The organism is Gottfriedia solisilvae (assembly GCF_002128405.1).
GTDB classification, from domain to species: Bacteria; Bacillota; Bacilli; order Bacillales; family Bacillaceae_G; genus Gottfriedia; species Gottfriedia solisilvae.
Map to the genome: position 1 here is coordinate 57,672 of NZ_NETJ01000006.1, position 167,419 is coordinate 225,090.

The window sequence follows — 167,419 nt, forward strand, 5'->3', positions numbered from 1 at the left end:
ACCGTAGCTACGTCTTAATAGTTAATAGAATAATTGAGCAATGAAGGGAATATAAGTAGTGCTTATCTCACTGTTTTAGAGAGCTGATGGAAGGTGCAAATCAGTACATAGATAAGGGTGAATTTCAATCCTGGAGCATTTTTTTCGAAATAAAGGCTAATCTTTATAGAGGAAAAAACGGTCAAATATGATCGTTAACAAAGTCGAGAGGCAGGCCGATACATAGTCTGCAACTAGGGTGGTACCGCGAATTTTTCGTCCCTACTGATCTATTCAGTAGGGGCTTTTTTATTATTCAGGAATACAAAACAATTAGATATAGAACGTGCTATGAAAGGAATTTAGTAATACTTATTTCAATGTTTCAGAGAGCTGATGGTTGGTGAGAATCAGTATATAAATAAGTGTGAATTTCAATCCTGGAGCATCTTTTTCGAAATAAAGGGTAACTTTTATAAGGGAAGGACGGTCAATCGATCGTTAATCAAATGAAGAGGCAGATGATTAGTCTGCAATTAGGGTGGTACCACGGTGTAAATCGTCCCTGTCGTTAATGACAGGGGCGATTTTTTTATTTGAAATAAGTAAAAATCGACTAAATTAAATTTAAGAAATGAAAGAATTGATAAATTAATAAGATATGAAGGAGATATTATCATGGAATTACAGAAAAGTTTATTGCCACGTCATATACGATTAATGGCGCTCGGAGGAGCAATCGGTACAGGGATTTTTAAAGGGACTTCTGAAACAGTATCAATAGCAGGTCCAGCTGTTATTTTTTCTTACTTGTTTGCAGGTTTATTGCTGCTTGTTGTTATGAGTGCAATTGCGGAGATGGCTATTGCATACCCGGGGCTAAATATGAAAGGGTTTATTCGTAAAGCATTTGGTAAAAAAGTGTCATTTGTTATCGGTTGGTTATACTGTTTCATGTGGTTAGTAGTATGTGTTATAGAAGTAATTGCTGCTGGGAGCTTTCTACAGTATTGGTTCCCATCAATGTCTTTATGGTCATTAAGCTTTATAAGTGCTATTTTCATAGTTGCGATTAATTTAATGAATGTTAAGCGATACGGAGAATTTGAATTTTGGTTTGCAGGAATTAAAATAACGATGATTGTTTTATTTATTGTTTTAGGTGCAGGGATATTATTTGGAATCATTCCAAGTAATGATACGAATTATATGCAAAATTATATTCAATACGACGGATTCTTCCCACACGGTTGGTCAGGGGTATTTTCAGCTCTATTAATCGTCATCTTTTCATACGGTGGTTCGGAACTAATTGGATTAACATTAACTGAAACAAAAGATGCTGACAAAGTTTTACCAAAAGTCATTAAAGGTGTAATTTGGAGAATAGTAATTTTCTATACACTTCCAATACTAATCATTTGTGGCTTAATCCCTTGGAATGAAATTGGTAATCAAGCAAGTCCATTTGTTCAAGTGTTATCAACAGTTGGTTTTAATGGTTCAGCACATATTATGAACTTTGTTTTAATTACAGCTGTTTTATCTGCAGCAAACTCTGGTATTTATGGATGTACAAGAATGCTGTTTTCTTTAGCATCAGAAGGGGAAGCACCAAAATTATTTTCACATGTTTCTAAGAACGGTGTCCCATTATATGGCGTTATATTGAGTGCAATTATTCTTGTTGGCGGTACCTTTGTTGCTTACTTCTCACCTGATCGTGTTTTTGGATATTTAATGGCAATCCCTGGATTTACAGTATCGTTAGTATGGATTAGCATTTGTTTAGCACAACTAAAATTACGCAAAACATATGCTGCAATGCCACATTTTAAAGTATGGGGATTTCCATATATAACTTCATTTACAGCAATTGCATTAATCATCAGCTGTGTTGCATTTGCATTTAGTGAACAAAATCGCATAAGTATTATGGTTTGTTTAGGTATATTAATCTTCTTAATACTTGGCGCAATGATTGTAGATAAGAAGGATAAAAATCAGCAACTTACAATAACGAAATAAGTAGAATAAAAGAAAAATAGTTGTTACGGCAACTATTTTTTCTTTTTAATGCAAACTGTATGATACTAAGATTTTACATTACGAATTAATCTTACCTCTAATGCAGCCATAGCAAGCATTAGGGGTTTTATTTTGTATCAAGTGACTTTCAAAACCTTCTCATTATTTTGGTAAAGTAAGTTTTTCTTTCAAAATTAATCTTTATTTTATAGAGTTTTCAATTGTATTAATAAACTATTAAACTTTAATTAAATCAACAGAAATGAGTTAAAAAGGGTTGATAATGTTTTTGGTCTACATATTTAATTTTAGATCAGAGGAGTGAAAGACGTGGCTAAAAATAAATACATAAATGAAAATAGTCGTGCGGATAAAAGAAAATTACAAAGAAATGTTGAAGGAAATTGGAATCAAAGATATTTATCAATATTCATAACAATTGCTGGGGTTATCATATTAGGAGCTACGGCCATTTTTTATGTATACCCAAAAATCATGACGGATGGGAATACAACGAAAAAAAGTATTTCTACAGAGAAAGATAAAGTGGCTAAGGAAAATGAAAAGAAAGAAGAAACATCTGAAAAAAACTCTAAACAAAAAGCTAAGAAACCTGCTAATAGTCAAACGAAGGTTATTGACAAGGAGCCAATTTCTAAAGATTATATTTTGCCTGAAAGTAACACGTTGAAATTAACTGATGAGGTACTTGGTAAGCTGTCAACAAATGAGTTAAGTTTAGCAAGAAATGAAATATATGCGAGACATGGATATATTTTTAAGTCCAGTGATTTAAATAAATATTTCTCAACAAAGTCATGGTATAATCCAGATCCAACTTATAATGGTGCTTTAAATGAAATTGAAAAATATAATATTAACTTTATTAAATCTAAAGAGAATTAAAATAAGGCCAAGTTAACTGAAAGATCCAACCAAACGAAAACAAGACCACTAAGTGGTCTTGTTTTTTATATCTAATATGTACTAGCTTGTGTACTCGCTGGTATGACGAGATCATCTCCGTTAAATGTATAGCCATTTGAAGAAACGAAATTTGTTTGTTTCATTTTTTTACTTTTTAGATAAACTTCTACTCGTCCCAAATTTTGCAATGGTAAGATTCCAGTAGAAAAAAGATTCTCGTAATTTAATGGATCTTGAATGATTTTTGTTTTAAAGCTTGATGATGAAAAAGCTGTAGGTATGACAATGTCAGTTTGTACTTTTCCTTCAATTCGTTGGTTTAATACTGTTACATTCGTCTTCCATGTTGAATGATCTACAAGTTTAATATTCTTAACTTTGCTATAAGCATATTGGTCTAATAGCTTTATATCATTTGAATATTTATCTTTATCCGAGCGGAGAACAACATGAATTAAAGTGATATTATTTTTCTTATTTGCTTGGATTAATGTATTTTTGGCTGCTTTTGTATAGCCAGTTTTTGCAGCTAAAAAGTTTGGATTACTGTAAATAGGGCTAGATTTTGTCAAAACTACTTTTTGACGAGATGTTTTTACGTAAGTTTTTGTTAGGCTCATCGCTTTAACCATTAGAGGCTGTTTAATAGCTTCTCTTGTAATCATAGCTAAATCATATGCCGTAGTTTTGTGAGTTGAATTTGGTAAACCACTTGCATTTGCAAAATGAGAGTTAGTTGCACCAAGCTCCTTTGCTCTTTTGTTCATTAAATCAGCAAACTTTGAGACACTACCGCTAATTCTCTGACCAATTGCATAAGCTATATTATTATTACTATTGAGCATTAATATTTTTAGCGATTCGTCTCTAGTTATTTTTTCACCAGATTTAAAAATGATTTGGTCATTGCTTCTTTCCTCTTGTAAACTTCTGCTTGTCATTGTAATTGTATCAGTTGGTTTTAATTTTTCTAATAATAGTAATCCAGTTAAAACCTTCGTTGTACTCGCAGGGAAATCTCTATAATTTCCTTTTTTGGAATAAACAACCTCGCCAGTTTCAGCAACAATGGTAATTGCTTTATTACTATATACTGTAGGTGACTTAATGGAGGCTTGAGTGGAGGGTATTGGCAGAATTGCTACCAGGATAAAAATTGTTGCAAAAAACAATAGTAACTTCTTACTCATTTTTCTCTCCTTGAAATTAACAGATTTATTCAAAATTTATTAAAGTATAACATATAATGTTTATCGTTAAAAACAGACATATTTTGTTAAATAATCATTCTTTTTTGCATAGATAATAAGAACTTGTTAAGATTGTGTCATATAATAAGGAGGAATGAGTAATGAATTCTATTTCTGCAAATGAAGTAAAAGATCGCTTAGAAGCAGGTGAGACTCTTTTTTTAGTAGATGTCCGTGAAGATTATGAAGTACAACATGGGAAAATCCCTGAAGCAATTCATATTCCAATGGGAGAAATACCAAGTAAATTAGATGTATTTAATAGGGAAATGGAATATATTTTCATTTGTAAAGCTGGAGTAAGAAGCGAAAATGTGTGTGAATATTTAACAGAGCTTGGATATAAAGCAATCAACATGGAAGGTGGAATGATGGCTTGGGAAGGTGAATTAGATTAACAACTAATTCAACTTTACTTTTCATTTTTCACATAGTATGATTATTTCAATTAGTTAGATTTCAATGAAAAACACTATAAATAAATAATAGAGGTGCTTTTGTGAGTGCGGTAGGTTCTAAATAGGAAAAATTTAATGAAATAAGCATGATGTAATAAAGGGGATTTTTGTACATAATCATCCCTTAATTTTGTCATGGATTATTTCTCAATACCTATGAAGATACCTACTATACTTTATAAAGCGTGTAACCATGTTAGGATAACTCTATACTTTTTTGTATTAGTTTATTTTAATGGTAGTTACACATACCTTGTAATGTAAAGAAAGCTGCGGTATCTCCGCAGCTTTTTTAGTTATTTTAAAAGGCTCTTTTCTAAAAGATTGTTGCTTTTTGGATTTAAAACTACAAAGACAAAAGTTGATTACAACGGAAAGTGCGAGACTCCTGTGAGAGATGCGGGAAAGGCTGAGACCCTTCATAGCACCGAGGAGGCGTAGCTCTCACCCACTAAAAAGGGAGCATCCTGTAGTTGTAATCAACTAACGCATTCTTATAGCAACAGTGCATACGAAAACGTCCTTTTAAAAAGGTGAAAACTAATTACAATTCTCATTGGAATCTAATGAGTAGGTATCTTCATTTATGATCAAAAAAGACATGGTGAGGAGAATAGAAATTGAACAAGATGACTTACGAAAAGTTACAATATAATGATTTAAAGGAAATGATTAAATCCTATTGTGTTAGTGGATTAGGAAAACAATTGATTGATCAATTGGAACCAAGCTCAAACATGAAGGTAGTTAAAAACCGTTTAAATGAGACAACGGAAGCAAGGGCAATATTAGATGCAGAAGGTCATGTACCATTTTTAGGAGTTTCAAATATAGAAAATCTAATCAAAAATCTTGAAAAAGGCTTGATTCTTGATCCAAGTGATTTAGTTAGCATTTCGGATTTTTTAAGAGGATGCAGGAAAATTAAAAAGTTCATGCTTGAAAAAGTCTTTTTTGCACCAGTTTTAGCATCTTATGCGAACTCAATGACTGAATTTAAAAAAGTAGAAGAGGAAATTAATTTTTCAATTAAAGGAAGCATGGTTGATTCCGCTGCTAGTAAAGAATTAAGACGTATAAGAAGTAATATTGAAACTGTTGAGGAGAAAATTAAAGAACGTTTAAATAAATTTTTAAATAGTAGTACAAATAAGAAATATATACAAGATTTCTTTATTAGTAAGAAGGATGATCGTTTTACCATTCCAATTAAAGCCTCATTTAAAAACCAGGTAGCAGGAACTGTCGTTGAAGCTTCATCCAAAGGATCAACCGTTTTTATGGAATTAAATACAGTTACTAAATTAAATGGAGAACTTTCAATTTTAAAAGCTGAAGAGGCAATGGAAGAATACCAAATTCTAGCTACTCTATCAGGAATGATTTTAGAGGATATTTATCACATTAATATTAATATGGAATTGATTAGCCAGTATGATATGGTGTTTGCAAAAGCGAAATTTAGCAAGAATATTGGAGGCATTGAGCCAAAGTTAAATGATTATGGATATATTAAATTATTGAACTGTAAACATCCACTTTTATCCGGAGATGTTGTACCTCTTAACTTTGAAATCGGAACAAATTATAGGAGTTTAATTATTACAGGACCGAATGCTGGTGGGAAAACGATTGTACTAAAAACTATTGGATTAATCACATTGGCAGCTATGTCAGGTTTTCACGTGTGTGCAGCCAAGGAAACTGAAATCTCGGTATTTGAAAATATCTTTGTTGATATTGGTGATAATCAAAGTATTGAAAATGCGCTAAGCACATTTTCATCTCATATGAAAAACCTGTCTGAAATCATGAAAGCCTCAAATAATAGTACACTTTTACTATTTGATGAGATTGGAAGTGGGACTGAACCGAATGAAGGTGCTGCCCTTGCTATTTCAATTTTAGAAGAGTTTTATCAAATGGGCTGTATTACAATTGCGACCACTCATTATGGTGAAATCAAACGTTTTTCAGAAATGCATAGTGATTTTATGAATGCGGCAATGAGATTTAACAATGAAACATTGGAGCCACTATATAAATTAATGATTGGAAAATCCGGGGAAAGTAATGCTTTATGGATTTCGAGGAAAATGGACATACGAGAAAAAGTGCTGCTAAGAGCAAAGGAATATATGGAAAATAAGGCGTACCATTTAGATAGAGTGAATGAAAGTAAGCTTCGAAAAACTAAAGTCATCAAAGAGAAGGTAGAAGTGAAGAACGTCTTCCATAAAGGAGATCGTGTAAAATTACTAGACTACGATCAATTCGGAATAATATATAAAGAAATAGATAATTTCCATAATGTTATCGTTTATTTTAATGGAGAATTATTAGAAGTAAATGATAAGCGGATTTCATTAGAGGTAAAAGCGACAGAATTATATCCAGAAGGATATGATTTGGACACATTGTTTATTGACTATAAAACAAGAAAAATGGAGCATGATATCGAACGTGGTTCGAAAAAAGCACTCCGAAAAATTCAAAAAGAAATAAGAAAGAATAAAGAGTGAGGTTATATGGATTTTATCTTAAGACAAGAACATGAAAACGATTATCTCGAAACAGAAGAAGTTGTTAGAAAAGCATTTTTGAATGAAACATTTAGTGATAAAACTGAACATAAACTTGTCAGTAGGATTAGAAAATCAGATGCATTTATTCCAGCACTTTCGATCGTAGCTGAAAAGAATCAGGAAATAGTTGGGCATGTTCTGTTATCAAAAATTACGATAGTGAATGATGAAAATATAGTAAATTCCTTAGCATTAGCGCCAGTTTCTGTTGAGCCGATGTATCAGAAAAAAGGGATAGGTCATATGTTAATCTCTTGTGCGTTAAAAAAGGCAGTTGATATAGGGTATCAATCAGTCATTGTTTTAGGGCATAAAGATTATTATCCGAAATTTGGTTTTAAGCCAGCACATTTATGGAATATAAGGGCGCCCTTTGAGGTTCCAAACGATGTATTCATGGCTTTAGAATTAACAGAAAGAGCACTTAAAAACGTTCAAGGTGTCGTGGTATATTCGAAAGCATTTTTTGAAGAGGATCTTTCGTAAAGTTAGTAAATCGATTTAAAAATAGACAGTCCCTTAAAAAAAGGGCTGTCTTTTTTTCATTAAAAAGATTAACAATTGGAGTTTCAGCATATATTGTAATAATACCTCATATATTCTTCATTGAGGTCTGCATAGTTAGAAAGGAGGGGGTTGATTTGCCAAAATCATTGAAAGTTGATATTACGGATAAAGTGATTGGGAAGTTTAAGGATGGATATATAGAATTGTATTCCTCTAAATATTTAATTGGGAAATTCTTTTTTAAAGAAATGGAACAGACTTTCCAATTGGCAGAAGGTTATGTCGAAGAGGACGGTAGATTTTATTTATTAATCAATTTGCATCACGAACCATCTAATGTACGCTGAAAGACCTTAATTTAGGGACGGTGAATTTGTGTTAAAGACAAATAAATATGACGAAGAGCATGAGATATATTTCGCAAAATCGCTGGTAAAGTTATTAAAAATAAACAAAAAAATAGAGAAGTATTACGCTAAAAATAATTTAGTCATATTAATTGAGAGAAGATATGATCAAATCTTATGCTTTTCAAAAAATGATAGGACCAAACGAAAAAATGGTATTCGTTCGGTCCTTTGTTTATAAATATATTAAAAAGTTGCATATTCAGCGGCAGATGCACCAGCTAGTCTACCAGTTACAAATGCAGCGGTGATATTATACCCACCAGTATAGCCGTGAATATCTAATAATTCTCCACAAAAATATAAACCATTCATTAATTTCGAAGACATTTCTTTTGGGTGAACCTCTTTCGTTGATACTCCGCCTCCAGTAACGAATGCTTTTTCAATAGATAGCGTACCATTAACGACAAATGAAAAACCTTTAAACGATTGGACAAGCTCTCTAATTTTGAGCGTACTAATTTCATTACATGGCGATGATTCTTCTATTCCGTTTTTTGCTAATAAAAATAGTAAGTAACGTTCAGGTGCTAAACCTTTTAAAACGTTTTTAATTGCTTTTTTAGGTTCATTTTTTACAATCTTCATTGTCTCTTGGAATAAATTTTCTTCATTTTGTTCTGGGAATAAATCGATCGCCATTGTTACATTTTTTGTATTGAATTTTTGTTGCACTTTATACACAAATTGGCTACAACGTAGAGCTGCCGGACCAGAAATACCAAAATGAGTGAAAAGCATGTCCATCTTATGTGAGATTACTTTTTTACCTTTCGGATTTAAAACGCTTAATTCAATATCTCTTAACGCCAAACCTTGCAAAGTTTTACGTTGAATGAAATCCTCAGAGGAAGTAATTGGAACCTCAGTCGGGAATAATTCAGTGATTGTGTGCCCAGCTTTCTTTGCCCAAGCATAACCATCTCCAGTAGAACCGGTGTGTGGAACTGATTTCCCTCCTACTGCAAGAACTACACTTTTCGCGTTAATAACTGTACGATCATTTAACAAAATCCCTACAACTTTACCATTTTCATATAGTACGTCTTTAACAGTTCTATTGATTTGAATATCAACATGATGTTTTTTTAACTTTTGAAGTAATGCTTCAAGAACAGATTTGGAGTCGTTAGAAACAGGGAACATTCTTCCGTGATCTTCTTCTTTTAACGCAACTCCCATGTTTTCAAAAAACTGAATGATATCTTCATTATTATAAATTGAAAACGCACTAAATAAGAAACGTCCGTTTCCAGGTATATGTTTAATAACTTCTTCAACAGGTAAGCGATTTGTTACGTTACAACGCCCACCACCTGAAATAAGTAGCTTTTGCCCAAGTTTACTTCCTTTTTCAAGCAAAAGTACTTTTGCCTTTTTTTCAGCGGCACTAATGGCAGCCATTAATCCAGACGTGCCGCCACCTATTACAATCACATCATAGTTCATTTTTTCACTACTTTCATTACAAATTGTTTCATAAAGCATAACATTATTTCAAATAAGCTCCAACTTCTTACCTATTTTTAATTTTTTCTTTTTATATGAATATGGTAAGATAGATTAGTTAGTTTGATCGAATTAGTAGGAGGCAGTTTATGTCAGATTCAAAATTGCTACGTGGTACCTTTATTTTAACTGCTGGAACTTTTTTTATAAAATTTTTAGGGATGATTTATACATTCCCGTTTTTTGCTTTAGTTGGTACGCAAGGTTCTGCATTATATAATTATGGTTATGTTCCATATACATTATTCATTAGTATCGCAACTGCAGGTGTTCCTTTAGCAGTAGCGAAGTTCGTTTCAAAGTATAATGCAATAGAAGAATATGAAACAAGTAGACGATTATTTCACGCTAGTCAACTACTATTAATATGTACAGGCTTTTTAGCTTTCCTAGTTTTATATTGTATCGCTCCAATTATTGCACCATTGATGCTTCCAAAGGATACGCATGGAAATAGTGTTGAAGATGTAGTAGGAGTAATAAGGATTGTTAGTACAGCTTTAATATTTGTGCCTTCTCAAAGTTTATATAGAGGATTTTTCCAAGGGCACCAGTCTATGGGACCAACAACTGTATCACAATTATTTGAACAAGTAGTTAGAATTGTATTTACTTTAGTTGGAAGTTACTTAATCCTGAAGGTTTTTGGTGGAACAATTACTCAAGCAATTGGGTTATCTACTTTTGCAGCTACATTAGGTGCAATTGGAGGATTATTAATTTTATTTTGGTATTGGAAAAAAAGAAAAACTCATTTAGATGAATTACTTCCGAAATCAAAAGGGAATATCCATCCTACCAATAAGGAAATGTTTAAAGAATTATTTTCATATTCGATTCCGTATGTATTTGTTGGGCTAGCAATTCCTTTATATCAGCTTATTGATCAATTTACATATAATCGAACAATGGAATCGATTGGTTTAAAAGAAATCGCCGAATCGACATACGTAATGTTTTCATTTACAAGTCACAAATTAGTCATGATTCCTGTTTCTCTTGCGACTGCTTTTGGATTGACATTAGTACCCGCAATAACAGAAGCATTTGTAAATAAAAATGAAAAAAAATTACATAGTCAAATTACACAAACATACCAGGTTGTGTTCTTTTTAACACTACCAGCAGTCGTTGGTATTTCAGTTTTAGCGGAACCGATGTATAGCGCATTCTATGAAAAAAGTCAGCTTGGTGGTATAATCCTAGGTTTCTACGCACCGGTTGCATTATTATATTCTTTATTTACAGTTAATGTTGCAATTCTACAAGGATTAGACAGACAAAGATATGCAATTAAAGGTCTAATCTATGGAGTTATCATAAAAATCGCACTTAACGTACCTTTAATTTATCTACTTCAAACAAAAGGAGCGATTTTAGCAACAGCATTGGGCTATATGTTTTCTATCGGCTATAATTTCTATTATATTAAAAAATACGCAAATTTTTCTTTTAATAGGGTATTAAGACGAATCCTATTTATGATTATTCTGTCAGCTATAATGGCAGGTGCAGTATTTATAGTCGAACAATTTTTAGGTATATGGTTCACATATAATGATGGCAGACTCGTTTCAATGATTTTAGTTTTAATTGGCGCTGCTGTTGGTGCAGTAGTTTATTTAGGCGTTGCATATAAATTAAACTTATTTGAAATTATATTAGGAACTAGACTTACAAATCGTTTATTTAAAAGAGTAAAACGAGGATAATTAACATATTGTGAACCATTTGAAAGAAAATGGTTCACTTTTTTTAAATTAGTTTTGTTAAAAAAGAGTGTTGAGGTATCATATAATCAACTCGTATTACATAAACGATGCTCTCCTATCGGAGTAGCGGGAAAGACCACAGGCAGAAATCGCTGGGTGCAGCGTAGCCTGTAACAAAATTAGAAAGACTAGGTGTATGATCATGAGAATCGATAAAATATTAGCAAACATGGGTTATGGTAGTAGAAAAGAAGTAAAAGGTTTGTTAAAACAAGGTGTTGTGAAAATAGGAGATAATATTGTAAAAAGTCCAAAGGAGCATGTCGATTTAGACAATCAAGTGGTTTCTGTTAATGGCGAGGTTGTAGTGTATAAAGAGTATGTTTATTTAATGATGAATAAACCACCAGGCGTTATTTCTTCAACTGAGGACTCAGAGCATGAAACGGTGATTGGATTATTAGAATATGAAGATATTATTTTTGATCCATTTCCTGTAGGTCGTCTTGATAAGGATACTGAAGGGTTATTATTAATTACAAATGATGGACAATTAGCGCATCAATTACTTTCACCTAAAAAGCATGTACCAAAGAAATATTATGCTACAATCGATGGAATCGTTACTGAAGAGGACATAAAAGCATTTGAACAAGGTGTAACACTTGATGATGGTTATGAAACGAAACCTGGTTACTTAACAATTCTTACTTCAGGCCAAGAATCAGAGATCGAGCTAGTCATCATGGAAGGCAAATTCCATCAAGTAAAAAGAATGTTTGAAGCAGTGGGCAAGACAGTAACTTATTTAAAGAGATTAGAAATGGGACCATTAAAGTTAGATGAAACATTGGAGTTAGGTGAATATAGAGAATTAACTGATGAGGAACTTGAATTACTAAGATCAGTAAATGAAGAAAAATAACGTAGAAAAAACACGTATCTTGATTAGACGTCAGACCAATCAAGATACGTGTTTTCTTTACGTTTAATTATGAAGTTGCTTTTACTTTTTTCCCTGTTACGGCCCACTTTCCCCTACTAGGACTATAAACTAGATTATTAAACTCTAAAATGTTTAAATCACGTTGGATTGTTCTAGGTGTTATACCAAACTCCTCCACTAGGTCTTTTGTAGAAACGGTACCATTTTCACTAATATACATGTAGATGGCTTTAATACGAGTTAGCATTCGAGAAGTTCCAGAATTCAAAAAACCACTCCTTTTACCGCTAGATTGATCTCATAACAGGTTGAAAAATATATTACTAGATTAAGCTATATTTTCATTGTACTCTTTTTCAGAAGATTCATAACAAAATTTATGAAAATTATACAAAAATTTAATGAAAATTTGTGCAAACGTAATCACTAAATGAGTTTCAGGTAATATATTCTACAAAGATTGTCATAATCCTTCTTTTTTCGTTCCAATTATAAAGAAATTATGATTAAATTTTAGAAGATGATAGAATATCTACATATAAGGAGGTTTTTTTATGACACAAATTAATTGGATGGAAGAAGTCTTAAAACGAAAAGACGACTTTCTAAATCAAACGATTGAGTTATTGAATATCGAAAGCGTTTACGATGAATCAACTATTACAAAAGAAGCACCAATGGGTAAAGGCATCAACGAAGCTCTTACATACATGTTAAATCTAGGTGAAAAAGATGGATTTACACCAAAAAATGTAGATGGATATGCTGGGCATTTAGAAATGGGAAGCGGTGAAGAGTTAGTAGGTATTCTTTGTCACTTAGATGTAGTACCTGCTGGAGACGGTTGGTCACACGATCCTTTTGATGCAATTATTAGAGATGGAAATATTTATGCTCGTGGTGCAATCGATGATAAGGGACCAACAATGGCTGCTTATTATGCAATGAAAATTGTGAAGGAATTAGGCCTACCGATTAATAAACGTGTTCGTATGATCCTAGGAACTGATGAAGAAAGCCAATGGCGCTGTGTCGATCACTACTTTGAAAAAGAAGAAATGCCAACAATGGGCTTTGCACCTGACGCAGATTTTCCAATCATCTATGCTGAAAAAGGTATTTTAGATATTCAATTTAACCAAGATCTATCTAAAGAAAACAATGAAAGCGAATATAAATTAATTTCATTTGCTTCAGGTAGACGTGTAAATATGGTACCTGACCATGCGAAAGCTATCATTTCAGGACCAAAATTTGATGTAGACGCTTTTAATCGTCATATTAGTGAATTAGGTTGTAAACCTAGTATTAGCGAAGAAAATGGTTATCAAGTACTTACAGTAGAAGGCGTATCTGTACACGGTATGGAACCTGATAAAGGGAAAAACGCTGGTATTGCTTTAGCAAGCTTCTTAAATCAATTTGGTATGAATAAACACGCTGAAAGCTTTATCAAATTTATTGTTGAAAACTTTAAAGGTGACTCACGTGGTAAAAACCTTGGGGTTGCATATAGTGATGATATAACAGGTGATTTAACGATCAATATCGGAATTATGCAATATGAAGATCAAAAAGGTGGAACATTTGGTTGTACTTTACGTTATCCAGTTACAACTGAAATTGATTCAGTTATCTCAACACTAACTACAAGTGGTAACAAGTATGGATTTGAATTTGTAGAATTAAAAAATTCAAAACCACATCATGTACCACAGGATCATCCATTAATTCAAACTTTACAAAAAGTTTATGAAGAGCAAACTGGTGAAGAAGCTACTTTATTAACAATTGGTGGAGGTACATATGCACGTTCTCTAAGTGCAGGTGTTGCATTTGGACCACTATTTTTAGGTAAGCCAGAAGTAGCTCATCAAAAAGATGAATATGCTGAAATTGAGGATTTATTAAAAGCAACTGCAATTTACGCACAGGCTATTGCTGAATTAGTCAAATAATAAAAGAAGGGGGAAGTGAGATAATTACTTTCCCTTTTTCATCATGTTTAAATAGTTAAAGTCTGTAGAGAGACTTTTTCGTTTACACAGTTAATTGAGAGGAAAATGATTTTGAACAATTTACGTGAAAAAAGTATTATTTACATATTTATGGCTTATTATTTTTGTTTGTTTTTTGCAATTGGATCTCTAGGACCTTTACTTTCTTCTTATTTTAAAACTGTATTGGATCTATCTACCTCACAAATAGGATTATTAATGTCACTAACGCCAATCGTCGCCATATTTTCACAACCATTATGGGGAATGATAAGTGACTATACTCAAAATCCTAAAAAAATGCTACTTATTGCTCAAATATCCACGATTGCAATAGCTCTTTTCTATTCAACAATCACATCATTTGGCATGCTTTTATTTATCGTTATCGCACTTTCATTAACGCAAAGTGCATTAATTCCATTATCAGATAGCATTGCACTCAATTATGTCCAAAAAATAGGTGGAAACTATGGTTCCATTCGTTTATTTGGATCTATTGGTTTTGCAATTGCTGTATTATTTTCAGGGCGTCTTGCAGAAATTTACAGTTTATCAATCATATTTTATATATTTTCATTTTTAATTTTAGTTGGTCTATGTATCACATTTTTCTTACCTAAATCAGTTCCATCGAATCAGAGAGAATCGATATTAAAAGGTTTACCAGTTTTACTTTCTAAAAAGAACTTTTTATTATTCTTAGTTTTTGTATTTGTTGTATTTGGTCCAATCAGTGCAAATAATACTTACTTTGGTTTATATATTCAATCAATAGGTGGCACATTAACAGGAGTAGGTATTGCTTTTTTAATTTCAGCTGGAAGTGAAGCACCTTTTATGCCAATCGCTAAAAAGTTAATTTCTAAATATGGTATCTATAATATTTTAACTTTGACAGCAATTGTCTCTGCATTTAGATGGTTTATTTACTTTACGAATCCGCCGTTAATCATTGTATTTTTATCGTGTTTATCACAAGGTTTAACAGTCGGACTTTTTATCCCAGCGGCATTGCAATATACAAGAGAGCAAGCACCCGAATCATTAAAGGCAACAGCAGTTACGATTTATGCAGGATTAGGATTAGGGTTAGGTGAATGGTTTTGCACGTTTATCAGTGGATTTTTATCTGAAGCATTTTCACTAAAAGCGATATATGTTTTATTTGGCGTATTAAGTTTAATAGGTGTTGGAATAATGCAATATATCAAAAAAGATTCAACTATTAGTGCGAAGAAGGAGATTGCATAGTGAGCGAACATTTATTTCTTGCGGTACCATTACCGATGCAAATAAAAGAGAAGTTGAGTAGTTTTTCTAAAAGCTGGTACGGTCAATTACCTTTTAAAAAATGGACATATCAAGATGACTTTCACATTACCTTGTCATTTTTAGGTCCAGTTACATATACAAAAAGTAATGAACTTGTGAAACAATTACAGGAAGAACTGAAGAACTTTAATAGCTTTTCACTAAAATTACAAAATCTTGGTACATTTGGAGACACTAAACAACCACGCGTGTGGTGGTGTGGCGTAAATAAAAGTAATGAACTAGTAGAATGTCAAAAAAGAGTAAGTAAAGCATGTGAAACTGTCGGTTTTGCAATTGAAAAAAGACCGTATAGTCCTCATATCACCCTTGCTAAGAAGTTCAACGATCATTTTAAGAAGGAATTTGAGATTCCTTTAATATGGGATGAAAATAATATAAAATTTGATGTTAGCGAAATTGTGTTATATAAAATTCATCCATCAAAACAACCAAGTTATGAACCGATTGAAATGATAAAGTTATTGAAAGATTAATGACCAAAGGGGAAACAAAGTATGGCTCAGTTAATAAAATTACTAGATTATCCATCACGATATGAAGCAGATATCTACCACTATCCAAGTCAATACGTTCTATTAAAAAGAGAGCATTGGGAGAAAATTAAAGGGGCATGGCAATCGAACAATTGGGAGTTTACAGACGAAGAAAATAATTCTCAAATTCAAATTGAAGATTTAGATCCGATAAAAGTAAATGATTTTAACGAGGAAGAAAAATCTTTTCTATCAAAAATTTTGAGTAAAGTAAGAAAACGAAAAAATATTGAGCCAGAAACACTTGAACAAGAGGAATCACAAATCCAAGAAGATAACATGAGTTCTATTTTAGATATTTTTAAAGTAGCTAATGAATATTTTTCAGAGGATGAGCTAAAACAAAAATTTTTAGACGAGCTTTTTGATTTTCAATTAAAATGGGCATCCTCTATTGATTTAGATCAAAATGAAGCGGGTCGTAAATTACGTTATGATGAAACACTAAAATATTTTTTACAATCGTTTCCAGATAATCTACTTGTGATGTATCGTCCTGTTTTATATATTGGCAAGGCTCCTATCGAATTAGAAATACTCATTATTGGACCTATTGATACGTATTGCATTTCAGTCGTAAAAGGTGATGAACACCATGTGACAATTGCTGATAAAGGAAACTTTTGGCTGCAAAAAGTTTTAAAGCATGAAAAGAAAATTGTGAATCCAATGTTCGGATTAAATCGAATGGGAAAATTAATAAGACAAATCTATCTAAAAAACAATATTGAGAGTACAGTGCATAAAATATTGTTAACGACAAATGGTTTTATTGATTATCAACAGCCGCCTAAAGATGTCCAAATTATAGACAGAAGAAATTATCAACAATGGCATGAAGGCATTCTAAAAAAATCCTCACCAATCAAGTTAAGACAAATAAAAGCTGCTAAGTCCGTTTTAGCTCTTTGTGAATATACTAATCATATCGACTTAATGAATGAAGAGTCCGAGAAAGAGTAAAGTAAAGCGTTTCAATTAATATTGGATGGTGAATAGCGTTGTTTCATATTAAAAGAGCTTTTGAAGCTTATATAGATGGATTTCAAGAAATAACAATGATTATTCCCAAATCAAACAAACAGACAGAGCATACTTATTTTAATTTGGTTCATGAACATAATCAAACTCGACTACCAGTAATTTCAAGAGTCGAGTTTGAATCATTTATTAAATATACAGTACATTCACCAAATACCCTTTTATTAGATCAATCATATGAAATTGAAGATGAATTTGGTTTCCGAACAGATTTACAAGTGGGAGGAGTGATCCATTCTACTGAATTTGATGAAAAGTACGCTTACGAAGGAAATGATCTAGGTGCGACTTATACAACAGATTCAACGGTTTATAAAGTTTGGGCTCCAACTGCTTCTAAAGTTAAATTAAGGGTATATCTGCTGACAGATGAAAAAGAGAAATATACAGAATTTCAAATGGACCGAAAAAGTAATGGAGTTTGGGAATTCATTTTGAATGAAGATTGTGAAGGATACGTTTATACATTTTTAGTATGTGTAAATTTAATCTGGCGAGAAGCTGTCGACCCATACGCAAAAGCAGTAACTGTTAATGGTAAACACGGTGTAGTAGTTGACTTATCAAAGACAATAAAAGTTAAGAAAGCAACTAGTCCTTCTTTAGAAAGATACACAGATTGTATTATTTATGAAGCGAGTATTAGAGATTTTACGTCTCATCCTTTAAGTGGGGTACAAAAGAAGGGATGTTATGAAGGTTTTTTTGAGACAGGAACCACTTTTAATAATATGCCTACTGGATTTGATTATGTTCGTAGTCTAGGTGTAACACATATTGAATTGCTACCGATTTTTGACTTTGAAGGAGTAGATGAACTGAACCCATTCCAATCTTATAATTGGGGATATAATCCTTTAAATTTTAATGCACCAGAGGGTAGTTATAGCCAGGAACCTAAAGATCCTTATGTAAGAATCAATGAATTGAAAACGCTTATATCTACCTATCATAATGCTGGGCTTAGAATCATAATGGATGTTGTTTACAATCATGTTTATGATCTTCAAACTAGTCACTTTGAAAGAATCGTTCCGGGGTATTACTTCAGACAAAATGAAAACGGTTTACCATCAAATGGAACAGGAGTTGGAAATGATTTCGCATCTGAGCGATTGATGGCCAGACGATATATTTTACATTCACTTATTTATTGGACGAAGGAATATGACCTCGATGGATTTAGATTTGATCTCATGGGTATTTTGGACACGACTACAATGAATCAAATAGAAGAAGAGCTATTTAGTTTAAAGTCAGATCTTATATTATTTGGTGAAGGTTGGGACTTGAATACCTCTTTGGATCCAACTCAAAAAGCGTCTATTCATCAAAGTCACAAACTAAAGAAAATAGGTTTTTTCAATGATAAGTTTCGAGATGGAATGAAGGGTAGTACATTTTCCATAATTGAATTTGGATTTGTACAAGGGAAAAGAAATAATGATTCTTTTGATGATTTACTAACTGGAAGCTTTGGGGAATTTAATCATTTATCTTTATTTAATCATCCATACCAGTCAATCAATTATGTTGAATCACATGATAATCATACGATGTGGGACAGATTACAACTTTCAAATCCAAATGAAAGTGAAGACATCTTAAAAAAGAGACATTTACTTGGAACTAGTCTAGTACTTCTATCTTATGGTGTACCGTTTATTCATTGTGGGCAAGAATTTTTTCGTACAAAAATGGGAATTGAAAATAGCTATAATGCTGGAGATACTATTAATAGTATTGATTGGGCAAGAGCAGAGCGTGAAAAAAATGCTATTTCGGTGATTAAAGATCTAATCAGTATTAGAAAACGATTCAAAAGTTTGCGATTTTCTTTAAAAGAAGAAATTCAAGCACATGTAAAACCCATTAACCTACATCAAGATATAATTGGGTATCAAGTATCCGATATTAATGAAATTGATGGAGTACAAGGGATTATGGTGCTATTCCACAATGGTACGAATGACATGAAAATTGCAATGAATCGAGAAGAATCGGGATGGGTATATTTGTGGGATGGTAAGAAAAAATATGATACTGAACAGAAAGTTGTAGATCATAATCAATTGAACATCCCTGCGCTTTCTACGGTCATAATAGTAAAATATTAGCAACTACTTGCAGATTCTAAACAAACAATGTAAACTTGTTTAAGATGGCTTATTACGGCTAGATGTAATAGGCTATCTTTCTTTTTTGCTGTAAATAATAAATACCAATTCAAACATATTTTTCAACAAGGAACGGAAGAAAAATGGATCATATACAAGAAATATTAGGAAAAGAATGGACAATCTCGCCCGCTGGTGGATTTACTGGTGAAGCGTATATAGCTGAAAATAAAGATAAGAGACTATTTCTAAAGCGAAATTCTTCTCCTTTTTTAGCAGTATTATCTGCAGCAGGTTTTGTACCGAAGTTAGTTTGGACAAGAAGACTTGAAAATGGTGATGTATTAACTGCCCAGGAATGGGTTATTGCGCGTAGTTTAGAACCCTTTGAGTTATCTGCGAAAGGGGTTGCTCAGTTTTTGCATCGTATTCATTCTTCAAAAGAATTGGTATATATGTTAACTAAACTTGGAATCCATCCTTTAGAACCTCAAGAATTATTACAAACAATTGTGGGGAATTTAACTGAAGAATTTACTCAAAGTAAAATCATTGTAAAAGGGATTGAATACTTAGAGGAAAATATGCCTTCATTCAATCCAGACGACTTAGTCGTATGTCACAGTGATTTAAATCACCATAATTGGTTATTAACTGAAACGAATAATTTATATTTGATAGATTGGGACGAAGCAATTATTGCTGATAAAGCTTTTGATCTAGGGATGTTTTTGTTTACGTATGTTGAACAAAAGGATTGGGACAAATGGCTTCGAAACTACGGCATTCGATATACAGACGATCTAATGAATCGAATGAAGTGGTATGTTGCAGCGCAAACAATCATTTGGATCAAATGGTACACTCTACGAGAAAATGAAAAGCAGACCCTTAAAATGGAAAGTCTGCTTGAAAAAATCTTAAGTTGATTTTACAAAAATTTCCTCGGAAATTGTCAAAAATTAAGAAAACGAATCTATATCCGTTACCCATTGCGAAAGCTGATTTTGATGATTTGTAATATGTTGGTCTAAATCTGATGAATATTTTCCAGATTGACTGTAGTAATAAACATCATTTAACTTACTTTTTACATCATCAGTAATTTGGTCATTTGCTAATAATGACTGTACTAATCTTTCAAGTTGCTCACACTCTGAAACGGTACCGCAGCAATCTGATTGATGATTCGTTAAAATATCTTTTAAAATCGTTAATTGATGTTCATGATTTAAAGGCATATATCCACATCCTTTTTTAAATAAGTACACTTAAAATAGTTTGTGTAAGACAATATGATTTTATACAGTACCCGTAATAACCGAGTGCCATTAGTGCTTGGTTTTTTCTATGAAAAAAAGAAAAGTGGAGACGACTCGCCCTGTTCCGACAAGCATAAGACATGGATAGTAAAAGGTAGTTTTTTAACCTTTAAATATCATTCAATACTTTATAAAAAGAATAAAATGGCGTATTTGAAGCCATTTATTTTATGCCAAGAGCTAGATAACTGAAAGGAAGTGTACATTATGCGTTTAAGACATAAGCCAGGTGCGGCTGATCAAATAAAGCAATATGCTCACTATGTTATTCCAAATCCAACTGAGCAAAAAGGGAAATGGAAGCAAGTATTTGAAAAGGAACAACCACTTCACATTGAAGTAGGTACAGGTAGAGGACGCTTTATGGTTGAGATGGCAAAAGCGAACCCTCATATTAACTATATTGGAATTGAAAAGTATACAAGTGTCATTTCAGATGCATTAGATAAACTAATTGAAGCGGAAGTTCCGAACTTAAAGCTTTTAAATGTTGATGCACAAAAACTAACTGACTTTTTTGAAGATGGAGAAGTTGATCGTGTTTACTTAAACTTCTCAGATCCATGGCCAAAGGTACGTCATGAAAAACGTCGCTTAACTTATAAAACATTCTTATCAATGTATCAACAGATTTTACATGCTGATGGTGAAATACACTTTAAAACAGATAACCAAGGATTATTCGAATTTTCAATCATGAGTATGGCGAATTTCGGAATGACAATTCATTTCTTAAGCTTAGATCTTCATAATAGTGAATTTGAAGGAAACATTATGACTGAGTATGAGGAAAAATTCTCTTCTAAAGGAAATCGAATTTACAGAGTAGAAGCTGCATATCGAAAATAAAAAAAGGACTAGCAAAGACAATTTTTTGTCAATGCTAGTCCTTTTTTAAATTAGGATTTGTAAAAACTCAAATAAAGTAAAGGCGATGGAACCAATAACTGCTGTCATTCCAGTACTACTGAAATAATCATGTGGGGAAGGAACAACTTGTTCAACGAACCATCCTCCAGCATCAGGAGAAACTTCACCTGTTTCACTTGGAGCGAATTTAAATAATAACAATGCAATTAAAATAAATAATCCAACGAATGGCGCTGTTGAAGTAAAATCTAAATCAAAATAGTAGCAAATAAGTGCTGAAACAATGTACTCAACAACAATGACAATAATAATCTTGAAGATGTTTTTTAGAAAAAAGCTTTTTTGATTACCTTTATCATTACTTAATGCCGCTCTCATTTTTTTAGCGTCTTTAAATTGAAAATAAAGACTGATAAAATACGCAATGAAAAATAATCCAACCGTAAATATCAAACAGATAACGGCTTTTAATATGAAATAGTTGAATAGAAAACTCATGATGTACCTCCTAAAATAAGCAAAGCTCTTCCAACAGTATACAATAGATTCGTAAAACAAGTAATATTCAGGTAATTTCGAAAAATGTTATACTAAAGATGAGAAATACTGGAGGGGATAATCATGGAACAATTGAAGATTGGAACTTGTGTCATTCGGTGGTTGAATGGCGGAAATACTCAATTAGATGGAGGAGCAATGTTTGGTGTTGTTCCGAAAGCACTTTGGTCAAAAAAATATGTTGTAAATGATCAAAATCAAATACCTTTGCGTACAGACCCTTTATTTATTCAAACAAATGGATTAAATATTTTGATTGATAGCGGAATTGGTGTAAATAAATTAAATGAAAAACAAAAAAGAAACTTTGGTGTAACAGAGGATTCAAGCATAGAAGAACATTTATCAAATTATGGTGTAACAGTAGAAGATATCGATTATGTCATTATGACTCATTTGCATTTTGATCATGCTAGTGGTTTAACGAAATTTGTAAATGGTGAATACCAATCTGTCTTTTTAAATGCCAAAATCATTACATCTAAAATAGAGTGGGATGAAATGAGAAACCCTAATATTCGTTCAGCTAATACATATTGGAAAGAGAATTGGGAAGCTATTCAAAATCAAGTCATACCATTTGAAAATGAATATTCTGTTACAGACGAAATGACGGTCATTCATACAGGTGGCCATAGTGATGGACATAGTATCATTAAAATCGAAACTGAAAATGAATTATTATTACATATGGGTGATTTAATGCCAACCCATGCACATAAGTCACCATTATGGGTTATGGCATATGATGATTATCCAATGACTTCTGTATATGCAAAAGAAAAGTGGGTGAACGAAGGATTAAATAGAAACTCCTGGTTTACTTTTTATCACGACGATGTGTATAGAGCAGTTAAGTGGAATTCAGATGGGCAAATTCTAGAGTCTATTCAAAAAAACTAATCTGCAATTATAGCCCTTCATTTTCGATCCAATTTCTACGAATAGATGAATGGATCGAAAATGAAGGGCTTTTGCCTAAATTTTGCTTTAGTTTAAATTTTCATTATACAATTTGAGCAGAAATTAATTCACCGTTAACGGCATTAAGGATGAAAGAATAATTAGTTGTATGGTTATCAGCTTCAACAACCGTGAAGCCACCTTCGTACACGTCACCCTCATAGTCAGGTAACTCAGCCCACTTAGGTTCTGAATGAATCCAAGTACCAGTTACATTTCCATATGATAAGAAGACTGGTTTAATTGTTTTTAAAGCTTTCTCAGCTGGTACATACTGTGAAGAGAGTTTTTTCTGTAAGTAAAGACCGCCTGCAATCCCTAGACCTAAACCGATTAATACACGTTTTAATTTCATTTATGCCACCTCTAATATGTAATAGTTTACGTGAAAAATTATCTATACCTAATCTTAGTCAAATAGAGTCAACATTTCAATGATTAGCATTGGTATTATATGCTATTTTTCGATAAAATAAAGAAGAAAATAAAATGTTTTCTATAGAGAGGAACGAAAATATGAATCAAGATACTCTTCAACTTTTTAAATTTCTTACAGAATTACAAGGCGCATCTGGCTTTGAGCATGAAGTTCGTCATTTTATGAGAAAAGAATTAGAGAAATACACAAATGAAATAGTACAAGATCGACTTGGTAGTATTTTTGGCGTAAAACGTGGTGTTGAAGATGGTCCAACTGTAATGGTTGCGGGTCATATGGATGAAGTTGGCTTTATGGTCACTCAAATTACTGAAAATGGGATGTTACGTTTTCAACCACTTGGTGGATGGTGGAGCCAAGTATTGCTTGCTCAAAGAGTTCAAGTTATGACTGATCAAGGTCCTGTAATTGGGGTGATTGGTTCAATTCCACCACATTTACTAAGTGATGAATTAAGAGCTAGACCAATGGATATTAAAAATATGTTAATTGATATTGGTGCGGATAATAAGGAAGATGCTTTGAAAATAGGTGTTCGTCCTGGTCAACAAATCGTTCCAGTTTGTCCGTTTACACCAATGGCAAACGAAAAGAAAATAATGGCAAAAGCATGGGATAACCGATACGGTTGTGGTCTTGCACTTGAATTATTAAAAGAAGTTCAAAATGAAGAATTACCAAATATTTTATATTCAGGTGCGACAGTTCAAGAAGAAGTTGGATTAAGAGGTGCCCAAACAGCTGCAAATATGATTAAGCCAGATATATTCTATGCGTTAGATGCTAGTCCAGCGAATGATATGTCAGGTGCAAAATCAGAATTTGGTCAACTAGGTAAAGGTGTTCTTTTACGTATTCTAGATCGTACGATGGTAACTCATAAAGGCTTACGTGAGTTTGTTTTAGATACTGCAGAAACAAATAATATTCCTTATCAATACTTTGTATCACAAGGTGGAACTGATGCAGGAAGAGTACATACTTCAAATGACGGCGTTCCATCAGCAGTAATCGGAATTTGCTCAAGATACATCCACACAGCGGCTTCCATTATTCATGTTGATGACTACATGGCAGCGAAAGAATTACTTGTTAAGCTTGTAAAATCAACTGACAAAACAACAGTTGAAACATTACGTAACTACTAAAAAATCTAGATATTTTGTCTACACATTAAGAAGCCTATTAAAGGCTTCTTTTCTATTAGATAGTAAGTATTTCTAATTAATTAAGGGAGAAATAATTAGAAATACTGTAATTGAGCCGTTTGAATGATAAAAAGGATAATTAGAAGAAATTATTTGGAAAATAAGGTGCTCGACTCAATTGGAGATGAGGGGCAGAGAGAAATCTCAGGCATAAAAAATCATTTTAGAAGTTGAGTGGAGCGTAAGGTGCTCGACTCCTATGGGAAATGCTGGACAGCTGAGACCCCGCAGGCGCGAATGCGACGAGGAGGCTCAGCGCCAGCCTCATGGAAAGCGAGCATCCTGAAGCGGAATTCAACACTCTTCTTTTAGCTGAGTAAGAGCATAAACAGAAACAACGAATGGGAGACACAACTATGAAAATAACGATTGGTTCACTAAATCCGACTAAAGTAGAAGCAGTAAAAAGTGTTTTTCGTCATTTTGAAGTAATAGGAAAAAACGTCCCATCTAACGTATCAAATCAACCGATGACTGACCATGAAACAATGGAAGGTGCAATTAACCGCGCAAATAATGCGAAAAGAGAAGGTAATTCAGAGATTGGAATCGGTTTAGAAGGTGGAGTAATTATTGAAAATGATAGATTATTCCTTTGTAACTGGGGTGCCCTTGTTTATGAAAATGAAACAATTTTAGCAAGTGGTGCTAAAATATTATTACCAAGGGAATTTATTAAAGAATTGCAAAATGGAATTGAGCTTTCAGAAATAATGGAAACATACACAAACGAAAAAGATATTCGAAGTAAAGAAGGCGCAGTGGGAATCTTTACGAATGGTCAAATAACAAGAACCCAAATTTTTGAACATATCTCTAAACTATTATTAGGCCAATATGAGTTTCAGATTGGTCATGGTAAGACAAAGAAATAAGTCGTCATTTTTGCATATCGATAAAAATACGTTAAAATATAAGAAAACCAGACATGAAGGGAAGTAAATAAAATGGAAAAAATAACATCAGTTGAACAATTTGAACAAGCAAGACAAGGAGAAAATGTCGTTTTTCAATTTTCTGCAGACTGGTGCCCAGATTGTAGATTTTTAGATATGTTCTTCCAAGAAATTATTGATGAAAATAGTGATTTTACTTTTTATTATGTAGATCGCGACCAATTCATTGAGGTCTGCCAAGAATTAGATATATTTGGAATACCTAGCTTTGTAGCATTTAATAAAGGTGTAGAAATTGGACGTTATGTAAATAAAGACAGAAAAACGAAGGAACAAGTTGAAGAGTTCCTTGCTGGATTAAGAGGGTAATAAGGAAGGTAGTTCAATTGGCTAAGAAAACAACGTTAGATATCAAAAGAATGATTGAAAATCGACTTAAAGACGAAAAATGGCGTTTTATTTATGATCGAGAAAAAGAAGATCTACGCATTGAAGGTAAAGAAAGTCAAAAAGGGATGAGTGTTTCATTAAATAGTGCGGTTGCGAAATATGAATCAGAAGGTGAAGCAGCTTTTGAAGAATTAATTTATTATGTTGAAGAAGCTCTCGCTGCTATGCATTCTGAAACTGTGTTTTTAGAAGAACAAGTTTTACCAGTCATTCGTGCAACTTCTTTTCCTACTGAAAAAGAAGAAGGGAATCTATTTGTCACGTCTGAACATACAGCCGAAACAAGAATTTACTATGCGATTGATTCAGAAAAAACGTACCAACTAATCGATGAAAACCTATTAACGAAATCTGGATATACGAAAGAACAGATTCACACAATGGCCCTCTTTAATTTACGGAAAATGCCTGCTAATATAAAAGAAGATACGGTTGCTGAGAACATATTTTACTTCGTACGCACGAATGATGGCTATGATGCAAGTAGAGTATTAAATGGAACATTTCTGAAAGAAATACAATCGAAAGTAAAAGGTGAATTCTTATTAGGAATCCCGCATGGAGATGTATTAATTATTGCAGACATTCGAAATAACGTAGGTTATGATATAATGGCGCAAATGAATATGAGCTTCTTTGCAAGTGGCAAAATTCCGATAACATCACTTTCATTTGCCTATGAAAATGAAAAGCTAACACCAGTATTTATTTTAGGAAAACAGAAGAAACAGTAGAGAGGAAGAAATCAGTGAATATTTTTTATAATCTTGAAGGAATTGGTGATACGCTTTTAATCACTTTAAAACAAATTCCATCAGAAGATCGCAAAGTAGAACGTAAAGGGAATATTGCCCGTGTTTATAGTGTACATACAAATGAAACTGTAGCTATTAATGTTTTTCAAGCATCTTCATATGTTGATGTACAAGAACAAGGAGTCGTTACAATTACTGAACCATTAGTAAACACTTTAAATGAATTATTAGAAAAAGAAGGCTTTACTGATACATTAGTGTTAGATTTATCACCTAAATTCGTAGTTGGTTATGTTCTTGAAAAAGAAAAACATCCAAATGCTGATAAATTAAATGTATGTAAAGTTGATGTTGGAACGGAAACTTTGCAAATTGTGTGTGGTGCTCCGAATGTTGAACAAGGCCAAAAAGTAGTTGTTGCGAAAGTTGGCGCTGTTATGCCATCAGGATTAGTTATTAAAGATGCAAACCTACGTGGAGTAGATTCATTTGGAATGATTTGTTCTGCACGTGAACTTGATTTACCGAATGCTCCACAAGAAAAAGGTATTCTGGTTTTAGAGTCAGACGCTGAAGTAGGACAACCTTTCAATCAATAATTAAATCATATTAAAAATGCTAGTGCCTATAGTGGGCAACTAGCATTTTTTTTATTAAAATTATCTTATTTTAAGGAAGCTATTTTCTAATTTAATATGAAATATGTCATTATTTAATTGATTTCTAAAAGTTTATATCGAAATATATGAGTTTAAGCAGAATTTGTAATAATATTGTGTTTTTTGTCATTATATCACATGGTAAAATAGAAGATACGAAATGAAATAGAGAGAGTGAGAATAATGAAAAAGTGGTTAAAGAGTCTATTTAAGGGAGATAGCCTTAATGAGATGAAAAATGAGATTGACGAAAAGCCATCTGATGCTAGAGTAATACAATCGCACTCTATCGATATAAAAAAACAAGATGAATTTGAACGTCCTAATTTCAGATTTCCCTTGCAATTAGATGACGATGTAATAGTGAAAGAAGAACAACATCACGAAGTCGACACAGTATTCCAAAAGCAAAAAAATTATGATTTCTGGCAAAATAGTGCCTCTCAACCAAGCAATCAAATGAATAAAGAAAACAATCAGACTTCATTCAAACAGAGAGAGGATCTCTGGCAAAGTTCAACGCATTTAATGAATCAATCAAATAGAGAAAAAATCCAGCCTTCATACAATCAAAGAGAAGATTTTTGGCAGGAAACAACGAATTCAAAGAATCAATTACATAGAGAAGAAGTTCAATCTGTGTATAAACAACAGAAAAATAATTTCACGAGGAGTGAAGTGACCCAACAAACAGAAAAAGCAATACCTGAAAAAGAAGAGAAAGTTGATATTGTTTTTCGACCTAAACGAAAAACGCCTTTTCGACCAAGTGAATATATTTCACCGATTTATGGTTATCAAAAGCCTGATAGCTCAACAAATGAAGTACTATCAGATCCATTATTAAAAAGAGATGAGGCCTCTTTAGAGGAAAAAGTACAGTCTCAAAATGAAGTTAACCAAATCCAACAAAATCAAACATTTAATGAGAAGCAACAAAACCAAAATGATTCGATTGAAAGCGAAGGAAATAGCATAATTCTTTCGAAGAATCAAAATGTAGAGCTTGTCGAAGATGTAATTCAAGCTAAGACACATGATTATGAGATGAATGAGACTGAGGTATTAGAAAGTATTGAGGAAAAAGAGGCTCAAACAGACCTTAATTCCGAAGCAATGCAAAATGGAATTCAAAATAACATAGAAGATATAGTCGTGGCTGAAATAGAACTCACTCAGGACGAAAAACTAGAAGAACCAAAAGTAACGGAGTTCATCGACACTTGTGATTCTACAAATCTAGTCACAGATTATTACGAATTAAGAGATGAAGAAAGTAGTCAAGATGAAGAACGCAACGAATCTTACAAAAAAGAGTACGTTTCGGATGAACAAAATCGCACTGAAGATGAAGCAGTTGAGCTTCTAGAAGAAATAAAAAAGAACGGTTATGTGACTCAAAATGAAGATTGCACTCAGATAGAGCAAGTTTCAGATTGTGAAGAAGAAGTTCAAAATGAAACGACTGAAGAAAGTATGAGTGAAATTGAAGACTCAGAAGATTTGGAAAATCTTGTAGTCAATGAACAATTAGATTCTATTGAAGAAGAAATTGTAACTACTTCTGATCAACTCCAAAATGAACATAAAACAATCGTTGAACATAGTGAGACTTCGATAAAAGAAGCATCTCAAGAAAGCAAAACTACGCCTGAGAAACCTAATGAAGAAAAGCGGGAGAAAAAACGAAATTTCCCATTCAATGTAATGATGCTTAGAAGTGATGTTGAAGCTTCACGCAAGGCAAATATCATGAGACAGCTACGTGAACTGCAAAGTGAAGCAGCGGCAACTTTAGAAAAAGTGGATAAAGAAACAGAAGCGCATGTTCTAACTGACGAAAATTCAGCAAATTCAATTGAGAGTGAAATCGTAATTGAACAAAACAGTATTGATCATCGTGTAAATGAAAGTTCTTCAAAGCAACAGACAGAATCTATGCATGAAGTGCCGTCAACTACAGATGACAATATAAAAACAATGCATGAAGTGACTCCAACAAAAGATGACAGTACCGAAATGAAGTATGAAGTGACTCCAATTAATGATGACAATACAGAATCGTTACAAAATGAAAATGTACGTGAAGAAATAGTTGAGAATACTTTCGTAAAGCAAACGGATGAAGTGATCATTGAAGAAATAAACTCGAATGAAACTACACCAAACCAATATCAAGAAGTGCCAGTTATGCCACCAGTCCTATATGAGTTACCTGAGCTGGGATTATTAGCTGAGCCACCGGTTGAACAATTTAATGACGGTGATTGGGTCGAAGCACAAAAAGAATTACTTCAAGAAACGCTTCAAAATTTCAATGTGGGTGCAAAAGTCATTGCGGCAACACAAGGCCCGACAGTTACAAGATTTGAAGTACAACCAGACCCAGGTGTAAAAGTTAATAAAATTACCAATTTACAAGATGATATCAAATTAAGTTTAGCAGCTCGTGATATTAGAATCGAAGCGCCGATACCTGGAAGAAGTGCAATAGGAATCGAAGTACCAAATCGAGAAAGTAAGCCAGTATTCTTAAGTGAGCTTGTAAGCAAGGACAAATTTTTACAAAGTGAATCACCATTAACTGTAGCACTTGGGCTTGATATAGGAGGAGAACCTGTTTTTGCAGACATTTCTAAGATGCCTCATGGATTAATTGCAGGTGCAACAGGATCAGGTAAAAGTGTTTGTATCAATTCAATCTTAGTCAGTATTTTATATAAAGCAAAACCACATGAAGTTAAATTAATTTTGATTGATCCTAAGATGGTTGAGCTTGCGCCTTATAATCACATACCACATTTAATTTCTCCGGTCATTACGGATGCACGAGCAGCAACAGCGGCATTAAAATGGGCATGTGATGAGATGGATAGACGATATGATTTATTTGCTCATGCAGGTGCACGAGATATAAAACGATTTAATGATTTGGCAAAGAAAAAAAGCGCATTTAATGATGAGCTTCCATATTTGGTGATCGTAATAGATGAGTTAGCTGACCTAATGATGGTTTCACCAGGGGATGTAGAAACTTATATTTGTCGAATTGCACAAAAAGCTAGAGCTTGCGGTATACATTTACTAGTTGCTACACAAAGACCGTCAGTTGATGTAATCACAGGTATCATCAAATCTAACATTCCGACACGAATTGCTTTTACTGTATCATCACAAGTTGATTCAAGAACGATTATTGATATTGGTGGAGCTGAAAAGTTACTTGGACGAGGAGATATGTTATTCTTAGATAATGGAAAATCTCAAGCAATTCGTTTACAGGGCGTTTATGTTTCAGATGATGAAATTGAACATGTAGTTGAAATTGTGAAAGATCAACAAAAACCTAATTATTTATTTAATCAGGAAGAACTTGTAGCAAAAGCAGATGCACATGATGTAGATGATGAACTGTTTGAAGAAGCAGTTGAATTTGTTATTGATCAAAAAGGAGCTTCTGTATCAATGCTACAAAGACGTTTTCGAATTGGATATAATCGTGCAGCAAGATTAGTTGATCTGATGTTTGACCACGGCATTGTATCGAATCAAAATGGAAGTAAGCCTCGTGATGTTCTGATGACGTTGGAGCAATTTCATTCTGAGGAATAAATTTGATGGCAGTAAGACCCTAAGAAACGAATGTTAAAGTGTTTTTGACTCATACTAGAAAAATAGAACGATACAATCAGCAGGTGAAGATTCATGGAAAAAGAATTAGATTTAAAATTAAAAGGTAAAATAAATCGTTTAACGAATCAAACATTTAAATTCGACGAGCGTATTGGTGAAGGATGGTTTTCTGCAGTTTATTTCTTAAAAACGAGAGAGATTATTAGAAAACAAAAGCCAGAAACTGAAGTTACAATGCAATTTTTTCAAAGAGAAAATGCTGTATTATGTGGAACAGATGAGGCTATTGCTCTATTACAAACATTTGCAGATCATCCTGAGGAACTAATTGTGCATTCGTTAAAAGATGGCGATAAAATAGAACCGTTTGAGACTGTATTAACGGTACAAGGTAAATATGCTGATTTTGGCTTCCTAGAAGGAATAATTGATGGAATCTTAGCAAGACGTACATCTGTAGCAACAAATGTATATAATGTAAAACATTCAGCAAAATCAGCCGGAATAAAGAAACCGATTATCTTTATGGGTGATCGTGATGATCACTTTACAACACAAGCTGGTGATGGTTACGCTGCCTTTATAGGTGGCGCTACTGCACAAGCGACCCATGCAATGAACGAATGGTGGGGCAATGAAGGTATGGGTACTATGCCACACGCATTAATTCAAATGTATAACGGAGATGTAGTGGAAGCTGCACGTGCATATACTGAGGTCTATCCGCAAGATGATTTAATTGTCTTAGTAGACTATAATAATGATGTCATAACCGATGCGCTAAAAGTGGCTCGAGAATTTGGTAATAAATTAAAGGCTGTTCGTGTTGATACGTCTAAAACAATGATTGATCAATATTTTATTGCGAACCCAGAACTGTTAGGCACATTTGATCCAAGAGGTGTAAATCCACCGTTAATTTTTGCTTTACGTAAGGCGCTAGATAAAGAAGGCTATCATCATGTTCAAATCGTCGTAAGTGGTGGTTTTACTGTGGATAGAATTTTAGCATTTGAAAAGCAAGGTGTACCAGTAGATTTGTATGGTGTTGGTGGAAGTTTGCTAAAAGTAAATATTGGTTTTACTGGTGATAATGTCGAGCTTAATGGAGTACCACAAGCGAAAGCTGGGCGTAAAATACGTGAAAACACTAGACTTGAAAAAGTAGAAATGAAACGTAGAGATTGAGGAATTAGTACCTGAATATCAGTTTCATAGTGTAAGTATTTCTAGACGGTTATGTGATTATTTCCATCTATTTCCTTTTAGTGTAACTGAAAAGGAATAGTCGTATAGCTTGTAAAGTGATATAATACTATTTGCGTAAAATATAAGTTAGTTATCAATAAAACAATAACTAGACTCGGCGATTTATTACTGCATCAAATTGAAAAAATAATGATGCCATTTCTTTTATTCACACATATACTGTCTAAGAGATAGGCCGTTGTATTAGTGATCGATTTTGGAGGTTCTTTTAATATGACAGTTTACCATTTTGTAGGAATTAAAGGTACTGGAATGAGTGCATTAGCACAAATCTTACATGACTCTGGTTTTAATGTTCAAGGATCAGATCAAGAGAAGCACTTTTTCACTGAAAATGAGTTACGAAAAAAAAATATTACGATTTTACCATTTGATAAAGAAAACATTAAAGAAGGCCAATTTGTGATAGCAGGTAATGCGTTTCCTGACACTCATGAAGAAATTGCTACTGCTATTGAAAAAGGAATTCCAATGGCTCGTTACCATAAATTCTTAGGTGAATTTATGGAGAAATTTACTAGTGTTGCTATAACTGGAGCACATGGCAAAACCTCAACAACAGGTTTACTTGCGCATGTTGTTTCTGGTGCGCGTCCAACATCTTTCTTAATTGGAGATGGAACTGGTAAAGGTGAGAAAGATAGTGAATATTTTGTATTCGAAGCTTGTGAATACCGCCGTCATTTTCTTTCATATCATCCAGATTATTGCATCATGACAAATATTGACTTTGACCACCCAGATTATTATAAAAGTGTAGACGATGTATTTGATGCATTTCAACAAATGGCTGATCAAGTTAAAAAAGGTATCATTGCATGTGGTGATGACGAGCATCTTCAAAGAATTTATACAAAAGTGCCAGTAATGTATTATGGATTTAATGAAGATAATGATTTCCAAGCACGTAATATTGAAAAACATACGAATGGTACAACATTTGATGTGTTTGTTCGTAATACGTACTATGCGACATTTGATATCACAGGATATGGTGACCATAGTATACTGAATGCATTAGCTGTAATTGCATTATGTCATTATGAAGAGATAGAAGTGGAAATTATTAAAGCAAGATTATTAACATACGGTGGAGTAAAACGTCGCTTTAGTGAAAAAAGATTTGGGGATCAAGTGCTTATTGATGATTATGCACATCACCCAACTGAAATCCAAGCAACGATCCAAGCAGCACGTCAAAAATACCCTGATAGGGAAATTGTTGCAGTATTCCAACCTCATACATTTACACGTACAAGCAAATTTTTAACTGAGTTTGCTGGAACTTTAGAAAAAGCAGATAAAGTATATTTATGTGATATTTTTGGATCTGCTAGAGAAGAAAAAGGAACGTTAACAATTGAAGACCTTTCAAGCAAAATTAAAGGTGCTCAACTATTAACTGATGATAATATTGCTGATCTTCAAAACCATAAAAACAGTGTATTAATTTTTATGGGCGCAGGAGATATTCAGAAATATCAAGCGGCTTACGAAAAACTGTAAGACTTTAAAACCCATTTATGACATTCATAAGTGGGTTTTTTTATTGTGTTTTGAAAGTAACTAATTTATCGTAAATAGTAAATGGTGAATATTTTTATATAAAATAATGGCTCTGTTTATTAATTGTTGATTTTAGCTAAATACATTAAGAGTATGAAAAGAGAATAGTTGGTTCGAGAGTAATTGGAATAGAAATCAACATTCCTTTTTAACAGAGCCAAAATAATAAAAAAATGGGAGAGTATGTATGAGTACATTAGAACCTGTTGTTTTAACTAAAGGAGAAATTGGAGTTCAATGTCCAATTGCTAAAACACTTGATGTAATCGGGACAAAGTGGACTTTTTTAATTATTAGAGACTTACTAATTGATGGAAAACTAAGATTCAGTGACTTAATGAGGTCGGTAGAAGGGATTAGTCCAAAGACGCTTTCGCTTCGTCTGAGAGAATTAGAGGAAAAAGGAATTGTAACAAGAAAGGTTTACCCAGAAGTACCTCCTCGCGTTGAATATACCTTAACTGAAAAAGGTAAAAGCTTAAAAGGAATATTTGTTGAATTAAAGCGCTTTGGCCTTACGATTTAAGATTGAATCTCCTAGTTTTGGTACTTTGCCTACAAACTGAAATGGAACAGAAATGTTCCATTTTTTTTTATGCTTTTGACCTTTAATAATACAAAACTATCAAAAAAGTAACTATATGAATAAAATATCACTTCTTGTTGGGTAGTTTTTTTAGAATTACAATATGTTTTAAGTTAAAAAGACTATTTATATAGGGGGAATGATGAATGTTAACGAATAAACGAATTGTTATTATTGGAGGTAGCTCAGGTATTGGGTTGGAAACAGCCAGACTTACTTTAGAAAAAGGAGCAGAGGTGATTATTGCTAGTCGTTCAGAAAAAAAGCTAAAAGAAGCGAAGGACTCTTTGCAAGGAGAAGTTACTATTTTTACTCTAGATGTGACAGACGAGATTCAAGTAAAAAACTTCTTTGAGAAAATAGGGCAGATTGACCATCTAGTCATTACTGCTGCAGAAACATCTAGTGGATTATTTCTTGAAACAGAAGTCGATGTTGCCAGACAATTGTTTAATAATAAATTTTGGGGACAGTATTTATGTGTTAAATACGGTGCGCCACATCTTACAAAAGGCGGATCGATTACATTATTCTCAGGTATTGTTGCCTATAAAGCAATGGTTGGTTCAGCGGTATTGGGCTCAGTCAATGCAGCGGTTGCCAGCCTTGGTCAAACATTAGCGCTAGAGCTTGCACCAATTAGAGTGAATGTCATCTCACCCGGCATCATTGATACTCCATCACGTAGCAAAATGTCGGACGAAGCACGTAATCAATTTTACGAAGGAATGGCTAGTAAACTTCCAGTAGAGAAAGTAGGCAAAGCAAAAGACGTTGCCTCGGGTGTTTATTATTTAATCAAGAATCATTTTGTTACAGGGACGGTTCTTCATATAGATGGAGGCCACATATTAATTTAGGTAAGTCATTTTAGTACACTTCTAAAATACATGTCTAAGCAGGTATTTTCTTAAATAGAAAGAATAAATCTGTATAGTGATCTTTTAAGAAGTGAGGGGATTAAGATCGGAATTGATTTTTATTGTGAGGAAGTATTAAGTGGTAAAACCAAAGTAAATATTGTTCATGAGACTGAGAGAGTATTAGCTTATCATCATACGAAGCCTTTTTATCCAATACATATTGTTGTCATACCAAAAAAACATATTTCTTCATTGTTGACGATCGAAGAAGAGGATCAAGATTTGTTACTAGAAATGTTGAGTGTTATAAAAATTGTAGCAGATAAAGTGAATTCAGATGCTGGAGCATGTAGAGTTTCAACAAATCTTGGAAATTACCAAGATTCGAAACATCTACATTGGCATGTCGCTTCGGGTAACCCACTTTAGATGAATGGAGATTTCAAATGTATACATTTTTTGAATATAATTGGCAAGTAAGAAATGAGTGGCTGGAGTTGTGTAAAACTTTACCGAATGAAGAATTGTTAAAAGAACGTGTTGGTGGGATTGGCAATATACTTCATACACTTCTTCATATTATAGATGTAGAGTACAGCTGGATCAGATGCATTCAAGGAAAACCAGATGTCGAATTCGATTTTGATAAATATAAAACAGTAGAAAGTGTAAGAGAATTATCAAATGAGCTACAAATAGAATGTAAGAATTTTATACAATCATGGTCGAGTGAAATGGAGCATACTCCAGTAAAAGCTTCATGGGCAAAAAGGGAATACACAAAAGGTGAAATTGTGAGGCATATTATTGCCCATGAAATTCACCATATTGGTCAATTATCTATTTGGGTTAGAGAGTTAGGGGTACAACCGGTTTCTGCAAATTTAGTTGGAAGAAATCTCATTATAAAAAATTGATAAGGAATTGAAATATGTAATAAAAGCTCAGAGTACGAACTCTGAGCTTTTATCATTAGTCTCTCATTCTCACAACGTGAGGATAGATAGGATCCTTTAATTCGAATTCGTATGATACACCATCTACGATTCCAACGACTTTTTCGCTATCATATAAATCAAGCATAAATCCTGCCATTTCTTTTGCTGTATGGTATTTAGGAATTAGCCCTTCGTAGTTAACATCATGGTCTAAACCATAGGAAACTTTTGCGAATTCAGTTTCAGTCGCTGCAGGAGCTAATACTTTTGCTTGCATTTTTGCTCCGTTTCTCTTTAATTCGTGTGAAAGTCCTTCAGTAAATGCACTTACATAAAACTTTGTGGCACAATAAGTAACGGCATCTCCTACAATTGTGTAACCTCCTCCCGAGGAAACATTAATAATCTGAGTACCTTCAATAGAACTATAATCGCGAACGAAAAGTGACGAAAGGATTGTCAATGCTTCAATATTCAAATGGAGCATTGTTTCAATTTTATTTAAATTTTGATCACCAATTGATGCAAAGTTTCCAAATCCTGCATTATTAATCCATGTTTCGATTTCTAAATTCTTTAGACTTTCATATAGTTTATGCGCATTATTAGAGATAGATAAGTCAGTTGGATGAATGATTACATCTAAGTCAGCATTTATTTTTTTAACTTCTGATTTTAACTTCTCCAATTCTTCAGTTCTACGAGCAACAATCACTAAGTTTTTTCCACGTTCAGCAAATGCAAGAGCAGTTTCATATCCAATTCCTGAACTAGCTCCTGTAATAACTGTATACTTGTTCATTTTATTTTCCTCCTAGAATATTAAATTGATTAAATTAATTGTGTAGTGGATACCGGTTTATTATACTGGTTAGAGTAAACTCTAAGTCAAATAAATCTTTTTGTAATTTTATTTAAAAGAAAGGAGGTTTTTTGTGTATTCAATAGGTGAAGTATCTCAAATGTTAGGAATTAGTGCTCATACGCTTCGTTATTATGAAAAGGAAAAAATCATTCTTCCAGATCGAAATGAAAATGGAGAAAGAATATATCATACTAATCACGTCCAATGGTTACAGTTTGTTCTAAAATTAAAGGAAACACAAATGCCAATATCGAAAATTAAAGAATATGCTAATTTGTTTACTCAAGGAGAACAAACTTCTTTAGCAAGATTAAAATTGCTAGAAGAACATAAAGTTTCAATTGAAAATCAGCTAAAAACATTAGAAGAAACAAACAACATATTAGAGAAGAAAATTAGTTCTTACAAAGATTTCATTCAAAAAAATTAACTTTACTTTGAATTTCGATGAAAGGAGAAATGACATGATTTTAGAAGCCTGTATATTGACAGTTAAACCTGGGATGGAAGAAGAATATGAGGATGCATTTAAAAAAGCATCTAATCTCATTTCTTCAATGAATGGGTATGTAGGACATGAATTGCAAAAATGTATTGAAGTTAAAGGAAAATATATTCTATTAGTTAAATGGAATACGATTGAAGATCATACAATTGGATTTAGACAATCCCCGGAATATCAGGAATGGAGGAAATTATTACATCATTTTTATGATCCATTTCCGACAGTTGAGCATTATGAAAATGTACAACTTTCTTAATTTATTACAACATCAAAAAAACCTTATTGGGCTAATCCAATAAGGTTTTAACATTAATCGACTCTTTCTTTTCTTCGGAACATAAAATATGCTATTAATCCAAGTAGAGCTGCTAATGCTAGAAATCCTAACCAACCATAATTCATATGAACATCATCGTCTGCAGGATTTAATGTATTTCCAACAGGTTTTGGCGTAACAGTTCTTTCGTAATAACGGTTTGTATCTGATGTACCATTGTTATTCATCGTTCCATTATTCAACTCATTTACATTACGATTTACATCATTTTTCATATCGTTAAATTCATTTTTCGTGTTATTTAATATGTTATCGTTGTCATCCATAACATGATTTGGATCATAGAAATCATGATCAAAGTCTCTATTAATACGTTTGTTGTTTTTTTCGTAGCTTTGATCTAAATTTGTTGAATCTGAAGCTGCAAATGCATTTATCGATAACAGTAATGTGAGCATTAATGTCGTTAATGTTAGTAAAATTCTGTTCATACGAGTCCTCCTTTAGGAATGTAGTATTACTTTTTGTCACTAGAGGAGGAATTATTTATACCAAATCCGACCATTAATTTGATTGGCCTTTTATTAGTAAAACTCTTTGATTGGCCGTTTTATACCATTGAAGGCAAAGGATAAAAATAATGATCAAATCAACTAAATCACCACCGTAATACATTACTTTCCCACCAACTTGCGATTGTTCAGTTGGGACAAAGTTCGGAGGATGAATGAAAATATATTTAGATAAAATATCGTGACCGGCTAAAAATAGAATCATACATATTGAACGATAAGGGAAATGATGGCGGTGTGGTGTTGGATCAAAATAAATTATTGAAATTGTAAATAAATACCCAGCTAGAAAAATGTGAATATGTACAAATAGATGAAGTAGCGTATGTTGATGCATCGAACTATATAAATTGGTAGTATAAAGAATCCACAACCCTCCAATGTTGAGCAGTAATGCGATGATTGGGTTACTTAAAAAACCAACGATTTCACTTTTTAACAATCTAGATATAAAACGTGCGTGCTGTACCTTAATCGTGCGTAATAAAAGTGTGAGAGGAAAAGAAAGTGCAATAAATAGTGGAGCAAGCATTCCTAACAATAAATGAGCATACATATGTGAAACAAAATTAATATGCGAGGAATGTGCAATTGGCCCTACTAAAGCAATTGCGATACACGTTAATCCTAAAAACCAAGTGACATAACGATATTTTGGCCATTTTTTATGACTATTTCCACCGAAATTTGCAGCATAACAGTAAATTAATAACATTAAAAATAATCCAGTAAGAAGGATCCACGGAGAATAACCAACTTGAGAATGGACTATATGGCTATGATTCATTTTTAATCATACCTTCAGATTTTCTTGTTCTAAGTACAATTACCAAACCAAAAATAACCATAATCAAGGCAGTAATATTCCAAGTCAAATCATATGGAAGTATATCAACATGATAACGTATTTGATGTAGCTTCATGAATTTATGTTGAACTGTCCCGTCATAAAGTTGAAAAAGACCTGCTCCAAGAAATAGTCCGCCAATCCACCGTTTAAGCCAAAATGCTTTCTTTCTACGTAAATCTGCAAGTAGAAATAATGACCAAATTGTAGAAAACCAACTAAACGCATGAAATAAGCCATCTGAAATAAGACCAATGGAGGTTGTTGATTTGTCATAAAAATGATGCCAATGAAGTAGTTGGTGAAACGCTGTTTCATCAATGAATGCAACCATACCTAGTCCAAATAGTACTCCTGACCAAAAATTTTGCTTTCTAAATTTTGAAGTATTTTCGATTTTCACTATCAATCTTCCTTTAAACAGTATTTTCCTCAATTATTCTACCCTTAGCTACAAATTCACAAACGCATTAACAATCTCTTCTTATAAATTTTTTCCCATATATTGCTCGGATAAATAGACCTATACTACATATCATAATTTTGTTATCAAAATAATTAGGAACAGGGGTTAACATATAAATGTACTATTACAAAGAAGAATTGATCAATATCATCAAACCAGATAAACCAGATCCTGCTGCTGCAAAAGTACTTCAGGAAGCATTAGGTGGACAATTCGGGGAAATGAGAACTATGATGCAATACTTTTTTCAGAGTTCAAATTTTAGAGGAAAAGCAAAACAGTATCGTGATTTAATAAGAGGTGTATTTTTAGAGGAAATAAGTCATGTAGAACTTGTTCAAAGTACCATCAATCAACTTTTAAATGATTCAGGCTTATCTACTCCTGGAAATGCGGGAGTAGATGGTGCACCAATTGATGAAGCAGTTAAACATGCTAATCCTCATCATTTTATAGTAGGTGCAAAATCTTCTTTACCTGTGGATGCTGGTGGGAATCCTTGGAACGGCTCTTGGGTATATAATCATGGGAACTTAATAGCTGATTTATTAAATAATCTAATGTTAGAATCAACAGGTGTCTTACAAAAAACAAGAATTTATGAAATGAGTTCGAACCAAACTTTAAGGGAAACTTTAGGTTTTTTAATTGTACGTGATAATGCCCATCAAAACGCTTTTGCAAAAGCTTTGGAAACACTTGGAGTAAACTGGGGTAAATTATTCCCTGTACCGAATTATGATATAAATAAGTATCCTGAGTGTAGAAAGTATGTAGAAATGGGATATCATAATGCTCAGTTCAATTTCAGACTTGATCAAACTCGTATTGGAGAAATATTTAATGGACAAACACCAAGTAGAAATGGTGGTGAATTAATGGTCACGGATCCACCTGAAGGATTCCCGGTTCCTGAATTACCAGATATGCCAAATGAACATGCTTCTGGCTTATATGATTTGAATAGCTAAAATAAAAAAACAATAATGAAAAAACTCCCTTAAGTTTAGGGAGTTTTTTCATTAAACGTAACGACCATAATCTGGCTTTGCGATACTTTCAAAATTTATCACTAAATTATGTAAATTGGTTTCAAGCTCTTTACCAAACATAGGTGACCCATGTCCAGTTACTGCAATTGAAGGATTTAATGCCTCGAGTTTTTTTATTGAATTCCAAGCATCCATCCAATTTGTTGTAAAGTATCTCGGTGGACCGTTCAGCTCTTGTTTTTGCATGAGTACATTATATAATTCGTCTTGGCTTACAGTGACAAAAGCATCACCAACGATTAGTAGTTTATCTTTATCTCTAAAAAATGAGACATGTCCAGGTGTATGACCAGGAGTATGAATCCATTTCCAACCTGGCATATGTGGAATTTCACCATTTTCAGGTAAAGCATGTACATAATTTTTTAAATTTATTGCTTCATTTGGAAATAAAGGTGACAATTTTGCAATCATGCCACCTTCGACTGATCCATCCGGTTCAGGATAATTTGTTTCACCAGTTAAAAAGGGTAGTTCTAACGAATGGGCATAAACTGGAACATTCCAATCATTTACAAGTTCAGTGACTGCTCCCACATGATCAAAGTGTCCGTGCGTTAAAATAATCGCTTTTGGTTTATGTTGTTTACCAAATCTTTCTTCAGCTAATTCCTTTATTTTTGCGGCTGATTGTGGCATTCCAGCATCAATTAATACCCATTCATCATTTGAAACATCAGGATTGCCAAATAGACAAATATTAACAATTTGGATTGTTTCATAAAACAAATCAGCTGCAAGTGAAGAGCCTTTTCCACTTGATACAGATGTGATTGGCATATAATGAAAATTACTCGTTGCTAACTCTGTGAAATCCTTTTCCATTGAATAAAATACACTTCCTATTCTTTTAACATTCTTTTGTATTCTACTTTTAAAACATTAATTTATACTAATCGACTTGTTGAATTAAACCATTTCATTTAACAAAAGATAATAAAAAAATGAAAAGGGTTGTGAGGATATGCATACCGTATGGAAAGGCACGATCAGTATGGGATTAGTTACGATTCCAGTTAAGCTATTTTCAGCTGTTGAAGATAAGGATTTGAAATTTCGTCAATATCATAAAGATTGTAAAACACCTATTTCATATAAGAAGGTAGCAAGTTGTGATGACGATGTAACTTCTGATGAAATTATTAAAGTATTTGAAACACCTAATGGTAGAGTTGTTGAAATAAAAGAAGAGGAAATAAATAAGCTAAAAGAAGAATTTGAATTAAAAACAGTTTCGATTATAGACTTTGTTAAGTTAGCTGAAATTGATCCAGTCTATTTTGATAAAACATATTATATTGGCCCCGACTCGGGAGGGGCAAAAGCCTATGCTCTTCTTTCGGAAATATTGAAAAAAAGTAAGAAGATTGGACTTGCAAAAATAACCATACGAAGTAAACAGCATCTATCTGCTATTCGCCCATATAAAAATTCAATCATTTTGGAAACTTTACATTTTCCGGACGAAATTAGAGCAATTGAAGGAATTCCTGGAGGTGTACCTGAAAAAGCTGGTTTATCTGAGCGGGAACTTCAAGCAGGCATGATGTTAGTTGAGCAATTAACAACAACATTTAATCCAGAGAATTATACTGACACTTATCGAACAGCTTTAGAACAGTTAATTAATCAAAAAGTGCAAAGTAATGACTTTATCGCTACTGAACAAGAGCAGCCTGCGGCGGAACAAAAAAATGTAGTTGATCTGATGTCTGCATTACAAGCTAGCATTGATCGAACGAAAGGACAAGCTACTCCGACGAAAACACCTGCACCGAAAAAAACGCGAGCACCAAAGAAGGCTACAAGTTAAATGGAGCTCATTCCAATTCATCCATTCGAGCCAGTTTCTTCAAATACTGTTCCTGAAGGTCAAGACTGGATATCACAAATCAAGTGGGATGGAGTTAGAATCTTATCTTACTGGAATGGTGAGGAAACCAAACTTTATAATCGAAAACTTAATGAACGGACATATACTTTTCCAGAGTTAACAAATATTCGTTCTTATACAAATGCCGATTCAATTATTTTAGATGGGGAAGTCATTGCTTTAGATCAAAATGGAAACCCTTCTTTTCATGAAGTTATGCGCAGGGATGGAATTAGACGATTAGATCGAGTGAAGTTTGTCATGGAAGCTGTACCAATTTATTATATGATTTTTGATATTTTGTACTATAACGGTGAATGGGTTAATGATAAGACCTTGAAGGAAAGACTTGAGTTACTTTCTTCAGTGATTACACCAAATAAACAGATTCAAGTCGTACCGATTAACAACGATAATCAAGCTTTATTTGAGGTGTCAAAACAGCATGGTTTAGAAGGTATTGTTTGCAAAAACCTCAATAGTCGATATATCATCGATGGGAAAAATAGCGATTGGCAAAAAATAAAAAATTATAAAGATATTATAGCTGTCATTGGTGGTGTTACATATCGATCAGGCATCGTGAATTCTATTCTAGTCGGTTTGTATGATGACGAGGATCGATTTTGGTATATCGGACATGTCGGAACAGGTAAACTGACTCATGCTGAATGGAAACAGCTAACGGAAGTCATTGAAGCAATAAAAATTGAAAAAAATCCGTTTTCTAATCAGCCTAAGCGGGTGAAAGAAATTCAATGGATAGATCCTTTATTAACGGTAAAGGTACAGTTCATAGAATGGACAGAAGGTCACTCATTACGGCAACCGAGTATTCAAGCTTTTGTTAACCAAGAGCCAAAAACATGCAAGTTCACAAATTAAAGGAAGTAACATTATGAACCATACACTTTTATTAGAGCCATTCACTAAAAATAATGACACTATTTATAGTGGCTATTTCTTTATTTTAGGTTTTCAATCAGACAAAGACTATTTTATTGTTGGAATAAAAACACAAAATGACATCATCGAAATTGGAGCATTTACAAACGGATTAAATCAAAATGAAAAAGAAATTTTGAAAAAAGCGATTATTGATAATCAGAAAAGTATAGAAAATAAAACGATATTTGTTAATCCAGGGATCTGCATTGAACTGGACTTTAAAGGGCTTGAAAATCATCGATTAATTGATCCTTCATTTAAATCTTTTCAACTTCAGCACTCATGGGAGGATTGTACTTGGGATCAATTAATTTTAAAGAATATGCCACTAGACAATGAGTTATCTATGACAAGCCTTGATAAGACAATTTGGAGTGAACCGTTTCTGTCAAAGGAAGGCTATCTTTCATACTTAGCCCAAATTTCTCCATATATGATTCCATTTTTAGAAAATAAATTGCTAACTACAATAAGGTATCCACATGGAGTACCAGGAGAGTCTTTTTTTCAAAAGAATAGTCCAGACTATGCTCCAAGCTTTATCGTAACAAAAGAGCAAGAAGGTAATAATTATATTATTTGTAATGATGTATCAACGCTTCTTTGGCTAGGGAATCAACTAGCGATTGAATTCCACATTCCCTTTCAAACATTTGATAGTAATGATCCAACTGAAATTGTTTTTGATTTAGACCCACCAAATAAAGAGGCATTTCCATTAGCAATAAAGGCAGCAATGGAAATGAGACTAATTTTTGATTCATTTCAGATTAAAAGCTATCCAAAGGTATCTGGGAGTAAAGGAATTCAAATTCATATCCCAATCAAACAGCATTCATTAACTTATGATGAAACGAGGATCTTTACTAGTTTTATTGCGAATTATTTAATCGAGAAATTTCCAGATGATTTTACAATTGAACGCTTTAAGAAAAATCGGGGAACAAGACTTTATATTGATTATGTACAGCATGCCAAAGGGAAAACAATTATTTGTCCATACTCTGCAAGAGGGAGAGAGGGAGCAACAGTTGCGACTCCACTGTATTGGGATGAAATAACAGAGGATTTAAAAATTGAAACATTTACAATACCTTTTGTTTTAAATCGTTTAGCAAGCACAATTTGCCCGATGAATGATTATTTTAAACAAGAGAATCTTACCTTATTAGAAGTAATATCTAAGTTAAAAGAACATAAAAAGTAAAAACTCCCTTAAGGAATACATCCAAGGGAGTTCTTTTTTATATTTCAATGATGATTGGGAGAATCATTGGCTTTCTCTTAGTTTTTGTAAATAAATATTGTCCAATTGATCTTTTTATATTTTGTTTCATCACATTCCACTGAAGAGTATTCGCATCAAGTAAATCATTCACAGTATCGCTGGCAAGCTTATTGACCTCTCTAATAAGGCTTTCAGAATCGCGCGCATAAACAAAGCCACGAGAAATTGTATCTGGACCAGAGATAATTTTTTTCTCAACTTTACTGATGGTAATCACGATGACGAGCATTCCGTCTTCTGACAATTGCTTTCGGTCTCTGAGGACAATATTACCTACATCTCCAATGCCCATTCCATCCACATAAATATTACCAGAAGGAATTTTTCTAGTTTGGGATGCGACAGAATTTTGGATATCTACTACATCACCATTTTTGATGATAAAAATATTCGACTTCTCTACCCCAACTGATTCTGCTAATGCACTATGATGATGAAGCATTCTAAATTCACCATGTATTGGGATAAAGTACTTTGGTTTCATTAATGTAAGCATTAGTTTTAATTCTTCTTGATATGCATGGCCTGAAACATGCATACCTGTTGAACTACCTGATCCATAAATTACATTTGCCCCAAGGGTGTATAAATTATCAATAATTCGAGATACATTTCGTTCATTTCCCGGAATAGGTGATGCGGCAAATATGACAGTATCTTCAGGAAGAACTTCTACATCTCGATAACTGGAGCTTGCTAAGCGAGCAAGTGCTGCAAGTGGCTCACCTTGGCTTCCTGTACAAAGAATCGTAACGTTTTCTGGTGCAAGACGATTAATTTCTTGTGCATCAATTAGCATACCTTCAGGAATTCGTAAATAGTCTTTTTCCATTGCAACTGTTACAACATTTACCATGCTTCTTCCTAGTAACGCAAGTTTTCTATTCGTCTTTATAGAGGCATCTACAATTTGCTGAACACGATGGACATTTGAAGCAAAGGTTGAGATGATGACTTTTCGTTTTGCTCTATGAAATGCTTCTTCAATATGTTCACCAACCATTCGTTCTGAAGGGGTAGAGCCTGGTCTTTCGGCATTTGTACTTTCAGATAACAAAAGTAATACGCCTTTACTTCCAATGTCAGCCATTTTGTGAATATCAGGGTATTGATTATTAACCGGCGTTAAATCGAATTTGAAGTCACCAGTATGAACAACAACTCCTTCAGGGGTATGAAATACAATACCGAGGCAATCAGGGATACTATGATTCGTTTTGAAAAAAGTTACACCAAATTCATTAAATTGAAGAACAGTATCAGATTGAATGGTATTTAATTCAGTATCACTTAACAGGCCATGTTCTTTTAATTTAATCTCAATTAATCCAAGTGTTAAGGGTGAAGCATAAATAGGCAAATTCAATTGTTTTAATATGTATGGAATGGCACCAATATGATCCTCATGTCCATGTGTGACAATTAAACCTTTTATTTTCTCTTTATTTTGGTGTAGGTAAGTTATATCTGGAATGATCAGATCAATCCCTAATAAACTCTCATCGGGAAATTTCCCGCCACAATCAATAATGAGTATTTCATCTGCATATTGAATGGCATACATATTTTTTCCAATTTCATTGACACCACCTAATGCGAAAATAGAAAGTCTTTCTTCAGTCCTCAATTTCTATCCCTCCTAATTCTTGAACCATAAAATTCCCATATTTTTCTTAGTATGTGCTTTCTACTCCGATTAATTCAATTAGTTTTGGTCAAAAAAAATAAGCTGATAGCCAGCTTATTTTTAACTTTACTGTTCAAAATAGTCTTCAAATTGCTTCTTACTTGATTTTGAATCATGTTGAAAATATGGATTCTCAGTAGTTGAATCCTTCGGATCTAAATTGGTTTTTATGACTAATGTTGGTCCTGTATTAGAAGGTTCCGCAATCAAACGATCATTCAATTCATTAAAATCAGGTAGTTTCTTGTTTCCAGGTTGTATTGGTTCAGACATCATCACACCTCCATTAAATAGGATGGTTTTCTTGTTGAAAATTATGTGTTTTCAATTCAATCATCTGTTTTTTAAGCCTTGTAAAAAAAAAAATTCATTACATCGAATGGTGCAGTTTTAAGTACATATAATTTAGAAGTTGGGTATAAGTTTTCATAAAGCCGTTACGTCATAAAATAGATATATCAACATATTAAAATTTGATAGATTCATATATTCAATAAATCAATCGATAAGATAAGTTTTTTGCTCAATGGAATCCATAATACAACTTGCTAAGGCTTAAAGGAAGTGATTGTATTGATCAAAAAAACTGGAGCGATAAATGTGTGGTCAAGAAAGATTTTTAAATGGTTGATCGGACACTATGCGCAAACCATTCTTTTTTTGCTGGTGATTGTAGCTTTTTTTAATTACTGGTCGGTATTTTATATCATTGCTTTTTTACGTGAAGCTCTAACAAGGAATAGTGAAAAATTCGGTATGAATGTTTATTTACTACAAGCTTTTTTATATGGGTGGGTAATATCAATTTTAATACTTTTTGGACATTGTTTAGTTTTGAAGTACATGCTACTGCATAGAAAAATTAAGAGTGTATTAATTTTTCTATTTCTACATGTCGGTTATTTTTTCTGTCTAATTCTGTTTTTGGTTTTCGCGTAAGGAAATAGAAGAAGCATTTAGTGCTTTTTAATTGAATCTTAATCGTTGTAAAATTTACAAGCATTCATTGCCATCATTATAATAAAGGAAGCAAGCTTTTTGAAAGAAGGAGACTTAAATGGAGCAATACTCTGTAACACAAGCAAGTTTACTTATTTTTATTACATTATCTGGAATCATTACTTCCGTTTTATTACATTTTTCACTTGTCTTTGGTATTTTACCCGGGCTACTTTTCTTAATCTATTTAAGTGTAAAAAAAGGTTATGATGTTACGCGTATGTTGAAGGTAGGATATAAAGGAATCGGAAAAGTAAAAATTGTATTAATGATTTTATTTTTAATTAGCTTTTTGCTACCGTCTTGGTTTTTGTCTGGAACGATTAACTCGATGGTTTCGGTTACATTACAAGCGATTAATCCACATCATTTTTTTGTTTTTTGTTTTCTTACAACAATGATTTTTTCAATGATACTCGGCTCATCAATCGGAACATTAAGTGCTTTAGGTGTACCTTTAATGAGTACTGCAATTTTATTACATATACCTTTAGAAATTACGGCCGGTGCTGTTATTTCAGGGGCATTTGTTGGAGACCGAACTTCACCATTTTCAAGTGCTCATCAACTGTTAGCCAATATATTAGAAACAACTGTTAAAAAACAAGGGAAAGCAATGCTTTTAACTTCAATCTTAGCAATCTTAGTGACAGGATTGTTTTTTAGCATGATGGATGTTAGGTATGGAAGTAATCTTTCAGTCATACATAATGAACTAGAGATTGTACAGAAGATCTCATTCCTTCATTTTATACCGCCAATTCTGTTAGTCTTGCTTGTTTTATTCAGATTAAACATTATCATATCTTATGTTATAAGTATTTTATCTAGTAGTTTTATAGCTATGTTTCATGGTATTTCTATTTCTGAGATTGTACATGCACTTTGGTATGGAATTGAGGGATTAGGCGGAGGTCTAATTCATATGTATAGCTTACTACTGTTCATTGCAATTGCTGGCGTTTATAATGCATTATTGGAAGAGTTAAATGTAATTCAACCCATCTTGGATAAATGGCTCTCATCATCAACATCTATGATGTCAGATTCTTTTAAAACTGTAATTGCATCTCTGCTTATTTGTATAATAGCCGGAAATCAAACGATGCCAATTATTCTTACTGGTCGTTCTTTCCTTTCACATTGGTCAAATAAATATAGTAAAGAAGAACTGGCACGAATTATGAGCGATACAACTTTGCTTTTTCCAGCAATGATCCCTTGGAATGTACTTGCCATTATGAGTAGCACTGTTGTTAATATGGATTTGTTTGACTATATACCATATGCGATATTTTTATGGATTCTGCCATGCTTAACTTTATTTGTTTCATTTGCAAAAAGACGTAAAAATTATCAAACAAGATATGAGATTAGTTCATAAAGATTTTAGCAAAACACTTTTTCAATAAGAAGAAGTGTTTTTTTTTTGAGACCATTATTTAATAGGTTGAAAGTACCTTTAGAATATTATTTATTCTGCTAAAATTAGAAATTGATTAGACTATATATTTTTAATTGGCTCTGTTAATGAGATCAAATCATCTTTTTTAACAGAATCTTACCATTAAAATATTGCAGCAAGTAATGTCAAGGGGGTTCTGTATGAAAAAATTATTTATGTTATTAACAGTGATGTTTGTTTTTATGTTATCAAGTTGTTCATCTAATGAAGAATCAAAGAAGAAAGAGTCAATTTTGGATGAATATAAAGTAATGAATTCTCACTCTGAGGTAAGAGTAAAGGATTTTATTTATCGCATTGTTTCTGAAAAACAAGAATATGCAAATAATGAAAAGGTTAAAATTTATGCTGAACTTGAATACGTAGGAAATGAAGAACAAGTCACAATTTATCATGCTGCATCACCGTTTTATTTTAATCTTAAAGAAAAAACGAGAAATTATGATATTGTGTATGGGATGAATCAACCTTTAGTGAAAACAACAATTGTAAAAGGAAAACCTTTACGAGAAGAATACTTTATAGGAAACGGGAGCTATAGTGGTGATGACCCGAAAGAATATGTAGATTTTATGAAAAAAATAATGGATACAAAACGCTTGCCTTATGGTTACTACATATTAAACGGTAACGCAGACTTTTATGTAGAAACAGTTAAGAGTGGTAAAAATGTTCAAATAGAGTATAACATTAACTCGCCAATTGATTTTAAAGTGAACGAGTAAACTAAATAATATGAAACCTAATGATAAACAGAGATATTATAAAGCTTTTGTCTCTGTTTTCGTATTTAATTAGATTCAAACCTCTTACTCAGTAAAAAAACGGCAATCAATATGATTGCCGTTTTATGCTTCAGAATATAATTTTTCTTTCTGAGATACAATGTCTTTTAATTGTCTTACAGTAATACTATATTTTAAACGAATTGCTTCAAGCTCCATAATAGCAACATCAATATATTCAGGTTCAGCATGGATAAAATTGATTTCTTTATATTCTAATTGCTTTTGTAAGTTTCGAAGTTCGTTATGTAATATTTCCGTTTGGGAACTTTCTTGAAGAGTTGATTTTATGAAACGGTTAAAAAATAAACTCAATTTTGTTTGTTTTTTAGAGACTGTTTGTTCTTGAATCATTACTGAATTTGGCATTAACATATCCTCCTAAAATATAGATTGAATCAATATTTATAGATTTCATAACTTGTCCAAATGAATAAACTCATAGATTCATAACAATCTTTGTTTTTATAAAGATATTAATGTGAATTAAAGAAAATGCTAAAAATTTTGGATTTTTAAAAAATTTTTATTAGGAGGTTTTCAATTGAAAAAAATAAATAAAGTCATCATATCTTTTATCATTTTTTTTCAATTGGTTTTATTAACTTCATGTAGCAATATACCTTACGAACCGAAAATTAAAATGGACATAATTGTTAGAGAATTAACGAAAAATGAATATAGTGCAGTAGGTACGATGGGATTAAGTAATCCTTCAATTCATGATTTTAAGAAGATCGTATTTGATTTTGAAATGAAAAATTCTAATCAAATTACTTATCGAAACGTTAATATTCCAGAACATACTATTTGGAAATATAGAATCAATTCGATAAATGGAGAACGTTATTGGTTTGGGAATTATTATAAAATGGGAGATAGTTCAACTTATCATAGAGAAATTGTGTATTATTCAAAAGGAGTTAGTGAAGAACAAATTAGAAAGGCTTTTGAAGATACGTTCATAAGAATTTCTTATCAAACAGAACATGGGGAAAGTCGTACGTTAGAATACAGTATTGGGAACTCTATTGAATTCAAATAGTAGGATCACTAAATAAAATTTAAGCTTTTCGTATGAATCTGATACACTTAGGGAACATAAAGATTAGATTTACTTTATGTAAAATGAATCTAGAAATAGAGAGGACAATAATCCATGGAAAAAATTGAAGTAGGCGAAATCCTAACATTAAGCTATGAAGATGATCAAGAACAAGACTATGAAGTACTAGGCGCACTTGACATTGAAGGTGTAGAATACATAGCAGTTGGCTTAGTTGAAGATGTAGAACAAGAGAGTGATGAAGATATTGATGTTTTCTTCTTAAGAGTAGAAGAAAGTGGCGAGTTCTTTGATATTGAGACAGAAGAAGAATTTGAAAAAGTATCTGCAGCATTTGATCAATCACTAAAAGAAGAAGAATAAAACATAAAAAAGTAGAAATTGAGATGATATCAATTTCTACTTTTTTTAATAAATTAACTTGAAGCAGGGACGGTTTCGCTTACCGATTCACTCTGTACGAATGAGGCTGATTCCCATTTTTTTGAACGCCATCTCCAAAGCATGAGTAATCCACGTATCCATTCATCTGCAATAAATGCAATCCATACGCCTATTAGTCCAAGGTTAAAGTGAACTCCTAGTATGTATGCGATCGGAATACTAATGCCCCACATTGATATAATGCCCATCATGACGGGGAATTTCACGTCTCCAGCTGCACGTAAAGAACTGATTACGATTAAATTAAAAGCTCGACCAGGTTCGAGAATAATTGTACAAATTAAAAGTACTGTTCCTGTGTGGATAATTTGTTCATTATCAGTAAAGATTGAAAATAATGGTTTAGAGAATAAGGATGCGATAATAGCCATTAAAGTCGAAATACAGATTCCTAATTTTAGGCTGCGGATACAGTGTTCATATGCGGTTTTTAAATCTCTCGCACCAACTAGTCTTCCTATGATAATTTGTTCACCTTGCCCAATTGCTACTGAAAATAAGAAGATAAACATCATAATATTTTGAGCATATACCTTAGTTGTCAAAGCCTCAGTTCCAATCATTGTAATAAAGATCGTAATAACGATTTGAGAGGCATTATATGAAATATTTTCTCCAGCCGCAGGAACGCCGATTTTAAATAAATTTTTCGAGTGCTGAATTGGTTTAGATTGTAGGACTTTTTTAAATGAAATAAAGCCAATCCTTTTCATGAAAATATAAATAATTAAAATAGTACAGATAATCCTTGCAATTGAAGTAGACCATGCTACGCCTGCTTCACCAAGAACTGGTAAACCAAAAGGACCAAAAATGACAAAATAATTTCCAATTGCATTTAGTATATTCATTAAAATAGTGACTTTCATCATATCTTTCGTGAAACCATAACTACGTAAAGTTGCCGAAATCGTCATCATAATTGCTTGAACGAACATAAATGCACCAACGATTTCTAAAAATGAATTTCCTCTTAAGATTAAGTCTGGATCTAATCCCATCCATTTTAAAATGTAGGAAGAAAAAAAGAATAATAAAATACTAATGATGATACCGATCCCAAAGTTTGCGATCATAGATACTGTAAAAACTTCTTTTGCTTTATACTCATTTTTTGCACCTAAATATTGAGCAACTAATATTGATGTACCAGCAGTTACAAAACCAAATAATAATGTAACTAAGCCCATGACTTGAGACGCAACACCTACAGCGGCTACTGCATGGTCAGAATACCTACTTAGCATTAGGGTATCGACACTACCCATTAACATGAATAATAATATTTCAATAAATATTGGCCAGGTAATATGCAAAAGGGAGAGTGGCTTATCGTTACTTTGAATCTTGTTTGAAGATTCCATGTTTCATCCCTACCTTTTCAAAAAAGAAAAGGATGTCTCAATACAATAATGTATTGTGTTAGGACACCCTTTACAATTTATAATTTGGTTCTAGTTAAAATAAATTTAACAAATCCTATAATCTAATAATTTTGATACCATAACCTTCAATTGTAAACTCTGTATTATATGTTTCATTTTTTTCTGTTATGACATTAAATACAGTTTTATTTTTGAATAAATCAGGCGTTTTAACTGATAATTCGTTTGGACTATTACTTAAAATGTATACAAAAGTATCGCTCTCAAATGTTTTAGCGTAAACAATTGTATTATTTTCATTGTTGGCTTCAATAAAACTAAATGTACCTTCACTACCAATGGCTTTATGGTCTTTACGAAGCTTTAAAAGTGTCTGAACATATTCAAACAGATCACGATCTTGACGTTCTTCATCCCAAACCATACATTTGCGGCAACCTGGATCTTGTTTTCCAGTCATACCAATTTCATCACCATAATAAATGCAAGGAGCACCTGGGAATGACAATTGGAATGTATACAATAGTTTTAGTTTTTCAATTTTCTCATCACAAATTGTTAAGACTCGAGGTGTGTCATGGCTACCTAATAAGTTAAAGGCAACTTCATTTACATTTTGTGGATATGAATGAAGTACTTCACTAATCACATTCGTGAAATCTTCAGCAGAGATTTTATCCTTTGCGAAGAAATCTAAAGCACCATTTGTAAATGGATAGTTCATAACAGCATCAAACTGATCACCCTGTAACCAAGGCATTGAATCATGCCATATTTCACCTAAAATATAAAGATCAGGATTTACAGATTTAACTGCTGTTCTAAATTCTCTCCAAAATGCATGGTCGACTTCATTTGCAACGTCTAAACGCCAGCCATCAATATTGAATTCTTTTGCCCAATACTTACCAACTTCTAAAAGGTATGCTTTAACATCTGGATGTTCAGTATTTAATTTTGGCATTGACGGAACAAAAGCAAAAGCATCATAATTTGGTGTCGGCTCAGTCACAATCGGGAATTCCTTTAAGTGGAACCAGTCTTTATATATTGATTTTTCTTGTTTTTGCAATACATCTTGAAAAGGCTCAAAGAAATATCCACTGTGATTAAACACAGCATCTAACATGACTTTAATATTTCGCTCATGGCACTCATCTACTAATCTCTTAAATGTTTCTTTCGTGCCAAATTGTGGATCAATTTCCATATAATCAATCGTGTCATATTTATGATTTGAATGCGCTTTGAAAATTGGGGTAAAATAAATTCCGCCAATTCCTAATTCTACAAGATGGTCAAGATGTTGTATTACACCTTCAAAATCTCCTCCGAAGAAATTATTTGTAGCAGGTTCTTCGCTTTCCCACTCTAATGTGCCTTTAGGATTAATTGAAGGGTCACCATTTGCAAATCTTTCTGGGAAGATTTGATACCATACTGTATCTTTAGCCCAACTAGGAGCTTTAAAGATATCTGCTTCATTTAAGAATGGGAAACAGAAATAATATGCTGTATCATCTGTTGGGATTTCATCATAAAATCCTCTCTCTGCATAAACAATCGTTTCCTCATGATTGCTAAGTTCAAAACCATATCGAAGACGACGGAACGGCGGCTTGATTTCTACAAACCAGTAATCGAATAATTCCGTACTACCGCTTATTTTCATTTCTGTTTTATTAATTTGCCAAGCTCCATCTTCCCAATGGTAAGGGTCTCCATGAATTAAATGAACAGACGAAACATCATCTTTTTTCGTACGTAATCGAATATGAAGAGTTTCGTTATTGTAAGCGTATGCATAGTTATTTTTCGGGCGGTGATATATAGCTTCTTTTAACATTATGCTACCTCCAGCGTCTTATTTAGACAATCGTTTGCTTAAAAAAAGATTATAATTAAACGCTTTCATTGTCAATTGTTTTGAAAGCTCATATTTGTACAATGAATGATTTTTATTTCATACTTTATAAATGTATAATATGTGATAGAGTAGACAAGAGCAGAATGTACTAGGAGGAGCAGAATTGATCAGAAACTTTTTTACAAAGCGATTTAAGTTGAAAAGTATATATGAAGCAAAAGATAGCAAACTAATTTATGTATTAATACAAAATATACTAGTGGGTTCATTAATTGCTTTTCCGTTAGTGTTTCAAATCATACAAACTGATTCACAAAGATTAGCGGAGAGAGTATTTGCACCATATTATGAAAACACTAGTTGGCAGAATGAATTACCAAATTGTCGTTATGACGACCAACTTTCTTGTCAGAACAATAAACAAAAAGTAATTAAAGTAAAAAACCAGCGAATTGTTTTTGATCCAACAGATCAATATGATGTGGATGACAAAGAGAGTATCACGATTATCTTTGGGAAAAAACATATCCATGCAAATTTACTAGGCTTTGATCTTTATGGGGGATATAATGACCAATTAGTTAAAGCATTAGATCAAAAAGATGCTGATCAATTATTACTTGGAATTGTATCTAGTGTTAAAATGCAAGCAGTTGCAATGATGATGCAATTATTTTACCCAATAACGATTGTTACGAATATTATTTATATCGCAATTGTATCGTTAATGGCTTTATTATTTAATATTGGAAATTCTAAAAAGTTGACATATAGGCAATTCTTCTCATTTCTATCATATGCAGCTACTTTACCAGCTATTTTTGCGTTTATGATTGGAACGATTTTTTCGATCGCATTTCTATATATTGCTTTTAATTTTGGCGTAATTTTATTTGCATACTATGTCTATCGTAAATATAATCGAGTCGTATAAATACAGTAGTGTCAAGGGGAGGAAGAGCATTCCTCCTTTTATTTTTAAATTTACTAAAAATTTAGAAATAAATATGTTATTTATTACCAAATTGTCCAATATATTTAAATGGAAAAGCTATATATATTTTTGTCTTTATCGTTTATGATGTAAGAAGAATTTCTTAAAAAAGTGAAATGTAAGCGCTTATATCAACAATTGATATAAAAATAAAAATATACTAATTTGTTTGACTTTCATATTTTAGTAGATTATTATAAAAGTGTGAAAGCGCTTGCTATACTTTATGAAAATTATAACCTTGTTAGGGGGAAACAAAAGTGAAACTAAAATCAATGTTTGCTGTATTTGCAACGGTAAGCTTAAGTTTAGGTGCATTAGCTGGATGTGGATCTTCAAAAGATACTGCAAACTCTGCTAAAGACAAAAAGAAAGACGACCTTCCTTGGGATGAACAAGCTAAAGGTTACAAAATGGAAGAAGAAGTATTAAACGGTGAAGCTCCATTAAAAGTATGGTTAGATAATGACGATTATGCAAACGCTATCATTGAAGCTTTCAATGCTAAATATCCAAAAGTAAAAATTGAGTATGAAAAAGTTGGTGCGGTTGATACTCGTGCTAAAATGGAACTTGATGGTGAAGCTGGATTAGGTGCAGACGTTTTCGTTCAACCACATGATGGTATTGGTGCTTCATTAGAATCAGCAATTATTGGACCAATGGGACAATATACTGATCAAATTAAAGATCGTTTCTTAGATTCTTCAGTTGGTACTGTAATGAGCGATGGTCAAGCTTATGGTGTTCCAATCTCTACAGAATCGGTTGCATTATTCTATAACAAAACATTATTAAAAGAATTAACTGGTTCAGATGCTGCACCTACTGATTGGTCTCAAATTTCTGAATTAGCTAAAACATACAATAATAAAAAGAAAAACCAATGGACAGTTCGTTGGGAAGTTGGAAACTCTTACATGAGTTACTTCTTCTTATCAGCTAATGGTTATGACTTATTCGGTAAAGATGGAACAGATGCTTCTAAAATCGGATTTGATACTGAAGAAGCAAAAGCTGGTCTAGAAGCATTAAAAGCAGTTCGTCCTGAGTGGGATGTAAACTCTGCAGATGCTACAAACGATACAACTACTTTAGAATTTGCTAAAGGTAAAACACCATTCTTAATTACTGGTCCTTGGGCGATCGGTGATGTGAAAAAAGGTGCTGAGAAAAATAAATTTGAATTTGGAATTGCTCAACTTCCAAAAATTAATGGTAACCAACCTGTAACTTTCTCTGGTAACCAAATTGCAAACGTATCTTCTTACTCTAAACACCCAGCGGCTGCACGTGTATTCGCAATGTTCTTAGGTTCAAAAGAAGGTGCTGAAGCTTTATACAAAACTACTGGTAAATTACCAGCTCTTAAAGAGCAATATGCAAGTGAAGTTCCTGGTTTAAGTGATGATGTATTACTTCAAGGTGTTGCAGCTCAAGCAGCATTCTCAAAACCAATGCCATCTATTCCAGAAATGGCTAACTGGTGGGATCCTGCTAAAAACATGATCGTAAATGTTTGGGATGGCTTAATGTCACCTGAAGAAGCACAAAAGAAAGCTGTTGAAGATTTCGAAGCATTACAAAGTGGTGCAGGTAAATAATCAATCTAGTATCATTACAGCCTCTCAATCAATGAGAGGCTGTATTATCAACTAATTATGCAAACGGTTTCTGCTATTTGCATAATTTAAGATAATAAGATATTGTTTTGCATATACAGGTACCAATTTTTGGTACGGAAGGGGGAGAAAAGATATGGCAACGGCGAATGTTAAAGAACAAAAGCCTAATATACCTGATAACGGATCAAAACAAATGAACCCATCACTGCCAGCCATTCTGTCAGTCTTTATTTGGGGACTTGGACAAGTCGTAAACAAGCAATTTTTAAAAGGTTTATTCTTCTTTGCAATACAATTATTTGTTGTATTAGTTGAGGTTGTATCAGGTCACTACTCAAAAGCTGATCTTTCTGAAGGTTTCTATTTAAGAGAAAATGGTGGATTTTTTATAAAAGGATTTTGGGGTTTAGTAACTCTAGGTACACAGCCTCGTACGATGGGAATCACTGGACTAACTGAAGGTGATCACTCAATTGTACTTTTAATAAATGGAATTATAGCACTAATATTTATTTCAGTACTTATTGGAATATACTATTGGAACATAAAAGACGCATACAAAGTAAGAAGAACTTTAAATGAAACAAACTTTGTACAAACTTCAAGAGAATACTTAAGAGACTTATGGGATGGAATGTTTGAATTTATCGTTCTAATTCCATCAATGGTTATGTTGACATTAATTTCATTAATGCCAATCATTTTTGGCGTATTAATCGCATTTACAGATTATAATAAATTCCACTTACCGCCTACTAAACTAGTAAGCTGGGTTGGATTCGAAAACTTCGTTAATTTATTCTCATTACCGATATGGACACATACATTTACTGGAGTATTTACTTGGACATTCGTTTGGGCAATCTTATCAACAGTAACATGTTTCTTCGGTGGATTGTTTATGGCGGTAGTCGTAAATAGTAATCGAGTAAAAGGAAAGAAATTCTGGCGTACAATTTTTATCTTACCTTGGGCAATTCCAAGTATGATTTCACTTTTAGTATTTAAAACATTATTTAATGGTCAATTTGGTCCAATCTCTCAGTTCTTAGTAGATATTGGCTTGACTGCAGAACGAATCGGATGGTTTACAGATTCTAATCATCCAAACGTTGCTCGTGCAACAATCATTGTTATTAACTTATGGTTAGGATTCCCTTATTTTATGGCTTTAATGACTGGGGTTATGACTAGTTTAGATAAAGAAATTTATGAAGCTGCTAAGATTGATGGTGCAACAAGAACGCAAGAATTTTGGAAAATTACTTTCCCATTAGTACTTGCTGCAACAGCACCACTACTAATTATGTCTTTTGCTACAAACTTTAATAATTTCAACGTTATCTATTTCTTAACAGAAGGTGGACCAGCTAATCCGAATTACCAGTTTGCTGGATCAACAGATATCCTTATTACGTGGATTTACAAATTGACTTTAGATAATCGTATGTATAATATGGCGTCTGTGATGTCGATTCTAATCTTCTTAATTATCGGATCGATTTCTGCTTGGAACTTTACTCGTACAAAGCAATTTAAAGAGGAGGAGTTCTAAAATGTCTACAAATATAAAAATGAACAAGAAGAGTTTTAATTTTGGAAGCGCATTACTAACATCATTAACTTACATTTTATTAATATTAGTTGCGATTGTGGTTTTATTTCCGATTATTTGGATTGTAGGTTCGTCATTTGGTGAGTCAACTGGACTTGCAAGTGCAACGCCGATTCCAAAAAATCCTACAATTGAACACTATAAAGAATTATTTGAGAAGACAAAGTTTTCTCTTTGGTACTGGAATACTTTAAAGATTGCACTATTGAACATGGTCATTTCAGTATTTTTATCAACATCGGCAGCATATGTATTTTCTCGCTTTAAATTTAAAGGGAAAAAATTTGGTATGGTTGCGATTCTAGTATTACAAATGTTCCCTTCATTTATGGGAATGATTGCGATTTACATCTTATTCTTAAACTTTGGATTATTAAATAATCACTTAGGATTAGTATTGGTATATGCAGCGGGACAAATTCCTTTTAATACTTGGTTAATTAAAGGTTACCTAGGTGCAGTTCCAAAAGCGCTAGATGAATCAGCAATGATAGATGGAGCAACAAAGACACAAATTTTCTTTAAGATTATTTTACCTTTATCAAAACCAATTTTAACATTCGTTGCCTTAACACAATTTATGGCACCTTGGATGGACTTCATCCTTCCACGTTTGTTAATTAGCTCAAATGAAAAGAAAACATTAGCAATCGGTTTATTTGAATTAATTAAAGGTCAAACAAACCAAAACTTTACAATGTTTGCTGCTGGTGCAGTATTAGTTGCAGTTCCAATTACGATTTTATACGTATGGTTACAAAAATACATTATTCAAGGTGTAACTGCTGGTGCAAACAAAGGCTAATCAGTAATCTTAGTAAAATATAAAAATGAACAGAGTGAGGTCTTGTATCTCACTCTTTTTTTCAAAATGAGGGCAGAAGATGAAATCAATAAAAACGCTAGTCGCTTTATTATGTATTGCCTCACTAATTGGATGTTCGAATCAAACTACAACAAAAAAGATTACACCGATTGAAGATAAAAAAATCAAAAATTTTAATATAAGTAAGACTTTCAGTGAAGATGTTCGAACATGTTATTCATTATTTCCGATATCATTTGCGGATTCAAATAATGACGGATATGGTGATTTAAAAGGGATAGAAAATAAATTGGATTACTTAAGAGACCTTGGCATTCAATGTATTTATCTGAATCCGATTCATCCATCCCCTTCATACCATAAATATGATGTGATAGATTACTATGCTATTGATCCAAAGTTTGGTACGATGAATGATTTTGAAAATCTATTAAAAACTGCAAAAGAAAAAAATATTAAAATTATGATGGACATGGTGTTTAATCATACATCAATTCAGCATCCGTGGTTTAAAAAGGCTGTTAAAGGTGAAGAGAAATATAAGGATTATTATATTTTCAATGATGGAAAAAACAAAGATTTTCCGTTAAAAGGACCATGGTATCGTGCAGGAAAACAATTCTACCATGCATTTTTTTGGGAAGGAATGCCTGATTTAAATTTAGATAATGAAGAAGTAAGAAATGAAATATATAAAATCTCCAATTTTTGGTTAGATAAAGGGATTGATGGATTCCGTCTAGATGCCGCAGCAATGGGGTTTGAACCAAGTGAATATAAACGTGGCACAAATGTACTTGGAAAAAATATTAATTTTTGGAAAGAGTACACATCTAACGTTAAGAAAACAAATCCAGATGCATTTGTAATAGCAGAAGTTTGGAAACCGATTAATGACCAAAAGAGATATTATGAATCATTTGATTCAATGTTCAATTTTGATGGTTCAGATCAAATTATGCGTGTTGTGAAAACTGGCACTGCATTTGACTTTCAATCTTTCTTTTCAAATGAAATTGAAGGGAAAAAGTTGAAGGATGGTCAACGATTTATTGATTCAGTATTTATTAGTAATCATGATCAAAATCGTGTAGCAAGCCAATTAAATGGAAATCTTGATCAAGCAAAATTAGCTGCAAGTATTTATTTAACATTACCTGGAATTGCCTATGTTTACTATGGTGAGGAGTTAGGAATGTTGGGGCAAAAGCCAGATGAACAAATTCGAGAACCATTTAAGTGGAATAAAACATTAACTGACGGTACAACTAGGTGGGAACCGATTAGTTTAAATAAAGAGCTGGCTTCATTAGATGAACAAAGAAAAAATCCTCATTCAATGTTCTCTCATTATAAAAATTTAATATCAGTAAGAAATAGTAATGAGGCATTTGATATTTTTAGTGATTTTATTGAAGGTCCTTATAATGAAGGATCAAGTTTATCTTATTTTAGAGAAAGTCAGAACCAAAAGGTTTTAGTCATTCATAATATTGAAGCAGAACCGATTAAATTGAATCTAAAAGAGAAAATCATCAAGAATCTATATATGAATCAAGCTACTTTCAATCAATCAAATCTTACGTTAAATGGCTATGGAACAATTATTCTTGAAGTCCAAAAATAATGTACTATATCAAGAACCCCTATGATAGTGATATCATATATTTAATCGCAGAATAGATAGCTCGTATATAAATGATCTTAAAGCTAGAGAAAAATGAGGTGTTATGATGGGAGTTACAATAAATGATGTAGCAAAAGCAGCTGGAGTTGCCCCTTCTACAGTTTCTCGTGTTATCTCAGATAGTTCACTGATTAGTGATCGTACAAAACGAAAAGTAAAAAGAATAATGGAGGATCTAGGATATCATCCTAATATAAATGCACGTAACTTAGCGAATCAAACATCTCAAACATTAGGGATTGTTATGCCGAGTTCGGCAAGTAAATCATTCCAAAATCCTTTTTTCCCTGAGGTCATTAGGGGAATCAGTTCAACTGCTCATATGAAGGATTATTCTTTACTAATCTCAACTGGTGAAACAGAAGAGCAAATACTTGAGGCAGTAGAAAAAATGGTAATGGGAAAACGTGTAGATGGAATTATTCTTCTATACTCACGAGAAAATGACCCAATTATCCAATATTTATTAAAACAAGAGTTTCCGTTTGTTCTTGTTGGTAAACCATATCAACATGTTGAACGAATTACCTATATTGATAATGATAATTATGGTGCTGCAAGAGAGGTTACGAACACCTTTATCCGTAAAGGACATCAAAAAATTGCATTTGTTGGTGGTAGTAGGGATTTTCTTGTAACACAGGAGAGACTAAGTGGTTATTGTGATGCAATGAAATTATCTGGATTACCATTAAATGAAGGATATATTTTTCATGATGACTTCCTATTAGAAAGTGGGAAAGCTTCGATCGATCATTTGATGAGATTAGAAGAACCACCAACAGCTATTGTAGCAGCTGATGATATTATCGCATTAGGTATTTTAAGTTCATTAGCTGATTTAGGGAAGCAAGTACCTGAGCAGGTATCGGTGATTAGTTTCAATAATTTAGTCCTAGCAGAACTAGCGACTCCTAGACTTTCATCTGTTGATGTAAATATATTTCAACTTGGAAATGAAGCTACTAAACTAGTAATTGACCGAATTCAGTCAAATGATACACACTCAAAAAGTGTGATTGTACCTTATCGTATTGTTGAGAGACAATCAAGCTTAGAAGAGCAAGCGAAATAACAGTCTAATGTTTCGTAAAAAAGAGAACACGTAATATAATGTGTTCTCTTTTTACTTTTATTAAATCAAATGGAATTTTAATAAAAAGGTACCAAAAATGAATATTTCGTTATACTATCAAATATAGAAACTAGATTAGGAGGAACTTTATGAAGGTTTCATGGAAAAATTATGCATTCCCGTTGATACTACTTATTAGTATTGTAATTGGTTCATTCATCGGTTATATGTCAGAAAGTGTTGGTATCGCTCTTAAGCCAATAGGTGACTTGTTTTTAAATTTATTATTTGTTGTTGTTGTACCGCTTGTATTTTTCTCAATCGCATCAAGCTTTGCGAATGGCGGAGGAGAAAATTTTGGAAAAATGATCAGAAATATGTCTGGCGTTTTCTTATTTACTGGTATCATTTCAGCGGTCATCATGCTCCTTGTAATGAAAATTTATCCACCTGCACATGGAGTAAATATTCCAATCGTTAAACCTGATGCTACTGAAGATTTATCAGTGGCTGAGCAGATTGTTAATACATTTACAGTTAGTGATTTTTCAGGACTATTTTCTCGAAGCAATATGATGGCAATTATCGTTTTTGCTGTTTTGGTCGGCTTAGCTACTAATAAAGCTGGAGAAAAAGCTGACATTGTTAAGAAATTATTATCAAGTGGTAATATCGTTATTATGAATATGGTTAACTATATAATGTATCTTGCACCGCTTGGACTTGGTGCATATTTTGCTTATCTTGTTCCAACGTACGGGAAAGAACTAGTTGGATCATATGCAAGAGTATTCATACTATATTATGTAACTGCAATTTTATTATATTTTATTGTGTATAGTATATTTGCTTATATGGCTGGTGGCCGTGAAGGTTTTATCATTTATTGGAAAAATGTTATCCCTTCAACGCTAACTTCACTAGGAACTTGTAGTAGTGCTGCTACAATTCCTACAAACTTTGAATCAGCTGAAAAAATGGGCGTGTCTAAAAACGTAAGAGAAACAGTAATTCCACTTGCAAGTGCGCTTCATAAAGATGGCTCTGTAATGGGAGGTGTTGTGAAGGTTGCCTTCGCATTTGGCGTATTCCATATGAATTTCTCAGGGGTAAATATATACCTTGTGACAATCGGAATTGCACTATTAGTTGGAATGGTAATGGGAGCAATACCTAATGGTGGGATGATTGGTGAGATGTTAATCCTTTCATTATTTGGATTACCAGTTGAAGCTTTACCAATTCTAGCGGCAATCAGTACAATTATCGATCCACCTGCAACGATGTTAAATGCAACGGGTGACTTATCTGCAACTATGCTAGTAGAACGAATGACAAATGGTAAGAAATCTGCTTAAGAGAAGTTCACTCTGCAGAGAACAGTTAAATAGGACAAGAAAGGGGAACTAATTAGTTGTTAATTAGTTCCCATTTTTTTATGATTCGAAGATTTCACTACAGGTTGTTTCATTTCTATAGGGTGTAAGCTGAGCCTCTTATCTCTGATTCAATATTATGTTTCTGTCATAATACCACCATTTACGTGAAGTACTTGACCGGTCACAAATGAAGAATCATCTGAAGCCAAATAAATATAAGTAGGTGCCAGTTCAAAAGGCTGTCCAGCCCGTTTCTAGCTGTTTCAAGTCCAAATGTTTTAACATATTCAGCTGAGTAGCTAGATACAATGAGAGGAGTCCATATCGGTCCAGGAGCGACTGCATTCACTCTGATTCCTTTTTTTGCTAGTTGTAAGGAAAGTGATCGCGTAAATGAAACAATTGCACCTTTTGTTGAGGAATAGTCGACAAGTAGAGGAGCCACAGCATATGCTGTTACAGATGCTGTAGAAATAATCGTACTGCCTTCTTTTAAATAAGGTAGAGCGGCATTCGTCATATAAAACATCGGAAAAATGTTTGTTCTATATGTCATTTCAAGTTGATCATTAGAAATATTCTCAATACTTTCTTGGGGAAATTGAACGCCTTGATTGATGACGAGAATATCTAGTTTATTGTAGGATTCAAGGTTGTCTCAAGTCTCCTTCAATTAATAAGCATTGTTGTCCATATTGTTCTACCATTTTCTTTGTTGCTTCTGCATCTTCGCGTTCGTATAAATAAGCAATGACCAGATTTGCCCCTTCTTTTGCGAAACCTATTGCAACTGCTCGACCAATTCCACTGTCACCACCAGTGATGATCGCGACTTTTCCAGCTAGTTTTCCACTACCATTATAATCAGGATTATCTGATATCGGAACTGGATTCATAATTGACTCAATTCCTGGTTGCATATCCTGATGTTGGGGTGGAAATGTAATTGGAACTTGTTTACACTTTTCTTCATAACTGTAATATGGGTATTTTGGAATCAAGCGATTTCCCCCTTTAATATTTCATTTTCAAAGCAAGGTATTCGCCTAAATCAAACTATGTGCAAGTCAAATGAATAGATTTTCAAAAAAAAATACCACATATTCAAAAATATGTGGTATTTCAATTACTTTATTATTTTAGGTTTTCAGGGTTTAAGCCTAGTAATTCTTCAACTACGAAGCGGCCATCTTTACGGATTAATACGTCATCGAAATAGATTTCTCCGCCGCCGTATTCTGGACGTTGGATACAAACCATATCCCAGTGAATGTTTGAGTTGTTTCCATTGTATGCTTCGTCATAAGCTTGACCAGGAGTGAAGTGGAAGCTTCCATCGATTTTTTCGTCAAATAAAATGTCTCCCATTGGGTGTAAGATATATGGGTTTACACCAATTGCAAATTCACCAATGAAACGTGCGCCTTCATCTGTGTCAAAAATCTTGTTAATACGTTCTGAGTCGTTAGCAGTAGCTTCGACAATTTTACCATCTTTAAACTTAAGCTGAACATTTTCAAACGTAAAGCCATTGTTAGGAGATGGAGTGTTGTAAGAAAGCGTACCATTTACTGAATCACGTACAGGTGCAGTAAATACTTCTCCATCAGGAATATTCATTTCACCAGCACATTTAATTGCAGGGATATCTTTAATTGAGAATGTTAAATCAGTACCAGGACCTTTGATTGATACTTTGTCAGTACGGTTCATTAATGCTACAAGAGCATCCATTGCTTTGTCCATTTTACCATAATCTAGATTACATACATCGAAGTAGAAATCTTCGAATGCTTCAGTGCTCATTTTTGCAGATTGAGCCATTGAGTCTGTAGGGAAACGTAATACAACCCATCTTGTTTTTGGAACACGGATTTCTCTATGTACTTTATGACCTACTGTTTTACCATGGATTTTTGTTTTTTCGTCTGGTACATCAGACAGTTCGCTAATATTAACACCAGAACGTAAACCAATGTATGCATCCATGTCTTTCATTACAGTTGCTTCATAATCAGCGATTTTATTGAAATGTTCTTCTGTAGCACCCATTAGTAATGCGCGGTCTACTTTATGATCTTTAATTGAAACGAAAGGAAAACCACCAGCAGCATATGCTTCTTTTACTAGTGCAGTTACTAATTCAGTTTCAAGTTTAAAGTTCTCAATCAGGATTTTTTCACCTGGTTGTAATTTTACTGAGTAATTGATTAAGTTTTTAGCTAACTTAGCAATTCGTGGATCTTTCATGAAAATTCCCTCCAATATTTAAGACTATAATACTATTGTAAACTATTTGGTCAGTTTTGTTTACTGATAGTATTCTTTTTTTACTAAAGAATTTGAAAACTTATAAAATGACATATTTAGTGTTTGGTAAAATTTGTAGTATAATACGAAATAAGTGATTAATTTTGTGGAAAGCTACTGTATGAAAGGGGTTAATTTAAAATGAATCTAGTTTCAGTTAGTGCATTAATTGCAGCAATCGCATTTGTTGTTTTAGTCGTATTTATTAGTCGAACGTTATTTAGATTAGAAAGAGTTTTTAGAGAGGTAGAAACGACACTGTCTGAGACACAAAAAGATTTACATGATGTTAGTGTGGAAACAGTTCAATTCATACATACTTCGAATCATTTAGCTGAAGAAGCTAAAATTTTAGTTAGAAATTCAAATGAATTAGCAAAAGATATGCGTGAGCGTGCAAAATCCCTTGATGTATTAGCTAAATCAGTAGAAGAAGTTGGCGTTACGATCGCTGAAATGAACGAAAAAGTAAGAGATACTGCAACAAACGTCACAAACACAGTAAAAACAAGTACTGAAAAAGTTTCACAAGCCCTACAATGGGGAAATACTGCAATTGATATTTGGGAAAAGTTTAAAACGAAGCGTGAGGGAAAAAAGAAAAATGGTCAATCGAATTTCAACGATTCAACAGTTTGATGAATTACTTAGCTCAAATGAGAAGTTTATCTTTTTAAAACATAGTACTACATGTCCAATCAGTCATGCAGCATATACAGAATTTCTAGCATTTGATTCAGCCTATGAAAATATTCCTTTATATTATTTACAAGTACAGGATGATCGAGAGTTATCAAATTATATAGCAGATAAAACATCAATTAAACATGAGTCTCCTCAATTATTTATTTTTGAAAATGGAAAAGCGGTATTTAACACTTCACACTTTTCTATTAAAAAAGACTCTATTGAGAATGCTTTTTTAAATAAGTAGAAAGTATTTAGACGTTTTGTAAAGAAATACCTTAGTATAGTAAATCTTACTGTACTTAGGTATTTTTTTATTTAATTAATTGTTAAAGCATACAAATTGGATGAATAAAAGGCGTTAAAATAGAAAGCTCAAAATATAATGAAAGAAGAAGCACGTGTTAACAAACGCTCGAGAATCTTTTAAAGTTCGTAAATATTGAATTGTACAGGGGGAAAAGAATGAGTATTTTAGTTCTTGGTGGAGCAGGCTATATTGGCTCACATGCAGTGTACCAGCTAATTGATCAAGATTATGAAGTTGTCGTGGTAGACAATTTACAGACTGGGCACCGACAGGCTATTCATTCAAATGCAATCTTTTACAAAGGTGATATAAGAGATAAAGAATTTCTTAGAACCATTTTTGAAAATGAACAAATCGAGGGAGTTCTTCATTTTGCTGCTAACTCACTAGTAGGCGAATCAATGGCGCAACCAATTAAGTACTTTGATAATAATGTTTACGGTACCCAAGTATTGTTAGATGTCATGATAGAGTATGGTGTAAAAAATATTGTATTCTCATCTTCTGCGGCTACATATGGTGAACAAGCGATTATGCCAATTACCGAGGAAATGCCTACAATGCCTACTAGTACATATGGTGAGACAAAATTGATGATGGAAAAACTAATGAAGTGGTGTGATATTGCCCATGAATTGAAATTTGTTTCATTAAGATACTTTAATGTTGCTGGCGCAAGAGCTACTGGTGAAATAGGTGAGGATCATCAACCTGAAACACATTTAATACCTCTTGTTCTTCAAGTAGCATTAAATCAACGGGATTTTATATCAATCTTTGGAAACGATTATGATACTCATGATGGAACTTGTATCCGTGATTATATTCATGTTGAAGATCTAATTGAAGCGCACCTCCTCGCATTAGACTATCTAAAAAAAGGAGGAGAAAGTAATATTTTTAATCTTGGTAGCAGTCAAGGTTACTCCGTTAAAGAAATCATAGAAACAGCAAGAGAAGTTACTGGACATTGGATTCCGTCAGAAGTAACAGAGCGTAGGCAAGGGGATCCTAGTAGTTTAATTGCTTCTTCAGAAAAAGCTATGAATGTCCTAGGATGGAGGCCAAAACGTGCTTCAATCCATGAAATCATAAATGATGCTTGGAACTGGCATCAATCGAATCAAACCGGATATCAAAAATAGAAGGGTTCAAAAAAGGAAATAGATTTACCCTTAGATGTACATCAAATCAAAGAGTTCTATTCAAAAAAAGAAAAAACGTGCTTTCATGCACGTTTTTTTATAAGACTAAAATGAAGAACTGTTACTCTACGTCAAATCCAGCTGCTTTCCATGCTGCTGTTCCACCATCAATATAAGCTACATCAGTAAAGCCCATTTTTTTAAGTAAATAAGCACCTAATGAAGCCTGTCCACCTGCACCACATGTAACTAGTACGGGACGATTTCTATCAGCTAATCTTGGTTCACGTAGATGTTCAGGTAATTCAAGGTCAGCACGAATTGCTAGCATACCAAGTGATATGTTTACACTGCTTGGAATTAATCCACATGCGCCAGCGTCTTTCGCATCTTGAACGTCAATAACAAAAGTATCAGGATTTGCATTAATCTTTTCACGAGCTTCAGCAGAACTAATACCAGGAACATTTTCACGAGCTTCTGCAACCATTTGTTTAAATGTAATAGCCATTTTATTACCTCCAGTAAAGTGTTGTTGGAAATTCCTTAAATTTGGAAACTTCATATATACATTACACCTAAAATGGGAGAACTTTCAAATAATCGATTGATTCAAAATTGATTCAAACAACATTTTTCTCATCTCATGCAGTTATTTTGATTAGCTTTCTAGAAAGTGTCATAATAACAAATGAGATATATTAGGTTATTTGCAAGGAGGACTTAAGTTGAACAACAATGATTTAGACCAACTAAGAAGCGAAATAGATGAGATTAACCATCAAATGCTTGAATTACTGAATAAAAGAGGAGAAATCGTTAAGAAAATAGGAATTGCAAAAATTGATAAAGGCGTAAAACGATTTGATCCTGTTAGAGAACGAAAAATGCTTGATTATATTGCTGATCAAAATGAAGGACCATATAGCACATCAACACTGCAACATATTTTCAAAGAAATCTTTAAATGTAGTTTAGAGCTTCAAGAAGAAGATGATAAAAAAGTTTTATTAGTATCTAGAAAGAGAAAATCTGAAAATACGATTGTTGAGGTAAATGGCGTAAAAATAGGCGATGGAAGTCCAATCATTATTGCTGGACCATGTGCAGTAGAAAGCTATGAACAAGTAGATTCAGTTGCGAAGGTTCTAAAAGAACAAGGTGTCAAGATTATGCGTGGCGGAGCATTTAAACCACGAACTTCACCTTATGATTTTCAAGGGCTTGGAGAAGAGGGCTTAAAGATTCTAAAAGAAGTCGGTCAAAATCATGGACTAGCTATTATTAGTGAAATCGTAAGCCCAGAACATATTGAAATGTCTCTAGACTACGTCGATATCATTCAAATCGGTGCAAGAAATATGCAAAACTTTGAATTACTGAAGGCTGCAGGCTCAGTGAATAAACCAATCTTATTAAAACGAGGTTTAGCGGCTACTATTGAAGAATTTATATATGCAGCAGAGTACATCATGTCAAAAGGAAATCACGAAATCATTTTATGTGAACGTGGTATTCGAACATATGAAAAAGCTACGCGAAATACATTAGATATCACAGCCGTTCCTATATTAAAACAAGAGACTCATTTGCCAGTATTAGTTGATGTAACCCATTCGACAGGGAGAAGAGATTTATTAATTCCGGCAGCAAAAGCAGGTTTAGCGATTGGTGCAGATGGAATTATGGCAGAAGTTCATCCAGATCCTGCGACAGCATTAAGTGATTCAACACAGCAAATGAATTTCGAGCAATATGAGCAATTTATGTCAGAATTAAATTCATTCATGAAGAGATAATTTTTATAAAAGCACTGTTAGGAGTCATTCCTGAAGTGCTTTTTTTGAATAATTTGTGACAATTTGATTTAAATTAGCACTATATAGTAAAATTCTGCAAATATTTTACATTTTTTCTAATCGTTCTATTGAATGAATATACAATTCACTATAAGATATACTGAAGGTACTATTTTTGTGGAATATGACAATTTATGACTATTTTACTGAAATACAAACAAACTACATAATAGATAGAAATGAATAGAGGAGTGATAAAAATGACGGTTACAATTTACGATGTCGCACGAGAGGCAAACGTTTCCATGGCTACTGTTTCTCGCGTAGTAAATGGCAATCCAAATGTTAAGCCTACTACTAGAAAAAAAGTAAATGAAGCAATTAGTCGTTTAGGATATAGACCGAATGCGGTAGCAAGAGGATTAGCTAGTAAGAAAACTACAACTGTAGGGGTTATTATACCTGATATTTCGAATAGTTTTTATGCAGAACTTGCACGTGGTATTGAAGATATCGCTACAATGTATAAATACAATATCATTTTAAGTAACTCTGATGAAAATATTGAAAAAGAGATTACGTTAATCAATAATATGTTAGCTAAACAAGTTGACGGAATTTTATTTATTGGTGGCACGGTTAGTGATGTACATAAAGAAGAATACGAAAAAGCCGGTGTGCCAATTGTTTTAGCAACAACTTATGATGAGGCAAAAACAATTCCTTTAGTTAATATTAACTATGAGCAAGCAGCTTTTGATGCAGTTGACTATTTAATTAAGAAAGGTCACAAATCAGTTGCTTTTGTAAATGGACCAATCGAAAATAACATCATTAGTTTAAGTAAATTGAACGGATATTTAAGAGCATTACAGGAGAATGGTATTGAATTTGACGAAAATTTACTAACATATGGTGATCATAGTTATGAATCCGGTAGCGAGGCATTTGAAACGTTTCATGAGCGAAACATAATACCAAGCGCGATTTTCGTAGCTTCTGATGAAATGGCAATTGGCGTGATCCATAGTGCTCAGGATCATGGCCTGTTAATACCGAATAATTTAGAGGTTATTGGATTCGATAATACAAGACTTGCATTAATGGTACGTCCAAAGTTAACGACGGTAGTACAACCGATGTATGATATTGGTGCTGTTGCAATGCGTCTATTAACAAAATATATGAATAAAGAAACAGTGGAAGATTCAAATGTTATTCTTCCGCATCATCTTCAAATTCGCCAATCGACAAAATAAAAAAAGGAAGCTAAGAACAATATTGTTCTATAGCTTCTTTTTTTATATTTTTTATATAAATGGCTTCTTTTGTTGTATGTAAAGTGGATCGAGTGCACGGTTAAGTATTTGAGAATTGTATTCTTCTATTTCTTTTTTTCTTGGAATGTTTCTTACAATAGAAGGGTCATCTGTCCAAGTTTTAGGTAATGTAACATTAGATTCTTTTTGCCATTTTTCAAGCCAAGATTTTGGTATTTGTTCTGAAGAAGGTTGTTGATTGGTCATAGCTAACCAAACATTGGCCCAAGCTCTCGGCACAACTCTCCAGTAATCATACCCTCCACCAGCAACTGCGATCCATCTTCCCTCACAATATTTATGAGCGATTTCATGTGCGATTTTAGGGATTTCTTGGAAGGTTTTCATTGTTGTACATAGATGAGTTAATGGGTCATAACAATGTGAATCTGAACCATTTTGTGTAAAAATAATATCGGGTTTGAAATATTCTGCAATTTCAGAAAGTGCTTTTTTATAGTTTACTAGAAAAGAATCATCTTCAGTAAACGCATCAATCGGAACATTAAAAGAAAAACCAAATCCTTTACCTTGTCCTCTTTCATTCACCCCACCAGTGCCGGGAAATAAGTACCGCCCTGTTTCATGAATTGATAATGTACAAACCGTCGGATCATCGTAAAATGCCCATTGAACGCCATCACCATGATGTGCATCCGTATCTACATATAATACTTTTAATCCATATTTTTTCTGGATATATTTAATAGCAATTGCACAATCATTATATACACAAAATCCTGATGCTTTCCGTTTAAACCCATGATGCAAACCGCCTCCTAAATTAAAGGCGTGATTTGCTTTCCCTTCTAATACAGCATCAACAGCGGTTAAAGTCCCGCCAACTATTAGGGAGCTTGCTTCATGCATATTTTTAAAAATGGGTGTGTCTTCAGTCCCTAAACCGAATTGCTCAGCAATTTGTTCGTTAATTGTCTCTTGACTAGCTTTTTTTACTTGTTCTATATAGTGGCTATCATGGAATAATAAAAGCTCTTCATCCGTTGCGACTCTCGGAAAAAGTACATCAGTGTCATTTATTAACTGACTCTCTTTTAACAATTCATAAACAAGCTGTGAGCGAATCGGGTTAAATGGATGATTTTCGTTAAATTGATATGAATGATAGTCTTCACTGTAAATTAAATAAGCATCCTTTTTCATATCGATTCACTCGCTTCATTTGGCCAAAGAATCGTATATCCTTCAGTTTTTAGTTTTGTAATCATCGATAAGGGATTCATTGTCTGAATCCTAAAAACGAGCACTTTATGCAAAGGATCTTTTGCAGGATAAACTAAAACGCTAACGATATTTATATTTTCTTTAGCAAATACAGTTACGACTTCACTTAAAATTCCTGGTTGATCACGAACTAAAAGTTCAATTTGTGAACTTGGTTGATATGCTCCAGTTAATGTGACCAGTGTATGAAGAACGTCAATTTCAGTTACAAGACCAACTAATTTGCCACTAGAAACGACTGGTAAACAACCAATTTTATATTGATAAAAATTGGTTGCAACTTCCTCAACGAAGTCCATTTGACTACAAGTAATGACGTTTGTTGTCATTATTTTATCTACTGAAACTTGAAAAACATTTGAAATTTCTTGGGGAAACAATGTAGATGGTAGTGCATCGCGAACGTCTCGATCAGAAATGATTCCGATTACTTCTGAATCATCGTTAATTATAGGAATATGACGGACTTCACCTTTTCGGAAAATTGTAATAGCTTCACCAATTGTATTTTCTTTCTTTAAAGTAACGTTTGAACTGCGCATAATATCTTGAATAAGCATGTTATAGAATCCTACCTTTCGAGATTAGAAGTCAGTTAGTACATATATCTTTGTAAGAAACGTAGAGCGTCAAAAGCTTGGATGTCTTCAGTTGTAACTCGTTTTCCAATTCTAACCATTAAACAGTTTGCAGGGTGTGAGCAAATCTCGGGGTCATCCGTTGCAAATTGAATAAGTCCTCCTGCATTCATCATCTTTTCCATCATTTTACGATAATCCCAAACACTAAGGCCGGTTCCTTTTAAGTCCCAATGCCAGTAATATTCTGTTGTAATAATGATATAATCTTCCATTGCATCATCCATCATTGAAATCATTAACATATTTTTGGCTACAGAAAACCCTCTAAATTCGGGGATTACCTCAATTGCGCCAAGTTCTATTAAATTTTCTAATGTTGTTTGTGACCATCTTTCAAGTGGATCAGGATATAAATATGTTACATAACCTACGATTGTATTTTCACACCTTGCGATAATAATTCTTGCTTCTGATAAACTGGCAATTTCTACAACCGCTTTATGTTGCTGCTTTGGTGGCCTAAATGATGTTAAATTCTCATGAAACACATATGTTTCAAGTAACGCAGATTCAACCGGGCCTTCTATGATTAACTCACCTTTATTTGTAAGAATTTTCTTTGAAAAATACTTTTTTGGGTGATCCAACTAAACTCACTCCCTAGGAAAACACCTTTTTTCTTATCATACTAAAAATTATGCATTAATAGATACAGGAAAAACATCATAATGTGTCTAATTATTTAAAAGTAGATAATATAGTAAAAATACTGAAAATTAAGTTTACTAAAGGTATAATACTTATATACATAATCGAGGAGGGATTTTAATGAAAGTGGAAGCGCTTCCTGTGAAAAATGGTCATTTTAATTTAACGAATTATGAAGAGAGTTATCAAAACTTTGATTGGAAAGAAGTAGAAAAAGAGTTCTCTTTTAATACTACACAAAAGTTTAATGTAGCATATGAGGCGATTGATCGTCATGCAAATTCCCACCGCAAAGATAAGATTGCTTTGTATTATAAAGACGACGAGCGTAATGAAAAATATACATTTGGAGAAATGAAAACCAATTCTGATAAAGCTGCAAATGTGTTGAAACAATATGGTGATATTGAGAAGGGCGACCGCGTATTTATTTTCATGCCACGTCAGCCAGAATTATATTTTGCATTACTTGGTGCTTTGAAATTAGGTGCAATAGTAGGGCCTTTATTTGAAGCTTTTATGGAAGGTGCAGTAAAGGATCGTTTAGAAGACAGTGAAGCAAAAGTTATTATTACAACGCCAGCTTTATTATCTCGTATACCAATCAATGATTTGCCTTCATTGAAAACGATATTTCTTGTAGGAAATGATGTTAACGAAGGCGGTAAATTTGTTGATTTCACTACTCGTTTTAAGGAAGCAAATGCTGACTTTGATATTACATGGTTAAACCGTGATGACGGTTTAATTTTACACTATACTTCTGGCTCAACTGGAAAGCCAAAAGGCGTACTTCATGTTCAACAAGCGATGATTCAGCATTATCAAACTGGTAAATGGGTATTAGATATTAAAGAAGATGATATTTATTGGTGTACAGCTGATCCAGGTTGGGTAACAGGAACATCTTATGGTATTTTCGGCCCATGGTTAAATGGTGCATCAAATGTAGTATTGGGTGGTAGATTTAGCCCTGATACTTGGTATGAAACGATTCAAAACTTTGGTGTCACAATTTGGTATAGTGCTCCAACTGCGTTCCGTATGTTAATGGGTGCAGGTGAAGATGTTCTTAAAAAATATAATTTAAGTTCACTACGTCATATATTAAGTGTAGGAGAACCATTAAACCCTGAGGTAGTTCGTTGGGGGGCAAAGGTGTTCGACTTACGTATTCATGATACATGGTGGATGACAGAAACGGGTGCGCAGTTAATTTGTAATTACCCATGTATGCCGATTCGACCAGGCTCAATGGGAAAACCATTACCAGGAGTTGTGGCAGCAATCGTGGATAATAACGGTAAAGAGGTTGCACCATATACGATGGGGAATCTAGCGATTAAAAAAGGTTGGCCATCAATGATGCATACGATTTGGAATAATGAGGCAAAATTCCAATCTTATTTTTTAAACGATGAATGGTATGTATCTGGTGACTCTGCTTACATGGATGAGGATGGATATTTCTGGTTCCAAGGACGAGTTGATGATGTAATCATGACGTCAGGTGAGCGTGTAGGACCATTTGAAGTTGAAAGTAAACTTGTTGAACATCCAGCTATTGCTGAAGCTGGAGTTATTGGTATCCCAGATCCAGTTCGTGGAGAAATTATAAAAGCCTTTGTTGCACTTCGTGATGGTTACGTGGCAACTGATGAGTTGAAAGAAGAAATTCGTAACTTTGTCAAAGTTGGCTTAGCGGCACATGCTGCACCAAGACAAATTGAATTCCGAGATAAACTACCAAAAACACGTAGCGGTAAAATCATGCGTAGGGTGTTAAAAGCATGGGAATTAAACCTACCTACAGGTGACTTATCAACGATGGAAGACTAATAAAAATTATTTTGATGGAAACTCTTTTTTAGGATGTTTCCTTCTTTTTTTAAAAATAAAAAATCAGTTTAAAGAACAATTTTCTACAATTTCGAATAATTTAATATAGAAAAATTGTAAAAACATATTTGACTTACTAGAATTATCTGTGTTATAAATGTTTCATAACATTTTAATAGTGAGCGTTGAAAGGTTTAGTAGTGTGAATGGAATTGTCTCAGAGAGCTAATGGTTGGTGAGAATTAGCACAAACATTGACATGAATTACACCCTGGAGCATTCTTTTTCGACATTTGTTATACATAACAAACTAGGATAAGAACGGTTAACAGCCGTTAATTGTATGAGAGGTAGTCTAAATTTAATTGGCTACAACTAGGGTGGTACCGCGATTTTAATTATTCGTCCCTACTGTTTAACAGTAGGGACTTTTTATTTTGGTTTGAAAAATGACGATTTAAGGATAGAGAGGATTGATTAAAGGTGACAACGATTTTACAAGATTTAGAATTTCGTGGATTAATTAATCAAATGACTGACGAAGAAGGATTACAAAAATTACTTAATGAAGAATCGGTTTCTTTATACTGTGGTTTTGACCCGACAGGCGATAGCTTACACATCGGTCATTTATTACCTGTTTTAATGCTTAAGAGATTCCAAGTTGCTGGTCATAAACCGATTGGTGTTGTTGGTGGAGCAACTGGTATGATTGGAGACCCAAGTGGTAAAAAAGCAGAACGTACATTAAATACAACAGAAACAGTTCAAATGTACAGTGAACGAATTCGTACACAACTTTTACCTTTCTTAAGCTTTGATGGTGAAAATGCTGCTAAAGTTGTAAACAACTTTGATTGGACTGGCGATTTAGACGTTATTACATTCTTACGAGATATCGGGAAAAACTTTGGATTAAATTACATGCTTGCTAAAGATTCAGTAGCATCACGTTTAGATGCAGGTATTTCATTTACTGAATTTAGCTACATGATTTTACAATCATATGACTTCCTAAAATTATACCAAGACCATAATTGTAAACTTCAAATTGGTGGAAGTGATCAATGGGGTAATATTACTGCAGGTATGGAATTAATTCGAAAAACTGAAGAAGATTCAAAAGCATTTGGTTTAACTGTACCTTTAGTAACGAAAGCTGATGGTTCAAAATTCGGTAAAACAGAAGGTGGAGCTGTCTGGTTAGATCCAGAAAAAACGACTCCATATGAATTTTACCAATTCTGGATTAACACTGACGATCGAGATGTTGTTAAATACCTAAAATACTTTACTTTCTTATCGAAAGAAGAAATTTTAGAGTTAGAAAAACAATTTAATGAAGCACCGGAGCAACGTGTAGCTCAAAAAGCATTAGCTGCTGAAGTGACTAAATTAGTTCATGGTGAAAAAGCACTTGATCAAGCAATTAAAATTACGGAAGCATTATTTAGTGGATCTGTAAAAGAATTAACAGCTGATGAAATCAAACAAGGATTTAAAGATGTTCCATCATTTGCTTTAAATGAAGCAGAAATGGGATTAGTTGATTTATTAGTAGCTGCTAAGATTTCACCATCTAAACGACAAGCACGCGAAGATGTTCAAAACGGTGCAGTGTACGTAAATGGCGATCGTATACAAGATGTTGCAAAAGTTTTATCTAAGCTTGATGCTATTGAAGAGCAATTTATTATAATCCGTCGTGGTAAAAAGAAATACCACTTAATTACATTATCATAATGAATAAACAGTGAACGAAAAAGCAGTAGTATGATTGTCACTAGATACAGAGAGCGAGTGGTTGGTGTGAACTCGTCTAAACAATCAGCGAATTACATTTCGGGAGTTTTCTTTTCGTAGTTAGAGATTCTAATGAAGGGAAGAACGTAAGTCTACGTTACAGATTTCGAGTGATAAAGAAAAAACTTTTAATTTGATTTAAAGTGAATTTTCTTTATAACTAGGGTGGTAACGCGATCGAGGTCGTCCCTATTTTTATAGGGATAACCTCGATTTTTTTATTTTAAAAAAAGGGGGTTAATTTATGGAAATGATTCTAACTAAAGATTACGGAATATTGGCAAAATTGAATGAGAGTGTACAGAATTTACATGCTGAACTCTTTCCAGAGCAATTTAAAATACACAATATAGATGAAGTAACTGAGTTTTTTAAAGAAGTAGTAAATAAGCCAAACCATCTATTTTTATTAATAAAAGATGAAGATGATTTTGTCGGGTACGCATGGATTGAATTAAAAAATTCTCAAGAAACTCAATTTAAGAAAGCTTTCCGTACTTTGTATGTTCACCAAATAAATATAGTCGAAGGTCAACGAAATAGAGGATACGGATCTTTTATCATTCATAAAATAGCAGGTTTTGCTCGTGAGCATCAAATGAATAGAATTGAATTGGATTACTGGACGGATAACAGAATTGCAAAGAATTTTTATGAAAAATTAGGATTTAAAAAATTTAGAGAACATGTATTTATGGAAATTTAAACATTACAATTAAAGAGGAGATACGCGTCATGAAAAACATTGAATTAATATCAATAATAGGATTATTCACATTAATTATGTCTAGTTGTCTAGTTATATTAAAAACAGAACCACACATTCCATTATTACTATGTGTAGTAAGTTTAGCTATTTTTGGAGTTACGAAAGGGTTTAAATGGGAACAAATTGAAAATGGTATGAAAAAAGGAATACAAAATGGTCTTTCACCTACATTAATTTTAATGATGATCGGACTATTAATTGGTTCTTGGATGTTAAGTGGAACAGTTCCAACCTTACTTTTTTACGGGATTTCAGTTCTTTCGGCTAAATGGTTTGCCATTAGTGCAATTTTTATAACGATTATCGTAGCTAGTTTTACTGGAAGTACATTCACTACGATAGGAACAGTAGGCGTAGCATTAATGGGGATCGCACATATTATGGGTGTCTCTCCAGCAATTGCAGCAGGTGCAATTATTTGTGGTGCATGCTTTGGAGATAAAATGTCACCAATTTCAGATACAACAAATTTCGTACCAAGTATATTAGGAATTAAAGTAAATGAACACATCCGTCATATGGCATTTACAACAATCCCAGCTTTAATTGTAACGATTATATTGTTTTTAATTATTGGTATGGGACATGGACATTCTGATATGGATCAAGTAAACGAAATGAAAAAAGCAATAGCTACAAGCTTTGAAATTAATCCCTTTTTATTAATCCCTTGTATCATTGTATTTATCATGTCATTTAAAGGATTTTCAACTTTACCAACAATGTCTGCAGGAATCATCAGTTCAATTATTTTAGCATTTATTATCCAAAAGGGAGTGTCATTAGAACAAGTATTTACGACACTTCAAAGCGGTTTCCAATTAGATACAGGGAATGAAATGCTAAACTCAATTGTAAATCGTGGTGGCTTACAATCTATGATGTGGTCTGTTTCATTAATTTTTATTGCACTTGCTTTAGGTGGATTATTACAAGAACTTAGAGTGTTTGATACAGTTATTAAATCATTAATTAATTTAAGACGAAAAGGTAATATCGTTATTGCTAGTACTTTGTCAGCAGTCGGTGTGAACTTGTTAACAGGAGAACAATATCTTTCAATTTTACTGCCAGGCCAATTATTAAAGGATGTATTTATTAAAAGAAATATACCGCTTAAAAACTTATCAAGAGCACTTGAAGATGGCGGAACATTATTCAACCCAATTGTTCCTTGGAGTGTAAGTGGTGCATTTTTTGCAGCGACATTAGGTGTTCCAGTATTAGAATATTTACCATTTGCTTTTATCCTATTTATTACACCATTATTTAGTATCATTGCAGCGATTATAGGGAAAAGTTTAGATGGTGAAAATGAAATGAAAGATTCAAGAAAAATTGCATAAACAAGTTCTTTCTACGTAAACTAGTTTTTGTACTAACTGGTTAGATGGAGGGAAAGAAATGAGTCATGCAGCAGGTGGTTCAAAGAAAAATCGTCCGAGTGATGCAAATCATGTAGATGCAAAAACGAAAGCTCATCAAAAAAGACTTTCGAAAGATCAACATGATCCAATGGATGAAAAATATCCAAGATAAATAAATATTGTAGGCAAACAATTTTATGGTAAAACATTTAATTGTTTGCTTTTTTTAATGAAAAGGTACTCAATTTTCGATACAATTAAAAATAAAATATGAAAGATTGAGGAAACCTTCAAATGGGCTTTATTAAAATGATGACTTACTTCGTTCTATTTGGAATTTTTGTGTATGTATTTTGTTTTTTATTTATTGGTGTTAATAGTTATTTACAATATAAACATAAAGTGCCTAAAAATGCAGATTATATAATCGTCTTAGGGGCGGGGTTAAAGAAAAATAAACCAACATTAGCTCTGAAGTACAGAATTGAAACCGCAGCTGAATATGCAAAAGTAAATCCGAAAACAAAAATTATCGTTTCAGGTGGACAAGGTAAGGACGAACTGATTTCAGAAGCAGAGTGTATGAAAATTGAATTAATCAAACTAGGGATTGAAGAAGATAGAATAATAAAAGAGGATTTATCTACAAATACATATGAGAATATGAAGTTCTCTAAGAATTATATTAAAGATAATGAAAAAGGAATTATTGTAACAAATGACTATCATTTATTTAGATCAATCAAATTAGCTGAAAAACAGGGCTTACATATCGTTGGATTACCAGCAAAAACACCAACCGTTATTCTACCTACTGCATATATTAGAGAATGTTTATCTATTTTAAAAGCGCTATTTTATGATCATATTTAATTGATTTAATAGATTTCATTAACTATATTTTTTGTATATGAAAAAATATTGAAATAATAGGTTTATATGTGTTATTGTCCGTTACTTTTTTTCAAATTTTACATTTTATATTATATGGACAAAGCTTGTCCAAATACTATAATAGGAGAGATAGAATTGGGTACTAAAATTTTATCTACTGGTGTATTAAGAAGACATTCTGACACATCATTTCTAACAGTTGAAGCAATGAATGCTGATCCAGATAGCTTTCGTTCTGTAACGGTTCAAATGTATGATTGGTCTACAGGCTCACCGGTAATTTTACCAATGGTAGATCCTTCAACAATTTTAATTCCCCCAAGTCAATATCGCACTTTTAGATCATTAGCTCTGCCAGCAACTGTTTATGCGTATGAAGTAAGAATTTTTCATCCGAAAGACAAAGACGTTGTAGTGAGTACTTTTGGATTAAGTGCTCTAGAGTTTGATCCACAAATGGGTAATAACGCGGTACAACATGATTTGGCAAGATTAAGCTTAAAGTAACAGTAGTTTGACTTCATTAAAAACACCTCTCTTTTTGGCTCTCGAATAATTCGAGGCCTTTTTTGTTACATAAATCAAAGACATTGACTAGATCTATTTATGAAAGTTTTAGGTAAAGAAATGTGGGTTAGTGAGACTGATTATGTTAATGGAGAAAATTACCTAGATGGGAGTAAACTTAGTAAAAAAATAAAATAATGAAATTACCCCTATTTTTGTAGCAGGATTTTAATTGCCTATCCTTGGATTACTATGTATGTAGAGTTCATAAATAAAACGATCTTCAAGTCGAAGATCGTTTTAACAAAAAAATCTTTAATATTATTCCAAAGTTTAGTACCCCTAAAAGCGCACCTTTTTATAATATTAAAAAGGAGTTCGATGACAAAATGGAAATTCTCTCCGTTTATCTAATTATCGGGGTATTGTTTAGTGTATCAATATATGCGATGGCAGATTTTCGACCTTGGTATGTTTTTTCTGCATTGTGTTTTGCTTGGTTACCTTTAATATTCATTGGCATGATTTTAATTTTATTTATGGATTTAGAAGAAATCTCCAATAAGCTAAACAGATAAAAACACAAAACCAAGAAATTAATCCAAAAACCGTGACAATCGTATTTTCGGACCACCCATATTTTAAGCTAAAGTGATAGTGAATCGGTGTCATTCTGAAAATACGCTTACGAGTAAGTTTAAATGTCCAAACTTGTAAAATAACCGAAAGTACTTCAGCAAAATATATAAAGAACAAAATGGGAATTAATAATTCAACTTTCTCAAGAACAGCAAGAAATGATAGTGATCCCCCTATAGCTAAAGATCCCGTATCCCCCATAAAAGCTTTGGCAGGATATATATTATAAATGAGAAAGCCGAGTAAACATCCAATCATAATTAAACAAAAAATTTGCACCTCGAATCTTTCTGAAACCATAAAAAAGAAAAAGTATGTAGGGATTGCAACGACTCCTAAAAGACCGTCTAAACCATCAGTGAAGTTAATGGCATTTGCAGAACCTACGACAAATAATATGATGACAAAAACATATAACACCATTGGAAGCTCCAAGGAAATATTTTTATAAATATTAATGTTGGTGTCTATATCTAGTACGTTGATCATGTAAAAAAGCAAAGTACCTGTAAAAATAAATTGAAAAATAAGTTTGGTCTTACCCGAGACTCCACCTGGATCTTGACGAGAAGCTTTCCAAAAATCGTCCAAAAACCCAATAAAACTAAAAAGAATGTATGTAATGGACAAGAAATACATTAATGGCGTAGGTGAAAAAAGAATTGATACTATAATTCCTACAAAAAGAATAATTCCAAACATTAACGGTGTACCTTTTTTTAACTGGTGATCTGAAGGAAGTTCTTTTCTTATCGGTTGAATGAGCCTAAGTTGTCTCAAGATAGCAATTAATAGTGGAGATAAAATTGAAACAGCTACAAAAGAAATTAAAGCTGGGATTATTTGATTAATCACTTTTCATTTACTCCTTTTCTCAATATTATCTATAATAAGTTCTAAAAAAAACAATCAATTCCTCTATTTCATACAATCCAATATAATGGGTTCCTATGAAACAAACAATTTTCTTTGATGTGAAACAAGAAGATATCCGCATTCAATCGATTTCTTTCTTATTAAAAATACACCTGAAAAAATTTCTATGAATATTTAATACAATTATTAAATATTAATCTTGAAATAAGTTCTTCATAAAACAGTGCTACTTTCGAAATCAAATCAGAGATTACATAATTCCTTATGCAACTAGCGGATTCGTTAGTTCAACAACAAACAGAGGATGATCATTATTCGATCATCCTCTGTTTTGCTTCCCTGAAAAAACGTATTAATATTTCGTCCACTATGGTGCAGCAATTCTGTATGGAAAGCTATATAGTGATTCTACCGTCAGTAGAATTTGCAAAATTATAAAAATACAACTATCAGTTGATAGGCTCTTATATAGGGGTGTGCTAAGATAAATTTAACAGTGCGCGCTGAACATTTTATTATTGGAGGAGTTTATAATGCTCGATACACGAAAGATTGGAGCTTTTATTTCAAAGCTTAGAAAAGAGAAGGACATGACGCAAATGGGGCTTGCTGAGCTGTTGAATGTGAGCCACCAGGCAGTGTCAAAATGGGAACGTGGTGAATCGCTACCTGATATTTCAATCATGCCTGCAATAGCAAGATTCTTTTCTATTTCGATTGATGATTTAATGAACGCTGGTGAAAATAAAAAGATGAACTCGCAGGTTGGTAAAATAGTAGAGGAAATTGCAATGGAAAGGACAGAGCAAGTTGCTGACCTGATCAATGAAGGGGAAGTAAACATTGATGAGCTTGCCGATGTTGCTCTTCTTATGAAAGCAAGTACTCTTGATAAGGTTTCGCAAAATTTGAAGCCGAATAGTTTTAGCTTGGACCAAATCAGCAGGCTGGCTCCATTCCTTGGGTCAGAAGCGTTAGCTGAACTTGTCAGCCATGCAACTGATGAAACTATCAATTGGGACGTTATTTCGAGCATTGCTCCATACCTCACTTCAGATCTTTTATCCGAAATAATAGAAAATTCCATAATAAATGTTTCGCTTGAGGCGGAGCATCTAACCAGTATCGCTCCGTTTTTAAGTGAGGAAAGCCTTGATAAATTAGTGCAGCAGCTGGAAGCAGGTACGGTCAGCTTGCAAATAATTCAGGTCATTGCACCATTTTTAAGCAGTGAATCGATGAATAATATAGTTGATTTAGTGAAGGATGAAAAACTGGACGCTGAACAGATTATTTCACTTGCCCCATTTATGGAAAGTGAGCAGCTCGAAAAACTTGTCCAAAAAGCAGAAGAAGGTACATTGAATTGGCAAATTGTCGTGCGGATTGCCCCTTTTTTAAACGATGAAATATTATCTCGTATTGTAAATCAATTAGCAAGTGACAAGTTGGATGTAAAAAGAGTTCTGGAACTTGCGCCATTTTTAAGCCAAAATAATTTAAACCATTTATTGGAAAGTGTAGAGTTAGTAAATCTTGATCCTGATATTCTTGCAAGCCTTGCTCCCTTTGTAGGAAAAGAAGCGCTGAGCAAATTAGTTACAGCCCTTATTGCCCAGGTGAAATAGTTTGGGTTTGAACCCTTTGAAAATAATGAATTCGTTATCGAACTAAAGCATGGGTTAGTTCGATAACGTTTGACTGCTGCGGCAGTCTTTTTTTTTTTGCAAACTAGCAGAATAGTTTATTGAATTTAAAATATAGAAATTCTTTAATTTTCAAACACTGTGGGTATTTGAGGTTTATGGATGGCTTTTTATTTTATCTACGACGCATAGCCAATGTCTAGAAGGAACAGTTCATTATATAAAAAAGTACAATCTCGCGAATGGTGAGGAAGTTATCTGATATACTGTTCATAGAAACTTTTTTCTGAAAATTAAATTATTTAGGAGTTGATGATCGTGACCGTGAATGGATTAACCGAACAAACGATTTTTCAACAGAATGGGAATACGTTTCAAGCAGAAGGTCGGGACATCCGGATTCTTGCGAGGTACGAAGAACCGCTCGTTGTATTGCTAGGGAATGTACTTAGTGATGAAGAATGTGATGAATTGATTCGATTAGCTAAAGACCGCATGAAACGTTCTAAAATTGGGTCAACTCGAGAAGTAGACGCGATCCGAACAAGCAGTGGGATGTTTTTTGCAAACAATGAAAATGACCTCATTGTGAACATCGAAAAGAGGATAACAAAAATTATGAACGTGCCTGTTGAACATGGGGATGGCCTTCAAATTCTACAATACTTACCTGGTCAAGAATACAAAGCGCACACGGATTACTTTTTACCAACTAGTCAAGCTGCGAAGAATAACCGAATTAGTACAATTGTAATCTATTTAAATAATGTGGAACAAGGTGGGGAGACAGTTTTTCCTCAGCTGAAGCTTTCGGTGACACCGCAAAAAGGAACAGCAGTCTATTTCGAATATTTCTATGAAGATGACAACATAAACAAGTTAACCTTGCATGCTGGTGCACCAGTTATTACAGGGGAAAAATGGGTCGCTACACAGTGGATGAGAAGGCAAAAAACAAAGTAATAGGTCAAACGATTTAAAATAGGAAAAATAGAAAACTTATTAAACGTCTGTCTACTTTTTTTATTAAAAGTTCCCCCAACACATCCTTGAATTAAGTGGGAGCGAATAGACTATTCTACAAAGCAGAGGTAAAAAAAATCCCTAGAAGTGTTGAATAATCAACATTTCTAGGGATTTTGTATCGCTTCTTAAGAAGCGATATTATTAACGGTTGTAGAATTCAACGATAAGAGCTTCGTTGATTTCAGCTGGTAATTCAGAACGCTCTGGTAAGCGGTTGAAAGTACCTTCTAATTTGTCAGCGTTGAAAGTGATGTACTCAGGTACAAAGTTGTTAACTTCAACAGCTTCTTTAACTACAGCTAAGTTTTGTGATTTTTCACGTAAGCTGATAGTTTGGCCAATTTTCACGCGGAAAGAAGGGATGTCTACACGTTTACCATCAACTAAGATGTGACCGTGGTTAACTAATTGACGAGCAGCACGACGAGTACGAGCAAGACCCATACGGTAAACTACGTTGTCTAAACGAGTTTCTAATAAGATCATGAAGTTTTCACCGTGTTTACCAGTTAATTTACCAGCGATGTCGAATGTGCGACGGAATTGACGCTCATTAACTCCGAACATGTGACGAAGTTTTTGTTTCTCTTGTAATTGTAAACCGTATTCTGATAATTTTTTACGTTGGTTTGGTCCGTGTTGACCTGGTGCGTAAGGACGTTTTTCTAATTCCTTACCTGTTCCGCTTAATGAAATGCCTAAACGGCGAGATAATTTCCAAGTAGATCCTGTATAACGAGACATTGATGTCTCCTCCTTCAAGTTTTTATTTTGGAGTAAAATAAAAACGTTCGTGTAGCCCCAGTTTGTTTATTTTGCTTTCATGTATCCTCGCCCCAGCAGCCGGAGTTACGCGATGACACCTCTGTAAAGAGGAACAAAATAAATTTCAAGCCCGTGCTTACAACGCTGCGTTATTTTACACAAAGAATATTATATCTAGATTATGTTAATTAGTCAAGAATGCATTTATTTTTAAAGTAGAAATTATAATAGGAAAAAATTGAAAAATTTCTATGGAAACTTTACTTAAATAATGAGAATTTTTTGTCGGAATTATGAGAAAATGTCCAATTTTGTATAAAAATAGTTGTAGGAAAAACTTACTAATTGTTTTATAATGGGAATTGTAAAAATAGTTATATTAGTTCATTTCTTAAATTGTAAGTAGGTGATTTTGTATGAATCTCGATGAAAAAAGTAAAATATTGTATTTGAAATCGGAATTTTTTGATTTGATGGTAAGTCATGATAATTTTCAGCATCATTCAAAAGTATATAAGAAATATTCTAAATTAGTTTGTGATGTTTTAGGGTCAAGAGCTGTTACATTATACGGTAAAAATGGTAATGGAGAATCGCTTGAATCTTTAACTTATAATAGATTTTCTGAGGAAGAAGAACAATATGAAGTAACCTCGAATGTATCGATTGAAAAATTAAATATTGAATTCGACAGAGAGAGCAAATACAGAATAGTACACAATTTACATAATACTTTTTTGTATTTATGGTATTACGAAGAAAGTGATATCCACATTGTAGAATTTGATTTTACTGGCGCAGTGGACAAGCTGGAGCAATACAGTGAAAGCTTTTTAATAAACATCCACAAAGAAACTTTTGAGTTACGTGATCTATTGGTTAAAGTAGCGAGAACGGTTGAACAAGGTAAACAGTATTTACAGTTATCAAAAATTACTTCGAAACTACATTCATCATTTAATATCGAAAATGTTTTTTACGAAATTATCTCTTCATTAAAAACAGTCTACCCAAATTATGAATATCTACTTTTACTTACAAATCAAAGCGTAGAACCGTCACATATTGAAGTAAAACAGTTTTCACCAATGGATAAAGATGCAAATCCATATGCTATTCAGGCATATAGTGAAAATATTAATACATATGAAACGAATAGTGACTCTATTTATATGTATGCTCCAGTACATGGACAACAAGGTGTTTATGGAGTGCTTCAAATATGTAATAAGAATATCAATCGATTTACAGTCTCTGAACAAGAGTTCTTTACATTATTAGCTTCTAAAGCAGGAATTGCTTTAGAAAATGCGAAGCTTTATCAACAGGTTGAAGATAGTGCAAAACGAATTCAGTTTGTAAATGAAGTTGGCCAAAATTTAAATCAGAACCTTCATAGTTTAGAGCTTGTAAACTATTTAGTATTTAAGTTTCAAAATCGATTTGAATGTGAAGAATTTGCGATTGTGATTCTTCAAGAACATAATCAATTCAAAGTGTTAGATGGTAGTACAAGCTATTTTAACTCGGAAATCGCTAATTCGCTGATTGGACAAATTGTTGAGGATATAAAATTACATGATGGAACTTTATTAAAGGTAAATGCCACACAGGAAGAATGTTATGAACAATACCCTTTTAATTCCATTGTAGCTGTTAAAATTGAAACGACAGGATTAAAAGGTGTAGCAATCATGCTTCACCGAAATCCATTTAAATTTAAATACGATGATCGCACGTTGGTCCAAAATGTTATGGAGCCAACAAAATTAGCGCTTCGAAATACAATGCTACAAGAGAAATTGGAACAATTGGTTGCTACAGACCACTTAACTGATCTATTTTCTAGAGCGTATTTAGAAGAGCAAATTTGCAAGAGTATGCAAGAAGATTCTCAAGGTACATTAATACTATTGGATATAGATGATTTTAAGAAGATTAATGATACTTATGGCCATCAAATAGGCGATAATGTCTTAGTTCAAGTAGCTAATATCATTAAAGACGTAGTACGTTCTACTGATATCGCTGCAAGATGGGGTGGAGAAGAATTAGCTGCATACTTACCAAAAATCGGTATTGATACTGGAAAGAAAGTGGCTTCTAGAATTATTGAAGAAGTTGAAAAGATTTCTAGTCCGAGAGTAACGACTTCATGTGGTGTATCTGCATGGGGGAATGGTACTTATAATACTTCATCAATCGATAAATTATTTAAGAGTGCAGACGATGCTTTATACATCGCAAAAAATACAGGTAAAAATAAAGTTACAATTGCAAATTAAAAAGGAATCCAAAGATAGAACTTGTCTATTTTTGGGATTCCTTTTTTATTACTTAATGTTTCCTTCGATAATTTGAACAATTTCTTGTAAATATAGTTGATCAGTCTCATCGAAACGATTAAATTCGGGGCTATCGATATCTAATACTCCAATTACTTCACCATTATGGTAAAGAGGAATAACAATCTCTGAGTTAGATGCTGCATCACATGCGATATGTCCTGGAAAATCATGAACATTATCAATGCGCTGTACAGTTTTTGTTTGAGCTGATGTTCCACAAACGCCTTTTCCGAATGGAATGCGAACGCAAGCAGGAAGTCCCACAAATGGTCCTAATACTAATTCATCACGATCTCCATCTTTTAAATAAAAACCAACCCAATTTATATCATGTAAGAATTGATTTAAAAGTGCAGCTGTATTAGCTAAATTTGCAATTAAATTAAATTCATCATGCGTTAAAGCCTTCACTTGAGATGTAAGTGTCTTATATTGTTGCTCTTTCGTACCTGAATATTCGACTTTTTGAAACATATGTTGACCCCTTTCCCTATATCATTTGGAATATCATAGCATATTTCAAGAGATTACTGGTAATTTTGTCGACTATTTCATAAAGGATTTTAGTAGGTTTTCGCCAATGTTTTAAAAAAGGAAATTGTGTAGAAGTAGAGGTGACATGTATGGAGCAAGAAAAACTTGCAACTAAGAATAAAGTCATCGAGACGGCCCTTTCATTATTTAAAACCAATGGGTATCAAGGTACATCAGTGAGAGATATATCTAAAAAAGCCAATGTTAATATCGCAACAATTTCATACTATTTTAAAGGGAAACAAGGATTATTAGAGCACATAATTGTAGATTTTTTAGAAGGATACGTAGCGATCTTAAATAAATATAGTCTAGTTTTCGAATCTAAAAAAGCAGACTCTGTATTAATTGACCTAGTAGAAGAAGTTTTGAATTATAATTTTCATAAAAAAGAATATGCATCAATTTTTTATAGGGAATTAACACTGGATTCCGTATTTATCAGAGAAATTATGATGACTTATTTGGCAAGAGAGCGATATACATTTATTCAGATATATGATGCACTAAGATTAAATAATACAAACATTACTGTGCCTTTTTCAGTGTTCTTTGTTCAATTAAAATCTTTTCTATCAACACCATACTTATTTCCTAGTTATATGAATGAAGTACTATATATTCAACAGAATGATACTTATTTTTTTGACAGATATAAGGAATATGTGGAAAAGTGGATATTCTCCCTCTTAGGAATAGATACACATAATTTGACTGAATTAAAAATGTACTCTTAAATGATTCGCCTTTTTAATGTGAGTAATCACAAGGAAAGGCGATTTTCCTTGTTTAAAAATCATGTTTTTAGACAAGTTATTACAATATTTATTATAGTTTGATAAATATTTAAAAAAATTGAAAAAATAAGGTCAAAAATCAACTGTATCATGTTATGATAAACTATAAAGTCTAAGATGAAACGACTTAAAACATCAAAAAATGTCACGTAACGATAAATAGATTAGAAGGCAAGCAGAGGAGGTACACCTAGGAAATGACAATCCCAGTAATTTTAATTGTAATTTCTATTGTTATTGCTTTAATGATAATAGCCCTAACAATGCGCAACCGTTTATACAAAAGACTTGATGAGCTTGAGGCTTGGAGAATGCAGCTGATGAGTAAGCCGGTTACTGACGAGTTGTCAAAACTTAAGGGCTTAAATATGACCGGCCAAACAGAGGAGCTCTTTGAAAAGTGGAGAACTGATTGGGATGAATTAGTCACAACTGTGTTACCGAAAGTAACAGATTCGGTTTATGATATTGACGAAGCAATCAATAAGTATCATTTCATGAATGCAAAAAATACAATTGCTGAATTGGAAAATGTACTAAAAGAAGCAGAAACAAATATTGATACGATTTTAAGTGAAGTAAGTGAGTTAATAGGTAGTGAAGAACAAAATAATTCGGATATTGAACAATTAAACCAAGAATATCTAGAACAAAGAAAACTATTACTTACTCATCGTCACTTATATTCTATTGCAGAGACTCAGTTAGAGAAAAAGCTTGATGAAATAAAAAAAGAAATTCAATTGTTTAATGAAACAACAGAACAAGGCAATTATTTAGAAGCTAGAGAGTTAGTAAAAACGATTGTCGACAAAGTAAATACAATAAAAGCCCAAATGCAAATTATACCTGATTTGTATATTGAATCTTCAACGACAATGCCATCACAAATACATAATTTACTTGAAGGCTTAAAACAAATGAAAACTGATGGTTATTCACTTGAATATGAAGCGATTGAAAGTGAAGCAGCTGACTGCACAAAAATATGTAATGATTGTATTGAATTAATTAAGCAATTAAATATCACTGAAGCAAATGAAAAGCTTGAATCTGTTAAAGATAAAATTGATTCAATATATGATTTGTTAGAGCAAGAAGTTGAAAGTAAATATATTGTTGAGAAAGAAATTTGGTCAGCTCAAGAAGAAATCCATCGAATTCGTGAAGCGAATTTAAATACAAAAGAAGAGACTCAATTAGTTCAACAAATTTATGAGTTAAACGAAGAGGATACGCAAGCTCAAAAGCTTGTAGAAAAACAAGTAAGTATCATTACAAAGCGTTTTGAATTATTACAAATACGAGTGGCAGAGCAAGATCTTGCATTTTCAGTCATTCGTGGGGAACTTGATTTATTGAAACAACAAATGTCGGATGTGAAAGAATCACATGCAATGTATGTTGAAATGTTAAAGGCCCTTCGTAAAGATGAACTTCAAGCAAGAGATCAATTGATTGATATGAAGAGACTAATGTTAGAGGTCAAACGTCTTGTTCAAATTTCTAACTTACCAGGAATGCCTGTCTCATCATTAGAACAAATTCAAAAAGCTCAAGAAAGCATGCAAATTGTTTATCTAGAATTAGAGAAAAAGCCATTAAAAATGGGCAAGGTTTCTATTTTATTAGAAAAAGCATCTACTGCTGTTAATGATTGTTATAATGATACAAAGTTTATGATTGAACAAGGATATTTTGTAGAAAAAGTGATACAATATGGTAATCGCTATAGAAGTAAAAATGTACAAATTGCATCTGCAATGGACAAATCTGAACAACTTTTCAGGGAATTCCAATACAACGAAGCTCTTGAAGAAGCAGCTGCTTCTATTGAAAGTGTTGAACCAGGTGCAATTAATAAATTACAAGAAATACTAAATGAACAAAAGTACACACTACCCCTATAGATTAATTCTTAGGGGTTTCAGTCTGTTTTCGGCTATAATAAGGACTTAAGTGAGCAGCATGGAGGAACTGTGATGATTTATTTTGATAATAGTGCGACAACAAAACCATATAAAGAGGTATTAGAAACATACATGACTGTCTCAGAACAGTTTTTTGGAAATCCATCCTCTATTCATAAATTAGGTGGTAAGTCAGAACAATTACTATCTAAGGCAAGATTACAAGTTGCTGATCTTCTTTCTGTTCAACCGTCTGAGATTATCTTTACATCGGGTGGAACAGAAGGAAATAATTTAGCTATAAAAGGAACTGCGATGATGCATCGTTCTAGAGGGAAACATTTAATTACAACAGAAATAGAGCACCCTTCGATTTATGAAGCGTATAAGCAACTTGAAGGAATCGGTTTTGAAGTAACGTATTTGTCTCCTGATGAAGATGGATTTATTTCAGTTGAAAAAGTAGCAGCTGCTTTGAGAGAGAATACTATTTTAGTTTCAATTATTCATGTAAATAATGAAACTGGAGCTATTCAACCGATTCGTGAAATTGGACAATTCTTAAAGAAGTACCCAAAAATTTTCTTTCATGTAGATGCAGTGCAAGGAATTGGAAAGGTACCTTTATATATAAAGCAATCTGCAATTGACTTACTTTCTGTTTCAGGTCATAAATTTCATAGTGTAAAAGGAACAGGATTTTTATATGTTCGTGAAGGGGTCACATTATCTTCTATGATGACTGGTGGTTCACAAGAAAGAGAAATTCGATCTGGTACTGAGAATCTAGCAGGTATCGTTGCAATGGCAAGAGCATTAAGAATTACACTTGAGAAGCAAAAATCGAAAAGTGATGATTTATTAAAATTAAGAAATGAATTATTATATCATTTGGAGAAAATTGATGGTGCTGTCATTAACTCTCCATCTTCAAATTTTGCACCTCATATATTAAATATTTCTTTTGTAGGGTTAAAGCCTGAAGTAATTGTACATGCTCTATCTGAAGAAAATATTTATATTTCGACTAAATCTGCCTGCTCATCTAAGAATTATGAAATTAGTCGTGTGCTACAAAGCATGGGGAAAAGCGAACAGGTTGCTGGAAGTGCAATTAGAATAAGTCTTTCCTATGAGAACACAATCGAAGAAGTTAAGATGTTTAATGAAGTCATGAGTGAAGTAATTAAAAATTTATATAAAGTAACGAGGTAACAAAATGAATGTAGAATATATATTAATCCGTTATGGTGAAATGACAACAAAAGGAAAAAATAGAGGTCGTTTTACAAGCATTTTAAGAGAAAATGTCCGAAATCGATTGAAAAGTTTTGAAAACATTAAAATTACGGCTACTCGAGATCGTATGTATATTAAATTAAATGGTGAAGACCATGAAAAAGTTGCTGCTAGCTTGAAACAAGTTTTTGGTATTCACACGTTTAGTTATGCTCGAAAAGTCGAAACAGAATTGGAAGCAATTAAAAAAGGTGCATTACAAGCAATTGAGGAACTAGGCGATACTGTAAAAACATTTAAAGTGAATGCTCAACGAAGCTATAAACAGTTCCCATTAAACACACCTCAATTAAATCGTGAACTAGGTGGCTATATTTTGCAAAATACAGAGCACCTGACAGTAGACGTTCATAATCCAGATGTTGCCGTAAGAGTGGAAGTACGTGATGATGCAACTTATATCACTTGTGGTGAAGAATATGGAGCAGGTGGCTATCCAGTAGGTGTTGGCGGAAAAGTAATGCTTCTTTTATCTGGTGGAATTGATAGTCCAGTTGCAGCTTATATGCTTTTAAAGAGAGGCGTTTCAATTGAGGCAATTCATTTTGAAAGTCCACCATTTACTAGTGATCGTGCTAAACAAAAAGTTACGGATCTTGCTAGTACGTTAACAAGATATTGTAAGAGAGTAACGCTTCATGTCATACCATTTACAGAAGTTCAAAAAGCAATTCACAAAGAAATGCCTGCTAGCTATACAATGACAATTATGAGACGTATCATGTTACAAATTGCAGAAAAAGTTTCAGTAGAACGAAAAGCACTTGCTTTAGCGACTGGAGAGAGCTTAGGACAAGTTGCGAGCCAAACGCTAGATAGTATGCATACAATTAATGAGGTAACAAACTATCCAGTTTTACGCCCATTACTTGCAATGGATAAATTAGAAATCATGGATATTGCTAAAAAAATTGATACGTATGATATTAGTATTAGACCGTATGAGGATTGCTGTACGATCTTTACACCTGCTAATCCAACTACAAAACCAAAGCGTGAAAAAGTGGCGCGTTTTGAAAGCCGCTTTGACTTTACTGATTTAATAAATGAAGCAGTAGCTTCTAAAGAAACACTTATTTTTGAAAATGAAATGATTCGAAAACAGTTTAATTCCGTAGAAGAACAGGTTGATATAGACGCCTTATTATAAATTACTAAAAATTTCCAGAAAATATATGTATGAAGATATGTGTTTTATCACACTCTATACTCACAAGGAGGTGACAACACATGTCAAATAGAAATTCAAGTAGTAATCAATTAGTTGTAGATGGTGCGCAAGCTGCTTTAGATCAAATGAAGTATGAAATTGCTTCTGAGTTTGGCGTACAACTTGGCCCTGATGCAACTTCTCGTGCGAATGGTTCTGTTGGTGGTGAAATCACAAAGCGTTTAGTACAAATGGCTGAACAAAGCCTTGGTGGATATTCTCGATAATACTTTTTAAATATCTATGGATTAAGGGGTAGGGTCAAACCTACCTCTTTTCTATTTGTTCAATGTCAGAGGACGAGGCTCAAGTCGTCACGCCCCATGGAAAGCGAAGTACCTGGAATGGAAATCAACACTTATTTTTAATAGAGCCAAAATTTAAGTAGAATGAAACGTATGGGAGAAACGGGTTTTTGATTGTGAAGTTTGCTATAATAATGGTTAATGAAAATTAAAGGAGCAAATTGATCATGTCAGTATTAGAAAATGAATTAATTAAAATTACCTCTAAACCTGAAGGTGCAGAATTGACGAGTATCGAATCGAAAAAAGATGGAATTCAATTTCTGTGGAATGCGAATCCTTCATTCTGGGGGAGACATGCTCCAGTCCTATTTCCAAATGTGGGTAAATTGATTAACAACCAATATAAGATTAATGAAAAAACATATGAATTAACTCAACATGGCTTTGCACGTGATATGGTATTTAACGTGATAAAAGAAGAGCAAGATGAGATTACTTATGAGTTAATTAGTAATAGTGAGAGCTTATTAAAATATCCTTTTAAATTTTCTTTAAAAATAAGATATCGAATTGAAGGTTCATCGATATATGTTACATATGAAGTGACAAATAACGATGTAGTTTCAATGCCATTTTCAATCGGTGCCCATCCTGCATTTAATGTACCTTTATTGGAAAATGAATCTTTTGAAGACTATTACATTCAATTTGAAGAAAATGAAAAGATTGAGACAATCAAATTAGAAGGGGCATACCGAAATGGAAAGAGAGAATTGATCGCAGACAAGACGAATGTTCTTCCATTAACTCGTGAGCTTTTTAAAGATGATGCATTAATTCTTGAAAAATTAAACAAGAATTCAATTTCAATTCATTCAAAAAATCATTCAAGTTATGTAAAGGTAGATTTTGAGGGCTTTCCGTACGTAGGAATATGGACAACGAAAACTGCTCCTTTTGTATGTATTGAACCTTGGTATGGTATTGCAGATGAGGCTGGCCCGGTGAAAGAAATGAAAAATCGTTTAGGTGTAAATAGTATTGAACCAAATGAAAGCTTCACATGTACATATAGTATTACGATAGGTATGAAGTGAAATGAGTAAATTAAAAACCATCTTTATAGGTGGTTTTTTTATTTGTTTAAATTTTCTGAATAAAAGAAGGTTTTATGCATATTATTAACGAAATGTTTAATTATTCTAATTTGGACAGCTACTAAATATAAATTAGTAATCGTGTAAAAGGGGGAGTTTCCATATGAATGGAATCAATTTAGTTGCTCCGAAAGTATATAATCTTGTATGGGAGATTGAAAAATTTGCGACAACAAGTAAGGTAGCTTTAAAATGGGTAAATTCGAATGGTGAAACTCATTCGATTACTTATAAAGATTTATATAATAAGGTTCATCAATATGCATTTTCATTTAAGAACAATGGGATTGAAAAAGGGGACAAACTCTTTGTAATGATGCCTAGATGCGTAGAGACATACGCTGTTTATTTAGCAATTTTAAAAATTGGTTGTGTAATCGTTCCAGGCTCAGAAATGCTAACGATTAAAGATATTCAGTATCGAATTGACCATAGTGATGTAAAAGGGATTGTAGCCCATAATCAGTATTTAGATACTTTTAGTAGCTTTGCTAAGAGTGGAAATTATAAATTATTTACGATTAACGAACAAACTGGTGTATGGAACTCCTTAAACGATCAAGCCATTATTGGGGCTCATGTTTTAACGGTCGAAACTAAAAGTGATGACTTAGCTTTTATATCCTATACGTCAGGAACAACTGGAAACCCAAAGGGTGTAGTACATACTCATAGTTGGGGATATGCACATATTCGTACAATTGCTTCAAGTTGGTTAGATGTAACAGAAGATGATGTTGTGTGGGCAACAGCGGGTCCAGGGTGGCAAAAGTGGATTTGGAGTCCATTTCTAGCTACGTTAGGAAGCGGGGCGACAGGTTTCTTTTACGAGGGTAAATTTGATCCTGAAACATTTTTAACTTTATTAAATAAACATAACATCACTGTATTTTGTAGTACACCGACGGAGTATCGTTTCATGGCAAAAGCTGAGAATTTAGACCAATTCAAATTACCTTCTTTACGAAGCGCTGTTTCCGCAGGGGAGCCTTTAAACCAAGAAGTTATTCATACATTTAAAAAATACTTTCAGGTTGATGTAAGAGATGGTTATGGCCAAACAGAAAATACATTATTAATTGGAACATTAAAGGACATAAAAGCCAAAGTGGGTTCAATGGGGGTTCCAACTCCAGGGAATTTAGTTGAAATTGTTGATGACGATGGTAATCTGGTAGGGACGAATACGGTTGGCAATATTGCCGTTCATATCAATTCTCCTGCCTTATTTAAACATTATTATAATGATGCGAGTAGAACAAACGCTCAAATAAGAGGAAACTATTATATTACAGGTGATCGGGCTAAAAAGGATGAAGACGGATACTATTGGTTTGATGGTCGGAGTGACGATATTATTATCAGTGCAGGCTATACAATTGGTCCATTTGAAATAGAAGATGCTCTCGTTCAACATAAAATGGTTAAGGAATGCGCTGTTGTAGCAAGTCCTGATCCACTGCGGGGTAATGTTGTAAAAGCGTTTGTTGTATTAACTGAGAACTCTTCTAACGGTGATGAGCTAATCATCGAATTACAAGAGCATGTGAAAAAAGTAACTGCACCGTATAAGTATCCTAGAAAAATTGAATTTGTTCATGAATTACCAAAAACAACTTCTGGGAAAATAAGAAGAGTTGAGTTGCGTGCTAGGGAACAAATGCCAGAATCGAAATAAATTGATACCTATGTTAAAATGAGGGAAAATTCCCTCTTTTTTATTTGGCTCTTTTTAAGTTAAAGGCTCTGTTAAATTTAATTGTTGATATTTTACTAAAGACATTTTCGAAAAAGAACTTATAGAATTTCTAGTATAGAATATTTTAAGAAATTGATTGGAGTGAAAGGTGCGAGACTCCTATGGGAGTAGCGGGAAGGGTGAGACCCCGGACAAGTAAGGTAGGCATGCTAAAAACACGACGTCCTGTCGTAATGCATGCATGATCCACATCGTGTGGACCCATGAGGCTCATCTAACGCCCCATGGAAAGAGAGCATCCTGAAACGGAAATCAACATTCTTTTTTACAGAGCTAAGTTAAAATAGACTCTAAACACTGAAAAAGCGGAATGAAAAAATATAAAGAAGTAAAGAAAATAGCATAATTTTTAGAATGGACGGTGTTCTAATTGAAAAAGCTTTGGTTTAATGGACTATTTTATACGATGGCAAGTGAAGGAGAGACGCTTGAAGCAATTTGTACTGAAGACGGAAAAATAGTGAAAACAGGTTCATACAATGATTTATTAACTTGGTTAGCTGATGAGGCTGCCGAGATAATTGATTGTAAAGGAAAAGTAGGACTGCCAGGTTTTATCGATAGTCACCTACATTTAATTGGCCATGGTGAAGCGATGAATCGTGTTGACCTATCAAATTGTTCATCATATCATGAGATGCTTCTAAAAATGAATTCCGCAGTAAAAGATGCCAAGCCTAATGAATGGATCATTGGGGAAGGATGGAATGAAAATGATTGGGCAAATCAAGTAGATTTTTCGATTATTGATTTGGATGAGCTATCAAGCGAAAACCCACTCGTTTTAAAAAGAACTTGTAGACATGTTTATTTTGTTAATTCAATTGCACTTGATGAAGCTGGAATCAATCAGCAAACTGAGATTGAAGGCGGACAGGTTGGAGTTGCAATAGATGGGAGATTAAATGGGCTACTATATGATGAAGCAGTTAATTTAATTATAAAAGCAATGCCAGCACCGGATGATCTTTATTTATCAAAAGCAATTACAACAGCTGTGAAGGATTGCCATCGCCATGGTATCGTCGCTTGTGTAACAGAGGATTTATCATATTATGGCAATGCAAACCTAGTTGTTGATTTATATGAACAATTATTAGAAGAACTTTCCTTCCATACGCATGTCCTAATACATCATACAACTCTTGATGATGTGAAGTTGCGATTACATAGTGGCAATGAAAATGTTTCCTTTGGTGGAGTGAAAGCATTTATAGATGGCTCTTTTGGTGGGAGAACAGCTCTTTTAGCAGAGCCATATGATGATGATCACAATACAAATGGGTTACAAGTCACTGCACCAATTAAGCTGGAATCAATTACGAAAAAAGCAAGAGAAGCAGGTCTACCAGTGGCTTTTCATATGATTGGTGATTTAGCAGTAAAACAAGCAATTGATGTGGTTACAAAATATCCGAATAATTTAGAACTACCAGATCGTTTTATCCATTGTGAATTATTGTCAAAGCAATTGATTGAAGAACTGAAGAAACTACATATTGTGATTGATGTTCAAACATCATTTTTATATGGAGACTATCCATGGCTAATCGAGAGAATAGGAGAAGAGCGGAATAAAAATGCTTTCCTTATTAAGGCTCTCTTAGATGAAAAAATACCAATTGCAAATGGATCTGATACTCCAATCGATACAATTAACCCATGGCAAGGTGTATATTCGGCAGTAACTCGAAAAGCGAAAGACGGTTTGACATACAATGAATCAGAAGCAATTAGTCTATTTGAGGCAATAAAATTATATACAGTTAGCAGTGCTAAATCATTTGGACAAGACCATCAAAGAGGATTAATAAAAGAAGGATATAACGCTGATTTTATATTATTTGAAGAAGACCCATTTCAAGTGAATCCAGATGATTTATTAACATTAGCATGTAGTGAAACAATCAGTCGTGGAAAAGTAGTATTTTCCAGAAACTAGTGATTTATATTTTCTTATCAAAGAATGGTGAGTTTTTTACCATTCTTTTTGTTTATGGAAAAGTCTGATTGCCCATACTGATACAAAAAAGGGTGGTTTCTTGCTGTACTTTTATTCCTTCTTAATATTAATTGCAATCGTAATTGTAATGTTAATCCTATTGATTCTTTTCATTGATCTACGAGTAATGAGTCATACCATTTATACAAATCAAGAACGAATTATGATTGTAAAAATTTCTATATTAAAAAATTTATTGAGATATAAATTTATTGTTCCGTTAAAACCAAATGAAGTGAAAGAAGAGTTTGAGCATTTGGAGAAAAAAAGAGATATTTCTATCCTACAACAAATTGATTTTTTCATAAATTTATATTCAAATGCGCATACTATCATTATTCGTTTTTTACAATCAGTGCAAATATATAATGTTAATTACCATGTCCACTTTGGTGTTGGAAATTCAGCTTTAACAGGGGTATCTATTGGTACAGCTTACAGTATGATCGGCATAGTAGAGAATATTTTAGAACGATTTACGATTTTACATAAGCCACCAAATATAGATATTACACCTAATTATTATGCAACAACACTTGAGGCGAATGGGAAAATTCGTTTTTCATTTTCAATTAGAAAAGCAGTTTATACTGGCTTTTTAGTATTTTTGGCTTATAGGAAGACAAGAAAAGAATTTCAAGTTACACATCCATTTGAATCTATTTCGAGGTGATTAATAATGAGTCAACATCCAATCGGTGATTTAATGCATGCAGCGATGGAAAATTTATCTGCAATGATTAACGTGAATACAATAATCGGTGATCCAATCTCCACACCTGATGGAAGTATTATTTTAACAGTTTCAAAAGTAGGTGTAGGTTTTGCTGCTGGAGGAAGTGAGTTTAGAAACTATCATCTAGTTGATGGTGTTAAACAAACCGAAACTAGAAGTCCACATCCATTTGGAGGAGGAACTGGTGGTGGAGCATCAATCACGCCAATTGCTTTCTTGATTGTAAACAAGCATGGAGTAAAACTTTTACACTTAGATCAGAACACACATTTAATTGAAAAATTAATGGATTTAACACCACAAGCATTAGAAAAAGTGAAGAGTTATATGAAGAAAAAAGAAGATTCAATTGATGAAGAAGATGGCTACGATTCAGAATTAGATTAAATATAAATTTTGAGTAAAGTTAATTGCATTCATGCATTCCTTCCAGTAAGATAAATGTTGTGAACATTTTGTAATTTTTGGGAGGAATAATCATGGCATCTGTAACATTCAAAAACAATCCAGTAACATTAATTGGTTCTGAAGTAAAAGTAGGAGAAAAAGCTCCAAACTTTACTGTATTAGCTAATGACCTAAGCCCAGTAACTTTAGAAACTTCGGCTGGAAAAGTTCGTTTAATTAGTGTAGTACCATCAGTAGACACTGGTGTATGTGATGCACAAACTCGTCGTTTTAACGAAGAAGCAACTAACATTGGAAATGTTGAAGTATTAACTATTTCTATGGACTTACCATTCGCACAAAAAAGATGGTGTGCAGCTAGCGGATTAGAAAATGTACATACTTTCTCAGATCACCGTGATGCTTCTTTTGGTGAAGCTTATGGTGTATTAATGCAAGAATTACGTCTACTTGCTCGTGCAGTATTCGTAGTAGATTCAAATGACGTAGTAACTTATGTAGAATACGTAAGTGAAGGTACAAGCCATCCAAACTACGAAGCAGCAATCGAAGCTGTTAAAGCAGCTAAATAATTAAAACTCTATATTGAGTAATCAAAAGCTGTCGAGTCATACTCGGCAGTTTTTTTGTTATATTGAAGAATTGATAGTTGGTTGGAAATAAACGTTTGTGAAATTAAAAGAAAAAATGCCTACTAATAGAAAGCGTTAGTTGGCATTTTTATGGGTTTCTCTTTTTAATTAGAGAAGGTTATTCTATTCTTTTTACACGAATTTATTTACCAAGTGCACTAGATTTTGTTGTACATCTTTCCATAGCGGCGATAATTGATGAGCGGAATCCTTGTTTTTCTAACTCAGCAATTGCTTCAATTGTTGCTCCACCAGGCGTACATACTTGGTCTTTTAATTCGCCTGGATGTAATTCAGTTTCAAGTACCATCTTAGCAGCGCCAAGTACTGCTTGGGCAGCCAGATTATAAGCTTGTTTACGTGGGATTCCTTGTAAAACGGCGCCATCTGCTAGTGCTTCAATCATTAAATACACATAAGCAGGTGAGGATCCACTAACTGCCGGGATTGCATCCATTAAATTTTCGTTTACAATTTCGCATTTTCCGAAGCTATTAAAAATAGCCATAACTTCATTAAGTTCTGAATCTGTAACGATTTTATTATGGCAAAGCGCACTCATGCCTTCTCTTACTAATGATGGGGTATTTGGCATTGTACGAATAATTTTTACTTCCTTACCAAAAGATTTTTCTACCCCTTCTAAAGTAATACCTGCTGCAATTGTGATAATAACCGTGTGATTTGAAATGCTATCCTTAATTTCATCAATGATTGTTGGATACAAATCTGGTTTGACAGCTAAGAATAAATAATCGACTTTTGTAGCTAATTCCACATTGTTTTGTAATGTTTGAATCTCATATAAAGCTTTTACTTTTAAAAGTGTTTCATTCGATTTAGCACTTACAATTATGTTATTTCTTTCAATTAGATTGGAGTCAATTAACCCGCCGATCATCGCTTGGGCCATCTTCCCGCATCCTATAAAACCTATTTTCTTATCCATTTCGTCACATCCATTATTAAGTAATAAATTGAATTATACAATAGGGCCTAATTTTTACCAAATAATAGTTTATTAAAAAATTTTAATATTATCTTCCCGTTTACATCATTTTTTTTGTAAAATAGAATTTGCAGGTGATATTGAAGCTTCATAAGGGGGGAATTATGAAACATACATGTATACAGCATAAAGACAAAAATACGATCCAATTAATCCAAGAATTTATTCAAACTTATGGTGGTTCCTCGCAAACACATTTAGGATTTCTTGGGGATAAGGATATTTTTGTTACAAAAAATAAAAAGGCTGCATTTCTCTATCGAAAAAATAAAGACAAATTTGTTGTTTTAGGAGACGCACTTGGCGAAAATTCTATAGAAGCATTACTTGAATTTGAACAATATGCCAGGAGCATGAAATGTGTGCCGTGTTTTTATCAAATAAATGAAAATATGAAAGAAGTATATATAAAAGCGGGATATAGCTTATTTAAATTAGGCGAAGAAGCCGTTGTGGAGTTAGAACAATATGAAATAACAGGGAAAAAAGGTGCGAAGCTTCGTACGAAAAGAAATAGATTAATTCGTCAAGGCTTTGAATTTGAAGTTTCAACGCCAGAACATGATGAATATTTCCTTGAGAATTTAAAAAAAGTATCAGATGAATGGTTAAATGGAAGAGAAGAACTATCGTTTTCTGTCAGTTCTTTTCACTATGATTATGTTTCAAACTTTCCTGTTGCAAGTTTAAAAAATAGTGATGGAGAAATCATTGCATTTGCAACCTTAGCAATTGAAGGTGACATCATTTCTATTGATTTAATGAGACATAAAAGAGATATGCCGTACGGAGCAATGGATATGCTATTTATTTCAATCCTATTTTGGGCTAAAGAAAAAGGATTTGTTAAGTGTAGTTTAGGAATGGCACCTTTAGCGAATGTAGGAATTGATTCCAATGCTACTTTATATGAAAAATCAGCCAAATTAGTATTTAAATACGGTAATTCGATTTATAATTTTAAAGGGTTACTAACATATAAAAGTAAGTTTGCAAATTGTTGGGAACCAAAGTATTTAGCATATAAACCTTACACATTTATTATGGTAGTAAATACTTTGTATAAAATTGTGCACGGAAAAAAATCATTCGATTCAATCATTAAATTTAAAAAACCTGTCTTAAAAAAAGCAAAAATAAGTTAATTGAGTAAAGACCTTGATCTAGTTCAAGGTCTTCTTTATTTTTTAAACTCATCTCTCATACATTGTTGTTTTAGTATGCGTTAGTTGATTACAACTCCAGGTTGCTCCCTTTCCGTGGGGCGTAGATCTGAGCCTCCTGGGTCCACACGACGTGGATCATGCATGCGTTACGACAGGACGTCGTAGTTTTAGCATGCCTACCTTACTTGGCCTATGGGGTCTCAGCCTTCCCGCATCTCCCACAGGAGTCTCGCACCTTCCGTTGAAATCAACTTCTGCCTTTATCTTATAAATCAAACAAACAACAATCTTTTAGAAAAGCGTCTTATTTAGGTCTTTAGAAATTGTAGCGACTAGTCTTGCACGTTTCACAAAAAAGAACCTTATAAAAAGTAAATTTTATTTCAAATTCATCCAAATATAGAAAGAAATACAAACAAGCTAAAAAGAAATAACTTTTATACAATTAATAAAGTGGACACGCTTAAAAGGCATACGTATAATGAGAAACAATGATTAAACAAATTAGAAAGTGAGGAATACATATATGAGTAAAGAAAATACGGTTGAAATTTTATTTAATAACATAGATGAATCTACAGAATTGTTAAAAGACAGTTTAGAGCTCTCTTATTTAGAAGCATTAATAGAAACTGGTGAGAATTTCTTCGAAGGGGAAATTTTACAAGAAGAAATAAATGACTTACAACAAGAGAAACTAATGAAAACAATCCAACAATATAATGAAACAACAAAAGATAATGAAAGCATAAGACGAGCGTTTCAATTAGCAATCTTAAAAGGAATGAAACAAGGTGTCCAAACAAATCATGAGATGACACCTGATGGTATTGCCTTTATTGTTTCCTATTTAGTTGGAAAATTTACAGATGGAAAAAAAGATTTGAAAATTTTAGACCCAGCTATCGGTACAGGTAATCTTTTATTAACGATTCTAAATGCGTCTAAAGATAAATTTACTGATTCAGTTGGAATAGACGTAGATGATGTTTTAGTAAGAATCGCATTTGTTGTCGGAAATTTATTAGGTCACGAAATAGAATTATTTAATCAAGATAGCTTGGCACCTCTTTTTGTTGATCCAGTTGACTTAGTTGTATGCGATCTTCCTATCGGTTTTTATCCGAATGATGAACGTGCAAAAGCTTATACACTAAAAGCAAAGGAAGGCATGTCTTTTGCGCATCATTTATTCATTGAACAGAGTATGAACTATTTAAAATCTGGTGGATTTTTCATCGGATTAGTACCAAATCATCTTTTTACTTCTGAACAATCTCAAGCATTACAGAACTATATTAATGAAACAGGTGTGATTCAAGGATTAATACAGTTGCCATTATCTGCCTTTAAGGATGAAAGACATCAAAAAAGCATATTAATTATCCGAAAAAATGCAGAAAATATGAAGAAGCCGAAACATGCTTTATTAGTTGATTTCCCTAAGTTAACTAATATGAAGGCTGTTGAAGACATCATGCTTCAAATGAATTCATGGTTTAAAGAAAATTTACAATAATTGAACTTTTAAACACGTAAACTTATTTGTGTTATAATGATTTCAATAAAAAAAATATAACAGTTTCATGTTTAAAGGAGATGTTGAAACATGGCAAATATTCTTGCAATTAACGCTGGTTCTTCTTCGTTAAAGTTCCAATTAATCGAGATGCCTAGTGAAAGAGTACTTACAATAGGGTTAGTAGAACGTATTGGTCTGAAAGATAGTGTTTTTATTATCACAGTAAATGGTGAAAAAATTAAAGAAGTAACAGACATAGTTGATCACGCTGTAGCAGTAAAAATGCTATTAGATAAGCTAACAGGTTTAGGCGTTATCTCTTCGTTCGATGAGATTCACGGTGTAGGACATCGTGTAGTTCACGGTGGAGAATTATTTACTGACTCAGCTTTAATTACTGAAGAAGTAGAGAAGCAAATTGAACTACTTTCAGATTTAGCGCCACTTCATAATCCAGCTAACTTAGTTGGAATTCGTGCGTTTAAACAAATTCTACCAAGTATTCCTGCTGTAGCAGTATTTGATACGGCTTTCCACCAAACAATGCCTGAAGAGTCATTCTTATACAGCTTACCTTATGAATACTATAAACAATTTGGTATTCGAAAATATGGATTCCATGGTACATCTCATAAGTTCGTAACTGCTAGAGCCGCAGAATTAATCGGTAAACCAATTGAAGAATTACGACTTATTTCATGTCACTTAGGAAATGGTGCAAGTATCGCAGCTGTTAAAGGTGGAAAATCTATTGATACTTCAATGGGATTCACACCACTTGCAGGTGTAACAATGGGTACTCGTTCAGGTAACTTAGACCCTGCTCTTATTCCTTATATCATGGAAAAAACAGGGAAAACAGCAGAGGAAGTACTTGAAGTATTAAATAAAGAAAGCGGAATGCTTGGAATTTCAGGTTTCTCAAGTGATTTACGTGATATTGAAACAGCTGCAGAAGAAGGTAACAAACGTGCTATTATTGCGCAAGATGTATTTGTAAGTCGTATCCATAAATATTTAGGTTCTTACGCTGCACGTATGAAAGGTGTCGATGCGATTATTTTCACAGCAGGTATCGGTGAAAATGGTCCGGAAATTCGTGAAGCAGTGTTAGAAGGACTAGAGTTTATGGGAGTTTACTTCGATCCAAGTAAAAATAATATAAGAGGAAAAGAGGCTTTCATTAGCTTTGATCACTCACCAGTTAAAGTAATTGTTATTCCAACGAATGAAGAAGTTGTAATCGCAAGAGACGTTGTTCGTATTGGAATGTAATGATTTAATATAACGTAGAGCATACAAAAAAAGAAGATCTCATATTCTTATTATGAGTTCACTTTTTTATCGCTCTACGTTTTTTTTATACTACGAGGTGATGGTATGGACAGCATAAAAGAATTTAATCTTTGGTTAGAGATTAATGAAAGGATGAGTGAAAAAAGAAAGAATAGTTCAAATCGATTCGAGCAGATGTTTAAAAAAACCTCTTCTTATATTTCTCAAAAAATTCCTCATGCATATTCTGATGCTTTCAAAGATTTTTTATCAACTGCATTCTTTCACTCGCAATCCTTTTTACAAACTTCTAAGCATTTCCATGAAAAGAAAAATGATATTTTACGAAGAGCACAAATATTAAGAAGTGATATAACAAAAATTAATGACCTAAGGAATTTACCAATACGCCAACTGAATTTTTTAGCCGAACAAGAAATTTCTAAAGCACTCATTATTTCAAGTGTACAAGGTGGCATGAGCGGCACGAGTTCTAAACTTGCGATGTTTTGTGATTTACCGGCTTTATTACTAGTAAATCTGAAAACCGTCCAAGAAATTGCTATGTGTTATGGATATGACGTCAGTATTCCATTAGAAATGGAATGTTGTTTAAAGGTGTTGCAAGGTGCATTACTCCCTTCGCCAGTAAAATATGAGAGATGGCATACACTAATGACTGACACTTTGAAGCATGAAGATGAGGATGTATTTGCAATTTGGGATAGTGAGTTCAACGGAGAAGATGTATATCAAACATTATTTTTACAATTTAGTAAGCTGTTCATTATACATTCTTTAAAAAATCGTCTAATCGGTGGGGTACCTGTAGTTGGAATAGCTGTTGGGGCCAAATGGAACGAAAATCTTACAAAAAATGTTTTAGAGTATACGAAAGCTTTTTATCAATATAGATTGTTATCAAAACGAATAAAAAAAGAGCCAACAGTTTAACAGTTGGCTCTTTTTTTATCCATGTATCTTCACATCATCAGATACTTTTTGGTTACTTCTAAACCAAATCCATAAATCATTAATAATGGAAGCCAATTCCGCAATTTCAGAATTTAGTTTACAACTAACGACAAAATCAGCTTCGTTATTTAATTGCTCTTGTTTATAGTTAATTGAGAACTCAAGACGTTTAATCCGATCAGGTATATCTCCTCTAATGCATTCCCATTCTGTTAGAATCGCCTGCTGCTGTTCGTGAGAGTAATCTTCCCAGTCTAATAATAAGTCTGGTAGTAAAATACCTAATCGTTCATCAAATGAAAAATAATCTTGTAACATCCGTACTCCCCCTCTACACTATATTATACATTGAAAAAAATAAGTGAAACAATTTGTTTTTTGATATTTTTAAAATAGAGTCTAACTACTTTATTTTTAAGACATTCTATTTAACATAAATCAAAAACTAAGTTATATTTACCTTACATATCTAATTTTTTCAAGTTTAGCTATAGCTAACTAATTTATTTAAAATTGTATAAGATAGGATAGATAGAAACATACATAAAACTCATGAAATTTAAATAAGAAAAATCTCATTTTAGTCATCAAACATATACTAAGTTGTTATTAAGATTTGAAAGGAAGAAGGATATGAAACATGCTGTCATAACAGCAGGGACGAAAGGGTTAGGAAAAAAAGTAACAGAATCGTTCTTAAAAGAGGGCTACTCTGTTACGGTTACATATTTCTCTGATGATCAGGCAATGAACCAGAGAAAAGAAGAGTGGAAAGAATATTCGGACCGAATTCTCTTTTTAAAAGGAAATATAACCGATAAAGAATTTTTAAAAGAGATTACGACAAAAACAATGAAGAAATTTGGAAGAATTGATTGTTTAATTAACAATGCCGGACCATATCTATTTAACCGTAAAAAACTGGCTGACTACTCTGAAGAGGAGTGGGAATACTTGTTATATGGTAATTTGCACAGTGTGTTTTATTTGTTAAAGCAAATTATACCAATAATGAGAGAACAAAAATTTGGTCGTATTATAAATTATGGCTTCCAAGGGGCAAATTCAGCATCGGGTTGGATTTACAGATCAGCGTTTAGTACTGCAAAGGTCGGATTAGTTTCACTAACAAAAACAATTGCATATGAAGAAGCTGAACATGGAATCACTTCTAATATGATTTGTCCTGGCGATATATATGGCGAAATGAAGGAAGCTTCTAGACTTGATGCACTACAAAAAGGTAGTGGAAATGCACCTGTTGGTAGATTTGGTACTGGTGAGGATATTGCTAGAATGGTTCAGTTTTTGTGTAAAGATGAATCAGATTTTATTACGGGTGATGTAATCGAAATAACAGGTGGCTTAGATGTCATTCATAAATATAGGCATCAATCTTTATAATGAATAAATGGGACAATTCCAATATTGAAGCATAAATTATAGTACAAAAGATTTTGAATTAACAATTTAATTAGAAAAAAAGCGTTTTCATTGGGTCATTTTACCTTTTTGTGATAAAATAAAGGTGTTATATTTTTAAATATAGAATTCATCCTAAGAGGCACGAATTAATTATATTTCAGGGGGAAATAAAATGCGTATTGGGGTACCAAAAGAAATAAAAAATAATGAAAATCGAGTAGCAATTACACCTGCTGGCGTAATGAATTTAGTAGGACATGGTCATACAGTTTTCATCGAAACAGCAGCTGGTCTAGGTTCAGGTTTTACTGATGAAGAATACGTAAAAGCTGGTGCTTCAATTGTTGAAACAGCTGAAGAAGCTTGGAACAATGAAATGGTTATGAAAGTTAAAGAGCCAATTCCAAGTGAGTATGGCTATTTCCGTGAAGGTTTAATTCTTTTCACATATTTACATTTAGCTCCAGAGCCAGAGTTAACGAAGGCTTTAATTGATAATAAAGTAGTTGGAATCGCTTACGAAACTGTACAAGTTGGTAACACTTTACCATTATTAACACCAATGAGTGAAGTTGCTGGTCGTATGTCAGCTCAAATCGGGGCGCAATTCCTTGAGAAAAACAAAGGCGGTAAAGGTATTCTTTTAGGTGGCGTTCCAGGTGTTCGTCGTGGAAAAGTAACAATCATTGGTGGAGGAGTTGCTGGAACAAATGCTGCTAAAGTAGCTGTAGGTCTTGGCGCTCACGTAACAATGATCGACTTAAACCCTGATCGTTTACGTCAATTAGATGATATTTTTGGACATCAAATTACAACATTAATGTCTAATCCATATAATATTTCTGAAGCAGTTAAAGAATCAGATTTAGTAATTGGTGCAGTATTAATTCCAGGTGCTAAAGCGCCTAAACTTGTTTCAAAAGAAATGATTGAAGCAATGGAACCAGGTTCTGTAGTTGTAGATATCGCAATTGACCAAGGTGGAATTTTTGAAACGACTGATCGTATTACTACACACGATTTCCCAACATATGAGAAACACGGAGTAGTACATTACGCAGTAGCTAATATGCCTGGCGCAGTACCTCGAACTTCAACAATGGCATTAACGAATGTAACTGTACCTTATGCTGTTCAAATTGCTAACAAAGGCTACCACAAAGCTTGCTTAGAAAATGTAGCATTATTAAAAGGTATTAACACTCTTGATGGATATGTAACTTATGAAGCAGTTGCTGAAGCTCACGGTTTAGAGTTTAAAGAAGCAGCTACATTATTACAAGGTACATCAGTATCTACGAACTAATTAGATTAAATCCCTTTTCTTATACAGGAAAGGGATTTTTTATTTGGGCTTCTTAAAATTGATAAGAAATAAAAAAGTAGTACAAGTAAACTTGACTACCTTTTAGTATCATTTCAAATATTCTTCTCTTAAAAAACTATATTGGAACATATCACGATGTTCGCCTCTAAAAAATTCATGCTTTCTCAGGATTCCATCTAAATGAAAACCATTTTTTGTAAGGAATGTTTGTGATGATAAATTAAAATCGTAAACTTCCCCATACAATTTTATTAAATTTAAATTGTTGAAAGCAAAATTTAATAAATAGTTTATTGCGAATGAACCAATTCCTTTATTTTGTAAATCTTTTTCACCAATAAGAATACCAAATGCGGCATGGCCATTTTCTTGATCAAGATTTCCAAGCTCAACTCTACCTACACATTGACCATTATACTCAATTGTAAACAAATGAAGCGTTGGTTTTAAACCTTCAAAGTACTGATTATAGCCATTTTGCATTTCTTCAAGACTTCTAGGTTTTTCTACTCCAACAAGCCTACCAATCTGATCATCACATTCCCATTTGTGCATAATCGGAACATCTGGAGGAGTAACCTGTCGAACAATGATGGTACCTATTTGACTCATCTTATAAAATAATTAAATCTTTAGGGAATTTAGTAAGCGTTAAAGCACCAGTCTCAGTAATGACGATATCATCCTCAATACGAACTCCACCAACATTTGGTACATAAATACCAGGCTCAATTGTATATGACATACCTGTTTTAATAATGCCAGTATTTGAGTCATTTACTGATGGGTAATCATGAATACCGATACCTAAACCATGTCCAATTCTATGAACAAAGTATTCACCATAACCTGCATCTGCAATGATGTTACGTGCAGCACGATCAACATTACCCAACGTTTCACCAGGTTTACTTACATCGATAGCAGCAAGTTGACCTTTTAATACAGTTTCATAAATTTCACGTTGTTGTTCATTAGGCTCACCAAACATTACTGTACGAGTAATATCAGAGCAATATCCATCAACAATAAATCCTAGATCCATTAAAACAAACTCGCCTTTTTTAATTGCGTTTGTTCCTGGGTTACCATGAGGTAATGCTGAATTTGCACCAGTTAAGATTAATGTACTAAATGAAGTTTTAGCAAAACCTTTTTTCTTCATTTCGTATTCCATCTCAGCAATTAAATCCATTTCAGTTTTACCTTCAGCAATACGGTCGACAATGATTTGACAAGCCATATCAGCTGCATCAGCTGCCGCTTGCATACGACGAATTTCTTCTTGGTCTTTAATTAAGCGTAAATCATGTAATTTTTCTTCAGCAGCTAAGAATTGTACACCTGGGAACAGTTGTAATAATTTCTCATATCGCTGAACAAGTAAATGTTCTTTTTCAATTGCCATACGGCTAACAGTTATATTACGTTTAGCCAATGATTCTTGAATCATAGCCCAAGGGTCTTGACTGTCATTAAAGCCGATTACATCATATTTCCAACCTGCGTGTTTTACATGACCAACTTCCATTTGCGGACAAACAAGAATTGGTTCTTCATTTGGAAATACAAGAACTGCCAGTAGGCGTTCATGGGGATTACAATGGAAATTAGTTAAATAAAATACATTCTCAGTAGATGTAATGAATCCTAGTTGAATATCTTGTTCTTTTAACCAAGTTGATAGATTTTGTATACGGTGTTCCATATGTAACATCCTTTCTCAAAAAACAATTTACTGCATTCAACAAATAGTGTTTACAGTGTTTTATATCATTATTTTATCATTTGTTGAAGAAGTCGTAAAATAACAACAGCATTGGTAGGTTTATTGTTTTTGAAAATAGTTATTATCTGTTAAAATATGGTAGATACTAATTTATTTAAAGGAGTGAGTTCTTTTGAATATCACATATTTTGGACAAAGTGTTTTATTAATTGAACATGGGCAAGACGCGATTATCATTGACCCGTTTATTAATGGCAATCCTCATACTAATATTAAGGTAGAGGATCTAAAGGTAAATTATATTTATGTTACACACGGACACGGAGACCATTTAGGTGATACTGTAGAACTTGCTAAACAAAATAATGCAACAGTCATCGCACCTGTAGAACTAGCAACATGGATTTCATGGCAAGGGGTAAATGTTGTACCAATGCATATTGGTGGAGAAAAGGAGTTTTCATTTGGGAAACTGAAATTAATTGAGGCAATTCATGGATCAAGTATCGTTGATGAAGAAAATAAGCAAATTATTAATGTAGGTCCTGCTTCAGGCGTTTTACTAAAAATTGCAGGGAAGACGATTTATCATGCAGGTGATACAGCATTATTTAGAGGAATGAAAACACTTGGTGAATACGAACAAATCGATTTAGCGTACTTACCGATCGGCAATCATTTTACAATGGGGATTGATGATGCAGTAATTGCTGCAAAATGGATCGATGCTAAACAAGTAGTGCCAATACATTACAATACATTCCCAGCTATTCAAGCCGACCCTAATGAATTTTTAGATAAGTTAACAAAGAAAAACGGTTTTGTTCAAGAGCCAAATACAACTATTTCATTATTGTAATATAAATTAAGCGTTAAAATTATAGTACAGATTAATAAGCACGTTTAAACGTGCTTTTTTTAATGGTATGAATTGTTATATAATAGTTAATAAAAATATTAATACAACCATTGAAAGCTTGGTGAGGCAATTGACAACAAAGCATGATCAAATATTAGAACATATTGAACAGCTACCAGTTGGGCATAAAATATCTGTTAGACAAATAGCAAAAGATTTAAGCGTTAGTGAAGGTACTGCTTATCGTGCTATTAAAGATGCAGAAAATAAAGGGTATGTAAGTACGATTGAACGAGTTGGTACTATTCGAATTGAAACAAAGAGAAAAGAAAATATCGAAAAGTTAACATTTGCAGAAGTCGTTAATATTGTTGATGGACAAGTTTTAGGTGGAAAAGAAGGATTACATAAAACGTTAAATAAGTTTGTTATTGGAGCAATGCAGCTTGATGCAATGATGCGTTATATCACCGCGAATAATTTATTAATTGTTGGTAATCGTGTGAAAGCACATGAGCTTGCTCTAAAAGAAGGTTCTGCTGTTTTAGTAACAGGTGGATTCGATACAGATGAAAGTGTGAAACGACTAGCAGATGAGATGAAGATGCCGATTATTTCATCTAGCTATGATACTTTTACAGTCGCGACATTAATTAACAGAGCAATCTATGATCAACTGATTAAGAAGGACATTGTACTTGTAGAAGACATATTAATTCCATTCGAAAAAACATCCACTTTATCACCTACTGATGAAGTGGAAAAATGGTTTGAGTATAATCGAGTTACTGGGCATGGTCGTTATCCTGTTGTAGATGATCGAGGTAAATTAATCGGGATTGTAACCTCAAAAGATGTCATTCATGAACAGCGAACTCAACGAATTGATAAAGTGATGACGAAGCATCCTATAAGTGTGAATGAAAAAATGTCGGTCGCAGCTGCAGCTAGAATGATGGTTTGGGAAGGTATTGAATTACTTCCAGTTGTTAATTCGTCAAATATATTACTAGGAATTATTAGCCGTCAAGACGTACTTGAAGCTTTACAACAATTGCAGCGTCAACCACAAGTTGGAGAGACGATTGATGATATTATTACAAGCCAATTTCATAATGAAAAGGATCAAAAAAGTGAAGAATTGGTCATTCGTTGTAACGTTACACCACAAATGACGAATGTAATTGGTACACTATCACATGGTGTATTTACTACAATTGTAACGGAATCAGGAAAACGTGCGGTTCGAGAAATGAAGAAAAATGGTGATGTAATCGTCGAAAACATTACGATTTATTTTGTACAACCTGTTCAAATAGATGATGTGATTGAAATTAAACCAAAAGTATTAGAGCTAGGGCGTAAATTTGGAAAAGTTGATGTTGAGGTTTACCAACAAGGAATACTAGTTGGTAAAGCATTAATGATGATGCAATTATTAGATCGATAAAGGAAAAAGGAAGGGCAAGACGTTCCCCTTCCTTTTCCTAATGTTATCCATTTATTTTTTAGACAGTTTGTTTATTTTGAATTGCTTTGTAATGTTTATTTTGCAAATATCCTCTGTATAGATTAGCAAAACCAAAAATGATAAATATAATCCCAATAACGATTGTTAATAACTCAATTTTTGATATGATTTGAAACACTCCATAAAGTAACAAGAACAACCCAAAAGTTAATCTAGCTCGAGAGCCAGCAATTTTTTTTGTTAAAAGTTCGCTTGTAAAGAAAAATTTGGTAACATAAAATAAGAATAAAACAAATGAAATAATTACGATTGTTGCGATGCTATCCACTTAGCTTCCACCTTTCAATTACAAATACATAATTCTATTTTAACTTGATAGAAACTATATTTCAAAAGTTTTAAAAATAATGGAAAGTAGGGGTTGAACGATGAAAGAACAAATTTTAAAAGATATACATATGTTCGATACAATTATTATTCATCGACATGTTCGTCCGGATCCTGATGCGATTGGTTCGCAATGTGGTTTAGCTGAAATGATTAAAACTAGCTATCCTGCAAAAAATGTATATGTAGTTGGGGAATTACCGCAGTCTTTACATTATTTATATCAAATGGATGATATTGAAGATGCTACATATAACGATGCACTAGTTATTGTATGTGATACAGCAAATACAGAACGAGTAGATGATGCTAGGTATATCCTTGGCAAAAAACTAATTAAAATTGATCATCATCCAAATGTAGATCCTTACGGTGATATTATGCATGTGGACACAACGGCTAGCTCAACAAGTGAATTAATATTTGAACTGGCAGAGAGCAGTAATGAGCAGCTTGTCTTAACTGACAAAGCAGCACGTTTAATTTATGCTGGGATTATTGGTGATACTGGACGTTTTTTATTTCCTAGTACGACAGAAAGAACGTTCCATGCTGCTAGTCAGTTAATCAAAAAAGATTTTTCAATCAATGATATTTATGACAATATGTATGAGACATCAATTGAAATGGCTCATTTAAACGGATATGTTCTTCAAAATTTCAACCTAACGGAAGAAGGGGTGGGACATATTAGAATGACGAAAGAATTAATGGCTAAATACAATGTAAATTCTGAACAAGCTTCTTTAGCTGTTAGCTCTCTTGGTCATATAAAGGGCGTAAAAGCATGGGTGATTTTCTTAGAAGAAGATGATTTAATTCGTGTTCGCCTTCGTTCAAAAGGACCTGTTATTAATGGAGTAGCGGCGAATTTTAATGGTGGTGGACATCCACTTGCTTCTGGAGCAAAAGTCTTTTCGTGGGAAGAAGCAGATCAAGTAGTTGAAGAGTTAAAAAAAGTATGTAAAGAAGAGAAATAATATGTTTAAAGAGAGGCAATCGTTTGAGAACATGCCTCTCTTTATTTTGTACTTCTGATTTTTAATGTGATTTCTAACGTCGTATCAAAGTAAATCGTATCGACTAGGAGCTTAAACCTTCGATCATCTTTCTTATAAACTTTGTTTTCAATGGCTCTTCTTAATAACTCACGATTTCTTGATACACTTCGAATATCTTGTGTAAGTAAATGACTTAAATCATTTTGTACATCTTCTATTAATTGGTACCTTGTAAATTTATTTAGGCTATATTGCTTTTCATTAATAATTGTTACTTTAATTTCTTGTACTGTTAAGTTTCTTTTATTTTCCTCATTTAATCTTTCTTGGCTTTCCATTAAAATATTCTTATCTCGAATAAGGTCATTTTTTTCATCTTTTAATTCATTTATGATTTTAACCTGCTGTTCTTGTGTAACTCCATACATATATATAAAGACCATCCAACTAATGATTGAACCAAAGAAAATGCCGGCAAAAAACTTAGCCCATCCAAAAGAAAGTTTTTCTGGAGGTGCTTTCACTATACATGCTCTCCAGTAAACCATTGAATAATGATTGTACCAGTATGTGTTCCACCCATTGCAGCTATAATCATAAATATTTGCTTAATAAACTCAATCGTTTCTCCTGCGAATAGCCCTTTTTCAAAGCTATAAAACGTATCAAATGTTCCACCGACTGCCCCAACAATTGCCCAAATACGTAAACTCATCGATAAATCATACATTTTACTAAGTGGTGGTTCACCAATTACATAGTATCCAATTGACCCTATTAATGCACCACCAATGATAATCCCAAGTGCAATAAAGTACATTGAGATTAATGTTGGGATAAACGGTAATTTAAGCTCCATTATGAATCACTCCTTCCTTAAATGTATATGGACAAAGTGTTTTGTGTATGATGATTGTTTCATGTATGTTTTAATAAAGAATAGAAATATAGTTGAATTTTTTTACGAACAAAAATAGAATGTAAGTTCGCATTTTGTGATAGAATAGATTATATAAAGAAGATAAGGAGGAGTGTAGATGAGTTTCGTTCATTTGCAGGTTCAAAGTTCGTTTAGCCTACTGCAAAGCGCTTGTAAAATTGAAGAATTAATAGACGCAGCTGTTACACAGGGCCATCCTGCGCTTGCTATTGCAGATGAAAATGTCATGTACGGAGTTATTCCTTTTTATCATGCGTGTAGAAAAGCCGGTATTAAACCTATTATTGGAGTAAAGCTTTCTATATTAACAGAAGATCAAAAAGTATTTCCATTAATTTTGCTATCGAAATCACTAAAAGGTTATGAAAACCTTCTAAAGTTAACTAGTATCATCGGAACAAAGTCTCCTTTGGGCGTTCCTAAAAAATGGTTATCTGCATATAGTCAACAAGTCCTTGCGATTACGCCAGGTATTGAAGGGGAAATAGAAACATATTTGCTAAATGGCGAACATGAGCGAGCGGTTCAACAGGTTAAAGAGTACCAAAAAATATTTGAAGAGTTTTTTGTTAGTATTCAAGATCATGGTTTACCTGAAAATCGAACTTTATATCCATTCATTAAACAGCTTCAAAGTGAAACGAACGTTAATTTAGTTGTTACAAATGATGTGCGCTATGTAGTTAAAGAGGATGCATTGATTCAGGATGCTTTATTTTCGGTAAAGAATGCTACTAAATTATCAGATGAATCAAGACCGAGATTAAGAACGCATGAATATTATTATAAAACGAAAAATGAACTGGAAAATTTATTTATAGACGAAGAAGATGCATTTTTAAATACAGTTAAAATTTCACAATTATGTAATGTTGATATACCATTTCACCAACCATTATTGCCTAAGTATCCAGTACCTGAGTCTTATTCCACTGTAGATTACTTAAAGATGATCTGTGAAAAAGGTTTAGTTGAACGTTATGGAGTAATAAAAGAAAAACATATAGAGCGTTTGGAAATGGAACTCAGAATCATACATAAAATGGGCTTCGATGATTACTTTCTAATTGTATGGGATTTCATTAAATATGCACTTGAACAAGGGATTACTGTTGGGCCAGGTCGTGGTTCAGCTGCAGGTTCTCTAGTTGCTTATGTTTTAAATATTACCAATGTAGACCCACTGCATTATAACTTGCTTTTTGAACGATTTTTAAATGAAGAACGAATTTCAATGCCAGATATAGACATAGATTTTCCAGACCATCGTCGTGATGAAATGATTGATTATGTTGCATCAAAATATGGAGATGTACACGTTGCTCAAATCATTACATTTGGAACATTAGGAGCAAAAGCAGCTATAAGAGATATAGCAAGGGTAATGGGTCTAGCACCCGTTGAGATTGATCGATATTCTAAGCTTATTCCATCAACAATTGGAATCTCGTTAAAGGATGTCTACGAACAATCAAAAGCGTTTCGAAACCATGTGGATCACTCAGGTATTCATAAACGAATATTTGATGTAGCTTGTAGAGTAGAAGGATTGCCAAGGCATACAAGTATACATGCTGCAGGTGTCATTATTTCAGAAATACCTTTAACGAATGTGGTGCCTTTACAGGAAGGGAATCATGGCGTTTATTTAACTCAATATCCAGCAGAAATTCTAGAAGAGCTCGGATTAGTAAAAATGGATTTTCTTGGGCTTAGAAACCTAAGCTTGTTAGAAGAAGTATGTAAGTTAATTACAGAAACTACTGGTAAAAGTATTCAGTTAGATCAAATACCTTTAGAAGACGAAAAGACTTTTGAATTACTAAGTAAAGGTGATACCTCTGGTGTTTTTCAATTAGAATCATCAGGTATGAGAAGAGTTCTACAACAATTACAACCAAATCAATTTGAAGATATTGTTGCGGTAAATGCTCTATATAGACCAGGTCCAATGGAGCAAATCCCTAAATTTATTCAATTTAAACATGGATTAGAAAAGGTTACTTACCCTCATCCGGATCTTGAAAAAATATTGGAACCTACATATGGTGTTATCATCTATCAAGAACAAATTATACAAATTGCATCTTCCTTAGCTGGATTTACTTTAAGTGAAGCGGATTTACTTCGTCGAGCGGTAAGTAAAAAGAAGAAAGAAGTGCTGGATGAGGAAAGAATTCATTTTGTGGAAGGTTCTATTAAAAAAGGCTACGATGAAAAAATTGCCAATGAAGTATATGACTTGATTGTGCAATTTGCAAACTACGGATTTAACCGAAGTCATGCAGTTGCTTATAGTATGATTGCTTATCAACTGGCTTATTTGAAGGCTAATTATCCGTTACAATTTTATGCAGCATTATTATCAAGTTTTATTGGTAGTGAAGAGAAAGTATCGACATATATCGGTGAGGCAAAATTAAAAGGAATCCCAATTTTTCCACCTTCGATTAATAAAAGTCAGTACGCTTTTGTTGTTGAGGGGAAGGGGATACGCTTTAGTCTGCTAGCTATTAAAAATATTGGGATGGCTTCTGTAAGAGAAATTTTACAAAAGCGTCCATATAATGATTTTTTTGAAGTTTGTATCAAAATATCTCCGAAAGCTTTAAATCGTAAAAGTGTTGAAAACTTAATTTTTGCCGGTTGTTTTGATGAGTTCAGAATAGACCGGGCAACTCTTCTTGCAAATATTGATATTATTTTTGATTATGTTGATATTGTAAGGCCAGAAAATGAAGATCAATTTGATCTATTTTTGGATGAAGATTTTGTGCCAAAACCACAGTTAATCCAAGTAGAACCGATGAAAATTTCAATAAAGCTGGAACTTGAGAAACAAGCATTAGGAACGTATTTAACTGGCCACCCAATTAGTCAGTATGAGAAATTGCAAAATGAAACTGGAACGGCAACGATTTCATCTATGATTCAAAATAGCAAAGAGGAACAGCTTGTTTTTGTGTACATTCGAGATCTAAGAGTTACGAAAACAAAGAAACAGCAACATATGGCATTTTTACAAGTAGAAGATATGAGTACATTAATTGATGCCGTCGTTTTTCCTAAAACTTTAGAAAAGTATCGCCATAAATTAAAGGAAAAAGAAGTCGTCGTTGTAAGGGCTAAAATAGATGAACGTGATGAGAGAAAGCAATTAATCATAAATGAAGTTTTAACAGTTGAGGAAATTGAAGAGAGAAATAGCCAAAAAGAGTTAACTTTATTTATTAAAGTTAGTGGACATACTAATAAAAACATTTCATTTACAATTCAACAAGCAATCGCACAATTTAAGGGTCATACGAAAGTGGTTTTATATTATGAAGAAGAAAAGAAAGCAGTTCAATTATCTGAACAATACTTCGTAAATCCTACTGTAACATGTCTGTCTATGTTGAAAAATATTGTCGGAGATGAAAATGTTGTATTAAAGAAATAGACATTTTTCTTTAAAATCATTTATTATTAAGATGGATGTTAGTCTAATAAATAAAGACATCTTTTATAAAAATAAAATTTCCAAGAAATAAACAGTTGAATTAAATTTCAACTCGTCGTTATTAGGGAGAGTGAACAGTTTGTCATTATTAAGTGAAGAAGCATTACATATGCATAGGGTTCATCAAGGAAAGTTAGAAACAATTTCAAAAGTACCTGTTACAAATGCAAAAGAATTAAGTTTAGCATATTCTCCAGGTGTTGCTGAGCCATGTAAAGAAATTTATGAAGAAAAAAGCAGAGTGTATGAGTACACGATGAAAGGTAACATGGTTGGTGTTGTTTCTGATGGATCTGCTGTTCTTGGTCTTGGAAATATTGGACCAGAAGCTGCATTACCTGTAATGGAAGGAAAAGCTGCACTATTTAAAAGTTTTGCTGGTGTAGATGCGTTTCCAATTTGTTTAGCAACTCAAGATGTTGAACAAATCATCCAAACTGTAAAGCTGTTAGAGCCTACGTTTGGAGGAATTAATTTAGAAGATATTGCAGCTCCAAACTGCTTTATTATAGAAGAGCGCTTAAAACGTGAAACAAATATTCCAATTTTCCATGATGATCAGCATGGAACTGCTATTGTTACATTAGCTGGATTAGTAAATGCATTAAAATTAGTAAATAAAAATATGGCAGACATAAAAGTAGTACTAAACGGTGCCGGAGCAGCAGGAATTGCAATTTTAAAATTATTATATCGTTTCGGTGTACGTTCTATCATCATGTGTGATACAAAAGGTGCTATTTATGAAGGTCGACCAACTGGTATGAATAGTGTTAAAAACGAAGTAGCTAAATATACAAATAAGGACCGAATTCAAGGAACCCTTGCAGATGTAATTAAAGATGCAGATGTATTCGTAGGTGTTTCTGTAAAAGGAGCAGTTACGAAAGAAATGGTTCGTTCAATGAATGAAAATCCGATTATTTTTGCGATGGCAAACCCAGATCCAGAAATTATGCCAGAAGATGCAAAAGAAGCTGGTGCATTAGTAATTGGTACAGGACGTAGTGATTATCCGAACCAAGTTAACAATGTTCTCGCATTCCCAGGGATTTTCCGTGGTGCATTAGATGTTCGAGCTACACATATTAACGAAGAAATGAAAATTGCAGCTGTAAAAGCAATTGCAAGTTTAGTTAGTGAAAATGAATTAGCTCCAGATTTCATTATCCCAGCTCCATTTGATCCACGCGTTGCACCAAAAGTAGCAGCAAGTGTTGCGAAAGCTGCTATGGAAACAGGTGTTGCACGAATTAAAGTGGACCCTAAAGAAATCGAAGAAAAAACAAAAAAACTAGCTTTAATTAAATAGTTTTTATCACCAGATATTAATATTTGGAGGGGATAGTATTACAATGCTCAAAATAAGTAGTGTAGTACTATCCTTTTTTATCTGTTATAATACTTAAATGGATAAAAAACATTGGAAAACGTTGAATTTCAAGGGATTTTGAATGTGAGTAAGAAAGCTGTTTATTGATAAGTTTTTACAAATTTCTATCGTTTTGGAATTTTGTAATGACGAAATTTAGCTGAATTTTATCGACAAATGTTAACAAAAAGTGTATAACATTTATTGTATCCTATTAGTATTTAGTACTAAAAAAGTTAGGAGGAATTAGGTTGCAAATAAAAGACTTATTTTCCAAAAAGAAAAAATATGCATCCATACCTTCAGAAGTAATGAAACAAGATTTACCTGACGGTGTTATGACAAAATGTCCTAAATGTAAAAAAATAAGCATAACGAAAGAATTAATAAAAAATGTAAAAGTTTGTAGTAATTGTGGTTTTCATCATCAAATGACTGCTTTTGAAAGAATTGAATTTTTACTTGATGAAGCTTCATTCGAAGAGTTTGATAAGGAAATGATTTCTTCAAATCCTTTACATTTCCCAGATTATATAGAAAAACTTGAAAGTGACCGTAAAAAGACTGATTTAAACGAAGCCGTTGTAACAGGAAAAGGTACGATTGATGGAATTCCAGTTGTAATTGCTGTTATGGATTCAAGATTTAGAATGGGAAGTATGGGATCTGTAGTTGGTGAAAAAATTACGAGAGCAATTGAACGTGCAACTTCAGAATTTTTACCTTTCATCATTTTTACTGCTTCTGGTGGAGCAAGAATGCAAGAAGGTATCTTAAGTTTAATGCAAATGGCTAAAACGAGTGCTGCACTTAATAGACACAGCGAACTTGGATGTTTAGCAATTTCGATTCTTACAAATCCTACAACAGGTGGAGTATCTGCAAGTTTCGCATCACTAGGAGATTTCAATTTTGCAGAGCCTGGTGCATTAATTGGATTTGCGGGTCGTCGAATCATTGAACAAACCATTCGTGAAGAATTGCCTGAGGATTTCCAAACAGCAGAGTTTCTTTTAAATCATGGACAACTTGATGCAGTTCTTCCTCGTACAGAAATGCGTTCAAAATTATATACGATCCTTCATTTACATCAAGGAGGTGTCCTTCAATAGTGGTTATGTTAGAATTCGAAAAACCGATTCATGAGCTAAAAACAAAAATAGATGAACTGAAGGTTTATACAAACCAACATGATGTAGACTTTTCTGAAGAAATTAGACGATTAGAAGAACGTTTAAAAACATTAGAAAATGAGATTTATGGCAATATGGGAGTTTGGGATCGTGTTCAAGTAGCAAGACACCCAGAACGTCCGACAACTATGGATTATATAAACCGTTTATTTACAGATTTCTTTGAATGTCATGGAGATAGATTATTTGGTGATGACGCTGCTATTATAGGTGGTATTGCATCTTATCGTGGATTGCCAGTCACAGTAATCGGTCACCAACGAGGCAAAGATACAAAAGAAAATATACGACGTAATTTCGGTATGCCTCATCCGGAAGGTTACAGAAAAGCATTAAGATTAATGAAGCAAGCTGAGAAATTTAACAGACCAATTATTACTTTTATCGATACAAAAGGTGCATATCCTGGTAAAGCTGCTGAAGAACGTGGTCAAAGTGAAGCAATTGCCCGCAATTTATTTGAAATGGCAGGTTTAAAAGTACCAACAATTTGTATAGTAATTGGTGAAGGTGGTAGTGGTGGAGCTCTTGGTTTAGGTGTTGGTAACAAGTTACTGATGTTAGAGAACTCTACATATTCTGTAATTTCACCAGAAGGTGCTGCTGCATTATTATGGAAAGATGCTTCTCAAGCTCGTAGGGCTGCTGAAACAATGAAAATAACTGCTCCAGATTTACTTGAATTAGGTGTTGTAGATCAGATGATACCTGAAGTAAAAGGTGGAGCGCAAAATGATGTTGAACAACAGGCGAAAAACATTGATAAGTATTTATATGAGGCATTAAAATCAATTTTATCAATGGATAAAGAAGAACTGGTTCAACAAAGATATGATAAACACGCAAAGTTAGGACAAATTTCTTTTTACAAATAAAACTAAGATTTAACTTCGAGAGTGTGTGAAACAATTATGTGAGCATACTCTTTTTTTGTATTATTTTAAGAAATTTGTAAAAAATATCTATAAATCTGTCTTTTCGTGCTTGATTTATTTTAGAAAATCATTTTTCTATACAAGTTTATGAAAAAGTTCACATTATATCTATTGTCTAAAAATGTAGAACATGTTACTTTATTTAAATGAATTAATAATGTAATAATGGAAAATCATTCGAGGTGGATACATATGAAAAGAATTGGAGTACTAACAAGTGGGGGAGATTCTCCAGGTATGAATGCTGCAGTACGTGCAGTTGTTCGTAAAGCAATTTTTCATGGCTTAGAAGTATATGGTGTTTACCAAGGATACTCTGGCTTAATCAACGGGAATATCGAAAAACTTGAACTTGGTTCAGTAGGTGACATTATTCATCGTGGTGGTACAAAATTACTTAGTGCCCGTTGTCCTGAATTTAAAACATTAGAAGGTCAAATGAAAGGTATCGAACAACTTAAAAAGTTTGGAATTGAAGGATTAGTCGTGATCGGTGGAGACGGTTCTTACCAAGGTGCTAAAAAATTAACTGAGCATGGATATCCATGTGTTGGTGTACCAGGAACGATTGATAATGACATCCCAGGAACAGACTTTACAATTGGGTTCGATACAGCTTTAAATACTGTAATTGACGCAATTGATAAGATTCGTGATACAGCCACTTCACATGAACGTACATATGTAATCGAAGTAATGGGACGCAATGCAGGAGATATCGCATTGTGGGCTGGATTAGCAGATGGTGCTGAAACAATTTTAATCCCAGAATGTGACTATGACATGGATGATATTATTAGTAGATTAACACGTGGTAGCGAACGTGGTAAAAAACATAGTATTATTGTTGTTGCAGAAGGCGTTGGAAGTGCGATTGAAATCGGCAAAGTAATTGAAGAAAAAACAAATTTTGATACACGTGTTACTGTCCTTGGCCATGTACAACGTGGTGGATCACCGAGTGCAGCCGATAGAGTACTTGCTAGTCGTTTAGGAGCTAGAGCTGTTGAACTTCTTATGGAAGGCAAAGGTGGCCGTTGTGTAGGGATCCAAAATAATAAATTGGTTGACCATGACATCATTGAAGCGTTAGCACAAAAACATGAACTTGATAAAGGGATGTATCAATTATCTCAAGAGCTATCAATTTAAGTTAGCTACTTTTTTTGAGCAATCGTTTCCGCATGTGAAAATCAGTATTGTAATACTTTAAGTAAGCTATACTGAGTAATATGATTTAGTTAAGTTTTCTTTATATATATTTGGAGGGTAAAAAATGCGTAAAACAAAAATAGTTTGTACGATTGGTCCTGCTAGTGAATCGGTAGAAAAATTAGTGCAATTAATTAATGCAGGTATGAACGTAGCTCGATTAAACTTCTCTCATGGTTCTCATGAAGAGCATGCAGGAAGAATTAAAAGTATCCGTGAAGCATCAGAAATTACTGGTAAAACAGTAGCAATTCTATTAGATACAAAAGGGCCTGAAATTCGTACGTTAGATTTTGAAGGCGGGCAAGCAGAATTAAAAACTGGTAATGAAGTAATCATTACAACAGAACCTGTAATGGGAACAGCTGAAAAATTTGCGGTTTCATATGAAGGTTTAATTGATGATGTTCATGTTGGTTCAAGAATCCTAATCGATGACGGTCTAATTGGATTAGAAGTAATCGGTATTGAAGGAAAAGATATTCGCACGAAAATATTAAACAGTGGTTTAGTAAAGAATAAAAAAGGTGTTAATGTACCTAATGTACGTGTAAACCTACCTGGTATTACAGAAAAAGACGTAAGTGATATTGAATTTGGTATTGAACAAGGTATTGATTTCATCGCTGCGTCATTTGTACGAAAAGCATCTGATGTATTAGAAATCCGTGAGCTTTTAGGAAAGCATAGTGCAGAATACATTCAAATCATCACAAAAATCGAGAACCAAGAAGGGATCGATAACATTGATGAAATCCTTGAAGTTTCTGACGGTTTAATGGTAGCACGTGGAGACATGGGTGTAGAAATTCCACCAGAAGATGTACCATTAGTACAAAAATCATTAATTAAAAAATGTAATATTCTTGGTAAGCCAGTTATTACTGCTACTCAAATGTTAGATTCAATGCAACGCAATCCACGTCCAACACGTGCTGAAGCAAGTGATGTTGCAAATGCAATTTTAGATGGAACTGATGCAATTATGTTATCAGGTGAAACGGCTGCAGGAACATATCCTGTTGAATCTGTTTCTATGATGAATTCAATTGCTTTACGTATTGAAAAGAGTCTTCAATATGACGAGTTATTCAAAAAACGTCAAAGAGAAAATAAAGGTACGATTACAGATGCAATTGGTCAGTCTGTTGCTGCTACTGCATTAAACCTACAAGTAGCTGCAATTATCGCTCCTACTGAAAGCGGACATACAGCGAAAATGATTTCTAAATATCGTCCAAAAGCACCGATTTTAGCAATTACTTCAGATATCCGTATCTGTCGTCGTTTAACATTAGTTTGGGGTGTTCAAACTCAATTTAGAGAAAGAGCAAACACAACAGATGAAATGCTACAACATGCAATGGATGCAGCTCAAGAAGCGAAATTCGTTTCAAATGGCGATACAGTAATCATTACAGCTGGATTACCTGTTGGTGAAACAGGAATGACAAACATGATGAAAATTCATGTTGTTGGAGATGTAATCGCTCAAGGTCAAGGTATTGGTCGTAAATCTGCAGCAGGTAAAGTAGTTGTTGCAAAAACTGGCGAAGAAGCTGTTTCTAAAGTTACTTCAGGTAGTATTTTAGTAACAAATTGTACTGATAAAGACATGATGCCTGCTATTGAAAGAGCAGCAGCAATTATCACTGAAGAAGGCGGATTAACTAGCCACGCAGCGGTTGTTGGCGTAAGTTTAGGTATTCCGGTAATCGTTGGAGTTGAAAATGCAACGAATATCTTAGTAAATGGTCAAGCAGTTACTGTAGATGCTTCTCGTGGAATAGTTAGTACAGGACATAAAAGTATCTTATAATATAAAATAAAGAGAAGGAGCGATGTTCCTTCTCTTTTTTACATTCTAAATAATTTTGAGGTGAGTTCTCTGAAAAAACTTTTCGGTTGGCTAATGTTGATTCCTGTAATTGACTTTATTTTTCTAATCATACTTGGTAGATTTATAGGTTCAATTTCCGTATTCTTATGGTTAATTGGTACGTTATTAATTGGTTCGTACATCATGAAAAATGTTTGGATCACAGTAAAACAACAGGCTGTAGAACAGTTCAGAGCTGGGAAAATGCCCGATTTATTAATGGTAGAAGGACTGTCATTCTTCTTAATCGGATTATTATTAGCGATTCCTGGACCAATGACAGATTTGATAGCTGTTATCTTATTAATTAAACCTATAAGACTTAAATTCGTTCAACTTTTACTAATGTTTGTGATGAAAAAATTCAAAGGAAACATTGTTTGGACAGGTTATATAAAAAAATAAAAACGTGAAAACGAATGTTTTCACGTTTCAGTATACAGACAAAGTACAAAAAACAGAGAATCATACTGTCTGAAAACGTTTGTCTTTCGAGGCGTGAAGCCTGAAGAGGAGCGGAGTTACCTTAGACGGTAATGAGCACCGCATGCAGGCGAAACAACGAAGAAAGCGAGCGTTTGGCAGGCAGTATGAAACGTGAAAACGAATGTTTTCACGTTTTTTTATGTGTTCCTTTAATATAATACCAAAGCTCATGAAATACCTTTGCTCTGTACAATGTGGATAAAACCACTAAGGTTACTGGTCCTACGATTAATCCTAATAATCCAAGGAATTTAAATCCAACAAATAAAGAAATTAATGTTGGAAGTGGGTGTAAGCCGATATTTGAAGATAAAATCTTTGGTTCTGCGAGCTGGCGTTGAACAATAACGACAGCATATAAAATTGCAAGTCCAATCGTTAAAGAATAATCGCTAGTTAGGAATGTATATAGAATCCATGGAACAAAAATTAAGCCTGTACCTAAGTATGGAAGTAAATCAATTAGGCCGATTAATATTGCAATTGTTATTGCAAATGGAACTCTTAAAATTAATAATCCGATTAATACAAGCACTGTTGTCATAGAAATTAAAGTAATATGTGCTCTGATAAAACCGAATAATGCTTTTCGTAAATCGGTAAAAATTGTTTTACTGTAATGTTTAATACGTTTTGGCGTATAAATTGCAAATAAATTTTTAATTTTATACCAATCTTTACTTATAAAGAATGTAGCTAGTAATGATACAAAAATTAAAGTAGCTGTATTTGGGAGTACGGCAATGATCAATTTAATCCCATCAATAATCCCATTTAATGCACCTTTTCCTAGATTAATAACAGAATCCCCGATTGACTGGATATTTGTACGAATGGTTGCTTGTTGACCAGCTCCGAGCTGACTATATTCGTTCATAACCACATCATATAACGGTATGATTTTATCAGTCACTATGTTTTCTACAAAAAACACAAGACGTTGAAAGCTCTCAGGTACTACTTGCACTAAATAAGTGGATCCCGAAATGATTTCAGTAATTAAGAGAGTAAATAATCCAGCAACAACTGACAACAATAAAATAATCGAGATGAATGCAGCTATACCTCTTGGAATTTTCGCTTTTACATTTAATAAATTTACTAGTGGATTTAATAGAAATGCGATAATAAAAGCAATAATAAATGGATATGTAAGTTTAGATACAAACAAAGCTACGTAAAGTCCGAGAATTATACATGTAGTAACAAATAAGAAACGAATGATTTGGTAAACTAAAACTCGGCTCATTTTTCGTCCCCCTTTCATTTGAGAAATTATGTTAACTCAGTTTTATTTTACCAAGAAATATTTTTTTATAATAGTAAAGTTTAAATGTATTTATTAATAAATTATACATAGAAAGGAAATTATAATGAGTGAATCTACAATATTCCTAATGATCCTATTATTAATAGGTGTAATCGCAAAAAATAACTCTTTAATTATTTCAATTATAGTATTGTTGCTATTAAAATATACTCCAATTGGTGATAGAGTTTTTCCATATTTACAGTCAAAAGGAATAAATTTAGGTGTAACTGTTATAACAATTGCAGTATTAGTACCGATTGCAACGGGTGAAATTGGTTTTAAACATTTAGGAGAAGCCCTTAAAACACCAGTTGCGTGGATTGCATTATTATCTGGAATTGCAGTTGCGCTTTTAGCAAAAGGTGGGGTAAATCTATTAGCAACTAGTCCACAAATTACAGCTGCATTAGTACTTGGAACAGTCTTATCAGTTGCTTTATTTAAAGGTGTTGCAGTTGGGCCTTTAATTGGTGCTGGAATCGCATATCTATTCATATGGATTGTTGATTTTATAAAGTAATTTAATAATAATTATATTTTAGTAAATTGTTTTCATTCACAAAAGTCAGATTATTGTTTATAATAAGTTATAGTAGGGTTCCTTTCTACATATACAAATGTGTATTTTAGTTGTTATACCAGTATATGTATGTAAAACACTAGGGGAAATTTTTTACGTAAAGGAGAGAGGGGAATATGACAGTTAAAAGTGGTTTAGAGGGTGTTGTAGCTGCTACAACTTCTATAAGTTCTATTATTGATGATACATTAACGTATGTAGGTATCGGCATCGATGAATTAGCGGAGTTCGCAAGTTTCGAAGAAGTAGTTTACTTATTATGGCACCGCAAATTACCAAATAAAGAGCAACTTAAAGAGTTAAAAGCTCAACTTGCGGATCATGCAGAATTACCAGAAGGTATTATTACTTTCTTAAAATCTACTAACTTTAAAGATGTACATCCTATGACAGTGCTACGTACTGTAATTTCAATGCTTGCATTATATGACGAGAATGCTGAAGCAATGGATGCAAACTCTAACTATGTAAAAGCAATTGAATTACAAGCAAAAATTTCGACATTTGTGGCAGCGTTTTCTCGAGTTCGTCAAGGACTTGAACCAGTCGCTCCTCGTAAAGATCTTTCATTCTCAGCAAACTTCTTATACATGCTTACAGGTGAAGAACCTAATGAAATCGCTGAAGAAGCAATTAATAAAGCATTAGTATTACATGCTGACCATGAATTAAATGCTTCAACTTTTACTGCACGCGTTTGCGTAGCAACATTATCTGATATTTATTCAGGTATTACGGCTGCTATCGGTGCGCTAAAAGGGCCTTTACACGGCGGTGCAAATGAAAGCGTTATGAAAATGTTAGCTGAAATTGGCGAAGTTGAAAATGTAGAGGCTTACATTCAAGAAAAAATGGATGCAAAAGCTAAAATCATGGGATTTGGTCATCGCGTATATCGTGGTGGAGACCCTCGTGCTAAGCATCTTAAAGAAATGTCACGCCAACTTGGTGGAATTACTGGAGAACTAAAATGGTATACAATGTCTGAAAAAATTGAAGAGATTGTTACAACTCAAAAGAATATCCCACCAAATGTTGATTTTTACTCTGCGTCTGTATATCACAGCTTAGGAATTGAACATGATCTATTTACTCCGATCTTTGCAATTAGCCGTATGTCTGGATGGACTGCACATATCTTAGAACAATATGATAACAATCGTATTATCCGTCCACGTGCAGATTACACAGGTCCAGAGAAAAACTCTTACATTCCAATTGAAGAGCGTGCATAATAAAAATATTGAATACTTAAAATAGTATTTAATGTTTGAATAATGGTATAGTAAAGAGAGGAAGAGGAATCTTCCTCTCATAAGTATGTAATTAAGTATTTATTCAAGGGGGAGCAAATCATGCAAGCTGAAAAAATTACATTAGTAAATGGCGAGTTAAACGTTCCAAACAATCCAATTATTCCTTTTATTGAAGGAGATGGGACAGGTCCGGACATTTGGGCAGCATCTTCACGTGTATTAGATGCAGCTGTTGAAAAAGCATATAATGGCACTCGTCAAATTGAGTGGAAAGAAGTATTAGCTGGTGAAAAAGCATTTAATGTAACTGGCGAATGGTTACCACAAGAAACTTTAAACACTATTGAAGAATATATGATCGCTATTAAAGGACCTTTAACGACTCCAGTTGGAGGCGGAATTCGTTCATTAAACGTTGCTCTTCGTCAAGAATTAGATCTTTTCGTATGTTTACGTCCAGTACGTTACTTTGAAGGTGTACCTTCTCCAGTTAAACGTCCTGAAGATACTGACATGGTAATTTTCCGTGAAAATACAGAAGATATTTATGCTGGTATTGAATACGAAAAAGGTTCTGAAGCAGTTCAAAAAGTTTTAGAATTCTTACAAAAAGAAATGGGTGTTAATAAAATTCGTTTCCCTGAAACATCAGGTATCGGAATTAAACCTATTTCTGAAGAAGGAACAAAACGTTTAGTACGTGCTGCGATTAACTATGCAATTCAAGAAAACCGTAAATCATTAACACTAGTTCATAAAGGTAACATCATGAAATTTACTGAAGGTGCTTTTAAGAACTGGGGTTATGAAGTTGCAGAGCAAGAGTTCGGTGATAAAGTATTCACATGGGCTGAGTATGATCGCATTGTAGAAACTAGTGGTAAAGATGCTGCTAACAAAGCAATGGAAGATGCTGAAAAAGCTGGCAAAATTCTTGTAAAAGATAGTATCGCTGACATTTTCTTACAACAAATTTTAACAAGACCACGTGAGTTTGATGTAGTTGCTACAATGAACTTAAATGGTGACTATATTTCTGATGCACTTGCTGCTCAAGTTGGTGGAATTGGTATCGCTCCAGGAGCTAATATCAACTATGAAACTGGACATGCAATCTTTGAAGCTACTCATGGTACTGCACCTAAGTATGCTGGATTAGACAAAGTTAACCCATCTTCAGTTATTTTATCAGGCGTATTAATGCTTGAGCACATGGGTTGGAACGAAGCTGCTTCAATGATCTTAAAATCAATGGAGAAAACAATTGCTTCTAAAGTTGTAACTTATGACTTCGCTCGCTTAATGGATGGCGCAACTGAAGTGAAATGCTCAGAATTTGCAAATGAATTAATTTCTAATATGGAATCAGTTCTTGTATAATTAAAGAGTAAACATAAGGGAGGTATTTAACATGTCAATTCGTAGACGTAAAATTTCTGTAGTAGGTGCTGGATTTACTGGTGCTACAACAGCTTTCTTGCTTGCTCAAAAAGAATTAGGGGATGTAGTGATCGTAGACATTCCTCAATTAGAAAATCCTACAAAAGGTAAAGCGCTTGATATGCTTGAAGCAAGTCCAGTACAAGGATTTGATGCAAACATCATCGGTACAAGCGATTATGCTGACACGGCAAACTCAGATGTGGTCGTAATCACAGCTGGAATTGCTCGTAAACCAGGTATGAGCCGTGATGATTTAGTTTCAACAAACTCTAACATTATGAAGGCAGTTACTCGCGAAATCGTTAAGCACTCTCCTAACTGTACAATTGTTGTATTAACGAATCCTGTTGATGCAATGACATATACAGTATTCAAAGAATCTGGTTTCCCAAAACATCGCGTTATTGGACAATCAGGTGTACTTGATACAGCTCGATTCAGAACTTTCGTTGCACAAGAATTAAACTTATCTGTTAAAGATATAACTGGTTTCGTTCTTGGGGGACACGGTGATGAAATGGTACCACTAGTGCGTTTCTCTTATGCAGGTGGGATTCCATTAGAAAACTTAATACCAAAAGAACGTTTAGATGCTATTGTTGAACGTACTCGTAAGGGTGGCGGAGAAATCGTTAACCTATTAGGAAATGGTAGTGCATACTATGCACCAGCTGCTTCATTAGTAGAAATGGTTGAAGCAATCCTTAAAGATCAACGCCGTGTATTACCAACTATCGCTTACTTAGAAGGTGAGTATGGATATAAAGGTATCTACTTAGGTGTTCCAACAATCATCGGTGGAAACGGTATTGAACAAATTATTGAATTAGATTTAACGGCTGATGAAAAAGCAGCATTAGATCGTTCAGTTGAAGCAGTAAAAAACGTTATGAACGTTTTAGCTTAATAGTTACGAAAAGGCTTGGTGTAAAACCAAGCCTTTTTATTATTTATAAATATAAAAATAAAGTAGATTTATTGGGTAAAATGTAAATAAAAGAAGGATTATCGATAACGTTTATAGAATTTTTAAAATATTAAGATAAACAGGGGGTTCAATATGTTAACAAAAAGAGCAAAAATCGGACGAAAACTTGAAGAATTATCAATTGGTGAAAAGTTAATTGTTACAGAACACATAGAAGAAAAACATATTTATTTATACCTCGCATTAACTGGAGATACAAACCCTTTATATACAGAATATAATTATGCATCACAAACAAAATTCCAGAAACCGATTGTACCTGGCGTTTTAATTAGTGGGATGGTATCAGCTGCAGTGACAAAGCACTTACCTGGTCCTGGTAGCCATGAAATAAAAAAAGAAATGGAATATCATCATCATTTACACCATAATGAAACAATTTCAATTCATTTCGAAGTAGTGGATATTGATTTGAAAAATAAAGAAGTATCATTAAATGTAAGCGTTTTAAATAAATCGCAACTTAAAATTGCATCAGGTAATATTACAGTTATTCCACCAACAGTAGAGCAATCAAATAGTCTTTTATACGATAATTTTTAAGAAGAATGTCATACGACATTCTTTTTTTATTTCTTTTTTAGGCTCTGTTAAAAAGAATGTTGATTTCCGTTTCAGGATGCTCGCTTTCCATGGGGCGAGAGCTAAGCCTCCTGGGTCCACATGATGTGGATCATGCATGCGTTAGTTACGACAGGACGTCGTGTTTTTAGCATGCCTACCTTACTTGTGAGGGGTCTCACCCTAACCGCTATTCCTATAGTAGTCTCACACCTTCCACTCCAATCAATGTCTTTTAATATTCTATACTTTAAATTCTAAAAATCTTTTTCGAAAATGTCTTTTATAAATTCAAAAATTATCATCAACAGAGCCTTTTATCATATAGAGTGTTGTCTAAAACAATCAATAAATTTTTCATTACTAGGGAAAATAAAGAATAAGTATTTAAATTTACGTAATACAGAAATTTTAGTATGATTAAAAAAGATATAGAGATAATGTGGATGAAGGTTTTCTAAAAAAGCCTGGAGGAATATGTAATGAACAATAAAATTCTTGTAGTAGACGATGAAGAACATATCTTAACTTTAATTAAATTCAACTTAGAACAAGCTGGATTTCAAGTTGTTACAGCAATCGATGGCGATGAAGCATTACAAAAAGCAACAGATGAAAAACCAGAATTAATAGTGTTAGATTTAATGTTACCTAAAAAAGATGGTATGGAAGTATGTAAAGAATTACGTCTACAAAGAAATACAACACCGATCTTAATGGTTACAGCAAAAGACGATGAATTTGATAAAGTTTTGGGCCTAGAACTAGGTGCTGATGACTATATGACTAAACCATTTAGCCCTAGGGAAGTTGTAGCAAGAGTTAAAGCGATTTTAAGAAGAAGTAAGATTACTGAAACTCCGGTTGAAACGAATAATGAAACTGATACATTAATTATTGCAGATTTGAAAATATTACCAGAATACTATGAAGCTTATTTCCAAGGACAAATTTTAGAATTAACTCCAAAGGAATTTGAGCTGTTATTATATTTGACGAAAAATAAAGGTAGGGTTTTAACAAGAGACCAGTTATTAAGTGCGGTTTGGAACTATGATTTTGCAGGAGATACACGAATTGTAGACGTTCATATTAGTCATTTAAGAGAAAAAATTGAGCAAGATTCGAAAAAACCACAATACATTAAAACAATTAGAGGATTAGGTTATAAACTAGAGGAACCGAGATTCAATGAGTAAACTGAATCAGAAATTGCTTTATGGTTTATCGAGTATCATCATCGTTATTTTAATGATCCTAGGAGTAATCCTTGGTCAGACTTTTAAGTCATTCTATCTGACAAGCTATGACCAAAGAATCGAGAAAGAGACTAATTTAATCGCTTCTTTTATTGAATCTACTCCAAATGAAATTACCGTAAAAACGATAAACAGTATTTCAGAAGACTTGAATATTGAAGTTTTTATATATGATGATCAAAGTCACTTAGTTGCAAAATCTAATAATGAACTAAAATTATCAAACAGTACGCTAACATCCTTCTTTAAAAATTTGGATAAAAATAATGAGGCCATCAAACTAAAACATGAGGATGATAGTGAAAAATTCTACGGTAAAAAAGTAGTAAACAAGGATGGGGATACGCGGTACCTCCTAATTGATTACTCGATTAAATCAATAAATGAAGTTTATCGTAGTATATGGATCTTATTAATTTCTTTATTAGGTTTTGTACTAATGACGATTATTGTACTAGTCATTCGATATTCTCATCAATTTTCTAAACCAATTGATGACATTACACAAGTCGCAATTGAGTTATCTAAAGGGAATTATAAAGCTAGAACATTTACCGAAAGTAATGAAACAACAACAATGTTGAGTCAATCAATGAATGTATTGGCTAAGAATCTCCAAGAAATGACGACTCAACAAGAAATGCAGCAAGATCGGTTAAATACACTTATTCATAATATTGGTAGTAGTGTTGTACTGATAAATAGTAGAGGACATGTAAATCTAATTAATAAAACATATAAAGAAATATTTAAAGTTGATTCTAGAAGTATCATTGGTGAATTGTATTACGATGCATTTAAGCATAAAGAAATCGTTGAAATTGTTGAAGAAATTTTTCTAAAGGAAGTAAAAGTAAGGAAGCAAATCATTTTACCACTTTCAATTGAAAGAAAACACTTTGAAGTTTACGGGGCTCCAATCATTGGTATTAACCATGAGTGGAAAGGTATCGTGCTAGTTTTCCATGATATTAGCGAATTGAAAAAACTTGAACAGGTACGTAAGGATTTCTTTGCAAATGTATCTCATGAGCTTAAAACACCAATTACATCAATTAAAGGGTTTACTGAGACTTTACTTGATGGTGCAATGGAGAATGAAGAGCTGTGTAAAAATTTCTTATCAATCATTTTAACTGAAAGTGATCGAATGCAATCATTAATTCAAGATTTATTAGATCTTTCAAAAATTGAACAACAAAATTTTAAATTAGATAGAAATGATGTATCTGTAAAACTCATTATTGAAGAAGTTCAGCAGATGCTAATTCAAAAAGCCGCAGAAAAGGATATTGATTTTGCACTTTATTTAAAAACTCCGTTAGTTGTAAATGCAGATGCACTGCGATTAAAACAAGTTTTTATCAATTTAATTGATAATGCAATCCATTATACTCCAAATGGCGGTAAAGTTTTTATTACAGCTTCAGAAACAAATGAGCAAATTGTTGTGCGTGTAAATGATACTGGAGTTGGAATTGGTAAAGAAGAAATATCTCGTATTTTTGAACGTTTTTATCGAGTTGATAAAGCAAGAAGTAGAAACTCTGGAGGAACGGGGTTAGGCCTTGCGATCGTAAAGCATCTTGTTGAAGCTCACAAAGGAAAAATTGAAGTAGAAAGCAAGTTAGGCCATGGTACATCATTTATTGTAACGCTGAATAAACATATTAATTTGTAACAATTTACAAGGATTTTACAGTAGATTTAATTATCGTTAATATAAAATTGTTATAGTAATGATGAAAACCCCTTCATCCAAGGAGTTAGAATGAAACCGAGAGCAGTTACTGCTCTCGGGATTTTTTGTTTACTTTATTTTTCATTTTTTGTTAATATTACTTTCCTTATATTTGGGGAAATTATGATTATAAGAACTGAGTGTGGAGGGTTACCAATGTACGAATATGAATTTGTAAAAGTTAACACTAAATCCTCAAACCGTCATTATTATGATGTAGTTGGTAATTACGCAAAAAGTGGTTGGCGATTGCATCAAGTATTAAATAATCAAAAAGCACAAGAAGGCGCATGTGTTGAATTGATTTTTGAAAGAGAACTACACGATTAATTAAGAGGAAGTTCTAAGATTTTATTTCTTAAAAGAAGTACACTCCTTTGGTGATATGATTCTTTAAGAAAATAAGATTCCTTAGACTACCTCTTTTTCATTTGTGAATAGTTCATGGTAAAATATAGATAAAATGAAAAGAGCAGGAAAAGAAGGAATTCGCGCAGTAAGAGTAGATAAATGCGAGTTAATAAGCGTAACCCTAAATCATTATTTATGATGTAGAAAACGCCTTACTCATTTCTTAGTGATATGGAGGATTTATTTTGAAAAAGAAACTGATACTGATTGATGGAAATAGTATTGCATATAGGGCCTTTTTTGCTTTACCACTTTTGAGCAACGATAAAGGTGTACATACGAATGCAATTTATGGTTTTACAATGATGTTAATGAAAATTCTTGAAGATGAAAAACCAAGTCATATGCTTGTAGCTTTTGACGCTGGAAAAACAACTTTTAGACATAGCACGTTTAAAGAATATAAGGGTGGAAGACAGAAAACGCCACCTGAATTAAGTGAGCAATTTCCACTGGTGCGACAGTTATTAGATACGTATGGAATTGCACGCTACGAATTAGAAAATTATGAGGCTGATGATATTATAGGTACCTTGGCTCAGCAAGCTTCAAAAGAAGACTATGAAGTAAAAGTCATTTCTGGAGATCGAGATTTATTACAGCTTGTCGATGAGCAAGTTACAGTAAGTATGACGAAAAAAGGGATTACAGAGGTTGAAGAATTTACGCCTGCAGCCATTTTAGAAAAATATGAACTCACACCAGAACAAATTGTTGATATGAAAGGATTAATGGGCGATAAGTCTGATAATATTCCTGGCGTTCCTGGAATTGGTGAAAAAACGGCGATTAAACTTCTAAAACAATTTAAAACTGTTGAAGGTGTTTATGAAAACATTGATGAAGTAAGTGGTGCAAAATTACTTCAAAATTTAAGTGAAAACAAAGAACAAGCATTAATGAGTAAAGAATTAGCTACAATTAATACAGATTCACCAATTGAATTAACAGTTAATGATACACTACGACCAGACGCTGAAATGGACAAGGTGGCAGAATTTTTTAAATCACTTGGATTTACATCATTACTTACAAAATTAGGTGTATCGCTCGAAAATGAACCAACAGAAGAATTAGAAGAAATTAATTTTGAGGTTCTTGAAATAATTAGTGAAGATCACTTAAGCAATGATTCTAGCTTAATTGTTGAGATGGTTGGTGAGAACTATCATACTGAGGTAATTCAAGGATTTGGTTTATCAAATGAAAAAGGTCATTTCTTTATCCCGACAACTGTTGGGTTAGAATCTAATGTTTTTAAAACATGGCTAGAGGATGAACGAGCAAAGAAAAATGTTTATGATGCTAAAGGAGCATATGTGGCTTTAAAATGGAAAGATATCCATTTAAAAGGTGTAGATTTTGATCCACTACTTGCTTCCTATATTAACGATCCAGCTCAGTCAAATAAAGAATTCTCTGATTTGATTAATGGAAAAATAAATTTTTCAATTCAAACAGCTGAGTCAATTTACGGTAAAGGGGCTAAACAAGCACAGCCTGCTAAAGAATTATTAGCAGATTATGTTGTTCGAAAAACAATCGCTATTAGTAAGTTGAAGGAATCGCTTGAAGAATCGCTTCGTAAAAATAGCCAATATGAGCTTCTAACAGAATTAGAGCTACCTTTAACGTTTATCCTTGGAGATATGGAATTTGAAGGAGTGACTGTTCAAGAAGAAACACTTAAGAAGATGGGCACTGAATTGGCTAGTAAATTAAAAGAACTTGAAGAGAAAATTTATGAACTTGCTGGTGAAAAGTTCAATATTAATTCTCCGAAACAATTAGGTGTTATTTTATTTGAAAAACTTCAACTACCTTCAGGTAAAAAAACGAAAACAGGTTATTCAACTTCAGCTGATGTACTTGAAAAATTAGAATCTGAACATGAAATTATTAGGATGATTTTACACTTTAGACAAGTTGGTAAATTGAATTCTACTTATGTTGAAGGCTTATTAAAGGTGATTAATGCAGCTGATTCCAAGGTTCATACACGATTCAATCAAGTATTAGCACAAACTGGTCGATTAAGTTCAATTGATCCAAACCTTCAAAATATACCGATTCGTTTGGAAGAAGGAAGAAAGATTAGAAAAGCATTTGTTGCTTCAAAGAAAGACTGGGTCATTTTTGCAGCGGATTATTCTCAAATCGAATTAAGGGTTCTTGCACATATTGCACAAGATGAAAACCTAATGGAAGCATTTAAAAATGATTTTGATGTTCACACAAAAACGGCAATGGATGTATTTCATGTGAACGAGGACGAAGTAACTAGTAATATGAGAAGACAAGCGAAAGCAGTAAACTTCGGAATTGTGTATGGAATAAGTGATTATGGTTTATCTCAAGGGCTTGGTATTACTCGTAAAGAAGCTTCAATCTTTATTGAAAAATATTTTGCTAGTTACCCTAAAGTCAAAGATTATATGTCAGATATCATTCAAAAAGCTAAATTAGATGGGTTTGTTAGTACGATTTTAAATAGACGTCGTTACATTCCTGAAATCACAAGCTCAAACTTTAATGTTCGAGGTTTCGCGGAACGAACTGCAATGAACACACCTATTCAAGGAAGTGCAGCGGATATTATTAAAAAAGCGATGATTTTATTAGATGAGCGCCTAAAATCTGAAAAGCTTCAAGCTAAATTAATTCTACAAGTACACGATGAATTAATTTTAGAAGCGCCAAAAGAAGAATTAGCTATTTTAGAAAAACTAGTACCAGAAGTTATGGAACATGCTGTTGAGTTAGTTGTTCCCCTAAAAGTGGATTACAACTCTGGAGAATCATGGTTTGAAGCAAAATAAATAGAATGGAAGTAATGTAAATGCCAGAACTACCCGAAGTTGAAACGGTAAGAAGAACATTAATTGATTTAGTCGTTGGAAAGACGATTTCTTCAGTAATTGTTTCATGGGAAAATATCATTAAACAACCTAAGGATATTGAAGAATTTCAGTTATTATTGCAAGGACAACCTGTTGAGAATATTCATCGCCGAGGAAAATTTCTTTTATTTCAGCTAAAGGATTTTACTCTTGTTTCACATCTTAGAATGGAAGGGAAGTATCGCGTCTTTCCAGCTGATGAGCCTGTAGCAGCACATACTCATGTGAGGTTTTTATTTGATGATGATACAGAGCTTCGCTATCAAGATGTGCGTAAATTCGGTACTATGCATTTATTTGTAAAAGGTGAGGAACAATTCCAGCCACCTTTAGCTAAGCTTGGCCCAGAGCCTTTTTCAGATGAATTTAACGCTGACTATTTGAAGATGAAGATTGGACAGTCAAATAGAAAAATAAAAGTTGTCTTACTGGATCAAGAATTAGTGGTTGGTCTAGGGAATATTTATGTTGATGAAGTTTTATTTAGAGCCGGTATTCATCCAGAAACGATTGCATCAGCATTGAAGCCAAAACAGATTAAAGAACTTGCAAGGATCATCACTGAAACATTACAGGAAGCTGTTGATCTAGGTGGGAGTACGATTCGATCTTATGTTAATTCTCAAGGAAAAATTGGTACTTTCCAGGAGATTATTAAAGTTTATGGCCGTAAAGGTTTAGAATGTGTAAAATGTGGTCAGCCAATTGAAAAAATAACAGTAGGTGGAAGAGGGACTTCGTATTGTCCAATCTGTCAGCCTAAAAAAAATTAACATACGGTTCCGCTCTTTCATACTATAACGTGAGTACGAAAGAGAGGAGCCTATTTTTATGGTAAATATGCTATCATTAATTCTACTAGCATGTGCATTAAGCCTAGATAGCTGTAGTGTTGGTTTCACTTATGGGCTTAGAAAAGTTAAGATCCCTATGAAATCAATTATCACAATTGCAATTTGCTCAGGGATTATTTTAATGACCTCAATGGGGATTGGCCATGCGGTTACAAATTTTTTCTCCCCAATCATAGCGAAAAGAATTGGTGGATTTGTACTAGTTTGTATAGGCTTATGGGTTTTGTATCAATTTTACCGATCAAATAAAGGATCAAATTCAGTTATTGAGGAAAAAATTGATTCTGAAGATACAATTATCAATTTCGAAATTGAAGTGCTCGGAATAGTTGTGAAAATACTCAAAAAGCCTACTGCGGCAGACTTAGATCGTTCTGGTAGTATTAGTGGATTAGAAGCGATGTTATTAGGCTTTGCACTATCACTAGATGCCTTTGGAGCTGGTATTGGAGCATCAATGCTTGGATTTTCACCATTATTAACAGCAGCCGTAACATCAACTGCTAGTGCGCTATTTTTATTGTTTGGCATGAAATTAGGTAATGTTCTATCACAAAATAGTTGGCTACAGAAATTAACGTTTTTACCAGGTGTATTCTTGATTCTACTAGGACTAATGAAAATGTAGTGAGTTCAATCTGTTAGAGTGTACCCGAATGGAGTTTCTTCCATTTGGTACCTCTATAACTTTGTGAGGAGAAGATATAAATGGGAAAAGTTTTTGGATTAACTGGCAGTATTGCTAGTGGGAAAAGTACTGTTTCAAATTTTTTAAAGGAATGTAACATACCAATTGTCGATGCAGACATCATTGCTAAAGAAGTGGTTGAAATTGGACAACCTGCCTATAAGAAAATTATTGAGGCATTCGGTCCGGAGATCGTCCTACAAAATGGAGAGATTAATCGCCCTCTACTTGGTAGCATTATTTTTAATGACAAAGAAAAGCGCTTACAATTAAATTCCATTGTACACCCGGAAGTAAGACGAGTTATGTTAGAGCAAACCAATACATATTTAGCAAACGGCGAGTCTCTTGTCATAATGGATATACCACTATTATATGAAAGTAATTTAGTACATTTCGTTGAAAAAGTTATTGTCGTTACAGTAAATGAAGAAACACAGTTAAGTAGATTAATGAATCGAAATCATTTAACAAGAGAAGAAGCAATCAGTAGAATTTCATCACAAATACCTGTTAAAGAAAAAGAAGCAAGAGCAGATTTTGTGATCGATAATAATGGAAATCTAGATGAAACAAAAAAACAGGTAATGGACTTATTAAAAAAAATAAAATAATTTATAGAAATAATGTAAATAGTTTAACCAAAATCCATGTTATGTGTTATACTAATTAAGGGGATATAATAAATCAGTATAACTTAATTGGGGGTTTACTTATGGTAAATGTAGCAATAAATGGATTTGGTCGAATTGGACGCATGGTTTTCCGTCAAGCAATTAAAAATGCAGATTATAACATCGTTGCGATAAATGCTAGCTATCCAGCTGAAACTTTAGCGCATTTAATTAAATATGACACTGTTCATGGGAAATTTGACGGTGAGGTTATAGCGAACACAGATCACTTACTTGTTGATGGAAAACGTGTTGACCTAATTAGTGAGAGAAATCCAGAGTTACTTCCATGGAACGAACTAAATGTAGATATCGTGATCGAAGCAACTGGGAAATTTAATGACGCAGAAAAAGCAAAAATGCACTTAACTGCAGGAGCTCAAAAAGTTATCCTAACTGCACCAGGTAAAAATGAAGATATAACTGTTGTAATTGGTGTAAACGATGAAAAATTAGACATAGAACAACACAATGTGATTTCAAATGCTTCATGTACTACGAACTGTTTAGCGCCAGTTGTCAAAGTATTAGATGAGCAATTTGGAGTTGTAAATGGATTAATGACGACAGTTCACTCATTTACAAATGATCAAAAAAATATAGATAATCCACATAAGGATTTACGTAGAGCTCGTGCTTGTAGCCAGTCAATCATTCCAACAACAACTGGAGCAGCTAAAGCACTTTCAAAAGTATTACCTCATTTAGATGGAAAATTACATGGTATGGCATTACGTGTACCTACACCAAACGTATCACTTGTAGATTTAGTTGTTGATTTAAAAAGAGAAGTAACAGTAGAAGAAATAAATGAAGTATTTGAAACTGCTTCTAAAGGTTCAATGCATGGAATCATTGAATTCTGTAATGAACCATTAGTATCAATTGATTTTAACAGTAATACACATTCTGCAATCATTGATTCACTTTCAACAATGGTAATTGGTGGTACAAAAGTGAAAGTACTAGCTTGGTATGATAATGAGTGGGGTTATTCTAGACGTGTAGTTGACTTAGTGTCAATTGTTGCTTCTAAAATTTCTAAACTTGAACCAGTTCAAAATTAAGAAGCGTAATTTTACAAACTAATGTAAGCGAATACAAAGACTAGCTGATTTAATGACGGCTAGTCTTTTCGAAGTTTGCAAGAATGCTTGGCACTCGAGCAAATAGCTTGTTTTATACATATTTTTTTAACATTTAAACTAGTAAATTACAAAAAAATGAAATTTATCTTGCAATTCAAATTTAAAAAAAGTATACTAACTTTCGTGAACTTCTAAAAGTATAACTAACTACTTAAAGGGTTAGGACCTCTTTGGACTAACTTTCCCCCGTGGTAGTTGATCATACTTTTGCAATAGGAGTCATGTAAAATTATTTAAGGGGGAAATGAATATGGATACTATGGGTCGTCACGTCATTTCGGAATTATGGGGTTGTAACACAGAAAAATTAAATGATATGAAATTTATTGAGGAGACTTTTGTTGATGCTGCATTACGTTCTGGTGCAGAAATTCGTGAAGTTGCTTTTCACAAGTTCGCTCCTCATGGCGTTAGTGGTGTCGTAATCATTTCAGAATCACATTTAACTATTCACAGTTTTCCTGAGCATGGTTATGCAAGTATTGATGTTTACACTTGCGGTGATAGAATTGATCCAAATGTAGCTGCAAACTATATCGCTGAGGCTCTTGAAGCTGATACGCGTGAAAATGTTGAGCTACCTAGAGGAATGGGTCCCATTCAAGTTAATAAAGTAAAAGTTGTTAGTGGTAACTAAAAAAATGGAGAGAGGTGATTATTCACCTCTCTTTTTTCGTCTATAAAAATGGATTGCGAATTATGTTCCTAAAGTTGTAGGGAAAATAGGGTTTTGTCTTATGACCAGTCGCCTCCACATTTCTTGCTTTAGTTTATTTGAATTTTGTTATAGTATAGAGTTATAATAGTCTGTTTAACAAAACTGTGTTTGGAGTTGAAATGAAACGATGAGATGTCCAACATGTAATTATAATGGGACAAGAGTACTTGATAGCAGACCGGTAGATGAAGGTCGATCAATTAGAAGAAGACGTGAATGTGAAGAATGTCAGCATCGTTTTACTACCTTTGAACGAGTAGAAGATAATCCTATTTTAGTTGTGAAAAAAGAGGGAGCTCGTGAGGAGTTTAGTAAAGATAAGATGTTAAGAGGTCTTATTAAGGTATGTGAAAAACGCCCTGTATCATTATCTCAACTTGAAGGCATTATTAATAATATAGAAAAAGAATTAAAAAATAGTGGTACATCTGAAGTTCCGAGTGAAGTTTTAGGTGAAATGGTTATGGATCATTTATCTAAAGTTGATGAAGTTGCATATGTTCGATTTGCATCAGTTTATCGTCAATTCAAGGATATAAATGTATTCATTGATGAATTAAAAGATTTAATTAACAAAGAGCGAGGTAAGGACGATTAGTACTTCGCTCTTTTGATACAAGAAAGGATTGTTTGAATGTCTATTGAAAAGCAACATTGGATGGATGTTCTGCCTGCAGATCCATACACGGTATTGGCTGCAGGATATTTACATAATTTCCACAGACAGGTATTAACGATGTTGTATCAACCAATCATTGGTAGCCAGGCATTAAGCTTGTACATGACTTTATGGAGTGAATGTGAACAAACAGACCTCAATCCAAATAATTTAACACATCATTCTTTAATGCTTGGGATGAGAACAAATTTAAAGACAATTTATGAGCAAAGGTTAATGTTAGAGGGAATCGGTTTACTTAAAGTGTATGAAGGGTCTGAAGAAGGTAATAAGAAGTTACTTTATGAACTTCAATCTCCGCTTGATCCCCATTCTTTTTTTGAAGATCCTATATTAAATATCTTCCTTTTCAAAACAATCGGTAAAACTCAATATCAACGAGCGAAAAACTTTTTTAGTAGACAAGCGTTTTCCAAAGAGGGCTATCGTGATATTTCTAGTTCATTTGATTCCGTTTTTCAAACTGTTACAATGGAACAACTACATGAAATACAAAAAAATAATGAGATAACTCAAAGTGAAACGCAGAATACAAGGTTGTTAAAAGAGCAACAACCTTTAAAAATTTCTGTCAAAATGGAAGAGTTTGATTATGATTTATTTTTAGATGGTTTATCTGATTCATTTGTTCCAAAACGTTCTTTTACTGCAGAAGTTAAAGAAACAATTTTAAAGCTAGCTTTTTTATATGGTATTAACCCAATTCAAATGAAAACGATTGTCATGCGTGCATTAAACGATGAGAATAAAATTAATACTGAATCACTTCGTTTAGAAGCGAGAGAATGGTATCAATTTCAACATCATGAAGCATTGCCTACGATTGTTGAGAAGGTTCAACCAATTCAGCATAGAGAGCTGAAAGCTGAACCAACTACACAGGAAGAAAAACTAATTCAATGCTTTGAAACAATCTCACCTCGCCAATATTTAAAAGAAATATCTGGTGGTGCAGAGCCAAGTGAGGCAGATTTAAAAATCATTGAAGAAATTATGATTGATCAAAAGTTACTTCCTGGGGTAGCAAATGTATTAATTGATTATGTAATGATACGTTTAGATAAGAAATTATCTAGAAACTATGTTATTAAAATCGCAAGCCACTGGGCAAGAAAAGGTGTAACAACAGTTAAGCAAGCAATGGATCTTGCTCGAAAAGAATTTGAAGAGACAAGACAAGGAACAACTGTTGCTAAGGCCAGAACGGGTAATCGACGAAATAAAGCAATTCGTACAGAAATCGTCCCAGATTGGTTACAGCCAAATGCAGAAAGTGTAGCTCCGATTACTGTAGAGACAAATAATTCTTCCGTTGACGAAGAAAGAAAAAGATTAGAAAAAGAACTTGAGATGTTCAAAAATAAGAAAAAACGTTAATGGGAGGACGAAATGGAACCAATTCAAAACGCATTCACTGCATTAATGAAAAATAAACAATTCCAAGATACATTTGAAAAAATGCGACATGAAGTCCGCAGTCACCCAAAAGTTGCACCATTTTTAATTCAAAATAAAAATGAAATTACAGATGATATGATTGATAAAAGCTTAAATAAGCTTTATGAGTATATAGGTCAAAGTGTTGAGTGTCATGATTGCCCTACCTTTGAAGGTTGTAAAAATTTGGTTCAAGGTTATCATCCGCATCTAATCATACAAGGAAAAAGAATTGATGTTCAGTATGATCGATGTCCAAATGGCATAAAGAATGATCAACGTAAAAAGCATGAAGCTTTAATCAAGTGTCTGTATTTACCTAAAGATGTGCTACAAGCATCTATGTCTAATCTATCTTTAGATGATTCTGGACGTTTTGAGGCTATTTCAGCTGCAAGACAATTTATTATGAGTTATGAAAAAGGAAAAATGATGCAAGGGCTATATTTACACGGCCCATTCGGTGTAGGGAAAACATATATCCTTGGTGCAATCGCAAATGAATTAGCAGAAGAAGGAATTTCATCAATGCTTGTTTATTTACCTGAGTTTTTACGTGAATTAAAAAGCTCAATTAGTGAAGGTACTTTAGAAGAAAAAATTGAAGCTGTTAAAAAAGTTGAAGTATTGATGCTCGATGACATTGGGGCAGAACAAATGTCAAGTTGGGCAAGGGATGAGATATTAGGTACGATTCTTCAATATCGCATGCTAGAAAAATTACCGACATTTTTTACTTCAAATGCAGATATAACTCAGTTAGAACACCATCTGACATATTCACAGCGCGGAGAAGAAGAACGAGTAAAAGCAGCTCGCATTGTAGATCGAGTTAAATATTTAGCGAAGCCAATCAGTATTTCTGGTTCAAATCGTAGACATTTCACATCATAAAAACAAAAATGCCGTAAAATCACGATTCAAAGTGATTTTACGGCATTTTTTAATTCACTTCTTAATATATATAGGACTAGGTGGTGCTTGAAAGGGGGGAACAGGGTGATTGAAATTTTTTTCAATGAACCCATTGATGCAGCTTATGTCTACGACCGATTACAAAAACGCTTAAAAAATCAATCGAGACCATACTTTCTAAGAAAACACAAAATGAATACAATATTAATTACTTTTCCTCAAAATACTGAAGAGTTAATAAAAAGTATCTTAGTGCCAACGCTAGTACAATTTATTTTACTTCAAAAAGAAGATAAGTGGATTCAATCCATTTTACATACATCTTTTTTCTATGAGGAAGTTGAACAACAGCAAATCATTCCAATTGCACAGTCCTTATTACGAGGGACAAGAAGAAGTGTACCAAACCAAAAGAAAATACGTAAGAGCAAGCAATTGATTACTAACGCAATTGTCCAATATGTAAAGGATGGAATAAGCTTTAGCTTTGATTCGTTCATTACATTCCGTTTAAAAGAGTATAATAAGCAGCTTGCTTATGTATGTGAAATCGCAATCGATGAATACAAATTAGAAAATGAATATCAAAACCTAATTGAAAATTTAAGACAACAAGTATTAAAATCAGATTCACTGATTCCAAATGTCCATATTGTATATGATGGAAAGTTTAGTGTGTATGATCATTTACTATTACCAATCTCAAAAGAATTATTAAGAGAGTATGGTAAAGGTGTTAAAAACCGTGAATATATTGATAATGAATTGATTGTACCATTAGCTGCAATTGCACCAAAAAGAATTCATTTATACACTGCAACAGTAGATTTAGCACTAATTGTTACATTACAAAATATCTTTCAAGAACGGGTACACATACATACTTTACAAGACTTTACACAAGAAAAATCGAAATGAATTTTATGAAAATAAAAAAATGATTGTCATAAATAAGTTTCTTTGCTATAATAAATTTCGTTGCGAATAAAACATACGAATCTTGACAACATCATGTCGCTATGTTATAGTAACGTAAGAAAAGAATACTTATTTGTTTGAAGTAGAAGCACCCGCTTCTCACCTGGATGACGCTGTAGGCTGTTGTCAGGTAACAGAATCATTATTACTTTGATACTGTCAGTGTGGGTGTATTTATATACCCACACTTTTTTATTGAGTTTGAGGTTTGCTTCAATGAAACAAATTAAGGTAATTCTTACAATACCCTGGAGGTGTTTTACTATTAGCAAAGACATGATGGTAAACGATGGAATTCGTGCTCGTGAAGTTCGATTAATTGGTCCTAACGGAGATCAACTTGGAATCAAGACAAAACAAGAGGCTCTTGAGTTAGCTTCAAACGTTAACCTTGATTTAGTAATGGTTGCACCAACGGCTAAACCGCCTGTATGTCGTATTATGGACTACGGTAAGTTCCGTTTCGAGCAACAAAAGAAAGACAAAGAGAGCCGTAAAAACCAAAAAATTATTAGCATGAAAGAAGTTCGTTTAAGTCCAACAATTGATGAACATGACTTTAACACAAAGCTTCGTAATGCAATTAAGTTCTTAGAAAAAGGCGATAAAGTAAAAGCGTCTATTCGATTTAAAGGACGCGCTATTACGCATAAGGAAATTGGACAACGAGTACTTGACCGTTTCTCAACTGCTTGTGCAGAAGTTGCAACTGTTGAGTCACACCCAAAAATGGATGGTCGTAGTATGTTCTTAGTCTTAGCACCTAAAAACGAAAAGTAATTTATTTGAGGAGGAAACACGATATGCCTAAAATGAAAACTCACCGTGGTTCAGCAAAACGTTTTAAAAAGACTGGATCTGGTAAATTAAAACGTGGTCGTGCATACACTAGCCACTTATTCGCTAATAAATCTACTAAAGCAAAACGTAAATTACGTAAAGCTTCATTAGTAAGCAAAGGCGATTTCAAACGTATTCGCTTCATGCTTACAAACATGAAATAAGAACGATAACGGATTAGATAGATATCTAGGAGGGAAATAATATGCCAAGAGTTAAAGGCGGTACAGTTACACGCGCTCGTCGTAAAAAGGTTATTAAATTAGCAAAAGGTTATTACGGTTCAAAACATACATTATTCAAAGTTGCAAACCAACAAGTGATGAAATCACTTATGTATGCATACCGTGACCGTCGTCAGAAAAAACGTGATTTCCGTAAATTATGGATCACTCGTATCAACGCGGCTGCTCGTATGAACGGTCTTTCTTACAGCCGTTTAATGCACGGTTTAAAATTAGCTGGTATCGAAGTTAACCGTAAAATGTTAGCTGATATTGCAGTAACAGACGAAAAAGCATTTGCTGAATTAGCGAACGCTGCAAAAGCTAACTTAAAATAATAATATTAAAAATCCTTAACATGTAGATGTTAAGGATTTTTTGTTTTTTATTAAACTTTCAAGCGATCCGATCGACTGAGCCTTTTAAGAATGACAATACTCTCTTCTCATATTCTTCACATTGCATTCATGACAAAACTTCGTAAATGCAGACGGAAATAAAAATTCCTTCTCTAGAAGACTAATCGCTTGTTCATCTTCCATTTGTACAGTTTGTTGAAGGCGAGTTAAATAATCATTTGCAAAGGAAATACGTTTTATTGCGTCCTCCTTTGAATCAGTTACTTTACCGTGACCTGGTATCAATAATGAAAATTCCTTGTTTGTAATTAATTCAGAAGCCTTTTCTAATGTTTCATAATAACTTTTCACACTATCAAATACGATTGGAAGCTCGAAATCAGATAAATAATCCCCTGTAATCCAAACGTCTAACTCATCGATATAAAGAAATAATCCATCCTTCGTATGACCTGGTGACAGATAAAAAACTAAAGTTGTATTACCAACTTTAATTGTTTGACCATCCTCGGTGATAATCAAATCAATTTCAGGAAAACGGATTGGTTCAGTATGTTGAATATAATGATCTAAATAGAACTGTTTAATTTTTCCTACTTTAATGTCCTTCTCAGGGTGATTATGTAGATTGATACTTCCTATTGTAGTTGCATCTGGGAAGGCGTGGTAACCTATCACATGGTCAAAATCCCCATGCGTAAAATATAAATAAATAGGTCGTTCTTTTTTAATTACATCTACATACTTCCTAATTTCATTAATTTCACTCGGAAGCCATGTTGGATCAACTACTATGATACAATCCTCAGTTTCAACAACAGTCGAGTTTGTTTGAAATAAAGCGCTTTGAAAAACGGTTACATGTTCATTTTTAAATAGTATCATTGAATTCTCCCTTTTATCTGAACTTTGAAAACATCGATATTTTCATTTTAACAAAATTAACAAGTAAGAAGGTAAGAAAAGAGATTTGTCTTAAAACGGAATAAAGCGTACTCAGAAAATTTTCTAAGCACGCTTATTTTAGTTTTATCAATTAACGTTTATTTTTTAATTGGTTTTATTATTAGGAAAAAAATTAGGTTTGATGATCTTGTTCTCATATCTATTATGGAAAATATGCGTTGTAGCTGGAGACATTGGTGGTATAAGCCAACCCCAGTTTCCTGTAAGTTCTCTTTTGCATGCTGATTCTTGTTTTTCAAATTGTTGAAATTGCTGAGCTGCTGAATGGTGATCTACAATACTAACACCATTTTTTTTGAAGGAATATAAAACTGCTATGTTTAATTCTACTAATGCTCTGTCTTTCCATAAAGTACTATTTCTTTTCGTATCTAATCCGATCAAGTCAGCCACTTGTGGAAGCATATTATAACGGAATTCGTCAGCAAAGTTTCTTGCACCTATTTCAGTTCCCATATACCAGCCGTTGAATGGAGCAGCACTATATGTTATACCACCGATTTCCAGTCGCATATCTGAAATCATTGGAACTGCATACCACTTTGCCTGTAATGGAGAAAAGTCAAATTCAGGATGCTCAATTGGAACTTCTAAAATGACTTCCCTTGGTACTGAAAACCATTTTTTCTCTTGTCCATCGATAGAATAAACAATTGGAAGCATATCATAATTTGTTTTCTTACCTTCCCAACCTAGACTTTCACACTCTTTTGTAAAAGGAATAGATATAGGATCACCGATGATTCCTTGATCCGTTTCATAACCGGCATAACGAAGAAGCTGATGGTTATGAATTTGAATATTGTTATTTTCACCTAAATTAGGTTTGAAAATTGTAATTGTCGGAAGAATCTTTCCTGCATTCGTTGCGTAATGAATGTGATGAATGATTTCTTGTTGAACACCTTCATCATCATTTATATGGCGAGCGTCTAAAACTCGAAGTTTATCCCAAAATAATCTACCAATACATCGGTTACTATTTCTCCAAGCCAACTTTGCACCATGTTCAATTTCTTCATAGGTATGTGTATAATAACCAGTTGATTTTATTTCTATTTCAATTTCTTTTAAACGTACTTCTATTCGATCAGCGATATTTAGCTCTTCATAGCACTGAGTAATGAAACTTTTTGCTTCTTTATATAAAACAGTTGTTGTAATCATTATTGTCTCCAGAGATTGTATTTAAAAATGTTCTCATCCATTGTAAGCTTATTTATTATTTCCTTCAAATCGTAATTATGAAATTAGTGTGAATTATGATTGGAATATGTAATAAAATGATGAGTGAATCATTTATATTCTTGCAATTGTTCTGTTACGATGATTAATGGAGTAATATTTTATAGAATTGGAGGGATATGATGTTTAAGCCAAAAAACCTACACGGCAATCAATTAACTGAAGGACCTATTGCGAAAACATTATTCTTCTTTTCTTTGCCAATGTTATTAGGCAATGTACTTCAGTCTTTAAATGGTTCAATTAATTCAATTTGGGTAGGAAAGTTTTTAGGCGAACAAGCATTAGCGGCTACTTCTAATGCGAATATATTAATGTTCTTTTTGTCAGGAGCTATTTTTGGGATTTCTATGGCAGCTGTTATTTTAATAGCACAAAATATAGGTGCCAAGAATATTAGTGAAGCGAAAAGAGTGGTAGGTACAAGCTTAGCGTTATTTATTGGTCTTTCCTTAATAGTCGCCATTATAGGATTTGTATTTTCTCCAACTATTTTAAAGCTAATGAATACACCAGGGGATACAATTGATTTTGCGATTTCTTATACACGTATGATGTTTTTAGGCACACCTTTTATGTTTGCCTACACACTTGTGATGGCAATCATGAGAGGGTCTGGTGATTCGAAAACACCATTTTATTTTTTACTATTATCTGTTGGATTAGATATAATATTAAACCCACTTTTCATAAAAGGTATTGGACCTTTTCCTGAAATGGGTATATCCGGGTCTGGTTTTGCTTCTTTAATAGCTCAAACATTTAGTTTTATTTTGTTAGTGATAACGATTTACTCCAAAAAGTATTTTTTAAGACTACAAAAAGAAGAGTTGAACTTAGTCAGGTTTGATTGGGGCTTAATAAAGGTACTAATAATAAAAGGTATACCCATGGGTTTACAAATGATCGTTGTTTCTTCAGCAAATTTAGCACTCTTTCACTTAGTTAATTCATTTGGATCTGAATCTACAGCCGCTTTTGGTGTGGCATTTCAGCTTACAAGTTATATTCAAATGCCCGCAATGGCAATTGGTGGAGCTGTGACATCAATGGTAGCACAGTGTATTGGTGCAGGGAAGTTAGAACGGATTGGCCGTATTGCTTTGATTGGTGTATTGTTCAATGTGATTTGGACAGGTGGTCTTGTTCTTTTATTAAATATATTTAGTAAGCAGGCTTTTTCATTATTTTTACCAACGACTGGTCATGCAATTGATTTAGGGGTGACAATTAGTTATATTATGTTTTGGCCATATATCTTATTTGGTGTAACGCTAGTTCTTTCAGGTGTTGTCAGATCAAGGGGAGCAGTTATGCCTCCATTACTATTTACTTTTTGTGCGATGTGGCTAGTGAGGAATCCAGTCGCATATTATTTAGGACATCAATATGGCTTTTTAAGTATTTGGTGGAGCTTTGGAATTGCATTTACAGTAGCAGTATTATGTCATATCCTTTATTACTTTTTTGGAAATTGGAAGAAGGCTACCTTTCAACATGGTCCAAAGGGAAGAGTAAAGGAAGTAGGTTAAAAATTTAATATTCTTATGATTTTGTCAAAAAGATATGCTAATTGTATAATAGATTATGTACATAAATTTTAATTAGAAAAAAGGATGGATGACCTTGTCTACTTTAGATGCTAAGTTACAAATGTTAAAAGAGTTAACAGATGCAAATGGTGTAGCTGGTTTTGAACATGAACCACGCGAAGTAATGAAGAAATATATAACGCCATTTGCTGATGAAGTTACTACAGATAATTTAGGTAGCTTAATTGCTGTGAAAACAGGAGATGCTAATGGGCCAAGAATTGAAGTTGCCGGGCATCTTGATGAAGTTGGATTTATGGTTACACAGATTGATGATAAAGGCTTTTTACGTTTTCAAACAATCGGTGGATGGTGGTCACAGGTAATGCTAGCTCAACGCGTTACGATTTCAACTAAAGAAGGTAATGTAACAGGTATTATTGGATCAAAACCGCCGCATATTATGAGCCCTGAGGCTAGAAGAAAAGTAGTCGATATTAAAGATATGTTTATTGATATCGGTGCTTCAAGTAAAGAAGAAGCATTAGAATTTGGAGTACGTCCTGGGGATCAAGTCGTTCCTTATTTTGAATTCCAAACAATGAAAAATGAAAAATTATTATTAGCAAAAGCATGGGATAATCGAATTGGTTGTGCAATTGCGATTGATGTATTAGAACAATTACAAAACCAACAGCATCCAAATATTGTGTTTGGTGTTGGCACTGTACAAGAAGAAGTTGGTCTACGTGGCGCTAGAACATCAACTTATAAAATTGAACCAGATATTGGTTTCGCATTAGATGTTGGTGTTGCAGGAGATATGCCTGGTGTATCAGAAAGAGAAGCTCAAGGTAAATTAGGAAAAGGTCCACAAATTGTTCTTTATGATGCTTCAATGGTTTCTCATAAAGACTTACGTGAGTTTGTTGTAAATGTTGCAGAAGAAATTGGCATTCCTTATCAATATGATGCAATGCCTGGTGGAGGAACAGATGCAGGCGCGATGCATATAACAATGAAAGGTGTTCCATCGCTTGCCATTACAATTCCAACTAGATATATTCACTCTCATTCTGGAATCCTACACCGTGATGACTATGAAAACACAGTAAAGCTGATTGTAGAAGTTATTAAACGTTTAGATCGCGAAACAGTTGATCGTTTAACTTATAGCTAAGTAATCAAATCCCTCAAGAATCTTGAGGGATTTTTATTTTATCTATATTTTTAAGGTGACTAGAACTTATTGCTCTCATTAACACGTTTTCAATTTAAAAATAAGTGTTTTTTGGGAATAGCTTTTAGTGGGGAAAGCTAGATTTTTATTAAGTTTAGTTAACGAATATTACTATTTAGCAATATTTATTGACAGGAGCAAAACACTAGGGTCAAAGAGGTTTAGAACAATATGACTAAAAAATGGAATAATTTGGTTGGAAGTCTGTAATCAAATGTATCCTTGTTAACATTGTTCTGAAATAGTTTTGTCATAGTTTACTGTTAACATTAATAGCAGATAAACTTTCAACTACTTTTAATTTGATCTTGGAGCGTCATTTCTTCTTCCAAAAGAGATAAAAAAAGTAGCAAGCCAAGACTTTTTAAGTACTTGGCTACTTTTATTTTACGTGCGTTATTGTATGAATATTTTTTGGAATATTCTTTCTTTAAAAATGCTGCCTTCAACATAAATGCAAGTTGTATTGAAAAAGGATTTGTATTAAAAATTTTAAATCGAGGTGAGTTGATGAAATCAAAAGTTGTAGTAAAAAATGTGACGAAGGTTTTCGGTAAATCTCCAAAGAATGCCATAAAACTACTTGAGAAAGGTTACTCAAAAAAAGAAATTTTAAAAGAAACTGGCGCAACAATTGGTGTAAATGATGCGAATTTTGAAATTTACCCAGGTGAAATTTTTGTTGTAATGGGTTTATCAGGCAGCGGGAAGTCGACATTAATTAGAATGTTAAATCGTTTAATTGATCCAACAACTGGTCAAATTTTAATTGACGATGAAGATATAGTGAAAATGAATGCACAGCAGTTAAGGGATGTACGTCGCAAAAAGATTAGTATGGTTTTTCAAAACTTTGCATTATTCCCACATAAAACGGTTTTAGAAAATACGGAATATGGACTTGAAATACAAAATATTTCTGTGCAAGAAAGAACTGAAAAAGCAAAGAAATCTTTAGAAATTGTTGGATTAAAAGGTTATGAAGATCAATATCCTTCACAACTAAGTGGAGGTATGCAGCAAAGGGTTGGTCTTGCGAGAGCTTTGACGAGTGATACGGATATTTTGCTTATGGATGAGGCCTTCAGTGCGCTCGATCCATTGATCAGAAAAGATATGCAGGATGAACTGTTAGAATTACAAGAGACGATGAAAAAAACAATCATTTTTATCACCCATGATCTTGATGAAGCATTAAGAATTGGTGACAGGATTGCACTAATGAAGGATGGTAATATCATTCAAATTGGTTCGCCAGAAGAAATTATGGTTAATCCAGCAAATGAATATGTAGAGCGATTTGTCGAAGATGTTGATTTGTCGAAAGTATTAACAGCGGCTAATGTTCTTAAGCGTGCTGAAAGAATTACGCCAGACCGTGGTCCAAGGGTAGCACTTCAAATTATGAGAGATCAAGGATACTCAAGTATATTTGTAGTAGATCGTAGATTAAAATTACTTGGTGCTATAACTGCCGATGATGCATCGCTTGCACTGAAAGAAAATAAAAGTGTTGAAGAAGTCATGCAAAAAGATATTGTGGTAGTTTCTGAAGAAACACTGCTTACAGATGTAATCGAATCGCTTGCGACTTCGGTTCTCCCACTTGCTGTTGTTGACAAAGAAAATAGATTAAAAGGTGTCATAATCAGAGGTGCGGTAATTGGAGCACTTGCGGGTAAAAAAGAAGATTTAAATATAAAAGGGGGTTAATGTAATGGGGATGCATAAATTACCGTTAGCAGATTGGATTGATGCCATTGTTGATTTTATCATCAAACATTTCAATCCGCTATTCAGTACGATCACAAACATCACAGAAACCCTATTAGATATCTTTGTGAAGGTTTTAGGAATGGGTCCGTCGATTGTGTTAATTTTGTTAATCTCATTATTAGCATTTTATACAAGTCGATGGACAGTAGGGTTATTTACTTTAATAGGTTTACTTTTGATCGATAATTTAGGACTTTGGGATGCAACAATTGAATCATTAGCTTTAATATTATCCTCGGTTATCATAACGATGTTAATAGGTATCCCACTTGGTATATGGGCTTCGCAAAACGATCGAGTAAAACAAGTCATTACGCCGATTCTCGATTTTATGCAAACAATGCCGGCATTCGTTTATTTGATACCAGCTATTCTCTTTTTCGGGATTGGTGTTGTGCCAGGTATTTTGGCATCTGTTATTTTCGCAGTACCGCCTACAATAAGACTTACGAATCTTGGTATCCGAGAAGTCCCTAATGACTTAATTGAAGCGACAAATGCATTTGGTTCAACAACTTGGCAAAAACTCTTGAAGGTACAGCTACCATTGGCTGCTCCTACGATTTTAGCAGGTGTGAATCAAAGTATTATGTTATCACTATCAATGGTTGTTATTGCATCTTTAGTTGGTGCGCCAGGTTTAGGGGCAGAAGTTTATCGTGCTGTCACACAAATTAAAGTTGGTGAAGGATTTGAAGCTGGTCTATCAATTGTAATCATTGCAATTATACTTGATAGAATCTCACAAAACTTAAGGAAACCTGTTTATGGCAATAAGTTCGCTAAAAAATATGTATATGGCTTTGTTACACTGATCTTTTTAATTTCTTTTCTTACTACTGCTTTCACAGTAGGTACAGCTGATAAAACATCTTCTAATAAAGTAGGAGATCAAGTACATTATGAAATTACGGGGATTGATCCAGGAGCAGGTCTGATGAAGGCAACCGAAAAAGCAATGCGTGATTATGGCTTAAAAGATTGGACTTTAAAAGAAGGTTCTTCTGCGGCAATGACTGCAGAACTCAAAAAAGCTTATGATCAAAAAGAACCAATCATTGTTACTGGCTGGACGCCACACTGGATGTTTACAAAATATAAATTGAAGTATTTAGAAGATCCAAAAGGTTCATTTGGAAAAGATGAATCAATCCACACGATGGTCAGAAAAGGATTAAAAGAAGAAAATCCTGGTGCTTTCAAAATTCTTGATCAATTTTACTGGAAACCATCTGATATGGAAAAAGTAATGAGTGATGTTCAAGAAGGAACAAAGCCAGAAGAAGCAGCTAAAAAATGGGTAGAAAATAATGATGATATCGTAGCCAAGTGGACGAAAGATGTCCCAAAAGGTAATGGCGAAAAAATAAGCCTTGTGTATGTTGCTTGGGAATCAGAAATTGCCAGCACGAATGTAGTTGGTACAGTTCTAAAACAACAAGGTTATGATGTAACGTTAAAACAAGTTGAAGCAGGTCCTATGTTTGCAGGTGTAGCTGACGGAAGCGCTGATGCATTAGTTGCAGCTTGGCTACCAACTACACATAGTGATTATATAAATGAATATAAAAATAAGCTGGTCGATCTTGGACCTAATTTAGATGGTACAAAATTAGGATTAACTGTTCCAGAATATATGGATATTGATTCGATAGAAGACCTTAAAACTAAATAACAACTTCAAAAGAAGCCTCGAGCAATCTGTTCGAGGCTTCTACTTTTTTTAGATAAAAAGGCAAAACAAAGTGCAGTTGCACCTTATTAACCTTGTATTCCACCTTCAATAACAGCTAGTAACTCATGTTTTTGTTCTTCTGAAGCATTTTTCCAAAATAATTCTAGTAATACACCTAATCCAGGTAATACTTTTTCCTCACCACTTTGAATTGCATCTACGATTGTTGCCTCTAATTGATCACTTTTGTTACCAGTAATATTGTGAAGAACTGCTCCACGAATGTTGAAATTCATTTGAATTCTCCTTTCATATTGTGCTTTAAGTAGTATTTGTAAACAGTATTAAATTTATGTATTATTAACTTTATGATATACGAAGAAAGGTATAAGGTTATAATATGAAACGAATTGATTCGATACAAAATAACTCTGTTAAAGCTTGGAAAAAATTGCATACAAAAAAGGGTCGAGAAAAAGCCAAACAATATATTGTAGAAGGTTTTCATCTAGTGGAAGAAGCAATAAAGAATGATGCACCGATCCTTCATTTATTACTTTCAGAAGAAATCGATTTACCATCAAACTTTTCACCTGGCTCTTTCGAGTTAACATATATTTCTAAAGAAGTTAGTAAAGAATTAAGCGAAACTGAAACAACACAAGGTATTTATGCAATCATCGAATTTTCATATATGAGAGTAGACTTTGCAAAAGTATCTAAATTATTATTAATTGATGAAGTACAAGATCCTGGAAACGTGGGTACTATGATCAGAACAGCGGACGCTGCTGGATATGATGCAGTTATACTTGGGACTGGTACGAGCGATTTATATAATTCTAAAACGATTCGTTCAACACAAGGCTCTTTATTCCATATGCCTATTTTACGTGGAGACTTAATCGAAGTGGTTTCAGAATTAAAAGAACAGGGGATATCGGTATACGGAACTTCTTTACAAAATGCTAAACCGTTTAATGAAGTTAAAGCGTCTAATCGTTTTGCCATTATTGTTGGTAATGAAGGAAAAGGAGTCAATTCTAACCTACTATCTTTATCGGACGAAAACCTTTATATCCCAATTTACGGAAGAGCAGAATCATTAAACGTAGGAATTGCAGCAGGAATATTAATGTATAGCTTATAAATGAAGAGGTGCAAATTCGCACCTCTTTTTCTTATTTTTTGGCAATTAAATGTGCATAGCCTATATTTTAAAACGTTGAGTTTCATTTTCTAACTCTTCAGCAATTGCTGATAAAGACTGAGAGGTAGCTGAGATTTGTTGTAAGCTTGCTAATTGTTCTTCGCTTGAAGCGGAGTTTTCTTGGCTTAGTGCAGTTAAATGTTGTGCAATTTCTTCTAATGTTGCTTTTTCTATATAATTTTTATCTCCTGATAATAAGTATCCGCGTTGGTCGTTAGAGTGACCTGATAATAAAAATTCTATTTCCCTTGCATGACTTACATCATTCGTTTGATCTCCTATTAAAGCAATTGAGTTAATATTTTTTTTACCAATATAAAAGTTATAAGTAAACATTGATATGGTTAATAATATAATAATTGAAAATCCAATGATTAACTGATTTCTTATTTTCAATCAAAAATTCCTCCAATTTGACTATATTCAATTATTAATATGATTTTCGTCTCGTATTGAATGAGTGTTCTGTGGAGTAATTATGATAAAGTGATAGAAAAATCACACGTTGAGCAGTTGCAATAATTCAAAAATATCACTATAATAAGTTAAGAAAATTTAATATTTAAAAGCGATGATAGAGACTAGTAAATTTGAGTACCCTATATAGGGAGAAAGTGTCTAAGACTGAAAGCACTTTTATAGGAAATTAAATTGAATTCACCTCTTGAGCTGGCGCCGGGACCATTATATATGTAAAGGCGACTCGGTCAAATAGACCGTTACATGAATGAAGTGAGCAGTTAGAAGTGCAGCGATGCATTAACTGTTAATTAGGGTGGTACCGCGATCAATCCTCGTCCCTTTTTGGGAGCGAGGTTTTTTTATGTTTAAAAATGTATGGAAAAAATGGTAGAAGTATAGGAGGAATAAAGATGCAAGAGCGTTTAGTTTCTTTACAAGCAGAAGCGATTAAACAAATTGAAGAGGCTCAAGACTTAAAAGCCTTAAATGAAGTACGTATCGCTTATCTTGGGAAAAAAGGTCCAATTACAGAGGCAATGAAAGCAATGAAGGATTTATCTCCTGAAGAGCGTCCAAAAATGGGAGCAGTTGCAAATGAGGTACGTGCAGCAATTCAAGAAAAACTTGAGGCAAAACAAGTTTTATTAGAACAAAATGCTATTAATGAAAAATTAGAAAGCGAAAGTATCGATGTAACATTGCCTGGACGTCCTGTTCAAGCTGGTGGTGCGCATCCTTTAAAAGCTGTCATCCAAGAAATTGAAGACTTATTTATCGGAATGGGTTATGAGGTTGTTGAAGGACCAGAAGTTGAAAAAGATTATTATAACTTTGAAGCGTTAAATCTTCCAAAAGGTCACCCTGCTCGTGATATGCAAGATTCATTCTATATTACAGAAGAAACTTTAATGAGAACTCATACATCTCCTGTTCAAGCAAGAACAATGGAAGCAAATGTTGAAAAAGGACCAATCAAAATTATTTGTCCGGGTAAAGTTTATCGTCGTGATGATGATGACGCTACTCACTCACATCAATTTATGCAAATTGAAGGTTTAGTTATTGGTGAAAACATTTCAATGAGTGATTTAAAAGGTACATTACAACTATTTGCGAAAAAAATGTTTGGTGAAGATCGAGAAATTCGTTTACGTCCAAGTTTCTTCCCATTTACTGAACCATCAGTAGAGATGGACATTTCTTGTATGAAGTGTGGTGGAAAAGGCTGTAATATGTGTAAGCATACAGGTTGGATCGAAATTTTAGGTGCAGGTATGGTTCATCCAAATGTACTTGATATGGCTGGTTATAACTCGAAGGAAGTTCAAGGATTTGCATTTGGAATGGGTCCTGAGCGTATTGCATTGTTAAAATACGGCATTGATGATATCCGTCATTTCTATACAAACGATATTAGATTCTTAAAGCAATTCCAACAAATGTAAGGTAGGAGGGGACAAAACATGTTTGTTTCAACAAAATGGTTACAAGAATACGTTGATTTAAGTGGTGTTACACCAGAAGAACTTGCAAAATTAATTACAAAAGCTGGTATTGAAGTTGAAGGTGTAAACAATCTTTCTGATGGAATAAAAAATGTTGTAGTTGGCTATGTAATGGAACGTGAACAACATCCAGAAGCTGATAAGTTATCAAAATGTACAGTTGATGTTGGGGAAGAACAGCCTGTACAAATTATTTGTGGCGCACCGAATGTCGCTAAAGGTCAAAAGGTTATCGTTGCAAAAATTGGTGCGGTATTACCTGGAAACTTTAAAATTAAAAAAGCAAAATTACGTGGCGAAGTTTCTGAAGGAATGATTTGTTCTCTTCAAGAACTAGGAGTAGAAGGGAAAGTAGTTGGGAAGGAATTTTCGAACGGAATTTTCGTTCTACCTAACGATGCAGAAGTTGGAGCAGATGCATTAGAAGTTCTACATCGTGATGACGCTGTATTAGAATTAGGTTTAACACCGAATCGTGCGGATTGTTTAAATATGATTGGAGTAGCTTATGAAGTTGCTGCAATTTTAGATAAAGATGTGAAATTACCAGCTGTTGCAACAGAAGAGTCTGGATCAGCAGACTTTATCAATGTTTCAGTAGAATCGAAGGAAGATGCACCATACTATAGTGCTAAATTAGTTAAAGGTGTAAAAGTTGGTCCTTCTCCATTGTGGATGCAAGCTCGTTTAATGAGTGCAGGTATTCGTCCAATTAATAATATAGTTGATATTACAAACTATATCTTAATTGAATACGGTCAACCATTACATGCATTTGATAATAACAAGTTAAATAGCAAACAAATCATCGTAAGACATGCAAAATCTAATGAAAAAATTACGACATTAGATGGAGAAGAACGTACATTACAACCACATCATTTAGTGATTGCGACAGAAAAAGAAGCAGTTGCGATCGCTGGTGTAATGGGTGGTCAATCAACTGAGGTTGACGAGAATACAGTAGATGTTTTAATTGAATCAGCTGTTTTCAAAGGTCAAACTGTTCGTCAAACTTCAAAAGACCTAGGTTTACGTAGTGAATCAAGTGCACGTTTTGAAAAAGGAATTGATCCATCTCGTACTTACTCAGCATCTGAACGTGCTGCTCAGTTAATGGCAGAGCTTGCAGGAGGTACGGTTGTAGAAGGTACTGTAGTTGCAAATCATATTGTAAATGAAGCACCAGAAGTTTCTGTTTCGGTTAATAAAATAAATAATGTGCTTGGTACTTCAATTGATGCTGATACAGTTAAAGATATTTTCCGTCGATTACGTCTAGAAGCGAAACAAGATGGGGAACTTTTCACTGTCACTGTTCCTAGTCGCCGTGGAGATATTACGATTGAAGAAGACTTAGTTGAAGAAGTAGGTAGAATGTATGGATATGATCATATCCCTGCAACATTACCAACAGGAGTAGCTAGCCGTGGCCAATTAACTGTATACCAAGCAAAACGTCGTAGAGCTCGTCAGTTTTTACAACATGCAGGTTTATTTGAAGCAGTTACTTATTCCTTAACTAGTAATAGTAAAGTTAAACGTTTTGCATTAGAAACTGGTGATGCAAAGCCAGTTCGTTTATCTTTACCAATGAGTGAAGAAAGAAGTGAATTACGCTTTAGTTTAGTACCTCATTTATTAGATGCAGTAGCTTATAATGTTGCTCGTAAAGAGGAAAATGTACAATTATTTGAAACAGGCTCAGTTTTCTTAACATTAGAGAACAATGAACTTCCTCGTGAAGAAGAGTATTTAGCAGGTGCTTTAACAGGAGCATGGTTACAACATGCATGGCAAGGTGAGAAAAAAGCTGTTGATTTTTATGTTGTAAAAGGAGTAATAGATGGTTTATTTAATGAATTAGGACTATCAGATAAAATTTCCTATGTTGCATCTAAAAAAGAAGATCTACATCCTGGTCGTACAGCAAGTATATTAGTAAATAACGAAGAAATTGGGTTCATTGGTCAAGTACATCCAGTAACTCAAAAAGAATGGGATATTAAAGAAACGTATGTATTCCAGTTATCACTTGCAAAACTATTTAATACAGAAATAGATGATATTTTATATAACGCAATTCCACGTTTCCCAGCTATGAATCGTGATATGGCACTTGTAGTAGATTCAACTGTTTTTGCTGGAGATATTTTATCTACGATTCGTCAAGCAGGTGGAAAATTATTAAAAGAAGCAATCATTTTTGACTTATATGAAGGTGATAAAATGGAAGCAGGTAAAAAATCTGTTGCCTTCTCACTAACATATTTTGATCCAGAGCGTACTTTAACAGACGAAGAAGTTACAAAAGCTCATCAAAAAGTATTAAAAGCTGTAGAAGAAACTCATAGTGCTCAGCTAAGAGGCTGATGACATTTAACATATAATTTAGAGTAAGAATGAAGAACCAGGAATCATATCGATTCCTGGTTTTTTCATATTAGGCGATTTCAGTCAAACAAATAAAGAATTTAAATAGAAAAATCACCTATTTTTTTCCATTTTTTACTCATTTTTGTAATGATAATGAACCAATTTGTCCTTTTTTTATAATATAAACTGTACAACTAATTTATTAAACGAGAGGTGTTTTTAATTGCCATTACCACCACCAAGATCGCCATTCCCTCCATTCCCTCCATTTCCACCAGAACCACCATTTCCACCATTTGGTTCAACAGGTCCAACGGGTCCAACGGGTCCAACAGGTCCAACAGGTCCAGCAGGACAAAATGGCCTAATTGGCCCAACGGGTGTAACAGGTCCACAAGGTGAAAGAGGAAAAAGAGGTAAAGACGGAGACGACGGAGAAAGAGGAAAAAGAGGCCATATGGGTCCAATGGGTCCAATGGGACCAATGGGACCAATGGGTCCGATGGGGCCAACAGCACCGGCAGTACCAGGAGCAACGGGTGCAACAGGAGCAACAGGAGCAACTGGACCTTCAGGAGGACCTCCAGGAGCAACGGGAGCAACAGGCGCACCAGGAGCGACAGGAGCAACAGGCGCACCAGGAACAGCGGGAGCGACAGGAGCAACAGGAGCAACAGGAGCAACGGGAGATCCAGGAACACCAGGAGCGACAGGAGCAACAGGCGCACCAGGAACAGCGGGAGCAACAGGAGCAACAGGCGCAACGGGAGATCCAGGAACACCAGGAGCGACAGGAGCAACAGGTGCACCAGGAACAACGGGAGCAACAGGCGCACCAGGAATACCAGGAGCGACAGGAGCAACAGGTGCACCAGGAACAGCGGGAGCGACAGGAGCAACAGGAGCAACGGGAGATCCAGGAACACCAGGAGCGACAGGAGCAACAGGTGCACCAGGAACAGCGGGAGCGACAGGAGCAACAGGAGCAACAGGAGATCCAGGTACACCAGGAGCGACAGGAGCAACAGGAGCAACAGGAGATCCAGGAACAGCGGGAGCAACAGGAGCAACGGGAGCAACAGGCTTACCTGGAGCATCTGCTATCATCCCATTTGCATCAGGTCTTCCTGTAGCATTAACATCAGCTTTATTTAACACAGTTGGAACTCAAGGATTAATAGGATTCGGCGACAATGGAACTGTTGCAACACTTCTAGGAGGACCAATAAATATAGCTGGTGGCCCAGGATTATTACAAAACTTAGCGTTTTCTATGCCTCGTGCAGGAATTTTGACTTCAATTTCTGCATACTTCAGCACAACTGCAGCATTAAATTTACTAGGCTTTATTACAATCACAGCTAGAGTTTATACTTCACCGGCACCAAATAATATCTTTAATCAGGTGGCAGCTGTACCATTGACTCCTAGTTTATCTGGTATTCTAGCATTGGGTGCAATTAGTTCGGTAACTGCAGCATTACCAAATATTCCTGTTACAGCAGGAACTAGAGTGTTGGTAGTATTTACTGCTGACTCAGATGGATTAGATCTTGCAACTGTTGTTGCGGGTTATGCTAGCGCAGGATTATCAATTAATTAATCTAGTTTAAAATAATAGAATTTTAGTGTCTTGCTTTGCCCTACTTTACTGATCATCTTTCGCCTTGTTACGAATGAAAGATTTTAAGTAAGTAGGGTTTTTTATTCTTCAAGTAATGTAATCCTACTAGTCAATATGTCTTTTTATTTTGAGTCGTAAAATACATATCGCTATTTGTTCACTTATTGTTTCAGTAAAATATTCCTATAATAGTCATTTATTTTATTAGTGGCTCTAAAGTACATTTATTTATTTATTTATTTATTTATTTATTTATTTATTTATTTATTTATTTATTTATTTATTTATTTATTTATTTAGTTTTTACCTTTGAATGATATATAGTGAGTAGAGCTTTTTTGAGAAATTTATAGTTTAATTAGAAACCAAATTGTGCTTAGTTATATAAAATATGAAGAAAGAAAACTAAAAGAGGTGTATTTTTGTGCCACCACCAAGACCACCAAGACCACCTTTCCCACCAGTTCCACCTTTTAGCCACAATGGCCCCACAGGTCCAACGGGTCCTACAGGTGTAACTGGTGCAATGGGGGCTCAAGGGGAAAGAGGAAGAAGAGGTAAAGAAGGGAAAAAGGGAGAAAAAGGAAAAAAAGGCTCAAAGGGTGAAACTGGAGCGACTGGAGCTTCTGGAGTAACAGGACCAACTGGTTTCACAGGCGAAAGAGGAGCCACAGGTCCAATAGGAGAAACGGGAGCGACAGGAACAACAGGATCGACTGGAGCAACAGGAGTAACAGGATCAATAGGAGTAACCGGTTCAACGGGAGCAACTGGAGTAACAGGATCAATAGGAGTAACCGGAGCAACCGGAGTCTCGGGTTCAACTGGTGTAACAGGGGCCACGGGTTCAACTGGTGTAACAGGGGCCACGGGTTCAACTGGTGAAACAGGAGCCACGGGAGCAACAGGAGTCACAGGAGCAACAGGAGTCACAGGAGTCACTGGGGCAACCGGGCCAACCGGAACAACCGGAATATCGGGAGTAACCGGAGCAACAGGAGTAACCGGCCCAACGGGATCAGCCGGAGCCACGGGTTCAACCGGAGTAACTGGAGAAACGGGAACAACAGGGGAAATAGGAACAACAGGAGATACAGGAGCAACGGGAGTGACAGGAGTAACAGGAGCAACCGGAGCAACCGGAGCCACGGGTTCAACCGGAGTAACAGGATCAATAGGAGTAACCGGAGCAACAGGAGCAACAGGAACAACGGGACCAACAGGAGATACAGGAGTAACTGGTTCAACAGGAGTCACCGGCCCAATAGGAGCAACAGGAGCGAGAGGAGTAACGGGAGCAACAGGGGTAACCGGAGTAACTGGAGCCGCAGGAGTCACAGGGGTAACCGGAGCAACGGGAGCAACAGGAGTGACAGGAGCAACAGGTGAAACAGGAGCAACCGGAGAAACGGGAGCAACAGGGGAAACAGGAGCAACAGGAGCAACGGGTTCAACCGGGGTTACAGGGGTAACCGGAGTAACAGGAGCAACGGGAGCAACAGGAGTCACAGGTTCAACTGGTGTAACGGGAGCAACGGGAGCAACAGGATCAACAGGAGTCACAGGGGTAACCGGGGTAACCGGAGCAACAGGAGTAACCGGACCGACAGGAGTCACGGGAGCAACAGGTTCAACCGGAGTTACCGGAGCCACTGGAACAACAGGGGAAACAGGGGCAACGGGGGTAACTGGAGCAACAGGAGCAACTGGCCCAACAGGCTCAGAAGTTCTAAGCCAAGGTTTTTCTGCTTTCAAGCCATCTTTATCAGTAAACAGTAGTTCTCAAATTACAAACTGGACTGTAACAAGTCCTTATTACGTCGCTACTACATTTAATGCTACGACTGGTAATTTCACTGTACCTGTAACAGGTAGATATGTTTTCGAAGCTACTATTAATTACTCTACAACTGCTGCATTAAACGTTTCACTTGGTGGTGGTATTACGCCATCATTTGTAATTCGTAGGACTTCACCTGGAACAACCAACTTAATAACTGGTTTATTTCCAATCTTAAATGTAAATATTGCTTTAGTACTAACATTAAGAGCAATTCTAGGAGATGGAACGGTCACATTAACTGGGGATTTAGAGCTGAATTCAGGAGATGTAATTGGTCTATTTTATGAAGCGAATGGTTTAACGATCTCATTAAATTTAGGCGGAACAGAATCTGCTGGAATTGTTTGGTCAGTTCATCGTATTCATTAAAAAATAAACTAAGTATAAAAAAGTTACCATATGAAAAGTCCTAATAGATTTATAGTTTTTAGGAAAACTTATAAATCATGGGGCTTTTTTATTTTGCTAATAGTCTAGTAAATTATTATGTAAAAATATTAACAAATTAATGATAAAATCCAATCCTATTAATTATTTCGAAATAATATAAAGTGTACGTTAAATAATTTTAGGAGGTATTTCATATGCCATTTCCACCAGGACCACCAGTCCAACCGATTCCGCCTGGTCCAACAGGAATTACCGGACCAACCGGACCAACTGGGCCGACAGGAGCGCCAGGAACTCCAGGAGCGCCAGGGGCAACGGGAGCAACAGGAGCAACAGGAGCGCCAGGAACTCCAGGAGCAACAGGAGCAACAGGAGCAACAGGAGCAACAGGAGCAACAGGAGCAACAGGAGCAACAGGAGCAACAGGAGCAACAGGAGCAACAGGAGCAACAGGAGCAACAGGAGCAACAGGGGCAACAGGGGCAACAGGAGCAACAGGAGCAACAGGAGCAACAGGGGCAACAGGAGCAATAGGGGCAACAGGAGCAACAGGAGCAACAGGAGCAACAGGAGCAACAGGTGACACAGGAGCAACAGGGGCAACAGGAGCAACAGGAGCAACAGGGGCAACAGGAGCAACAGGAGCGACAGGAGCAACAGGAGCAACAGGAGCAACAGGAGCAACAGGGGCAACAGGAGCAACAGGTGACACAGGAGCAACAGGAGCAACAGGAGCAACAGGGGCAACAGGAGCAACAGGTGACAC

At 33.7% G+C, this 167,419-nt stretch carries 154 protein-coding genes, 2 pseudogenes and 6 other annotated features; of the genes and pseudogenes, 119 read left to right on the plus strand and 37 right to left on the minus strand.

What is annotated here, in order from left to right:
- Nucleotides 1-31 precede the first annotated feature (31 nt).
- Nucleotides 32-266, plus strand: a binding site (T-box leader).
- Between the two features lie 55 nt (nt 267-321).
- Nucleotides 322-549 (plus strand) — a binding site (T-box leader).
- Between the two features lie 108 nt (nt 550-657).
- Nucleotides 658-2,007: an amino acid permease gene (locus CAB05_RS18295; protein ID WP_088002556.1), complete on the plus strand. Its 1,350-nt coding sequence runs from the start codon at nt 658-660 to the stop codon at nt 2,005-2,007.
- A gap of 330 nt (nt 2,008-2,337) precedes the next feature.
- Nucleotides 2,338-2,913, plus strand: coding sequence for a YARHG domain-containing protein (locus CAB05_RS18300; RefSeq protein ID WP_088002559.1), 576 nt, complete (start codon nt 2,338-2,340; stop codon nt 2,911-2,913).
- Between the two features lie 71 nt (nt 2,914-2,984).
- Here CAB05_RS18300 and CAB05_RS18305 read toward each other — a convergent pair whose 3' ends face one another.
- Entirely contained in the window at nt 2,985-4,124 is a 1,140-nt protein-coding gene (locus tag CAB05_RS18305) for a D-alanyl-D-alanine carboxypeptidase family protein (protein ID WP_088002562.1), read from the minus strand.
- Nucleotides 4,125-4,285: 161 nt separating this feature from the next.
- On the opposite strand from CAB05_RS18305, the gene CAB05_RS18310 reads away from it, so the two are divergent.
- From CAB05_RS18310 to CAB05_RS18325, 4 genes are all read left to right on the plus strand, one after another.
- Nucleotides 4,286-4,582, plus strand: coding sequence for a rhodanese-like domain-containing protein (locus tag CAB05_RS18310; protein ID WP_088002565.1), 297 nt, complete (start codon nt 4,286-4,288; stop codon nt 4,580-4,582).
- A gap of 680 nt (nt 4,583-5,262) precedes the next feature.
- Nucleotides 5,263-7,164: an endonuclease MutS2 gene (locus tag CAB05_RS18315; RefSeq protein WP_088002568.1), complete on the plus strand. Its 1,902-nt coding sequence runs from the start codon at nt 5,263-5,265 to the stop codon at nt 7,162-7,164.
- 6 nt (nt 7,165-7,170) lie between these two features.
- Nucleotides 7,171-7,713 carry a GNAT family N-acetyltransferase gene (locus CAB05_RS18320; RefSeq protein ID WP_088002571.1) on the plus strand — a complete coding sequence of 181 codons (543 nt, stop codon included), beginning with the start codon at nt 7,171-7,173 and terminating at the stop codon, nt 7,711-7,713.
- Between the two features lie 155 nt (nt 7,714-7,868).
- Nucleotides 7,869-8,081 carry a DUF2553 family protein gene (locus CAB05_RS18325; protein ID WP_158093307.1) on the plus strand — a complete coding sequence of 71 codons (213 nt, stop codon included), beginning with the start codon at nt 7,869-7,871 and terminating at the stop codon, nt 8,079-8,081.
- A gap of 246 nt (nt 8,082-8,327) precedes the next feature.
- Here CAB05_RS18325 and CAB05_RS18330 read toward each other — a convergent pair whose 3' ends face one another.
- On the minus strand, nt 8,328-9,593 hold the full coding sequence (locus CAB05_RS18330) for a BaiN/RdsA family NAD(P)/FAD-dependent oxidoreductase (RefSeq protein ID WP_088003001.1): 1,266 nt from the start codon (nt 9,591-9,593) through the stop codon (nt 8,328-8,330).
- Nucleotides 9,594-9,742: 149 nt separating this feature from the next.
- On the opposite strand from CAB05_RS18330, the gene CAB05_RS18335 reads away from it, so the two are divergent.
- A complete protein-coding gene (locus CAB05_RS18335) occupies nt 9,743-11,365 on the plus strand; it encodes a putative polysaccharide biosynthesis protein (RefSeq protein ID WP_088002577.1) in 1,623 nt (540 codons plus the stop codon).
- 202 nt (nt 11,366-11,567) lie between these two features.
- On the plus strand, nt 11,568-12,290 hold the full coding sequence (locus tag CAB05_RS18340) for a pseudouridine synthase (protein WP_088002580.1): 723 nt from the start codon (nt 11,568-11,570) through the stop codon (nt 12,288-12,290).
- Nucleotides 12,291-12,357: 67 nt separating this feature from the next.
- Here CAB05_RS18340 and CAB05_RS18345 read toward each other — a convergent pair whose 3' ends face one another.
- Nucleotides 12,358-12,558 carry a DeoR family transcriptional regulator gene (locus CAB05_RS18345; protein WP_371870385.1) on the minus strand — a complete coding sequence of 67 codons (201 nt, stop codon included), beginning with the start codon at nt 12,556-12,558 and terminating at the stop codon, nt 12,358-12,360.
- Between the two features lie 307 nt (nt 12,559-12,865).
- Between CAB05_RS18345 and pepV the strand changes: the two genes are divergently transcribed.
- The 6 genes from pepV to CAB05_RS18375 all read left to right on the plus strand — a co-directional run bounded on the left by pepV (nt 12,866) and on the right by CAB05_RS18375 (nt 20,266).
- Nucleotides 12,866-14,269 (plus strand): dipeptidase PepV, encoded by a 1,404-nt coding sequence (gene pepV, locus CAB05_RS18350; RefSeq protein ID WP_088002586.1) that lies wholly within the window; start codon nt 12,866-12,868, stop codon nt 14,267-14,269.
- 111 nt (nt 14,270-14,380) lie between these two features.
- Nucleotides 14,381-15,562 (plus strand): MFS transporter, encoded by a 1,182-nt coding sequence (locus CAB05_RS18355; RefSeq protein ID WP_371870365.1) that lies wholly within the window; start codon nt 14,381-14,383, stop codon nt 15,560-15,562.
- Entirely contained in the window at nt 15,562-16,119 is a 558-nt protein-coding gene (gene thpR / locus CAB05_RS18360) for an RNA 2',3'-cyclic phosphodiesterase (protein ID WP_088002592.1), read from the plus strand. Before CAB05_RS18355 ends, thpR begins: the two co-directional genes overlap by 1 nt.
- A gap of 21 nt (nt 16,120-16,140) precedes the next feature.
- Nucleotides 16,141-17,142, plus strand: a complete 1,002-nt coding sequence (locus tag CAB05_RS18365) for a hypothetical protein (RefSeq protein ID WP_088002595.1) — start codon at nt 16,141-16,143, stop codon at nt 17,140-17,142.
- A 38-nt stretch (nt 17,143-17,180) separates the two neighbouring features.
- Complete coding sequence (pulA, locus tag CAB05_RS18370; protein ID WP_088002599.1) at nt 17,181-19,337, plus strand: type I pullulanase; 2,157 nt, start codon at nt 17,181-17,183, stop codon at nt 19,335-19,337.
- Nucleotides 19,338-19,480: 143 nt separating this feature from the next.
- A complete protein-coding gene (locus tag CAB05_RS18375) occupies nt 19,481-20,266 on the plus strand; it encodes a phosphotransferase family protein (protein WP_174567300.1) in 786 nt (261 codons plus the stop codon).
- A 33-nt stretch (nt 20,267-20,299) separates the two neighbouring features.
- On the opposite strand, the gene CAB05_RS18380 is transcribed toward CAB05_RS18375, so the two are convergent.
- Nucleotides 20,300-20,578 carry a YtzH-like family protein gene (locus CAB05_RS18380; protein ID WP_088002602.1) on the minus strand — a complete coding sequence of 93 codons (279 nt, stop codon included), beginning with the start codon at nt 20,576-20,578 and terminating at the stop codon, nt 20,300-20,302.
- 288 nt (nt 20,579-20,866) lie between these two features.
- Here CAB05_RS18380 and trmB point away from each other — a divergent pair, with 288 nt between their 5' ends.
- The gene (gene trmB, locus CAB05_RS18385; protein ID WP_088002605.1) at nt 20,867-21,508 is read left to right on the plus strand and encodes a tRNA (guanosine(46)-N7)-methyltransferase TrmB; all 642 of its coding nucleotides are present in this window, start codon (nt 20,867-20,869) and stop codon (nt 21,506-21,508) included.
- 45 nt (nt 21,509-21,553) lie between these two features.
- Here the strand turns inward: trmB and CAB05_RS18390 are convergent, their stop codons facing one another.
- Nucleotides 21,554-22,027 (minus strand): hypothetical protein, encoded by a 474-nt coding sequence (locus CAB05_RS18390; protein ID WP_088002608.1) that lies wholly within the window; start codon nt 22,025-22,027, stop codon nt 21,554-21,556.
- Nucleotides 22,028-22,150: 123 nt separating this feature from the next.
- Here CAB05_RS18390 and CAB05_RS18395 point away from each other — a divergent pair, with 123 nt between their 5' ends.
- Nucleotides 22,151-22,990, plus strand: a complete 840-nt coding sequence (locus CAB05_RS18395; RefSeq protein WP_088002611.1) for a YtnP family quorum-quenching lactonase — start codon at nt 22,151-22,153, stop codon at nt 22,988-22,990.
- 103 nt (nt 22,991-23,093) lie between these two features.
- On the opposite strand, the gene CAB05_RS18400 is transcribed toward CAB05_RS18395, so the two are convergent.
- Complete coding sequence (locus tag CAB05_RS18400) at nt 23,094-23,405, minus strand: hypothetical protein (protein WP_088002614.1); 312 nt, start codon at nt 23,403-23,405, stop codon at nt 23,094-23,096.
- Between the two features lie 161 nt (nt 23,406-23,566).
- Between CAB05_RS18400 and CAB05_RS18405 the strand changes: the two genes are divergently transcribed.
- The 12 genes from CAB05_RS18405 to CAB05_RS18460 all read left to right on the plus strand — a co-directional run bounded on the left by CAB05_RS18405 (nt 23,567) and on the right by CAB05_RS18460 (nt 36,291).
- Entirely contained in the window at nt 23,567-24,637 is a 1,071-nt protein-coding gene (locus CAB05_RS18405; RefSeq protein WP_088002617.1) for a M42 family metallopeptidase, read from the plus strand.
- Between the two features lie 416 nt (nt 24,638-25,053).
- Complete coding sequence (locus CAB05_RS18410; RefSeq protein ID WP_088002620.1) at nt 25,054-25,572, plus strand: DUF84 family protein; 519 nt, start codon at nt 25,054-25,056, stop codon at nt 25,570-25,572.
- 72 nt (nt 25,573-25,644) lie between these two features.
- Nucleotides 25,645-25,962, plus strand: coding sequence for a thioredoxin family protein (locus CAB05_RS18415; RefSeq protein ID WP_088002623.1), 318 nt, complete (start codon nt 25,645-25,647; stop codon nt 25,960-25,962).
- Between the two features lie 17 nt (nt 25,963-25,979).
- Entirely contained in the window at nt 25,980-26,777 is a 798-nt protein-coding gene (locus tag CAB05_RS18420) for a DUF1444 family protein (protein WP_268876414.1), read from the plus strand.
- 14 nt (nt 26,778-26,791) lie between these two features.
- Entirely contained in the window at nt 26,792-27,397 is a 606-nt protein-coding gene (gene ytpR / locus CAB05_RS18425; protein ID WP_088002626.1) for a YtpR family tRNA-binding protein, read from the plus strand.
- 243 nt (nt 27,398-27,640) lie between these two features.
- The gene (locus tag CAB05_RS18430) at nt 27,641-31,069 is read left to right on the plus strand and encodes a DNA translocase FtsK (protein WP_088002629.1); all 3,429 of its coding nucleotides are present in this window, start codon (nt 27,641-27,643) and stop codon (nt 31,067-31,069) included.
- Nucleotides 31,070-31,162: 93 nt separating this feature from the next.
- The gene (locus CAB05_RS18435) at nt 31,163-32,278 is read left to right on the plus strand and encodes a nicotinate phosphoribosyltransferase (protein WP_088002632.1); all 1,116 of its coding nucleotides are present in this window, start codon (nt 31,163-31,165) and stop codon (nt 32,276-32,278) included.
- 294 nt (nt 32,279-32,572) lie between these two features.
- Entirely contained in the window at nt 32,573-33,865 is a 1,293-nt protein-coding gene (murC, locus tag CAB05_RS18440) for a UDP-N-acetylmuramate--L-alanine ligase (protein WP_088002635.1), read from the plus strand.
- A 247-nt stretch (nt 33,866-34,112) separates the two neighbouring features.
- Nucleotides 34,113-34,451 (plus strand): winged helix-turn-helix transcriptional regulator, encoded by a 339-nt coding sequence (locus CAB05_RS18445; protein ID WP_088002637.1) that lies wholly within the window; start codon nt 34,113-34,115, stop codon nt 34,449-34,451.
- 206 nt (nt 34,452-34,657) lie between these two features.
- Entirely contained in the window at nt 34,658-35,371 is a 714-nt protein-coding gene (locus CAB05_RS18450; protein ID WP_088002640.1) for an SDR family oxidoreductase, read from the plus strand.
- A gap of 105 nt (nt 35,372-35,476) precedes the next feature.
- Complete coding sequence (locus tag CAB05_RS18455) at nt 35,477-35,803, plus strand: HIT domain-containing protein (RefSeq protein WP_088002643.1); 327 nt, start codon at nt 35,477-35,479, stop codon at nt 35,801-35,803.
- Nucleotides 35,804-35,820: 17 nt separating this feature from the next.
- Nucleotides 35,821-36,291: a DinB family protein gene (locus tag CAB05_RS18460; protein ID WP_088002646.1), complete on the plus strand. Its 471-nt coding sequence runs from the start codon at nt 35,821-35,823 to the stop codon at nt 36,289-36,291.
- A gap of 55 nt (nt 36,292-36,346) precedes the next feature.
- Here CAB05_RS18460 and CAB05_RS18465 read toward each other — a convergent pair whose 3' ends face one another.
- On the minus strand, nt 36,347-37,114 hold the full coding sequence (locus CAB05_RS18465; protein ID WP_088002648.1) for an SDR family NAD(P)-dependent oxidoreductase: 768 nt from the start codon (nt 37,112-37,114) through the stop codon (nt 36,347-36,349).
- A gap of 133 nt (nt 37,115-37,247) precedes the next feature.
- Between CAB05_RS18465 and CAB05_RS18470 the strand changes: the two genes are divergently transcribed.
- Nucleotides 37,248-37,607, plus strand: coding sequence for a MerR family transcriptional regulator (locus tag CAB05_RS18470; RefSeq protein ID WP_088002651.1), 360 nt, complete (start codon nt 37,248-37,250; stop codon nt 37,605-37,607).
- Between the two features lie 34 nt (nt 37,608-37,641).
- Entirely contained in the window at nt 37,642-37,938 is a 297-nt protein-coding gene (locus CAB05_RS18475) for an antibiotic biosynthesis monooxygenase family protein (RefSeq protein ID WP_088002654.1), read from the plus strand.
- 53 nt (nt 37,939-37,991) lie between these two features.
- Here the strand turns inward: CAB05_RS18475 and CAB05_RS18480 are convergent, their stop codons facing one another.
- The 3 genes from CAB05_RS18480 to CAB05_RS18490 form a co-directional block, all read right to left on the minus strand.
- A complete protein-coding gene (locus tag CAB05_RS18480; protein ID WP_088002657.1) occupies nt 37,992-38,450 on the minus strand; it encodes a hypothetical protein in 459 nt (152 codons plus the stop codon).
- Between the two features lie 73 nt (nt 38,451-38,523).
- Complete coding sequence (locus CAB05_RS18485; RefSeq protein ID WP_088002660.1) at nt 38,524-39,318, minus strand: cytochrome c oxidase assembly protein; 795 nt, start codon at nt 39,316-39,318, stop codon at nt 38,524-38,526.
- The gene (locus CAB05_RS18490; RefSeq protein ID WP_088003010.1) at nt 39,308-39,787 is read right to left on the minus strand and encodes a DUF2243 domain-containing protein; all 480 of its coding nucleotides are present in this window, start codon (nt 39,785-39,787) and stop codon (nt 39,308-39,310) included. Before CAB05_RS18490 ends, CAB05_RS18485 begins: the two co-directional genes overlap by 11 nt.
- 173 nt (nt 39,788-39,960) lie before the next feature.
- On the opposite strand from CAB05_RS18490, the gene CAB05_RS18495 reads away from it, so the two are divergent.
- Entirely contained in the window at nt 39,961-40,815 is an 855-nt protein-coding gene (locus CAB05_RS18495; protein WP_088002663.1) for a manganese catalase family protein, read from the plus strand.
- 51 nt (nt 40,816-40,866) lie between these two features.
- Here the strand turns inward: CAB05_RS18495 and CAB05_RS18500 are convergent, their stop codons facing one another.
- Nucleotides 40,867-41,721 (minus strand): MBL fold metallo-hydrolase, encoded by an 855-nt coding sequence (locus tag CAB05_RS18500; protein ID WP_088002666.1) that lies wholly within the window; start codon nt 41,719-41,721, stop codon nt 40,867-40,869.
- A gap of 139 nt (nt 41,722-41,860) precedes the next feature.
- On the opposite strand from CAB05_RS18500, the gene ku reads away from it, so the two are divergent.
- From ku to ligD (CAB05_RS18515), 3 genes are read left to right on the plus strand one after another with little or no spacing between them, the layout of a single operon-like run.
- Nucleotides 41,861-42,709 (plus strand): non-homologous end joining protein Ku, encoded by an 849-nt coding sequence (ku, locus tag CAB05_RS18505; protein WP_088002669.1) that lies wholly within the window; start codon nt 41,861-41,863, stop codon nt 42,707-42,709.
- Nucleotides 42,710-43,654, plus strand: a complete 945-nt coding sequence (ligD, locus tag CAB05_RS18510; RefSeq protein WP_088002672.1) for a non-homologous end-joining DNA ligase — start codon at nt 42,710-42,712, stop codon at nt 43,652-43,654. It begins immediately after the preceding gene.
- Between the two features lie 13 nt (nt 43,655-43,667).
- On the plus strand, nt 43,668-44,924 hold the full coding sequence (ligD, locus tag CAB05_RS18515; RefSeq protein ID WP_088002675.1) for a DNA ligase D: 1,257 nt from the start codon (nt 43,668-43,670) through the stop codon (nt 44,922-44,924).
- 37 nt (nt 44,925-44,961) lie between these two features.
- Here the strand turns inward: ligD (CAB05_RS18515) and CAB05_RS18520 are convergent, their stop codons facing one another.
- Together CAB05_RS18520 and CAB05_RS18525 are read right to left on the minus strand one after the other, a co-directional pair.
- Entirely contained in the window at nt 44,962-46,632 is a 1,671-nt protein-coding gene (locus tag CAB05_RS18520; protein ID WP_088002678.1) for a ribonuclease J, read from the minus strand.
- A 126-nt stretch (nt 46,633-46,758) separates the two neighbouring features.
- Nucleotides 46,759-46,965 carry a hypothetical protein gene (locus CAB05_RS18525; RefSeq protein WP_088002682.1) on the minus strand — a complete coding sequence of 69 codons (207 nt, stop codon included), beginning with the start codon at nt 46,963-46,965 and terminating at the stop codon, nt 46,759-46,761.
- Nucleotides 46,966-47,749: 784 nt separating this feature from the next.
- Here CAB05_RS18525 and CAB05_RS18535 point away from each other — a divergent pair.
- Both CAB05_RS18535 and CAB05_RS18540 read left to right on the plus strand, forming a co-directional pair.
- Complete coding sequence (locus CAB05_RS18535; protein ID WP_088002689.1) at nt 47,750-49,075, plus strand: Na+/H+ antiporter NhaC family protein; 1,326 nt, start codon at nt 47,750-47,752, stop codon at nt 49,073-49,075.
- Between the two features lie 221 nt (nt 49,076-49,296).
- Nucleotides 49,297-49,881, plus strand: a complete 585-nt coding sequence (locus CAB05_RS18540) for a hypothetical protein (RefSeq protein ID WP_088002692.1) — start codon at nt 49,297-49,299, stop codon at nt 49,879-49,881.
- Between the two features lie 123 nt (nt 49,882-50,004).
- Here CAB05_RS18540 and CAB05_RS18545 read toward each other — a convergent pair whose 3' ends face one another.
- On the minus strand, nt 50,005-50,310 hold the full coding sequence (locus CAB05_RS18545) for a hypothetical protein (RefSeq protein WP_088002694.1): 306 nt from the start codon (nt 50,308-50,310) through the stop codon (nt 50,005-50,007).
- Nucleotides 50,311-50,485: 175 nt separating this feature from the next.
- On the opposite strand from CAB05_RS18545, the gene CAB05_RS18550 reads away from it, so the two are divergent.
- Together CAB05_RS18550 and CAB05_RS18555 are read left to right on the plus strand one after the other, a co-directional pair.
- Nucleotides 50,486-50,986 carry a hypothetical protein gene (locus CAB05_RS18550; protein ID WP_088002697.1) on the plus strand — a complete coding sequence of 167 codons (501 nt, stop codon included), beginning with the start codon at nt 50,486-50,488 and terminating at the stop codon, nt 50,984-50,986.
- Nucleotides 50,987-51,100: 114 nt separating this feature from the next.
- Nucleotides 51,101-51,370, plus strand: coding sequence for a DUF1292 domain-containing protein (locus CAB05_RS18555; RefSeq protein WP_088002700.1), 270 nt, complete (start codon nt 51,101-51,103; stop codon nt 51,368-51,370).
- Between the two features lie 53 nt (nt 51,371-51,423).
- Here the strand turns inward: CAB05_RS18555 and CAB05_RS18560 are convergent, their stop codons facing one another.
- Nucleotides 51,424-52,815 (minus strand): MATE family efflux transporter, encoded by a 1,392-nt coding sequence (locus tag CAB05_RS18560; RefSeq protein WP_174567301.1) that lies wholly within the window; start codon nt 52,813-52,815, stop codon nt 51,424-51,426.
- A 115-nt stretch (nt 52,816-52,930) separates the two neighbouring features.
- Nucleotides 52,931-54,682, minus strand: a complete 1,752-nt coding sequence (locus CAB05_RS18565; protein WP_088002703.1) for a glycoside hydrolase family 13 protein — start codon at nt 54,680-54,682, stop codon at nt 52,931-52,933.
- Nucleotides 54,683-54,866: 184 nt separating this feature from the next.
- Between CAB05_RS18565 and CAB05_RS18570 the strand changes: the two genes are divergently transcribed.
- From CAB05_RS18570 to CAB05_RS18600, 7 genes are all read left to right on the plus strand, one after another.
- Nucleotides 54,867-55,637 (plus strand): DUF1189 family protein, encoded by a 771-nt coding sequence (locus tag CAB05_RS18570; protein ID WP_088002707.1) that lies wholly within the window; start codon nt 54,867-54,869, stop codon nt 55,635-55,637.
- A gap of 320 nt (nt 55,638-55,957) precedes the next feature.
- A complete protein-coding gene (locus CAB05_RS18575) occupies nt 55,958-57,301 on the plus strand; it encodes a sugar ABC transporter substrate-binding protein (protein ID WP_088002710.1) in 1,344 nt (447 codons plus the stop codon).
- Nucleotides 57,302-57,455: 154 nt separating this feature from the next.
- Nucleotides 57,456-58,877 carry a carbohydrate ABC transporter permease gene (locus CAB05_RS18580; RefSeq protein ID WP_235821559.1) on the plus strand — a complete coding sequence of 474 codons (1,422 nt, stop codon included), beginning with the start codon at nt 57,456-57,458 and terminating at the stop codon, nt 58,875-58,877.
- A gap of 1 nt (nt 58,878) precedes the next feature.
- Complete coding sequence (locus CAB05_RS18585; protein ID WP_088002713.1) at nt 58,879-59,742, plus strand: sugar ABC transporter permease; 864 nt, start codon at nt 58,879-58,881, stop codon at nt 59,740-59,742.
- A 79-nt stretch (nt 59,743-59,821) separates the two neighbouring features.
- Nucleotides 59,822-61,390, plus strand: a complete 1,569-nt coding sequence (locus tag CAB05_RS18590) for an alpha-amylase family glycosyl hydrolase (protein ID WP_088002716.1) — start codon at nt 59,822-59,824, stop codon at nt 61,388-61,390.
- A 106-nt stretch (nt 61,391-61,496) separates the two neighbouring features.
- On the plus strand, nt 61,497-62,525 hold the full coding sequence (locus tag CAB05_RS18595) for a LacI family DNA-binding transcriptional regulator (protein ID WP_088002719.1): 1,029 nt from the start codon (nt 61,497-61,499) through the stop codon (nt 62,523-62,525).
- A 149-nt stretch (nt 62,526-62,674) separates the two neighbouring features.
- Nucleotides 62,675-63,883, plus strand: a complete 1,209-nt coding sequence (locus CAB05_RS18600; RefSeq protein ID WP_088002722.1) for a dicarboxylate/amino acid:cation symporter — start codon at nt 62,675-62,677, stop codon at nt 63,881-63,883.
- Between the two features lie 155 nt (nt 63,884-64,038).
- Here the strand turns inward: CAB05_RS18600 and CAB05_RS18605 are convergent.
- Together CAB05_RS18605 and CAB05_RS18610 are read right to left on the minus strand one after the other, a co-directional pair.
- Nucleotides 64,039-64,905 (minus strand): annotated as a pseudogene (locus CAB05_RS18605) (SDR family oxidoreductase).
- 133 nt (nt 64,906-65,038) lie between these two features.
- Entirely contained in the window at nt 65,039-66,154 is a 1,116-nt protein-coding gene (locus tag CAB05_RS18610) for an aminopeptidase (RefSeq protein ID WP_088002725.1), read from the minus strand.
- Between the two features lie 201 nt (nt 66,155-66,355).
- On the opposite strand from CAB05_RS18610, the gene CAB05_RS18615 reads away from it, so the two are divergent.
- From CAB05_RS18615 to galE, 3 genes are all read left to right on the plus strand, one after another.
- The gene (locus CAB05_RS18615) at nt 66,356-66,853 is read left to right on the plus strand and encodes a DUF948 domain-containing protein (RefSeq protein ID WP_088002730.1); all 498 of its coding nucleotides are present in this window, start codon (nt 66,356-66,358) and stop codon (nt 66,851-66,853) included.
- Nucleotides 66,819-67,148 carry a bacillithiol system redox-active protein YtxJ gene (gene ytxJ / locus CAB05_RS18620; protein WP_088002733.1) on the plus strand — a complete coding sequence of 110 codons (330 nt, stop codon included), beginning with the start codon at nt 66,819-66,821 and terminating at the stop codon, nt 67,146-67,148. The genes CAB05_RS18615 and ytxJ overlap by 35 nt, the downstream gene beginning before the upstream one ends.
- Nucleotides 67,149-67,366: 218 nt before the next feature.
- Nucleotides 67,367-68,356, plus strand: a complete 990-nt coding sequence (gene galE / locus CAB05_RS18625) for a UDP-glucose 4-epimerase GalE (protein WP_088002736.1) — start codon at nt 67,367-67,369, stop codon at nt 68,354-68,356.
- Between the two features lie 121 nt (nt 68,357-68,477).
- Here galE and CAB05_RS18630 read toward each other — a convergent pair whose 3' ends face one another.
- Nucleotides 68,478-68,867, minus strand: a complete 390-nt coding sequence (locus tag CAB05_RS18630; protein ID WP_088002739.1) for a rhodanese-like domain-containing protein — start codon at nt 68,865-68,867, stop codon at nt 68,478-68,480.
- 217 nt (nt 68,868-69,084) lie between these two features.
- On the opposite strand from CAB05_RS18630, the gene CAB05_RS18635 reads away from it, so the two are divergent.
- Nucleotides 69,085-70,155 carry a bifunctional 3-deoxy-7-phosphoheptulonate synthase/chorismate mutase gene (locus tag CAB05_RS18635; RefSeq protein ID WP_088002742.1) on the plus strand — a complete coding sequence of 357 codons (1,071 nt, stop codon included), beginning with the start codon at nt 69,085-69,087 and terminating at the stop codon, nt 70,153-70,155.
- 260 nt (nt 70,156-70,415) lie between these two features.
- Nucleotides 70,416-71,414, plus strand: coding sequence for a catabolite control protein A (gene ccpA, locus CAB05_RS18640; RefSeq protein WP_088002745.1), 999 nt, complete (start codon nt 70,416-70,418; stop codon nt 71,412-71,414).
- A 51-nt stretch (nt 71,415-71,465) separates the two neighbouring features.
- Here ccpA and CAB05_RS18645 read toward each other — a convergent pair whose 3' ends face one another.
- The 3 genes from CAB05_RS18645 to CAB05_RS18655 are packed head-to-tail and all read right to left on the minus strand — an operon-like array spanning nt 71,466 to nt 73,947.
- Entirely contained in the window at nt 71,466-72,638 is a 1,173-nt protein-coding gene (locus tag CAB05_RS18645; RefSeq protein ID WP_088002748.1) for an acetoin utilization protein AcuC, read from the minus strand.
- Nucleotides 72,635-73,279, minus strand: a complete 645-nt coding sequence (locus CAB05_RS18650; protein WP_088002750.1) for an acetoin utilization AcuB family protein — start codon at nt 73,277-73,279, stop codon at nt 72,635-72,637. The genes CAB05_RS18645 and CAB05_RS18650 overlap by 4 nt, the downstream gene beginning before the upstream one ends.
- A 35-nt stretch (nt 73,280-73,314) precedes the next feature.
- Nucleotides 73,315-73,947, minus strand: coding sequence for an N-acetyltransferase (locus CAB05_RS18655; protein ID WP_088002753.1), 633 nt, complete (start codon nt 73,945-73,947; stop codon nt 73,315-73,317).
- Between the two features lie 181 nt (nt 73,948-74,128).
- Between CAB05_RS18655 and acsA the strand changes: the two genes are divergently transcribed.
- From acsA to CAB05_RS18690, 7 genes are all read left to right on the plus strand, one after another.
- Nucleotides 74,129-75,847 carry an acetate--CoA ligase gene (gene acsA, locus CAB05_RS18660; protein WP_088002756.1) on the plus strand — a complete coding sequence of 573 codons (1,719 nt, stop codon included), beginning with the start codon at nt 74,129-74,131 and terminating at the stop codon, nt 75,845-75,847.
- Nucleotides 75,848-76,023: 176 nt separating this feature from the next.
- Nucleotides 76,024-76,260, plus strand: a binding site (T-box leader).
- 79 nt (nt 76,261-76,339) lie between these two features.
- A complete protein-coding gene (tyrS, locus tag CAB05_RS18665) occupies nt 76,340-77,590 on the plus strand; it encodes a tyrosine--tRNA ligase (RefSeq protein ID WP_088003019.1) in 1,251 nt (416 codons plus the stop codon).
- Between the two features lies 1 nt (nt 77,591).
- Nucleotides 77,592-77,844, plus strand: a binding site (T-box leader).
- Nucleotides 77,845-77,894: 50 nt separating this feature from the next.
- Complete coding sequence (locus CAB05_RS18670; RefSeq protein ID WP_088002759.1) at nt 77,895-78,356, plus strand: GNAT family N-acetyltransferase; 462 nt, start codon at nt 77,895-77,897, stop codon at nt 78,354-78,356.
- Between the two features lie 29 nt (nt 78,357-78,385).
- Nucleotides 78,386-79,765 (plus strand): Na+/H+ antiporter NhaC, encoded by a 1,380-nt coding sequence (gene nhaC / locus CAB05_RS18675; RefSeq protein ID WP_088002762.1) that lies wholly within the window; start codon nt 78,386-78,388, stop codon nt 79,763-79,765.
- A gap of 58 nt (nt 79,766-79,823) precedes the next feature.
- The gene (locus CAB05_RS22625) at nt 79,824-79,958 is read left to right on the plus strand and encodes a hypothetical protein (RefSeq protein WP_088002766.1); all 135 of its coding nucleotides are present in this window, start codon (nt 79,824-79,826) and stop codon (nt 79,956-79,958) included.
- A gap of 122 nt (nt 79,959-80,080) precedes the next feature.
- A complete protein-coding gene (locus CAB05_RS18685; RefSeq protein WP_088002769.1) occupies nt 80,081-80,659 on the plus strand; it encodes a YdcF family protein in 579 nt (192 codons plus the stop codon).
- Between the two features lie 156 nt (nt 80,660-80,815).
- Nucleotides 80,816-81,187 (plus strand): hypothetical protein, encoded by a 372-nt coding sequence (locus CAB05_RS18690; RefSeq protein ID WP_235821560.1) that lies wholly within the window; start codon nt 80,816-80,818, stop codon nt 81,185-81,187.
- A gap of 537 nt (nt 81,188-81,724) precedes the next feature.
- On the opposite strand, the gene mraY is transcribed toward CAB05_RS18690, so the two are convergent.
- Entirely contained in the window at nt 81,725-82,681 is a 957-nt protein-coding gene (gene mraY, locus CAB05_RS18700) for a phospho-N-acetylmuramoyl-pentapeptide-transferase (RefSeq protein WP_088002776.1), read from the minus strand.
- A 285-nt stretch (nt 82,682-82,966) separates the two neighbouring features.
- Between mraY and CAB05_RS22220 the strand changes: the two genes are divergently transcribed.
- The 3 genes from CAB05_RS22220 (at nt 82,967) to CAB05_RS18710 (ending at nt 85,311) form a co-directional block, all read left to right on the plus strand.
- On the plus strand, nt 82,967-83,140 hold the full coding sequence (locus tag CAB05_RS22220; RefSeq protein WP_158093308.1) for a hypothetical protein: 174 nt from the start codon (nt 82,967-82,969) through the stop codon (nt 83,138-83,140).
- A 95-nt stretch (nt 83,141-83,235) separates the two neighbouring features.
- Nucleotides 83,236-84,330, plus strand: coding sequence for a helix-turn-helix domain-containing protein (locus tag CAB05_RS18705; protein ID WP_088002779.1), 1,095 nt, complete (start codon nt 83,236-83,238; stop codon nt 84,328-84,330).
- A gap of 330 nt (nt 84,331-84,660) precedes the next feature.
- Nucleotides 84,661-85,311: a 2OG-Fe(II) oxygenase gene (locus CAB05_RS18710; RefSeq protein WP_088002782.1), complete on the plus strand. Its 651-nt coding sequence runs from the start codon at nt 84,661-84,663 to the stop codon at nt 85,309-85,311.
- A 204-nt stretch (nt 85,312-85,515) separates the two neighbouring features.
- Here the strand turns inward: CAB05_RS18710 and rpsD are convergent, their stop codons facing one another.
- Nucleotides 85,516-86,118, minus strand: coding sequence for a 30S ribosomal protein S4 (rpsD, locus tag CAB05_RS18715; protein ID WP_056472146.1), 603 nt, complete (start codon nt 86,116-86,118; stop codon nt 85,516-85,518).
- Nucleotides 86,119-86,555: 437 nt separating this feature from the next.
- Between rpsD and CAB05_RS18720 the strand changes: the two genes are divergently transcribed.
- Nucleotides 86,556-88,424, plus strand: coding sequence for a sensor domain-containing diguanylate cyclase (locus CAB05_RS18720; RefSeq protein ID WP_088002785.1), 1,869 nt, complete (start codon nt 86,556-86,558; stop codon nt 88,422-88,424).
- A 48-nt stretch (nt 88,425-88,472) separates the two neighbouring features.
- On the opposite strand, the gene msrC is transcribed toward CAB05_RS18720, so the two are convergent.
- On the minus strand, nt 88,473-88,961 hold the full coding sequence (gene msrC / locus CAB05_RS18725; RefSeq protein WP_088002788.1) for a free L-methionine (R)-S-oxide reductase MsrC: 489 nt from the start codon (nt 88,959-88,961) through the stop codon (nt 88,473-88,475).
- A 149-nt stretch (nt 88,962-89,110) separates the two neighbouring features.
- Here msrC and refZ point away from each other — a divergent pair, with 149 nt between their 5' ends.
- The 11 genes from refZ (at nt 89,111) to tpx (ending at nt 101,119) form a co-directional block, all read left to right on the plus strand.
- Nucleotides 89,111-89,758 carry a forespore capture DNA-binding protein RefZ gene (gene refZ, locus CAB05_RS18730; protein ID WP_088002791.1) on the plus strand — a complete coding sequence of 216 codons (648 nt, stop codon included), beginning with the start codon at nt 89,111-89,113 and terminating at the stop codon, nt 89,756-89,758.
- A 257-nt stretch (nt 89,759-90,015) separates the two neighbouring features.
- A complete protein-coding gene (gene ezrA, locus CAB05_RS18735) occupies nt 90,016-91,728 on the plus strand; it encodes a septation ring formation regulator EzrA (RefSeq protein ID WP_088002794.1) in 1,713 nt (570 codons plus the stop codon).
- Between the two features lie 72 nt (nt 91,729-91,800).
- Nucleotides 91,801-92,943: a cysteine desulfurase family protein gene (locus CAB05_RS18740; RefSeq protein ID WP_088002797.1), complete on the plus strand. Its 1,143-nt coding sequence runs from the start codon at nt 91,801-91,803 to the stop codon at nt 92,941-92,943.
- A gap of 4 nt (nt 92,944-92,947) precedes the next feature.
- Entirely contained in the window at nt 92,948-94,177 is a 1,230-nt protein-coding gene (thiI, locus tag CAB05_RS18745) for a tRNA uracil 4-sulfurtransferase ThiI (RefSeq protein WP_088002800.1), read from the plus strand.
- A gap of 80 nt (nt 94,178-94,257) precedes the next feature.
- Nucleotides 94,258-94,464, plus strand: a complete 207-nt coding sequence (locus CAB05_RS18750; RefSeq protein ID WP_088002803.1) for an alpha/beta-type small acid-soluble spore protein — start codon at nt 94,258-94,260, stop codon at nt 94,462-94,464.
- A gap of 242 nt (nt 94,465-94,706) precedes the next feature.
- Nucleotides 94,707-95,582 (plus strand): aldose 1-epimerase family protein, encoded by an 876-nt coding sequence (locus tag CAB05_RS18755; protein ID WP_088003025.1) that lies wholly within the window; start codon nt 94,707-94,709, stop codon nt 95,580-95,582.
- A 163-nt stretch (nt 95,583-95,745) separates the two neighbouring features.
- Nucleotides 95,746-97,320, plus strand: a complete 1,575-nt coding sequence (gene mbcS, locus CAB05_RS18760) for an acyl-CoA synthetase MbcS (protein WP_174567302.1) — start codon at nt 95,746-95,748, stop codon at nt 97,318-97,320.
- 451 nt (nt 97,321-97,771) lie between these two features.
- Nucleotides 97,772-99,343 (plus strand): amidohydrolase, encoded by a 1,572-nt coding sequence (locus CAB05_RS18765; RefSeq protein WP_088002805.1) that lies wholly within the window; start codon nt 97,772-97,774, stop codon nt 99,341-99,343.
- A 187-nt stretch (nt 99,344-99,530) separates the two neighbouring features.
- Entirely contained in the window at nt 99,531-100,076 is a 546-nt protein-coding gene (locus CAB05_RS18770; protein ID WP_217348570.1) for a DUF2953 domain-containing protein, read from the plus strand.
- Nucleotides 100,077-100,082: 6 nt separating this feature from the next.
- Nucleotides 100,083-100,526, plus strand: coding sequence for a GerW family sporulation protein (gene ytfJ, locus CAB05_RS18775; protein ID WP_088002812.1), 444 nt, complete (start codon nt 100,083-100,085; stop codon nt 100,524-100,526).
- A 92-nt stretch (nt 100,527-100,618) separates the two neighbouring features.
- Nucleotides 100,619-101,119: a thiol peroxidase gene (gene tpx / locus CAB05_RS18780; protein WP_088002816.1), complete on the plus strand. Its 501-nt coding sequence runs from the start codon at nt 100,619-100,621 to the stop codon at nt 101,117-101,119.
- A gap of 202 nt (nt 101,120-101,321) precedes the next feature.
- Here the strand turns inward: tpx and proC are convergent, their stop codons facing one another.
- Nucleotides 101,322-102,128, minus strand: coding sequence for a pyrroline-5-carboxylate reductase (gene proC / locus CAB05_RS18785; protein ID WP_088002819.1), 807 nt, complete (start codon nt 102,126-102,128; stop codon nt 101,322-101,324).
- 164 nt (nt 102,129-102,292) lie between these two features.
- On the opposite strand from proC, the gene CAB05_RS18790 reads away from it, so the two are divergent.
- From CAB05_RS18790 to CAB05_RS18805, 4 genes are all read left to right on the plus strand, one after another.
- Nucleotides 102,293-103,333: a phosphatidylglycerol lysyltransferase domain-containing protein gene (locus CAB05_RS18790; RefSeq protein ID WP_088002822.1), complete on the plus strand. Its 1,041-nt coding sequence runs from the start codon at nt 102,293-102,295 to the stop codon at nt 103,331-103,333.
- Between the two features lie 547 nt (nt 103,334-103,880).
- Nucleotides 103,881-104,873: a class I SAM-dependent methyltransferase gene (locus CAB05_RS18795; RefSeq protein ID WP_088002825.1), complete on the plus strand. Its 993-nt coding sequence runs from the start codon at nt 103,881-103,883 to the stop codon at nt 104,871-104,873.
- Between the two features lie 90 nt (nt 104,874-104,963).
- Nucleotides 104,964-106,151 (plus strand): acetate kinase, encoded by a 1,188-nt coding sequence (locus tag CAB05_RS18800; RefSeq protein WP_088002828.1) that lies wholly within the window; start codon nt 104,964-104,966, stop codon nt 106,149-106,151.
- Between the two features lie 105 nt (nt 106,152-106,256).
- Complete coding sequence (locus CAB05_RS18805; RefSeq protein ID WP_088002831.1) at nt 106,257-107,105, plus strand: EcsC family protein; 849 nt, start codon at nt 106,257-106,259, stop codon at nt 107,103-107,105.
- A 15-nt stretch (nt 107,106-107,120) separates the two neighbouring features.
- On the opposite strand, the gene CAB05_RS18810 is transcribed toward CAB05_RS18805, so the two are convergent.
- Nucleotides 107,121-107,444, minus strand: coding sequence for a hypothetical protein (locus tag CAB05_RS18810; protein WP_088002834.1), 324 nt, complete (start codon nt 107,442-107,444; stop codon nt 107,121-107,123).
- Between the two features lie 315 nt (nt 107,445-107,759).
- Here CAB05_RS18810 and CAB05_RS18815 point away from each other — a divergent pair, with 315 nt between their 5' ends.
- Nucleotides 107,760-108,530 carry an SDR family oxidoreductase gene (locus CAB05_RS18815; protein ID WP_088002837.1) on the plus strand — a complete coding sequence of 257 codons (771 nt, stop codon included), beginning with the start codon at nt 107,760-107,762 and terminating at the stop codon, nt 108,528-108,530.
- A 193-nt stretch (nt 108,531-108,723) separates the two neighbouring features.
- The gene (gene ald, locus CAB05_RS18820) at nt 108,724-109,857 is read left to right on the plus strand and encodes an alanine dehydrogenase (RefSeq protein ID WP_088002840.1); all 1,134 of its coding nucleotides are present in this window, start codon (nt 108,724-108,726) and stop codon (nt 109,855-109,857) included.
- A gap of 108 nt (nt 109,858-109,965) precedes the next feature.
- Here the strand turns inward: ald and CAB05_RS18825 are convergent, their stop codons facing one another.
- Entirely contained in the window at nt 109,966-110,490 is a 525-nt protein-coding gene (locus tag CAB05_RS18825) for a GNAT family N-acetyltransferase (protein WP_088002843.1), read from the minus strand.
- Between the two features lies 1 nt (nt 110,491).
- Complete coding sequence (locus CAB05_RS18830) at nt 110,492-111,586, minus strand: M24 family metallopeptidase (RefSeq protein ID WP_088002846.1); 1,095 nt, start codon at nt 111,584-111,586, stop codon at nt 110,492-110,494.
- 193 nt (nt 111,587-111,779) lie between these two features.
- Between CAB05_RS18830 and CAB05_RS18835 the strand changes: the two genes are divergently transcribed.
- Both CAB05_RS18835 and CAB05_RS18840 read left to right on the plus strand, forming a co-directional pair.
- A complete protein-coding gene (locus tag CAB05_RS18835) occupies nt 111,780-112,466 on the plus strand; it encodes a metal-dependent hydrolase (RefSeq protein WP_088002849.1) in 687 nt (228 codons plus the stop codon).
- Between the two features lie 130 nt (nt 112,467-112,596).
- Nucleotides 112,597-113,916 (plus strand): DRTGG domain-containing protein, encoded by a 1,320-nt coding sequence (locus CAB05_RS18840; protein ID WP_088002852.1) that lies wholly within the window; start codon nt 112,597-112,599, stop codon nt 113,914-113,916.
- Nucleotides 113,917-113,974: 58 nt separating this feature from the next.
- Here CAB05_RS18840 and CAB05_RS18845 read toward each other — a convergent pair whose 3' ends face one another.
- On the minus strand, nt 113,975-114,265 hold the full coding sequence (locus tag CAB05_RS18845) for a YtpI family protein (protein WP_088002855.1): 291 nt from the start codon (nt 114,263-114,265) through the stop codon (nt 113,975-113,977).
- 100 nt (nt 114,266-114,365) lie between these two features.
- Between CAB05_RS18845 and CAB05_RS18850 the strand changes: the two genes are divergently transcribed.
- Nucleotides 114,366-115,304 (plus strand): DHH family phosphoesterase, encoded by a 939-nt coding sequence (locus tag CAB05_RS18850; RefSeq protein WP_088002858.1) that lies wholly within the window; start codon nt 114,366-114,368, stop codon nt 115,302-115,304.
- 41 nt (nt 115,305-115,345) lie between these two features.
- On the opposite strand, the gene ytrI is transcribed toward CAB05_RS18850, so the two are convergent.
- Both ytrI and ytrH read right to left on the minus strand, forming a co-directional pair.
- On the minus strand, nt 115,346-115,849 hold the full coding sequence (gene ytrI, locus CAB05_RS18855; RefSeq protein WP_088002861.1) for a sporulation membrane protein YtrI: 504 nt from the start codon (nt 115,847-115,849) through the stop codon (nt 115,346-115,348).
- Nucleotides 115,849-116,184 (minus strand): sporulation membrane protein YtrH, encoded by a 336-nt coding sequence (gene ytrH, locus CAB05_RS18860; RefSeq protein WP_088002864.1) that lies wholly within the window; start codon nt 116,182-116,184, stop codon nt 115,849-115,851. The genes ytrI and ytrH overlap by 1 nt, the downstream gene beginning before the upstream one ends.
- Nucleotides 116,185-116,362: 178 nt before the next feature.
- Here ytrH and dnaE point away from each other — a divergent pair, with 178 nt between their 5' ends.
- From dnaE to CAB05_RS18895, 7 genes are all read left to right on the plus strand, one after another.
- Nucleotides 116,363-119,707: a DNA polymerase III subunit alpha gene (dnaE, locus tag CAB05_RS18865; protein ID WP_088002867.1), complete on the plus strand. Its 3,345-nt coding sequence runs from the start codon at nt 116,363-116,365 to the stop codon at nt 119,705-119,707.
- Nucleotides 119,708-119,846: 139 nt separating this feature from the next.
- Nucleotides 119,847-121,079 carry an NADP-dependent malic enzyme gene (gene ystJ, locus CAB05_RS18870; protein WP_088002870.1) on the plus strand — a complete coding sequence of 411 codons (1,233 nt, stop codon included), beginning with the start codon at nt 119,847-119,849 and terminating at the stop codon, nt 121,077-121,079.
- A gap of 371 nt (nt 121,080-121,450) precedes the next feature.
- On the plus strand, nt 121,451-122,251 hold the full coding sequence (gene accD, locus CAB05_RS18875; RefSeq protein ID WP_088003030.1) for an acetyl-CoA carboxylase, carboxyltransferase subunit beta: 801 nt from the start codon (nt 121,451-121,453) through the stop codon (nt 122,249-122,251).
- Complete coding sequence (accA, locus tag CAB05_RS18880; RefSeq protein WP_174567303.1) at nt 122,251-123,207, plus strand: acetyl-CoA carboxylase carboxyl transferase subunit alpha; 957 nt, start codon at nt 122,251-122,253, stop codon at nt 123,205-123,207. The genes accD and accA overlap by 1 nt, the downstream gene beginning before the upstream one ends.
- 252 nt (nt 123,208-123,459) lie before the next feature.
- A complete protein-coding gene (gene pfkA / locus CAB05_RS18885; RefSeq protein WP_088002876.1) occupies nt 123,460-124,419 on the plus strand; it encodes a 6-phosphofructokinase in 960 nt (319 codons plus the stop codon).
- 124 nt (nt 124,420-124,543) lie between these two features.
- Complete coding sequence (gene pyk / locus CAB05_RS18890) at nt 124,544-126,298, plus strand: pyruvate kinase (RefSeq protein WP_088002879.1); 1,755 nt, start codon at nt 124,544-124,546, stop codon at nt 126,296-126,298.
- 93 nt (nt 126,299-126,391) lie between these two features.
- Nucleotides 126,392-126,763 (plus strand): FxsA family protein, encoded by a 372-nt coding sequence (locus tag CAB05_RS18895; protein ID WP_088002881.1) that lies wholly within the window; start codon nt 126,392-126,394, stop codon nt 126,761-126,763.
- 208 nt (nt 126,764-126,971) lie between these two features.
- Here the strand turns inward: CAB05_RS18895 and ytvI are convergent, their stop codons facing one another.
- Entirely contained in the window at nt 126,972-128,093 is a 1,122-nt protein-coding gene (gene ytvI / locus CAB05_RS18900; RefSeq protein WP_088002884.1) for a sporulation integral membrane protein YtvI, read from the minus strand.
- 121 nt (nt 128,094-128,214) lie between these two features.
- Here ytvI and CAB05_RS18905 point away from each other — a divergent pair, with 121 nt between their 5' ends.
- The 21 genes from CAB05_RS18905 to rplT all read left to right on the plus strand — a co-directional run bounded on the left by CAB05_RS18905 (nt 128,215) and on the right by rplT (nt 148,788).
- The gene (locus CAB05_RS18905; RefSeq protein ID WP_088002887.1) at nt 128,215-128,676 is read left to right on the plus strand and encodes a DUF441 domain-containing protein; all 462 of its coding nucleotides are present in this window, start codon (nt 128,215-128,217) and stop codon (nt 128,674-128,676) included.
- A 176-nt stretch (nt 128,677-128,852) separates the two neighbouring features.
- The gene (gene citZ / locus CAB05_RS18910) at nt 128,853-129,971 is read left to right on the plus strand and encodes a citrate synthase (protein ID WP_088002891.1); all 1,119 of its coding nucleotides are present in this window, start codon (nt 128,853-128,855) and stop codon (nt 129,969-129,971) included.
- A 117-nt stretch (nt 129,972-130,088) separates the two neighbouring features.
- On the plus strand, nt 130,089-131,372 hold the full coding sequence (gene icd, locus CAB05_RS18915) for an NADP-dependent isocitrate dehydrogenase (protein ID WP_167374480.1): 1,284 nt from the start codon (nt 130,089-130,091) through the stop codon (nt 131,370-131,372).
- 31 nt (nt 131,373-131,403) lie between these two features.
- Nucleotides 131,404-132,342, plus strand: coding sequence for a malate dehydrogenase (gene mdh / locus CAB05_RS18920; RefSeq protein ID WP_088002896.1), 939 nt, complete (start codon nt 131,404-131,406; stop codon nt 132,340-132,342).
- A gap of 153 nt (nt 132,343-132,495) precedes the next feature.
- On the plus strand, nt 132,496-132,966 hold the full coding sequence (locus CAB05_RS18925) for a MaoC/PaaZ C-terminal domain-containing protein (protein WP_088002899.1): 471 nt from the start codon (nt 132,496-132,498) through the stop codon (nt 132,964-132,966).
- Nucleotides 132,967-133,466: 500 nt separating this feature from the next.
- Entirely contained in the window at nt 133,467-134,183 is a 717-nt protein-coding gene (locus CAB05_RS18930; RefSeq protein WP_088002902.1) for a response regulator transcription factor, read from the plus strand.
- The gene (pnpS, locus tag CAB05_RS18935) at nt 134,176-135,924 is read left to right on the plus strand and encodes a two-component system histidine kinase PnpS (RefSeq protein ID WP_088002905.1); all 1,749 of its coding nucleotides are present in this window, start codon (nt 134,176-134,178) and stop codon (nt 135,922-135,924) included. Before CAB05_RS18930 ends, pnpS begins: the two co-directional genes overlap by 8 nt.
- A 216-nt stretch (nt 135,925-136,140) precedes the next feature.
- Complete coding sequence (locus CAB05_RS22225) at nt 136,141-136,314, plus strand: DUF4177 domain-containing protein (RefSeq protein ID WP_158093309.1); 174 nt, start codon at nt 136,141-136,143, stop codon at nt 136,312-136,314.
- Between the two features lie 266 nt (nt 136,315-136,580).
- Entirely contained in the window at nt 136,581-139,214 is a 2,634-nt protein-coding gene (gene polA / locus CAB05_RS18945; RefSeq protein ID WP_088002912.1) for a DNA polymerase I, read from the plus strand.
- A gap of 20 nt (nt 139,215-139,234) precedes the next feature.
- The gene (mutM, locus tag CAB05_RS18950) at nt 139,235-140,068 is read left to right on the plus strand and encodes a DNA-formamidopyrimidine glycosylase (protein ID WP_088002915.1); all 834 of its coding nucleotides are present in this window, start codon (nt 139,235-139,237) and stop codon (nt 140,066-140,068) included.
- Nucleotides 140,069-140,126: 58 nt separating this feature from the next.
- Nucleotides 140,127-140,777 (plus strand): sporulation membrane protein YtaF, encoded by a 651-nt coding sequence (gene ytaF / locus CAB05_RS18955; RefSeq protein WP_088002919.1) that lies wholly within the window; start codon nt 140,127-140,129, stop codon nt 140,775-140,777.
- Nucleotides 140,778-140,857: 80 nt separating this feature from the next.
- Entirely contained in the window at nt 140,858-141,451 is a 594-nt protein-coding gene (gene coaE, locus CAB05_RS18960) for a dephospho-CoA kinase (RefSeq protein WP_088002922.1), read from the plus strand.
- A gap of 101 nt (nt 141,452-141,552) precedes the next feature.
- Complete coding sequence (locus tag CAB05_RS18965; RefSeq protein ID WP_088002925.1) at nt 141,553-142,578, plus strand: glyceraldehyde-3-phosphate dehydrogenase; 1,026 nt, start codon at nt 141,553-141,555, stop codon at nt 142,576-142,578.
- A 331-nt stretch (nt 142,579-142,909) separates the two neighbouring features.
- Nucleotides 142,910-143,296 (plus strand): adenosylmethionine decarboxylase, encoded by a 387-nt coding sequence (gene speD, locus CAB05_RS18970; RefSeq protein ID WP_088002927.1) that lies wholly within the window; start codon nt 142,910-142,912, stop codon nt 143,294-143,296.
- A gap of 208 nt (nt 143,297-143,504) precedes the next feature.
- Complete coding sequence (gene nrdR / locus CAB05_RS18975; protein WP_088002930.1) at nt 143,505-143,975, plus strand: transcriptional regulator NrdR; 471 nt, start codon at nt 143,505-143,507, stop codon at nt 143,973-143,975.
- A gap of 36 nt (nt 143,976-144,011) precedes the next feature.
- Nucleotides 144,012-145,433 (plus strand): replication initiation and membrane attachment family protein, encoded by a 1,422-nt coding sequence (locus CAB05_RS18980; protein WP_088002933.1) that lies wholly within the window; start codon nt 144,012-144,014, stop codon nt 145,431-145,433.
- 12 nt (nt 145,434-145,445) lie between these two features.
- Complete coding sequence (gene dnaI / locus CAB05_RS18985; protein WP_088002936.1) at nt 145,446-146,387, plus strand: primosomal protein DnaI; 942 nt, start codon at nt 145,446-145,448, stop codon at nt 146,385-146,387.
- Between the two features lie 105 nt (nt 146,388-146,492).
- The gene (gene ytxC, locus CAB05_RS18990; RefSeq protein ID WP_088002939.1) at nt 146,493-147,326 is read left to right on the plus strand and encodes a sporulation protein YtxC; all 834 of its coding nucleotides are present in this window, start codon (nt 146,493-146,495) and stop codon (nt 147,324-147,326) included.
- Nucleotides 147,327-147,460: 134 nt separating this feature from the next.
- Nucleotides 147,461-147,586, plus strand: a sequence feature (ribosomal protein L20 leader region).
- Nucleotides 147,587-147,662: 76 nt separating this feature from the next.
- Nucleotides 147,663-148,166, plus strand: coding sequence for a translation initiation factor IF-3 (gene infC / locus CAB05_RS18995; protein WP_069034593.1), 504 nt, complete (start codon nt 147,663-147,665; stop codon nt 148,164-148,166).
- A gap of 23 nt (nt 148,167-148,189) precedes the next feature.
- Nucleotides 148,190-148,390, plus strand: a complete 201-nt coding sequence (rpmI, locus tag CAB05_RS19000; RefSeq protein WP_025568429.1) for a 50S ribosomal protein L35 — start codon at nt 148,190-148,192, stop codon at nt 148,388-148,390.
- 41 nt (nt 148,391-148,431) lie between these two features.
- Nucleotides 148,432-148,788: a 50S ribosomal protein L20 gene (gene rplT, locus CAB05_RS19005; RefSeq protein WP_088002945.1), complete on the plus strand. Its 357-nt coding sequence runs from the start codon at nt 148,432-148,434 to the stop codon at nt 148,786-148,788.
- Nucleotides 148,789-148,872: 84 nt separating this feature from the next.
- On the opposite strand, the gene CAB05_RS19010 is transcribed toward rplT, so the two are convergent.
- Both CAB05_RS19010 and CAB05_RS19015 read right to left on the minus strand, forming a co-directional pair.
- A complete protein-coding gene (locus CAB05_RS19010) occupies nt 148,873-149,694 on the minus strand; it encodes an MBL fold metallo-hydrolase (protein ID WP_088002947.1) in 822 nt (273 codons plus the stop codon).
- Between the two features lie 165 nt (nt 149,695-149,859).
- Nucleotides 149,860-150,942, minus strand: coding sequence for a nitric oxide synthase oxygenase (locus CAB05_RS19015; protein ID WP_088002950.1), 1,083 nt, complete (start codon nt 150,940-150,942; stop codon nt 149,860-149,862).
- Between the two features lie 200 nt (nt 150,943-151,142).
- Here CAB05_RS19015 and CAB05_RS19020 point away from each other — a divergent pair, with 200 nt between their 5' ends.
- The 4 genes from CAB05_RS19020 to CAB05_RS22705 all read left to right on the plus strand — a co-directional run bounded on the left by CAB05_RS19020 (nt 151,143) and on the right by CAB05_RS22705 (nt 157,243).
- Nucleotides 151,143-152,552 (plus strand): MATE family efflux transporter, encoded by a 1,410-nt coding sequence (locus tag CAB05_RS19020; RefSeq protein WP_088002952.1) that lies wholly within the window; start codon nt 151,143-151,145, stop codon nt 152,550-152,552.
- A gap of 88 nt (nt 152,553-152,640) precedes the next feature.
- Nucleotides 152,641-153,732, plus strand: coding sequence for a M42 family metallopeptidase (locus CAB05_RS19025; RefSeq protein WP_371870366.1), 1,092 nt, complete (start codon nt 152,641-152,643; stop codon nt 153,730-153,732).
- Between the two features lie 570 nt (nt 153,733-154,302).
- A complete protein-coding gene (locus CAB05_RS19030) occupies nt 154,303-155,505 on the plus strand; it encodes a quaternary amine ABC transporter ATP-binding protein (RefSeq protein ID WP_088003034.1) in 1,203 nt (400 codons plus the stop codon).
- 4 nt (nt 155,506-155,509) lie between these two features.
- Complete coding sequence (locus CAB05_RS22705; protein WP_088002958.1) at nt 155,510-157,243, plus strand: glycine betaine ABC transporter substrate-binding protein; 1,734 nt, start codon at nt 155,510-155,512, stop codon at nt 157,241-157,243.
- 86 nt (nt 157,244-157,329) lie between these two features.
- Here the strand turns inward: CAB05_RS22705 and sspI are convergent, their stop codons facing one another.
- Nucleotides 157,330-157,539, minus strand: coding sequence for a small acid-soluble spore protein SspI (sspI, locus tag CAB05_RS19040; protein ID WP_088002961.1), 210 nt, complete (start codon nt 157,537-157,539; stop codon nt 157,330-157,332).
- Between the two features lie 104 nt (nt 157,540-157,643).
- Between sspI and CAB05_RS19045 the strand changes: the two genes are divergently transcribed.
- A complete protein-coding gene (locus tag CAB05_RS19045) occupies nt 157,644-158,393 on the plus strand; it encodes a TrmH family RNA methyltransferase (RefSeq protein ID WP_088002964.1) in 750 nt (249 codons plus the stop codon).
- A 60-nt stretch (nt 158,394-158,453) separates the two neighbouring features.
- Here the strand turns inward: CAB05_RS19045 and CAB05_RS19050 are convergent, their stop codons facing one another.
- Entirely contained in the window at nt 158,454-158,849 is a 396-nt protein-coding gene (locus CAB05_RS19050) for a CHASE3 domain-containing protein (RefSeq protein WP_088002967.1), read from the minus strand.
- Nucleotides 158,850-159,015: 166 nt separating this feature from the next.
- Nucleotides 159,016-159,258 (plus strand) — a binding site (T-box leader).
- Nucleotides 159,259-159,325: 67 nt separating this feature from the next.
- Here CAB05_RS19050 and pheS point away from each other — a divergent pair.
- The 5 genes and pseudogenes from pheS to CAB05_RS19075 form a co-directional block, all read left to right on the plus strand.
- Nucleotides 159,326-160,360: a phenylalanine--tRNA ligase subunit alpha gene (gene pheS / locus CAB05_RS19055; RefSeq protein ID WP_088002969.1), complete on the plus strand. Its 1,035-nt coding sequence runs from the start codon at nt 159,326-159,328 to the stop codon at nt 160,358-160,360.
- Between the two features lie 18 nt (nt 160,361-160,378).
- Nucleotides 160,379-162,793 (plus strand): phenylalanine--tRNA ligase subunit beta, encoded by a 2,415-nt coding sequence (gene pheT, locus CAB05_RS19060; protein WP_088002972.1) that lies wholly within the window; start codon nt 160,379-160,381, stop codon nt 162,791-162,793.
- Between the two features lie 226 nt (nt 162,794-163,019).
- Nucleotides 163,020-164,399: an exosporium glycoprotein BclB-related protein gene (locus CAB05_RS19065; protein WP_088002975.1), complete on the plus strand. Its 1,380-nt coding sequence runs from the start codon at nt 163,020-163,022 to the stop codon at nt 164,397-164,399.
- Between the two features lie 445 nt (nt 164,400-164,844).
- Nucleotides 164,845-166,632, plus strand: a complete 1,788-nt coding sequence (locus CAB05_RS22630) for a beta strand repeat-containing protein (RefSeq protein WP_407920423.1) — start codon at nt 164,845-164,847, stop codon at nt 166,630-166,632.
- A gap of 215 nt (nt 166,633-166,847) precedes the next feature.
- Nucleotides 166,848-167,419: pseudogene (locus tag CAB05_RS19075) on the plus strand (exosporium glycoprotein BclB-related protein); the annotation flags it as partial.

Excerpts from the sequence above, each read along its gene's own strand:
- CAB05_RS18295 (WP_088002556.1), top strand. The coding sequence starts at position 658 with ATGGAATTACAGAAAAGTTTATTGCCACGTCATATACGATTAATGGCG.
- CAB05_RS18305 (WP_088002562.1), bottom strand. The coding sequence starts at position 4,124 with ATGAGTAAGAAGTTACTATTGTTTTTTGCAACAATTTTTATCCTGGTA.
- CAB05_RS18310 (WP_088002565.1), top strand. The coding sequence starts at position 4,286 with ATGAATTCTATTTCTGCAAATGAAGTAAAAGATCGCTTAGAAGCAGGT.
- CAB05_RS18320 (WP_088002571.1), top strand. The coding sequence starts at position 7,171 with ATGGATTTTATCTTAAGACAAGAACATGAAAACGATTATCTCGAAACA.
- CAB05_RS18330 (WP_088003001.1), bottom strand. The coding sequence starts at position 9,593 with ATGAACTATGATGTGATTGTAATAGGTGGCGGCACGTCTGGATTAATG.
- CAB05_RS18335 (WP_088002577.1), top strand. The coding sequence starts at position 9,743 with ATGTCAGATTCAAAATTGCTACGTGGTACCTTTATTTTAACTGCTGGA.
- CAB05_RS18340 (WP_088002580.1), top strand. The coding sequence starts at position 11,568 with ATGAGAATCGATAAAATATTAGCAAACATGGGTTATGGTAGTAGAAAA.
- CAB05_RS18345 (WP_371870385.1), bottom strand. The coding sequence starts at position 12,558 with ATGCTAACTCGTATTAAAGCCATCTACATGTATATTAGTGAAAATGGT.
- pepV (WP_088002586.1), top strand. The coding sequence starts at position 12,866 with ATGACACAAATTAATTGGATGGAAGAAGTCTTAAAACGAAAAGACGAC.
- CAB05_RS18365 (WP_088002595.1), top strand. The coding sequence starts at position 16,141 with ATGGCTCAGTTAATAAAATTACTAGATTATCCATCACGATATGAAGCA.
- CAB05_RS18375 (WP_174567300.1), top strand. The coding sequence starts at position 19,481 with ATGGATCATATACAAGAAATATTAGGAAAAGAATGGACAATCTCGCCC.
- CAB05_RS18380 (WP_088002602.1), bottom strand. The coding sequence starts at position 20,578 with ATGCCTTTAAATCATGAACATCAATTAACGATTTTAAAAGATATTTTA.
- trmB (WP_088002605.1), top strand. The coding sequence starts at position 20,867 with ATGCGTTTAAGACATAAGCCAGGTGCGGCTGATCAAATAAAGCAATAT.
- CAB05_RS18390 (WP_088002608.1), bottom strand. The coding sequence starts at position 22,027 with ATGAGTTTTCTATTCAACTATTTCATATTAAAAGCCGTTATCTGTTTG.
- CAB05_RS18395 (WP_088002611.1), top strand. The coding sequence starts at position 22,151 with ATGGAACAATTGAAGATTGGAACTTGTGTCATTCGGTGGTTGAATGGC.
- CAB05_RS18400 (WP_088002614.1), bottom strand. The coding sequence starts at position 23,405 with ATGAAATTAAAACGTGTATTAATCGGTTTAGGTCTAGGGATTGCAGGC.
- CAB05_RS18405 (WP_088002617.1), top strand. The coding sequence starts at position 23,567 with ATGAATCAAGATACTCTTCAACTTTTTAAATTTCTTACAGAATTACAA.
- CAB05_RS18410 (WP_088002620.1), top strand. The coding sequence starts at position 25,054 with ATGAAAATAACGATTGGTTCACTAAATCCGACTAAAGTAGAAGCAGTA.
- CAB05_RS18415 (WP_088002623.1), top strand. The coding sequence starts at position 25,645 with ATGGAAAAAATAACATCAGTTGAACAATTTGAACAAGCAAGACAAGGA.
- CAB05_RS18430 (WP_088002629.1), top strand. The coding sequence starts at position 27,641 with ATGAAAAAGTGGTTAAAGAGTCTATTTAAGGGAGATAGCCTTAATGAG.
- CAB05_RS18435 (WP_088002632.1), top strand. The coding sequence starts at position 31,163 with ATGGAAAAAGAATTAGATTTAAAATTAAAAGGTAAAATAAATCGTTTA.
- murC (WP_088002635.1), top strand. The coding sequence starts at position 32,573 with ATGACAGTTTACCATTTTGTAGGAATTAAAGGTACTGGAATGAGTGCA.
- CAB05_RS18445 (WP_088002637.1), top strand. The coding sequence starts at position 34,113 with ATGAGTACATTAGAACCTGTTGTTTTAACTAAAGGAGAAATTGGAGTT.
- CAB05_RS18450 (WP_088002640.1), top strand. The coding sequence starts at position 34,658 with ATGTTAACGAATAAACGAATTGTTATTATTGGAGGTAGCTCAGGTATT.
- CAB05_RS18460 (WP_088002646.1), top strand. The coding sequence starts at position 35,821 with ATGTATACATTTTTTGAATATAATTGGCAAGTAAGAAATGAGTGGCTG.
- CAB05_RS18465 (WP_088002648.1), bottom strand. The coding sequence starts at position 37,114 with ATGAACAAGTATACAGTTATTACAGGAGCTAGTTCAGGAATTGGATAT.
- CAB05_RS18475 (WP_088002654.1), top strand. The coding sequence starts at position 37,642 with ATGATTTTAGAAGCCTGTATATTGACAGTTAAACCTGGGATGGAAGAA.
- CAB05_RS18480 (WP_088002657.1), bottom strand. The coding sequence starts at position 38,450 with ATGAACAGAATTTTACTAACATTAACGACATTAATGCTCACATTACTG.
- CAB05_RS18485 (WP_088002660.1), bottom strand. The coding sequence starts at position 39,318 with ATGAATCATAGCCATATAGTCCATTCTCAAGTTGGTTATTCTCCGTGG.
- CAB05_RS18495 (WP_088002663.1), top strand. The coding sequence starts at position 39,961 with ATGTACTATTACAAAGAAGAATTGATCAATATCATCAAACCAGATAAA.
- CAB05_RS18500 (WP_088002666.1), bottom strand. The coding sequence starts at position 41,721 with ATGGAAAAGGATTTCACAGAGTTAGCAACGAGTAATTTTCATTATATG.
- ku (WP_088002669.1), top strand. The coding sequence starts at position 41,861 with ATGCATACCGTATGGAAAGGCACGATCAGTATGGGATTAGTTACGATT.
- ligD (WP_088002672.1), top strand. The coding sequence starts at position 42,710 with ATGGAGCTCATTCCAATTCATCCATTCGAGCCAGTTTCTTCAAATACT.
- ligD (WP_088002675.1), top strand. The coding sequence starts at position 43,668 with ATGAACCATACACTTTTATTAGAGCCATTCACTAAAAATAATGACACT.
- CAB05_RS18525 (WP_088002682.1), bottom strand. The coding sequence starts at position 46,965 with ATGTCTGAACCAATACAACCTGGAAACAAGAAACTACCTGATTTTAAT.
- CAB05_RS18535 (WP_088002689.1), top strand. The coding sequence starts at position 47,750 with ATGGAGCAATACTCTGTAACACAAGCAAGTTTACTTATTTTTATTACA.
- CAB05_RS18540 (WP_088002692.1), top strand. The coding sequence starts at position 49,297 with ATGAAAAAATTATTTATGTTATTAACAGTGATGTTTGTTTTTATGTTA.
- CAB05_RS18545 (WP_088002694.1), bottom strand. The coding sequence starts at position 50,310 with ATGCCAAATTCAGTAATGATTCAAGAACAAACAGTCTCTAAAAAACAA.
- CAB05_RS18555 (WP_088002700.1), top strand. The coding sequence starts at position 51,101 with ATGGAAAAAATTGAAGTAGGCGAAATCCTAACATTAAGCTATGAAGAT.
- CAB05_RS18560 (WP_174567301.1), bottom strand. The coding sequence starts at position 52,815 with ATGGAATCTTCAAACAAGATTCAAAGTAACGATAAGCCACTCTCCCTT.
- CAB05_RS18565 (WP_088002703.1), bottom strand. The coding sequence starts at position 54,682 with ATGTTAAAAGAAGCTATATATCACCGCCCGAAAAATAACTATGCATAC.
- CAB05_RS18580 (WP_235821559.1), top strand. The coding sequence starts at position 57,456 with ATGGCAACGGCGAATGTTAAAGAACAAAAGCCTAATATACCTGATAAC.
- CAB05_RS18585 (WP_088002713.1), top strand. The coding sequence starts at position 58,879 with ATGTCTACAAATATAAAAATGAACAAGAAGAGTTTTAATTTTGGAAGC.
- CAB05_RS18590 (WP_088002716.1), top strand. The coding sequence starts at position 59,822 with ATGAAATCAATAAAAACGCTAGTCGCTTTATTATGTATTGCCTCACTA.
- CAB05_RS18595 (WP_088002719.1), top strand. The coding sequence starts at position 61,497 with ATGGGAGTTACAATAAATGATGTAGCAAAAGCAGCTGGAGTTGCCCCT.
- CAB05_RS18600 (WP_088002722.1), top strand. The coding sequence starts at position 62,675 with ATGAAGGTTTCATGGAAAAATTATGCATTCCCGTTGATACTACTTATT.
- CAB05_RS18610 (WP_088002725.1), bottom strand. The coding sequence starts at position 66,154 with ATGAAAGATCCACGAATTGCTAAGTTAGCTAAAAACTTAATCAATTAC.
- CAB05_RS18615 (WP_088002730.1), top strand. The coding sequence starts at position 66,356 with ATGAATCTAGTTTCAGTTAGTGCATTAATTGCAGCAATCGCATTTGTT.
- ytxJ (WP_088002733.1), top strand. The coding sequence starts at position 66,819 with ATGGTCAATCGAATTTCAACGATTCAACAGTTTGATGAATTACTTAGC.
- galE (WP_088002736.1), top strand. The coding sequence starts at position 67,367 with ATGAGTATTTTAGTTCTTGGTGGAGCAGGCTATATTGGCTCACATGCA.
- CAB05_RS18630 (WP_088002739.1), bottom strand. The coding sequence starts at position 68,867 with ATGGCTATTACATTTAAACAAATGGTTGCAGAAGCTCGTGAAAATGTT.
- ccpA (WP_088002745.1), top strand. The coding sequence starts at position 70,416 with ATGACGGTTACAATTTACGATGTCGCACGAGAGGCAAACGTTTCCATG.
- CAB05_RS18645 (WP_088002748.1), bottom strand. The coding sequence starts at position 72,638 with ATGAAAAAGGATGCTTATTTAATTTACAGTGAAGACTATCATTCATAT.
- CAB05_RS18650 (WP_088002750.1), bottom strand. The coding sequence starts at position 73,279 with ATGCTTATTCAAGATATTATGCGCAGTTCAAACGTTACTTTAAAGAAA.
- acsA (WP_088002756.1), top strand. The coding sequence starts at position 74,129 with ATGAAAGTGGAAGCGCTTCCTGTGAAAAATGGTCATTTTAATTTAACG.
- CAB05_RS18670 (WP_088002759.1), top strand. The coding sequence starts at position 77,895 with ATGGAAATGATTCTAACTAAAGATTACGGAATATTGGCAAAATTGAAT.
- nhaC (WP_088002762.1), top strand. The coding sequence starts at position 78,386 with ATGAAAAACATTGAATTAATATCAATAATAGGATTATTCACATTAATT.
- CAB05_RS22625 (WP_088002766.1), top strand. The coding sequence starts at position 79,824 with ATGAGTCATGCAGCAGGTGGTTCAAAGAAAAATCGTCCGAGTGATGCA.
- CAB05_RS18685 (WP_088002769.1), top strand. The coding sequence starts at position 80,081 with ATGGGCTTTATTAAAATGATGACTTACTTCGTTCTATTTGGAATTTTT.
- CAB05_RS22220 (WP_158093308.1), top strand. The coding sequence starts at position 82,967 with ATGCAACTAGCGGATTCGTTAGTTCAACAACAAACAGAGGATGATCAT.
- CAB05_RS18705 (WP_088002779.1), top strand. The coding sequence starts at position 83,236 with ATGCTCGATACACGAAAGATTGGAGCTTTTATTTCAAAGCTTAGAAAA.
- CAB05_RS18710 (WP_088002782.1), top strand. The coding sequence starts at position 84,661 with ATGATCGTGACCGTGAATGGATTAACCGAACAAACGATTTTTCAACAG.
- rpsD (WP_056472146.1), bottom strand. The coding sequence starts at position 86,118 with ATGTCTCGTTATACAGGATCTACTTGGAAATTATCTCGCCGTTTAGGC.
- CAB05_RS18720 (WP_088002785.1), top strand. The coding sequence starts at position 86,556 with ATGAATCTCGATGAAAAAAGTAAAATATTGTATTTGAAATCGGAATTT.
- msrC (WP_088002788.1), bottom strand. The coding sequence starts at position 88,961 with ATGTTTCAAAAAGTCGAATATTCAGGTACGAAAGAGCAACAATATAAG.
- refZ (WP_088002791.1), top strand. The coding sequence starts at position 89,111 with ATGGAGCAAGAAAAACTTGCAACTAAGAATAAAGTCATCGAGACGGCC.
- ezrA (WP_088002794.1), top strand. The coding sequence starts at position 90,016 with ATGACAATCCCAGTAATTTTAATTGTAATTTCTATTGTTATTGCTTTA.
- CAB05_RS18740 (WP_088002797.1), top strand. The coding sequence starts at position 91,801 with ATGATTTATTTTGATAATAGTGCGACAACAAAACCATATAAAGAGGTA.
- thiI (WP_088002800.1), top strand. The coding sequence starts at position 92,948 with ATGAATGTAGAATATATATTAATCCGTTATGGTGAAATGACAACAAAA.
- CAB05_RS18750 (WP_088002803.1), top strand. The coding sequence starts at position 94,258 with ATGTCAAATAGAAATTCAAGTAGTAATCAATTAGTTGTAGATGGTGCG.
- mbcS (WP_174567302.1), top strand. The coding sequence starts at position 95,746 with ATGAATGGAATCAATTTAGTTGCTCCGAAAGTATATAATCTTGTATGG.
- CAB05_RS18770 (WP_217348570.1), top strand. The coding sequence starts at position 99,531 with ATGAGTCATACCATTTATACAAATCAAGAACGAATTATGATTGTAAAA.
- ytfJ (WP_088002812.1), top strand. The coding sequence starts at position 100,083 with ATGAGTCAACATCCAATCGGTGATTTAATGCATGCAGCGATGGAAAAT.
- tpx (WP_088002816.1), top strand. The coding sequence starts at position 100,619 with ATGGCATCTGTAACATTCAAAAACAATCCAGTAACATTAATTGGTTCT.
- proC (WP_088002819.1), bottom strand. The coding sequence starts at position 102,128 with ATGGATAAGAAAATAGGTTTTATAGGATGCGGGAAGATGGCCCAAGCG.
- CAB05_RS18790 (WP_088002822.1), top strand. The coding sequence starts at position 102,293 with ATGAAACATACATGTATACAGCATAAAGACAAAAATACGATCCAATTA.
- CAB05_RS18795 (WP_088002825.1), top strand. The coding sequence starts at position 103,881 with ATGAGTAAAGAAAATACGGTTGAAATTTTATTTAATAACATAGATGAA.
- CAB05_RS18800 (WP_088002828.1), top strand. The coding sequence starts at position 104,964 with ATGGCAAATATTCTTGCAATTAACGCTGGTTCTTCTTCGTTAAAGTTC.
- CAB05_RS18805 (WP_088002831.1), top strand. The coding sequence starts at position 106,257 with ATGGACAGCATAAAAGAATTTAATCTTTGGTTAGAGATTAATGAAAGG.
- CAB05_RS18810 (WP_088002834.1), bottom strand. The coding sequence starts at position 107,444 with ATGTTACAAGATTATTTTTCATTTGATGAACGATTAGGTATTTTACTA.
- CAB05_RS18815 (WP_088002837.1), top strand. The coding sequence starts at position 107,760 with ATGAAACATGCTGTCATAACAGCAGGGACGAAAGGGTTAGGAAAAAAA.
- ald (WP_088002840.1), top strand. The coding sequence starts at position 108,724 with ATGCGTATTGGGGTACCAAAAGAAATAAAAAATAATGAAAATCGAGTA.
- CAB05_RS18825 (WP_088002843.1), bottom strand. The coding sequence starts at position 110,490 with ATGAGTCAAATAGGTACCATCATTGTTCGACAGGTTACTCCTCCAGAT.
- CAB05_RS18830 (WP_088002846.1), bottom strand. The coding sequence starts at position 111,586 with ATGGAACACCGTATACAAAATCTATCAACTTGGTTAAAAGAACAAGAT.
- CAB05_RS18850 (WP_088002858.1), top strand. The coding sequence starts at position 114,366 with ATGAAAGAACAAATTTTAAAAGATATACATATGTTCGATACAATTATT.
- ytrH (WP_088002864.1), bottom strand. The coding sequence starts at position 116,184 with ATGGAGCTTAAATTACCGTTTATCCCAACATTAATCTCAATGTACTTT.
- dnaE (WP_088002867.1), top strand. The coding sequence starts at position 116,363 with ATGAGTTTCGTTCATTTGCAGGTTCAAAGTTCGTTTAGCCTACTGCAA.
- accD (WP_088003030.1), top strand. The coding sequence starts at position 121,451 with ATGAAACAAGATTTACCTGACGGTGTTATGACAAAATGTCCTAAATGT.
- pfkA (WP_088002876.1), top strand. The coding sequence starts at position 123,460 with ATGAAAAGAATTGGAGTACTAACAAGTGGGGGAGATTCTCCAGGTATG.
- pyk (WP_088002879.1), top strand. The coding sequence starts at position 124,544 with ATGCGTAAAACAAAAATAGTTTGTACGATTGGTCCTGCTAGTGAATCG.
- CAB05_RS18895 (WP_088002881.1), top strand. The coding sequence starts at position 126,392 with ATGTTGATTCCTGTAATTGACTTTATTTTTCTAATCATACTTGGTAGA.
- ytvI (WP_088002884.1), bottom strand. The coding sequence starts at position 128,093 with ATGAGCCGAGTTTTAGTTTACCAAATCATTCGTTTCTTATTTGTTACT.
- citZ (WP_088002891.1), top strand. The coding sequence starts at position 128,853 with ATGACAGTTAAAAGTGGTTTAGAGGGTGTTGTAGCTGCTACAACTTCT.
- mdh (WP_088002896.1), top strand. The coding sequence starts at position 131,404 with ATGTCAATTCGTAGACGTAAAATTTCTGTAGTAGGTGCTGGATTTACT.
- CAB05_RS18925 (WP_088002899.1), top strand. The coding sequence starts at position 132,496 with ATGTTAACAAAAAGAGCAAAAATCGGACGAAAACTTGAAGAATTATCA.
- CAB05_RS18930 (WP_088002902.1), top strand. The coding sequence starts at position 133,467 with ATGAACAATAAAATTCTTGTAGTAGACGATGAAGAACATATCTTAACT.
- pnpS (WP_088002905.1), top strand. The coding sequence starts at position 134,176 with ATGAGTAAACTGAATCAGAAATTGCTTTATGGTTTATCGAGTATCATC.
- CAB05_RS22225 (WP_158093309.1), top strand. The coding sequence starts at position 136,141 with ATGTACGAATATGAATTTGTAAAAGTTAACACTAAATCCTCAAACCGT.
- mutM (WP_088002915.1), top strand. The coding sequence starts at position 139,235 with ATGCCAGAACTACCCGAAGTTGAAACGGTAAGAAGAACATTAATTGAT.
- ytaF (WP_088002919.1), top strand. The coding sequence starts at position 140,127 with ATGGTAAATATGCTATCATTAATTCTACTAGCATGTGCATTAAGCCTA.
- coaE (WP_088002922.1), top strand. The coding sequence starts at position 140,858 with ATGGGAAAAGTTTTTGGATTAACTGGCAGTATTGCTAGTGGGAAAAGT.
- CAB05_RS18965 (WP_088002925.1), top strand. The coding sequence starts at position 141,553 with ATGGTAAATGTAGCAATAAATGGATTTGGTCGAATTGGACGCATGGTT.
- speD (WP_088002927.1), top strand. The coding sequence starts at position 142,910 with ATGGATACTATGGGTCGTCACGTCATTTCGGAATTATGGGGTTGTAAC.
- nrdR (WP_088002930.1), top strand. The coding sequence starts at position 143,505 with ATGAGATGTCCAACATGTAATTATAATGGGACAAGAGTACTTGATAGC.
- CAB05_RS18980 (WP_088002933.1), top strand. The coding sequence starts at position 144,012 with ATGTCTATTGAAAAGCAACATTGGATGGATGTTCTGCCTGCAGATCCA.
- dnaI (WP_088002936.1), top strand. The coding sequence starts at position 145,446 with ATGGAACCAATTCAAAACGCATTCACTGCATTAATGAAAAATAAACAA.
- infC (WP_069034593.1), top strand. The coding sequence starts at position 147,663 with ATGATGGTAAACGATGGAATTCGTGCTCGTGAAGTTCGATTAATTGGT.
- rpmI (WP_025568429.1), top strand. The coding sequence starts at position 148,190 with ATGCCTAAAATGAAAACTCACCGTGGTTCAGCAAAACGTTTTAAAAAG.
- rplT (WP_088002945.1), top strand. The coding sequence starts at position 148,432 with ATGCCAAGAGTTAAAGGCGGTACAGTTACACGCGCTCGTCGTAAAAAG.
- CAB05_RS19010 (WP_088002947.1), bottom strand. The coding sequence starts at position 149,694 with ATGATACTATTTAAAAATGAACATGTAACCGTTTTTCAAAGCGCTTTA.
- CAB05_RS19015 (WP_088002950.1), bottom strand. The coding sequence starts at position 150,942 with ATGATTACAACAACTGTTTTATATAAAGAAGCAAAAAGTTTCATTACT.
- CAB05_RS19020 (WP_088002952.1), top strand. The coding sequence starts at position 151,143 with ATGTTTAAGCCAAAAAACCTACACGGCAATCAATTAACTGAAGGACCT.
- CAB05_RS19025 (WP_371870366.1), top strand. The coding sequence starts at position 152,641 with ATGACCTTGTCTACTTTAGATGCTAAGTTACAAATGTTAAAAGAGTTA.
- CAB05_RS19030 (WP_088003034.1), top strand. The coding sequence starts at position 154,303 with ATGAAATCAAAAGTTGTAGTAAAAAATGTGACGAAGGTTTTCGGTAAA.
- CAB05_RS22705 (WP_088002958.1), top strand. The coding sequence starts at position 155,510 with ATGGGGATGCATAAATTACCGTTAGCAGATTGGATTGATGCCATTGTT.
- sspI (WP_088002961.1), bottom strand. The coding sequence starts at position 157,539 with ATGAATTTCAACATTCGTGGAGCAGTTCTTCACAATATTACTGGTAAC.
- CAB05_RS19045 (WP_088002964.1), top strand. The coding sequence starts at position 157,644 with ATGAAACGAATTGATTCGATACAAAATAACTCTGTTAAAGCTTGGAAA.
- pheS (WP_088002969.1), top strand. The coding sequence starts at position 159,326 with ATGCAAGAGCGTTTAGTTTCTTTACAAGCAGAAGCGATTAAACAAATT.
- pheT (WP_088002972.1), top strand. The coding sequence starts at position 160,379 with ATGTTTGTTTCAACAAAATGGTTACAAGAATACGTTGATTTAAGTGGT.